This is a genomic window from Bradyrhizobium sp. Rc3b (assembly GCF_900114915.1).
Taxonomy (GTDB): Bacteria; Pseudomonadota; Alphaproteobacteria; order Rhizobiales; family Xanthobacteraceae; genus Bradyrhizobium.
Genome location: NZ_FOUS01000007.1, coordinates 1 through 227,383 on the forward strand (window position 1 = coordinate 1; position 227,383 = coordinate 227,383).

Consider the following 227,383-nt stretch of genomic DNA (forward strand, 5'->3'; position numbering starts at 1 on the left):
CACATAGTCGCCCCTCTTGGGTGAGCCGGGATGGACGACACATACGCCGAAACCGAATTTCGGTAAAGTGGAATATTTTTAGCGACGTGGATTGACAGAGGGCGACACAGGCTCTCGGCGCCGTAGCCCGGATGGAGCGCCAGCGTAATCCGGGACGGTGCTAGATGCCGGGGCGAGCGGCCCCGGATTGCGCTTTGCTCCATCCGGGCTACGGCCACGATCGGCCGCTCAGGCCGACATCGCTCGCTTGCGTCCGGCCGGATCGACCAGGCGCACGATCTCACAGATGGCGACGAGGCCGGCGAGCCAGACGGCGCTGGTCAGTCCAATGCGCGTCACGATCGCGGCGGTGAAGGCGCCCTCGCCGCCGAGGAACGGCGTCGCGGCGAGCAGTGCGAGCTCGTAGATCCCGTAGGCGGCGACGAGCGTGATCGCCAGCATCAGTGGCGTGCGGCGCTGCGGCAGCAGGCCGAGCACCGTCGACGAGGCCGCGGTCGCCAGAAGCGCAGCCGCGCCGATCAGGAAGCCCCAGGCAATCGTGTTGGCGTCAACGGGATAATGCAGCACGCCGAAACCGATGGTCTGGTTGACGAGCCAGGCGCCGGTGACGACGAGCAGCGCCCGACGCTGCGGCAGCATCGCCGCGGCAATGACGGCGAAGGCCGCGAACGGCGTGGCGCAGGCGAACGCAAAACTTGCGAGCACGCATGACGCCGTCAGCAGCGCAAAGCAGAACATCGGCGCGAGGCGCGGCGCGACCGGGTGAAGCCGGAAGCGATCGCCACCAGACGGCAGGATGCTGAGAGCCATGGTTGAATCTCCTTCTTTCGAATTCTAGTCCATTTAGGGGCGCGTGACGAAAATCAGAACGTTGCGCCGGCCTTGAGCAGATAGGTGCGGCCGGGCAGCGGATAGGCGCTGAAGCGGCCGTCCGTGAAGGTGCTCGCGATGGCGTAGTCGTAGTAGAGCGCGTTCAGCACATTGTTGATGCTGACGGACCAGAAGTAGCGCTCAACCTGGCCGCTGAGCTTGAGATCGATCGTGCCGTTGGCGGGAATCGGCTTCTGGGTGCCCGCCTGGTCGTTGTCCATGCGTCGCTCGCTCCAGAAGCGCGCGGTGGCATCGAGCACCACGTAATTCTGCCAGATGTTCCAGGTGACGCCCGCACTCGCCGTGTAGCGCGACACCAGCGGCACGTCGTTGCCGGCCCAGATGCCTTCGCGGAAGACCGCGCGGGTGTAGGCCACGCCGGAGCGCAGCAGCAGGGCATCGTTGACGCGATAGGACAGGCTGGTCTCCGAGCCGTAGCGGCGGGTCGGATCGAGATTGGTGTTGTAGAACAGGACCGGATTGAAATGGACCTCGTTGGTGAGATCCATCAGATAGAGACTACTCTGCAGCTGCAATCCGCCTCCCTTGATGCGAAAACCGCCCTCGATATCCCAAGAGGTCTGGGTCTTGAGCTCGAACGTTTGCGGGATCGCAGCGAAGGTCAAGGGATCGAAGGAAGGCCCCGAGGACAGGCGCTCGTCGACATCAGGCGTGCGGAAAGCGCGCGCAACGCGGCCGAACAGCGAGACCTGGTCGTTGAGGCGATGCTCGGCGCCGAGATGCAGCGCATATTGGGTCTCGTTGCTCGTCAGCGGCAGCGCGCCGATGTCGGCGTTGAAGGGAGCTGCCGGGTCGAAATTGTCGCGTGCCGCAAGTCTGACGTTCTGCACCCGCGCGCCGTAGGAGATGTCGGTCGTGGGCGCGATTCCCAATGTGTGCTGGAAATAGCCCGCAACCGACTGCTGCCTGAGGTCGTAATTGTGCCATGGGGAGAGCCCCTGCCCGGCGCCGCGATTCTGCTCAAAGCTCGCATCGTAATAGTCGATGCCGGTCAGGAGCTGCGACGGCATGCCGAGCAGCAGGCTCTTCACGCTGAGCCGCGGCGTGATCGACCAATTCGTCAGATGGGAACCGACATAGGTCGACGTGAAGAACGCCGGAACCGGCGTCGGGGTGGAAAAGAACGCACTCTGCTGCTTCTTGTCGCGCACGCCGCCGTCGACGATGAGATCGACGCCGTTGACCAGGGTCTTGGTGAAGCCCGCAGTCGCGCCAAAACCCTCCTGGTTGGCGTAGTTGAACGGCGTGCTGGTCCCTCGCCGGTTGGCCCTGAGCTCGTCGAGGCCGATGGAGGGATCGACGGTGCGGCCGCCCGGCAGCCGCAGCTCCTGATTGTCGCCGGTGACGGTGAGAAAAGCACTCAGGCTCGGCGTCGTGTAATTGAGATTGCCGACGCCGTTCTGCTGCGAATAGCGATTGTTGTCGCGGTAGCCATCGGTCCTGACCGTATTGCCGTAGAACGAGGTCGACCACGGGCCGGAATTGAGCGAGGTCGAGACATTGCCGAGCCTGGTGTTGAACGAGCCGAAACCGGCCTCGATGCGCGCGGTCACGGGCGGTCCGCCAACGCCATTTCTTGTAACGATGTTGATCACACCGCCGACCGCGTTGTCGCCGTAGAGCACCGCGCCGGAATTTCCCCGCGTGACCTCGATGCGTTCGATCGAATTGAGCGGGATGGTGGAGAGGTCCACCTGCGCCATGTCGACGTCGTTCAACCGTCGTCCGTTGACCAGCACCAGCGTGTTGGCGGTGGCAAAGGCGCCGAAGCCACGCAGGTCCACGCTGGTCTTGGCGCCGATCTGGCCGCCATAGAGCGTCGTGATCTGGGCCCCCGGCGTCTGCGTCGCGATGATCTCGGCAAGCGTCTGCGATGGCGAATGCGCGATATCCGCGGCCGTGATGACGGTCGTGGCGGCCCCGACGATGGCGCCGTTGCCGACGGCAGCCTTACCGCCGGAGCCAGATGAGCCGGCTCCATTGCCTGCCGGCGCGACATTCGTCCTCGCCCGCTGCCGCGTCGCCTCGCCGTCACCGATCGCCCTCGCCCGCGTGCGGTTGTGATCGTCGGGCTGCGTCACTTCGATCGGCGGCAATTGCTCGGCAAGCGCGTGCTGGGCGAAGGCGGAGGACAGATCGAGCGAATGGAAGGAAACGGATACGAGCAGGCCGACGGCAAGGCGCCTGGCGGCAGAGACGAGACGGGACACAATTGTAACCTCGGTATGACGTCAGTGGCACGTCACAGCGAACGAGGTTTCACGGCAGAGCGATGGATTGCTCCGGTGAAGCTAATGTCTGTACTCCCCGACCGACATCTTCGCGTGTGACCACGGCTGACGGCAGGTCTCCTGGCTCGCGGGTCGTGACCTCGCGTCGCCTTCCCAGGACCGAGTTTCCCAGTGGCATGAGACGAAAGATTCACCGCTTACAGTTGCGGGGGCAGCCGTGGCGTTGAGACAGATCCCTGCGTTGGGACAATCCCGCACCACATTCCCTTTTGATCTCCCTGAGGAGAACCGTCGCCGATCATTTACGAGCCGTTGGCCCCGGGAGTCAATCGACCGATGGGTGCCGGGCGCTCAGGTCCGCCCTCGCACACGTTGCGCCTGGGCCCAGGCGACAGCGACGTCGCGCGGCGGAACATCGACGCGCTTGATCGGGGTCAATTCGCCGGAGGCCGAGACGATCGCGGTCTCCTCGCGACGACAGCGCGTGCAGACAAAGCGGACCTCGTGCGGGGACGCCGACCAGCTCGACCGCTTCACATTGGCCGCCATCGGCCAGGCATCACAATGCGAGCACGACACCAGAAATCGACCGGGATCGAGCATACCCATTTCCATCGGACTCCGCGTCCTGCCCACCTGCTTCAATGATTAACCCAAGTGAATCGTTCCGGTGCCCCAGCACCGCCGCTGGGTGCGCCGGAGAAAGCGGTAGCCTCAGCGCGCGCCCTTGAGGGTGCAGGAGGTGGTGCAGGTGACCGTGGTGCCGCGATCGCACGATTTGCACGCACTGACGCACTGGTTCATGTCGCGGGGATTGTAGCTGTAGTTCCGCATCGGGCAGGTCGGCGTCGAGCCGGTGATATCCTGCTCCTGGTCGCAGGCCGCCGTCATGAGCGCGACTATGATCACGGCAACGAGGCGCATGTGATTGCCCTGTCAAGCATGGCAAATGACACTCGCGGGGTGCGCTGCAATGCAGCGAACCCCGGCCTTTCCATCACGAGCGATCGCTCGCGACGTCAAGGATGCGCGCCAAACCTTAAGAACGGATTGCAGCCGGCGTCACGCCGCAGCCTTGGTCGCGATCGCCTGCCGCATGTCCACCGCCAGCTGACGGTACTGTTCCGAGAGTTTCAGATAGAACTCGCGCTTGGTGCTGTCGGTGGCGAGCTTGGCGATCAGCTCGCATTCGGCGGTGAGCGTCTCGAACCGTTCCAGCCTGTCCTGAAGTTCCGTCATCGGCGTGTCCCCGTCAAACGCCTCAAGGACATCCAACCTAAGCCCGGGAAATAGGTCACGGCGAACATCGTTATCGAGTAGAAACGTTTTTTCCGGACAGGGCGGGCCGGCCCAACAAAAACGGCTATTTCTGCTCCAGCCGCCAGGCGCCGTCCCACCCCTCTTCCGGCGGCTTGGCCTCGAATTGCGCGATGCGGCCGAGCATCGTGCGCGAGGGGCCGTCGCCGGGGACGGCTTCGAGCGCGGCGTTGAAGGCGGCGCGCGCCTCGTCGAAGCGGCGGGCCCGATAGGCGGCGAGCGCTTCGGCATAATGCGTGCGCAGGCTGTCCTGCGCGGCGGTGAGCGCGCCCGCCTGCGCCATCACCTCGAAGATCGGCTGCGGCGCGCTCTGGCCGGCGACCGCCAGACGATCGATCTCGCGCAATTCGAGCCGCGCTCCGATCGCATCAGCCGTGGCCAGCGAGATCAGGATGCGGGTGCCGTAGACCTTGTTGACGGCCTCCAGCCGCGAGGCCAGGTTCACGGCGTCGCCCATCACGGTGAAGCTCATCATCAGCTCGGAGCCGATGCTGCCGGTCAGGACCTCGCCGGTGGCGATGCCGATCCGCAGGTCACACGGCGCCGGCATGGCGCGGATGCCGAGCAGGTCGGGCAGCTGCTTCTGCAGCGCGGGCACCTGGTCGACCATCTCGGTTGCGGCGATGCCGGCCAGGAGCGCCTGCTCGTCCTCCTCGATGAAGGGCGGGCCCCAATAGGACATGATGGCGTCGCCGATATATTTGTCGATGATGCCGCGATTGCTCCTGATCGGTCCGGACATCACCGTGAAATAGTGGTTCATCACCCTGACGAGGCCACGCGGGGTCATGCCCTCGCTCATCGAGGTGAAGCCGCTCATGTCGCAGAACATGATGGTCATGACCCGGCGCTCGCCGTCGATCGCAACCTCGGGCCGGTCGATCAGCCCCTGCACCACCTTGGGATCGATGTAGCGGCCAAAGGTCTCGCGGATGCGCTCGTTGTGCCTGAGCTGCTCGGTCATGCGGTTGAAGGCCGCGGCGAGCTCGCCGATCTCGTCCTGCGTGGAGACGGTGATGGTCTTGTCGAAGCGGCCGGCCTCGACCTCGCGGGTGCCGGCGAGCAGCAGCCGCACCGGGCGCGTGATGCCGCTGGACACCAGGAGCGCAAAGGCAAAGCCGACGATCGCCGCGAGCAGGGTCACGACACCCGAAACGACGATCGCCTGATGCTGGCGGCTGATCACCTGCGACGTCGAGAAGAACACCTGCGTCAGCATGTCGGCGCGGATCGCATCGACCTTGCGGTTGAACTGATCGCGTAGCACGTCGATGTGTTCCAGCGTGCCGCGGGCCTCGGCCATCTGCCTGGCGTCGACCTGCTTGAGCAGCTTTGCATGGTCCTCGTTCAGATCGCGCCGCAGCTCGGTGACGGCGGTCTCGATGCGAATATCGATCCGTCCCAGCGCGGCATTGTCGGAATACGTCCTGGGGTCGTCGATGATCGCGTTGACAAGCGAACGCGCGGCCTCGGCCTCCTCCTCGATCTTGCGATCGGATGTCTCGAACTCGCGAAGGCGCGCCGCATAGGCCTCTTCGTCCGACGGTGACTCCATTTTGGTCATGACCATCCGCCGTAGCGCCAGCCCCCGCTCCAGCGAGCGGATGTTGGCGCGGGCCAGATGGCTGTAGGCGGGGATGTAGCGGTTGGTCAGCTCGTCGAGCAGGACGCCGACCTGGCTCGACATCACCATCGACAGGATCGAGGTGACCAGCATCAGGACGATCAATCCGAGGGCGATACCGACGATCTTGCGCCTGATCGACTGGTTGAAAATCGGCATAGCTGCAAGGACAAAGGCCAAAAGGGAAGGAGCAAGGGAACTCCATACACCGGATCGGGCTGCGGGAACACGCGCAATCTGGTTCCTCCTGACGCCCTGAACCAGGCGCGGCCATCGCGCAGGCCTATCGTTAACAAAGGTTAAAGAAGCTGACCTTTGCTCCCCAGCCGAAGTTCCCTGGTCACATCCGTATTTCGCCGCATTGTTGCGACAGCGTGAGGAATGCGAAACGATGCCGTGGCATCGTTCTCGATGTCGTTGATTCTCAAGCCGCATGTCGTCGCGGACCTTGGTTTGTAGTGGTTTCGCAGGGGGACCATGGGATGAACCAGTGCCTACGCTCGCTCGCGTGTCTCGTTGCCGTGGCCGCAATGGCCCTCCTTCCGACCGAGCTGGCGGCCAAGAGCAGCCACAAATCGTCCGCGCCGAAGAAGTCGCATGAGGCGAAAGCCGGCAAGCAGCGTCATGCCGCGGTGAAATCGCGCCATGGCAAGCATGCCGAGGCCAAGCGCAAGTCGAAGAAGACCGGCGGCGAGCCGTCCGAGAAGCCGGCCGCCCCGCCGCTCACCGGGGACCTCGCCGCGCTGAAGGATGCGATCGACCTCGCGCGCAAGGGCAAGACGGATGATGCGAGCGCGGCGCGCGACCGCATCGCTGATCCCGCCGGACAGAAGCTCGCCGACTGGTTCATGCTGCGCCATTCCGAGAGCACCGCCAATTTCAAGCGTTATGCCGCCTTCCTCGCCGCCAATCCGGGTTGGCCGAGCAGCGCCCTGCTTCGCCGCCGAGCCGAGGCGCGGCTGTGGCAGGAGAAGGCGGACGCGGCCACCGTGCACAAATTCACCATGGACCGCCCGACCAGCGCCAAGGGCAAGTTCGCCCTCGCCCGCGTGCTGCTCGCTGAAGGCGACGCCGACAGGGCCGCGCGGCTCGTGCGCGAGGCCTGGCGCACCGACGAATTGTCCGAGCGGAGCGAGGAGGATTCCTACGAGGCGTTCCGCGATCTGCTCAGCTCCGAGGATCATCGCGCGCGCATGGACAAGCGGCTCGGCGCCAAGGACTATGCGGCTGCGCGGCGCGCCGCGAAACGACTCGGCGAGGATGAGCTCGCGATCGTCAAGGCCTGCGCCGCCGTGACCGGCAAGGCCAGCAAGGCCAAGGATTATCTCGAGGACGTACCGACTGAAGCGCGCCGCGATCTCGGCTATGTGCTGTGCCGCGCCCAATGGCACCTCCAGAAGGACCGCATCGACGACGCCGCCGAGGTAATCCTGGCCGCCGCGCCCGACACCATGGCCGCGCAGGACACCGACGCCTGGTGGCGCGAGCGTCGCATGCTCGCGCGCAAGCTGCTCGACCAGGGCAAGTTCAAAACGGCGTATGACGTGGTGCGCACCGCCGCGGTGCCCGAGAAGGAAGTCTACCGCGTCGACTATCATTTCATGTGCGGCTGGATCGCTCTGCGCTTCCTGAATGATCCCCAGGCGGCCATGGTGCACTTCGCCGCCATCGATGCGGGCTCGGCCAATCCGATCGCGCTGTCGCGTGCCCATTACTGGCGCGGCCGTGCCGCCGAGGCGATGGGTGCTGTGGCCGATGCTCGCATGAGCTACCGGGCGGCCGCGCGCTATCCGACCGCCTATTACGGCCAGCTTGCGCGCGCCAAGCTCGGCCTCGATCGCATCGAGCTGCGACCGCCCTCGCCCGTGCTGGCCGCGCTCGACACTCCGCCCGCAGACGAGCGCGTGCGCGCCGCCGACATGCTCTACGGCATCGGCGAGCGCGACACGGTGTTCTATTACGCCGAGGATTTCGCGAAGGAGAGCACCGACGTCGCGGCCCTCGAGGGCCTCGGCGAACTCGCCGGACAGCGCCGCGATGCGCGCGTGATGCTGGAGGTCGGCAAGTCGGCGCTGGCGCGCGGGCTCGCGCTCGACCATTACGCTTTTCCGACCATCGGCATCCCCGAGCACCAGCAGGTCGCGCCCGCGATCGAGACCAGCGTGATCTATTCGGTGGCGCGCACCGAAAGCTCGTTCGACCAGCGCGACAAGTCGCCGGCCAATGCGGTCGGGCTGATGCAGGTGACACCTGAAGCCGGCCGCGACACCGCCAAGCGCTTTGGCCTGACCTACGACTGGGACAAGATGGTCTCCGATCCCGTCTACAACACGCAAATGGGCGCGGCCGAGCTCAGCGCGCTCCTGTCGGAATATCGCGGCAACCAGATCATGACGTTTGCCGGCTACAATGCCGGCCGCGGCCGCGTGCGCGAATGGGTGCAGGCCCGCGGCGACCCCAGGGATCCCAACGTCGATCCGGTCGACTGGGTCGAGCGCATCCCGCTGTCGGAGACGCGCAACTACGTCCAGCGCGTGATGGAGAACGTGCTGGTGTACCGCGCACGGTTCGAGGGCAGCAGCATGGTCGCCGGCAAGTCCGACCAGCGCGTCACGACGCAGGAAGTGAGCGCGGCACCAACGGGATCGGCCGCAGCCCCCTCACCCTAGCCTCGCCGCCGCCGGGGCTGGACGCGGCGCGGGCTGGACGCGGGACTGCGGCCGACTTTTCTGCGCGGCCGTCATCGAGCTAGCCGTCACCTCCTTCCGTCGTCAGAAGGTCGTACTCGCGCAGATATGCCTCGGCCAATGCGCGCGACAGCGCGCCGATCTGAATCATCCAGCTCCAGCTCGAGATCGCCGCCAGCGCCGCGATCGTCTCGAGCGAGCTGCCGGGCCACAGCATGTCCATGGCCGTCTGCTGACGGTAGCAACCGTAGTCGCAATACCGCTCTTGCTTGGACACATGACGGACGTAACTCGTACCCAGCGGCCGGGCGCATGCGCGGCAGACGCCGCCGTGGCAGGGATGTTCCTGATTGACGAGCATGAATCTCAATGCCGTGTCCTCTCCTGCCGAATGCGTCCTGCCAGCCCGACTACTCAAGATGCCGCGCGCGTACGTCCCTCGATCAACGGCGCGGACTCGTGATGAAGTGCGTAGCAGTCGTAGCCGCAGTAGCGCAGCAGCGTCCTGGCGTCGCGCAGATAACCACCATCGATCTCCTCGCAGCACCAAAGGCACGACGTCTTGCGGAACGGGGTTCTGCCGTTCACCAATATGAATCTCACGTGGCACCTCCCAACGCGAAACAGTAGACCAGGTCGACCAGAGAGGCGGACGGCGGTGGCGCGCAGATATGGTTGCGGCCGTCGGGATTGTCTCTGTTGCGCTCGACCTTCTGCGACGGGATCAGGATGTATTTGCCGTCTTCCCGGCGCCGCGCGTAGATCCTGCCGTCGACGTAGCGAATCTCGGTCGGGTAGCAATCGGCGTTGTTGCAGCAGCTCAGAACCGGATTATCCGGCATGTGCCAGCTCGAATAGAACTTCTCGTGCAGCAGTTGATCCTGAGGCGGATGGTGACGATGTGAACCATCCGGTCCGGCTTCGTCGGCCTCCACGCCCGTCACCAGCGAAAGTGGCAGCGCGATCGCCAACAGGAGCTTGCAGGTACGGTTCAACGCAGCCTCCCGACGAAGAAATTGCCTGAGGTGGCAGACGCGGCGGCTGGTCCTCAGGCCGCCTGATATCGGAACAACCAGCGACGGTCGCGCTCACGGCGCGCCCTGAACCGGTCGAGGCATTTCCTCGAGCAGACCGGCGTCCGCCAGGAATAGTATCGGATCAGGCCAAACTTCGCCGCGCAGACAGCACAGCCTTTGGACTCGGGACGGCGCTCGGAGTAGTCGGGGCTATCGCACATCATCCTCTCCTCTTGACCTCTTAGGGGTCCCGGCTTCCTTGTGCGCAAGCACGGGTCGCCACGGTCGTCACGGAAAATGCGGCTTCTCAATCGTGACTGCCAATTCATCGGCAAGTCAGGGGGCGGACGCAGAGCCTGGCTCTTTTGGGGGCAACACCCCCGGAGCCTTTCAGCAATTTGTGCTCCGCAATCGTCTCCTCTCGATTGGCTGCCAAACTAGGCCGGCTGCAACGCATCGCTCAATTGTACGGAGGTAAATGCGCGCTAGAACTAGGGTTGTGCGAGCTATACGTAGGTTTGGGCCGTAGTTTTGCGGACCTCTGCCCGCCCGCGCAACGAGACGGAGCAACGCCCGCAAGCTGCACGGCAACCGGGAGTTTTGCCGGCAATCCGACTTTGGTCGGAGCCAATTGCCCCTGTTCGGGCAAAGTGCTCTACTCGCCTTGACGCTGGCGCGCCGGGACGCTTGCGATGATGCCTGGCCAGATCACGAAAATCGGGACTTCGGCCGCACAATTCCTGCTCGGCGGCCTTGCGGCGCTTCGATCATTCGGCAACGGCGAGAAGGACCGGTCCGCGGTCGCTGAGGCCTCGCGGCAGAACGCCGATCTGCGTGACGCCATGAAGCAATGGCGCGAGGTGTTCGAGCACAACCCGGTCATGTACTTCATGGTCGATCCGGCCGGAACGGTGCTCAACGTGAATACGTTTGGCGCCGCACAACTGGGCTACACGACGGCCGAGCTGATCGGCCAATCCGTGCTGAACGTCTTCTTCGAGGAAGACCACGACTTCGTTCGTCAATGCGTCGCTTTGTGCCTCACGACCGTGGACCAGTCGCATACCTGGGAGATTCGCAAGTTCCGGAAGGACGGGTCGGTGCTCTGGGTCCGCGAGAACGCCAAGGCGATGCTGCGCGGCGACGGCACGCCGATCCTGCTGGTCGCGTGCGAGAACATCACCCAGCGCAAGGAGACCGAGGATGCGCTGCGACAGAGCGAGGCCTACCTCGCCCAGGCCCAGGAATTGAGCCACACCGGCAGCTTCGGCTTGAACCTCGCCACCGGCGAGGCGGTCTGGTCGAGGGAGACTTTCCGCATCTTCCAATGCGACCCTGCGACGAAGCCGACCCTGAACTTCGCCTTTCAGCGCATCCATCCGGAAGATCGCGACACAGTCCGCAGCACCCTTGATCGGGCCTACCGGCTGGCGGAGGATTTCGACCACGAATACCGCCTGCTGATGCCCGACGGATCGATCAAATATCTCCATTCCGTGGCGCGCGCCGTGCGGCACCCATCCGGGCGCATCGAGTTCGTCGGAGCGGTGACCGATGTCACGATTGCGAAGGAAGCGGAACAGAGGCTGCGTCGCAGCGAAGCCTATTTGGCCGAAGCCCAACGCCTCAGCCATACGAGCAGCTGGGCCTGGGACGTTCATCGTCAGGAGTTCGCCTACCGCTCGACTGAACTGTACCGACTGTTCGGGTTTGAGCCGGACCAGACCGATGTCCCGGCCCGGGCTTTTCAGCAACGTATCCTGCCGGAGGACTTTCGGCGGATTGTCGAGGTGGAACGTGAAGCTGTCAGGCAAAAGCAGCCCTTCCAGATCGACTTCCGGATTGTGCGCCCCGACGGCTCGATCAGACGCGTCCACAGCGAGGGACATCCTGTGATCGGCCGCGACGGCGAGGTGATGGAAATCATCGGCACGCACGTGGACGTCACCGAGCAGTTCGCGGCGAAAGATGCGCTGCATAAGGCGTTCGACGAGCTCAAGACATCCGAACAGCGGTTCCGCGACTATGCCGAAACCGCATCCGACTGGTTCTGGGAGACCGGTCCGGACCACCGCATCACCAGGATATCGGAGCATGCCGAAACCTCCAGCGCGGCGCCGAAGGGCCTGATCGGCCTGACCCGCTGGGACATTCCGCCCGACGCCGAGTTCGAGCCGGAGAAATGGGAGCAGCATCGCGCGGCGCTCGATGCCCACGTTGCGTTCCGCGATCTGATCTACCGCAGCAGGGATGGCAACGGATCTCCAATCTACGTTCGGACCAGCGGCAAGCCGTTCCATGATGCGGCAGGCAATTTTCTCGGCTATCGCGGCGTCAGCAGCGACGTCACGGCGGCAATCCGCGTCGAGCAGGCGGAAGAGGCGCTGCGCAAGGCGCAAGGCGAGCTCGCCCACGTCACCCGCGTCACGACGCTCGGCGAACTGACCACCTCGATTGCCCACGAAATCACCCAGCCCATTGCCGCGGTGATCTCCAACGCGGACGCTTGCATCGCTTGGCTTGACCGCGACCCCGCCAACCTGAAGGCCGCGCGCCGTTCCGCAGAATGGATTGTCGAGGACGCCAACCGGGCAAGCGAGGTGATCCGCCGGATCAGAGCGCTTGCGAAGAAGACCGAGATCGAAATGGTTCCACTCGACATCAACCAGGTCGTCAGGGAGGCCGTGGCGCTGGTTCGGCGCGAGCTCGCGATCCATGCGGTGTCGGTGCGAATGGAGTTGGCGTCCGACCTGCCCAGGATTTGCGGCGACCGGATCCAGCTGCAGCAGGTCCTGATCAACCTGGTGGTGAACGGCATCGAAGCCATGCATGCCAATGTCGACCGCCCGCGCGAGCTGGCGATCCGCTCGAGCCGGACGGACGACGACCGCCTGCTCCTCACCGTGACGGACCGCGGTGTCGGCCTTGGCAAAGACGTCAAGGAACGCATCTTCAACCCCTTCTTCACGACGAAATCGGGCGGTCTCGGAATGGGACTCTCGATCTGCCGATCGATCATCGAGGCTCATGCGGGCCGGCTTTCGGCCATTCAAAATGAAGGGAGTGGTGCAACATTCCAGATCGCCCTGCCCTTGCCACACAAGGACACGTCGTGACTGATCATGCCAAGCAGGCCCAGGCGAGCGCCGCTGATCCGATCGTCCTGATCGTCGATGATGATCCGTCGATGCGCCGTGCGCTCACCAATCTCTTTCAATCGGTCGGTCTCAAGGTCGAAGCCTTCAGTTCGGCGGCGGAGATCATGGAAGCCAAACCGCCTGCGGTCCCCAGTTGCCTCGTGCTCGACATCCGCCTGCCAGGCTTGAGTGGCCTCGACCTCCAGGCGGACCTTGCCAAAGCCAATATTCACACCCCCATTATCTTCATCACCGGTCACGGCGATATTCCCATGACCGTAAGAGCCATGAAGAGCGGTGCCGTCGATTTTCTGACCAAGCCGGTGCGCGACCAGGACATGCTGGATGCGGTGCAGGCTGCGATCGAACGCGATCGCAAGCGGCGCGATGCCGAGCAGTCGATCTCGGGCGTGCGATCCCGTTACGAGGGGCTGACGGCGCGCGAACGCGACGTGCTCGCCCTGGTTGCATCCGGCCTGATGAACAAGCAAGTCGCCGCCGAGCTGGGATTGGCTGAAATCACCGTGAAGATCTATCGCGGCCAGATCATGCGGAAAATGGCAGCGAAGTCGTTGGCGGACCTCGTCAGAATGACCGACGCGCTCGGAATCCCGCGCAACAGGGGTCATCTGCAAACCTAAGTATGCTTTCCAATCTCGCTCCGGTGGCCCACCTTGCCTCGAGCGGCTGAATCGCGGCCGGCGGCTCCCCGTGCAGGAGCGATCATATTGTCAGCGTCTTCGATCATTTCCGTCATTGATGATGATCCCTCCGTTCGTCTTGCGACGAACAACCTCCTGACGTCGCGCGGGTATACGGTCCACACCTTTGGCTCGGCTCACGAATTTCTCCAATCCGCCGAACTTGAGACGACCTGCTGCGTGATCACGGACGTGCAGATGTCGGTCATGAGCGGCGTCGAGCTGTTGACGCATATGCGCGGTCTCGGGCACGTCACGCCTTTCATCTTCATGACGGCTTTTCCGGACGAGTCCGTACGCGACCGCGCACTCAGGGCCGGCGCGATCTGCTTTCTCGCCAAGCCATTTTCGACGCCGGCCCTGATGCAGTGCCTGGAGACCGCACTGTCGGACCCCGGTGACGCCACGATGTGATGCGGCGGCGCCGGAATTCCACGGCCAGGACAGACCTGCGGCCATGCGACGTGCTCAATCCACCTTGATGTTCGCCGCCTTGATCATCGGCCACCATTTGGCGATCTCGGCCTTCTGGCGGGTGCCGAGCGCTTCGGGCGTGAGCTGATCCTTGGGCGTCATCTCCAGCCCCTGGCTTTCGAGCTGCTTCTTCACGGCGGGATCGTTCAGCGCCTCCACCGCCGCAGCATTGAGTTTGGCAACGATTTCCTTGGGCGTTCCCTTCGGCACCCACATGCCCGACCACAGCGTCATGTTGAAGCCCTTCAGACCCGCCTCCTCCGCGGTTGGGATCTCGGGCGCCGAGGACAGGCGCTTGCTGTCGGTGATGGCGTAGGCGCGGATGGTGCCGGCGCGGACCTGCGCGATCGAGTTGGACGTCTGGTCGACGATGACGTCGATCTGACCAGCGATGAGATCGTTCAACGCGGGCGCGGTGCCGCGATACGGCACGTATTGCAGCTTGATGCCGGAGACGCTCTCGAAATAGACGCCGGCGATATGGCTGCCGGAGCCCGCGCCGGCGGTGCCCGCTGTCGGCGCCGACGGCCGCGACTTCAGCCATTCGATCAGCTCTTTCAGCGAGGTCGCGGGCACCGCGTTCTTGCTGACGACGATCATCGGATTGCTCGGCAGCAGCACCACCGGCTCGAGGTCGGCCACGAGGTCGTATTTGAGCTTGTAGACGGCGCCATTGGCGACGTGGGTGCCGAGATGGCCGAAGGAGATGGTGTAGCCGTCCGGCGGCGATTGCACGGCACGGCCGACGCCGATCGAGCCGCCCGCGCCGGTGACGTTCTCGACCACGAGGGGCTGGCCGAGCGCAGTTCGCATCCGCTCGGCGAGCACACGCGCCATCGCATCCGACGGGCCGCCGGCCGAGAAGGGCACGATGATGGTGATGGGACGGGAGGGATAGTCATCGGCGCGCGCGGCGCCGGTCACAGCGAGAATAGCAAACAGCGCAGCCCAGACGGCCTTCGTCATTGTCTTCTCCCCAGCGATGTCGTTCTTGTTTTTCTTCATCTCGCCCCGCTTGCGGGGAGAGATCGAATTGCGAAACAATTCGGGTGAGGGGGAGTCTCCGCAAATTCAGCTGTCACCGCCCCCGCGGAGACTCCCCCTCACCCCAACCCTCTCCCCGCAAGCGGGGCGAGGGAGAAGCAAGCTAGAACTGCGTGTAGTCGATCGGCTTGTGACGGTCGAGCGTGCGGGTGACGGGCGGCAGCGGGTATTTCAGGCCGGTCGCGCAATTGAACAGCATGACGCGGTCATCCTTCGAGACGCGGCCGTCGGCGAGGCTGTCCTTGTAGGCGGCGTAGGTGGCGGCGCCCTCGGGGCAGAGCAGCAGCCCCTCCTCGCGCGCGACCTCGTTCAGCGCCGACGAAATCTTGTCATCGTCGACCGCGATGGCAAAGCCCTTGCTCTCGCGCACCGCGCGCAGGATCAGGAAATCGCCGATCGCCTGCGGCACGCGGATGCCGGACGCGATGGTGTGAGCGTCCTCCCAGCGCGTCGCATGCTCGGTGCCGGCGTCATAGGCCCGCACCATCGGCGCGCAACCGGAGGCCTGCACCGCGACCATGCGCGGGCGTTTTGAGCCGATGAAGCCGATCTTCTCGAGCTCGTCGAACGCCTTCCACATGCCGATCAGGCCGGTGCCGCCGCCGGTCGGATAGAAGATCACGTCGGGCACGTCCCAACCGAGCTGCTCGGCGAGCTCGAGGCCCATCGTCTTCTTGCCCTCGATGCGGTACGGCTCCTTCAAGGTCGAGGTGTCGAACCAGCCGACTTTTGCCTTGCCCTCGCCGACGATCTTGCCGCAATCATCGATATAGCCGTTGACGCGGTAGACGGTCGCGCCCTGCAGCTCGATCTCGCTGACGTTCACCTCCGGCGTATCGGCCGGGCAGAAGATCGTGGTCTTGATGCCGCAGGACGTCGCATAGGCCGCGAGCGCCGCGCCGGCATTGCCGTTGGTCGGCATCGCCATGTGCTTGATGCCGAGCGCCTTGCCCATCGACACGGCCATCACGAGACCGCGCGCCTTGAACGAACCGGTCGGCAGCCGTCCCTCGTCCTTGACGATGATCTCGCCGCCGCCGAGCTTCTTGCCGAGCTTCGGCAGCCGGATCAGGGGCGTGGTGACTTCGCCGAGCGAGACGATGTCCTTGCATTTGCGCACCGGCAACAGCTCGCGGTAGCGCCACATGTCGCCGGGCCGCTGCGCCAGCGCGTCCTTGGTCAGCGCCTTCTTCACGCCCGCGAGGTCGTAGCGGACGAGCAGCGGCTTGCCCGCCTTGGAGAGGTTGTGGATCTGGTCGGCCGCGTAGTGATCGCCTTCCATCGCGCATTCGAGATGGGTGACGAAGGTCGGGCGTTCGATGGTGAGGTTGTCGTTGTCGTGCATGGGTTCATTCCCTCTTCTTGTTTTCGTATTTCTCTATCAAACCCGTCACCCTGAGGCGCCGGAACGAAGCGGAGGCCTCGAAGGGCGACGAGCCCGGCTGCTGCAGCTCGGCCCTTCATCCTTCGAGCTCGGCCAGCCGTGCTATGCACCGCTGGCCTCGCACCTCAGGATGACGGGTCCCACAGCCCGCTGGCTCATCCATCAGATATTCAACACCCGCCCATACGCATCCAGCACGGCTTCCTTCATCATCTCCGACAGGGTCGGATGCGGGAACACTGTGTGCATCAGCTCTTCTTCCGTGGTCTCCAGGTTCATGGCGACGACGTAGCCCTGGATCAGCTCGGTCACTTCAGCACCGACCATGTGGGCGCCGAGCAACTGGCCGGTCTTCTTGTCGAAGATGACCTTGACCAGGCCCTGGTCCTCGCCGAGCGCGATCGCCTTGCCGTTGCCGACGAAGGGGAAGCGGCCGACACGGATCTCGCGGCCGCTCTCTTTGGCCTTGGCTTCGGTCAGGCCGACGGAGGCGACCTGCGGCTGGCAATAGGTGCAGCCCGGGATCAGGTTCTTGTCCATGGGATGCGGATGCAGGCCCTTGATCGCCTCGACGCAGATCACGCCCTCATGCTCGGCCTTGTGGGCGAGCATCGGGGGCCCCGCGACGTCGCCGATCGCATAGATGCCGGGGACGTTGGTCTTGCCGTAGCCGTCGATCACGATGACGCCGCGGTCGGTCTTCACGCCGATTTTTTCCAGGCCGAGATTCTCGATATTGCCGACGACGCCGACCGCCGAGATCACGCGCTCGAACTCGGTCGTGACAGGCTTGCCCTTGCCATCGTCGATGGTGGCGACGACGCTGTCGGCCTTCTTCTCCAGCTTGGTCACCTTGGTCGAGGACATGATCTTGATGCCCTGCTTCTCCAGCCGCTTGCGCGCAAGGCCTGCGATCTCGGCGTCCTCGACGGGGAGGATCTGCGGCAGCACCTCGACCACCGTCACGTCCGAGCCCATGGTGTGGAAGAACGAGGCGAACTCGATGCCGATCGCGCCGGAGCCGACCACGAGCAGCGATTTCGGCATCTTCTCCGGCACCATGGCCTCGAAATAGGTCCAGATCAGCTTCTTGTCGGGCTCGAGCCCGGGCAGCACGCGCGGCCGCGCGCCGGTCGCGACGATGATGTGCTTGGCCTGATAGCTCCCCTCGCCCAGCGTGCCCTTCGGCGCCTCGACATCGGACTTCTTCACAGTGACCTTGCCGGGCGCGTCGATCGAAGCCGCGCCCCAGATCACGCTCACCTTGTTCTTCTTCATCAGGAAGCCGACGCCGTCGTTCAGCCGCTTGGAGACGCCGCGCGAGCGCTGCACGACGGCCTTCGGGTCGAACGAGACCTTCTCCGCCGAGAGGCCGTAGTCCTTGGCGTGCTGCATGTAGTGATAGATCTCGGCGGAGCGTAAGAGCGCCTTGGTCGGGATGCAGCCCCAGTTCAGGCAGATGCCGCCGAGATACGACTTCTCGACGATCGCGACCTTGAAACCGAGCTGAGCGGCGCGGATCGCGGTGACATAGCCGCCGGGACCGGAGCCGATGATGATGATGTCGAAGGATGTGTCGGCCATGGCGGCTCCCGTTCAACTCAAGAGGCGCCGCGGGCGCGGCGCTTGACCAGAAAAGACCTCACCAGCCATTCGAGCATCAGCGCCAGGACCATGACGGCCAGAGCAATGAGCACGATGGGCTGGGCGATGTTCCGTGCCAGCTGCTCGCCGGCAAAGAACGCAGAGTGCAGAAAATCGAGCCCGATCGGGTTGAGCGCGACGACGGCTCCGAGCAGCAGCGATATCCATGGCCAGCGGGTACGGACATGCAAAATTGCGCCCTCTGCCGCCGCGTCAGACCATCATCATGACGGGGTTTTCGATCAGCTGCTTGAACGCGCCGATCAGCTCGGCGCCGAGCGCGCCGTCGATGGCGCGGTGGTCGCAGGACAAGGTCACGCTCATCATGTGCGCGATCTCGATCTTGCCGCCGCGCACGACGGGCCGCTCCTCGCTGGTGCCGACCGCGAGGATGGTCGCATGCGGCGGGTTGATCACGGCGGTGAAGTGGCTGATGCCGTACATGCCGAGGTTGGAGACCGCCGTGGTGCCGCCCTGGTACTCCTCGGGCTTCAGCTTGCGCGAACGGGCGCGCGCGGCGAAATCCTTCATCTCGTTCGAGATGGTGGACAGCGTCTTGGTCTCGGCCTTGCGGATGATCGGCGTGATCAGGCCGCCCGGCATCGCCACAGCGACGCCGACGTCGGAATGGTGGTGCTTGACCATGCCGCTTTCGGTCCAGCTCACGTTGCAGTTCGGGATCTTCTGCAGCGCCACCGCCATCGCCTTGATGACGAAGTCGTTGACCGAGATCTTGTAGAGCGGCTTCTTCTCCTTGTCCTTCGGCGCGGCAGCGTTGATCTCCTCGCGCGCAGCGAGCAGCTTGCCGATGTCGCAGTCGATGGTCAGGTAGAAGTGCGGGACGTTCTGGATCGATGCGGTCAGGCGCTGGGCAATGGTGCGACGCATGCCGTCATGCGGGACGATGTCGTAGGAGCCGGGCTCGAACAGCGACAGGATCTGCTTGTCCGACATGGTGGGCGCGATCGAGGGCGCATCGGACGGTGCCGCGGCAGGCGCCTTGAGGCCCTTGCCCGACTTGGCCTGCTCGACGTCGCGCGCGACGACGCGGCCGTGCGGGCCGGTGCCTGATACCATCGCCACGTCGATGCCGGCGTCCTTGGCGAGACGCCGCGCCAGCGGCGAGGAGAACACGCGACCACCTTGGCCGTTGCTCTGCGCGGCCGGTGCGGCGGCCTGCGGCGCGGGAGCCGCTGCGGGCGGCGGTGCAGCCTTGGGCGCGGCGGGCGCAGGCGCCGGCGCCACAGCGGGAGCCTCCGCAGCTTTCGGAGGTGCGGCCGAAGCACTGGGCTTGGCGGCACCCGCAGCCTTCACGTCCTCACCTTCGCCGGCGAGCACCGCGATCACGTCGTTGACCGGGACGTCCTGCGTGCCCTCGGGCACCAGGATCTTGGCGATCGTGCCCTCGTCGATGGCCTCGACCTCCATGGTCGCCTTGTCGGTCTCGATCTCGGCGATGACATCGCCGGATTTGACCTTGTCGCCTTCCTTCTTCAGCCACTTGGCGAGGTTGCCCTTCTCCATCGTTGGCGAGAGAGCGGGCATCAGGATGTTGATGGGCATGCTGACCTCAAGAAGAACTTTGCAAAATGTCGCCTCCGACAGCGGAGACGAACAGACCAGGTTTAGTTGCCGATGTCGCCCTGCCACAGGCGTTCATTGGCAGGGATGGAACGCCAATTCTTCATCATGGTGATGGAGCGATCGTCGGCAAGGTCGATCCAGGGGACGCCGAACTTGTCGAGGATGTCCTTGGATCCCTCGAAGGTGACGGATTCCCCGATCACCACGAGCTTGACCTTGAACAGCCCCAGCGCGCCGGCGCACATCGAGCATGGCGACAGCGTGGTGTACATCACCGTGTCGTGGAACGAGATCGCGCCGGCTTCGCGCAGGCAGCTCATCTCGCCGTGCAGGATCGGATTGTTCTCCTGCACGCGGTTGTTGTGGCCGCGGGCGATGATCTTGTTGTCGCGCGTCAGCACCGCGCCGATCGGCAGGCCGCCCTGCGCGATCGAGGCCTCCGCCTCGCGGATCGCCTCCAGCATGAAATCGAAATGATGGGATTCGATCGCCACGGTCAGTGTCCCTTGCCGCGCGGCGTCGTGGTGCCGGTGTCGGTAGGACGCTCGATCTCGGCCTGGAACATCTCCAGGATCCGGTTCAGCGCGTCCTCTTCGGTATATTCGCTCTCGCGCGCATAGGCGCGCGCGGCGTGGCGGGCGAGATCGACGAGCAGCAAGCCCCACATGTCGGGCTCCTCAAAGGCGCGCTGGAACGCCATCGACAGCCCGCCGTCCAGCACGAACACGCGCAGGATCTCGACCGCGTCGTCGCGGGTCATGACGTCGGGCGGAAGTGGCTGCTCCTTCGGGCCCGCCATGGTCTACCTGTAGCAGACGGCTTTAGCGGCCTCGACGACTTCTGCCGCCGAAGGCAGCGCGAGCTTCTCCAGATTGGCGGCATAGGGCATCGGCACGTCCTTGCCGGAGACGCGCGCGACCGGCGCGTCCAGATAATCGAAGGCGTTCTCCATGATGCGCGCGGCAATCTCGGCGCCGACGCCACTCTGGGCCCAACCCTCTTCCACCGTGACGGCGCGCCCCGTTTTCTTCACCGAGTTGATGATGGTCTCGGTGTCCATTGGACGCAGCGTGCGCAGGTCGATCACCTCGGCCTCGATGCCCTCCTTGGCGAGCTCGTCGGCCGCCTTCAGCGCATAGGTCATGCCGTTCGACCAGGAGATGATCGAGACATGGCTGCCGGAACGCACGATGCGGGCCTTGCCAATCGGGATCACGAAATCGTCGAGCTTCGGCACCTCGCCGGTGTGGCCGTAGAGCACCTCGTTCTCGAGGAAGATCACCGGATTGGGATCGCGGATCGCGGCCTTGAGCAGGCCCTTGTAGTCGGCGGCCGAGAACGGTGCGACGACCTTGAGGCCCGGGACGTTCGAATACCAGGCCGAATAATCCTGGCTGTGCTGGGCGGCGACGCGCGCAGCCGCACCGTTCGGTCCGCGGAATACGATCGAGCAGCCCATCTGTCCGCCGGACATATAGAGCGTCTTGGCCGCGGAGTTGATGATCTGGTCGATCGCCTGCATGGCGAAGTTGAAGGTCATGAACTCGACGATCGGCTTAAGGCCCGTCATCGCGGCGCCGACGCCGACGCCGGCAAAGCCGTGCTCGGTGATCGGGGTGTCGATGACGCGCTTGGCGCCGAACTCCTGGAGCAGGCCCTGCGTGACCTTGTAGGCGCCCTGATATTCGGCGACCTCTTCGCCCATCACGAAGACGTCGGCGTCGCGGCGCATCTCTTCGGCCATGGCATCGCGCAAGGCTTCGCGGATGGTCTGTGTCACCATCTCGGTGCCCGCGGGCACTTCCGGATCCGGCTCGGCGACGGCCTGCGGCGCAGGAGCGGCCTTGGGTGCGGGAGCCTCGGCCTTCGCCGCGGCGGGCGGTGCGGACTCGGCAGCCTTCTGCGCGGCCGGTGCAGGCGCTTTGGCAAGATCGGCGGCGCTTTCGCCGTCGGCGAGAATGGTCGCGATCGGCGTATTCACCGCGACGTCGGCGGTGCCCTCGGGGATCAGGATCTTGCCAAGCGTCCCCTCGTCGGTCGCTTCGACCTCCATGGTCGCCTTATCGGTCTCGATCTCGGCGATGACATCGCCGGACTTGATCGTCTCGCCCTCTTTCTTCAGCCATTTGGCGAGGTTGCCCTTCTCCATCGTGGGCGACAACGCGGGCATCAGCACTTGAATTGGCATATCGACTCCAAAAGAAAGCTTGCGCGCGTTCAGCGGTAAACGTCGGTCCAGAGCTCGGCGGCATCCGGCTCGGGATCATGTTGGGCGAAATCGGCGGACGCGTTGACGATGTCGCGCACCTCGGCGTCGATCGCCTTGAGATCGGCCTCGCTGACCTTGGCGGCCAGGAGGCGGTTGCGCACCTGCTCGATCGGGTCCTGGTCGTGGCGGACCTTCTCGACCTCCTCGCGTGTGCGATATTTTGCAGGATCGGACATCGAGTGGCCGCGATAGCGATAGGTCTGCATCTCCAGGATGAAGGGACCCTTGCCGGCGCGGCACCAGGCGGCGGCTTCGTCGCCGGCGGCCTTGACGGCGCGGACGTCCATGCCGTCGACCTGCTTGCCGGGAATGTTGAAGGACGCGCCGCGCTTGGAGAAATCCTGCTGCGCCGAGGCGCGCGAGACCGAGGTGCCCATGGCGTAGCGGTTGTTCTCGATGACGAAGATCACCGGCAGCTTCCAGAGCTCCGCCATGTTGAAGCTCTCGTAGACCTGGCCCTGGTTGGCCGCGCCGTCGCCGAAATAGGTGACGCTGACATTGTCGTTGCCGCGATAGTGATTGGCGAAGGCGAGACCGGTGCCGAGCGAGACCTGGGCGCCGACGATGCCGTGGCCGCCGTAGAAGTGCTTCTCCTTGCTGAACATGTGCATGGAGCCGCCCTTGCCCTTGGAATAGCCGCCGCGGCGGCCGGTGAGCTCGGCCATGACGCCGTTGGCATCCATCCCGGTGGCAAGCATGTGGCCGTGGTCGCGATAGCCGGTAATGACCTGATCGCCCTGCTTCAGGGCCATCTGCATGCCGACCACCACGGCCTCCTGGCCGATATAGAGGTGGCAGAAGCCGCCGATCGCGCCCATGCCGTAGAGCTGGCCGGCCTTTTCTTCGAACCGCCGGATCAGGAGCATGTCGCGGAGCGCCTTGAGCTCCTGCTCCTTCGTGAATTCCGGGGGCGAACCGCCGTCGGTCTTGTCCTGTGGAGTGCTTGCGGCGGCTTTCTTGGGTGCGGCCATGGGAATTCCGGGTCAGAGAAAACTTTCGTCCTCTCTAACCCAACTCAAACGCCCTTGGAAAGCACCGCAGCGGCATGGCACGACTTTCATTATGCCGCAGTGCAACGTGGCCGAAATATTGGAAAATCTTTGGCGCTGATCGGGCAACAAATCTATGCGCGCCACGTGCGCGTGCAGATTCGTGGCCGGATCAAGAACTATGGACCATGCCGATCCGGGCCTTCGGAGCGGACGGCGCCAAGATGGCGCCGCCCTCTCCGCACCTCGATCAGAAGAAGCCGAGCTTCTTCGGGCTGTAGCTGACCAGGAGATTCTTGGTCTGCTGATAATGATCGAGCATCATCTTGTGGGTCTCGCGACCGACGCCCGACTGCTTGTAGCCGCCGAACGCCGCATGGGCGGGATAGGCGTGGTAGCAATTGGTCCAGACCCGGCCGGCCTGGATGGCCCGGCCGAAGCGGTAGCAGCGGTTGGCATCGCGGCTCCAGACGCCGGCCCCGAGGCCGTAGAGCGTGTCGTTGGCGATCTCGAGCGCCTCCTCGTCGTTCTTGAAGGTCGTGACCGAGACCACGGGGCCAAAGATCTCCTCCTGGAAGATTCGCATCTTGTTGTGGCCCTCGAACACGGTCGGCTTGACGTAGAAGCCGCCGGCGAGATCGCCACCGAGCTCGGCACGTCCGCCGCCGGCGAGCACCTTGGCGCCCTCCTGCTTGCCGATGTCGATGTAGGACAGGATTTTTGCGAGCTGCTCGCCGGATGCCTGCGCGCCGATCATGGTGGCGGCATCGCGCGGGTCGCCCTGCTTGATCGCGGCGACGCGCTTCAGCGCCCGCTCCATGAAGCGGTCATAGATGTCGGCGTGGACCAGCGCGCGGCTCGGACAGGTGCAGACCTCGCCCTGGTTCAGCGCGAACATGACGAAGCCCTCGATCGCCTTGTCGAAGTAATCGTCGTCCTCGGCGGTGACGTCGTTGAAGAAGATGTTCGGCGATTTGCCGCCGAGCTCCAGCGTGACCGGAATGAGGTTCTGGCTGGCATATTGCATGATCAGCCGGCCCGTCGTGGTCTCGCCGGTGAAGGCGATCTTGGCGATGCGCGGGCTCGATGCCAGCGGCTTGCCGGCTTCGAGGCCAAAGCCGTTGACGATGTTGAGGACGCCTGGCGGCAGGATGTCGGCGATGATCTCGGCCCAGACCATGATCGAGGCCGGGGTCTGCTCGGCGGGCTTGAGCACGACGCAATTGCCGGCGGCGAGCGCGGGGGCGAGCTTCCAGCAGGCCATCAGCAGCGGGAAGTTCCAGGGGATGATCTGGCCAACCACACCGAGCGGCTCGTGGAAATGATAGGCGATGGTGTCGTGGTCGATCTCGCCGATCGAGCCTTCCTGGGCGCGAACGACGCCGGCGAAGTAACGGAAGTGATCGATGGCGAGCGGGATGTCGGCGGCGCGGGTCTCGCGGATCGGCTTGCCGTTGTCCCAGGTCTCGGCGATGGCGAGACGCTCGAGATTTTCTTCCATGCGATCGGCGATCCGGTTCAGGACCGCGGCGCGCTCGGCGACGCTGGTACGGCCCCAGGCGCCCTTGGCGGCATGCGCCGCGTCGAGGGCCAGCTCGACGTCCTGCGCGTCCGAGCGCGCGATCTTGCAGACGACCTGGCCGTTCACCGGCGAGGCATTGTCGAAATATTTGCCGGAGATCGGCGCGACGAATTTGCCGCCGATGAAGTTGTCATAGCGTTCGGCAAAGGGAACTTTGGTGACGCTGAGGAATTCCACCTTGTTCATTGATCACTCCCGATGTTTGCTGTTTGCGCAATTCGTCGCGTGACTCGCGACTTGCGCGGACGATGTCGCGGGAGGTGTTTTCTGTCAGCCCCGATGGGAGCGATGGCGGAGCCGACCTGTCGCAGTTCTGCGACACACACTCGTGTCCCGGCGCATTCTCGTGTCCCGGACGCGCTGTAACGCTCTTCGCGTTGCTGCGCAGGGCCGGGATCCAGGCGACACGGGAGAATGCTGATACATGGGCCCCGGCTCTGCAGCGCACCACGTCGCAAGTGCGACGCGCTGCGCTGCGTCCGGGGCGAGACCGGAATTTCGAGCGCAGGGTTTCAGGGGAAATAGCTCGGCCTAATGGTTCAGTTCGAACCGCTTGAGCTTTCTGTGCAGCGTGGCACGGCTGACGCCGAGGGCCTTGGCGGCCGCCGAGACATTGCCGCCGGCGCGAAGCAGCGCCCGCTGCACCACCGCGCGCTGCCCGCCGGCGAGATGATCGCGCGCGGTATCGCCGCCGAGCAGATCGGCCGCGGGCACCGGCTGCAAGGCCCGGCCCGGCGCGATTCCGAGCGCCGCCCGGGCGGAGCGGGTTGCGCCGATCACGAGATCGTCCGCATCGACCGCAATGAGGCCACCGCATTGGCCGTCCGCAGCTTGCGTCAAGACGATGCGGGCATGGCTGAACGCACTGCGGAACAGATCGGCCTCGATACGCTTGGCCGCCTCGCCCGTCGCAAGCGCGATCAGACTGGAAAACGCGTCGGTGCGATCGGCGCGGCAGGAGGAGACGTCGAGCACGCCCGCAAGCGCCGCTTCATGGTCGTAGATCGGAACGGCGGTGCAGCTCAAAAGCGTGTTGCGGGTGAAGAAATGCTGGTCGCGGTCGATCGTCAGCGGACGCTGCTCGACGAGGCAGGTGCCGATGCCGTTGGTGCCTTCGTGCTCCTCGCTCCAGAGCGCACCGGTCCACAGCCCCCAGGATTGAAACGTGGCGTCATCCGCCGCCGTGCCGCGACGATCGACCGGCACGCCCTCGCCGTCGGCGAGCAGCACGCAGCAGCCGCTCGCGCCGACGGCCTGATAGAGCCGGTCCATCGCGCCTTGCGCCGCCGCCAGCAGCGGCGCGATGCGCTCGCGCGCCTGATGCAATTCGGCTTCGGTCAGCCGCATCGGCGAGGTGCGGCCGCCGGGATCGAGATGATGCAATCTGGACGAACGGCGCCAAGAGGCCACAAGCGCGGATCGTGCCGCCTGGCCTGACGCGATGGCGGCCTCGACACGGGCCGCGTGATGCCGGGGCATTGACCCATTCATCACTGTTTCCTCCGGATGACAGACTAGAACGTGCCGGCCCTGCCCGCTTGATCTGCGTCAACTTCGGAAGAGTGCCACCAGAAGCCATGGGCCCGCCGCGGCACTGCCGTCAAGGCGGCCGCCCGGTTCCGGACTTACGACCTTCGCAGGAGGAAAGGCACTGTGGTCGGATTTCGGCAGCGGCTTTCGTTGTCGGTTTCGAAAGCTGCGGAAAGCGCTAATGCGCCGGGATCATCCGGACGAGATCGCGCGGATTGACGTAGTCGAGCTGGAAGCGCGCCCGCTCGTCCAGCATGTCGGGGTCGATCCTCTCGGACCGCAGCAGCGACACCCGCTGCTCGCTCCTGGCGCGCTCACGCTTGAGCTGGGCCAGTTCGCTGGTCAGCGCGATGATCTCCTGGTCGAGCTCCTGGCGGGCGTTGAGGCCGTATTTGCCAGTATAGGCGTTGACGCCGAAATAGCCGACGATGGCGGCCGCCATCGCGTAGAGGGCAAGACCGGTCAGGATCGATTTCAGGCGCGCGCGGGAGACCATCTTGGGAAGATGGGACAGGTTGGTTAAGGCGGCATTAATTGCCCCTGCCGACGATCGTCATGCCAGGGCTTTGCCCCGCCTGCGCGGCCGAAGCCGCTTCGGCGCTGCGAACGCCCGAGCATCCACGTTCTTGGTGTCCGCAAAGACGTGGATGGCCGGGACGAGCCCGGCCATGACGGAGCGTGTTTCGCCTCAGCCGTGGTGCTTGGTCACATGCGCGGCGAAGGCGTCGATATAGGCCTGGAGCACGGGCTTCAGCGAGTCCTTGGTGAGGTTACCTCCGGCGTCGAAGGCATCGCCGACCGCGTTCAGATAGATCTCCGGCTGCTGCATGATCGGGCCCGCAATGCCCGGCAGGATGTTCTGTAGAGTCTTTGCGGCGCTGACGCCGCCGAGCGGGCCCGGCGAGTTCGAGACGATGCCGACCGGCTTGCCGTTGAACGAGCTCTTGCCATAGGGCCGCGAGGCAACGTCGATGGCATTCTTAAGCACGCCCGGGATGGCGCGATTGTATTCGGGGGTGACGAAGATGACGCCGTCCGACTTCTGGAGCTTGTCGCGGAAGGCCAGCCAGTCCGCGGGCGGCGCGCCCTCGAGGTCCTGGTTGAAGAACGAGATGCCGGCCGGCGTGACGACTTCGAGCTTGAGCGAGGCTGGCGCAAGCTTGGCCAGCGCATTGGCGATCTTCAGCGAGAAGCTGTCCTTGCGCAGGCTGCCGGCGATCGTGACGATGTTGTAGGCCATGGATTGTCCTTGAGGGCTTGAGCTGGAGTGCCGGGCGGCACTTAAGCGATCCGGATCATTTAATGCAAGTGCATGAACCGGCCCGATTTGGAAACGCTGTGTTTCGCGAAAGCAGATGTTTGGGACGTAGCCTGGATGGAGCGCAGCGCAATCCAGGGACCTGCCCCAAGCTACGCTGGTCCCGGATTACGCTGCGCTCCATCCGGGCTACGATTGATCCGCGACATTCGTTCCAAACAAATCAGGCCGCCAAGCGGCGGCCCGATCTTTCGCACGAACGGCTAACCCCGATCAGATCGTCGGATTCCACGCCGACGGGACCAGGCGGTATTTGGCGCCATCCTTCACGACATGACCGACCGCCGGGAACGTGAAGTGGAAGCCGACCACGGTCGCTTTCTCCGCCGCCGCCATGTCGTAGAACTTGTGGCGCGTCGCCTGCGCCATCGCTGCATCCATGTCGAAAATCACGTGCCAGTCGGGATTGCGCAGGAAGAATTCCGGGATGTTAGTGACGTCGGATTGGATCAGCACCTTGGCATCGCCCGATGCGACCGCGAACGAGGTGTGGCCCGGCGTGTGACCCGGAGTTGCGATCGAGGTGATGCCCGGCGCGACCTCCTTGCCCCACTCGTACTTCGTCACCTTGGACTCGAGGCCAGCGAAGATCTTCTTCACGTTGGCGAAATTGTTCTTCAGCGCCTGATTGGACTCGGCCTTGGCAGCGTTCTCCTCACTGGCCCAGAACTCCCACTCCTTGCCGGGCACCATGATCTCCGCATTCGGAAAGGCCAACGCGCCGTCGGCCAGGCGAATGCCGTTGATGTGGTCGCCATGCATATGCGACAGCAGCACAACGTCGACGTTCTTGGGGTCGACGCCAGCAGCCTGGAGGTTCTGCAATGTGCGGCCGACAGCGCCTTTGCTCGCCTCGAGATTGGCAATGCCGTTTCCCGTGTCGATCAGGACGAGCTTCGAGCCGGTATTGATGAGCTGCGGGTTGAACGGAATCGTGACCATGCCCTTCGGCATGTAAGCCGCCTCACCCGCCGCCAGCGCCTCGTCCTTCGGTATGTTGGCGACGAACTTATCCGGCATCGGGAAGGTGCGCGCACCGTCATTGATCGAGGTGCACTCGTAGCTGCCGACCTTGTAGCGATAGAAGCCTGGCGCTTGCGTGCCGGTCGGCGGCACTGAGGCATTGGCCGCGGTCGGTCCGAAGCCGGATACGGCAGCCGCACCGAGGGCAGCGGCGCCCGTGAGCAAATGACGGCGATTGAGATCAGTCATGGAGAGGTCCCCTTCTGAGCGCCCCGCGGTTTTTTCCGCGTTCAAATGGCGGCGGAATAATCTCCGGCTTCGCTCAGAAGGCAAGACCTTCCTTCGGTGACCTGCGGTCGCAGATCACGATTATTTATTTGGGTTGATGAGGAATTTTTCGCCGGTGGCGCGTTTGGCGTACACCGCGATATTGGCGGGATCGAGCACCTCGGTCAGCGACACCACCTTGGTGTAGTGACTGGCGAAGGTGGTCTTGAGCTCGGACGCGACGCGCTGGCGCAGGCGACCGATCTCGGCCGGACCGATGTTCTGGAGGAACGGCGTCAGCAGCCAGCCGCCGACGCCCCAGGTCAGTCCGAACGACCGGCTCAATTCGGTCGGACGGTTGTCGAGGCTGCCGTAAATGTAGATCTGCTTGTACACGTTGGAGCCGTAGCGGCTGTATTCCTTCGCCGTCTTGTTGGCGGCAACTTCCATGGCGGTCAGAATCTGGCTGGCCAGCTTGCCGCCGCCGATGGCATCGAAGGCGATCGTGGCGCCGGTCTCGACCAGCGCATTGGTGAGATCGTCAGTAAAGCTCGGTGCGCTGGAATCCACGACGTGCTTGGCGCCGATCTTGTACAGGATATCGGCCTGCTCCTTGCTCCGGACGATGTTGACGAGGCCGATGCCGTCCTTGATGCAGATCTTGTTGAGCATCTGGCCGAGATTGGAGGCGGCGGCGGTGTGCACGAGCGCCTTGTGGTTCTCCCGCCGCATCGTCTCGGTCATGCCGAGCGCGGTCAGCGGATTGACGAACCAGGACGCGCCGTCCGCGGCCGTGGTGCCCGCCGGCAGCTCCATGACGTCGCGGACCTTCAGCACGCGGTACTGCGTGTACATCGCGCCGCCGATCATCGATACGGTCTTGCCCATCAGCGCCTTCGCAGCATCCGACGATCCGGCCCCGATCACCGTGCCGGCGCCCTCGTTGCCGACCGGCAGCGACTGATCGAGCCGGGCTCCCATCATCCGCATCGCAGCCTCCGGCATCGTCGCGGTGATGACCGGCATCTCCTTCGTGCCGGAGGCCTTGGCGGCCGACATGTCGGCGGGCCCGATCAGGAGTCCAAGGTCCGACGGGTTGATCGGTGTCGCCTCGACGCGAACCACGACCTCATCGTCGGCCGGCTCCGGGGTCGGGACATTCACGAGGGACAATTCCAGCTCGCCGCTCTTCTTCAGCAGCGAACGCAGTTGCAGTCCGGTCTTGCCGTCGCTCATGTCGATCCTCCCCTGTCCGTCTTTTCTCGAGTCGAAGCGCTGGCTTATGCCAGCGCTTTCAGTGCGGCCTTGCCACCATACAGCGCCTGCTTGCCGAGCTGCTGCTCGATGCGCAGGAGCTGATTATATTTGGCGGTGCGGTCGGAACGAGCAAGGGAGCCGGTCTTGATCTGACCGCAATTGGTGGCGACCGCGAGGTCGGCGATGGTGGAATCCTCGGTCTCGCCGGAGCGGTGCGACATCACCGAGGTGTAGCCGGCCTTGTGCGCCATCTCGACGGCGGCGAGCGTCTCGGTCAGCGTGCCGATCTGGTTGACCTTGATCAGGATCGAGTTGGCGCGGCCGGTCTTGATGCCGTCGGCGAGGCGCTTGACGTTGGTGACGAAGAGGTCGTCGCCAACCAGCTGGCACTTCTTGCCGATGAGGTCGGTCAGCTCCTTCCAGCCGTCCATGTCGTCTTCCGACATGCCATCCTCGATCGTGACGATCGGATAGCGCGAGACGAGGTCGCCGAGGTACCTGGCCTGCTCGGAGATCGAGCGGGTCTTGCCCTCGCCTTCATAGACGTACTTGCCCCCCTTGAAAAACTCGGTCGAGGCGCAGTCGAGGCCGAGTACGATGTCGCTTCCCGCCTTGAATCCGGCCTTGCCGATTGCGTTCATGACGAATTCGAGCGCGGCATCGGCCGACGGCAGGTTCGGGGCAAAGCCGCCCTCGTCGCCGACATTGGTGTTGTGGCCGGCCTTCTTCAGCTCCGACTTCAGCGTGTGGAAGACCTCAGCGCCGTAGCGCAGGCCTTCGGCGAAGGACGAGGCGCCGACGGGCAGGATCATGAACTCCTGGAAGTCGATCGGGTTGTCGGCGTGCACGCCGCCATTGATGATGTTCATCATCGGCACCGGCAGAAGGCGTGCCGAGGTGCCGCCGACGTAACGGTAGAGCGGCATGTCGAGCGAATTCGCAGCCGCCTTGGCGCAGGCGAGCGAAACGCCGAGGATGGCGTTGGCGCCGAGCCGGCTCTTGTTCGCGGTGCCGTCGAGGTCGATCATGATCTGATCGATCTGGGCCTGCTGCTCGGCATCGAGACCGCTCAAGGCCTCGAAGATCTCGCCGTTGACGGCACCGACCGCCTTGCTGACACCCTTGCCGAGATAGCGCGCCTTGTCGCCGTCGCGCAGCTCCACCGCCTCATGGGCGCCGGTGGAGGCGCCGGACGGCACCGCGGCGCGGCCGAGCGCGCCATCCTCCAGCACGACATCGACCTCGACGGTGGGATTGCCCCGGCTATCGAGGATTTCGCGGCCGATGATGTCAATGATGGCGGTCATGATGTGCACTTCCGTTCGTTGGAGCTGATCGGTTCGCCGCGGGTCTTACACGGGCCGCAAGCAAATGTGAACGCTTGAGGGTGGCACTTCGACTGACGCGTGAAGGCGCCAGGATTAAGGTCGAGGGCATCGGTCTGTGCGTGCATCCTCAATCCCAAGCAGTCGGGGTAACGCCATGAATCGCCGCCAGTTTCTTGCTTCCAGCACCGCCCTGTTCGTGGCTCGCCCAAGTTTTGCCCAGGAGGGCCCGTTCCGGACAAAATACTTCCCGATCAGCGCCGGTATCGGCCTGCACGATCTGACGCCTGCCCCTGACGGTTCGGTCTGGTTCACGGCGCAGGGCAAGGGCTTGCTCGGCAGGCTCGATCCCCGGGATGGCAGTTTCAAGACGGTCGGCCTCGGTCAGGGCGCCGCGCCGCATGGCGTGACCGTCGGCCCCGATGGCGCGCCCTGGATCACCGAGGGCGGCCAGAACGCGATCGCACGGGTCGATCCTGGCGATCTCAAGGTCACGCTGTTCCGCCTGCCGGAAAAGTTCGCCTCGGCCAATCTCAACACCGGCGTGTTCGACAAGGAAGGCACCTACTGGTTCACCGGCCAGTCCGGCTATTACGGCCGCCTCGCGCCGAAGTCTGGCGAAATGAATGTGTTCAAGGCGCCCAAGGGCGTCGGCCCCTATGGCATCACGGTGACGCCCAAGGGCGAGGTCTGGTACGCCTCGCTTGCCGGCAGCTATATCGCGAAGATCGACCCGGCAAGCGGCAATGCCGCTGTGGTCGCGCCACCGACGCCGAACCAGGGATCGCGGCGCGTCTGGTCGGATTCGAAGAGCCGGATCTGGGTCAGCGAATGGAACAGCGGCCATGTCTCGGTGCACGATCCCGCCGACGGATCCTGGAAGAGCTGGAAGCTGCCGGGCGAGCGTCCCCGCGCCTACGCTGTCTTCGTCGACCACAAGGACAAGGTCTGGCTGACCGATTTCTCTGCCAACGCCATCGTGCGTTTCGATCCCGCCACTGAGACGTTCAACGTCTTCGCCAGCGACAGGGCCAACGCCAATGTGCGCCAGCTCGACGGCCGACCGGGCGAGCTCTGGGGCTGCGAATCCGGCAACGATCGCATCGTCATGATCCAGACGATCGCGGCCGGTTGACGGCAGCTGCATTTGCGTCCATCCCGGCATCCGAAACAGGATGTGACGACGATGGCGAAGAAATCCCTCCAGCTCGGCCGCGCGGTCGAATGGCCGCACACACCGGAAGACGCCCAGCTCGACCGCGTGCCCAATCCGCAAAAGGGCACCGACTATCTGGTGCGCTTCACCGTGCCGGAATTCACCTCGCTCTGCCCGGTCACGGGCCAGCCGGATTTCGCGCATCTGATGATCGATTACGCGCCCGACGCGTGGCTGCTGGAATCGAAATCGCTCAAACTCTACATCGCAAGCTTCCGCAATCACGGCGCCTTCCACGAGGACTGCACCGTGATGATCGGCAAGCGCATCGCCGGCGAGATCAAGCCGAAATGGCTGCGCATCGGCGGCTACTGGTATCCGCGCGGCGGCATCCCGATCGACGTGTTCTGGCAGACCGGCCGCGTACCCAAGGGCCTGTGGGTGCCCGAGCAAGGCGTCGCGCCCTATCGCGGGCGGGGCTAGCCTCAGCGCGCGTCGGACGGTGCCCGCGCCTTGAGCAATTGAGCGCAGACGAAGCCAAGCACGACCATGATCGCGGCGCTCGCGAACAGGGTCGGCATCTTGCCGGCATGCTGGAGCCCAAAGCCATAGGCGAGCGGTCCCACCGTCTGCCCCATGAAGAAAAAGAACGAATGCAGCGACAGCGCGGTGGCGCGCGCCTCGACCGAGAGCTCGCTGGCGAAGACCTGAAGACAGCCATGGGCGATGTAGAAGCCCCATCCCATCACGATGAGATTCAGCGCCTGCACTTCCCAGCGCGGACCGAACGCGACGGCGACGAGTTGCGAGGCGACCAGCGTCATGCCTGCGATCATCATGCCCTTGACGCCGAGCCACGGCAGCAGACGCGACACCGTCAGCGTGTAGAACAGGCCGCCGACCGCAAAGCCGGCGATGACCATGCCGGCGATCGACAGCGAGGTCTGCCCCAGCTCGAACAGGAACGAGGCGATGTAGGGAAACAGGCCGAGCACGCAGCAGCCTTCGATGAACACCGCCGAATAGCAGACATAGGCATTCGGATTGGTGAAGATGGTGCGATAGCCGGCCTTCAGCGCCGACAGGCTCGTCTTCGGCGGGTGCTTGACCTTGGCGCCGCGAAAGCCGGCGGCAACCGCGATCGACGCCACGATCACGAGCGCGCCGAGCACCGCGAGCACGCCGCGCCAGCCGAGGAAATCGCCGATTAGGCCGGAGGCCGAGGCACCGAGCAGGTTGCCGGTCATGGCGCCGGCAAGCGTGCGGCTGATCGCGACCTGACGTTTCTCGGGCCCGACGAGATCGCTGGTCAGGCTCAGCGCCACCGGAAACACGCCGCCGGAGCCGATGCCGGCGAGGATCCGGGTCGCAAACAGAACCGAGAACGAGGACGAGAGCGCGCCCAAGATGTTGGCAAGACCGAGCAGCGCGAGGCAGCCGATCATCAGCCGCGTCTTGCCGAACAGATCGGCGGCGGCGCCGACAATGGGCTGGATGATCGAGAAGGTGAAGGCGAACACCGCGGCAAAGCCCGCGGCGGTGGCAATGCTGACGCCGAAATCCTCGGCGACGTGTGGCAGCACCGGATCGAGTGCGCGCGCCGAAAGCGCCGCGGCGAAGCTCGCTCCTGATATGACGTAGAGCGCCGTGGGCAGGCCGTGATCGTGCGGCCGCGCCTCGCCTTGCTGCATCAGCGCGGGTTCTTTGCCAGCGCGTCGAACGCCATCAGCCTGGCGATCAGCGCCTCGAACTCGCGCAGCGGCACCATGTTGGGGCCGTCGGAGGGCGCACGATCAGGATCCGGGTGGGTCTCGATGAAGACGCCGGCGACGCCGACCGCCACGGCCGCGCGCGCCAGCACCGGCACGAATTCGCGCTCGCCGCCCGACGAGGTCCCCTTCCCGCCCGGCTGCTGCACCGAATGGGTGGCGTCGAAGATGACGGGCGCGCCGGTGGTGCGCGCCAGGATCGGCAGCGCGCGCATGTCGGAGACCAGCGTGTTGTAGCCGAAGGAAGCGCCGCGCTCGGTGACGAGCACGTTGGGATTATCCGCGCTGGTGATCTTCGTGACGACATTCGCCATGTCCCACGGCGCGAGGAATTGCCCCTTCTTGACGTTGACGACCTTGCCGGTCGCGGCGGCAGCCAGCAACAGATCGGTCTGCCGGCAGAGGAAAGCGGGAATCTGGAGGATGTCCACGGCCTGCGCCACCTCGGCGCATTGCGTGGCCTCGTGCACGTCGGTCAGGACAGGCAGGCCGAGCGAGGAGCGGATTTCGGCGAAGATCGGCAGCGACTGCGCCAGCCCAAGGCCGCGCGCCGCCGACGCGCTGGTGCGGTTGGCCTTGTCGAACGAGGTCTTGTAGACGAGCCCGATGCTCAGCCGCGCAGCGATCTCCTTCAGCGCGGAGGCGACCTCCAGCGCATGCTGGCGGCTTTCGAGCTGACAGGGTCCTGCAATGATCGAGATCGGCAGATCATTGCCGAACTCGACCGTGCCGATTGCGACGACCGGCGCCGCTGAATTCGAAGAGCTCAAGGCCAATCCCTCGTTTCGGCGCGACCATAGCCGCGATGAGGGTCGGATCAACCCTATTCGGGCCGGGCTGCTTGAATAACAGGGTTGCGCCGGGGCTCCCCGGCGCCTCCCTTGCAGGAGCTGCTACTTGACCGAGGAGAAGGCGGTCGGCGCCAGAATCTGGCTGTCGATGTTGGCGACGATCTGGCCGTCGGCTTCGCTCTCGGTGCGCGCTTTCATCCAGTCCGGATCGGCGATGAACTTGCCCCACTTCGTCTCGCGCTCGGCAAGCGACTCCCAGGCGAGGAAATAGGTTAGATCCTGGTTGGATTCACCGATCACGGTCGTAAAGAACCCGGCCTGCTTGATGCCGTGCTTCTCCCAGATCTTCAGCGTTGCGGTCTCGAACCGCTTCAACAGCGCGGGCAGCCGGCCGGGGACACAGCGATAGACGCGCATTTCGTAGATCATTGGAGTTCACTCCTGCATTGTTGTTCTTGCAGGGAGCTTGTCGCAACAAAACGCGCAATCGTCAAAGGGAGAGCGTGCGCTACACCAGCCGGCTCTGCACCATCGCCGCCCGAATGAACGACGCGAACAGCGGATGCGGCTCGAACGGCCGCGACTTCAGCTCGGGATGGAACTGGACGCCGATGAACCAGGGGTGATCCTCGTACTCGACGATTTCAGGCAGCACGCCGTCCGGAGACAAGCCTGAGAATTTCAGCCCGTGCTGCTCGAGGCGATCCTTGTAGGCGGTGTTGACCTCGTAGCGATGGCGGTGGCGCTCGGAAATCTCGGTCGCGCCGCCATAGACCTGCGAGACGCGGCTGCCGCGGTTGAGCGCGGCGGGATAGGCGCCAAGCCGCATCGTGCCGCCGAGATCGCCGGCCTGCGAGCGCTTCTCGAGCTCGTTGCCGCGCAGCCACTCCGTCATCAGGCCGACCAGCGGCTCCTTGGTCGGGCCGAACTCGGTGGAGTTGGCGTCCTCGATGCCGACGAGATTTCGCGCGGCCTCGATCACCGCCATCTGCATGCCGAAGCAGATGCCGAAATACGGCACGTCGCGTTCGCGCGCGAACTGCGCCGCGCGGATCTTGCCTTCCGCACCGCGCTGACCGAATCCGCCGGGCACCAGGATGCCGTTGACGTGCTCGAGGAACGGCGCGGGATCTTCCTTCTCGAAGATCTCGCTTTCGATCCAGTCGAGGTTGACCTTGACCTTGTTGGCGATGCCGCCATGCGAGAGCGCCTCGATCAGCGACTTATACGCATCCTTCATGCCGGTATATTTGCCGACGATGGCGATGGTGACGTCGCCCTCGGGATTGCGGATTCGTTCGTTGATCTGGTGCCAGCTCTTGAGCACCGGCGGGATGCGCGATTCGATGCCGAAGGCGGCAAGCACTTCGTCGTCGAGGCCCGCCGCGTGATAGGCTTCGGGCACGGCGTAGATGCTGTCGGCGTCGCGCGCCTCGATCACGGCGCTTTCACGCACGTTGCAGAACAGCCCCAGCTTGCGCCGCTCTTCCTTCGGAATCTCGCGGTCGGTGCGGCAGAGCAGGATGTCCGGCTGGATGCCGATCGAGCGCAGCTCCTTCACCGAGTGCTGCGTCGGCTTGGTCTTCAACTCACCGGCGCTCGGAATGTACGGCAGCAGCGTGAGGTGGATGTAGATGGCGTGATCGCGCGGCAGCTCGTTCTTGAGCTGGCGGATCGCCTCGAAGAACGGCAGGCCCTCGATGTCGCCGACGGTGCCGCCGATCTCGACCAGCACGAAGTCGTAATCGTCATTGCCGGAGAGGACGAATTCCTTGATCGCGTTGGTGACGTGCGGAACGACCTGGATGGTCGCGCCGAGATAATCGCCGCGGCGCTCCTTGGAGATGATGTCCTGATAGATGCGCCCCGTGGTGATGTTGTCCTGCTTGGTCGCAGGACGGCCGGTGAAGCGCTCGTAGTGACCGAGATCGAGATCGGTCTCCGCGCCGTCATCGGTCACGAACACTTCGCCGTGCTGATACGGCGACATCGTTCCGGGATCGAGGTTGAGATAGGGGTCGAGCTTGCGGAGGCGGACCTTGTAGCCCCGGGCTTGCAACAGCGCACCGAGTGCCGCTGAAGCCAGACCCTTGCCGAGCGAAGAAACCACGCCGCCGGTGATGAATATGTACCGCGCCATGGGACTTAACCTCTAATCCCTCGAATTCGATTCGCCAAAGCGATTCGTATTCCGCCCCAAAGATTTTGCGGGCCTGTGGGTGAGCCAAAATTAAGAGTAGTGACAGTGCCTTGATGGGGATTGTTGATGCAGGACGGTAGCCACCGCCCTGCATGGCCCCCCTGCTTTATTGCGAACGAGGCACCTGCGGGCCGCTCGGAGCCGGCGCCTGCTGCTGCTCGTCGGCCTTCTTCAGCGAATCCAGGATGCCGCCCGACGTCGGCGGCGCGATCGGCGATCCGCCGGCCGGCTGGCCCTGCGAGGCCGGGGTGCCGATGATCGACGACGGCGCGCGGCTGTAGCCCGCATGCCAGGACAGGAACATGCTGGTGAGGAAGAAGCCGGCGGCGAGGATCGCGGTGGTCCGCGTCAAGAGGTTCGCGGTGCCGCGGCTCGACATGAAGCCTGCGCCGCCGCCCATGCCGAGGCCGCCGCCTTCCGACTTCTGGAGCAGGACGGCGCCGATCATGACGGCGACGATCATGAGGTGGATGACGATGACAACGGTCTGCATAGTATCCTTCCGTCACAAGCGGGCGGCGCCTGACGGCGGCCGATCGCGCTTCGCGGGTTTTCCTGAAGTTGCGCGGTGTTACACGATCAGAGGGGGCATTGCCACCCCCGATCGGGTCCGGATCAGCCGCATTGAGGTTAGCTAGGGGCAGCCCTTGGCGATCGCAAGGAAATCGGCCGCCTTCAGGCTGGCGCCGCCGACCAGGGCGCCGTTGACGTTCTTGACCGCCATCAGCTCGGCCGCATTCGAGGGCTTGACCGAGCCGCCGTAGAGGATGCGCATCTTCCCCCCGTCGGTCTTGAACCTGGAGGTCAGGACCTCCCGGATAAACCCATGAATCTGCTCGACATCCTTGGCCGTGGGGGTGAGCCCGGTGCCGATCGCCCAGACCGGCTCATAGGCCACGATGAGATTCGCGGCCGTCGAGCCATCAGGCAGGGAGCCGGCGAGCTGCCCGCGCAGGATGTCCAGCGTCTGGCCGGCGTCGCGCTGGCCTTGCGTCTCGCCGATGCAGACGATCGCCGTCGCACCGGCGCGCCAGACGGCCTCGGCCTTCTGCCGGATCAGGGCATCGCCCTCGCCGTGGTCGGCGCGGCGCTCGGAATGGCCGACGATGACGGCGGTCGCCCCGGCATCAGCCAGCATTTCGGCGGCGATATCGCCGGTATGGGCACCGGAGGCCTTGGGGTGGCAATCCTGGGCGCCTACCGCGACTTTCTTGCCGCGCGCCTTGTCGGCGAAGGCCGCAATCAGGGTCGCAGGCGGGCAGACCAGCAGATCGGCCTTGCCGGTCACCTCGGCCGCACCATTGAGCATGGCGTCGAACTCGGCAGCCTGGGCCTTCAGGCCGTTCATTTTCCAATTTCCGGCGATCAGGGGGCGGATGGCGTCGGTCATGTCAATTTCCAGCAAAATGAGGTTTGTGCATGCGCTAGCAGAGGACCTGCTGCAGTTCCAGAGACCAGAGGCTTTTAACCGCAGCCGCAAACGGTCGCCGGACCCGAGGTTGCGGGGGGAAAGCCACCACTTTATGATGATTGATCAATTTGGTGACGCGCTTTTGCTGAATCTGCATTAAGACGCGCTCCCGTTCCCCTCCTGCTCAAACAAGTTGGACCAAATGCTTCGAGGAATGCGCAAGGCCTCATCAAACTGGCTCGGCAAGACGATTATGGCCGTGGTGATGGGCGTGTTGATCGTCAGTTTCGGCATTTGGGGAATCGCCGACATCTTCAAGGGCTTCGGGCAGTCCACGGTGGCCAAGGTTGGCAGCACCGAGATTTCGCTGAACGAGTTCCGCCAGATCTACACGGACCGCCTGCAACAGATCAGCCGCCAGTTCGGCCGTCCGCTGACGCCCGACCAGGCGCGTGCCTTCGGCCTCGACCGCCAGGTGCTGCAGCAGACGATCGCGGAAGCCGCCCTCGACGAAGAGGCGCGCCGGCTCGGGCTCGGCCAGTCCGACGACCAGATCCGCCAGCTCATCATGAACGACCCCAACTTCAAGGGCGTCGGCGGCAGTTTCGATGCGAACCGGTTCCAGGCCGTGATCCGTAATTTCGGCTATACCGAGCAGCGCTACGTCGCCGAGCAGCGCAAGGTGTCGCTGCGCCGGCAGATCACCGGCACGATCGGCGCCGGCCTCGAGCCGCCGAAAGCCATGATCGACGTGCTGACGCGCTTCCAGAACGAGCAGCGCGCCATCGAGTTCGTCAGGCTCGACGCCGCCCAGGCCGGCCAGATCGACGCGCCCTCGCCCGAGGCGCTCGCCGCCTATTTCGAGGATCACAAGGTTCAGTTCCGCGCGCCCGAATACCGCAAGATCTCCTTCGTCGTGGTCTCGCCGGAAGAAATCGGCAAGTGGAGCGAGGTCTCCGACGAGGACGCCAAGAAGATGTTCGAGCAGCGCAAGGACCGGCTCGGCACGCCGGAGAAGCGCCAGATCCAGCAGATCGTGTTTCCCAACGTGACCGACGCGCAGGCCGCACGCGAGCGCCTCGTCGGCGGAATGTCGTTCGAGGATCTCGGCAAGGAGCGCGGGCTGAGCGCCTCCGATGTCGACCTCGGCCTCGTGACCAAGTCTTCGCTCGCTGCCGCCGTCGGCGATGCCGCCTTCGCGCTTCCCGTCGGCGAGATCAGCCAGCCGATCCAGGGTGGGCTCGGCGTCGCGATCGTCAGGGTCGACAAGATCGAGCCGGGCAAGGAGGCGGACTACGCCAGCCTTGCCGGCGACATCAAGCGCGAGATCGCCACCGAGCGCGCGCGCGTCAAGGTCGCCGATCTCCGCGACAAGATGGAAGACGAGCGCGGCGGCGGCGCCAGCGTGATCGACGCTGCGCAGAAGCTCGGCCTCACCGCCGTGACCATCGACGCGGTCGATCGCTCCGGCCGCGCCCCGAACGGCCAGCCGGTCGCCAACATTCCGCAGGGCCTCGACGTGGTGTCGCAGGCCTTCAACACCGATGTCGGCGTCGACAACGACTCGATCTCGTTCAAGGGCGGCTATGTCTGGTACGACGTGCTCGCCATCACGCCTTCGCGCGACCGCAATCTCGACGAGGTCCGCGATCAGGTCGAGGCGCGCTGGCGCCAGGACCAGATCGCCACCAAGCTCAAGGCCAAGGCGACCGAGATGGTGCAGAAGCTCGAAGCAGGCGGCAAGCTCGCCGATGAAGCCGCAGCGATCGGCGCCAAGGTCGAGACAGCAACCGGCTTCAAGCGCGACGATACGCCCGCCGGCGTGCCCGCGGCCGTCGTATCGGCCGCCTTCCGCACCGCCAAGGACGGCGTCGGACAGACGCCGGTGACGGGGGGGACCGAGGTGATCGTCTTCCGCGTCACCGACATCGTCGAACCCGCGGTCGACGCCGCCTCCGACGCGATCAAGAAGCTGAAGGAAACCCTCGACCGTGCCCAGACCGAGGAGCAGGTCGCCTCTTACGTCAACAAGCTTGAAACCGACATCGGGACCACCATTAATCAGGCCGCCTTCGCGCAGGTGACCGGCGCGAACCAGTGAGTTGAAAGCACGCGATGGACGACCTGAAATCGATCATTGGAAAAGTGGCGACCGGCGCCAGCCTGTCGCGTGAGGAAGCGGCTTCCGCCTTCGACGCCATGATGTCGGGCGAAGCCACGCCCTCGCAGATGGGCGGCCTGTTGATGGCGCTGCGGGTGCGCGGCGAAACGGTGGACGAGATCACCGGCGCCGTTACGGCGATGCGCTCCAAGATGCTGAGCGTGACGGCACCGCCGGAAGCCGTCGACATCGTCGGCACCGGCGGCGACGGCTCCGGCTCGGTCAACGTCTCGACCTGCGCCTCCTTCATCGTCTCCGGCGCCGGCGTGCCGGTGGCCAAGCACGGCAACCGCGCGCTGTCGTCGCGCTCGGGCGCCGCCGACGTGCTGGCCTCGCTCGGGGTGAAGATCGACCTCAGGCCCGAGCAGGTCGGCCATTGCGTGCGCGAATGCGGCATCGGCTTCATGTTCGCGCCCGCTCATCACCCGGCCATGAAGAATGTCGGCCCGACGCGAGTCGAGCTCGCGACACGCACGATCTTCAATCTGCTCGGCCCCCTGTCCAACCCGGCGGGCGTGAAGCGGCAGATGGTCGGCGTGTTCTCGCGGCAATGGGTGCAGCCGCTGGCGCAGGTGCTGAAGAACCTGGGCTCTGAATCCGCCTGGGTGGTGCACGGCTCCGACGGCCTCGACGAGATCACCCTCACCGGTCCGACCTTCGTCTCCGCGCTCCACAACGGCGAGATCCGCAATTTCGAGGTGACGCCGGAGGACGCCGGCCTGCCGCGCTGCGAGGCCGGCGCGCTGAAAGGCGGTGACGCCGACGCCAATGCAATCGCCCTGCAGAGCGTGCTCGACGGCAAGCCGAGCGCCTACCGCGACGTCGCGCTGATGAACGCCGCCGCCGCGCTGGTGGTGGCCGGACGCGCCAAGGACCTCAAGGAGGGCGTCGCGATCGGCATCAAGTCGATCGACAGCGGCGCGGCCAAGGCGAAGCTGAAGCACCTGATTGCGATCTCGAACGGCCAAGCCTGACATGTCGGACATCCTGACCAAGATCGAAGCCTATAAGCGCGAAGAGATCGCCGCCGCCAAGCGCGCCGAGCCGCTCTCGGCGGTCGAGGCGAAGGCCAAGACGCAAGCTGCGCCGCGCGGTTTCATGCGCGCGATCAAGGCCAAGCACGCCAATGGCGACTACGCGCTGATCGCGGAGGTGAAAAAGGCCTCGCCGTCGAAGGGGCTGATCCGCGCCGATTTCGATCCGCCCCAGCTCGCCAAGGCCTATGAGGCCGGCGGCGCGGCCTGCCTGTCCGTGCTGACCGACACGCCCTCGTTCCAGGGCCATCTCGACTTCATGGTGGCGGCGCGTGCAGCGACGGCACTGCCGGTGCTGCGCAAGGATTTCATGTTCGACACCTACCAGGTGGCGGAAGCGCGCGCGCGCGGCGCCGATTGCATCCTGATCATCATGGCCGCGCTCGATGATACCACCGCCAAAGACCTCGAAGACGCCGCGCTCGCCTACGGCATGGACGTGCTGATCGAGATCCACGACCGCGCCGAGCTCGACCGCGCGCTCAAGCTCCGCTCGCCGATGATCGGGGTCAACAACCGCAATCTTCGCACGTTCGAGACCACGCTCGCGACCAGCGAAACGCTGGCGCCGCTGATCCCCGGGGATCGACTGATGGTCGGCGAGAGCGGCATCTTCACGCCCGCCGATCTTGCCCGGCTCGAGCGCGTCGGCATGTCGACCTTCCTGGTCGGCGAGAGCCTGATGCGGCAGGCCGACGTCACCGCCGCGACGCGCACGCTGCTCGCGCGCCAGAGTGCGGCGCGCGCGACGGGCACGCGCTGACATGGCGCGCAAGCCGGCGAAAAAAGCCGTCCCGGCCCTCACCCATATCGGCGCCTCCGGCGAGGCGCGGATGGTCGACGTCTCGGACAAGCCCGCGACCGAGCGGCTTGCGGTCGCGGAAGGCCGTGTCGTCATGACCAAGGCGACGCTCGATCTGATCGTATCCGGCAACGCCAAGAAGGGCGACGTGCTCGGGACCGCCCGCATCGCCGGCATCATGGCCGCCAAGCGCACCTCGGAGCTGATCCCGCTCTGCCATCCGCTGGCGCTGTCGAAGGTGACGCTCGACATCGAGCCAGACGCGAAATTGCCGGGCTGCCTCGTCCGCGCCAGCGTCAAGGTGACGGGTCCGACCGGCGTCGAGATGGAGGCCCTCACGGCCGTCTCGGTCGCCTGCCTCACCATCTACGACATGATCAAGGCGGTCGAGCGCGGCGTGCGCATCGAGGGCATCCATCTGGTCGAGAAGCTCGGCGGCAAGTCCGGCCATTACCGCGCCTGACTGCGCAATCCGCTCTATTTCGCCTCGCGCTGCCGCTCGCGATAAGCGCGCGTCTTCATCCGGTTGCCGCATAGCGTCGACATGCACCACCGCCGCGTCGATGGTTTCGACCGGTCGAAGAACACCCGGCGGCATTCCTCCGACGCGCACATCTTCAGCCGGTCCAGCGTTCCCACGAGGGTTGCGTCATGAAGCTCGATCGCGATGGCCGACAGGCCGGCGAGCGCATCCTCGCGCGCCGCTGACAGCGTTGCGCCACGGCCTGCGAGCGCCTCGACCCGCAGCGGAAACGGCGCCAGCGCGTCATTGAGCGCGCCAAGAACGCTCTTGTTCCGGAGCCGCTCGCTCGGCTCACACTGCAGATAGGCACGCAACGCCCCGCGCAGCCTCAGCGCAGTCTCGAACATTGCCGGCGTGACATGGCCGCCCTTGGCGCCAAGGCCGCGTTCCCGCATCCAGTCCGCCAGGTCCTTCGGGCCACTGAGCTCATCGCTCTCCGGGTGCTCCACGCCGAAATGCGTGAAGTGGCGAACATCGAGCGTGTTGGCGAAATCGTAGAGGTTTGCCAACGCGTCGGGAACCTGGAATTTGCGCGACACTTTCGACATCGGAACACCAAAGATTTGAACACCAGTAAAACAGATTTACTGGTTGACAGCAAGCGACACCTGTATCTTACTTATACTGGTGTCGAACGATCCCTCGGGATCGAACGCCTCTGCTATCACCGGAATGGAGAACCGAGCCGTGGCCGACGCCCTGCACTATCTCGAACTCACCGCGCTCGCGGCACACCTCAAGGCGCGCGAAATCTCGGCGCTGGAGGTGACGCGCGCGCAACTCGACCGGATCGACTCCATCGACCGCGATCTCGGCAGCTACGTTCACGTGATGGCGGAAACGGCCATGGCCGAGGCGGAAGCCGCGGACGCCGACATCGCGCAGGGCCGGTATCGGGGGCCCCTGCATGGCGTGCCGATTGCGCTCAAGGACCTGTTCTGGACCGAGGGCGTTCCGACGGCGGCAGGCACGACGCTTCATCGCGACTTTCGTCCCAGTGAAGACGCAACCGTCGTGCGCCGGCTCAAGAACGCGGGCGCCGTGATCCTCGGCAAGGTGCAACTCACCGAGGGCGCCTATGCCGATCACCATCCGCTGGTGAAACCGCCGAAGAATCCGTGGAATGCGAGCTACTGGCCGGGTATCTCGTCCAGCGGCTCGGCGGTCGGGACGGCTGCCGGACTTTGCTTCGGCTCGCTCGGCTCCGACACCGGCGGTTCGATCCGCTGGCCCTGCGCCGCCAACGGCCTGACCGGATTGAAGCCGAGTTGGGGCCGCGTCAGCCGCCACGGCGCCTTCGAGCTTGCCGCGACGCTCGACCATGTCGGACCGATCGGCCGCAGCGCGGCCGACGTCGGTGCGCTGCTCGGCGTCATCGCCGGACACGATCCGAACGACCCGACGTCGCTGGTCGATCCGGTGCCCGACTATCTGGCCGCCGCCGCACAGGACGTGCGGGGCCTGCGGATCGGCGTCGATCCCGCCTGGAACAGCGACGACGTGGACGTTGCGACCCAGCGCGTGCTGGCGGACGCCATCGATGCCTTCCGCGCGCTTGGCGCCGACACCGTCAATGTCCGATTTCCCGACGTCACGCAGGCGATCGCCGACTGGACGCCGAACTGTGCGGTGGAAGCTGCGGTCGCTCATGAGGCGACCTATCCCGCTCGCAAGGATGAGTATGGTCCGATCCTCGCCTCCGTGCTCGAAACCGGCCGCGCTCTATCTGCTCTCGACTATCAGAAGATCCTGCTGCGGCGGCTGGCGCTACGCGGCCGGGTGACTGCGCTGTTCGAGACCATCGACCTGCTGCTGATCCCGGTGCACCCGTTCCCGCCAGTGACGCTTGCCATGATCCAGACGCTCGGCGAACAGCCGGATCTGATCGCGAAGCTGCAGCGCTACACCTGCCCGTTCGACATGACCGGTCATCCCACCATCACGCTGCCAGGCGGTGCGTCGACGGACGGGCTGCCGATCGCGTTCCAACTCGTCGCCGCCCATCTGGACGAGGCCACGCTCGTGCGCGCCGGCGCGGCCTTCCAGCGGGCCACGTCCTGGCACCGTCGCCATCCTTCCCTCACCTCGCGGAGGCCGCATTGACCATTCAATCCACGCTCGCTCAGCGAGGTATTTTCCATGGCTGGTTCGTCGTCGCGGCGGCGTTTGCCGTCATGTTCGTCGGCTTCGGCTCCGCCTACACGTTCAGCGCATTCCTCGAGCCGCTCCAGCGCGATTTCGGCGCCTCGCGCGGTTCGATCTCGCTGGTGTTTTCGATCGCGGGCTTTCTGTACTTCGCGCTCGGCCTCGTCAGCGGTCCCCTCGCCGACCGGTTTGGCTCGCGTCCGCTGGCCGTCGCCGGCATGATCCTGGTCGCGGTCGGACTCGCGGCTGCGAGCACTGCCCGGTCCGTCGTCGAGGTCTATCTCGCCTACGGGCTCGGCGTCGGCCTCGGCGTCGGCTGCGCCTATGTTCCGGCCATCGGCGCCGTGCAACGCTGGTTCGTCAGGCGCCGCGGCTTTGCCTCCGGGCTCGCGGTGAGTGGCATCGGGCTCGGTACGCTGGCGATGCCGCCGCTCGCCTCATTGCTGATCGCTTCGGTGGGCTGGCGCGGAGCCTATCTGGTGCTGGGCGCGATTGCGCTGGTGCTGGGCGGCGGGATGTCGCTGCTCATCGAGAACGATCCGAAGCACCGCGGCCTCGGACCCGATGGCGATCCGCCTCGCGATGCCGCGGGCGCCAACAACGCCGGCGGCGCATCCGTGCGCGAGGCCATCCGGTCGACGCGGTTTGTCGCCCTCTACCTGTCGTGTCTGGTCTGCTCGTTCGGGGCCTTCGTCCCGTTCGTCCATCTCGTGCCCTACGCGCGCGATCACGGGGTCGCGGCATCCTCTGCAGTGCTGCTGCTCGGCGTGATCGGGGCCGGCAGCACCGCAGGCCGCTTCTTTCTCGGCGCACTCGCCGACCGGATGGGCCGCGACCGCTCGCTGATCATGGTCCTGACCGGAATGGCGCTCGCGATGGCGATCTGGGCCATTGCCGCTGAGGTCTGGACCCTCGCCGCTTTTGCCTTCGTCTACGGCGCGTTCTACGGCGGCTGGGTCGCGGTGCTTCCCTCTGTGGTCATGGACTATTTTGGCGGACGCAATGTCAGCGGAATCATCGGCATTCTCTACACCAGCGTGGCGTTCGGCACGCTGATTGGCCCGAGTGCAGCCGGCTTCGCCTACGACGTCAACCACAGCTATACGATGCCGATCCTGGTCGGTGCCGCCGCGAACATCGTCGCGGCACTGATCGTGGTGGCGATACTGGCACGCAGCGGAGCCCACGCGATCAGCGCAGTGAAGAGCTGATCGCAGTGAATTTGCTGTTGAGCTTGGAGCCCATGCCGTTCACGACGGTGATGATGGCCAGCGCGATTCCGGCCGCGATCAGGCCGTACTCGATCGCGGTTGCCCCACGCTCGTCGGCGAGGAAGTTCTTCAGGGTGTTTTTCATCGTTGCGTCCTCTCTGTGTCGTCAGCAGGCATGTCGTCGTCAGCAGGCATGTCGCAAATCACGTGCCAACGCCGATTTGAGGCTCCCCAACACGTTAGATGGTTAGGGCGTGGTTGATTGTGGCGTGGCCGGCAGGAATTGACCGGCGCCCTCCAATGCCTTCGGCAATTCCTGCCCGCTGTAATCGCGGACCTCGGTTGCATTTGCGCGCGGCCGTTCACACAGCGTTAACCGCGCTTCCTAACTTCGCCTCCACACCGTTCCCGTAAACCAACGGATGTTTTTGGGGCCAAGAATTGATCCTGACGTGTGCACGGCAACGATCCAGCATGATGACGAGATTCGGCAGCCGCCTCTTTGACCAGGCCTTCGTGCGCAGCGGACCGATCCGCTGGCTGGTCGTGGGCGGCACGCTGCTGATCGCGGCCATCGCCGTCGGCTCTGTCCTGATGGCGCAGAATTTCCGCGAGCGGGCGCTGCGCAACTCCAGCCGCGAGCTGGAAAACACCGTGCTGCTGCTCACCCATCATTTCGATCAGCAATTGCAGGACTTCGCGGTCATCCAGAAGGATTTCGTCGACCACGTCCGCACGACCGGAATCACGACCGTCGAGGACTATCGCAAGCGCCTTTCGGGCCAGGACATCCACCGGATGCTGCGCTCGAAGATCGAGGCGCTGCCCTACATCGGGGGCGTCAACATCATCGATGCCGAAGGCAATCTGATCAATTCGTCGTCGGCATGGCCGGCTCCGAAGGTGAGCGTTGCCGATCGCGCCTATTTTCGCACCTTCAAGGATGATCCCAATTCGCCGGATGTCCTGATCGAGCCGCTGCACAGTCGCATCTCCGGCGCCTGGACCGTCCTGATCGTGCGCAAGATCGTCGGGCCGAACGGCGAGTTCCTTGGCACCGTTGGACGCGGCATCGAGCCCGCCAATTTCGAGAAATTCTTCGCATCCGTCGCGCTCGGTGAGGGTGCGACGATCTCGATGCTGCATCGCGACGGGACGCTGCTCGCCCGCTATCCCCACTCCAGCGAATTGATGGGGCGGAATTTCAAGTCTGGTCCGGTGCAGCATCAGAGGGTTTTCGACCTCGATCACTTCGCCGGCCGTTTCACGAGCCCGGTGGACGGAGAAGACCGGCTGATCTCCTCGCGCGCGTTGCCCCATTTCCCGATCCTGATGATGGCCACCACGACGCGCGCCTCCGCCCTGACGGACTGGCGCGAGCAGATCGGCATGCTGATCTCGATCGCCGCCTCTTCCGCACTCGCCATCGCAGGCTTGCTGATCGCGATCGTGCGCAAGCTGCTGGAGCAGCACCGCCTCTCGCGGGAACGGCTGACGCTGGAAAAGCAGCGGCTCGATCGCGCCGTCAACAACATGACGCAGGGACTCTTGCTGTTCGACGCCGAGCAGCGGCTGGTGGTCTGCAACCAGCGCTATCTCGAAATGTACGGATTGTCGGCCGAGATCGTGAAGCCCGGCTCGAGCTTCCACGACATCATCGCCCATCGCAAGGCGACCGGCTCGTTCACGGGCGACGTCAACGACTATGTCGTGCGCGTGCTGAAGGGCGTCCATACGCGCAATTCCATGGTGGTCGACACCTCCGACGGCCGCTCGATCCACATCCTCAACGAGCCGCTCACGGACGGTGGCTGGGTGGCAACCCATGAGGACATCACCGAGCGCCGCCGGATCGAGGAGCGCATCACCCACCTCGCCCATTACGACGCGCTGACCGACCTGCCGAACCGCACCATGTTCCACGAGCATCTGCGCGAAGAGCTGGCCGCGGTCGGCAACGACGAACAGATCGCGGTGCATTACATCGACATCGACGAGTTCAAGGGCGTCAACGACGCGCTCGGCCATCTCGTCGGCGACGAGCTGCTGAAATCGATTGCCGCAAGCCTGCGCCGCTGTGCCGGCCCGGCGGATTTCGTGGCGCGGCTCGGCGGCGACGAGTTCGCCATCGTCCAGAGCGCGGTGGCATCGCTCGACCAGGTCAACGAGCTCGTCGCACGGGTCTTCGCCGCCATCCGCGCGCCGTTCGACTGCATGGGCCACCATCTCACCACCGACGCCAGCATTGGCATTGCGCTCGCGCCGGAACACGGCACGGCGCTCGACCAGGTCCTCAAGAACGCGGACATGGCGATGTACGCCGCCAAGTCCGCCGGACGCCGCACCTATCGCTTCTTCGAGCCGGAGATGGATGCCAAGGTCCGCGAGCGCCGGCAGCTCGAGAGCGACCTGCGCCACGCCATCGCCCAAGGGGGGCGCGACGGCGGCCTCGAGGTCTATTACCAGCCCTGCCTCAGCCTGAAGGACGATCGCATCACCGGCTGCGAGGCGTTGGTGCGCTGGCGCCATCCCGCGCGCGGCATGGTCTCGCCGGCAGAGTTCATCCCGATCGCCGAAGATACCGGCCTGATCAACGAGATCGGCGAATGGGTGCTGGCGACCGCCTGCCGGGACGCTGCGAACTGGCCCGACGATATCCGCCTCGCCGTCAACGTCTCGCCGGTGCAGTTCAAGAGCGGCACGCTGGCACTGAAGATCATGGCGGCGCTCGCTGCTTCCAACCTGCCGGCGAGCCGGCTCGAGCTCGAGATCACCGAGGCGGTGCTGATCCGCGACGACGACACGGCGCTGGCGATCCTGCATCAGCTGCGCGCCATCGGCGTGCGCATCGCGCTCGACGATTTCGGCACCGGCTACTCGTCGCTGAGCTATTTGCACCGTTTCCCGTTCGACAAGATCAAGATCGACCGCTGCTTCGTCGACGACATCGCCGGCCCCGACGGCTCGGCCAGCATCGTCCAGGCCGTCGTCAATCTCGCGGCCGCGCGCCGCATGACCACCACGGCCGAGGGCGTCGAGACCGAGGAGCAGCAGCGTCTGCTCCGCGCGCTCGGCTGTTCCGAGATGCAAGGCTATCTGTTCAGCGCCGCGAAGCCCGCCGACAAGGTGCTGGAGCTGTTCGCGCTGCATCGCAGCCGGCTCGCCCAGCGCGGCGGCGCGAAAGCCCGCCGCCGCGAGGCGAGTTAGGTCCGCTGCAGACACCGCTAAGGTCCCAAACGAAATCGCCCGGGAGCGGTCGTCCACTCCCGGGCGATATCGATGTCTCGACGTCGTAAGCCTAGTTCGGCACCGCCGCCTTCGACGCGGGCTTTGCGGCTACTGCATTCGCGCTCACGCCGTGCAGGAAGTCGTACGCGGCATGCAGGGCCTTGTCGTCCTCCTCCTTCGGCGGAACGTAGGACTGCGATCCGGTCTGCTCGCCGCCCTCGCCGGCTGAGAGATGCCCGCGCATCTGGGACTCCGCCATGGTGTCCATGCGGCCCTTCAGCTCCGGCGGCACGTCCTGCAGGATCTCTATGTCGGGAGCGATGCCCTGGGCCTGGATCGAGCGGCCCGACGGGGTGTAGTAGCGCGCCGTGGTCAGCGCCAGCGCGCCATTGCCGGCACCGAGCGGAATGACCGTCTGCACCGACCCCTTGCCGAACGAGCGCGTGCCGATGATGGTCGCGCGCTTGTGGTCGTGCAGCGCGCCGGCCACGATTTCGGAAGCCGAGGCCGAGCCGCCATTGACCAGAACCACCAGCGGCTTGCCCTTGGTGAGGTCGCCGCCATGCGCAGTGAAGCGCTGGGTCTCTTCCGGACTGCGGCCGCGGGTCGAGACGACCTCGCCGCGCTGGAGGAAGGCGCTCGACACCGACACGGCCTGGTCGAGCAGTCCACCCGGATTGTTGCGCAGGTCCATCACGTAGCCGGTGAGCTTCTCCTGCGGCACCTGCTTGGAGATCGCGGCGATCGCCTTCTTCAGGCCGTCGGTGGTCTGCTCGTTGAACGAGGTGACGCGGATATAACCGATGTCGCCGTTCTCCACGTGGAAGCGCACCGGGCGCACATGGATGATCTCGCGCGTGATCGCGACGTCGAGCGGCGCGTCCGCGCCCTTGCGCACGATGGTGAGCTTGGTCTTGGTATCGACCGGGCCCTTCATCTTGTTGACGGCCTGCTCGAGCGTCATGCCCTGCACGGCCTCGCCGTCGATCTTGCTGATGAGGTCGCCGGACATCAGGCCTGCCTTCGAGGCGGGCGTATCGTCGATCGGCGAAACGACCTTGACGAGGCCGTCTTCCATCGTGACCTCGATGCCGAGGCCGCCGAACTCGCCGGAGGTGGTCTCCTGCATCTCGGTCCAGGCCTTAGCGTTCATGTAGCGCGAATGCGGGTCGAGCGAGGTCACCATGCCCGTGATCGCGCCTTCGATCATCTTGGCGTTGTCGGGCTTCTCGACATAGCTCGCCTTGACGCGCTCGAACACCGTGCCGAACAGGTTGAGCTGGGAATAGGCATTGTCCGCGCTCGCTGCCGCCCGTGCCGCCCATACACCACCGTGCGGGCTGGCGACCAGAAGGGTGAGACACGCTCCGGTGAGCGCGCCCAGAGGGAACAGCAGGGTTTTCCGCATGGATGGGCTTGCCTTTTTGCTTGGCGGTTCGCTTGAGCTTGCTTGGGCTCGTCTCTCGAGACTTGGGAAGCAGACTTGGGAGGCGCCATGCAATTGGCGATCCAGTCCACTTCTCACAATACCATTCTGGTTTCTTCAAGGCCGGGACGCACCGCCGACCGGTACACCGCAGAAATCGCTTCGTTCGGACCTAAACTTTTGGCAACGTTGCAGGACTGGCCCGCCCCCAAAGGTACCTAAAGGGGCGATCGGTGCGCCCGTCCACGCCGCGCAGCCATGCCATTTTAGGATGGTTTTGGAGCGCTGGACGGGTTAGGCGATGACACAAGGCTTCAAATTCTCGGGAGGATAACAATGAACGAAGCACCCCGGATCCGGCCGGAACGGAACGTCGAGCTCGGCGCCAGCAACGAGCCGTTCCAGAACCTGCACGAATTCATTCGGAAAGCGCGGGCCAACCTCAACCAGAACGCCTGGGACTACATCGTGGGCGCCGCCGAGACCGAAACCACGATGCGCCGCAACCGCATGGCGCTGGACGAGATCGCCTTCCGCCCGCGCGTGCTGCGCGACGTCCGCAAGGTCGACGGCTCGGTTCAGCAGTTCGGCCGCAGGATGCGCCTGCCGGTGGTGCTCGCCCCCGTCGGTGCGCTCGAGATCTTCGATCCGGATGGCGCGGCGAGCGTCGCGCGCGCTGCCGGCACCTTCGGTGCAGCGCACATGCTGAGCTCGGTGTCCGAGCCCGGCCTGGAGCAGACCGCCGAAGCCGCACCCGATGCGCTGCGGCTCTATCAGCTCTATGTCCGCGGCGACGACGCCTTTGTCGCCGATGTCGTCAGCCGGGCCGAGAAGAGCGCCTATGCCGCCTTCTGCCTGACCGTCGATACCGCCCATTACAGCCGTCGTGAGCGTGACATCGCCAAGCGCTACGTTCGCGAAAGCCGCCTGCGTGCCACCGGCGGCGATTTCCAGAAGGGCCTTGAGTGGCGGACCGTGAAGATGATCAAGGACAAGTTCAGGATTCCGCTGATCCTGAAGGGCATCGCCACCGCCGAGGACGCCCTGATCGCGGTCGATCATGGCGTCGAATGGATCTACGTCTCCAACCATGGCGGCCGCCAGCTCGACCACGGCCGCGGCGCCATGCATGTGCTGCCCGAGATCGTCGAGGCCGTGAAGGGCCGCGCCAAGATCATGGTCGATGGCGGTGTCTGTCGCGGCACCGACATCGTCAAGGCGATCGCGGCGGGCGCGGACATGGTCGGGATCGGCCGGCTGCAATGCTGGGCGCTGGCGGCGGCTGGCGAGGCCGGCGTCGCGCGGATGCTGGAGCTGCTGGAGGACGAAGTGCTGCGCTGCCTCGGCCTTTTGGGCGCCACGTCATTTGCCGAGGTCGACAAATCCTGCCTGCATCCGGCGACCGCCACCAACGCGCCGAGCGTCTTCAGCGCATTCCCGCTATTCGACCACGATCCCTATCGATACTGAGTGAAAGGATGCAAGTGAACTCGCTTTCTCCCGGCAGCGCGGATGCGCTGCTGTTCGATCTCGGGCGCGTGGTGCTCGACATCGACTTCTCCAAGGCGATCGCCTGCTGGGCGGGACATGCCGGCTGCCAGCCCGAGGCCATCGTCGCGCGCTATGTGCGTGACGAGGCTTACCGGCTGCACGAGGTCGGCAGGATCAGCGACGAGGACTATTTCGCCTCGCTGCGTGCTTCGCTCGGCATCGGCATTTCGGACGCCCAGTTCCTGGAAGGCTGGAACGCGATCTTCGCCGGCGAGATGCCTGACATCGCCGAGCTGCTGCCGCGCGCGGCGAAGCAGATGCCGCTCTACGCCTTCTCCAACACCAACCGGCCGCATGTCGACTATTTCTCGAAGGAATACTGCGAACTGCTCGGCCATTTCCGCGCGCTATATCTGTCGTCCAGCATCGGCCTGCGCAAACCGGATGCGGAAGCCTTCGACCATGTCGTCGCCGCCATCGGCGTGCCCGCAAGACGTATCGTTTTCTTCGACGATCTCGCCGAGAATGTTGAAGGCGCGCGGTCGCGCGGGCTGACAGCGGTGCATGTGACGTCGCCGCGCGACGTCGGGAACGCCTTGAAGGCATTGGGCATCTGACGATCTCCGCGCAGCGGGAGACGCCAACGTCGCCCAAGTCTTCCGGAACCAATTTTGCCCAAAATGAGGAACCAGAGCGCTTTGTGCATTTTTGTACGGAGTTCCGGGAACGGAATGGCCCCTTACGGACTCTTGAGTCCGTTGGGACTTCTACACCGGACTTATGCACGTGCTGGGCAAAACCTATCTCACCAAGCAAGCCTCTCTCCTGCTTGAATTCGCAAGAACCACCTCGGATTCTGACCTTTCCGCCAAGCTGATCAGCAAGGCCGCCGACCTGAAATCCCAGGCCGATCCGCTGCCCGACAAGGATCAAGGGCCGAAGGCTCCCGACGTCGCGCTGGACGCCGGGCCGGACCGGCCGAGCGGGAGTTGAGCGATGCTGGCTGTGGCGCTCGTCATTCTCGTCCTCGCCATGGCCACCCTCCTGCCGATCGGTCTCGTTCTCTGGATCATGCCACGCCAAGCCTGAGCCTGCCTTCCATTCTGGGCCGGAAGCGGCAGGATAAATCCTGCCCGCTCCGCCATTTTGCCTCTGCCCCCGCGCTCGGCTAGAAGACTGTCGGAACATTTCATCCGAACGTGCCGAGCAGGAGTTTCGCCCGTGGCCTTGATGCCGGTTTCCGACGCCCTTGCTGCGGTGCTGGCGGGTGCAGAGCCGCTGCCCCCAGAGATGGTTTCACTCGACGAAGCCTACCATCGCGTGCTCGCGCAGGACGTCGCTGCGCGGCGCACCCAGCCGCCCCAGGCGATGTCGGCGATGGACGGCTATGCCGTGCGTGCAGCCGACGCGGCAACAATCGATTCCAGGCTGACCATGATCGGTGAGGTCGCAGCGGGCCGTCCGTTCACGGGAAAGGTCGGCGCCGGCGAAGCCGTGCGAATCTTCACCGGCGGCGTCGTTCCGGACGGCGCGGATGCGGTCGTGATCCAGGAGGACACGATCGCCGAAGGCAAGCACATAACGATCAAGGAAGCCGCGATCGTGGGTCGGCACATCCGCCCCGCCGGCGTCGATTTCCGCGAGGGCGACGTTCTCCTGCGCAAGGGAACCCGTCTGACGGAGCGCGATCTCGCCCTCGCCGCCGGAATGAACCACCCGCAGCTCGCCGTTTGCCGCCGTCCGAAGGTCGCGATTCTCGCCACCGGCGACGAACTGGTGATGCCGGGCTCAACGCCCGGGCACGGCCAGATCGTCTATTCCAACGGCTATGCCCTGCACGCGCTCGCCCGCAGCGAAGGCGCCGAGACCATCGACCTCGGTGTCGCCGCCGATACGCTGGAGGCCACCACCGCCGGCATCCGCCGCGCGCGCGAAAGCGGCGCCGACATCCTGGTCACGACCGGAGGCGCATCGGTCGGCGACCACGATCTGGTCCAGCAGGCGCTCAAGGACGAAGGCATCGCGATGGCGTTCTGGAAGATCGCGATGCGGCCCGGCAAGCCGATGATGCACGGACGGTTAGGGGCAATGGGCGTCATCGGCCTGCCCGGCAATCCCGTGTCGTCCTACGTCTGCGCCTTCCTGTTCATGGTGCCGCTGATTCGCGCGCTGTCAGGCCGTTCGGTGATTCATCATCATCGCGAGCGCGTCGTGCTGGGCCGCGATCTCGGCGCCAACGACCAGCGCGAGGATTATCTGCGCGCGCGCCTGGAAATGCGCGACGACGGCACGCTCGTTGCCCTTCCCGTCAGCCATCAGGACTCCTCTCTGCTTGCGAATCTTGCTGCAGCACAGGTACTTCTCGTGCGCGCACCGTTTGCGCCGAAGGCCGAGGCCGACAGCCCCTGCGAGGTGCTGCGGCTCCCCGTCTGAACTGCGCCGCCACACGCATTCCGTGAGTTTCGTTCTGTTCACGGTAAATTAAGCAGTTGCGGAACACATATCGAACATATAGTGTCCGTTCATGATTTGTTTCGAGATGTAGCGGCTTATCGCTGAACTCATCGTCTCGGAATCGAACGACATCAACCGGGGGACTTTGTTCGAGATGTTAACGCGCAAACAATACGAGCTTCTGCGGTTCATCAGCGAGCGCTTGAAGGAAAGCGGCGTGCCGCCGTCCTTCGACGAGATGAAGGATGCGCTCGACCTACGCTCGAAGTCAGGTATCCACCGCCTGATCACCGCGCTCGAGGAGCGCGGCTTCATCCGCCGCCTGCCCAACCGCGCCCGGGCCATCGAAGTGATCAAGCTGCCGGAGCTCCAGGCTGCCGCCGGCAACCGACGCGGCTTCACGCCAAGCGTCATCGAGGGCAATCTCGGCAAGCTACGCGCGAGCTCCAGCCCGTCCGCGGACGAGGGCGAGCGACCCGTTGCGGTGCCCGTGATGGGCCGCATCGCGGCCGGTACTCCGATCGAGGCTTTGCAGACCCGCAGCCACACGATCAGCGTGCCGCCCGACATGCTCGGCTCCGGCGAGCATTACGCGCTCGAAGTGCGCGGTGATTCCATGGTCGAGGCCGGCATCCTCGACGGCGACATGGCGCTGATCCAGCGCAACGAGAGCGCCGATACCGGCGACATCGTGGTGGCACTGATCGACGACGAGGAAGCCACGCTCAAGCGCTTCCGCCGCCGCGGCGCCTCGATCGCGCTGGAGCCCGCCAATGCCGCTTATGAGGTGCGCATCCTGCCGCCGAACCGCGTGAAGATTCAGGGCAAGCTGATCGGGCTTTACCGCAAGTACTGATACCGGAAGTACTCGATACCGAAGTCTTTAGCGCCTCGCGCGCGCCTTCGATCGGCCTCGCCGATCAGAGATTGGAGCGGATAACGGTCCGCTCCGGCTGGATAGTCTTTCTGGTATCGCACAGATTGTCCGGCCCCTCCTCCTTGCGCGACATCCTCGGCAGGCCGCGCGACGCAACATCGCTTCGCGGCCTTTCGAGTTCGAGGGGGACGGCCCAAATGCGCAGCTCGTTTGAGTGCAACCGCAGCAACGCTGATCGCAACATCAGCATCGCAAGCCGTTGCTGCGCAAGCGCATCACTCCGCCGGTCGTTGACAGGCGCGGTTGTCGAGACGCGGCTGCCAAATGCACGGAAGCCGACTTTGTTCCTAACAAATTCGGAAAAGATGGAAAAGATAATGTGATCGGGGCTCGCGGATCCCAGCCGCAGATTTGCCTACAACCGAGCAGACCGTCACGTGCTTCCACTCTGGTAGGGGCCTGCGCCTCCGAAAGAGGTGCGGGTCGCTATCTCTGCATTGAGGAGCACCCGATGTGTGACTACAGCCTGCATGCCGTCGCGACGCGCCCCGCAGAAGTCGGCGAGACGATCGTTACGACAACATTCCGCGGCACCTCGACGCGCGGCTTCGCCTCCGAAGCCGATCTCTCCGTCGCGGTCTGCCTGCTGCCGGGGACGGAGCTCGCCTTCGCCGACGACGTCCGTTACGACAACCGCTGGATCTGGACGCGCACCGTCAACTCCCGCGTCGGCAAGTTCGGCAAGATCGATCCGCACATTCCCGATCGCCATCATGACGCGATCGAATTCCCGGACGGCAAATCCGTGCTGGTGACGCAACTGGTCGAAGGCCAGCGCGCAACCGTGCTGCAACTGCCGGTGACCCAGCCGATCGGCGAGCGCGAGCACAAGCCGCAGATCATCGCCGACAGTCGCCCGACGGTCACACGACTGCCGATCGGCTGACGCCCTCCGCCCGATAGGCCGAGGGCAAGGATTGAAATGCCGTCGCCGGCCGAGGCCGGCGAGCCCGGTGGGTTTTTGTTTCATGAAATTCGATCGGCGAGCGCCGCCGCCTCGCCTCGTCGCCGCACGAAGTTTGAGCCGTGCTGCCTGAATTTTGAACGTCCGCTCCGCAGCCAAATGACCGATGCTGTCGTGGTTTGAGGCGGCGGACACGCTCGATGAAAACCTTCATTCGCGTCGTTGAACTCTGGGTGCCTGACCGGACGCGCATGCGGCTGGAATTCGGCGGCGGCCTCTACGATGAAGGGCTGTCCGCGTTCAAGGCCGTCAGCGAAGAGCTGCACTTCGGATATGACGAGGGGCTTCCAGGCAAGGCCTGGGCCTGCGGCCATCCCGTCATCCTCACGAAATTCGCCAACTCCTATTTCAAGCGAACCGATCAGGCCGTCGCGGCCGGCCTCACCTGCGGCGTGGCGGTGCCGCTGTTTGCAGGCGAATTCCTGCAAGCCGTGATGGTGCTGTTCTGCGGCGACGACGAGGCGCATGTCGGCGCGATCGAGCTCTGGCACAACGATCCTGATCTCTCCCACGAGATGGGCCTCGTCGACGGCTATTACGGCGCGGCGGACATGTTCGAATTCAACTCCCGCCACACCAGGTTTCCTCGCGGCTTCGGCCTGCTCGGACGCACCTGGAAGGCGGGCCTGCCGCTGATCATCAAGGACCTGCACGACGCCAAGAGCTTCCTGCGCTGGGAGGACGCCGCCAAGGTCGGGATCAATCTGGGGGTCGGCGTACCCTACCGAACCGGCACCGACCAGACCTGGGTTTTGACATTCGTCTCGGCGCAGGCAACGCCGATTGCGCGACGCTTCGAGATCTGGGTCCCGAACGAGGCCCGTTCGGCACTGGTCTTTCGCGCCGGCGATTGCAGCGCGCAGACCGACCTTGCCGCACGCTATGCGGACAAATCCATCGCCCGAGGCGAAGGCAGCATCGGCGGCGCCTGGGCCACCGGCATGCCCGCGCTCAACGACGATCTCACCCATGACGGCTCGATCGCCGGGTCCGAGGCCTGCGCAGCCGGGCTGAACCGGATGGTGGCCCTGCCAGTCATCGGCAACGCAAGGCTCGAGGCCGTGCTGGCCTGGTATCTGTAATCGATCGCGTCAATCGTCGGCCTGCAAGTCGGTCTCCGATGGCGTTGCGTCGCGGCTGCGGGGAGCCGCCTTCGGCACAAGGCTGCCGTCGAAATCACCTTCGCCGACACCAGCCGGTGACCACGGGCGGTTCGTGCCGCTCGCCCTCACCGCCTGAACCGAAAAGCCGTCGCCGCGCTGCGTCAATGCCAGCGCGCCCTGGCGAGCGAGGCGCTGCCGATCCACCACCATCGCGGCACAATCCGGCGGCGCGGGCCGCGACGTCACCACCAGCGCGGCGCGGCTGCAATCGTCCGCCAACGCGTCGATGCGCGAGGCCAGCGCGACCAGCCGTCCGTCGGCGAGCGGTGTCACGCAGCCGGACTCGTCGCACGATATGCCGCTCGCCAGCGCGCTACTGCCGGCATCGCGCGGATCGGCGTCGGCAGACAACCACTCCTTCAGCAGGAAATTGTCCTTGCCTGCCCTGATCAGATGCAAACGCCCGTCCGCGCCCCGCACCGCGACGCTCGCGCCGTCCCCGGCGATCAGGATATCGGGCTGCCGCACCGAAAGCCCCCAGCCGATGGAAACCAGCAGCACCACGGCACCGCCCCAGCGCAGGGGCGTGCGCAACAGGCCCATCACGATGACCCCCAGGCTCGCTGCGATCAGCGGCGCGATGCCGAAGGCCGGGATGCGGCCGACCGCGCCCGGCAGTGCCGCCACCCAGCGCGAGACCGCGACCATCCAGTCGATCCCGATCCCCATCAGCCACCAGAACACGCCGTCGAGCCCGAACGGCGCTGCGAGCAGGCCCAACAGCCCCGCCGGCATTACCAGCGCAGAGACCACCGGCATCGCGCCGAGGTTGGCGAGCACGCCGTAGGGCGTGACGCGGTGGAAGTGGAAGGCGGCGTAGGGCGTGGTCGCAAGCCCTGCGATCAGCGAGGCCAGGAACAGCATCGCGATCTCGCGGCCGCCCCACAGCGCGATCCGCGCTGTCGCCGAATGATCGGGGGACGCAAACAGGTTCGGCATGCCGATCTGCACCAGCGCAACAAGTCCGAGCGTCGCGGCGAACGACATCTGAAATGTGGAATGCGGAATGCAGCTTTGCTTTTTAATTCAAGCCTTTATCCGGCGTCCGCAGCTTGCTCCGGGACTTTTTCCGGGACTCTGCGAGCCGCTCGACCGCTTCGGCAACGTCCTCGTCCAGCACATGCGCGTATCTCAAGGTGCTTTTGATGTCTCGGTGATTGAGCGCCTTTTGCACCAGCTTGAGGTTGCCGCTGTCGCGCAAGAGCTTGGTCCCGAAGTCGTGCCGGAAGTCGTGAAACCGGAAATCGGCTAGCCCAGAGTTGGCTCTGAGGCGCTGCCAGGCGGTCTTGGCGCCAGTGTAGGTCAGAGGGTAGCGTTGCCCCCTCACCCTACCCAAGCGCTTGTTTCCGTAGACAGCCACGTAGGTAAAACAGAACTCCGGGTGCTGTCCCCGTAGCGGGAAGAGTATCTCGCGAACCGCTGGCGTGATCGGGAACACCACACGACGGCCGCCCTTGCCGAGGCGAACAATCTGCCGGGTGCCGAAGTCCACCTCGGACCACCTCAGCGTCACGCATTCCTTTAGCCGCATGCCGCTGGCGCGGACGAAGTCAAAGAACGGCCCATAATCTTCACGCATGGCCTCGTCGAGCGCCTCGGCCTCCTCGATCTTTAGTTCTCGGACACGCTCCTCAGGCTCGGCCAGCAGCAGGTCTTCCCACTTCGGCTCGCTCTCGAATACCGCTCTCTCAGCCTTGGCAAAGGTGAATAGCCGCTGCAGCACCTTGGTCGTGGAACGATTGACGGTGGCATTCGACACTAGCGGTAGGGCCTGCTCCTGTTCTTTGGTCCGCTTGCCACGTCGCGAGACGCGATGCCCTCGCCGCCACGCCACCAAGTCCTTGGCCGCCTTGTGATCGATCTCCGTGAGCGGCTTCTCTTTGCCAAAGTACTCGATCAGCCGCGTCAGATTGGTCTCCGTGGCCTTTGGTTCTGCGTCGTACTGCGCGCTGTCGTTCCAGAGTCGATCGGCGACGTCATCGATCGCTAGCGACGCCTTGGCGCGCCTCGTCGCCTTCACCAGGGCTTTGGCCTTCTCTAGTTCTGCAGCCTCAAACCTTTCCGCGTCGCGTCGCGTCGTGCATTTCGTGCTGCCGTGAAACCGATTGCCGGCGTGCTGGAAATCGAACGAGTAGTACGGCGAACGCTTGTCACGGTAGACGGACACGGCACTTCCCTCCTGCGGCGGGCTTCAACGAACTCGTTTAAATCCGTCTCGGTGAAGCGCCGCCGTGGACGCTTCTTTCCGAGGCCGACGTTGATGTATCCGATGGCGCCCTCGCTAACGAGGTCGCGGAGATGTTCTTCGGTGATGTTAAGCCGAGAAGCCGCTTGCTCGGGCGTGAGCAAGCGGCTGTTGTCGTTCGCTGGATTGGGCAAGGCGCGCGCCTGAAATAAGTTGCTTTGCTCACCTCGCCGGCCTGAGCCGACGCACAGGGGGCGCGGCTGGTCCCCGGGGGCGATTCAGCCGCGCTAGCCGATATTATACCACAGCCGGATTAGGCCGCTCTGGGCGTGCCCAGCCGCTCTACATCGGCCCTCAGGCTACCCCGGATTGCATCCAGCCAGCCGGTGGTGGGGTCGGTCGTCAACTCGTTGATGAGAAGACATGCCTTGGCGCCGAACTCAGCCCAGTTCGCCGCGGGCGCGTCCACTATTTCTTTCTGGATGCCGGCAGCTGCGTCGAGATCCGCAGCGGTGCGATGCGACATAATGAGGTGCGAAAGGCGATCGCCTGCGGTCAGTGTGGTGGTGGTCATGTGTGATGCTCTTCGATTTGGCTGTTCAAGGCCGTCGCCGGTTACAGACCGGCAGCCGGGAGTTGAACACCTGCCGAAGAGACAGGCCGGCGCACTTTTAAGGGTTTCCCCTCTGGACATGGCACGCCGCTCCCGGCCATAATGGCCAGGTCGGCGCACCCGCCAAGGTGCAGCCAAGCGCATAAAGCCCGCCAAGGCTCGTAGCGCATCTATCGGCAGCCACCCCCGCCAAGGGTCGGCCGCCTCATCTTCGGTCCGGGTGTTCAAGCCCACGGACAGCTTCCCACGATTCGGTAAAAAATCCAGCCCTACCTTGGGGCGCTTCAGCGCGTCCACAGATGCGCGAGCGGTTGTGGGAAACCCGCCACAATGACTTGCCTCCACAACACAGTAGCTTGAGCATTCGTCCGGGGCGCGCCTTGGGAATGCGCAATGGTCACCAAAGAAGAACTGTCCGAACTAGTTTGGTCCAAGCCTTTGGCTGAGGTCGCTGAGGAGTTGGGGGAGTCTCGCGGCTCCGTGATTAGTATGTGCAACATCTACGGTGTTGCTAGACCCAAGCAAAGCTATTGGGCGAAATCTCCGGACGGAAAAACACCCAGGAAGGTCCGGCTCCGACCGCCGCATACTCATCGGCTGATTCGCGATGCCAAAGAGCACTTCGAACACTGCAGGCCGCTCAATAGCGACGGCATAATGGGCTTGTTCAAAAGCAGCTACTTAAAGCCATACAAAAAGCTTCTGGTCGACATAACGACATCGAAGGGCACTCTCGATAAAGCCCTCAGATTTGCCAACGATCTCTTCAGCAACCTCGAATCTGCTGGTCATCGCGTGACGCTGGCTCGGCGTGGAGAAAACCTGAGACGAGCCGCAATTGATGAGCGCGAGACTCGAGGGAAACGCCCCCGCAGTTATTTCGATAGTCTCTGGTCACCCATGGCACCGACTGTTGTCTACATCGGTAGCGTGGCAATCGGACTGGCGGTCGTCGAAATGTCTGAAGAGGTGCTCCTCCGATACGTTGGAGGCAAATACGTTCGAGATTCCGACTGCGCAATGTCCGCATACCTCGTAGATCGCACCCGGACAACCACACAGGATGCGCCCTCTGGCCGGCTTCGATTGCTAACCTACTCCCCCTATTACCGCGTCGAGTGGTCAACAACCTGGCAAGACACGAAGGACTCTTCAATTCAGTCGAGCCTTAAGCAAATCGTAAAGTCGCTAGAAGGCGCAGCCAGTGAGATTGCCATAAAACTAAAAGAGGAGGATCGAAAGGACGAAATCGCTCGTCTAGAGCGGCTTGCTGCCGAAGAGAGGTATAACCGAGAGGAAGATAAGCGCCGCGCACAGCAGTCGATTAAGGACAGCCAAGAGCACCTGGGACAGATCATTCAGCAATGGTCGAATGTGATGAACGTTGAGCGGTTTCTCGCCGGAGCGGCTGAGCGCGCAACCACCCTGCCAGAGGCCGAGAGAAACACGATGCTGGAACGCCTGAACCTCGCGCGGCAATTCCTGGGCACACAAGATCCGCTAGATTTCTTGCGATCGTGGAAAACGCCAGACGAACGTTATCAGCCCCTGTTTCCATTAACAGACTAGTTGACCCGAATGCCAACCACGTGCCGCGCTATCTCAGCCCTCGCGGCGTCGAGCACCAACACGACCGTGCCAGCACCGCGGTCGAATTCCGGATCGCTCCCGATATCGCGTGCGATCTGCGCGCCGTATTGCCGCGCGATATCGGGCGAACCAAACACCTCCCCCGCGTTGTCCGGCTGTAATTGCCCCTTGTGGATGATTGGAAAATAGTACCGCTGCACGCGTGGCCTCCTATTAGGCCCATCATGCGCCAAGTTGCGGTGGGACGAGCCTGTCCAAACCGACAGGGTAGCTTGGCGCTTCAACACCTAGCCAGAGTTCGCCGTTCGATCAGTGCGTTTCGGCTTCGAGAGGTACACTCACATCTGGCTGTGAATAGCACGGATAACTCGCGTATCCCGCTTACATCACAACCGGGGGTGACCATCCTGATATTATTACACGAATCAGGAGGTTCATCATGAGCGTTTTTTTAGTGACTTGGGATTTGAACAAACAGCGCACGAACTACAACGAAGCGCGGCAGGCGCTGGTCACGCATCTTGCGCGCTACAACCACACCAAAGACCCTGGGCTGGACTCGGTGTGGTTCATCGAATCGTCGGCCACAGCGGACGCGGTTTCGACAGACATCCTGACGAAGATGGATAAGAACGATCGGCTAATCGTGACCAAGTTGGTAAGCGGGCAGCATCAAGGCTGGCTCGATAAGTCGGTATGGGATTGGATCAACCCTCGACTGTAAGGCCGACGCTCTGCCGCAGTAATTTTCTCGCCCTTGGCCGCGCGCTCTTCGACTTGTTCGCGGACTTCTGGCTCAGCCGTCGAAAGAGAAAGAAGCGCTCTGTAATTCGAATCGGCAACATGTTGCCGATTTTCGCCGAATTGCGTGCAAATCTGCATATAGTTGCGCGCAGTGCGTTCGCTCATCCCAAACTCAGCATCAATCCATGGCAGAAAAATTGCCGTGCCCAAGCGAAGACTTCTGCTGAGGCTGCCCGGCTAAAAAAGTGGTTTCTGCGGAATTTCCAATTCCTGCTGCCGATACTCAAACATCTTTACTTCCTGTACAGCTGTTCGTCGAGCTACAGCGAGACCTTCAGTCGGCAGACAGCCAACTTCGGACAATCGCCAAACAGCGGCGATGAACGAAGATCCTGACGTAATGAAGTCATCAAACAGAAGAACCGGCCTATCGGGTTTTTGGATGACTTGGAGATTATCAAATCGCCGCTCGGGAGAGCGAGCACCACCCTGCTTGTGAATGGCGCCCGAAGCGGCCTTCCAGCGTAGCGCATCGAGGGCTATCAGCTTACCGCCCGATGCCGCCGCTATCGCCTGTGCGTACAGCAGCGTCTTGTAGCTCGCCGGTGCACCAACAACGCCGGCACTATTAGGAATCGGGACAATTGCAGTGGACTGGTTCGGCGAGCTGAAAGACCGACCTAACGCGGACCATAGATGGTCCAAAAAGCCCTGCCGATTTCGTTCCTCCAGTCGGAAGTTGATGCCGGCAACGGTAACTTGAGCGTAGCCCTTAATGGGCTCTCCCTTCAGACATTTCACAACTTTGTTGGTGTCCCAGTCTTCCTGACGAGGTTTGATTCCGTTCCAATCCGTCAGGTAGTAGCAAAGGTGCTGCACGAGCATGTGAAATGCCGAGGGTCTGAAAAGAGCTTGCGTAATTCGATTGTAGCACAACCGCCTTCGGTTGCTTCAAAGAACTGTTGGACAAGCCGAGGGAAGTCCGTTGACACTGCATTTTTTGGGTAAAACTGTGCCGGAAAGGTGATTCGGCGAATCAGGTGAAACCCGATGAAGCGCTGGTATCTTAACGAATTTGAAGAATTTGGAGACGATGAGATCTCTGCGTTCGGATATTATCACCCGTACCGCCAGCATATGGCGCTGCATGGCGATCGGTCGACCTATCCGACCTACAGCGCAAAACTTTTAGACCTGAAAGAAAAGAGGCATGGAGGGATTGTCTATTTCTTCAATAGGATTGAGCCACTGATCCGAAAGGACGTGGCATTGGCAACAGTACCGTCACATGATCCGCAAAAGAAGATCAATGGCATCCGGGAGCTCGCGCAGCGGATCTGCATCGACGATCCACGTTTAGATGCGACTGAAGTACTCGTGAGAAAACAACCTGTTGAAAAGCTCGCTCATGGTGGCGATCGAAGCAGGCACAACCATCTTAAATCAATAGCAGTTGAGTCACCGCACCTGATCCGCGGTCGCAGAGTCTTGTTGCTTGACGATGTTGTCAGCACCGGCAACTCGCTCAGGGCCTGCCGAGATTTGCTACTTTCCGCCGGTGCTCGGTCGGTCTACTGCGCAGCGCTTGGCAAAACTACCTAGCGCCGACGCGCGTCAACACGTCGTCGACCGAGGTCAGAGCAGCAGTCTTTTCATAATCCAAGAAGCGTGCCGGCCACTTAAGTGACTTATCATCCAGAACCGACTTGGCAATGAAAAGCCAGCGGTTGAGCTTAACGCATTCTGCAGCCTGGTGAAGTGTGCCACTGGTATCCGACGCCTCAATAATCACCGTGGCGTCAGTGATCGCGGCCATGACTCTGTTTCGGACCGGGAAATTGGACTTAAAAACGGGAGCGCCATTTCGGAATGGCGAGAGCAACAAATGATGCGCATAGATTGTCTGCTGGAGATCGGCGTTCTCGGCGGGATAGGCCTTGTCCAGCGGCGTGCCGATGACGGCGACCGCGTGACCGCCATTGTCGACGACGCCCGTCAAGGCGGCGGTGTCCACACCCTTTGCAAGCCCACTGACCACCGTCACCCCAGCGGCAGAAAGCGAACGCGCCAGCTGATAGGCGCGCGTCCACCCCTTTTCCGAAACCTCACGCGTGCCGACAATTGATACCGCTGGGGAGTCGAGTAAATCGAGGTGTCCCGAATAAAAAATGCTAACGCGACCATCGACGTCAGGTCGCAACATTTCTAGCTGCCGATCCTCAAGCTCCGCCCTTCCGATTCTCTGCAATAAATCGGCAAGCTGATACTGATGCTGATCGTCCGGGGGCGCGTACCGAGGCCGCCCTCGACTGCCTTTTTGTGCCGCCGCTTTATGTGCCATGGGTCCTAAAAGCACCGAGATATCCCCTCCGTCAAAACAGAACATAAAGAGAACATACATGCCTATCCACAGGATGTATACCCTTATCAGCTTGATTCGCTTCAAATATCCCTAATGTCCCCCGCCTCCGCTATGCGGCTGGGTGGCGTCTTCTATGCCGACTCACCCCCGTAATTCGTGGCAAAGGGCCTCACAGAACCCTCCCTGATTTCGCCCGCCTAACGGCATCGACCACCCTGCTCGGTAGCTCGGCATTCTGCTGCGCCATGGCCGCCCTAATCAGCGCAACCGTCTTCTCGCTCGCGTCGCCCTGGATATTGACGGAGCCGGCGTGAACGGTGATGCCGCCACCACCCACCCCACTGCGCAACACATCGTTCGGGATCACCTGCGCGCCACGGGGGATGTTCACCAGCTCGGGGCCTTTCTCACCCACGATCGATAGCCCACCAGGTGCGGAGTTAGTGCCGGCGGCGAACATCGGGAATGGCAGGCCACCCGTGCCGGCGCCGAGGCCAGTTGCGTTTGCAACCTGGCCATAATTGCCAACACCGCCACCACCGAACAGGCTGCCAATGTTGAAGCCCCCGCTCCCACCACCACCAAATGCCGATGACCAAAGCTGATCCGCAGCCATCTGGGCTAGCTTGTCTGAAATCTTGGTAAGTGCGTTTAGGCCGGCCGTCTTCAGGGCGTCCATTGCGGAGGCGCCGTTGCGGATCTGCTGCGTGAAGTCTGTGAAGATACCGCGGTTGATGTCCTGGGCCGTCTTCGAAATATCAGTGAGCGCGTTCACCATCCGCATGGCGGCGGCTTCGCTGCTGCCCAGCGCCGCAGTGACGTCGTTGCCGTAAACACCCGCAAGCTGGCGGGCGATGCTCACGTCTTCGCTGGTCAAGAACGCAGTCTTGGCACCGAATTCAATCGATGCCGCCACCCTCGCCTTCTCCAGGGCCGTTGCAGCCTCGCCTGTCCGCTTGGCGTAGTCCGAGATTTGCGCGGCCACCTGTGGCGTGACTTTTCCGTAGGCCTGCATCGCGGCCGTCGTCAGCGTTGCTTCTGCGCGCATCTGCGCTTGAGCTGCTGCGCCGAGTCCCTCGGCCTGGGCGTCGGCCTGAAGACGGGCGATGTGCTTCTCGATCGCCTCGGTGGCTCGATCGTACGCGTCCGCCTGCTCGTCGACCTTCTTTGCCGGATCTTTGGACGTGTCGCCGCGAACCGATGTCGCAATATCCTGAGCCTGACGCATGGCTTGCGTCACCGCCGCATAGTTCTTTAACGCGGCGCCCAGCTTATCCGTGGCTGGCGCCATCTGCACATCGCGCGGGTCTTTCGTAATGCCGTAGTAGTCTTCCGCAGCCTTGCGACTCTCGGGAGTCGTGGTCGCATCGGTGATGGACTTCCAGACAGATGCACCGCCGATCCGGTTAGCAAACCAATCAGGCACCTTTCCGAGAGCGGTGTATAGCTGCGTCGCGTAGCCGACCGCTGCCGCCAAGTCCTCTGTGATGGCAACCCAGGATTCGTGATAGTTCATGCCGAGCTTGGCAATGTCGTCCTGTACCGGCTTCCATTTATCGGCGAGGATCTTTTGCGCCTCATCCATCCGTCGCTGCAGATCCTGCGCGCGGCCGAGGTCTTCGTCGCTGATCAACTGCGTTTTGTTTACCGCATCAGCACGCCTAAGCATGTCGTCGAGATAACCGCTATCGGCGCGCAGTGCCGCAGCGACCTTCGGGCCGAACGCGGTCTCGGTCAGGTCAAGCGCGGCCAGGCGCTGGCCCTTTTGCATGGCGTCATCGATCAGGGCGACGACGCTACGGAGCTTTCCTTCCCCGTCATTGCCGCCGATTGCTCCGCCAGGGAAGTTGCCGACCTTTTGCAGCTCGTCCAGGCGCTTCTGTATGGTCGATCCGCCGAGCTTATCAGTGCTGGCAGAGTTGAATTGCTTCAATGCCTCGGTCAGGTCGATAATCTTGTCGCGAGCCTCACCACCGGACTTTGTAATCCGCTGGAAAAAATCCGTGCTGAATCCGGTCGCGTTAGCCTCAGCCGTAACTGCGTTAAACTCTTCTATCTTCGCCTTCGCCAATTCGGTGGCGTACGACATTAGCTTGAATGCGTCACGTATGGCCGTGATCGCCAGCAAGACAGGAGCTGCCGCTCCAAGCAACCGACCAAAGGCCAGCGTCGCCGCTCCCGCTGCGCCTTGCGACACCAAGAAGCCGGCTGACATTTGAATGGTCTGCTTCGTAATCGCCAGCGTCGCCTTCTTGGCGAGGCTGGTTGTATCGTCCATCGCGCGCTGAAACTTGCTTATGTCAGCGCCAACCTCAGTGATAAGTTGCGGCCCCGCCATTAGGCGGCCTCCGCCGCGCCGACGAAGAGCGCCGAAATCACTTCGCTGGCGATAAGAGCGTTCCCAGCAAGGGGCTTACCGGTCACTTGTTCTTTGACAAGCTGGAACGCTTCATCGGCAGCCATGCCACCTCCAATGAGGCCAAGCGCGATGACGTTCTCAATATCGGAGACCGAGTAAACCTGTTCGAGAAACCGCCTTAAGCAGGCTGCAGGCGTGTCGCCGAATTGACCGCCAAGCGGACGCCGGCCGCCGAACTTCATCAGTAGCTGGAGATTCCGCAGATCCTGCCCGCCTGCAATGGTGGCCAGCACGGTGGAGTCATTGAGGTTGAACGTGCGCACTTCACCAGCGAATTTAATCTGGCGGGCGCAGGGATTAATCGTTGAGGACATCTTGGACGGCCTTTGCAATGTTGGAGTTGATATCCGCCTGCATTGCGCGGGCGGTCGGATAAAAAAATGGTTGAGCTGATGTTTTCCGCGTGCCGTACTCGGTAAAGAGCGCGTAGTCGGCCTCGCCGTGCGGGCCGCATTCGCCGTGGGTAGTGCTCTCGCCGCCCGCGGTGACTTCTAACGTGAGATCGCGTTTGGTGCGGCGGACTTTCACGCTATCGCGCAGCTTGCCTGTTCGCACAGGCGCCGCATTCTTGATCGCTTGCGCCAGCCTGTCGGCTTCCTGCGCTATAGCTGTCGCCAGTTGACGTTTAAGTTTGAATGGAAGCTGGCTGATCTGCCGGTTGAAGTCGTCGTTGGGCAATGATTCTCCTGTGCAAGGTTGCGCGCTGCGCGCCATGTTGTTAGACCGCGCTCCTGAACATCAAAGGAGCGCCGGTCTTGGCCAAAAAGACAAAGAAAACTGTTCGCCGCGAGTGGACGAAGGAAGACATCAAGGATCTGAAGGCGCACTCGAAAGCGCGGACGCCGGTTGTCAAAATCGCTAAGATGACAAAGCGGACTGAGGGCGCGCTACGCCAGAAGGCTATCGTGTTGGGTATCGGCCTGGGCCATCAGCGGTAAATGATGGGCGCGCTTGCTGCCGCGCGCTGTACCCGCGGCAGCGTTTATCTACTGTCGGACCTGGGGGATGCCCCCGCCCGCGTGGTCGTCTCAGCCGATCCTTAGATTTTCCGCCGAGTCTTTCCCGCGATTGTTCACGACGTCGAAGCTAACCTTGGCCCCCTCGGCGAGAGAGCTAAAACCAGCCTTCTCGACTGCCGAGATGTGAACGAAGACGTCTTTGCCGCCGTTGTCAGGTTGAATGAATCCATAACCCTTCGTCGGGTTGAACCACTTAACTGTCCCCATAGCCACTTTGAATTCTCCATTTTTCAAAAACCAAAACTAGTGCTCGAATTCCGACAAAAGAAAGGCTGCATCACCTCGTTTAATACGCAGATCTGCTATATCTCCAACCAATCGTCTGCACCTCAAGATCGGTGGAAGCGTTATTTGCCACGTAGGAAATTGCCCCTGCGCTTGTCTGAACTGACGTTTTGAAGCCGGTACGCGCATTGATCGCCGTTACGAATGAACCAAGCGGCGAGGCGTTAGTGGCAGGCGCTGCTGTCGATAAGTCTGTGTTGTAGATATAAATTGCAGTGGTCGCGCTTGTATTGGCGCCCACGATGTTCACCAAGGCCTCAACGTTCAGCGGCGGTACAAGCAAGGAAGAGGACTGCGGCGTTGTTCCGAGCGCGCTCCCGGTCGATACGTCGAGTGCCGGGAGCGTCTTCCACATGACGACGTTGCCGCCGTCATAAACCACCATCGCCAAAATGTGCGATGAAGCGTCGGTTCTGAATGCGCCGATAAATCGCGACTTGGTGTAGTTCGTTGGCAACGTAGGCGCCGAGAAAGATTTCGACGTGAGGACGTCAACGACGCCGGTATCCGTGCGTTCGATCAAATAGACGGCATACCAAGTCGAGGCGCCGAGAGTCGTATAGCTTGCGGCGCCATCCGCTGATCCGTTGCCCGTCCCGACCGCCCAAGCCGCGTTTGCATTTTTGGTAAAAGCCGCCAGTTTCATCAACGTCGTTGCATCGGACGAGACACATGCGCCAGCCGAGATGTCGATGACCGTGTTGGGTGTCGACGCATCGTTCGTAACGAACAAGCCATTGATAAAGCCACGGAGATATGTGGGATCGACCAAGAGAACATTCGTCGCGTTGGTAAGGCCCGCGCCAAGCGTGAAGGCACCTGTGTTACCCGCGATCGACGAAACGCCGACCGTTCCCGGCTCACCGCCCACATTGAAATTCCAATCGGCATGCGTGCCGCTACCGTTGGTCTTATCGACACTGATAGTTAGGCTGGTGCCGCTGTAAGTCGCGACACCTTCCATCCAGTCGGTCGTCGGATTGGCTGCCGAGCTGGCACGCACGCGCGCGCCGTTGGTGTAGGCGAGACCGGCTTGCGTGGTGAATGCCTTGGAGCCTGTGCCTATCGCAAGCGACGTTGTCGACGTACCGCCATAGCCGGCGCCGGTCGGTCCTGTGCTGCCGGTGTCGCCCTTGCTCGCAAGCAACTGCCAATATGTGGCATTCGGAGCTGTATGTCCCGAACCTGGCGTGGCGTTGATCCAGACGTAGGACGAGCCGGCATCAGTCATTACGTCGCCGACTGAATACGTCGTCGATCCGTTGTAGGCCCCGGTGAAATTGAATCCTTTGTAGATGCCGAGATAAGCCCAGACGCCGGCCGATTTGACCCACGTCTTGCCGGTGGTCGGCTGGAACGCATATTGCCCGTCATCGCCAAGCGACGGATCCGGCTCGGTCGCGTCGATGTCCACGAAAACGAAGAATCCTGACGTACGGAACGCCGCCACTAACTGATTGACCGTCGCCATCGCCTCGGCGCCGGCAAAGCGCTGCGGCGAAACCTGCCAAATCGTATAGGCAACGCCGGTCTGCGCACCACCGCCCCACGGCGGAATGACCAGGTGCGTCGTGTCGGTGACATCCGAGATGACCGACTGAAAATTGCCGATCTGGAAAATGTCGCCGGGCTTGATGTTGGTTCCTGACCAGATCGTACCAGATCCCGTGATGGTCGTTCCGCCCGCGGAAACGGAGGCGGTGCCGGTGGAGTATGAATTAAGTGCGGTCAAAGGGATTTCTTCCTTGCTTCAACAATGGCATTTGCTTCGGCGATCGGCAGCCATTTGCCGTCGATCTTGCGCCAGCTTTGCCCGTGGACGGCTGCCAAGCTAGCCAGCCGCGCGCCTCATGCGGCGGCTCGGTGAGTTCGGGCGGAAGGTCGTGAAGTTGGGTCATCTAATCTCGTCCGGCCATCGCTTCACCAGCTTTATCCGGATGCCATCCGCATCGACCTGCGTGTGTTGAGCGAAGCCTCCGACAACTCTCCCGATAGCGCCCGCGCCGAATGTGCCTTCGGCGGCTTGTTGACACTTCGTTGCATACTGTTTTTCGAGCAATCTCAGTCCGTCCTCAGGGAAACGCATCTCACTTGAGCCGTCCACGCGGGGCCGGATGTATCGCTCGACTGCCCTTCCCTTGAAGATTTCGTGCTCGAAATAGCATTCGGTGACGAAGATCAACGGCCCTGCATTCTCAGACCAGCCTGCCAGCACGACTTCGCACCGGCCGGTCAGATTGTGGCCGACTGCCTTGCCGCGTGTGCAACACGCCTTAACCAGGTCAGGCATTGCGTCGGCAAGCAATCGAAGATCAGCGAACTGAGTTTCCAATAGCTGTGCCGACAGCAGAGTCGGCACAATCAACGGTCCGGTCACCCCGTACACAGCGTTGTGCTCCGGAATCGTGTGGACTTTGGTTCCGATACCACGCAATTTGCCAGACAGGTGAAAGGCACCATCGGAGAAGACGTGGACTGCGTCCAAAGATTTGAAGACGTTAATCGCCGTCATTCTTCGTCTCCCTCTTCATCCTCTGATCTTTCTTCGATCTCGACGATTTCCGCTTCGTCGATGAAGGTGCCAGCGGCAAGCCCTGTTATGGCCACCGCGGCTGCAGTAAAAATGGGCATTATGTGTCTCCCTTAGATTGATAGTCCCGCCGACTTCATCAGCGCCGCTCTAAGCGCAAGCACCGCTTCCACCGGCTCGGTGTCACCACCGATCAACGACCTTGGCTCGCTATCGAGCGGACACGCAGCGAACTTTGAACGGCCTAGCGCTGCTGCCAGTGCGATCCTGTCGGCACTGGTTGGCGCTTTGTGCGCGCGCCTGAATATCTCGACCGCCGTTGGCGTGATCGACGTCCGGTGGCGCCGCTTGTCGCGTTTCACGCGTGCGGGCATTTAGGGTGGCCCGAACCGTTGTAGCGCCCAAGGAACGTGGCTATCGGTGAACTGCGCCATGAACTCGGCGCCGAACCGCTGCCATGCTGCGCGCGCCTCCTCCAGCTCGGGCCGGCCATGGGCGTCCGTCTCAACCCCTGCGTCCGCCAGCTCGCCAAAGAAATCGAATTCGCTAGAGAACACGCACTCCCAGGCATCGAGGCCGGCAGTTGCGTGCCTCTTGTTTTTGCGCTTGCGAACGGGCATCAGCGGCGGTTTCCGTAATCAGCCGTGCGAGGCGCGCGGGGCGCCTCTGGAGCGTCCACACCATCAAGGGCCAGCTCCCGGAGCAGCCGGGCGAACGAGATCCGGGCATTTTGCAGGATGCCGACTTCCGGCCTCTCCTTTGGCTGACCGAACCGATCGAAGAAGGTTTGGCCGTCACGGTCGAGAACTTCGCGTGCGGTCTGAGCCTGGTCCCAGGCTTCCGCCGCCAATTGCAACAACCGCAAGTGATGCGGCTCCAATTCGAAGTCCGCGACCACATTTTTCCACCATTTCCGCGTCGCAGGTTTGAGATGCGAGGGTGGTCTTGCAGCGATCAATTAGACCTCCAAAATTTTATCTGAACCGGGGCAGCAACCACGCGCGTTGAGTGATGGCGCCGGTAGCTAGAAGCCGAGGCTGGAAAGATCTGACCCACCCCTCTGGGGCCGCTGCCCGGCCCGAGCTAATGGTGCCTTCGCGAGAGAGGGTACTGATCCCTAAGACGAGAAAGGGGGCTGCTCTTGGCCACAGCGACTCGCTCAGTCTCACCGGGGGCCAGCCCACACTTGCCGCCAACAAGCGGTTGTCGGACCAACAAATGCGAGCGCACCTGCAAAGAAAACGAGCGGCAATTCGCCGAAAAGAGATGGCGACGCCGGTAGTGGCCAGCGCGCCGAAGTCTTGCACGTCACGTTGAGAGCGTTGCCCTCGTCGAAATACGTTCCGAATTATGATTAGAATGTGTTCTTAGGCCACAAGGGCAGCATTCTGCGAGCGCTTGCGCCGCGACCTTCGGCGCCTGCCAGCGGGCTCGTTGTCGTTCGCTGCGACAGTCGGCGCACGCTGGGCATCGATCAATGCGATCATCGCATCTTCAGCCGCGTCGAACTTAATCTGGCGTCCACCGACAGAGGGGGTTGTCTTGCCGCCGAGGAATTCCGCGCCTTCCGCGACGGTCGATGCGTAAAGATGGTACGGCGCGCCCACGTCTTGACCCCGATAAAGCAGAGCCGGTCGCGCCGGCTTGCTCGGCTTGACGAGCCGTCTGCTGCCCTTCTGTTGGCGATATCGTTCGACGCAAGCATGCCAGCGGCCGTCGCTGCCCAGCCACTTCGAAAAATCAGCGTTGAAGGTTTTCCGAGCAGCTTCGTCCAATTGCCAGCCATGGGCCGGCCCGATGCCCGTGAAGCGGCGATGAAGCAGCCGGTTCAATTCCTGCGGAGATGGGCGGATCTCCATCACGCGGTCAGCGGCTGGCATGTTGTCGTTCGCGTGTCTCAACGAAACCTCGTGACTTGGTGTGTGCGGGATCCGGCCATCTGCGCGGCTTTAATTTGGAAATCGGCCCAAAGGCCCAAGAGATCAAATACTTGCCTACGAAAACAGGGCCGAAGGAAATCAGGGGGGCCGACATGCTCCCCTACTCCGTCACGCCTTAAAGCCTCTCAGTTCGGAGATACACCCCATCCCGCTCGGCACGGCAGGCGTCCACCGTCTCGGCACCAAAACGCTCTATGAGTAGTTCCTGGTCGAGCCTCCTGCTGGTGCGATTCTCCAACACAACTGACCACGTATGGCCCACCAACTCGACGCGGCCTGTACTCAAGATCTGCTGCCTCAGCTCTTCACGGCGCACCTTCAGTCGGCGCAGCGCAGCATCAACCTCACCGAACTGGTCAGCCAATGAAACCCTTCGCGCGGGAGCTGGCGGCGGCTCCAGGCCCAGGTTGAGGTGATAGGTGACGGTTGAAGCGTCATCGTCCGCGCTGGTGCGGTGCAGGTCGGCATAGGCCATTTAATTTGTCTCTCTGCTTCAAAAATCAGGTTGTCTTCTTCCACACCACCCATTTGCTACGTACCTCCCCACCCACCCCCTTAAAGGGGGGGGTGGTAGAGGTTGAGCACGTAGCGCGCGCAACTACTTAGCTAGAGGGTTGCGCAAGGTTGCGCAGGGTTACGCAAAAAGTGCAGTTCGAGTGATCGACGTCTATGATGCAACCTCTACGTGATCGAAGGATTTCCGCTTTATTGGGTCAATGCGCGAAACTTTGATCAGCAGGCCGACCGTAATCATGGCATCGAGAATGGCCTGCACGCGCCCCTTTTCTGAAGTCAGCTTCTTGCCGTCGTCCACCTCGATCCCAAGAACGCTTGCGATCTCGTTGCCGGCCCAATTTGACGATTGGTAGTTGTACCTCACGTCACGATTCCTTATGCCGATCAGAATGGCGGCAATCTGATCCTGCTCGACTGCTGCAAGAGTCATCTCCGCACGCTCTTCGGCCGAGGCATCTGGAGCCATCCAGCGCCTGACCGCAGGGGCGAATTCCTGTGGCCTGGCCAGACCATCGCCATTTCCCAGAGGCACGCTCTCGATGCGATACCAAGCCCCGGTTCCGACGCGCGAGAGATTCCCCTTGTCGATGACCGCGTTGAAGTACTCCCGACGTAGCCCCTCCGGGATGTTCCACCTTTTTGCTTGATCTTCGGTGAGCGGATTGATGACTCGTACGATGCGAGCTTTGTCTTTCAAGGCACTGCCACCACGGCCCGAGTTTGCCGTGACGGGACCCTCGGATTTTACGACATGGTGGGCGAGATCAATCGCGCAATTTAGCCTGTCTGCGATCGTCACCCAGAGCGTCGCAACCTGCTGAATCGCATTGTTGTCGTTCTCGCTGACACCGTGGGTGGATACGAAGGGGTCGATGATGATTGCGTCGGGTTTGAATTCGCCCCCGATTTGGGCGATACCCTCTACCACTGGATGATTGATCCGGAATCCAGTCCTTTTGTCTTCGGTCGCAACCACAAAATTGGACTCGCGTCCGCTCGACCACATCAAGCGACCACCGATGTCATCATTGGTGATGCGGTGCAGTGCTGCGGCCGTTTCGAATTGACGCTGGATAAGCTCTGGTGGATCTTCAGTGTTGACGTACCAAACTCGACTTCTCTTCTTGTGCCCGACACCCAACAAATCGCGGCCCGTCACCATGTCCAGAGCTTCCGCAGTTAGCAACGCTGTCTTCCCGCCACCGCCCGGCGCATAAATAGTCGAGATGTATTTTCGGACTCTGGTTTTCCCATATACAAATTCAAGTTGCGGGAGGGTCTCTGTCCCGCTCAGCTGTAGGATTGTGGTCTTGGGACGGCCATCTCCAATGGTATTATCATTCGCAGGCGATAGGAAAGTGTGCAGCACGGGGCTGTGCTGTTCGCCATCATCATAGTCCGCGCAAACGCGCGCCCCAATAACCTCGCGCACTGTCGCGAAGCCGAACTGCTGATGTTTTACGCGATCGCCGGCTTGGTATGGGTTATCGGCCTCTACTGCGGTGGTCGTCACTGGTCTGAAGCTCCTTGAAGGCAAGATCTGCAATCGCCCTGTTGAAGGACGGGGAAAAGCCAGCGACACGTTGCTGGAACGCATTAGGAGCGACGACGTGCGCAGGCCCGTCACCGCTTTGGCGAAGCGCCAAGTTGTAGAGACGCAAGTGGTCGTTCAGCTCAAGGTCGAAACGAGCGAGTGTGGCCGAGCCTGGTGGGCTCGGTCTGCAATCCAAGATCCTCACGCTCCGATCCTCTCTTCTGAGCCTCGTGCAACCCCGTACACTATGCGGTCGCCATCAATGGCGCAGAAGGTCCACTCCTCACGGATGATCACGCGTTCCCGTGGTGGCTCATACGGAAGATAGCGACGCCTGAAGTCTTCACAGATCTGCTGGCCGAGCGTCACAGATTGTCTCCTTGGGTTAGACCCGCTGCAAACTAGTAGGGTTGGTGGGGTGAAACACTAAATGCGCTATGACCTAGAGCGATCAGCTGGAGACCTTCCGATCAGCACCGGTTGCCCCATCGTGCGGCTCAGGCTCGCAAGCGCGCACGCCTTCTTCTTCGAAACGAGCGCATGCTCGTCCGAGGACAGCTTCATAGCCATGGGTTGTTGGACTATCAGGCCCGGAAAAGTGCAATTAGCGGGCGTCGTCTAGGGACCGATGCTTCCTGGGCAGAAGGGCCAGTCGAAGCTGCGACTCATATCGCGTAGGTGTCATCAACATGGCCGACAAGTTCGCTATTGACAACTCAAAGACCGTACAAAGCACGCTTTTTATTTTCTGCGATTCCGCTCGATCTATGAACGGATGCCGTCCTCGGGCGGTTTGTGCCGCCGTGAGCGGAGTGCTGGACAGAAGTGGCTAGCTGCTAGGCAAGCGCAGGCCCACGCGGCCCCGCCAATGCCCTTGCGGCCGGCTTTCGCGAACTATGCCGCCGCGTTCAATGACCCGGCGAACTCCCCCTACCCGCCGACCGGCCCTGATAAGCCCTCCAACGCTCACTCAATTGCCGGGCGCAAAGCGGCCGACGGTGCATTTCATGTTATCGAGCGAATGACGGTCGTTGAGCCCGCACGGCTCCAGGATCATTTTCGTCGAGCTGGACATAACCTCGCCTCACAAGGTCATTCGGGTTGCACTCGACGCAGCCCATCCTCCTGCCAGGCTCGTCGGAAATCAGACAAACAGCCTAGCGCCTGCCCACCGCGCCCGGACTTTAGTCTGATAGCGACATTGTGCCTTGCAACCGGCGTGCCGCAGCCTATACGGACACTTGGGCTGGCGCTCTACCTCCTGCTGTCTACCGACGCTGCCGGAGGGTCCCGGGGAAAATACGTGAGAAACGTTCGAATACTGCTGTCCATGGCCGCGCTAGGGGCTGCTATCGCTTTGGTGCTTTACAACAGCGACGTCGAGTCCCTAAAGCTTGCCGCGCGCAACGTTTCAGTTCCTACTGTCGTTGAAGTGTCGATCGCCACTGCCATCGGCTATTTGATCGCGAGCGCCCGCGTCCGAATGTTGGCAGCCTACTCGGGTCACTCGCTTGGATTCAGACAAGCGGTGGCAGCGGTCAGCGTTGGCCAGATTGCGTCCAATCTGTTTTTTCAAGTCATTGGCCAAGTGATTGCAAGAGGTTTGCTGTTCTCTCGAGCTGGAATCCCGCTGGCGACGACGGTCGTCATCACGGGATACGAAAGGCTGTTTGCCCTGATCGTATCCGTGCTGCTCGCGGCCTCTGGCGCGCTGTACCTGTTCGGAGTTATCAGCGTCGATGGTCAATCGGGTGGATATGATCTGGCTAAGTTGTTCGTCGGAGCAATTATGGCCCTGATTAGCGGCGCTTGGTTGGGATGGGGAGAAATCGCTCGCTCCCAGTTACCCACGATCGATCGCGGTCACATCGGCCAGTTCGCGGCTGCATTCCTGTTAAGCGCGGCCATCCAGCTATCAACCATGATGGCCTACATCTTCGTTGCTCATGCGCTCGCACCGAATACCCCCCTTCTCCATCTTGCCGCAGCTACCACTGTCGTCATGCTGGCTGCCAGCCTGCCGATCAGTCTCGCCGGCTGGGGCATCAGGGAAGTGAGCGCTGTCTTCGCGCTCGGCGCGGTTGGCCTATCTCCGGGCGAGAGCCTGGTGTCCGCGGTGACCATCGGTGTCTTATCCCTGCTCGTGGCGGCAGTTCTCGCTGGCATCTCGCACAAAGCATGGAGATCGACGGGCGCGGTCTCTAATGTCGACGAAAGAACGGCTGGCCGCGATTTCGGAACCGCCCTCGCGAACTGGCTTCCGATCGCAGCAGCAACAGCCGTAGCTTTTCAGGTCTACCTGCCATCCGGCCACGGACGGATCAATGTCAATTTCGCCGATCCGGTGGCCATTCTCGGCGGCGCACTCTTTGCCATTTGGCACATCCGCGACCGCACTTGGCCGCACTGGCGCGTCCCGTTCGTGAACGCATTCCTGATCTTCTTTTCGATCGATACGCTCATCGCGCTGGTCAACGGATATTTCCAGATAGGCTGGACCTCGTGGGCGTTCACGAACAAGGGGCTCGGCTGGCTCGTTCTCATCGCTTACTTCTTTGTGGGGGCCTTGGTCGCAAGTCTCTCTGAAAAGAAAGGGTTCAACATCCTGTTTGGAACGTTCGTTGGGACGGTAACGGCCATCGCAGCTCTCGATCTCTTTCTTCTTATTTTGCGTAGTGCTGGTGTGCCCGTTCCCGAGAGCCTACTTCCGTTCAGGATATCAGGGTTCGCCCAGAACCCTAACGCGTTCGGATTTCAACTTCTCCTGGCGGTTGCGGCCACAACCGTGTTGGATATTGGCCGCGTGAAGAAGGCCTGCATAGCAGCTACGCTTTTTGCTGCGATTTGGTTTTCGGGATCTCGCGCATCCTTCGGTTCGGCGTTGGTACTATCTCTCGTCATTCCACCAGCGTTCTGGGGACTCAGCAGGAAGACTTTGCTTCGCGGAGCTCTAATCGCTGTAGGTCTCGCCGTTTTGTCGATGGCGCTTGTCCTCGTCTTCAATAACTGGACCAAGCAAGGCGATGTTCTCTACTCGTTGCTCTACAACCAAGACGGAGAGCGATTCCAAAGTCTCAAAGGAGGTTTTGCACTGTTCCTCTCCAGTCCAATCTTCGGAGTTGGGCTCGGGACGTTTGTGCATGACTACGCTATGCAGACGGGCGATTTCCTTCCCATTCACTCAACGCCAATCTGGCTTTTGGCCGAATACGGAATAGTCGGGTTCCTCATCATCTATGGTGCCGTCGTTTATCTCTGGAAGCGTTCCGCCGGCAACGCATGGACTGGCGATCCAATCGACAGGTTTGTGTTCTTGCTATTGACAGTTTTCGCAACGATGTCCGTCGCTCATGAAATGCTATACCAGAGAAGTCTATGGCTTCTTCTCGGCGCCGCCCTCGCTGCTCACGGCACGTTTCGATATGCGGCGGAATCCAGATGATACCTAAGCACGTTCGCGCTGCCCTGGAGAATGCGCGCTATATCACAGCCATTGCAACAGCCTTCATGATTCCAATCAGCACAAGCGGATTGGCGATCACACTGGGGATCTTTACTTTATTGGCGCTGCTAACAGCGAGACCGTCGGCTTGGTCGGTGACCATGCAGTCCGCGGCGGCAATCACACCGGTGCTTATCTTCGCGCTGGTAGCGATCGGAACCCTATGGTCCCATCAGCCCCTCGGTCCCGGAGGCTTAAGCCACTACGTAAAGCTGCTGCTCATTCCTCTCGTGATGGCGACGACATTCAACCGGCAAGAAGCGCTCCACCTGGGCTATGCGTTCGTGGCCTCTTGCCTAGTCATACTCATACTGTCGCTTGCCTCATTGGCCTGGCCGTCTGGGCCATGGAGCTGGTTTAAGACACCGGGCGTTCCGGTGAAAGATAATGCCGTGCAAAGCACCTGCTTTGCGCTCTGTGCTTTCGGATTGGCGCTATTGGCGATTAAGGCCTTTGCTGAGGGTCAAAAAAGGCGAGCCTTGGTCGCGGCAGTTCTTGCTCTGCTTTTCTTTGCCGATATCTTCCTAATCTATCTCTCCAAGACAGGTATGCTGATCAGCGCCGCACTACTTGGTCTCTTGCTGGTAAGAATTGCCGGCTGGCGCAAGAGCGCAGTACTCGTGCTGCCTCTGGCAGTCATTGCTGTTGCGGCGACGATGCTATCGAGCGAAGCTCAGCGTCGCATCGTTCAGATCACGACCGACGTTCGCTCGCTGAGCGGCGATGACTCAAAAGCAGGACCAACTCTCTCGACTGCCAGTCGCATCGACTTCTGGCAAAAAGCAATCGGGATGATCCGCGAAGCTCCTCTTCTCGGACATGGAACAGGCAGCACAAAATCACTTTACCAGAGGTTAGAGGCAGAAACGCCCTCTCCTTACGGCGAGGCAGTTCCTGACCCGCATAACCAATTCCTAGCGATCGCTATACAGGTGGGGCTCCTTGGCGGTGCGCTTTTACTGGCAATGTGGATCAGCCACTTCCTGCTTTTCGAGGGGGTGAGCGTCTTCGCTATGCTGGGACAAGCTGTTGTCTTCCAAAACGTACTCGGCTCGCTATTCAACAGTCAGCTTTCCCAGGTGACGCAAGGAACGTTGTACTGCCTTGCGGTGGGATTGTTGGGTGGCTTGGTGGCCAGGACCAAGACCGACAAAGATGCGCCTCGGCGAGAGTCGGCGGGCCGGCGGTGAGTTTCGCAGGATAGGATAAAGAAAAACCCGCCGGGAATAGCGTGAGCCTGCAAATCAGCCTTTGGGCGGGAAAATCGTATAGCCCTTCCGCGCCATGCATTCCGAAATGATCCCGTGAGTCCATACGGTGTCTATGGTGCGGGCGATCTTCCCGTGGGTGCAGGCCGAGAGGACATGCGCGGCATGGGAGTGCGCGGCGTCCTCGTCTACTGCCACTGCGGCCATCACGTCGCCCGAAGCGCCGATCCCTGGCCGGACGAGATGCGACTATCCGACCTCGAGCCGCGGTTCATCTGTCAGGGCTGCGGTAATCGTGGCGCTGATGTAGCCGGACTTCCAGAGTGGAAACCAAAGGCTTGCAATCAGGTCCGTGGCGACCCCAGCATCGGGCCGGGGGGCGTAATGATGCTGGGGCCTCCGGACAGGCTCTTGCCCCGTGAGACCGAGACCGTCGCCGGTGCAACAAGCCAGGTGCCGAGAGGACGTTCCCGCCCCTCTCTCAATCTCTTCAGCTGTGGCGCAATTCCCACACAGCGCGCGTCGCGTGAACCAGCGGCAATCTTGCCATCAGAGCGTCAAGCTAGTCGGTCAGAAAACAGCAGAGCGGCAAGAACGCCGACCACCATGAGCGGAATGAGCCAAAGTTCCATGGTTCCAATAGGATCGATGGCTCGACTAGCACTAGAGGTAATAGGCGAAATTGGTTAAGCGTGACACGACAATCGAGTACGCTTGGGGGACAGGCGATGGATTGGGTTCTCGGGTTGATCGCGGTGTTTTTCTACGCCGCTGGTTTTAGTTATGCCGCATTCGCCGTTCTTGCTGCGGCTCTAATCTGCAGCGCCAGTACGTTCGCTCTCAGATTGAGGGCTAGAGCTCAGGGATCTTTTCCTGATGATAACTGGATCGCGCCGAAGCTGTTCACCGCTATGGTCCTCTTTGCTGCGACCTGGTGCCTGGCCGCAAAGACGGGCATTGTTGGAGGGTAGATAAGCGGCGCGCACGGAGGTGTCGTGACCGAAAAAGAGCCTCCGCTTGAGTGGCACGGCGTCGCTGGACTTCGGCTTATTGTGCCGCACGGCAGGCCCGACGTGATGCTCGTCGAGATCAAGACGATGTCCGGACCTATCCGATTATCGATGCCAAAGAGCATTGCTCTTACGGTTGGCCGCTCCATCTTAGAGGAAGCGGAAAAGCTTGCGCCGGACCCGTTCGACTCCTGAGTGTGAGACGTCGAGCCCTTGCCCTTAGACTTCCCAAGCTCAAAGAAAACCGGACGCCTCTGGTAGCCGGCGGGTTCTCAATGGCTTCGTTCAGGTTTGCTTGCCGCGCATGCAGCTGATGACAAACTCTCGCTTTGCGCGACCTTGTCCCTTCATTATTCCGCCCGCACTCGAGAACCCACGCTCGGCAGCAAGCTGCTTGCAGCTATCTAAACTGCGGACAAAGCCTTTACGAGACATGCCCTGCTGAGCCTGCACGGTGCCGGCGGCCAGATCCAAAGCGACGGAAACAAGTAAAATCAGCCTAATCATTCCCACTCTCCATGTCTGAAAATGAGATGGCCTGGGCCCCGATCGGGGTCTCACGCCCGATTCAATCACCTGCAAAAAATGCGGAGCTACCGGCAAAAACATCAGCCGAGAGATGCCGATCGCCTTTATCGCTCTTGGATCGTAACATGATGGCTGCCAGTCTCGGAAAAGAAAAACCCGCCGACCTTTTGACCCGGCGGGTTCTCAATGCCCACCATACCGCGGTACTCGTCACCAATCCCTGAAATCCGATTAGATAGCGCGCGCATTGAGCGCACGGGTTCCCGACTTTGCGGGATGACGCAGAGCTCTCGCCTCTTAAGGCGAATGAGCTCGCCGCAGATCTGCATCCGGTCCAGCGCGTCATTGTACTCCGACGAACCCTCCCCTCAGTGGCTACCGCATCATCCCTGGCTCGCCGCCGTTCGTCAGCGCATTCACTAAAGCGGTGTCAGCAAAGATAACGCGCGTTGATGATGTTGTGGCGCGGGAGCTTTGGGTCCCAGTGGACGAGCGCGGACAGGATCTGCCGCCGGATATTGCGGATACTGGATCCGAGCCACCTCCTAGGGAGTAGGCTTTGCCCGACCTTTCGCTTTGTCGCGGCCGAAGCCTTTGCTTCCGGGCCGAAAGCCCGCAGTACTGCAAAAGCCGAGCTCTTCAAGAGCGACGCCGGCGCCGGTTGGCTCTAGCGTCTGTTGGCCAGGTCCAGCAAGCGAGCTTCGTACTCGGCGCTTAGAGGGGATCCGACAGCGCCGGCCGCCGCCAAAAGGAGAGACGCGAGAAAGGAATCATCGTTCCTGGTCTCGGCTATGGACCTTCGAAGCGCGGGCACGGCCTGCATAGGTTGCGTCAACCGAAATGTCTCATGCCCGACGATCCTCGCCCACTGCCCTCTAAACCAGATTGCCAACAGAGGAATAAGAGCATTACGAAACCCAGAAAGCTGCAGTCGTTCGAAAAGCCTTAGTCCAATTTCCCATATTCGGCGCGGCGTTAGGTATAGACCCAACTGGAGATCGTCCAAGGCTTCACTCACAATTTGATTCAAGGGCGCTAAGGGGGCACCAAACCCCTGCCACTTGTTCAATATGATCTTACCTGGATAGTCTGCACCGATAGCTAATGTTAAAGCGTTATCGAGTTCGCGAACTTTATCCGGCATGCCTTGCAGCACGGCCCTCGCCCTGAAGGCCAAAAGAGCGTCGATCGCAAGTTCTACGCAAGACGGCTCTGCAAGATCGGCGTCGCTCAAAGGCGGGATATCGCCGCGGGGTGGTGATAAGCCACCGAAGCTTTCTCCCGCCGCTCGACCCTCTCGCCGCATATACTCAATTCCCTCCACGTACTTTACCAGGTGGCGCGAGAAGCCCGAGGTATCGGACCTCAGAACATCCATGGTAATCTGTTTGTGCCGAAGATTTATTTCCATCGAAACGATCGGGCCGTCCAACAATCGCGTGCGCAAAGAAGACCCGATGCCAACGTCAATGGCGGCGGAGATTTCCGCTTCCGCGAGCATATACCAAGCAACATCAATCGGACCGAGCGGCAGCTCGGTGATGGAAGCTGGAGGCTGCGGATTGCTGCAAGTGCCGGGAAGCATCTCAATTGGCTTACCATCAATCGTCGTTTCGCGTTGAGCAACGCTGGATTCCATCCAGAGAACCGTATGGCGTATCACCCGATGAGAGTAGGCCGCTCGAAGCGATTCTTCGGGAAATACCTCGCGAAGGCGCTGCAAACATGAGGCTATAGCCCGTAGCGCCGCTTCGACATCTCCCGACTGCAACATTGCGACTGATCGATCGGCCTCGAGCCCTATCGACATAATTTGCATTTCGCGTGTGCCGGAGGCGGCGGCTGATTTTTCCGCCTCACCAAACCATATGCCTGCTTGACCCCAATCGTTGATTTTTGCCGCGCTTATGGCCCCTTCACGTAAAGCGAATGCACGATCGACCTGGCTCTCGCGACCAAGAAGATGCGCGATGTCTCGTACAATCTTTACGGCTTCTTGGTGCCTATTGCGGCGCCAGCAGATGCGCGCTCGAGCGCGAGAGGTCGCAACATCTTCTCCGAGGGCTGCCACGGATAAATCGAGCGCGTCGCCTGCGCCCTTTTCGTCATCCATATACTCGTCAAACATGACGGCCCGAGCAATATAGCACTCGATTGCTAGTGCCCGGAGCCCCCATTTTAGGGCTAGTACGGCCATGCGTTCGTAGCGCTCGGCCGCATTTGCCGCGTCCAATTCAGCTTTACTTTGTTCTATCGTCCAAGGCGGGTTGATTAACAGCGAATAGTCCACGCTTTGGAGCCAAGTGGCGCGATCGGCATCTGAAAGCCCATCAAGATCGTTGAAGATCTCTTCGAGACGCTTCACCGTTTTTAGCTGGCTTGATCCGATACTGAACAATGCTCCATGAAAGGTGAGGCCAGTCGACTGAGCGGCTGCAAGAGTCGAGTTTTTGAATGCTTCTAGAACCTGGTTTGTTTCCAGAGCACTCTTGAAACGTTGAAGCAGCGCAACCCAATCCGAAATCGATGAAGCAATCCCTATGGTATTCAAAATGGTCGCTAGCGCTACCCCTTCAAGCACCGTGCGCAACTCGGCGATACCTAATCCGCCAATCTCCTCGAACAAACTATCGGCGCATCGGGCGATGCGCTCATTTTCATTGGATGCGGCCACCAGTTTGAACTGAGCCAAACGCAGCATGATCGAGACGGCTGGGCTTTCGGAAAAGATTGGTTGGTCAAACCGAAAAAGCGGTAGCACGAAAAGGTTTTCGATCAGCGCTTCAGCCGCCTCTCCCACCGTTGTGAGAACTGCATAAGCTAGCCTGAATAGGCTATGGGGCTCCTTTCCGAGAAGCCCATGCATAAGAATGCCGTTGGCATCACTGGCGGAAATTTTTCCGCTAGCTAACATTTGGGCTGCAGTAGCTGCATGGATTGCCTGCTGCATGTCGTCGGTTAGCATGCCCCTGCCCGCATGTGCGGCGAGCGGTGAGACGCGCAGAGAGTCCTTGCCGACCAGCTCAAGCCACGGGCCGATAAGGCTGTCCAACATTTCGCCGGCGCGAGGAACCGGAGGAGACACCTCCGCAAGCCTCAACGCTAAAGTTCGTCCGAATCGACCAATGACCAAGCTAAGGCGATAAAGTAGATTTCGTGCTTCCTCTGGCAACGCTGCGACCATGTTCCGTCGCGCCGCATCTCGCTCTGCATCAATGTCGTCCGACGAAAAGCCACCGACCACAATTTCCCGAACGTCGGATCGCGGCCATTTTCGGGCAGCCATACCCATTACGAATGCATGTACAAGCTGCGGGTGACCTTGCGCACCGGAGGTGAATGCAATTCGTCCCCACCAATTAGGATCGCCATTAGCAAGTCGGACAACTTCTTCGGCCTCCTGCTCGCTGAAGTAAGGAATTTCAATTACGGCGTCGGCATCAATCCCCAACTCAGATAGCGCTTTGTGGGACGGACGGCGATAAGCGGTGACGATAGACGTTCGGTCTCGCCTCCGCAGAGCCTGGACGCAGCGAACGAAAGCCACACGTGTCGAGGAGTCTTCGATTTGATTGAAATCATCGAATATAAGACAGCTGAAATGCAGAGCACCGATGCGTCCGAGAGTGAGATTGAGCCGGCGTGTCGTCTCCTTTGCGTCGGCTTCACGAAGATCAACTGTGACAAATCCCTCAGGGCGTTCGCAAGCCGCCTGCCGCGCAACAAGAGATTTACCTAAGCCACTACCTCCCACCAGAACAACTTGACCCTCCTCCGACAGAGCTTGGATTATTCTTCGCTTCAGGTCCTGTCTTTCAATGACTCCCCGCGGTTGCGGAAAGTCAGTGCTTGAGATCAGCCAGCTTGTGTCGACCGCAGAAACAGTTGCAACTGACCGCCCGTCGGCCAAAGCTGCTGTGAACGAGCCCATGTCGAGCAATGAACCGACGAATTGTCGTGGCATGCTGATCTGCGTCGCGGCATCGATGACGTTAAACAGATCCGCCCGGGTCAATGCACGATCCGCTGGGCTCTTCAGAACGCTCTTCTTCAAAGCGTGATACGGTAGCAGAATTGCAAGCTGCTTTGCGTCGGCGGCTGGAAGACCAAAGATTTCCCGACTCAGAACTATCAGGCGCTCCTCTATTTCCAGCATGACGCCCGCTAGATCAGGCTTCCCACAATCCCAGAAGATTTTCTGCAACAGCTCCCGTCGAAGTGTTTCGTTATCGCGGGCTTCGACAAACGCGTGTACGGCTGCGGAGAATTTTGGACTCATCAACGCATTTCTTAGCGGCTGAACGTCCGCTCCTGCCGCTGCTCTCCGCCAGTATAGAAGTCCGGCTTCGCCCGCGGGACGATCAGATATCTTGCGCTCGATGCCAATGGATGAGGTCGTCAAAAACCTCAGTTGCACCCTGCGGTCTTGGTTGCTGGCTACAAGGCTCACAAAGGTATGGATCGCTTCGCGAACTGATTCAGTACTTAGAGTAATCGAGCCAGACTCTGCGGTGTCCTTGACTTGAACAGCGTCCAGAGAACGCTGCGCGACGGTGGCGTAATCCTCAGCTACTTCCAGATAGATCCTCTCTTTTGGTCCAAGATCAATCCAAGCAAGGGTCGCGGCAGCAATTTGATAAGCATATCCCCTGAGCGAAGCGACAGCTTGGCGTTCCACTTCGCCAATAGGTGGACTGCCAATGGATGGCCCCGGGGTGAATTGAGCGGGCATTAGCAATTGGTCATTGAAGGGTTCGCTCAGCTAACGATCGGGTGTGCAGTACGAACGTTCGCAGCCGAACCCCCAAGCTTCACAATAACCGCTGAAGGACTAGTCGCAACCCTCTAGGTCGCGGAGTACAGCCCTCCCCTTGACCGACTTGCGGTATAAGCCTGTCCACCTGGGCCCAAGACCTAGCGGCTTGTCTCTCCCCGCCGTTCGCGGAATCAATCGGGTGTGCCCCCGGCCCATCTGCTCGATCATGCCTCGCCCTGCCCAACGCCAAACGCCCACCCACCCTGATGGCAGACCGATGAAAATTACGTTCGGCCAGATGCGTACGATGGGCCTGAGCGGCATCTTGGTCTTTTGCCACTGCGGTCACCATATCGCCCTGGACGGTGCCCAGTGCCGGGACGAGGTGCGGCTGTCGGACATTGAGCCCCGTTCGTTTGTCAGGGCTGCGGCGCCCGCGGCGCTGATGTTCGGCCCGACTTTGAGCGAGGTAATCCAAAGATGGCGATCATAGGCAACCGACCGAAGGGCGATGGAGAATGACGAGGTTCGCAGCCCAACGCCCTTATGCAGATCCTGAAGCTGCGGCGCGACAGCTAGTCCAACTCGCCGCCAGCGTCGAAGCGGTTCAGGACGGGCGCATTCATATCGAAAAGATCAACGCGCCGTTTCTCTTCACCCTGCATGGCGCCGCGCCAGAGTTCGGCGCGGGCCTGGAATATGCCATCCAGAAAGGCTGGATCGAGCTGCACGAGAGCGGGTCATATGTGCGCCTTCTAAGTCCAGGCAAGAGCCTGCTGACATAGCAACTTCGGGGTCCTCCCCAGCCACAATTCGGCGCAAAAAACGGCCCCAGCTTTTTGGCGGCGACTGGGGCCGTTGGGACTACTCCGGCCCGCAGGGGGCATGGAGCCGGAGCACAGCACCAAGCCCGAGGATTGCCGGTAGTTCCTAGGGAAGAGATTGCGCCAAATGCGAGAACCGGCCCATCGCCAAACGCGCGTCTGACGACGGACCGTCCCGGGTGGATGGCACGTCTAGATCACGCCACAGACCGAAATCTCAATCCTGGTGGCCGGAGAGTCGTTCCCTTGTGCCAGATCTCCCGAGCGGGCCGGGAGGCTCTGAAGCGGGCTTACTTCGGCTTCTCGGCGTGGATGTGAAGGACGTAGAGGGTGTTCTGGAACTCGTCCACTACCTCCATCCGCCATCCTCGGTCCGGCGTTAGCTTCCCGTCGAGGCTTTGGAGTATCTGCCCAGCCGTCACCGTGGCTTCATGCCAAGCGGCGTGCTTGTCGGGCAGTTCCTCGCCTTCGAGGTCGGGTTCGTGGCGTTCGTGGGTCACATGGAAGAAATAGCGCGGCATGCGTCAGTAATGCTGACACGCGGACGCCCGTTCCACCCACCGAACAAACCGGGAAGCGGGATTCGCAACCAGTGAACCTCCTCTTCAAACCCTCGGGCGCCTCGGTGCCTCAATCCTCCCAGAGCCCACGGGACACGGAGTCGCCGCGGGTGGCGGTACCGTCCTCGAAAAGCTGCTCGTCTAGTGACACCAGTAGGCTATCGCCGAACTTGCGATACTTTGTCGGGAATTGCTTCTCCTGGTCAGCGACGGACTCGGCGCCGGCATCAAGCATGCAATTGAGAAGGGCTGGCTCGAGCTGCACGAGAGCGGGACTTACGTCCGGCTCTTGAAGGCCGAGCCCACGATTTGAGGCGCCCTCAAAAAAAGTGAGCCCGGTGTGCCTAGGAGGCCGGGCCCATAGCCTCAGCAACGGCTGCACCGTCGTTCGGCTATCAGCCCCTTAAGTGCCAAAGAAAACATTCGTTCCTTCTGGAAATTAGAACACCTTTCAAATTCAACTTAGGGCATCTGGGCTTAAAAATGCGGACAGTAATTGACGGCGGTAAGAACGTTCCGTGGCGAGAACAAGCGGCCGCAGGCGCCGCCTTGTGCGACAGCTCCTGCGGCCGGCGCCGTCACGTTCCGCACGATCGCCACGTCACCTTCTGGTTAACACATAGCTCTGCCAGCGTGCACTGGCGGGCGGCCTTTACTGCCTCAGCTGGAGCTGCTCCAGTCCATCCTCGATCACTCGGAGATCCTCAAGTAGCGCATCTCGAGACTCAGCCGGGTTGATGCTAGATGTGGACTGTAGCTGTTCGAGCAACTGGCGCCGAAGATCTCGCATATTCTCCAAGGCTTGCGGGTTCTTCAGACGTACATAAGCCGAAACGATCCTTTGAATGCTTGTTGCCAATGAGTAGCTCCAAAAAGAAAATTCTAAAATAGGTTGCATCGTAACCCCTGCAGGAGATAACCCGCAAGCCGCTATCACAACGTGAAGCTCTCGGCCGACCAGGTCGACAAGTGGCCTGATGAGCTCCGGCTGTCTCAGCTCGAGCCGCGGTTCGTGTGCAAGGCAGCCGGCAAGCGCGGCGCCATTCTCAGAGGCGGCAGCCAAGAGAAAATGACGGCTATTCATTAGGAGCCAAAAGCCTCCCCGCGGATTGAAGCGACGCAAGCCCAAAGAGATCAGCGCCGGTAGATTCCTGCTTTTCGCGGCCGCGCTGCTCATTTTTGTCCTGGCGGTTCCGCGCCGGGTTTCGGATTCGTAAAATGCGCGGTGAGTGCCTATCTCCCGCCCATGCGTATGGCGTATGTCTCTGCCTGGCCACTGCCGCCAAGCAAGTCCCGTCAGGGCCTGACTGGATTCACGAAGTGAAGCACGACGGCTACCGGATGCTGGTTATCCGGGAGAACGAGCGCGTGCGCCTCCTCTCTCGCAACGGAACGGACTGGACGAAGCGCTATCCCTGGATTGCTGAAGCGGCCCTTAAGAACCGGCAAAAGCGCTTCGTGATCGATGGCGAGGCTGTGATCCTGGGCGTAGACGGCATCTCTGATTTCAACGCCCTGCACTCGCGCGAGCACGAGCATGAAGTGCAGCTCTATGCCTTCGATATCCTCGCGATGGGGGGCGACGACCTGCGGTCGCTACCCCTCCACAAGCGCAAGGCCAATCTAGAGCAGTTTTTGGCCCGCCGGCCGGACGGCATCACCGTTGCACCGTTCGAACGGGGCGAGATCGGGCCGGAGCTGTTTCGCGCGGCATGCCGCATGGGTCTCGAAGGGCTCGTGTCCAAGCACCGCGATCGGCCGTACCGAGGCGGTCGGCAGAAGCATTGGGTGAAGGTGAAGAACCGTCTGCATTCAGCAATGGGACGGGAGCTTTAGAACCGAGCCACAGGCGCCGCTCTGGTACGCCCCCCAGCCGTGGGGGGTATATGCGGCTCTGCTCAGAGGTGAAGGCTCGCCAGCTCCGGCGGGCCTTCCCTGACCTTGATGCATGTTAATCCTGCTGAAAATTGTGAATTGGATCATATTGCGTCCCAGGAATGCTGCGGTACGGTCAGCGTCACCGGGGCTGGCTGCATATTTCATATAGATCTTTTCACCCGGCTTTTTTGACCATCGCGCCGGCTGCAGCAGTCCCCTGCTGCGGCCTAGGCTGCGTCCGATCCCCAAGTAGATTTGTTCTCCGCCGCAAGTTTTCCGTTTTTTGCTCGATCATTTTTCCGGCGTCCAAATTGCCATTGGAGACCTTTATGGCCAAAGAGCATTGCCTGATTGTTCGTGCTGCCGGGAAACAGCTTGACCTGCTACGAGGCGAAGCCTCCCGCATCGCAAAGGGAGCTAACGTCGCTTGGTGGACCGACCGAGCGGAGATCGGCACCAGGTTCTGCTTCGAAGATTCCAAATCGAAAGATTCATTTGCCCTCACCTGCGACGGGCTCGGCATCAGCTGCCAGGACGGCTAGCCCCAACCCGTCGACTTGGGAGTCGACGGGTTCTTTGACCTCGCGTCCCGCGGTACTGAGCGATCGAAGAAGTTCCCGCCTCGTGCGACCGGCCCCTCCACACGAAGCCATTTTGGCCGTCGCACGAAGCAATGTTGAAACAATGCGATCCGATCGTCAGGGAATTATCGCCCGTGAAGGAGGGTTGAATGCGTAGCTTGATCTTCGGTGTTTTGCTCGTAGCGCTGGCAGCGATCGGATCTTCATCATTTATTTCGGCCGCCCTTTCTGCAGCGCGGGATGCGAAGGCCGCAACGTTTTCAGAACGGCTCGCGCCAGCACTAAAGGTGCCCTCTGGCACCTAGGCCTGCCGGCTGCGGCTGGATGAGCCAGTGGACGAGCGATGCTTGCAAGTTCTCAGGCGAAACCGAATACCAAGTTACCGCGGCGGGCGGCGTGGCTTTGACCGATTAGCGAGTGCGATCCGGGTTACTTGCGCTATCCTGCAAAAGCTCGGGGACATTCCGGCGTTAGGTCAACGCATCTGCATTTTCCGAATCGACGTTCCATGGTCGCTCTCCCATGCGTCACGTTCAGGGGTGCAGCTGTGAGCCAGTTTCTGTCGATGCTGCTACTAGCAACAGCCGTGGTTCTGACCGTCTGCTTCGGCGTGGCGGCCTGGCGTCTCTCTGATGAAAAGGACGTCGACATCACTGGCCAGATCCCGCGCCATTCCTATGGATGGAAGGGGTCGCCCACCCGATAGTCCTCGCGCGTTCAGCGCTCTCTGCCTGAAACCCGGTTGCACTCACTCCGGTGGCACGGTCCTTGCGGATCCAACCAATCTCCGTCGGTCCTGGCAGGGAGCCGTTTCGCGATGAAACAGAAATCTCGAGTCCTAAAGCCGCGCAAACCCACTCTGAAACACATGGTCGCCGATCTGGTGAGATTGCTTGAAGCAATGGCGGTCCTTGAGAGATTGAGAGAGAAGATCCGGCTTGCTGAGAACAACCGGAGACCCATTAACCCGCACCGACCAGAGAATCATGACAGAGTTGTTCAATCAGCTGCAGGGGGAAAACAACAATGGCCAAAGTGATCACTATGTTCGATCAGTATTTATTCCAGCTAGGATGCGGCCACGCCGTGGTGCTCGGTCGCTTTCAAAATGCGCAATCGTGGACTAATTGCGGCAAGAACACCGACTTGACCGCAACGCCCTTCCGAGAACGTTTGGTACACGATCTCGATACGGCGACCCAGATCGACCTGCAGGAAAAGGATAAGGGCAACACGGCTGTCAGAGCATGATTGGCTCTGGAGTTAGATAACAGCCCTTAGCGGACTCTAGACCTTGGACGCCCTGTCCCGCCGAAGTCCGCTCCTGGGCCCATTGCTGACCTTATGCCAGAGCGCCGCGAGGACCGCTTTGGAGAAGTAAGCCGACCAAGGTAGTGCTGCCTCACGAGGGCAGCCTTTGACCCATTGCATCGATTACTGTTTCTGGGTAACCTGAACGATCTGAACAGTCGCCCGAGGCTCGTCTGCCTACCCCCGAAAATCAATGCTCCGCAGCACGATCCCTGGTGGCGTCCCTTCGAATTCGCAGGCGCGGTATTTGCTGGCGGCGCAGGCTTCGATGCGGTCGCGCAGGCGGGCGAACTGGGCTTCGCGGTGCTCGGGCGCGACCTTGGGCCCGCGTTCGAGATCGTCCATCGCGGAGGTCGAGATCGCGCAACCGATCTCGCGCGGGCCGTCCTGCATGGAGAACAGCACGATCATACGGTCGTATTCGAGGCCGATGTAGCGGCCGCTGGTGAGGGTCATGACGGGCTCCTGTGCGGTCGGTTCGCTGCCTTCTTTGTCCCCCGCCTTCGCTGGAGCTACGGCGAGGCAAGCCCGCTTTCACCCACGGCCTTCGCCAAGGCTGCGGCCCTGCAAGCCGCAAGTTAGGCGACCGCCCGCATCGCGTCCGCGTCTTCCCGCGGGCGACGGGAACTGAGGGGCCGAAATCGCCTCAGCTCTCCTCCGACAGCCGGGCGAAATCGTCGAACAGCGCGGAGACCAGCGCGCGGTGGCGCGTGTCCTCGACCGGCAGGCTGGCGGCATAGAGGTTGAGCAAATAACGCGCCTTCACCGCGGCTTCGGACCAGGACGCGGCGGGCACTGTCATCAGGCGATTTTCGAGATCGGCCTCACGCTCGCGCAGCTGCCGGACATTGTTCTCGACGTCGGCGAGCGCGCGGCGCAAATCGGTCGCCTTCTGCGCGGCCATGCCGCGATGCTTGTCGAGCTCGACGAGATGATCAGTCATTGGCGAGGCCCGCGTCGTCGACGACCGCCGCCTCAAGGTCGGCCGCGCGGATCGGGAGCATCTCGACCGAGCCGAGCACGCCTTCCCCGGGCACGATGATCGAGGTGCCGACGCGGCGCCAGGCCGAGACGGTATCGCTGTCAATCTTCTCCTCGTCAGTAATCACCGTATAGACGCCGGCGGGCAGCATGCGCTCGATGCCGTGAATGCGGAATGGATGCCTAAACGCGATGGTTGCCCGCCGCGAACGGATGGTCATGCACGCCTGCCTTGCTGCGACAGCGGCCCCAAACCGACGCCGGTGATCGCAACCATGCGCCTCCTCAGCAGCAATAGCCAGCATTATCGTCGCGCGGCGTTTTAGTCCTCGCTATTGGTGCGCGGCAGGCGTAGGCTCTGATCCATCACCGCATCTTCCGCTACGGCCTCGACCGGTGACTGAGGGTCACGTGCGCTCCCGCCGTCAAATCAGTCGTCAGGGCGTCGCCTCGTCGTGCCCGCGCAGGAGCATGCGATGTCGCGCTTTCGCGCCTCAGAGTGGATCGTCCCGCCGGTGATCGTTCCGCTGTTTCTTTTGTTGCTGGTCTGCGCGGCGGCCCTGCTCAATGGCTAAACGCACGCGCGTGCCCTGGCTCGTCAGCGGGACGAACGAATACGGCAGCGCCAATCTCGGGCGCAGCAGCGCCACTGCCGCATTGCGGCTGGCTCGCAAACTGCTGCGCGACGGCACCATGGACGTGCGCGTCTGCACGCCGCGCGGGCGCGTGCTGCAGGCGAATGAACTCGGTGAACTCGACCCCCAGCAAAGCGACATGGCACAGCAACGCGGCAACCGCGAAGCCAAGAAGCTGAAAAGAAGGCCAAGGTTATAGTGACCGCACCGATCCCCAAAGATGCTGCCTCGCAGCCGCATTTCGGACTGGCGAAGAAAAAGGAGATGGCGTTTTCGCGCTCCATCAGTCTACGGGGTCGCCCGCGGCTGGCGTCCGACAACGGTACTTCGGGACTCCAGGCGCCGCGAAGATGAATGTCGCCAGCTTGCACAAGCTATCTGCGCTGACAATTGCAATCACTAAGCTGCAATCCAAACCGGAAAAGGATGAGTTGATCTGCAAATGCCGGGAATGACAAAATTGCTCACCACAGTCCTACTCACGGCCCTCCCTTTGTTGGCACAAGCCGGGCAAATTGCCGAAAAGCTGCCGCTGTCAGACCGTGAGCAGGTTAAGTCTGACCGTGCGAAAGCGGCTGAAGAGGAGAAAAACTCGACAGCGGCCCGGCCTTGGGATCGCGACGCTGACGGCAAGCGGCCATGGGAGCGGAAGACCCCCTCGCCTTCAGCAAATCCAAAACCATGACCGCCGCGGCGAGCCTGACCATATTTCTTGGCTATGCAAATGCCCGTCGCGCTTGGCCAATGTGCTGCTAAGCACTCTAGTCGACGTAGCCTCAGCTTGAGGAACATGATCAAAGCCGCCGGCAGTATTTGGAGTTGGCTCGGTGCCGGGCTGATCATTTGGCTCACATACCAAATGGTCGTTGTCGGAATGCCGGCAGCAAAGCATTTCCTCGATGTGTGCCACCTCAGAGAACTGGAAGCTATTCCACGACCCCCGACCCAGCTCGACTATCACAAGACCGTTGAAACATGTGACGAGCTAATCCGAGCCACCCAGCCTCAAAAAATTCCCTGACGTCCGCGGCATGGGCCGAAACGCTCGGTGAGACCGATGCGCCTCGAATAGGGATAATTTCCTTAGGAACGCATCGGGAGCTTAAGGCTTGTTCTTAGCCGCGCTGACCCGGCGCGTTGCGGCAAAAATGGATTACATGAGGAAGAACGCAAACAAGCGCCATGACGCTCGGACCGTTTGCTTTCGGCCTTCTCAATCCTTGCTAGGAGCCGTCACGGCATGGATGGCGCATCGGAACGATCTTCCGAGCTTGTCCGAAGCGATTAGCCGCCTGGTTGAGCTTGGACTTGCATCCGATACCCACCAGGATCGGCAGAAGCGGCGCGCCCGGAAAATGGCTGGCGATACGATAGATGGTATCGGCGACATGGCGACGACGGCAGACAACCGCGCAAGCGCAAGGGCGATCTGATCGATGGCCCCGAGGAGTTCGACCGGGTGCGGCTCGATCGCCGGAGAAACAACAGCGGGATCTGAGCGGGGGGAGCCGCCAAGATCGGGCCACCCGCTACACAAGATTGAGGATAAAGATGAGACAGCAATATCGAACGGCCGCGATCGACGCGGCGAATAAGTTTTTCAAGGAAACGTCACAGAATAACGCGACCGATTACGAGAAGGCTCAACTGGCTCTTCACGCGAATAGGAAGCGGCTGAGGGCTGAACCTCTGGCAAAGGAGGCCGAGCGGCAAGCCCGGCGCGACTGGGCGCAATAGTCGTGGCGCGATTTTACTTCGACATACGGCATGGGGAGGCGCTCGCCGTTGACGAAGAAGGCTTGGATCTGCACAGTCTGCGGGCTGCCGAGATCGAGGCAGCTCTTTCTCTTGCTGATATTGCCAGAGAACTCGATCGAGCAGCGAAGACCTGGCCATCGAAGTTCGGGATAAAAACAGCGTCGTTGTCCGCGCGACATTTATTCTCGAGAAAGCGCGCCTAATCAATTAAATCATCGAGAGCACGACAATTCCATTCTCGAGCTCGCCCGAAGCAAGACGTGCCCTCGCCTGACGCTCAAACTCCGTTCGGTGCTTCTGGAGATAGCTGAATGCCTGCTTCTGGGTGCTGAATGTCGTGGCAAGCCGGCACAAATGCCGATCTGCGCCGGAGGCCAGAAAGAAGATGATGGTTCCGTGATCCGGCTTGATCCTAGGCACGATCTGCAGTCTCCGGCATTTGACCGGCTCGTCGAGTTTCGCCGGCAGCGTCGAGCACGACTATCGCGCCTGTTTCTTCGAACGCTTCTTCAGAGTCGGCTCGGGCGTCAGACGAGCTTCCTCCGCTTCCTTTGCCTCACGGGCCTCTCGGAGGCGTGCCATGTTCTTGCGAACTTCGATGCCTCGCCTCTGTACATCGGCCAACGCCCGCGCCCCTTCTTCTGCGGCCAGGCGCTTGCGTTCGAAACGTGCGACGCTTTCGGGTGACAATTCCGCCGTTTTCTTCGTGATCATCGTTCACCCGGCTCCGTAAACGACCAAAACCCGCTCAATCCTGGGATCGAGCGGGCAGAGACACCGTTTCAGTACATCCGTGAAACGGCAGCACGATATCAAGCCAGCGAGAGGTTCTCGGCGCTGACTTTGCCTCGCATCTTATCAGTCTTGGTCTCGAAGTTGACCTTTTGGCCCTCTGCGAGGCCGGCGAGGCCAGCTCGTTCAACGGCGCTGATGTGAACGAACACATCGTTGCCGCCGTCGTTGGGTTGAATGAATCCAAAGCCCTTCTGGCCGTTGAACCACTTGACCGTACCTGTCGTCATTCTCTTCTCCAAAGCGCGCAAGCGCATCCCGCCTGACAATCAGGCGGTTATCTTCAACTTCGTCGATGTCTTTGGAAAAGGAGCCCGCGGGCGCATTCAACAAGGCACAGCGGCTGATCGAACAAATTCAATATATACTACCTTTACGAGTTTGCAAGGAGCGAAGCCAGTTTGTTTTGTCGCAACCGTCTTCCTCTGTTCCAATGAACTTGCGCCGCGCCTGTCCACTCATGTTGGCACAACGTAACCGATTGACAGCGCTGCACAGCGGTGCTCACGTTCTGGCTTCAAGACTGCTCGCCCTCACGGACGAATGACTCGGCCGAGCTGCGACGAACACGCCGTACGATCTCTTCCAGATCAGAACGAAGCTCCTGCGCAATTGGCTGCCTGCAGGACGTGTCGCATTAGCAGCCCGGGAGCATCAATTTGCAGGTACTCGTTAGAGACAACAATGTTGAGCAGGCACTTCGTGTTCTCAAGAAGAAGATGCAACGCGAAGGCGTCTTCCGGGAGATGAAGCAGCGCCGTTCGTACGAAAAGCCTTCTGAGAGAAAGACTCGCGAAAAATCAGAGGCTGTTCGTCGCGCTCGCAAGCTCGCCCGAAAGCAGGCGATCAGGGAGGGATTACTCCCGGCTCCCCCGAAAAAGAAACCATTCGAACGGAAGCCGCCCTTGCCCGAGATCAAAGCCCGGGCGGAGTAGACGCAAGCGTCGTTGTGAGCCGACCGCGCGTCGGAGCATGTCTCGTATCTTTACATGAGTTAAGCTCCCAGTTCGCCCTGGAGTGAAGTCCAACGTCGCCAGATGACCGGGAATGGCTACGTGATTCCATCAAAGCCCCGCATGGGCCGAAACCGCGTCAAAGAAGCCATGACGCACGAGTTGCGGCGCCGGTCCCGACAGGCGCTGGCGCGCTCAGAGGAATTGCTAAGATTGTCGGCGCCGATCGTCTGGCACCCCAAGCCGTCCAAAGGAGTAAGGCCGCCTCAGTTACCCGCCATCCCTTGATCTATCGCAAGCGGTACCGGCTTCTGGGCAGGACCATCGGGGCAGCCCGATCCCAACAAACCGACTGAGGATAAGGAACCCAAGCCATCCCGCTTGGACGAGGCGCGGCGCATCATCGAGGACTACGCCGCCGACCTCCGCGAGATCATCAGAAAACTGGCGCACAAGCTGCATTGAGGCCGCCTCGGTTGGGGCCTTTTCAGTCCCGCCAGTACTGACTTCCGCTGTTGGCCCGTGGCTGGCCTCCCCTCTTGGCCTCGCACGGTCCGCTTCCAAGGGCTGACCGGAACGCCGTCGTGTAGCTGCCGAGGGGAGCCTTTGACCCCAAGCGGTCATCGAGCACAGCGAAACGGATTTAACTTGCACGACAACAACGCTTAACCAGACCGCCGTTACGCCGCTAAAATTTTCGTCACCCTCTTGAAACTTTTTTGCTCGTGGCAGATTTTTTTGATCGCCGCAGACATGGCGGCCGGGGCGCCTTCGGGGCCCCGCAATCAAGGCGGGCGCCGGAAGGTGTCCGGGGCCAGCTCGTACCCAACTTGCTCTTTGGAGGATTTGGCTATGAGGTATGATTGGACTCCGCTGTGGAGGTCGACCATTGGGTTCGACCACCTGTTTGACGTTCTCGACGAGGTCCAGCGGACCGCCGAAGAGACCTATCCCCCCTATAACATCGAGCGGCTCGACGAGAACCGCTTCCAAATCTCGGTGGCGCTCGCCGGCTTCTCACCGGACGAGGTGGGCCTTACGATGGAGCAGAATGTCCTGACGTTGGAAGGCCATAAGGCCGAGAAGGACGAGAAGACTTTTCTGCATCGCGGAATGTCGACACGGTCGTTCAAGCGCCAGTTCACCCTGGCTGACCACGTCGAGGTCAAAGGCGCGCACTTCGAGAACGGTCTGTTGGTCATCGAGCTTCAACGCGAGATTCCCGAGGCCATGAAGCCGCGGCGCATCGCCATCGCTGGCGCAAGCGCCGGGCAAGTCAAGCAGATCGAGGGCAAGGCCGCCTGACCTACCCGCGGCTGGGTTCCGATCGTCGCCGCGCGGGTGCTCCCGCGCGGCCACCTTAATGCGTCTTATGATGGGAGGTTAGCCATGCGGACGACGCCCGCACGCGACAACGTCTTCGATTTCAATGCTCTTCTTCACCCCGGCGCGGTGTTCTCGCATCCGGGCGAGGTCGTCGCTGACCCGAATTTGAGTCTGGCCGAGAAGCGGGCCATCCTTGCGTCATGGGCCTCTGATGCTTCGGCGATCGCGTCCTGTCCAGCGTTACGCTCGCCGGACGGACTAAAGGCGCCGGTTCATATCGACGAGGTTCTGGAAGCGCTACGCGCGCTAGACAGAAACGGTCCGCGCAACCCAAACCCGCCGGGCGGCAAGCCCATGCGTCTGCGCTCGACCGAACGTTGCGCAGCGGCGTGAGCGAGGGTCTGCAAATGATTCCATGATTGACGTCACACAGCTGCTTCCAGGTCGCTTCTATTGGGTCCTTGTCGGCTCAAGCACGAAAACTCCCGAGTGGCAGCCGGCACGCTTCACCGGCGCTACTTGCGGAGGCGACGGCGCGAAGTGGGACTTCATCGGCTTCAATCGCGACGTCGCTCATCATTTCATCGAGGTCGTCGACATCGGCCCAGAACTACTGTCCTGAACGCTCGCGTTAAGATGCCTAAGAAGCCTAGCGACAGCGCAGCTATCGATCCGCTGCGCGGATTCCCGATGTCTGTACAATCGCTGCGGCGCTGTCCTTTCTGCGGCGGTTCGGAGGTTTGGATCAACGGCGACATCGATCCAAAATTCGTAGTATGTAAAGAATGTTCAGCTTTCGGGCCCAATGCGCCGACCGTTAGACAGGCGGCCGAGCGCTGGAACAAACGCATCACCCCCTAAGGTGAAGACGACCCTCCGGCTCTCTAGCTCTCAATCAGCGGCCGAACGACCAGGCTTGGAGCGTGGCGGTCGCCGCTGCCGCGCCGCGTGCCGAGAGATCATCTCGGCCATCGCCTGTTTGCCACGCGCAAATCCGCGAACGTGCCTATCTCCGCGGAGCAACGCGCCCGGGCTGTGCCTACACAGTCGCCCATGACACTCCGGTCTCACGCACGGCAACAGCTTACGCCGTAACCTGCGCTAACTCGCCACGCCTTCTTGCACTGGAACTTAATTTAATAGGCTGATTTAATATTGGCAGTGGAATAAATTAAATAAATTGTGAGAGTGAACGTCATGAACAGCTCGGAAGACGACGACCGCCGCGAGTTCCTCAAGACTTGCGGCAAGTTCGCCGCCGTGACACCTCCCGCCATTACCCTCCTGCTGTCCACCTCTCTCACGTCTGACGCAATTGCAAAATCCGGCGCCAGCTCGGCCGGCCCTAGCGGCAACAACGGCAAAGGCAACGGCGGCGGGGACGGCAGCCCGAATGGCAAGCCCGACAAGGATCGCTGAGGTAGTCGACGCAAGCCCTCCGAAGGGAGATACAATGCGAGCCAGCCGCCGCGACGTAGATTGGCACTTCGCCTCTATTGTTGTGACGCTGCTCTGGCTAGCGTTGCTATCGGCCGCGCTTCTCGCGGTTCTTTTTCGTGAGCACCCCTGAACGGAGCGAACTGGTACCCTGAGAGAGGCAGGCCAGAAAGCTTCCTTTAGGAGAGATCGCTGCTTTTGCCATGGGACGGCGCGGCGACCACCTCAACCGTTGCGGACACGGTCATTACGCAGGACGAGAGCTGACGATGCACGTGTCGGATCTTCGGGAACGGTGGCAATTAGTCGGAACGTTCGAGGAGTTGGCTGGGTTAAAAGTGATTGCTGCGTGCTTCCGCTCTGCAGACATGCAACCGCAACACGGTCGCGTCGAAGCGTGATGGAGAAGACTGCACTATTTGACGAGTTGAGGCGGATCGAGCGCGATGTGGTCGAAGGAGAACGACGGCTCGCGGAGCAAGAGGCTCTGATTGTAGATTTTAAGCGCCAAGGCCAGGACACAGCCAAAGCCGAAGCCGAACTTGAACGGATGCGCCAAGAGCAGCGAAGTCGAGATCAGGATCGACAACGTCTCCTCTCGCGGCTGCAACCCTGAACGTCTTCGAGCGAAAGGGAATGCCGATTACGCATTGTAGCGAAGTTCCTAGATGCCCCTCTCCCCCTGATTGCGCGGCAGCTCTTAAACATCTGGCTGGTGACTGGTGGCGCCCTGCCGTCGCGCCGCGCCACGGAACGATCTAGCTGCACTTAGCGCTGCACCTGTTGGATCCGCCGACTAAATTTCGGGTATGGCAACGTGCGATTCACATATGTAGATGCTGGAACAATGTCGTGCGGTTTGAGTCGCGATTGCATCATTTTCCCGATTGGCCCAGCGACGGGCTATGATCCAAGTTTGTTCCAAAGCTTGGTTGGGGTTACACGAAATGCGTGAACACCATGGTCTTGCGGTTGACGCCACTGTGCTGCATGCGCGTCTTGAACAGCTCACGTCTCAATTATCCGAATTGAAAAGGCTTCGCGCCCGCGTGCTTGAGGCGGACGGAGTGCAGAAAAGTGGAGCATCGGAGGGTCCTCTTCCAGTGGAAGCAACAACTCTTTCTAGACCTTGGTCGCCTTCCAGACTCCGCTGCACCTAGCAGCGCCGGAATAGCCACTCCAAGATCCCGTTCCACTTGTCGGTGCCAATCTGCCGGCGCCAGCGGCATGCTTGTCCTGAACGGTTACAGAAGCGCGCACTGCGCCGGTTCTCGATACGCGCCCCCGAAATCTGACAAGGTTTGGATGAGAGATGTTGCCATTCGAGATGTTCACGTCGAAATTGTAGCTTGCATCGCAAGATCCGGACCGCGTCTCGAAGATCAGGTGCCACACACCATCGAAGGCGTGTAATGGATAGGAGCGCGCCTCGGTGTAACCGGCATAGGCGAGGGTTAGACAACCCGCCGTCAAGTTAGCAACTAATCGCATCATCGTCATCGCCTCAAACCCTGGGTGAGTCTCGCTATTTGCCGCTCGTCAGAGGAGTGCCCTCTGGCTCCAGTAGCTTGAGAGCGGTTTCAATCTTGGCGAGCAGCGCCTGAATTTCAGCTCGCTCATTGGGGCCGGGATGAGCTTCGAGTCGCGCCAGCAATTGCTCTTTCTGTACTATCAGGTTTGCAAGAGCGGACATTGTTTACCCAAGATTGCCAGCGAAAGGGCCGCTCTTCGAGCGGCCCTTTGTCTGGTTCACCAGCTCCGGGTGCCGAAGCTGAACCCGATGCTCGGACCACCGCCGTAGTAGCCGTAGCCGCGATCGTAATAGCCAGGCCCACCGTAGTAGCCGTAGCTGCGGCGAACCACGTATCCGTCATCGCCACCGTAGTAGCGCTGAACGTAACGAGGGCCGCGGGTGCGGTAGCAGCGACCGTATTCGTTGCAGACCAGGCGGACCTGGTCGATGCCCGAGACTTCCGCCGAGCCGATAACGGTCGGATTAAGCGGAGCGGCGACCGCCGCCGATCCCAGCAGCGCCGCGGCCGCGGCGCCAAGTGCGATTGTCTTCATGGTCGTTTCTCCTCTTTGCGAACTCAGTCGATCTCTTCAATAATGCGACGATCACCCGGTTCGACGATGTAGGTGCGGCTGTCGCGGTTGATGTACCGGTATTCACGAAGCGTCGGCGCTTCGCGATAGACCTCCTCCGGGAAGGCCTCGATCTCCACGCCCTCCGGCACGCGCGCTCCAGTGCGGATTTCGGTCCGAACCGAGCTGCCGGTGGTGACCCGCTTCTCGCGCTCGACCGGACGCGCCTTGGCGTGCTTGCGGATCACCTCACGATCGCGGTCAGTGAAAGTCGTCTTGCGCTGCTCCGTCCGCGCCGGAGCGGCGGCCGTCGAACGGCCGGAGTACGGCAGGACCGTCACGATCTTGTAGGTCGACGGCTCGACGATCACGATCTCGTCCTTCACCAGGACGAAGTTGTAGCCGCGATACTGCGGCACGATCTCGACGACATCGGCCGGCAGCGGCTGCAGGCGGACGTCGCGAGGCACGACCGTGCCAACCGACAATGAGAAGTTCACGTTGGTGAGCGGCTGCACGTTCAGATGCGAAATCGACGCGCTGATACGGGTCCGCTGCTGATCGTTGATATTCACCGAGGCATTCACGTTGGTGTTCGACGAACGATCTGCCGTGTTCTGCTGAGTGTTCGGCTGCTGGGCGGTGTTGGTCGAACCGCTACCCGACGGCGACTGCGCCTGGTTGGTGTTCGAGGCAGGCGGATTGGCGTTCTGCGTCTGGGTGTTCGTATTCGACGGAGATTTGGTCTGCGCCTGGTTGGAGGGCGTCGTGGTTTGGCCCGATGGCTGATTGGTCTGGGCCTGGTTGGTCGGATTGTTCGAGGCCGGCGCCTGCGTCGTGTTTATCCCGGTCCCGGAATGGGAGGACTGCCCAGCGGCGGTCTGACCGCTAGACGGAGACTGGGTCTGGGCCGAATTCGTCGAAGAATTGCTCTGCGAGGATCCCGAGGACGAGCTGGAGGGCGGGGTCGATGTCGAATCCTGCTGACGCTGGGTGGCGGGCGGATTGGAGCTCGACGTGCTCGGAGAGGACTGCGCGAAGGCCGAACTCGCGAGGGCGACTGCAGCGGTGGTAGCCAAGAATAAACGCTTGTTCATCTGAAACCTCCTCAATGCGGACGTCGATCAACCCTTGACGCGATGCGCGGTTCCGAATCGGGAAAACTCGGCATCGGGGTTGCGTGCATTTCTTTCCTGAGGCCGAGGATGTCGCTGTAGCGAAATGACACGTCCTCTCGGCTACTCGGGAACAATCGGAACTTCGATTGCGCCCTCTCGTTGGCAATGACTACTTACGCATCTTTTGAGGAGGACATCATGAAGAAGCTGATCGTTTGCGGCGCCCTCGCCGCTTTCGCCCTCGGCACCCAGGCCGCCAGCGCCGCCGAGTTCTACATCGTCCGCGACGCGACCACTAAGAAGTGCACCGTTGTCGACACCAAGCCGACGACCACCACCACGACGGTCGTGGGCAACGGCGTCTACAAGACCAAGGTCGAGGCGGAATCCGCCGTGAAAACCACCAAGGTCTGCACCGAGCAGTAAGCGAACATTCGTAGGCCGAAGGAGGCCTGCGAAGCGTACTGACAGCAATTGGAGGAGAAAATGCCCGTATTGATTCTGTGGTCCGTTCCTGCCGTCCTCGTTGTTGGCGGCGTCGGCTATTTCCTGGTTCATATGCACTGAGCTAATGGACTTCCGCACAAACGGCCCGCCCGGCAGCCCGGGCGGGCCGTTTTTCTTTGGCCAAGTTCATACTAGCCCAGAGAAAAAGGGCCTCCGATGGAGGCCCTCAATCCGAGAACGCTTGGTACCGTCAGTTGTAGTCCGAATACTTGAACTGCGGGAGCGCCTTCAGCTGCTCCTTGTTGCCGCTCATGACGGCGTGGTCGGGGACCCAATCGTTCGCGTTGCGGCTCGTCGTGTTGGTCGAAGCCGCGCCGGTGGTCGTGTCGCGTGAAGTGGTGGTGGTGCTGGTCGAGCTTGTCCGGACAGGCTCCTCGATGAACTTCAATTTGTCCATGGAGACGGCGATGTCGTGTTCGCCCATGCCCAGGAAGCCGCCGATTCCGATCACCACCGCGTTGATCTTGCCGCTCTTGTCGACGAGCAGCTCGTTGATGTCGCCGAGCTTCTCGTTGTTCTCGTTGTAGACGTTCAGCCCCATGAGCTTCGAAGCGCGCCAGTTACCCTTGAACGCTAACTTCGCGTCGGTCGTGTGAGTGGTGACAGCCGGCGCAGCGCGATCCGCCGGTTGAGTGGATTGGGCTATGGCCGCGCCGCCGATCATGGCGGTGCCGAGCAGAGCCACGGCAAGAATGCTTTTCATCGATTTATCTCCTCCAACTGAGAACTGTATCCGTTCGGATGCCAGCCCCAACGCCCGGAATTGCCGCTTGTTCCCGATGCCGGAACTCGGGGAAGATTCGGCTTTCGCTGTTCGCGCTCCTACCGACGCTGTGGTGACCACGCGGACGGAAACGCCCCTACGTTCGGAACGGAGGCAGGCATCCGAGAGATGTGGCCACACCTGCTTCGAGCAGTCGGCCGCTTCAATCCCGGACTCCCGCACCTGCTGGACCTTTGGTTGCTGAGAAGGCGCTTCGCCCGCGAGAGCCCGCGTTGCAAGGAAAGCGAAAGCTGCTGCGGAAAGGGTCATTTTCATGCCGGCCTCCTGTTCGGCAACTCAACGACCAGAGACTGAAGCCGTTCCGGCAGGCATCGAAACGAGGCTCCGTTCGCGAATCCTTCGCGCTCAATGGGACCGGGTCACGCCCGACGTCTTCCGCAAGCGGCCAACTCGCGGTAGCGGCTCTCGTACTCCTTGGCCATCCGGCTCGCGACGAAGCGCTCTTCGAACCTTGCGCGAACCCTTCTTCGGTCCAGTAGGGCGACTTCCTTTACCGCTTCGATCGCCTGCTCTTCGCCGTCCACGATGAGGCCGGTGACGCCGTCCTCGACGACTTCCGGCACCGATCCGGAGCGGTAGGCAATCACGGGTGTCCCGCACGCCATCGCCTCGATCATGACGAGGCCGAACGGCTCCGGCCAGTCGATCGGAAACAGCAAGGCGGCGGCCCCAGCGAGGAAAGATTGCTTCCGGATTTCGTCCACCTCACCGACCAGCCGGATCGTCTCGCCATCGATCTCGGGCTCGAGCTTCTTCTTGAAGTAGGCCGTCTCAGCTCGGGGTATCTTGGCCGCGATCCGGAGCGGCATCCGGACGGCGCGGGCGATGCGTATAGCAGCTTCCGGCCCCTTCTCCGCCGTCAGCCGCCCGAGAAAAGCCAGGTATGACCCGGCTTCGTAGGAGGGGCGAAACAGGTCCTTGGGCAATCCGTGCTGAATCGTCGCGATCCAGTTAGCGCCGGGAAGCGGACGACACTGGTTGTCCGAGATGGAGACGAAAGGAGCGTCGGCGAACGTTCCAATCACGTCGGGCAAGCCCGGAAGGTCCAGCCGGCCGTGCATCGTCGTCAGAAACGGCACGCCGGTCCTGCTCAGCACCGGCAGCGGCAGCCAGTCGACGTGGGAATGAATGACGTCGAATTCGCGCGCACGTTCAGCGACGGCCTCGATCAGCAACGAGCAGGCGGCGTTGGCGTCGACACCGCGCCGCCCCAGGCGCAGCGCGCGCGGCCACACCGCGTGAAGCTTGGCTTTCGTTCTGGAATCGCCGCTTGCGAACAGGGTGACGTCATGGCCGAGGTCGACCAGTTCGTCCACCAGCCAGGCGATCACCCGCTCGGTGCCACCGTACAGCTTCGGAGGGACGCTCTCCGCCAACGGGGCAAGCTGGGCGATCCGCATCGAACTAGAGTCCGACCGCGACGCGCAAGCCGACCACGATGAACGCCGAAATGAGGAAGGAGATCGCGAGCAGGGTCCAACTCGGCCTTGTGCTTCCGTTGGCAACGCGCGTGACAAGCATTTTCATGCTCGTCAACATTCGTCTCTGGGGAGCCGGTACAGGTACGCTAACCCGAAGGTGGCGAGTTCTTCGGTATCGCTCTGTCGCTCTTCCCATCTCCGATGCAGATGGCGCTCCATGAGGCAGCGCCGGCCATCATGCGCGTCGACATCAGGGTGTCGCGCCCGATACACGGTCCAGGCCGTATCCGTGGCGTTCTTCAAGACGACGTCGTCGGCCATGCTCACTCTCCGGAGACGAACCTAGTCGCTGCCAACTCAAGGCGCTTCGGAAAGTTTCCGGTTTTTCCCGGTCCTAGACGAAGAGCGTACTCAGGACGCCTTCGCACGCGCTCGCGCTGCGCGGCGGCGCTGCAGGCGCTGGCTGCGGTCGACTCTTGTAGAGGCGAGAAGTCTAGGCGCTGGTCCTGCGGTCGCGAGATCTTCGACCGAAGCATCGCGTTCTCGCTGCGGCCCGGACGACCTGTTCTCCATGAAGTCAAGCACCGCCCGGCCCTTCTCGGTAATCCTCCATCCGCCATTAAGGCGCTCGACGAGCGCCTGCGAAAAGATATCGAGGTCGGGCATGCGTGCGGCGAGGCGCTTGGTTCGCTCGGCCCAGTCCCGCCCGCTCGTCGCCAGGATCGCCATGTCGCGCTTGAGGTCCGCCACGACGGCGAATCCATCGGGATAGCTCACCAGGATCTTGAGTACCGTGACCTGGAAGTTCACGCCTCCGCGCCCCGCGCTATCGCCACATGGTCGGCGCGTCGTGAAGCGCTTCGCGGCCGACCTGCTTCAGGCTGTCTGCGGCGATGTCGCCGTTTGCGGCGGCTTCCAGAATTCGCGAAGCGACGCGCGTGCGCGCACCGGTTTCCAAACGCGAGATGTCCTCGCAGACCTCGTCGAGTACGGCGCGCAGAAGCGCGGTCGTGGCCGGATCAAACATGGGAAACCCCCAAAGGAAAACACATCATAGCGCGACCGAACGGCCGCCGAATTCAATAGTGTTAAGCACGGCAAATATCCATCAACTCTACAAGCAACGCTCGGCAGTGCAATCTCTGGGATTGCCGCGCCGCAGGAGGGCCGCGCTGGGACGGCTGGGCCTTTTCGTTGCATGCGTCAGTAGCTCAGCTCACCACAATCCGCTTGCGAAAAAGTCGTGCCGATCGAACGCCAGCCGTGCCTCAGGCGATCTTCTCGGCAACTTCGCCGATCGCCTGGTATGGCACGAGCTTCTGCACGACGGCGCGCTGGCGGTTCTTTCTTGGTCTCGGGAGCCGGGGCAGCAGGCATTGCGGCCAGCGCCTCACGCGCCGAGCCTAGGCGCTGTTCTGCAGTCGGCTCCGCCGCTGCCACCGCCGGATTGTCCGGGCGAAAGCGCGTGTCGAAGATGATCTTCTCCGGAAGGCTTCTCGCCGAGCGGATCCGGATCGTGGTCCTGTCGAGGTCAGCCTCGCCGGCGCGCTCGATCGGGGCCGGCAGGTACCGGTCGGCCGCGAAGAGCAGCGCGAGCAGAGCCCCGCCCACGGCTACGAAATATCGGATGATCGGCATCTGACCGCCATTCGCAGAGTCAAGGAATCGCTTCTCGGCGGGTATCGGACGCCGGCTTGCGGCGGGTCGCCTCCTCTGCGCGACCCGCCGCGGCGGACTTAGTCCACCTCTTGGACCACGGTGCGTGTCGACGGATCGACCAGCATTACGCGCTCGCCGGAATAGACATAGCGGTACTTGGTGAGCGAGGGACCCCACTCGGCGGGCACCGCCTCGAGCTCAACCTCGCGGGGCACCGGTTGGCCGACCACGATCTTCTCGCCGGTCTGCACCGGGCGCACCTTGTGTTCCGTCACATAGGTGCGGATCTTCGTGCGGTATTCCGGCTCGATCTGCACGGCGGCAGCATGACCCGTGCCGGTGGTGGTGACGACCGTGGACTGCGCCATTGCACCGGTCGAAAGCATAGCCACCATCGCGACCGTCAAAAGAAGCTTGTTCATGTTGTTCTCCTCGCCGTCATATGCGGCATGCGAGAACCCGCGAAATGAGGGCAAGGTTCCGGAACGCGGCAGGATAATTGCCTGATTTTCCCGAACTCAGGGGCGAGATCGCCGTCGCCGGAAAGTTGTCTCGGGGTCAAGGACCAGCTCGAGCCCATGCGGGGTCCGCCCAGCGCTCGGTGCGCGTTCATCGCTTCTGCAACACAGTCGAGAGCGCCGAGCCGTCGTTCAAGATCGAGAAGACCTCACGCGAAGACAGATGCGCGGCAGCCTCCTCGAAAGTATCGCTGGCATCGACCCTGGCGCGTCCGACTGCGAAGTTCGCATCGACCGTGTCGGGCCGGACAACACGAGGGGACGGCAGCTGGGCGACGTGAAAGGCCAGCAGCACGGCGTCTTCGCGCAGCTCCACCAAAGCGGGTTTGATGCCGACCTCCGCCGTCGCGCTCAATTCGTTGGCCCGGCGCAGCACCGCAGGCGGCTCTCGGTCTTCAGGGGTAGCAAACAGTTGGCGGGAGGCGGGCCTGGCCGTCAGCGCCCCGATGGGAACGGCGAACAGCAGCCCGATGATGACCGGCGACATCCAGAGCAGAAGGGGCAGCGAAACGGCGTATGCGCTTGCCGCCATCGCGATGCCGCACAAGGTCGGGATGCCGTACTTCCGATATAGCTCGCGGCGCTCCACCGTGCCGTCCTCCCGCCTTTGCGTCTGCCAGCCGGCATCGCGGCCCGCCAGAATCTCGACGACGGCGATCGACTGAAAGATCATCATCACCGGCGCCATCAGCGCCGATACGACGATCTCTGCGAGAACTCCGGCCGAAGCACGCAACGCGCCGCCGAATTGACGTCTCACCGAGCCCCGCATCCAAACAAGGACGAGGCTGAGCAGCTTCGGCAGCAGCAGCAGTCCCATCGTGGCGACGAAGACCCAGATGGCGAGCACGGGATCCTGGGCCGGCCAAGCCGGAAACAACGAGAAACCCTTCGGAAAATACTCCGGACGCACGAAGCTGGCCTGCAGCGAGATCAGCATCCCCAGCAGCAGGAAGAGCAGCCACAGCGGTGCCGTCAGATATGCCCCAATCCCAACCATGAAATGCAGGCGCGACACCCAGTGGAGACCCCGCGCTGGCACGACAGCCAGATGCTGGAGATTACCCTGACACCAGCGCCGGTCGCGCGCTGCGAAATCGAGCAGTGAAGGCGGCACCTCTTCGTAGCTTCCACCGAGCGTCGGCAGCATGTAGATGCCCCACCCGGCCCGCCGCATCAGGGCGGCTTCGACGAAATCGTGGCTGAGGATGTGCCCGCCGAACGGCTTGCGCCCGCCTAACTGGGGCAGCGCCGCCGCTTCGGCGAACGCCTTCACTCGAATGATCGCGTTGTGGCCCCAGTAATTGCCTTCGGAGCCGTGCCACCAAGCGACGCCCGCGGCGATTATCGGTCCGTACAGTCGGCCCGCGAATTGCTGGACGCGGCTGAACAGACTTCGGGCATTGACGATCATGGGAAGAGTCTGGACGAGGCCGGCGGTGGGGTTGGTCTCGATGGCATGGACCAGTCGGACGATGGTCTGTCCGCTCATGAGACTGTCGGCGTCGAGCACGATCATGAAGTCGTAGACGGCGCCGAACCGCGTGATCCACTCGGAGATGTTGCCGGCTTTGCGCGCCGTGTTGTCGGCGCGGTGACGATAGTACAGGCGTGGCGCCCCGACAGCCTGCCGCAGCGCGAGAAGCGCCTTTTCCTCGGCGACCCAGATGTCCGGATCGGTGCTGTCGCTCAGAACGTACCAGTCGAATAGCTCTCCGTGCGGGGTCGCCTCCAAGGATTCGATGATCGCACGAAGCCGCGCAGTCAATTGGTGAGGGTCTTCGTTGTAGGTGGGAAGCAGCATGGCCGTGCGGCCCGCGATCGCCGGCAGTTCCGCGTCTGGCTCGAAGACGTCCGGACGGTGGGCCAGCAGCACGAAGAAACCGGCCAGGGCGGAAGCGAACGAAAACGCCACCCAAGCGAGCAGGACCAGAAAGTGCGCCAGCACCATGGCTTCAAGGATGGTGACGCCGCCGACCTGCAGCACGCGATACATCTCATGCCCGCCCGCCCCCGTGAGCGCAGCCGTCGAGAGCAGGATGAGGATGCGCCGCCAGGCCATCCTGGACGAGACCGGCGCAGGAACACGAACCGCTACCCGGTTCTTGCCGAGGTCGCCGGGAGCCATCGGAAGGGGGGACTCGCTCGGTAGCAGGCGCTGGGTCGCGATATCGCTGACAATTGGCCGCGGTGCCGTGCTCAGGGTGCCCATCGGTAGACCCAGATTTCCGACAATGGCTTATCGCCTTCTGCCAGAAACGCCCGCAGCTCGATCGGCTCGCTTTTCACCTGGCACTGGAAGCTGAGCCGCCACCCACCTGTGTGGGGATTGGGCTGCGTGACGATGTTCTTAACCTCGGACTTTTCCGCCGTCACGACGCCTTTGACAGCGGCAGGATCGACGCCCTTGAGGTTGTCGCCGAGCAGATCGAGCACGAACAGGCGTGCGTCCTCACCCCTCGCCCCGATGCCGGTTCGCGTGAATCTGGCGAGCGAATGCGGCTTCGGGCTATCCGGCCCCCAATGCAGCCGATGGGTGTAGTTGTGCTCGCCCTTGGCCCGCAGCGGGTTTTTCGGCCGCCAGAATGCGGCGATATTGTCGTGAACCTCCTCCTTGGTCGGTATCTCGAACAGGGTGACGCTGCCCTCGCCCCAGTCCCCGATCGGCTCCATCCAGAGACTTGGACGTTTTTCGAAGCTGGATTCGATGTCCTGGTAGGCGAAGAAGTTTCTCTCCCGCTGCATTAGCCCGAAGCCACGCGGATTGAGATCCTGAAAGGTACTGATCTGGAGATCGCGAGGATTGCTGAGCGGCCGCCACAGGCTTTCGCCCTTCCCGTTGAAGATCGCAAGGCCGTCGGAATCGTGGACGGACGGACGGAAATCGTCGATGTCGTTGCGGTCGTTCGAACCGTAGAAGAACATGCTGGTCATGGGCGCAAGCCCGGCCCGCGCCATCTCGACGCGCGGGTAGAGCGACATCTCGACGTCGAAGACCGTCGTCTCCCCGGGGCGCACGGTGAATCGGTAGCTCGCGGCGCAGCTCTTGCTGTCGAGCAGAGCATGGATCACCAAGGAGGTCGCACGTGGCGCCGGCCGCTCGAGCCAGAACGTCTTGAAGAGCGGAAATTCCTCGCCCTTGGCTTCGCCCGTATCGATCGAGAGCCCCCGGGCGGAAAGCCCGTATGTCTGCCCCTTGGCCACGGCGCGGAAATAGCTCGCGCCCAGGAACACGCAGACCTCGTCGTAATAGTCGGGACGGTTCATGGGTGCATGGATGCGGAAGCCTGCAAAGCCGAGATCGCTGTCCTCGAACGCCGGGACTTTCTCGCCGAAGGAAAAGTCCGCCTTGCGGTACTTGAGCTCGGTCGCCTTTCCGTCCGCGACCTCGAAGATGTTCACTCTGTTCTTGTAGAAGAAGCCGCGATGGAAAAACTGGGCCTCGAACGGAAGATTCTTGCCGCGCCAGAGCGCGCGCTCTGGCAAAAAGCGGATCGAACGGTACTGATCGTAGTCGAGGTCCTTCAACCCGCCCGGCAGCTTCTCGTCCGGCGCCTCGAACGGCTTGCTTGCTATCGTACGGGCGAGATCCCTCACCGTGGACGGCCCGAACGAGGCATCGGACGCAGCGGCAAAACCGCTGCGCGAAGCGAGCAGCAACGCCGGCAGCAGCGCCGACCCTTGAACAAGCTGGCGTCGGTTCACGTGCTCTCCTCGCTACTGCTGCCGCGGCCAAGCAACGAGCGCCACGCCCGCAAGTTCCATCGCCGGCCATCACTGGCGAAGATGTGTGGCGGCGAATGATGGATTTTCTGGAGTCCACATCCGCGTAGCGGAGGTCTCGCCGAGTGCTCTCGGAAGCTCTGGAGCGGATCGAGCCTCACGTCGAGACTGCGATCCCGTTCCGTTCTGCCGGGGTAAGCACGGCCGGATTTGTGACACCCCACTGTGCCCCCGATTCGGCTCGCCTGGCCGTCATCCTCGGCCGATTTCGAGGCACTCAAGAACGGCCCTCAGCGCTTGTCGCCCGCCCTCATCGTTGCGAACGACAGGACCGCTGGTGTCCACGCGGGCGCGGCGTGTCGAGCCCGGCGTGCAAAGACTGACCGCCTTCACCCGGTTCTCCGGCCGGACTTGAGGCGGCCACGCTGACTCACCGGCCGAGACGCTTCTCGACGCGCTTGCGGGAATTGCCGACCTTCTTGACGGCCTTCTTCACGGCCGATGCCGAGCGCCCGGTCTTCTTGGCTTCGTACCGGACTTCGTAGTCCTGTCCCTTCGCGACGCGGGCGCGGTCCTGCTTGCGCCCACGCGCGGTCTTCTTCGCTGCGGCCATCGGCTCCTCCTCTTGAGAATGTTGATGGCGATGCAAACGCCGCAAGGATTCGCGGGTTCCGGAAACGAATCCTGCCGTCCCGGCTTGAGTCCGCGAGTTGTTGAGTTGGAGTTCGTTGCGTGGCGTTTCAGCGGCGTAAACCGGCGGCGAGCGGCGTGAAGGCGCCCTTCCCTGGCTTTATCGAACCGGCCCTGGCATCCTCCGTCGAGAGAGTGCCGTCCGGGGAGCGGTGGAATCATGAAATCAAGTTCGACGGCTACCGCGTACAGATCCATCTGGCGAACGAAGCCGTGAAGGTCTTCACCCGCCGAGGTCACGACTGGACCAACCGCTTCAAGAAGGTCGCCGATGACGCCTGGCACATCAAGGCGGGGTCGGCGATCGTGGACGGCGAAGTCGTGGTCCCCGCCGCGGACGGCACGACGGACTTCTCAGTCCTTCAGAACGAACTGAAGGGCAGGTCGACCAGCATCGTACTGGTCGCCTTCGATCTCTTGTACCTGAACGGCCGCGACCTCCGGAAGCTACCGCTTTTCCAACGCAAGACTGAACTCATGAAGATCGTCGACGGCACCGAAATCCAGTTCAGCGAAAGTTTCGAGCTTGAAGGCCGCGACATGTTCGAGCACGCCTGCAGGATCGGACTGGAAGGCGTTGTCTCGAAGATACGCGACAGCGCGTACGCCAGCGGCCGCGGCAACAACTGGGTCAAGAAGACCTGCGCGCAGCGCGAGACCCTGACGATCGCCGGTTTCGCGCTCGACGAAGGCAAGTGGGATGGCATCTATCTTGGTCGGCGTAAGGGGGACGACCTGGTCTACGCCGGCAAGGTCGACCACGGCTTCGACAAGTCATCAGCCGACGAACTGCGCAAGCGCCTGGAGCCGCTGGTCCGTAAAACCCAACCCTACACAAAGCGCATCGCTCACAAAGGCACTTGGGTCGAACCGAAGCTGCTCGCTGAGATCGAGTACCGCGCCAAATCAGCCGAAGGCAAGGTGCGGCATCCCTTCTTCAAGTGCCTCCGGGAGGACTTATGACCCGCGTCGGCCCCAAGCTTCGCTCAGAGAAGCGGGTGTTGCTCGCCATGCCGAACATCATGGCACGCCACGTCGAGCCGGGCGGCCTCGACGAAAGAGCTACGATCGACGCCTTGCTTACTGTGCTGGATTGACGAGGAGGTCGTCGAGGCCGTGCGTGAACTGGAGCGCACTCTGCGTTAGTTGCCTTCTATCGCGAGAATCCGTTTCGTACGGGGACATCAAAGGCGCCCTGGTCACTCGACGCGCCGATCTATGACGATGGCGAGGCAACCCTAGCTGACCGCGCAACCGGCGTTATATCGGACGAAGTGCCGATGTAGGGGATGGATGGGGCGCGCGCAATTGAGCGAATAGGCCCGCCGGTTTCACGCCGGCGGGCCTCTGTGCTAGCCTGGACGTGCCGGGCCGATCGTGCGGACAGTCGCGGCGCGGGCGCGGGTGCGGAACCTTCTCGCCCTGGAGGCACCCACCGGTCGCGCGTGAGCTCTGGTCCGGCTCGAAAAGCTCATCCGGCTATCATCGCAAAAGGCACGCCACTCTGGTCATCCGTCCTTGTAGTTCCCTGAGTTCTGAACATACTTCCGCCTCCTCGACTGCGTTAAAAACGCCAGTACAGTTCTGGGTAGCTGTGTAAAAAAACGACGTGACGTGCGGCTCCATGCTCACCTTTAGGAGAGTTTCGCAGGCTCAAAAACCATCTGAGTCCCGTTGAATTTTAGCTCGCCCTAGCGCAGATGCGGATCGCTCTCAGGCGGGTGCCATTGAATTTGATATGGAGCGCCAAATGGATTCCACGCTGGGCGACAAGCTCGCGGAAGAGCAGATCACAAAAAGCTTGGAGGAGCAGTTTTCTAAACTGGTCAACCCAGCGCGCGAAGAGGAAGTCGGTCCGTTGGCCCCGCCGACCAGGAGGAAGATATCTCGCGCCACGCCAGCAACGATTCATCGCTCGGCGGGTTGGCGCTACGTGGTTTGCGGTTCTCTATTGGCAGCATCCATCGGTGCGGCTGCCTGGCGGTGGTCACCCTCCGTTGATAAGGCGATGGTGCCCCCCTCAGAACCAGCACCTTTGACACAGGCCGCGCAGCACGCCGCCGCGCCGACTGCAGTTGCCCTGTCTTCCGAACTTGCGCGGCAGCTCCAACCGATGGTGCGCGATTTCGCTGTCTTGAGGCAAACGGTCGAACAACTCGAGGTGAGACAAGAACAATTGGTGCGCGACAATGAAAATCTCGTAAGCCAGATCAAGGCGAGCCGGGAAGAAATGGTGCGTAACAACACTACCATCGACCAGATCAAGGCGACCCAGATTCAGATGGCGCGCGACAGCCAAACGCTCACCGAGGGGCTCAACGCAAGCCAGGAACAACTCGCCCACGTCATCGCCAACGCCTCAGAGCCAAATGTGATGCATGAAGAGCCAAAAATGAGCCCCGAAGAGCCAAAGGCGACGTCCAAAATACCACTGCCCCGGACGCGGCAGTCGGCCAATGTCGCCCAGACGCAAAAGCCGGCGCCAATCCCCGCGCTGCCGCAAGTCAAAAAACCGCAAACATCATCGGCCTGGCCCTGGTCGATGCGCTAACGCGATCGGAACCGGTCAACCGGGCCCGGCGAGTGCCCGAGACCCCTCTACATAGCTTGCTCGATCTGCTCGGCGGGGGTGAGCGGGGGGCGATGTTTGCAGATCCTCGCGCAGGCCCTTGAAGCCGGCGGCTCGAAATTGATCGGGCACGATCTCGCCTTCGAAAGGCGCCATGATGATCCCGTCCGGCCGGCGAGCCGGTAGCTGCTCGAGGTTTGTCTTACGGAGATGCAAAGGCAGAGCGCCCACGTCGTCACCGCCCATCGCAAGAATGTCGAAGGCGTAAAGCTGAGCTTCGTGATCATGCTTGCGGCTGTGCAGCGCGTTGAAGTCGGAGAGCCCGTCCATCCAGGATCATAGCCTCCCGATCGATCCGCTTTGCTTCGCCGATAGTCTGATTATGGCTCAACGATAACCAACCAGCGCCACTCTACACTACGCTATGGTGGCAAGCATCGAATTACCCCGCCGTGGGCGAGGTTCCTATTAGACCGTTGCTCCTAGGATTATTTCGGCGGTTGCAGCCCTGTCGAGCGAGCGACCTTGGGCGATGGGACCACGATGTATTCTGTCGACAAGACATTTCATCGGGGAGTGATCCTCGAATTGTCCAGATTGATTGCGGCCAAGTTCGTCCCCTCCTGCGGGGCGCTTTGGCGCGCTGGAACGTTTGGTGCCGCGGCGCGTCCTTGAGACATCTTGCTGGGTCGACCGATGGACACAGTAGCTGCCTATGCGATCTCGGCCTTTATCGTCGGCTTTGGCATCGGGATCTTCATTGCCGGCCTAAACTCTGGCGCGCCGGCTTTGTGGGCCTGCGTCGCCCTGATACCCGTCGCGATCGGGCTGCTGAGTGCTTTCGGTCCCAAATAACAAATCCATCTCGAAAAAACGGCCCCAGCCGTCTTGGCAGCGACTGGGACCGTTGGGACTACTCCGGGCCACGGGGGCATGGAGCCGGAGCACAGCACCAATCCAGTCGCTTGCCGGTAGTTCCTAGGATGAACTGCCGCCCAACTCAGGCGGCCTTACTTCTACGTGTTGCGCTTATAAATACACGCCTGGGGAACAAATGCTGACCTATTTAATTTCCACGGGTGTTCTTACCCGGAGAACTACGGACGCAACCCTAAAGCGATTTATAAGGTTGTGCGGTTGTGTTTTAGCGAACAAGTCGGGAAAATTGACCACGGCCAAGCACTGAACACCACGTGAACGCCCGCCAATCACTCCGGGACTTTTTCCGGAACTCTGCGCCACCAATCCGGGGTTTCTGCCCAGTTTTGAGCGGCTTTCGTTCCGGGGGAGCGATGCCGGCAACCCAAAAAACCACAGACAATTCAATGGTTTTGTTGCCCTAGACAGGGGTTAAGACACTGACGCATTCCGGCTCTGAAAACTCGGATGCACCAGCGCCTCCGGTGCGACTGCGAGCACGATCAGTGCCGCCACTGCGAGCGTGCGGAAGGTGATGGCGCGGCGATCGACCATCACTGCGATCAGCACCACCGCCGTCATGAAGAACGATCTCTGCGTCGCGACCTCCGCGCCCGACAGCAGCAGATAAAACGCAGCCGCGACCAGCGCTGCGGCCGCCGACCATTTCTTGATGGCAAAGCCGGCCGCAAGTCCCGGGATCAAGGCCAGCAATGCGCGCACCGCGAAGAAGACCACGCCGGCGACGACCGCCATGTGATAGCCGGAGATCGAGAGCACGTGCCCGAGCCCCGAGATGAACATCGCGTCGTTGACCGGCGTGGAAATCGCATCGCGCCGCCCGGTGAGTAGCGCTGTCGCGATCGCGCGGTTATCGCCCTCGAGCGTGGCCCGGATGCGCGCATCGATCGTATCGCGCAGGCCTTGCATGAAGGCGGCATAGCGCAGCCGCAGGCCACCGGCATCGGGCGGGATTGAAGCCGTGATCGCGCCCATCACGAAGCCGGAAGCGCCGATGCCCTGAAAGAACATGTCGCGCGAGAAATCGTAGCTGCCGGGGCGCACCGGCGAGAGCGGCGGCATCAGCCGCGCCTTGAGCTGCACGAAGCTACCGACCTCGGGCGCAGTGCCCTTGCGCACCGACAGGCGGACCCGTTCCAGCTTGACCTCGCTGCGCTGCGCCTCCATCGCGGTGACGCGCAGCACGAAACGATCGGTGCGCTCGCGGATATCGCGGGCCTCGACGAAACCCGACAGCGACACCGAATAGAGCGGCTTGGCCAGCACGGGATGGGCGATGCGCGCCGTCTTCCAGGTCGCCACGGCAAAGCCGGAAGCGACCGCCGCAATCATGATCGCAGGCGCAAAGAGCCGGCTCCGCCGCAACAGGATCGCGCCAAACGTGAGCGCGATCGCCGTCGCGGCAACGACCCACAGCACTGGCTCATGATCGGCGGCAAAATAAAGGGCGATACCGCCGCCAAAGGCGACCGGCACCCACGGCAACAGTCGCCCCGCGCCGGCCTCGGCGCGGGCCCATTCACGCAGCGTCTCGACGATTGCCGGCCAGGCTCCAAAGCCCGCGGGGGCAAAGCCGCCAGCCGGTGCAGCACGGCCGACCGGCCACGTCCCGGCAACTCCCTGGGAGCGTATTGGCCGGCCCGGCTCCGCCATATCCCTGCACCTAACGCGACGCGACTGGCACAGAGGCTACCGGAACGTGCGACCGCGCGAATAGCGGTACAGATCGGGAACGCAAGAAGGCGCCCCTACTTTTCCTCTTCCATGGTCACGGCGACCGACGCCTTGGCAGAGAGCCGCACCTTGTTACCCTCGACATCGGCAACGAGACCCTTGTCGATGAAATGATGATGGCCCTTGTGGCTACCCTCACCGCTGTCCTTCTTGGTCAACTTGATGCGATTGCCTTCGACGCGATCGACCGTGCCGACGTGGACGCCGTCGGCGCCGATGACTTCCATATGCTCTGCGATGTTCTGCATGGTGGGTTCCTTTTCCGGCTCCCTCACAACGCCTGAGACGCCTTTCCGTTCGCTGATTACCAGACGTCGCGGACAATTCGAGTCCTTGCGATCTCTGTCGCAAAAACGCCCCGTGTCAGATCGATTGAGCCGAAAGTCTCATAAGTTGGCAGCCCGTGGTGGGATTACACTACGGTTCCCCGCCTCCCTGACAGACGGGCAGGCAGTGGTGGCTCGCGGCTCTAAGACCGCCGGAGCTCTTCTCAGGTGGCGCCAAACGCGCCTGAGGTCAGACGTTGCCGACGCAACTCTTTGAATTGGCGCCTGCAACGCCGCGCATCACGCTCTCCGCGAGAAGATCGACGCTGAATCAAGCGAGGAGGCGTTTTGAAACCATAGGAGGCGCACATGCAGGTACCGAGCGATTTTCGCCGCGTGATCATCGCTGCGTCGGTAGGAAACATCATCGAATGGTATGATTTCTATATCTTTGGCAGCCTGGCCGCAGTTCTATCGGTCAAGTTCTTTGAGCAGTCGCACCCCATCGCCGCCCTGCTCAGCACGATCGCGCTGTTCACGGCAGGATTTCTGATCCGTCCGGTGGGAGCATTCCTGTTCGGATGGATGGGTGACCGGGTCGGCCGCAAATATACGTTTCTCGTCACGCTCAGCGGAATGGGACTGGGCACGGGAGCGATCGGATTGATCCCAACCTACCAGTCGATCGGGCTGACGGCTGCGATCCTTCTCTTCGGCTTGCGCATGATCCAGGGGCTGTGCCTGGGCGGCGAATATGGTGGCGCCATCACCTATGTTGCCGAGCATGTGCCTGACGACAAGCGCGGCTACTACACCGGCTGGCTACAGACCTCTCCGACTCTCGGGATCGTGGTATCGCTGGCAGTCATCATCCTGACCCGAACCTATGCCGGCAATCAGGCCTTCGATGAATGGGCGTGGCGCATTCCGTTCCTGGTGTCCTTCCTGCTGGTGGCCATCGCGATTTATATTCGCCTCCAGCTCCAGGAGACGCCGATCTTCCAGGAGATCAAAGCCCGCGGACAGATGACGAGGAATCCGTGGAAGGAGGCCTTCCTCAGTTCGAACATCAAATACATCGGGATCGCCATCGTGGTCCTGATCGGACAGGGCGTGGTCTGGTACAGTGGTCAATTCTGGGCGCTATACTTTCTGCAGCAGGTCTCCAAGGTGGACCCGCTGACCTCGGCCTACATCGTGGGAGCAGCATTGCTCATTGCAACGCCGAGCCTGATTTTCTTTGGCTGGCTGTCGGATCAGATCGGCCGCAAGCCGGTGATCCTCGGAGGCATGCTGCTCGCCGCGATCACGTACTATCCGCTGTATCTGTGGCTGGGATCGGTCACGCAGCCCGGAAACATCAACTATCCGACCGCTATCTTCATCATCTTCATCCTCGTTTGCTACGTCGGGATGGTGTACGGCCCGGTCGGCGCATTTCTGGCAGAATTCTTCCCCGCCAGGATCAGGTACACATCGGTCTCCGTGCCGTACCACATCGGCAACGGCTGGGGTGGCGGATTGGTGCCGTTCATCACCTCGGCGGCATTCGCCGCGACCGGCAGCATCGGCTACGCACTGATCTACCCGATCGTGGTCCCCGCGGTATGCTTCGTGCTCGCTGTCTTCCTGATGCCGGAGACGCGCAAGATCAGCATCTGGCAACCGATCGAGCCCAGAGCCGCATTGTGATGGCTTGTGATGGGATGACCTGGTGCAGGACCGCGAGGCCCTGCACCGCACATTTCCTTCGGAATGCCGGAGCCAAATCCCCCCTCTCCGACCGTCATTGGATAGAGGTCGGCGAAGTTCGGCTAACCGCTCTTGTCAGCCGGCTGGATGATGCCAGCGATCGTGCCACCAGGCGGTGAAGTCACGATCGGTCATCAGTTCCCAGCCGCCGAGCAAGATCACCAATATGCCCGACAATACGCTGCTCACCGTGGCTGACGCTGACTCATAGCCAATGGTCCAAGGCGCCAGCACAAGAGCCAGACCCAGCAGCATTTCTCCCCACTCTTCCAGATATGACGGGATGACAAACGCTTCTACGGCAAAGAGCACGACGCCGAGCCCGAGCGCGATGGTGATCCAGACAGCCGCTCCGGACAAGCCCAGGATGAAGGACGACAGGACCAGCCATACGCCGACCAACAGGCTGGCAGCATCTTGCCAATGTTGGATGCGCATAATGCTCACCTCCCCTCTTCCAATTAGATGGGGCGCACCGATGAAAATGCATCCATCCAACCTGCGTTATGTTGCCGCTGCGCTGATCCGGGGCGCCAATCCTGACACGTATGTCGCTGGAAAGGGCCCCAGCAACCGCCTTGCGTCAGGACGCAGGACGTTCCGCTGCCGCTAGATCAGCGATGTCCGCGACGAGGCGTGGTGATTGACGATCTTCCAACCGCCGTCCTCGCGGACGATCACCCAGCTCATCTTGACGATGAGATCGTCCCGCTCGCCCGCGAGATCGAACGTGATGGTCGCGGCCATGTTGATCAGATCAGGGCCGGCCTGCGCTGCGTTCACATCGGAAAACACAGCGCTTGGCTTGCGCCAGCGCGGCAGGCCGTTGAAATAATCGGCAACGCCGTCCCTGCCCCGATAGAGTCTTGGGTTGGAGCCGAAGAAGAACGCGCTCTTCGAATAGAGCGATGACAGCGCGGCCGCATCGAGAGTCGCGAAGCCGGCGCACCATTTCGCGATGATGGCGGAAACGATGGCGTCGGCTTCGCTGCTCATGTGCGCCTCAACCTTTCGCGACTTCCTTCGCGAACGTGTCGCGCAGGCCGATGGTGCGTGAGAAAACCGGCTTGCCGGGCGTCGAGTCCTTGTCGCGCACGAAATAGCCCTGGCGCTCGAACTGCATCGGCTCGGTCGAATTGCTCTGTGCGACCGATGCCTCGATCCGCGCGTCCGCGAGGATCTCCAGCGACTGCGGATTGAGATCCGCTGCGAAATTCGAGGCGTCCGGGCTCGGATTGGCGAACAGCTGGTTGTAGATGCGGATCTCCGCGGGCACCGAATTCGCCGCCGGCAGCCAGTGCATCGTCGCCTTGACCTTGCGGCCGTCGGGCGCGTTGCCGCCCTTGGTCGCGGGATCGTAGGTGCAGCGCAGCTCCACCACCTCGCCCTTATCGTTCTTGATCACGCCCGTGCACTTGACGAAATAGGCGTAGCGCAGCCGCACCTCGTTGCCCGGCGACAGGCGGAAGAACTTCTTCGGCGGATTCTCCATGAAGTCGTCCTGCTCGATATAGAGCTCGCGGCCGAACGTGATTTTCCGCGTGCCCGCCGAGGGATCGTCCGGATGGTTGATCGCCTCGAGCTCCTCGGTCTGCCCTTCCGGATAGTTCTCGATCACCACCTTGAGCGGGCGCAGCACGCCCATGCGTCGCTGCGACGTGCGGTTCAGCTCCTCGCGGATGCAGAACTCGAGCATGCCGACGTCGACCACGCTGTTGGCCTTGGCAACGCCGATGCGCTTGACGAATTCACGCAGCGCGGCCGGCGGCACGCCGCGGCGGCGCATCCCCGCCATGGTCGGCATGCGCGGATCGTCCCAGCCTGCGACATGGCCGTCGCGGACGAGCTGGGTCAGCACGCGCTTGGACAGCAGCGTATAGGTCAGGTTGAGCCGCGCGAATTCATACTGGTGCGGCTGCGACGGCACCGGCAGTTTTTCGATGAACCAGTCGTAGAGCGGCCGGTGGTCCTCGAACTCCAGCGTGCAGATCGAATGCGTGATGCCTTCAATGGCGTCCGACTGGCCGTGGGCGTAATCGTAGCTCGGATAGATGTGCCACTTGGTGCCGGTGCGCGGATGATGCGCATGCAGGATACGGTACAGCACCGGATCGCGCAGATTGATGTTGCCCGCGGCCATGTCGATCTTGGCCCGCAGCACCCGCGTGCCGTTCGGGAATTCACCGGCCTTCATGCGGCGGAACAGGTCGAGGTTTTCGTCCACACTGCGGTCGCGGAACGGCGAATTCTTGCCGGGCTCGGTCAGCGTGCCGCGCGCGAGGCGGATCTCCTCCTGGGTCTGGTCGTCGACATAGGCGAGCCCGTCGCGGATCAGCTGCTCCGCCCATTCGTACAGGCGCTCGAAATAGTCCGAGGCAAAGAACAGGTTCTTGCCCCAGTCGAAGCCGAGCCAGCGCACGTCGGCCTGGATGGAATCGATATATTCCTGCTCTTCCTTGACCGGGTTGGTGTCGTCGAAACGCAGATGGCAGCGGCCCGGAAACTCCTGGGCGATGCCGAAATTGAGCGCGATCGACTTGGCATGGCCGATATGCAAATAGCCGTTCGGCTCCGGCGGGAACCGGGTCACGATCTCCCTGTATTTGCCCTGATCGAGGTCGGCCTGGATGATGTCACGAATGAAATCGCGCCCAACCTCAGCTGCCACCGGTTCTGTCATTACGAAAATCCTGTCGGGAAATCAGCGGTTCTTCTGCCAAATTCGGGAGGCTGAGCCAAGAGCTTAAGCAAGGCACCAAGCAGGGCCTGGCAGGTCCGCCAGCGGGCTTTGTTTATGTCCCGTTCCTGCTATACACCACCGCCTCCAAAGCATAGGCCCTGCCAAGAATGACCGATTCCGTCGTCACGCGCTTCGCTCCCTCGCCGACCGGCTTCCTCCACATCGGGGGTGCCCGCACCGCGCTGTTCAACTGGCTGTACGCGAAGAAGCACGGCGGCAAGATGCTGCTCCGGATCGAGGACACCGACAGGGAGCGTTCCACGGAGGCTGCGATCGGCGCCATTCTCGACGGTCTGAAATGGCTGGAGCTCGGCTGGGACGGCGAGGTCATCTACCAGTTCAGCCGCGCCGCGCGCCACCGCGAGGTCGCCGAGCAGCTGCTCGCCGACGGCAAGGCCTATCGCTGCTACGCCACCGCCGAGGAACTCGCCGCCATGCGCGAGAAGGCGCGCGCGGAAGGGCGCACCCGCCTCTATGACGGGATGTGGCGCGACCGCGATCCCGCGACAGCCCCGTCCGACGTCAAGCCGACGATCCGCCTGCGCGCGCCGCAGACCGGCGAGACCGTGATCGAGGACCAGGTCCAGGGCCGCGTCGTCTGGCAGAACGAGAACCTCGACGACCTCGTGCTTTTGCGCGGCGATGGCAACCCGACCTACATGCTCGCTGTGGTGGTCGACGACCACGACATGGGCGTCACCCATGTGATCCGCGGCGACGATCATCTGATCAACGCCGCGCGCCAGAAGCAGATCTACGATGCGATGGGATGGGCTCTGCCGAGCATGTCCCACATTCCGCTGATCCACGGCCCGGACGGCTCGAAGCTCTCCAAGCGCCACGGCGCGCTCGGCGTCGATGCCTACCGCGCCATGGGATATTTGCCGGCCGCGCTACGCAATTACCTCGTCCGGCTCGGCTGGAGCCATGGCGACCAGGAGATCTTCTCGACCGAGGAGATGATCGCGGCGTTCGACCTCGCCAGCGTCGGCCGTGCCGCCGCCCGCTTCGATTTCGCCAAGCTGGAAAACCTCAACGGCCACTACATCCGCCACGCCGACGATCAATCACTCGTGAAGATGTTCGAGGACGTGCTCGACCATCTCGTGCCCGCACGCGACGAGCTCAAGGCCAAGTTAAACGACACTACGCGCGCCCAGCTTCTCAAGGCCATGCCGGCCCTGAAGGAGCGCGCCAAGACGCTGATCGAGCTGATCGACAGCGCTTATTTCATCTTCGCCGACCGGCCGCTGGAGCTCGATCCCAAGGCGCAAGCGCTGCTGACGCCAGAGAACCGCAAGCTGATCGGCCAGCTTCATTCCGCGCTGGAGAAAGTCGAGACGTGGAGCGGCGCCACCACCGAAGCTGCGCTGCGCGCTTTTGCCGAGGAAAATAGTCTCAAGCTCGGCGCGGTCGCCCAACCCTTGCGGGCCGCGCTGACCGGACGGACGACGTCGCCTGGTATATTTGAGGTTTTGGACGTCCTGGGACGCCAGGAAAGCCTCGGCCGGCTTAAAGATCAGTCTACGACGTAAGTCGAGCATGCGTGCGGCGATCTTGCAGCGCACACAGCAATAATATACCCATCTCCCCCGTACCTTCTGGAACATCCGGCCTGCCCCATCATCTCGCAAAGGGGGCCTCCGGCTCCGGCCCGCTTCACATTTCATCGGGGACCTACGATGGACGCAAAACCGAGCAATAAGACCGCTACGCTGACGGTCGGAAACAAGAACTACGATCTCCCGATCCACAGCGGCAGCGTCGGGCCTGATGTCATCGATATCGGCAAGCTCTACGGTCAGTCCGGCCTGTTCACCTACGATCCCGGCTTCACCTCCACCGCGAGCTGCCAGTCCAAGATCACCTATATCGACGGCGACGCGGGCGTGCTGGAATACCGCGGCTACCCGATCGAGCAGCTCGCCGAGAACGGTGACTTCCTCGAGACCTGCTATCTCCTGCTGTTTGGGGATCTGCCGACCGCCGCGCAGAAAAAGGATTTCGACGACCGCGTGACCCATCACACGATGGTGCACGAGCAGATGGCCCGTTTCTTCCAAGGCTTCCGTCGCGACGCCCATCCAATGGCGATCATGGTGGCTGCGGTCGGCGCGCTCGCCGCGTTCTATCACGACTCCACCGACATCAACGATCCGAAGCAGCGCATGATCGCTTCCATGCGCATGATCGCCAAGATCCCGACCCTGGCGGCGATGGCCTACAAGTACACGGTCGGCCAGCCCTTCGTGTACCCGAAGAACTCGCTCAAGTTCGCCGAGAACTTCCTGCACATGTGCTTCGCCGTGCCGTGCGAGGACTACAAGATCAACCCAGTGCTGGCTGACGCGCTGGACAAGATCTTCATCCTGCACGCCGACCACGAGCAGAACGCCTCGACCTCGACGGTGCGCATCGCCGGCTCGTCCGGCGCCAACCCGTTCGCCTGCATCGCCGCCGGCATCGCGTGCCTGTGGGGGCCGGCGCATGGCGGCGCCAACGAAGCAGCCCTCGCGATGCTCGCCGAGATCGGCTCCGTGGACAAGATTCCCGAATTCATCGCCAAGGTGAAGGACAAGAACTCCGAAGTGCGCCTGATGGGCTTCGGTCATCGCGTCTACAAGAACTACGATCCGCGCGCCAAGATCATGCAGAAGATGTGTCACGCCGTGCTCAAGGAGACCGGCCATGGCGACGATCCGATGCTGAAGGTGGCGCTCGAGCTCGAGAAGATCGCGCTCAGCGACCAGTACTTCATCGACCGCAAGCTCTACCCGAACGTCGACTTCTATTCGGGCATCACACTGAAGGCGATGGGCTTCCCGGTCTCGATGTTCACCGTGCTGTTCGCGGTCGCCCGCACCGTGGGCTGGATCAGCCAGTGGAGCGAGATGATCGAGGACCCGCAGCAGAAGATCGGCCGCCCGCGCCAGCTCTACACCGGCGTCACCCGCCGCGACTACGTCGCGATCAAGGATCGCAAGTAAGCTCCAAGCCGATACGGCTTTCGAAGCGGCGCCATCGCAGGATGGCGCCGTTTTTGTTTTGGGGCGGTGCCGTAGGTGGGCAAAGCGCAACAGATACGAAGTCGTGGGCACGCTTCGCATTGCCCACCCTACGAGACCAATCGGGCCGTGACACTCTTGCTGCCGCGCACAACAACAAGTCCACGCTTACGGCTGCAAACGCCTTGACAGTCAGAGCGCTCCGCGCGCAAATTCTTACACTAAGTAAGAATGACGACAGGGATGGAAATGCCGGAGCAGCCGAGAAGTCGGCGGCAGACGCGCGCTGCCATTTTGACCCATCTGCTCCAGTCGGGCGGCTCGTTTCGCCCGCCGCTGGCCAAGGCCGTGCGCCTGTCCGAAGCGAGCCTGTCGCGCATCCTGCTTGACCTGAAAGCCGAAGGCCTGATCGAGGAAGTACGGCGCCCTGCCCCTTACGTCGGCGGCCCGACTGGCCTCGTGTCGCTGGATGGAGCGGTCGCCCTCGCAGCCTTCGAGCTGACCGCTCAGCACCTCAGCGTCGGCGTCGGCGGCCTGTCGGGCGAGCTGCACTACACCGAGCGCGTACCGCTGCCGAAGACGCCGACCGTCGAGACCGTCGGCCGGGTCTTTCGCGAAGCGATGACATTGTTGCGCGACTGGACGCGGCGCCGCCACGTCGTCCTTTCGCAGGTCGGCGTCTCCATTCCGGGCCTCGGCCGGCTCAGCGCCGCGGGTAATCCCATCATTCCCTGTGACGTCGGGCGCATCAGCGACATGTTCGGCGAGACGTTCGCCGACGTGCCCGTCGAATTCACCAATTCGGTCGTGGCGCACGCCACATTCCATCGCTGTCGCACGGAAAACTATCCGTTCAATGACACGCACCTGTTCGTGTTTGTCAGCCATGGCGTTGCGGGCGCCTGGATGGATGATCCCGCCGAGACCGACGCGCTCCAGCCGATCGAGCTCGGTCACATGGTGTTTGGCGAAGGCGGACCGCGCTGTCGCTGCGGCCACCTCGGCTGTGTCGAGGCTTATACCTCGCTTCCGGCGCTGGCCGAGCTTCTCGGCGTGCCCGAGCCGGAGTTGCTCCAGCTCGGCAGCGATTGGGTGACTGCGATCCCGATCTCCTCGCGCGTGCGCCAGGAGCTGCGGCATCGCCTGTATCGCCTTGGGCTCGCGATCGGCAACACGCTGAACGTCAAGCCCTGCCACGGCGTCGCCATCTCCGGCTGGCCTTCGCTCCTTGCGGAAGGCGATCGGAAAGCGCTGGTCGAGGGCGTCGATGCCTGCCTGCTCGGCGGCCGCAAGCATGCGCAGGTGTCGCTGGCTTTCGTGCCGCCGTCGAACGGCAATGATCCCAGGGCCGCGCTGTCCTTCGCCGCGTTCTGCCTCGCCTGCCGCGGCGGCATGCCGGCCGCGTCGACGGAGGCCGCCTGAGATGGCCTGAAGCTGCGCGGCTCGCGCGCAAGAGAGTTCACACCGGGAGGAACTGCCATGCCGATCACGACAACAAGGCGCCGTCTGCTCGCTGGATCCGCTGCCGCGCTCGCACTGCCCGCCTTTGCCCGCGCGCAAGGCGCGGTCAAGCCGCGCCTGACCGCGATCTCACAATGGTCCGCGGGCAGCGACGGGGCGGCCATCACCGCGCTCGGCAAGAAGTTCGAGGAGAAAGGCGGCGTCTGGCAGCACTCGCCCGTCCCCGGTTTCACCACCGAGATGATGAACAAGCTGCGCGCTCAGATCATGGCCGGCGATCCGCCGGCCTGCTCGCAGCTCAAGGGTCCCGAGATCGCAGCCTGGTCGAAGATTGCCCCGACTGTCGATCTCGACGCCGTGGTCGCGGCCGCCGGCTATGAGAAAGTTGTCGCGCCGGACCTTGCGAAATTGCACAAGCCGGGCGGCAAATGGATCGCACTGCCGTTGCAGATCTACAGCACCAACATGCTGTTTCTCTCCAAACGCGCGATGGACAAGGCCAAGGCCGACAAGGTCCCCGTCACCTGGGCTGACTTCAACGACCTCGCCGACAAGATGAAAGCGGGCGGCGTCCCCTATCCCGTCGCCAACGGCGGCACCCGCCCCGACGACGGGCAAAAATTCGAGGCCGCCCTGGCCGGCATTAGTCCCCTCGCATACCGCGCCGCCATCATGAATCTCGAGAAGAAAGCCCTGGAGGGCCCCGAGATCAAGGCTGCGTTCGCGCAGGTGCGAAAGATCGCCGACTGGATGGACCCCAATGTCGGCGCCCAGCACTTCTCGACCAACCTCAAGCGCTTTATCGACGGCGACATGGGCATGATGATCATGGGCGGCTGGGCGCAGGGCGTGTTGCGCAATGCCGGCTTCAAGTTCGAGGACTTCATGATCGCGCCAGGTCCGAGCGACAATAGCAAGCCGGTGTTCCTGTTGAACGCCGATGCCTTCATCTTCTGGCAGCGCAAGGAGCCCGACCTGCAGGCCGGCCAGACCCTGATGGCCCAGCTCGTCATGGATCCGGCGATCCAGACCATGTATTCGCAGATCACGGGATCGATCCCCGTGCGCACCGACGTCGATTTGTCCGGCGAAGGCTGGTCGGACGGTCAACGGCGGACCGCGGCAGCCCTGAAGGACGCCATCGCCAGCAACCAGGCGGTCCTGAGCCTTGCGCACAACATGGCGCAGGAGAACGGGATGACCGCGGCGATGATCGACGTGATCACGGAGTACGTGAAGAACAAGACGATCAAGCCCGAGCAGGCGGCCACCCGCCTCGCCGAGGCCGTCGAGGGCGCGCGTTGACCAATGCCGCCGCGATAAGACCGGGCCGGCCGGCGCTTCCCGAATGGGTGCGCCGGCTGCCCGAATATCTGATGATCTGGGTGCCGCTGCTGCTGTCCGCCGCGCACCTCGTCTCGTTCTCGCTGTGGACGATCTGGATCTCGTTCACGCCATCGACGCTGATCCCCGTCTCGGGCTGGGTGGGGCTGCGCAACTACTCGGCGGTCGCGGCGTCGCGGAATTGGCAGATCGCCTTCGACAATCTGCTGCTTTTTGGCAGCGCTTTCGTGCTGCTGAGCTTGGTGACCGGCCTCGCTCTTGCGATCCTGCTGGATCAGCGCATTCGCGGCGAGAACCTGCTGCGATCCATCTTCCTCTATCCCCTTGCGGTGTCGTTCGTGGTCACCGGCACGGTCTGGAGCTGGCTGCTCAATCCTGGCCTTGGAATCCAGAAGCTCGTCCACGACCTCGGCTGGACCTCCTTCAAGTTCGACTGGCTGATCGACCGCGACATGGCGATCTGGACCATCGTGATCGCCGCGATCTGGCAATCCTCGGGCTTCGCCATGGCGCTGTTCCTTGCCGGCCTTCGCTCCGTCGACACCGACATCATCAAGGCCGCGCAGATCGACGGCGCGGGACCGATCCGAATTTACCGGCGCATCATTCTGCCGTCGCTTTGGCCGATCACCATCACCGTCGTCGTGATCCAGTTGCAGTTCGCGATTTCGACGTTCGACCTCGTCCGCGCGCTCACCAATGGCGGGCCGGGAATCGCGACCCAGCTGCCGGCACTCGTCGTCTACGACCTGATGTTCCAGCGCAGCCTGCTCGGCCGGGGCGCGGCGGCGGCGGTTCTCATGCTGCTCATTCTTCTCGCGGTGCTGCTGCCGTATGCGGCGTGGCGATATGTTCAGCGACGGCGGGCCGCCCATGCGTGAGCGGACCTTCGCACCAAGCCGGATCTTGATCTACCTCATCGTCCTGCTGATCGCTGCGGCATGGCTCGCGCCATTGGCTGTTGTAGTGCTGAACTCGCTCCGCAGCAACGAGGAAATCGCGCAGGGCTCGATGATCGGCTGGCCGCAGCACTGGGCCTGGAGCAACTACCTGGCTGCCTGGAGCGGCTTCTGCGTCGCCGAGACCTGCGCCGGCATCCGGCCGTACATGCTGAACTCCGCCCTCGTCACGATTCCTGCGACGATCTTCTCGACCATGCTCGGTGCCGTCGCCGGCTACGCCGTGTCGCTCTGGCGTTTTCGCGGCGACACCTGGATCTACGGCATCGTGACCCTCGGCCTGTTCCTTCCCCAGCAGATGCGCCTGCTGCCCTGGACCATCGTGCTGCGCGACATCGGTCTCATCAACACGCTGGCGGGCCTCGTGCTGATTCACACGATCCAGGGGCTCTCCTTCACCACGCTGTTCTGCCGCAATTATTATGTCGCCATCCCCCATGAATTGATCAGGGCCGCGCGCATCGACGGCGCCGGGTTCTTCCGCATCTTCTGGCGCATCATCCTGCCGCTCTCGCCGCCGATCCTGATCGTCACCGTAATCTGGCAGTTCACGCATATCTGGAACGAGTTCCTCTATGGCGTGACGTTCACGAGCGGCCAGCAGCAGCCTGTCACCGCCGCTCTCATCGCGCTGTCCGCTGCAGTCGCAGACATCCCGCAGCACGGCGTGCAGAGCGCCGCGGTGATCATCGCGGCGCTCCCGACGCTGTTGATCTATCTCCTCGGCGGCAAATACTTCGTCCGCGGCCTGACTGCCGGGGCCGTGAAATGATGGAGTTGTCATGGCAGCACTGAGCATTCGAACCCTGTCGAAGCGCTACGCCAATCTGGAGGTGCTGAAGGGCGTCGATCTCGACATCGAAAGCGGCGAGTTCACGGTGCTGGTCGGGCCATCCGGCTGCGGCAAGTCTACGCTGCTCAACATCGTCGCCGGGCTCGATCATCCGAGCGCAGGGACCGTCGAGATCGGCGGACGCGTGGTCAATGACGTCCCGCCCAAGGATCGGGACATCGCCATGGTGTTCCAGTCCTATGCGCTCTACCCGTCGATGACGGTACGCCAGAACATCACCTTCGGCATGGAATGCCGTCACGTACCCAAAGCGGAGCAAGACACTGCGGTCGCGAATGTCGCGAAACTGCTCCAGATCGAGGCACTGCTCGGCCGCAAGCCATCGCAGCTCTCCGGCGGCCAGCGTCAGCGGGTGGCGATGGGCCGTGCGCTGGTGCGCGATCCCCTGCTCTTCCTGTTCGACGAGCCGCTGTCCAATCTCGACGCAAAACTGCGCGTCGAGATGCGGATGGAGATCAAGCGGCTGCACCAGCGCATCGGCGCGACCATCATCTACGTCACCCACGACCAGATCGAGGCGATGACGATGGCGACCCGGATCGCCGTGATGCATCGCGGCGTGGTGCAGCAGTTTGCCGATCCCGATACCGTGTACCGCTATCCCGCCAATCTGTTCGTCGCACGCTTCATGGGCTCGCCGCCGATGAACACCATGCCGGCGCGGCTCGAGGCTGACGCCGGTGGTCCTGTGGTCGTGATTGGCGCGGGGCGGCCGGACGAAGTTCGCCTTCGTCTGCAGGGATACGATGCCGCAGCACCTTATCTCGGCCGCGAGGTGGTGTTCGGGATCAGGCCGGAATGCATCGCGGAGGGCAACCGCGTGTTCTCCGGCGGTGCACCCATCGTCGTCCACGCGCCGGTGGAGATGGTCGAGCCCACCGGCGCCGAAACCATCGTGCTGCTGCGGCTCGGCGGCGAGTCCGCGCTGGCGCGCATCACGCCGGACATACGCCCCCCGCCGGGGACGGCGGCCCCCTTTGCGCTCGATACGCGCCGCATTTGCCTGTTCGACCCCGAGACGGAGCGACTGATCGCATGACAAAGACGAGCTATGCCGGACTTGCGGACCGCGTCGTACTGATCACCGGCGGCGCCAGCGGCATCGGGGCCGCCTTCGTGCGCGCCTTCGTGGCGCAGGGGGCGCGCGTTGCGTTCCTCGATGTGGATGAAGAAGCCGGCGGGGCGCTGGTCGCGGAGGTGAGCGCTGCGTCCGAAACCGCGCCCTTGTTCTTGCCATGCGACCTCCTGGACATCGAGGCCTTGCGCGCCGGCATGGCACAGGTGCAGCGATCGCTCGGGGATGCCGCAGTGCTCGTCAACAACGCCGCTAATGATCAACGCCAGGTGCTGGCCGAAGTGACGCCGGCAGAGTTCGACTGGATGATCGGCGTTAATCTCAAGCACGTCTTCTTTGCCGCGCAAGCGGTGGTGCCGCAGATGCAGGCGCGCGGCGGCGGCTCGATCATCAACATGTCCTCGATCGCCTGGATGCGCGGGGCGCCGGGGCTGCCGGTCTACGCCGGGGCAAAGGCGGCGATCGTCGGTTTCACCAACTCGCTCGCCCGGCTGGTCGGCCCCGACCGCATCCGCGTCAATGCGATTGCACCGGGCATGGTGATCACCGAGCGCCAGCGCCGGCTGTGGTATCCGGACGAGCAGGTCATCGTCGAGATGCGCTCGCGGCAGGCCGTACCAGACGCAGTGACGCCCGAGGACGTCGCCAATATGGCGCTGTTCCTCGCCTCCGACGAAAGCCAGCGCATCACCAGCCAGTGTTTTCGGGTGGATGCAGGACTTGCGTAGAACTTGATCCGGCCACAATGGCGCAACGTTCACGGTCTCGTAGGGTGGGCAAAGCGAAGCGTGCCCACGAATTCTTCTCATCGCGACGAATCGTGGGCACGGCGCGACGCGCCTTTGCCCACCCTACGAGACCTCTGTTACCGCCGTCCTTTGCGCATCGTTGCCAGCACGATGTCGGCCGCAAGCACGCTCGGTGACTTGTTGCCGGTCGACATGATCTGATCGAGCTGGGCAAAGGCCTCGACCTGCTGCTTGCGCAGCGGCGAATCCGTCAGCACCTCGGCGAGCGCCGGCGCCAGTTTCTCCGGCGTGCACTCCTCCTGCAGATACTCCGGAATCACATCCCTGCCGATCACGAGATTGGCGAGGATCACCGAGGAGACGCGGATCGCGCGGCGCAGGATGAAGGCCTCGATTGCACCGACGCGGTAGGCTGTCACCATCGGAATACCCGACAGTGCGAGCTCCAGCGTCACCGTACCGGACTTGGCCAGCGCCGCACGCGCGATCCGGAACACGGCGCGCTTCTCGTTCTCGCCGGTCACAACCCTTGGCTTGACCGGCCAGCTCGCGATGCCCTCGCGGATGGTGGCTTCCAGATGCGGCATCGTCGGCAGTATCAGTTCGAAGGCACGGCCTTCCGCCTGCAAGCGGCCGAGCACCCGGCCAAACACGTCGAGATGGTGCCTGACCTCGCTGCGGCGGCTGCCGGGCAGCACCAGCAGCACCGGCGGCTCACTGTCGCGGCGTGCCTGCTCCTCTGCGTTCGGCCGCAGCGAGGCCAATTGCTCGATGAGGGGATGGCCGACATAGCTGCATGGCGGTCCGCCGAGCTTGCGGTATTCCTCGGGCTCGAACGGCAGCAGACCGAGCACATGGTCGACATATCCGAGCATGGTCCGCGCCCGCCCCGGCCGCCACGCCCAGAGCTGCGGCGAGACGTAATCGACAACCGGGATCTCAGGATTCTTCGCGCGCACGCTGCGGGCGACGCGATGGGTGAAGTCGGGACTGTCGATGATGACGAGCGCGTCCGGCGCCGCCTCGGCCACGGCGTCGGCCGTCTCGCGGATCAGCCGCAGAATTTTCGGCAATTGCTGCACCACCGCGGCGAAGCCGACGATCGACAGCTCCTCGATCGGAAACAGCGATTCCAGCCCCTCGCGCGCCATGGTACGGCCGCCGATGCCGACGAACTGCACGCCGTCGCCGAGGCGCTGACGCAGCACCTTCATCAAGGCACTGCCGAGCCGGTCGCCGGACTCCTCCGTGGCGATCAGGAAGATCTTGCGCTTGGGATCGCGCGACTGCATCACGCCGGCAGTCCGATGACGAAGAGATATTTGGCGTCCGCGAGGCCGATCATCGCCTGCGGTTCGGCGGCGATGGTGTTGCCGGCGATGACGGCGAGGCCCGCAAGGCCGGCCGCCGCGACGCCCTCGATGGTGCGCGGGCCGATCGTCGGCAGGTCGAAGCGCAGATCCTGGCCGCTCTTCGGCGCCTTCACCAGAACGCCGCGGCCGGCGGCCGCGCGAATGCGTCCCTCCTCGCGCAGCCGCGCGACGCGCGCGAGCAGCGCGTCGGTGCCCTCGATGTCCTCGACCGCCACCACATGGCCGTCGATCACCACCGCAGCCTGGCCGATGTCGAACGGGCCGAGCGCGGTCAGCACCGCGCGGCCGCGCGCGATGTCGGTCTTGCTGGTATCGCTGGGCCAGGCGCGACTGATGCAGCCTTCGGGCATCAGGAGATCGGGTGCGAGGTCCTTGATGCCGACCATGCGAAAGCCGTCCTGCTCGAGGATGCGGCCGACGCCGGACAGGAGATGATCGTCGCCGCCGCGAAAGGCGCGGATGACATTGCCGAGCAGCCGCATCGTCTTGACGTCGAACCGGATCTCGGAGAGCGAGGGCCGCACCAATGTGCCGATGAAGATCAGGTCGCGGCACCCCTCCTCGCGGAACAGCCGCATTGCGCGACCGAGCTGGCCGACCGAGATCCAGCGATGGCGGAATTTCTCCACCCGCGCGGGATCGCAGGCCCCGCGCAGCGGAAACAGCACCGGCGTGATGCCGCGGGCGGCAAGCGAGTCGGCAACCGCAAACGGCATCGCGCCTCCGCCGGCGACGATGCCGACCGGCGATGAGATGTCCGACGCCGCCGATGTCATGTCCGCGGCCATCCCGAAATCACTTCGCAATGGCGGGAAGACAGAGCGGGCGCTTGCCCTTGCCGATGAAGTCGAGGATTTCGGCGATCGCCGGATCTTCGCCCGCGAGCGGGCGCGCCGACTCCAGCCGCTCGGCGAAGGTACCGGGCCCATGGAAGAGCTTTTGATAGAACCCGCGCACCGTCGCCAGTCGCTGCTTGGTGAACTTGCGCCGCTTCATGCCGATCAGGTTGAGGCTTTCGAGCACCGCATACTGGCCGTTAACGAGCCCATACGGGATGACATCGTCGCGCACGCCGCAGACCCCTCCGACCATCACATATGGACCGATGCGCGTGAACTGGTGCACTGCGGAGAGGCCGCCGATATAGACGGCGTCGCCGATCTCGCAGTGCCCGCCGAGCGTCGCCGAGGTCGCAAAGATCACGTTGTTGCCGACTATGCAGTCATGGCCGACATGGCTGTTGTTCATGAAGTAGCCGCCGTTGCCGACGCGCGTTAGGCCGCCGCCCTTGATGGTGCCGACGTTCATCGTCGCGCCTTCGCGGATGACGCAGCCAGAGCCGATCTCGAGCCTCGTCGGCTCGCCCTTGTAGCTGAGATCCTGGGGCGCGCCGCCGAGCACCGCGAACGGCGAGATCACGCCGCCGTCCCCGATCGATGTATGGCCGATGACGGTAACATGCCCAATGAGCTTGCAGTTCGCGCCGATCACGACATTTGAGCCGATGATGCAATACGGCCCGATCTCGGTGCCCTCGCCGATCACGGCGCCGTCCTCAACCCGTGCGGTGGGATCAATCTTGCTCATCAAGCAATCTTACTCGTCAAGAAGGTCTGGTTATGCATTGAAGTCGCTCAGTTTTCCGGTGGTTAGCGCGACTATGCCCGATCTGTCCAGTGACGTATCATCTCTGCCTGTTTCAAGTACCGGATGAGGTGCCTTCCCGGCTCCTCAACAACTTCATGCGGAGCTTCAGCTTTCATGGTCAGGGCCCTGGCACTTCTGCTCGCACAGCTCGCGGCTGCACCGATCGTGTCCGAGACGGTCGAGACCGGCGAACGCCACCCTATCGACCTCGCGACATTCGAATGCCGCGACATCAACCGCAGCACGGTGCTTCAGCGTGTCTGCTACGACCGTACGCAGCGCGACCTCGTCGTCGCGACTGGCGGCAGCTATACGCGCTATTGCGGCGTCGCGGCCGAGACAGCCGACCGTCTCCTGGGCGCACCGTCCATGGGCCAGTTCTTCAACCAAAACATTAAGCGCGAGGCACCCGGCGGCCGCTACGATTGCGGCGCGTGAGGAATCCGTCCAGCGCGGCCCGCGTGCCGCTCAGTCCGTCAGCATGGCGCCGACGTCGGCTTCCGCAACCACCTGCCCGTTGACCTTGGCGTCGCCGTGAAACCACCACATGGCCTTGCGGCGGCCGACCGAGCGCATGTGATACTCGATGGTATCGCCGGGCAGCACGGGCTTGCGGAATTTGCACTTGTCGATGGTGAGGAAATAGACCGCCCGCGGCTTTTCGGTCCCTTCGACTGACTTGATGCCGATCACGCCCGCGGTCTGCGCCATCGCCTCGATCATCATGACGCCGGGATAGACCGGGCGCTCCGGGAAATGCCCCTGGAAGGCCGGCTCGTTGAAGGTGACGTTCTTGATGCCGATGCCGCTATAGTCGGCGCGGATGTTGATCACGCGGTCGATCAGCAGCATCGGAAAGCGGTGCGGCAGCGTCTGGAGGATGGCATTGATGTCCACCAGCTCGAACTTAACAGGTGATTCCGCCGTCATTCCCGTCCCTCATCCTTCGGATCAGCCCTGCTGTCGCGTACCAAGCGCTCCACCGCGATGATCTCCTTGAACCATTGTTTGGTCGGCTTGGCGAAAAAGCCACCCCAGCGTCCGCCCGGCGGGATGTCGTCCTTGACGCCGCTCATCGCGGTCACCTGGGCCCCGTCCCCGATCTTGAGGTGGTTGTTGATGCCAACCTTCGCTCCGAGTGCCACGTTGTCGCCAATGGACAGGCTGCCGGCGAGCCCGATCTGGGCAGCCAACAGGCAGTGCCGTCCGATCGTGACATTGTGACCGATCTGGACCTGATTGTCGATTTTCGTCCCCTCGCCGATCACGGTGTCGCGCAAGCTGCCGCGATCGATCGTGGTCCCGGCGCCGACCTCGACGTCGTTCTGAATCAGCACCCGCCCGGTCTGGGGCACCTTCAGATGGCCCTCGGGGCCGAAGAAGATGAAGCCGTAGCCGTCCTGGCCGATCGAGCAGCCGGGATGGATCAGCACATTGTTGCCGATCAGGGCGCACTGGATCGCGGTGCGCGCGCCGACATTGCAGTCCCGGCCGATCTTGACGCCGGGCCCGATCACCGCCCCGACGCCGACCACCGTGCCGCTGCCGATCTCCACATCCGGGCCGATCACGGCCAGGGGATCGACGATCACGCCGTCCTCGAGCCGGGCCGAGGGATCGATGATCGCCGACGGCGCGATGCCGTCATTGCCGACCCAGGATTGCGGCCTCAGCGCTTCGCCGTGCCATTCCCGCGCGATCCTGACAAAGGCCCGGAACGGCTGCGCCGCTCGCAGCACGGCCACGTGCGCGGGCACCTGGGGCTCGAAGCGCGGGCTCACCAGGCAAGCGCCAGCCTTGGTCGCCTTGAGCTCATCGGCGTATTTGAGGTTGTCGAAGAACGCCAGATGCATCGGGCCCGCTTCGTCAAGCGAAGCGAGGCCCGTGATGATGTGGCCGCCCCTGGCGGGATCGACCAGCTGCGCCTTGGTCAGCGTGGCGATGTCAGCCAGCGTTGAGGCAGGCGGCTTTGTGAAGAAGGTCGGCTGCGCCATTCCACCCCGTCGCGGTCCGGCTTCGGCATGAAGCGGTCGAGCCGCATCATGCTCCATCTCTTGGATCGGCACGATCCCTTTCGGAAACCGGTTCCAGTGATCCGGATCGTGCCGTGCTGATCGAATTAGAACGTGGTGCCGCCGCCGAACCGGAACTCCTGCGTGCGATCGTACTTGCCCTTGCTGAGCGGCACGGCGTAGTCGAAGCGCAGCGGACCGAACGGCGACTGCCAGATCAGGCCGACACCAACCGACGAGCGGACCACCTTGCTGTCGTCATACACGAGGCCGGTACAGGTTCCGGCGCTCGATGGATTGATCGACGACGGGATACAACCAGGTGCATTGACTTCGTTGGTGCCTGAGACGCCATTAAACGCCCAGCTGGTTGGTCCTTGGTAGTCGTAGAGGCCGCCGGCATCGGCATAAACCGCCCCCTTCAGACCCACTTCCTTCGGCAGGAACCAGAACGGCATCTGCAGTTCGAGCGAAGCGCCCCAGTACTTGGTGCCGCCGAGGGCGTCCTGCGTACCGAACGGATTCAAATCGCGCGGGCCGATGCCGTTCGGAGCAAAGCCGCGGACGAGGTTCGAACCCATCTGGAAGTGATCGAGCATGCGCAGATCGCTGCCCATCTTGTTCAGCATGCCGCTCTGCAGGCGGACGAGGCCGACGATGTCCGACACCAGCGGAGTGTAGTACTTCGCATCGATGACCGACTTCATGTAGGAGACGTCGCCGCCGACGCCGGCGAAATCCTGACGGAAGTCGATGAGCAGACCGTCGGTGGGGTTCTTGTTGTTGTCCAGCGTGTTGTAGGTCAGCGTGTAGCCGAGCGCCGAGGTCAAAGTCTTGCCGTTGGCAAGCTCCTTGCGCACCGGCAGCGAGGCTTCACCGTCGCTGTAGCAGCCGAGGCCGTTGGTGGAGACAAGACTGATACCGTTAGCGGCGGCGTAAGCCGGGCTTGGATTGAATGCCGCTGAGCCGGCAACGTTGTTACAGTTCGCCAGGTAGTTCGGCAGGGTGATTTCCTGCTGGTAGATCGAGTAGCGCAGCTGGAGCGCCAGATCTTCACGCAAGGAGAAGCCGAGGCGCGGCGAGAAGCCGAGCGTCTTGGTGCCGTAGGAGATGTAGCTGTTGGACAGCTGCTGGCGCTGATAGAGGTCGAGGCCGAGCGCGACGCGGTAGTCGAGCAGATACGGCTCGACGAACGACAGCGAGTAGCCGCGTGCGTATTGGCCATAGGTCACCGACGCCTTGGCGAACAGACCGCGGCCAAGCAGGTTGCGCTCGGAGATCGAGACTTCGGCCAGCGCGCCGTCGGTGGTGGAGTAACCGCCCGAGATCGAGAAGTCGCCGGTCGATTTCTCTTCCATGTCGACGATCAGGACGACGCGATCGCTCGACGAGCCGGGCTCCGTCGTGATCTTCACGCTCTTGAAATAGTCGAGGTTCTTCAGGCGCCGCTCGGCACGGTCGACCAGGGCGCGGTTGTAGGCGTCGCCCTCGGAGATATCGAACTCGCGGCGGATCACGTAATCGCGGGTACGCGTGTTGCCGCGCAGGTTGATGCGCTCGATATAGGTGCGCGGACCTTCGTCGATGTTGAACACGACGGAAACGGTGTGCGCCTCGAAATTGCGGTCGCCGCCGGGCCGGACCACGGCGAAGGCATAGCCGCGGCGCGAGGCCTCGATCTGCATCTCCTCGACCGACTTCTCGACCGATTCGACGTTGTAGAGCGAGCCGACATTGACGCGCGAATAGGCGCGCATCGACGAGGGATCGAAGTTCGGAATGCTGGAGCGGAAGTCGATCGCACCGACGCGGTACTGAGATCCTTCCTCGATCTTGAAGGTGACGTTGAAGCCCTTCTTCTCCGGATCGTATTCGGTGAGCGCGGCCACCACCTGGACGTCGGCGAAACCGTTCTTGAGATAGAAGCGGCGGATCAGGTCGCGGTCGGCTTCGACGCGGTCGGGATCATAGATGTCACCGCTGGCCAGGAAGCTCAGCAGGTTCGATTCGCGGGTCTTGATGACGTCCCTGAGGCGATAGGACGAGAATGCGACATTGCCGATGAACTCGATCGACTTGACGCCGGTCTTGGCGCCCTCCTCGATCGTGAAGATGAGATCGACGCGGTTGTTCGGCTGCTCGATGACCTCAGGCGTGACGCGCACGTCGTAGCGGCCGGACCGGCGATAGATTTCAGCGATTCGCAGCGTGTCGGACTGCACCATAGCGCGGGAGAAGGTGCCGCGCGCCTTGGACTGGACCTCAGTGGTGAGCTGCTCGTCCTTGATCTTCTTGTTGCCCTCGAAGGCGATGCGGCCGATCACCGGGTTTTCCACCACGGAGACGACGATCTGGCCGCCGCCGCCGCGGTTGATTCTCACGTCCTGGAACAGGCCGGTCTCGATCAGGGCCTTGAGGCCGTCGTCGATGGCGCCTTGATCCAGGCGGCCGCCCGGACCCGGCTTGAAATAGGAGCGGATCGTCTCCACCTCGACCCGGCGATTTCCTTCGACGGAAATCGACTGCACGGTCTGAGCGAGCGCAGACGAAGACACAAAAACAGCCCCGACCGGGGCAATCACCGGCGCGCCGAACATGATCAGGGTTGCGAGCAAGCCCCCCCGGAGTCGCAGTCCAAACTTCATCGCGCAACGCGCCCTTATCATTCCGAGCCAGACCCAACCCCAACGCCGGTCTGGAAGATTCCCCAAGTTCAGGCCGCTTGTAGCCAATTTCACCGACGCCGCAAACGGCCGAAAGCGCCGTAATTTCAATTTCATTCCAAGACGTTGCTCATCAGCAACGCCACAAAAAAGCCTCCATCAAGATGCCGCCATCCGCAGGATGTCGTTATAGGTCGCAAACACCATCAACATCAGCACCAAACCGAGCCCGATTCGGAACCCCATCTCCTGAGTCCGCTCGGACAGGGGCCGGCCGCGGACGACCTCCGCCGCATAGAACATCAGGTGACCGCCATCGAGCAGCGGGATCGGGAACAGGTTCAGCAGGCCGATCGACACCGACAGCACCGCGCACAGATTGATCACGAACTGGAACCCGGCGCTGGCCGCCTGCCCCGACATCTTCGCGATGCCCAGGACGCCGCTGACCTCGTTGGGATTGCCGTTTCCGACGAACAGAGAGCCCAGGAACTTGAAGGTGCTGGTGATGATGAACCAGACCTGCTCGACCCCGATCTTGAGCGCCTCACCGATGCCCACCGGGGCGGTCGAGGCCTCGCCGGCCTGCGATTTGTGCTCGACGCCGAGCACACCGAGACGGTGGCTGTTGCCGAACGGATCCTTGCGCTCGAGCAGGGCCGGCGTTGCGGTCAGCGAGACGATGGCGCCGTCCCGCTTCACCTGGAAGGCAAGCGCCGAACCCGCATTCATCGCAACGATTCGCTGCATGTCGGCAAAGCTCTCGATCGGCTTGCCGTCGATCTGGACGACGACGTCGCCGATCTTGAAGCCGGCCGCGGCCGCGGCGCCATCGGCGACGACGCCATCGACCCGCGCGATCGTGCTCGGCTTGCCGTAATACAGCGCCATGCCCGCGAAGATCAGCGCGCCCAGGATGAAATTGGCGATGGGTCCGGCCGCGACGATGGCCGCGCGCGGGCCGACCTTCTTGTGGTGGAAGCTGCCGGCGCGCTCCTCGGTCGTCATGGCCGCGAGCGTCTGGGCCGAAGGGGTCGAGGCCTCGCTCTCGTCGCCGAAGAACTTGACGTAGCCGCCGAGCGGGATGGCCGAGATCTTCCAGCGGGTGCCGTGGCGGTCATTGAAACCGACCAGCTCAGGTCCGAAGCCGAGCGAGAAGGTCAACACGCGAACGCCCGCCCAGCGCGCGACCAGGAAATGGCCGAGTTCATGGAAGAACACGACGATCGTCAGGACAAACAGGAAGGGAACCGCGTAGCCGAGGAGCCCATGGCTCAACGTATTGAAACTATGGACAAAAAAGTCGATCATCGAATTCCCTCATCCAGCGCCGCAAGGCCCTGGCCCCGAACCATCTAGGATGCCTTTAAGGCAATTTGAGGCAATAGGGCGGCAGCTCTATTTCGAGCAACATGGTCAACAGAGATTGCATCATCGGCGGACGTCAGGGGGGCCTGGTTCCCGCTGCGGATCCAGTCGTCCAGTGTTGCCTCCACCAGCCGGGCGATCGCGCCGAACCGGATCTTGCCGGCGATGAACGCGGCGACCGCGACCTCGTTGGCCGCGTTGTAGACGGTGGTCGCCCCCTTCCCGGTCCGGAGCGAGTCGAAAGCCAGCCGTAGTCCGGGGAAGCGCTCGAAATCGGGCGCCTCGAAGGTCAGCTGGCCGATCTTGGCGAGGTCCAGCTTGGCCGCCGGCCCCTTGATGCGGTCGGGCCAGCCCAGGCAGTGCGCGATGGGGGTGCGCATGTCGGGCGCGCCGAGCTGGGCCATCACCGAACGGTCGGAGAACTCGACCATGCCGTGAATGATCGACTGCGGATGCACGAGGACGTCGATCTCGTCGGGCGACAGCGCGAAGAGGTACGACGCTTCGATCACCTCGAGCCCCTTGTTCATCATCGACGCCGAATCGATCGTGATCTTCTGGCCCATGCTCCAGTTCGGGTGCTTCAGGGCCTGCTCGAGCGTCGCCTGCTCGATGTCGGCCGGCTTCCAGGTGCGGAACGGGCCGCCCGACGCCGTGATGATGACACGGACGAGTTCGTCCCGATTGCCCGAGGCAAGCGCCTGAAACAGCGCATTGTGCTCGGAATCGGCCGGCAGGATGCAGGCGCCGGCCTTGGCCGCACGCTGCATGAAGAAATCGCCGGCGCAGACCAGACATTCCTTGTTGGCCAATGCCACATGCGCACCGCGATCGACCGCGGCGAGTGCCGGCTTCAATCCGGCAGCGCCGCTCACGGCCGCCATCACCCAATCGGCCGGACGCGCGCCGGCCTCGATCACCGCGCTTTCGCCGGCACCGCATTCGGTGCTGGTCCCGGCCAAGGCGGCCTTGAGCTCGGCGAGCTTGGAGGTGTCGGCGATCGCGACGTAGCGCGCGGAGAATTCCTTGGCGAGCTTGGCCAGCGCTTCGACATTGCCGTTCGCCGTCAGCGCCTCGACGCGATAGCGCTCGGGCGAGGCACGCAGCAGATCCATCGTGCTGTCGCCGATCGAGCCGGTGGCGCCGAGAACCGTGACGCTGCGGACGCTGGACGCCGCAGCCTTGTTATTACGCAATGGAACCGCGCTCATATCCTCACCAAACCATAAGACCGCTTCCGGCGCTATGCACACCATGGCGGAGAAAGCCGATAATCCATGCCGCCAGGATGGCGGCGACAAAACCGTCCAGGCGGTCCAGAAGCCCGCCATGGCCGGGAATTAAGTGACTGGAATCCTTGACACCGAAGCGCCGCTTCACCGCCGATTCGAACAGATCGCCCAGTGCCGACACCACCGAAAGGATGGCGCTGACGAGCAGCAATGGTCCCATCTTTCCGAACCCGCAAGCCGCAAAGCCCACCGCAACCAGAAGGCTTGCGACGAAGCCGCCCAGCGCCCCGGACCAGGTCTTTTTCGGGCTCACGCGCGGCCAGAGCTTCGGCCCGCCGATGCTGCGACCGGCAAAATAGCCGCCGATATCGGTCGCCCAAACCACCAGCAGCACGAACATCAGCGCAGAGAAGCCGTTGAGGAGATCCTTCCGCACCAGGATCGAGGCCAGCAGCGCTGCCGCTGCATAAGCGAATCCGGTCGCCGCCCAGAGGAACTTGCCGCGCGCGATCAGCGTCACGATCGCGCCGCCGACGAGGCCGACGATGATTGAGGTCTTCAGCCCGCCAAAAGCGACGGCGGCCCCCATCATCGCGATGACGATCGTCCCCGCCCCGGTCAGCGCGGCCGAGCCCGCGCCCACCACCGTCAGCCATTCCGCGAACAGCCCGATCGACACCAGGGTGACGAGCAGCGCCCACAGCCAGCCGCCGGCATAAGCGACCGCGATGGTCAGCGGCGCCAGCACCAGCGCTGCGAGGACCCGCATCACCAGATTGTTCGGGGCAGGCTTGGCGCCCACCGGTGCGGCGTCTTGTTCGCTCACGAGGCGGTTTTCGCGACCAGGCCGCCGAAACGGCGCTCGCGCCTGGCGAATTCGGCGATCGCGCTTTCCAGCGCCGCCTTGTCGAAATCGGGCCAGTGGATCGGCACGAACACGAGCTCGCTATAGGCGGCCTGCCACATCAGGAAGTTGGACAGGCGCTGCTCGCCGCTGGTGCGGATGATGAGATCGGGATCGGGAATGTCGGGCGCATCGAGATGCGCGCCCAGCGTTTCGGCGTCGATCGTGGCAGGATCGCGCTTACCTTCCGCGACCTCGCGCGCCAGCTTCTGCGCCGCCTTCGCGATCTCCTGCCGCGAGCCGTAATTGAAGGCGACGACGAGTGTGAGGCGCGTGTTGTCGCGCGTCAGCTCCTCGGCCTCGTTGAGCAGCGCGCAGATGTCGCTCTCCAGCCCATCGCGTTCGCCGATGATGCGGACCTTGACGCCGTCGCGATGCAGGCTGGCGAGATCGTTGCGGATGAAGCGGCGGAGCAGACCGAAGAGATCGCCGATCTCGCTCGCTGGACGCGACCAGTTCTCCGACGAGAAGGAGAAGATGGTGAGGTAGCGGATGCCGAGCTCGTGCGAGGCACGCACGACGCGACGCAAGGCCTCGACGCCGCGGCGATGCCCTTCCGCACGCGGCAGACCGCGCGCGGCCGCCCAACGCCCGTTGCCATCCATGATGATGGCGACATGCGCGGGCGCCTCGGACCGATCGGGTCCTTCCGTTGCGGGCGCGGCGGCGTTCGACATTGAAGGTGGCCTTAAAGCATGATCCGGAAAAGTGCGAAGCGGTTTTCCGAAAAGATCATGCGCTTACAATAACCTGAAGCGCGATGACATTCATCGCGCTTCAGACGGTGAGGATTTCTTTTTCCTTGGCGGCCAGCAACTGGTCGATTTCGGTGATCGTACCGTCGGTCGCCTTCTGCACCTCGTCGGCGTGGCGCTTCTGGTCGTCCTCGGACATTTCGTGATTCTTCTCGAGCTTCTTGAGCACGTCGAGGCCATCGCGGCGGACGTGGCGCGCGGCGACCTTGGCGGCTTCCGCATATTTATGCGCGACCTTCACCAGTTCCTTGCGCCGTTCCTCGTTCAGCTCGGGGATGCGCAGGCGCAGCACCTGGCCTTCGGTCGCGGGCGACAGGCCGAGGTTGGAATCGACGATCGCCTTCTCCACCGCCTTGACCATCGACTTGTCCCAGACCTGCACCGAGATCAGGCGGGGCTCCGGCACGCTGACGGTGGCGAGCTGATTGAGCGGCATGTGGCTGCCATAGGCATCGACCTGCACCGGATCGAGCATCGAGGCGGAGGCGCGCCCCGTCCGCAGGCCGCCGAGCTCGTGCTTGAGGGACTGGACGGCGCCCTGCATGCGGCGCTTCACTTCGTTGAGGTCGAAAGTACCGGTGGGCATCACGTTTCTCCTTCAAGATCCCGGCGACCGCTCCCGCGACCTTCCCTAAAGGCGCGCGACGGATGAGCGGTCAGCCGGCGACAATGGTTCCGTGGCCGACGCCACGTAGAATCGCGCCGATCGAACCCGGCTCCGCGATCGAGAATACGATGATAGGCAGAGACGTCTCGCGGGCAAGCGCGAAGGCGGTCGCATCCATCACCTTGTAGCCGCCCTCGATCGCCTGCGAATGGGTCAGCCGGTCAAACCGCGTGGCGGACGGATCCTTCTTCGGATCGGCCGAGTAGACACCGTCGACATTGGTCGCCTTCAGCACCGCCTGGGCGCCGATTTCGGCGGCGCGCAGCACCGCGGTCGTATCGGTGGTGAAGAACGGATTGCCGGTTCCGCCGCCGAGCAGTACGATCCGGCCCTCCGCGAGATATTTGTGCGCCGCAGTGCGGGTGAACAGCTCGGAAATCTCGGGCATGACGAAGGCCGACAGCGTGCGCGCCGGCGTGCCCTTGCGCTCGATCGCCGCTTCCAGCGCGAGGCAGTTCATCATGGTGGCGAGCATGCCCATGGTATCGCCGGTCGGGCGCGACACACCGCGGGAGGAGACCTCGACGCCGCGCACGATGTTGCCGCCGCCGATCACGACTGCAACCTCGGTGCCGAGCTTGCGGGCCGCGATCAGATCGTCCGCAACCCGGTCGACGGTCGGCTGATCGATGCCAAAGCCTTGCTGTCCCGCGAGATATTCGCCGGACAGCTTGATCACGACGCGACGATAGACCGGATCAGACATGAGCACTTTCCTTGTCCGAGCGCCGCTTCCGGCGGCACGCCGGAAGGAACGTTCCGGCGCTTACTTCTTGCCGCTGGCCGCAGCGACCTCGGCCGCGAAGTCGCTTTCCTGCTTCTCGATTCCCTCACCGAGAGCATAGCGCACAAAGCCGGCGATCTTCACAGCGCCGCCGACCTTGCCTTCGGCTTCCTTCAACGCCTGCGCCACCGACTTGCCGGTGTCGTGGATGAAGGCCTGCTCGAGCAGGCAGACTTCCTTGTAGTAGGTCTTGAGGCCGGACTCGACGATCTTCTCGATCACGTTCTCGGGCTTGCCCTGCTGGCGATATTTGTCGGCGAGCACGTCCTTCTCGCGCTTGACGACCGCCGGATCGAGGCCGGACGGATCGAGCGCCAGCGGATTCGCGGCGGCAATGTGCATCGCGATCTGGCGGCCGAGCGTTGCGAGCTCATCGGCCTTGCCGGGCGATTCCAGCGCCACGATCACGCCCATCTTGCCGGCGCCCTCGACGACCGCGCCGTGGACGTAGTTCGACACCACGCCCTGGCTCACTTCGAGCGAAGCTGCGCGGCGCAGCGTCATGTTCTCGCCGATGGTGGCGATCGCGTCATTGATGGCGGCTTCGACGGTGACGTCGCCGACCTTGGCGGCCTTGATCTTCTCGACATCGGAGCCGGCGTCGAATGCGACCTGGGCGACCATCTTGACGAGGCCCTGGAACTGACCGTTGCGCGCGACGAAGTCGGTCTCGGAGTTGACCTCGACCACGACACCCTTGGTGCCCTTGGTCAGGGCGCCGATCAGGCCCTCGGCCGCGACGCGGCCCGACTTCTTGGCGGCCTTGGACAGGCCCTTCTTGCGCAGCCAATCCTGCGCCGCTTCCATGTTACCGTCGTTTTCGGTCAGCGCGGCCTTGCAGTCCATCATGCCCGCGCCGGTCGACTCGCGCAGGTCCTTGACCATCGCAGCTGTGATCGTTGCCATCGTTGAAAATCCTTTGTGCCTGCTGGTTCGCCGCGGCGTGGCATCGAAGCGCCCCGCCGCGGTCCATCTCAGGGATTCGCGTCAACTGAAATGGTGGCCGGATCTTGTCCGGCCAACCCATCGCTCTCTTGACTATTCCGCTTCCGCGGTCAGCGCCTTGGCCTTGGCCACCCAGGCGTCCGCACGGCTCGGCAGACCGACTTCTTCGCCGATCGTGTGCGCGGTGTCGTGATCGAGCTCGGCGAGCTGCCAGAAGTGGAAGATGCCGAGGTCGTTGAACTTCTTCTCGATCGCACCCGACACGCCCGGAAGCTTCTTGAGGTCGTCGGCGGTGCCGCGCGGACCTGCGAGGCCCTGGAAGCCGCTCGACGAAGCCGCCGGCAGCTCTTCAGCGAGCGGACGGGCCGAAGCGCCGACGTCGATACCCGAATCGCCCTGGGCGCGGGAGATGCCGTCGATCGCGGCCCGCGCGATCAGGTCGCAATAGAGCGCGATCGCACGACCGGCGTCGTCATTGCCCGGCACCACATAGGTGATGCCCTTCGGGTCCGAATTGGTGTCGACGATCGCAGCGACCGGGATGTTGAGCCGCTGGGCTTCCTGGATCGCGATGTCTTCCTTGTTGGTGTCGATCACGAAGATCAGGTCGGGCAGACCGCCCATGTCCTTGATGCCACCGAGCGAGCGGTCGAGCTTGTCGCGCTCGCGCTGAAGCGTCAGGCGCTCCTTCTTGGTGTAGGAGCTGGCATCGCCGCCCGAGAGCACGTCGTCGAGGTGACGCAGACGCTTGATCGAGGCCGAGATCGTCTTCCAGTTGGTCAGCGTGCCGCCGAGCCAGCGCGAATTGACGAAATACTGCGCGCAGCGCTTGGCAGCGTCCGCGACGCCGTCCTGCGCCTGGCGCTTGGTGCCGACGAACAGGATGCGGCCGCCCTTGGCGACCGTGTCGCTGACCGCCTGCAAGGCGTTGTGCAGCATCGGCACGGTCTGCGCGAGGTCGACGATGTGAATGTTGTTGCGAGCGCCGAAAATGAACGGAGCCATTTTCGGATTCCAGCGGTGAGACTGGTGACCAAAGTGCACGCCAGCTTCAAGCAGCTGACGCATGGTGAAATCGGGTAGCGCCATCGTTCTAATTCTCCGGTTGGTTCCTCCGGAAACGTGTGAGCAAAACGGAGCGTCCTCGCCCCGGTTGCCACCGGACGGCCTTGTGAGCCATGTTTCCGTGTGAGATGGCGCGCTATATAGCGCCATTTCGGCCAGAAGCAAGGAAATAAGGGCCGTTCAGAGGCGGTTTTCGCCTCGAGAGGCCCTTTCCCTGGAGACCGGGCCTCTCCTAGCACCCGATTAGCATCTGGGCTGGTTCGGCGGGCACTTCTTGGCCGCCGGCGGCGGAGGTGCGGGACGCGGCGGAGGCGGCGCGGCCGGGCGCGGTGGGGGTGGTGGCGCAACGGCCATACGCGGCGGCGGCGGGGGTGCCGGTCGGGCCACCGGCGGCGGTGGAGCGGGCCGCGCCATGGGCGGAGGCGCCGGCCGCGCGACGGCAACCGGAGGAGCCGGGCGTGGCGGCGGAGGTGCGGCCATCCTCGGTGGCGGCGCCGACACATGCGGCGGGGGTGGTGGCGTGGGCCGCGCCACGGCCTGCGGCCGCGGCGGCGGTGCAGCCGGCCTGGCCGCCTGCGGCGGGGCCGCAGATGGCAAATGCTGCGGCCTGATCGGCTCACGTGCCGCTGAAGGCGGCGGCGCGATCGGCCTCCCGGCCGCGGCCGGAGGTGTCGCCGGCGCGCCTGCACCGGCGGGCGGCGAGCCAGCAGGCTCACGGGTCGCAGACTTGGCGCGATCCGCAGGCCCGGTGCCGGGCGGCGTCTGCGCCACCGGCGGCCTGGGGGGCTGGCCGGGCACAGCAGTCGGGTTGGTCACGGCGGGCGCAGCGGTTGCCGGCGCGGCAGCCGTTGGCGCATTGGAATGAGCAGGCAGTGTTGTGCCGGGACCGGCCGTTGTGCCGGGAGCAGCTGTGGTCGGCGCCGCCGGACGAGCCGGCGGTGTCACACCGGGTGCGGTCGCCGTCGGCGGTACGGGCCTTCCGCCCGGCAGAGGCCCTGCCCCCGCTGGCGGTGGCGGCGGGCCGCCATGGGCACCAGGAACCGGCAGCGTGTTGGCCTGGGGCAGCCTGGTCTGCGGAGCAAGTGTCGGCGCCGTCTGCGGCGCAGCCGTTGGCGCTGCGGTCGGCGCGACTGCCGTGGTCGGCGTCACCGGAGGCGCGCCGGGCCTCGCCGTCGGCTGGATCGTCGCGCTTGGCGGCATCGGCGCCTTGCCCTGCTGGATCAGCGCGGCGCGCTGCACGACCGCCTGCGGAACGGCAGGCCCGGCTGGGTTGGCACGGCCGGCAATCGCTGGCGCCAGATTGCCCGGTCCGGCCCCTGCCCCGGTAGCCGGTGCTGGTGCCGGCAGGCGGTTGATCACGGTGTTGATCACCGTCGTATTATGGATGTTCTGGTAGATGATGTTGTTCGGCGGCGGCGCGACATAGACCGGCGGCCTGACGAACACCGGGATCGGCACGAACACCGGCTGCGGCAGCACGAACAGGCCGACCACGGGCAGCGGCGGCGGCAACACGACGAAATCCGGCGGCGGCGGCGGCAGATAATAGACCGGAGGCGGCGGTGGCGGCGCGAAGCCGAAATCGGGATCGCTGAAATACAGCACCGGACGGTCGACATAGACCACCTCCTCCGGCGGCGGTGGCGGCACGTCGTAGTCGATCATCGCAAAGCTCGGCGGCGGCTCGGCCGGCGCCGTGAGGATCGCGAGGCGCCGGCGCGCGTCCGCCGCATGCGGCCCGCGCGGATAGCGGCGCAGATACGACCAATAGGCTTCCGGCGTGTCGTTCCGGTAAGTGCGTCGCCAGGTGATCGCTTCGCGGCGCGCCGCGACGATCGCCATCACGCGCTTCGCCAAGGGATCGCCGGGATAGGCGGCGAGAAACTCCTCATAAGCCGGCAGCGTGTCGCGCTCGAGCGCGGCGGCATAGGCATCCCGCACGCCGAGGTCGCGGATCGGCTTGCTCCGGATCGCGGCGACCTGGTCGGGCGCGGCCTCCGGCGGCGGCGCGTCGGGTCCGCGCTCGAAGAACGAGAATGGCGCCGAGATCTTCTGCTCGTTCCAGGGTACCTGCGCGCCCTTGGAGGCCTCGTTGACGCGCAGGCGAACGCGGTCGAACACCTCAGGCAGCGGCAGGCCGCCGGTCCGGATCATCTCGGCGAGCGACTGGGCGTAGATGCCGTAAGGCCCCGGCTCCTCCGGCGCGACCGTGCCGGGCGCGGCGTTGAACGCGATCAGCATGTTCGGCTCGGGCTCGACCAGCGCCAGACCGCTCGCGATCGGCTGGCCGCCCTCGATGAAGGGCTGCGCGCGGGCCGCGTCGAGCACGACGATGTTGGCCTTGAGCGGGATCGAGGCGAGCTGGCGCACATAATCACTGATCCGCAACGCCTCGGTCGGAACGTCGGTGTCGCGGGTGATGTTGGAATCGACCGGGATGAAATAGTTCTCGCCGGCAAGCTGCACGCCGTAGCCGCCGAGATAGATCATCGCGACCGTGCCCGGCCCCGAGGCCTGGGCCTTCTGGATGAAGTCGCGAAAACTCTTGCGCAGCGTGTCGCCGTCGAGATCTCGGGCACCGACGACGTCGAAGCCGGCCGCCTGCAGCGTCTGCGCGATCAGGCCGGCGTCGTTCGCAGTCGTTGCCAGCGGCGACTTGGCATAAGCGCCGTTGCCAACCACGAGCGCGATGCGCTTCTCCTGCTGCTGCGCGTTTGCTGCTCCCGGCGTGCCAGCGGCAAGGGCCACGATCGGCAGGAGAAGGCAAATGAAGACTCGGAACGTCCCACGCATGGCTTGCTTGCCCGCTACTGTAGTTGAGGTGCCACCACGCATGAGGCGCGCAGCCGGCTGAACGGCGGTTGAACGAAAAGCTCGGATTGAGGCAGTGGCGTGGCCACGCCGCTGCTGGCGTCCGCTTCAGGTCAGCCTCACCTTACTCCACAGCTTGCAGCTCGGCGAGCTTCGTTCGCGCGGTCGCCTCGTCCAGCGCAATGAGTTCGGCCGGCCCGGGATTCGCCTCTCCTGCCGTCGCGATGGAAACAGCCGCAAGCCCGACCAGGCCGCCGAGGACCGCGCCGCCCGTCGCGGCGTCGTGCCTGGGGCTGCTCTTGATGAGATAGAAATGCGTCCGGCCGGCTTCCATCACGATCTCGCGCTTGGTGTCGCCCGGAAACATCAGCTCCGTCACCAGCAATTCATGGCGACCCGCGGGACGATCGGCATAGGCATATTTCCCGGCGACGATTTTGCCGAGTGCAGCACCGTCGAGCTTCACCTCGCAGGCGCAGATCGCCATGCTGAGGCCATTCCGCTTGTCCTGGAGCAGGACGACGCGGGAGTGCCCGGCGCGCGGAGGCCCGACCTTTCTTGACACAGAGGCAAAGTCGGTCCCGACCTGATCGCTGACACAGCCCACCAGCATCACACCAATGGCCAACAACAACGCGCCCCGTCGCAGCATCGCACACCCCAGTCCATTCCCCGGGATTCATGCTAGCTGGAATCAGCGACAGGTCGCAACAACGCCCGGCAACCATCGCGTGGATGGCGCGGGCCGGGCGTCGGAGCTGCTGCACACGACGCCCGATGCTCCAAACGCCGGGCTTTAACCCTGGGCAATCAACTCGACGGTCCCTGTACGCAACCGATAGATACCGCCGACCACCTTGAGCTTGCCCTGTTCGACCGCTGCGTTGAGAAGCGGGGCGGCCGATTTCAGCTTGGCAACGTTGTCGATGACGTTCTGGCGAATAGCGTTGTCGAGCGCGTTTCCGCTCTGCTGGGCCGCCGTCTTCACCGAAGGTGCGATCGCCGCGACCAGCGTCGGGATGTGTCCCGGCAGCGGCTTGTCGTCCTTCAGCGACTTGATGGTCGCATCGACCGCGCCGCAATTGTCGTGGCCGAGCACCAGGATCAGGGGCGTGCCCAGCACGGCGACGGTGTATTCCATGCTCGCAACCGTCTCGTCGCCGGCAAAGTTTCCGGCAACGCGGCACACGAACAGATCGCCGCGTCCGCTGTCGAACGCATATTCGGGCGCGATGCGCGAATCGGCGCAGCTCAAGACGGCGGCGTAGGGATTCTGACCGCCGACCAGCGCTTCGCGCTCATGCGTGAAGTCGTGGCGGCGCGACACACCCGACACATAGCGCGAATTGCCCTCCATCAGCCGCTTGAGCGCCGCATCGGGCGAAAGCACGTTCTGGGGTTTGGGCGGCGCCTTCGCCTCCTTGGCTAATGCGGTCCCGCCAAACGCCGCCACTCCGAGTGCCGAAGCGGCAAGAAGCATCATCGAGCGCCGGGAGGGGGCAACCGATTGATGCAGATTTTCAGAGCATTTGTCGCACATGGCTGTTGTTCTTCCTGGCTTCGCCGATCGAGATTCTCGGAACAACAACTAATAGCTGCGTGCGAGCGACTTCGAAACCGGGCGGGAGCCAAATAGTTAAGCTTTGGTTTGCGGGGGCGCCGGCAATGTCAGAGCTGCTGCACGTCCACCACGCCCGCGACCGCCTTGATCGCGCCGGCAATCTGCGGCGAAACCTTGAAACGGCCGGGCAGCTTCATCTCCACCTCGGTCTCGAGGTCGAGCATCATCACCAGCGAGACCTCGCCGTCGCCATTGGAGCGCGGCGCGATACCGGGACTGCCGACCTTCGGCGCGGCGCCGTTCGAGGCGGCCATGTCGGGACCGGCCAAGCGCTTGGCGATCGATTCCAGCGGCTTGGTGTCGCGCAGGAAGATGCGCAGGCCCTTCTGCGTCTTGGCGGCGGCGTCATCCAGCGGCTCGGCATGCAGCACGCGGGCGCGGACGTCCTCGCCCTGCAGCTCGGCGCCGAGCTGCAGCAGCACGGCAGCGCCCGGCTCCAGCACGTCGCGATATTGCGCGAGACCTTCGGAGAACAGCACCGCCTCGAAGTGGCCCGTGGGATCAGAGAGTCCCATGATGCCCATCTTGTTGCCGGTCTTGGTGCGCCGCTCCATGCGCGAGACCACGGTGGCTGCGACCTTGCCGGCGGTGGCGCCGGTCTTCACCGCGCGCGAGAACTCGGCCCATGACTGCACCCGCAGCCGCTTCAGCACGGTGGCGTAATCATCGAGCGGATGGCCCGACAGGAAGAAGCCGACGGCGTCGTATTCGCGGCGGAGCTTTTCGGCCGGCAGCCAGGGCTCGATCTGCGGCAGCATGATGGTCGGCGCATCCGCCGACATGCCGAACATGTCGTTCTGGCCGATAGTCTCGGCCTGATGCGCGCGCTGGCAGGCGGCCAGGATCGAGTCCGCGCCGGCGAAGACGCGGGCGCGGTTCGGCTCCAGCGTGTCGAACGCGCCGGCGGCGGCGAGACTTTCGATGATGCGCTTGTTGATCGCGCGCGGATTGACCCTTGCCGCGAAGTCCGCGAGCGAGGTGAACAGCCCGCGCTTGGTGCGCTCCTCGATGATCTGCTCGATCGCCTGGATGCCGACGCCCTTGAGCGCTGCGAGCGCATAGTAGATGACCTTGTCGCCGACCTCGAAGGTCGCGCCGGAGCGGTTGATGTTCGGCGGCTCGACCTTGATGCCGAGGCGCTGCGCCTCGGAGCGGAATTCGGAGAGCTTGTCGGTGTTGTTGAGATCGAGCGTCATCGACGCCGCGATGAACTCCACCGGATAATGCGCCTTCATATAGGCGGTGTGATAAGACACCAGCGCATAGGCCGCCGCGTGGCTCTTGTTGAAGCCGTAGTCGGCGAACTTCGCCAGGAGCTCGAAGATGGTCTCGGCCTGCCCCTTCGGCACGCCGTTCTTCACCGCGCCCGCGACGAAGATGTCGCGCTGCTTGTCCATCTCGGCGCGGATCTTCTTGCCCATGGCCCGGCGGAGCAGGTCGGCGTCGCCGAGCGAATAGCCCGACATCACCTGCGCGATCTGCATCACCTGTTCCTGGTAGATGATGACACCGAAGGTCTCCTTCAGGATCGGCTCCAGCACGGGATGCAGATACTCCGGCTCCTCGTCGCCGTGCTTGCGCGCGCAATAGGTCGGGATGTTCGCCATCGGACCCGGGCGATACAGCGCCACCAGCGCGATGATGTCTTCGAAACGGTCGGGGCGCATGTCGACGAGCGCGCGCCGCATGCCCTGGCTTTCAACCTGGAACACGCCGACCACCTCGCCGCGCGCCAGCATCTGGTAGCTCTCGGCGTCGTCGATCGGCAGCGTCGCGAGATCGACGTCGATGTTGCGCGGCTTGAGCAGCTTGCAGGCGACATCGAGCACGGTCAGCGTCTTCAGGCCTAGGAAGTCGAATTTGACGAGGCCCGCGGGCTCGACCCATTTCATGTTGAACTGGGTCACCGGCATGTCGGATTTGGGATCGCGGTAGAGCGGCACGAGCTCGCTCAATGGGCGATCGCCGATCACGATGCCGGCGGCATGGGTCGAGGCGTGGCGGGTGAGGCCTTCGAGGCGCTGGGCGATGTCGAAGGCGCGCGCCACGATCGGATCTTCGTCGCGGAACGCCTGGAGTTTTGGCTCGCTTTCGATTGCGGCCGCGAGCGTGACGGGCGCGGCCGGATTCTGCGGCACCAGCTTGGTCAGCTTGTCGACCTGGCCATAGGGCATCTGCAGCACGCGGCCGACGTCGCGCAGCACTCCGCGCGCCTGCAGCGTTCCGAAGGTGATGATCTGCGCGACCTGGTCGCGGCCGTAGCGCTCCTGGACGTACCTGATCACCTCGCCGCGGCGGTCCTGGCAGAAGTCGATGTCGAAGTCCGGCATCGAGACACGTTCGGGATTGAGGAAGCGCTCGAACAGCAGGCCGAACTTGATCGGGTCGAGGTCGGTGATGGTCAGCGCCCACGCCACCAGCGAGCCTGCGCCGGAACCGCGGCCCGGCCCGACCGGAATGCCCTGGCCCTTCGCCCATTTGATGAAGTCGGACACGATCAGGAAGTAGCCCGCGTATTTCATGCGCATGATGACGTCGAGCTCGAACGCCAGGCGCTTGCTGTAATCCTCGTCCGTCGTGCCCTGCGACAGGCCGTGGACCCGCAGGCGATTGGCGAGCCCCTCCTCCGCCTGGCGCTTCAGCTCCGCGGCCTCGACTGCAGCGGCATCCGAGCTCGACGCAGCGCCGACGGTGAAGAACGGCAGGATCGGCTTGCGCGTCATCGGGCGGAACGAGCAGCGCTCGGCGATCTCCACCGTCGAGGCCAGCGCCTCCGGAATGTCGGCGAACAGCACCGCCATCTCGGCGCGGGTCTTGAAACGATGATCCGGCGTCAGCTGCTCGCGCTCGGTCTCGGCGATCAGCCGCCCGCCGGCAATGCACAGCAGCGCGTCATGCGCTTCGTAGTCGTCGGTCGCAGCGAAATATGGCTCGTTGGTCGCGACCAGCGGCAGTCCCTTGGCGTAGGCGATGTCGATCAGGCCGCTTTCGACGCGCCGCTCCTTCTCGGTGTTGTGGCGTTGCAATTCGATGTAGAGGCGGTCGCCGAACAGGCCGGCCAGACGCTCGCAGCGCAGGGCGGCAAGCTCGGCATGACCGCCGGCAAGCGCCAGCGAGATCGGCCCGTCGGGTCCGCCCGTCAGCGCGATCAGCCCTTCGGTCTCGCCCTCGAACCAGTCGAGCTTGACGAACGGCGCGTGGCTATCCGGCGACTCGAGGAAGGCGCGCGAGTTGAGCCGCATCAGGCTGCGATAGCCGCGCTCCTGCGCGGCCAGCAGCACCACGCGCGACGGCCCCATCGCGTTGCGCGCATTCGGATCCTGGTCGCCGAAATCGATCGCCAGCTCGCAGCCGACGATCGGCTGGATGCCGGAGCCCGCCATCTTGTCGGAGAACTCCAGCGCACCGAACAGATTGTCGGTGTCGGTCAGCGCCAGCGCCGGCTGGTGGTCCTTCTTGGCAAGCTCGGCCAACTTGGCGATCTTGATCGAGCCCTTGAGCAGCGAATAGGCCGAGTGAACGTGAAGGTGGACAAATCCGGCGCTCGGCATGGTCGCGTGACGGCCTCTTGCAGATGGAATGGAGCGGTCGCCGGCTCCTCAAAGGCATCATGCACTCGCCATTTGCCTTCGCTTGCCGACTCGCCTCGCAATGGTGAGGTGTCGCAGCTTCAGAGTCCACGCCGGAGCGGCCAATTGGCCGCGTCGTCCCGCTTTTCCCCAAGGGGGCACCGGTCGGGAGAGCATCGGTTTACAAACCGCTGCCCCTAGAGCTGCGGTATGACCTGCGCCCAGATCGCGATCATCCCGACGAACAGCGTGATCGACGCCAGTGCGGCGGCCTCTTCCACGAAAACCCTGAACATGGCTTGCTCCCTTGTTGGAACGTATACAGAACATTGTTCTCATTTCGTTCTCAAGAGTCAAGCCTGGCGGACGACCTCCAAAGGCAATGGTTAACTCGCTGAATTCACGCAATAAAAAAGCCCCGGCCTAAGCCGGGGCTTTTCGAGGACCGCTCGTTGACGAGCGGTCAGTCTCAGTAACGGCCGAGGATCGGACCGCCGAACTTGTAGTTCAGGCGGACGAGACCCATGTCGACGTCCTGCTTGACGCGCTCGACAGCGCCGCTGGCAAAGGTGATGTCGTGGTCGCCGAGGAAGATGTGGTTGTACTCGACGCCGACCGTCCAGTTCGGAGCAAAGCCATACTCCAGGCCCGCGCCAACCGTGGCACCCCAGCGGGTCTCGTCAGCCCGGTCGAGGTTTGCACCCGTAACAGTGCTGTAGACGTCGTACTTGTTGCTGACGACAGCCGCACCGCCCTTTGCGTAGAGCAGGACGTTGTTCCAGGCGTAGCCAACCTGGCCGGTGATCAGACCGAACGAGTCGACGCGCGTACGATTCCGGAATCCGGTGATGCCGCTGATGTTGTCACCCGAGAAGTCGGCCCAGTTGCCCTGGCCTTCGAGGCCGAACACGAACTGGCCGGACTGCCAGCGGTAACCGACCTGACCACCGACCGTGCCGCCGGTCGAGTTGTGCGAGCCTTCCGCACCGAAGTTAATCAGGTTCCACGACGTGTCCGCCGAACCGCCGCCGCCGTTGACGCCGATATAGAAGCCGCTCCAGTCATAGACCGCGGCGATCGCCGCCGGCGGTGCCTTGGTGTACGGCCGAGCTGCGAGGTCAGCAGCCAGCGCCGGCGCAGTCGCGCTCAGCGCGACAAGGCTCACAGCGGCAAGCAACAAATTCTTCTTCATTTGAGTCTCGTTCCAGTTTCGTCGTTAGGCCCCCTGGCCGCAGCGTGGTCATAACAGTGATCGACGGAATTGCTGTAACCTCGACGCAACAGTTCGCTCCAAAGGCCCGCGCTTCATTAATGAAGATTTATCAGCGCGTTCTGGAAACCCTTTGAAATAAGTGTTTTCTGTAGTTCCATTGTCGGCGACACGAGATAAATTGCATGCGCGCGTAACAACGTCGCGCGCACATTCGCGTGATGGAGAATTGAAGATGCGCAGACGAATTGCCCTCCCCATTGTCGCCACACTTTCGCTCGCACTCGCCACATTCGCATTCGTGTCGAGCGCATCAACACCCGCGCGCGCGTTCGGCATGCATCATCCATTCTGCCTCACCGGCGATGAATGGCCGGGCCTGAGCAATTGCAGGTTCGACACCTATGCGCAGTGTCAGGCGAGCGCATCGGGACGCGCGCTGACCTGCATCGCCAATCCGTATTTCGTCGGACAGAGCGACGACCCCTACGCCTATCAGAATCGTCCGCGCGCGCAGACGCAGGGCTATTCACCGGGCTACTTCCTGCCGCGCTGAGATGCGCTGCGCTCGACTCGCACTGGCCGTGATCGGCCTGCTTCTCGCGGGCGGATCTGCATGCGCGCAGACCTATGATCCGAGCTATCCCGTGTGCATGCAGATCTACGGCCAGGTCGGCTATTTCGACTGCCGCTACGGCTCGCTCGAGCAGTGCCGATATCTCGCCGTCGGGCGTTCGGCGACATGCGTGATGAACCCGTATTTTCCGCTGAAGAAACCAACGCGCCCTCGCCGCTCGAGCCCGCCGCCTCGCCCCGGATCCTAACCGTTTAGTTTCCGGCGGAGATAGGGCGGCGTAGGCGTGCGGCGATCGGCTCAGCTCTGCCAGGGCGTGCTGCGGATGCGCGTGCACGCATTCGGCTTGCGGAAGCTGGGATCGTGATCCTCGATGTAGTCGAAATTGACCGTCCCGAACGTCGTCTGCGGCTTCTTCAGCGCCGAGCAGGTTTGCACCTTCAGGAACTCGTTCTTGAAGTCACCGCGCGGAAACGCCGAGATCACCTGGGCGCGCTGCTCCGGCGTGTAGTCGTCATACCCAATGCCGACGACGTCCACCAGGACACCCGCGTTGGTGAGCGCGATTTCCGGCCGCATGAATTGCGGAATGCCGGGCGTGGTGTGCAGCGCGATTGCCTCCCACACCAGATCGGCTTGCGGCTCGGCGATGCCGCGCGCCCGCAAGAACTCACGCGCAGCGTCGGCTCCGTCAACCTCAAATCGCTTTGTCTGCGTGTGGTAATGGTCGACGAGGCCGAGATCGTGAAACAACGCCGCGACATAGAGAAGTTCGGGATCGAATTTAAGCTGCTGACGCAGCCCCTTCATGGCGCCGAAGACGTAGACCCGGACGGAATGGTTGAAAAGCATGTCGTCTTCGTAGCTGCGCACCAGTTCAGCCGCCTCGCGCGCCAGCTTGCTGTCGGGGATTTTGACGCCGGAAATCACACTCATCATCTTCAAGCTCCTGCTTTGCGTTTCGGCTGATGCCGCGCGATCCGTCAGGCCGCCTTCTCGAGCGCGGCCTGCGGAGTATTTCGGAAGCTGATCGACATGCGATTGTAGGCATTCATCAGGCTGATTGCGATCGTAAGATCGACAAGCTCGCGCTCGCTGAAGACCTTGCGGGCGGCTTGATAGGCCTCATCGGGCACGTTGGTCTCGGCGACGCGGGTGACAGTCTCGGCCCAGGCGAGAGCCGCGCGCTCGCGGTCGTCGAAGAGATCGCCGCCCTCGGCCCAAGCCTGCAGCAGCGCGAGCTTTTCGACCTTCACACCGCTCTTCAGCAGATCCCGCGTGTGCATGTCGAGGCAGTAGGCGCAGTTGTTGATCTGGGAGATGCGCAGGTAAGTGAGGGTCACCAGCGTCGCGGGAAGCCCGCTCTGCATCACGTAGCCATAGACGCCGCCCAGTGCCTTCGCGCCTGCCGGCGCAATGTGGTTGTAGTTGAGACGTTCACTCATCCGCTTTCTCCTTGATCATCGAGGAAGCCCCTCTTTCCTCCCTCAGATGCCCCTGTCGTGGTCTATAAAAAAGAACCAAGAACGCGAGAAAATCGTGTACCAAGGGTCATGACCAGATCGCTGCGGTTGAAGCTCGACCGATCGGCGAAGACGCCGCTGGCGGAGCAAATCCACAGGGGGATCAGGGCCGCCATCGAGCGCGGCGTGCTCGCCCCGGGCGCGCGCCTGCCCTCATGGCAGGATTTGGCGGCCCAGCTTGGCGTCGCGCGCGGCACCGTGCGCTCAGCCTATGACAAGCTCTCATCGGCCCAACTGATCATCGCGGCCCGCGCGACAGGCACGCACGTCGCCGACCGACCGTCCATTCCCGTGCGGCGGGACAAGGCGCCGGACCCCGGCTCGTTCATGGAGATGTACCAGGAGCTCACGGCGGGGCCGGCGATCTTCCAGATGGGCGTGCCTTCGCAGGAGACCTTTCCTGCGACGCTGCTCGCGCGAATGCGCGCACGGGCAATTCGCGTCGAGATGAGCGCACCTGCGATCTACCCCGATCCGCGCGGCGAGCTGGACTTGCGCCGCGAGATCGCGGCCTATCTTGCGCTGGCGCGCGGGATCGAATGCGCACCGTCCCAGATCATCATCACCAGCGGCTTCAGCGGCGGCCTCGGCCTGGCGCTCCGTGTCCTCGACCTCGGGCAAAGGAAGAAAGTCTGGATGGAGGATCCCGGCTTTCCCTTCACCCGGCACGGCCTCGAACTTGCGGGATTGTCGATCGTGCCAATCAAGGTTGACGCAGATGGGATCGATGTCGATGACGGCCTGCAACAAGCGCCCGACGCCACGCTGGTTGTCGTGACACCGGGGCAGCAGGCGCCGCTCGGATCCACGCTGTCACTGGCACGTCGATCGCGCCTGCTCGACTGGGCAACCCAAAACAACGCGTGGGTGATCGAGGATGACTATCTCAGCGAACTTCAGCTCAAGGGCCGGGCCACGCCGGCGCTCGCCTCGCTCGATCGCGCCGGCCGCGTCATTCACATTGGCTCCTTCAGCAAGACCGTAACGCCTGCCCTACGGCTTGGCTTTGTCGTTGCACCGGCCGCTCTGGCGTCGCGATTTGCCGAGACTGCGGCGTGCCTCGCGCCGGCACCCGGACCAGCGGTGCAGCTCGCCACGGCAGACTTCATCCGCGAGGGCCATTATCTGCGGCATCTGCGGCGCACCAAGCGCGCCTACACCGCGCAAGGCGATGCATTGCTGAAGCAGCTTCGAACGCGCACCACGAACGTTGCGATTGCAGGACTGGCCGCGGTCCTGCGCTTGCCGGACGGAGCGCCTGATCTCGCCATCGCCAGGCAAGCTGCATCGTTCGGACTGGCGCCCACGCCGCTCTCGCTCTGGTATGCCTCGAAGGCTTCGGCGCGTCCGGGACTGTTGCTGGGCGTCGCGACGTCTCCACTCAAAAGGATCGACGCGTCCTGCGACCGGCTCCTTCAGATCATCGACCGTCTGACATGATCCGACTCCGACCTCGGCGGCCTCAACCCGCCCTCGTCACGATCAAAGGTCCGTTGCGGGTGGCGACAACCGTGTGCTCGTATTGAACGGTCGGCGCCTCGGGGCTGCTGTAGAGCGTCCATGGGTCGTCGCCATTCTCCGCCCATTCGGCACCCATGGAGAGGAACGGCTCGACGGTGAACACGAGGCCATCCTTCATGATGCGGCGTTCGGAGCGGTCGGGCCAGGTTGCGATCTCCGTCGGCTCCTCATGGAGCGACAGGCCGACGCCGTGACTGGCCAGATTCCTGACCAGGCTGTAGCCGTTCTTTCGCGCAAATGTCCCGATCGCCTGGCCGATGCCGGCAATCGGCCTGCCGGCGCCAACCTGCTGCAGGCCGGTCCACATCGCCCGCCGGCCGTCCCGGCAAAGACGTTCGATCGCGCGGTTTACGGGGGGAACGGCGAACGAGGCTCCCGTATCGGCAAAGAAGCCGTTCTTCTCGGCTGACACGTCGATGTTCACGAGGTCGCCGCGCGCGATCCGCCGTTCGCCCGGAATGCCGTGAGCGATCTCCTCGTTCACGCTGATGCAGGTCGCCCCGGGAAAATCATAGGCCAGCTCCGGCGCCGAACGCGCGCCAGCGGCCTCCAGCAACTTTCGCCCGATCTGATCGAGCTCGGAGGTGCTCATGCCCGGCTCAATCGCCTTCCCCATCGCCTCCAGCACATTGGCGACGATGCGACCGATCTCTTTCAGGCGCGTCAGGTCGTTGTCATCGGAGATTGTCATGTCAGGGCTCTTGTCCGGGAGGCCCGGACATAGCCCCTGCGAGGCCGGCTTGCAAACGCAGCATGTACGCCAGAATCGTTCGCGCAGCCGCGTCAGCGTTCCGCCAACGCGGGATCGCAAGTCCTGCCAGATCTACATGAAGCCCGGATTGCGCGGAAGGTAACTAACCCAATCTCCGAACTGTCGATTGGACATCAGCAGCATCGGGAACGTCAGATGCATGCCGTGGTCGGTCGCCACCTTGAGCGCCGGCTCGCTCGAACCCGGCAGGAAGGCCGAGATGGTTGCAACATCGCTCCGCGCCGCCAACGAAAGCGCAGCTGCCAAGGCGGGGCCAACCAGATCCGGCCGGCGGACCGCGAGCGGACCAATGTGACCATCCGAAATATAGACATACCCGACGCACTCGCGGCCGGCGTGAATGGTGAACCCGTTCGTCGTGCTGTCGCCGATGAGATATCGATGATGCTTCGCTCTGGAGACGCCGAGAGCGCTGACATCGATCGGCACCAGGTGCTCGAACCGGGCCGTCGCGGCGGCAAGAGGTTCAAGACGCAGCGGCGGCTCGGCCAACCGTGACGCCAGGCGTTCACGAGGCACGCTGACCATGTAGATCAGACAGCGCGGGAATAGTCCGTGACGGATGTAGAGGCCCTGCGACACGTTGTTGAAGGTGAAGGTGATCAACGCTTTGACGGATGCTCCGCGCGTTACCGCGTGAGCGAATGACTTGCCGAGCAATTGATTGCCAATGCCGTCGCTCTGCCGATCAGGCGCCACGAACAGCTGCGCCAAGAACCAAAGCTCGCCACACACCCAACTCCACGCGAAGCCGACAATGTCTCCGTCGTCCTCGGCAACCCATAGACCTTCGGGATCATCGGCGAGCGAAAAGGCTTGAAAATGCTGCGGGCGAGAGGAAGCCATCTTGCCGAACCCCCGCCGTTCCGTGAGTTCGTTGATGCTGGCGACCACGAGCTCGTCGGCTCTCGCCAAATCGTCGCTACAAGCGGGTCGGCACACGACAGCCATTCTCGAATTCTCCCGAAGACGGCCATGAGAGCGACGAAATCCTCAACCGGCCATCAGGCCAGGGGCCGGATGTTCTGGTTCATCCGGAAGAAGTTCGTCGGATCGTATTTCGCCTTGATCCGCTGCAGGCGCCGGTAGTTCGGTCCATAGGCCGCCGCGACAGGATCGCCCGTCTCGTCATCGTCGAGATAATTGACATAGCGGCCGGAGGCGAAGAAAGGTCGCATCCTTTCGTAGGTGTCGCGCGCCCAGGATATGCAGCGGCTGGTATCGCTGGCCTGCATCCACTGCGCGAGAATCAGGAAATTATAGCCCTCCTGCCGATGCGGGAATGCCGTATCCCCGGCATCGACGCGGGCCGCCGCGCCGTGGACGTGTTCGACCAGGAACTGCCCCATGGGAGTCGGGCAGCGCGCGAAGCATTCGATCATGGTCGCAATCGCGCCATCACTGAGCTCCGCGAGGAAGTTCGATTTCCAATAGTTGAAGGCGCCTTTCGGATAGTTGGCGTCGAGCATGCGGTTGAGGTCGCAATAGGGAATCGGCCCGACTGCATCCAGGATCGGAGTCCCGAACTGTTTCAGCGGCCGCACCGCTCGTTCGGCATCCGCCAGCGGTCCGCAGTGACTGGTGACCAGGACCGCGACCTCCGTGCCGGAGCCGTCCGGCGCATGCGTCAGGGATGCAAACAGCATGTGCTCGTCCGCGAGCGACCGCGTGCTGGTCCGGAAGAATTCGAGCACCTCACGGGAGCGTTCGATGGGATGGACAATCGGACCGCCGGTCATGATCGGTCCGACCGTATGAAGATCGTATTCGAGACTGGTGGCGATCCCGAAGTTTCCGCCGCCGCCGCGGAGGGCCCAGAACAGATCGGGCTCCTCTTGCCTGCTGGCGCGCAAAACCTTGCCATCGGCGGTGACGAGTTCGACGGCTCGCAGATTATCCAGTGCCAGACCGTACTTGCCCATCAGCCAGCCCAGTCCTCCGCCGAGGGTCAGGCCGGCAATCCCGGTGGTCGAGACCACGCCGCCGGTGACCGCAAGTCCGTGAAGTTGCGTTTCGCGATTGACCTCGCCCCAGGTGGCCCCGCCCTGCGCCCAAACGGTCTTGCCAACAGGGTCGACCCGGACACCCTTCATGGGCGAGAGGTCAATCATGATCCCCCCGTCGATGGTCGCGCGTCCTGCTACATTGTGGCCGCCGCCGCGAACGGCGACCTCGAGGCCGAGCTTGGTCGCAAGAGCGACGGCGTCAACGACGTCGGCCACGCTGCGGCACCTGGCGATCAATGCCGGCCGCTTGTCGACCAGCCCGTTATGGACCTTTCGCGCCTCCTCATAGCCCTCGTCCGCCGGTTTGAGGAGTTGCCCTCCAAAGGAGGTGCCAAGATCGGCGGCAGCGCTTGCGACAGATGCGATGGACGACATGACCTGATCTCCTCAGCTTGACCCGCCATATCCTTGACCGCGCACTATCTCCGCGCAAATCCGAAGAATTCAGGTGACGATGAATTAGTTTCACCTAGACTGGACGGCATGCACAAGCTCCCGCCCCTGATCGAGCTTCGGGCTTTTGAAGCCGCCGCCCGCCATCTGAGCTTCAAGAAGGCAGCGGCAGAACTCGGCGTGACGCCAACGGCGATCAGCCACCAGATCGGGTTGCTCGAGCTTTATTGCGGTCGCGCTCTGTTCCGCCGCAGACCAAGGCCGCTCTCGTTGACCGATGCCGGAGCGCGGCTTTTCCCCGCCATACGCGGCGGGCTCGAAGTGTTTGCCGCGGCCATTGCGAGCGTCAAGCAGGAAGGCGCCCAACAGCCTCTCCGAGTGACGACAACCAACGCATTCGCCAGCCGCTGGCTCGTGCCCCGCCTGCCCCTGTGGCGCAAGTTGCATCCCGACGTGCCGCTGGAGGTCATCGGCACCGACACGGTGCTCGATCTGCAGGCCGGAGACGGCGACGTCGCCATTCGCTACGCGACCAGCCGAGTACGGCCGACAGACGGCATCGTCGAAGATCTCTTCACCGATACATTCTGGGCCGTCTGCAGTCCGCGCCTGCTTGCAACGGGGCGCGTGATGCGACCGGTCGACCTCGCAAATCACGTCCTGATCCACTCTTATTGGTCGCCGGCCGATCGTGAGCCGCCCACCTGGCAGCGATGGCTCTCCGCGGCTCAGCGCAGATGGCGTGATGTGCCCCCGTTCAAGGACATGCAGCATCTGAGTTTCCGCGAGGAATTGCACGCCATCGAGGCGGTGATCGCAGGACAAGGAATCGGAGTGTTCAGTGATGTGCTGACGGCACACGACCTTGCCGCCGGTACGCTCGTGAAGGCGTTCAAGTTGAGCTTGCCTGGCTACGGCTTCCATGTGGTCAGCAAGGCAGGCCATCCGCGCGAGAGAACCATCCGCGCCTTTTCGGAATGGTTACGGTCAAATCCTTGATCCGCGTCCCTGTGCCGTTCGAGATGTCCACTCCGTGTCCAACGAAAAAACGTGGACCGCCATGCCACCGCAAGTTGTGACCACGCCGATCGTCGTATAGCGTCAGTCACGGTCCCTCACCATACGTAGTCGATCGCTCCATGCTCGCCCGAATATTGCTTCTGCTGGCCTTGCTGTCGCTTCCCGGCGCATTGCGTGCCGAAGGAACCCCGGCCGAGAAACCCGGCTTTGCCTCCAGGCTGACGATCTATCTCGCCAAGGGCGCGCCCGACGCGTGCGGGCCGGGCTGCGACCGCTGGATCGCGATCGAAGGCCAGATCGATCAGGACGCAGCGTCCCGCATTCGCCGCTTCCTCGCCGGCGTCAAGGACCTGCAGCGCCCGATCTACCTCCATTCGCCCGGTGGAAACGTTGAGCAGTCCTATGTCATCGCCCGGCTGCTGCGCAGCCGCAAGGCGATCGCCCGGGTTGGCCGGACGATCGCAACGGCGTGCGCCGCGGGCACGCAGATCGACGCCGCATGCCTGAAGATCAAGAACGCGACCGGCGAGGTCGAGGCCGAACTCAGCACCTATCACGCGATGTGCAACTCGGCCTGCGGCTACCTGTTTCTCGGAGCGACCTCTCGCGAGGTTGCGCCCGATGCCGCGCTGGCGGTCCATAACTCCAGGCTGATCCTCCGGTTTCGAGGCGATCCGCCTCCGGAAGTGGTCGCCGAAGCGCGGCGGCGCCGGATCGCCGGCGCCGACCGCGACCGCGCCGCGTTCATTGCGGCGATGGGAATCAGCCGCGAGCTCGATGCGCTGATCAGCACCGTGAAGTTTGAAAGGCTGCACGTGCTGACGCGGCCCGAGCTCTACCGGTTCGGGATCGACACGCGACCGTTGGCCGAGACGACGTGGCGGCTGGAAAAGGGAGCGCGGCCCTTCATCAGCAAGATCGCCGCGGTGAAGAAGGAGAGCGACGCCTCGTTCCGGACCATGGAATGGCGCCTGTACTGCGAAAACAAGAAGCGCGTGCCGCTGATGTTCGCGGGTGAGATCGACGCATCGGCCGCCGGCAAGAAAACGATTCTCATCGCGGCCAGCGCCGACATGAGCAAGCAAGCCGGAGGGCCTCCGGTGCGGTTCGGGAAGTACGAGGTCTGGAACGGCGCCGTCGACCCCGACATGGTCAAGGCGGTACTGGCCTCGCACTCCCTGCAGGTCCGGGAAACCACGCCGGAACCAGAGGGACGGGCTGACGTCACGAGCTTCAACATCGACACGACCGGTTTGGCCTCGGTGTGGACGCAGCTCGGGACGTCCTGCACCTCGGTGGCGACAGGCCCGGCAAAACCCTGGCCGGCGAATTCTCTGCAGCCGACACCCTGGACGGACAATCCATGGACAGCAGGCGGTACCCTGCCGAACGCCAGCGCAACGCCCGCGGCCACGCAGTCGCCGTAGCGCGCAGGCTTGCAAAGCAGTCTTCAAGAGCTGGAGCCTGCCCCTCCCTCAGTTCTCGACCGGCGTGTAGATCACCAGCTTCAGCGCGGGATCGTCGTTGGCCTGGAAGCTGGTGTGCTCGAACCGGAGTACACCCCTGGTCGGATGGTTCATGGTCTTGAGGCCCGCGGCGGTGCTGCGGATGTCGTGGGCTTCCCACCATTTGACGAATTCCGGACTGCCCTGGCGCAGCCTTGTCAGCAGTTCAGCGAATGCGGGATCGCCGGCCCAGACGTCGTGATTGGCGCGGAACATCGCGACCATGCTCCTGGCGACGTCGGTCCAGCTCGCGCCGTAGAATTTTCGCGTCTGCTTGTTGGTCATCACCAGCAGCAGCGTGTTGCGATCCTGCTCGGGCAACTGACCGAAGGCAAAGACCTCTTCGGCCGCCGCGTTCCAGGCCAGCACATCCCAGCGGCGCCCGGTGATATAGGCCGGCTGGGGCAGGCTCTCGATCATCCGCCGAATGGGCGACGGCACGATCTCGCGCGTGAACGCCCCCCTGGCGCCGTCGCGCGCCAGCGCCTTCAAATGCGCGTGCTCGGTCTTGCTGAGGCGGAGTGCGCGGGCCAGCGCATCGACGGTGGTCACCGACGGGCTGACGGTGCGGCCCTGTTCGAGGCGGATGTACCAGTCGACGCCGATGCCGGCGAGCTGCGCGACCTCCTCGCGGCGCAGCCCCGCGGTGCGCCGGCGCCGGCCGACCGGAAGGCCAACGGTCTTCGGCGACAGCTTTTCGCGGCGAGACCTCAGGAAGTCGCCGAATTCAACGCGGCGCGGATCGGCCATGATGTCGCTCCCGCATGGAGGGTCCTTGGAATACTAGGATAATACCAGGCCTTCTTGGCCCGTCCAAGGCGGCGCATATGGGATTCACCGCTTTGAGGTGAACATCCATGAAAGCTGCCGTACTCAAATCCCTTGGATCGCCGCTGGTGATCGAGGACGTTCCGAAGCCGACCATCGGAACCGGTGAGGTTGTCGTCGACATCGTCGCCACGCGCGTGCTGTCGTACATGAACGAGGTTTTTGACGGGACGCGCAATTACGCGCTCGATCTGCCTGTTATCCCCGGTCCCGGCGGCATCGGCCGGGTGCGCGCGATCGGCCCGGATGCCACCAAGCTCAGCGTCGGCGACTGGGTGTTTTGCGATCCGACGGTGCGCTCGCGCGACGACACCGTTGCGCCCGATATCGCCCTGCAAGGGCTCACCGCCACCGGCCCCGGCGGCATGCGCCTGCAACAGCATTTTCGCCACGGCTCCTTTGCCGAGCAGATGCGCTTGCCGACCGAGAATGTGAAGCGGCTCGGCGCGATCGCGCCGGAGGAGGCGACGCAATGGTGCGCGCTCGGCACGCTGCTGGTGCCTTACGGAGGCTTTCTCGCTGCCAACCTTAGACCAGGCGAGACCGTGCTGGTGAGCGGGGCCACCGGCAATTTCGGCAGCGCCGCCGTTTCGGTCGCGCTCGCGATGGGCGCAGCCGGCGTGGTCGCGCCCGGCCGCAACGAGAGAATCCTGGCCGACCTCGTCCGCCGCTTCGGCAACCGCGTGAGGCCGGTCAAGCTTACGGGCAATGAAGATCACGACCGCGAGGCGATGAAGCGCGCAGCGCCCGGCCCGATCGATTGCGTGTTCGACATCATGCCGCCCTCGGTGAGCACGGAGGTCGTGCGCGCGGCGATCATGACGGTGCGCCCCTATGGACGCGTCGTGCTGATGGGCGGCGTCGGCATGGCCGGCGGCGCGGGCCTTGAACTGCCCTATCCCTGGATCATGCGCAACTGCATCAGTATCCACGACGTCTGGATGTACCCGCCCGATGCCGCGAGCCGTCTGATCGCGCTGGTGCGCGCGGGGCTGCTCAGGCTGGAGGAATATGAGACGATGGCCTTCGACCTCGACCACGCCAACGAGGCGGTGGCGCACGCCGCGGCCAATGGCGGGCCATTCAAGCTGACGGTGATCCGGCCTTGAGTCTCAGGGTGCGGCGCAATGGCGATTTTTTTCGCAAGCCCCGCCAAGCACTTGGCTACTGTGCATGGGGTTGTTTTCGCGTTTTTTACTCGAGCTCGATCACCTGGCCGTTCGACAGCGAGACGCGCCGGTCCATGCGCCCGGCGAGCTCCATGTTGTGGGTCGCGATTAGCATCGACACCTTGGTCGCCTTGACCAGCTGCATCAGCGCCTGGAACACGTGATCGGCCGTGTGCGGATCGAGGTTGCCGGTCGGCTCGTCCGCAAACAGCACCCGCGGTGCATTGGCAACCGCGCGCGCGATCGCGACGCGCTGCTGCTCGCCGCCGGACAGCTCGGCCGGGCGATGGGTGATGCGGTCGCCGAGGCCGAGATAGCCCAAAATCTCCTTGGCGCGCTTGACGCTCTCGGACTTCTTCAGACCGCGGATCATCTGCGGCATCATGACATTCTCCAGCGCCGAGAATTCCGGCAGCAGCCGGTGCGACTGGTAGACGAAGCCGATATCGGTGCGGCGGAGCTGGGTGCGCTCGATGTCGGGCAGCTGCGAAGTCGGCGCGCCCGAGACATAGACCTCGCCGGAATCGGGCGCTTCCAATAGCCCCGCGATGTGCAGCAGCGTCGATTTGCCCGAGCCTGACGGAGCGACCAGCGCCACCGACTGGCCGGCCCACAGCGCGAGCTTGGCGCCATCGAGGATCGTCAGCGGCACCTCGCCCTGCAAGTACTGCCGCTTTATCTCGTGGAGATAAATGACCGGAACGTCTTCCGCCCCCTGCTGCTGCTCCATCAACCCCTCACTCGTACCGCAGCGCTTCGACGGGATCGAGGCGCGCGGCGCGCCACGACGGATACAGCGTCGCCAGGAACGACAGCGTCAGCGCCATGATGACGACGGCCGTGGTCTCGCCGACGTCGATCTCGGCGGGCAGTTTCGACAGGAAATAGAGCTCTGGCGAGAACAGCTCGGTGCTGGTCAGCCATGACAGGAATTGCCGGATGGATTCGATGTTGAGGCAGATCACGAGGCCGACGACAAAGCCGACCAGCGTGCCGACCACGCCGATCGAGGCGCCCGTGATCAGGAAGATGCGCATGATCGAGCCCTGCGAGGCGCCCATCGTGCGCAGGATCGCGATGTCGCTGCCCTTGTCCTTCACCAGCATGATCAGGCCGGAGACGATGTTGAGCGCTGCGACCAGCACGATCATGGTCAGGATCAGGAACATCACGTTGCGCTCGACCTGGAGCGCGTTGAAGAAAGTCGAATTGCGCTGCCGCCAATCCACCAGGAACACCGGCCTGCCCGCAGCCTCGGTCACGGCCTGACGGAAGGCGACGATCTGATCGGGATTGGTGGTGAACACCTCGATCGAGGTGACGTCGTTGCTGCGGTTGAAATAGGCCTGCGCTTCCGCAAGCGGCATGAACACGAAGCCGAGATCGTATTCGGACATGCCGATCTCGAACACGGCGACGATCTTGTACGGTTTTATGCGCGGCGTCGTGCCCATGGGCGTCACCGCACCCTTCGGCGCCACCAGCGTGATGCTGTCGCCGGCATGCAGCGACAGCTGGTCGGCGAGGCGCCGGCCGATCGCGACGCCCTGCCCGTCGTCAAAGCCCTCGAGCGAGCCCTGCTTGATGTTCTTGGCGATCGAGGTGAGGTTGTTGAGGTCGTCGGAGCGGATGCCGCGCACCAGCACGCCCGAGGCGTTCCAGGGCGAGGACGCCAGCGCCTGGCCGTCCACCACGGGTGCGGCGAGCCGGATGCCTTTGACCTGGCTGAGGCGGTCGGCGACGTCCTTCCAGTCGGTCAGCGGCGATTCCAGCGGCTGAACCAGGATGTGCCCGTTCAGCCCCAGGATCTTGTCGAGCAGCTCTTTGCGGAAGCCGTTCATCACCGCCATGACGATGATCAGCGTCGCCACGCCCAGCATGATGCCGAGAAAGGAGAACCCGGCGATGACCGAGATGAATCCCTCCTTGCGGCGCGCCCGCAAATAGCGCGCCGACAGCATCCACTCGAATGGCGCAAAAGGCGCGGTTTGCACGGTTTCGGTCATGGTCTCATCCATCGCTCGATAATCCCATGATTCGGGGTCAATTGTGGCCGGATTGGCGGCCGCGATATCGGGCGATGAACAATATTCAGCCGACCAGGCTTATCAGCCCACAAGTCTTGCGACCGCGTCTGCAGGCGACATGGTCTCGCGGGAGCCGTCGGCTCGCCGCTTGATCTCGACCTTGCCGTCAGCGAGCCCCTTCGGGCCGATCATGATCTGCCAGGGGATACCGATCAGGTCGGCGGCGGCGAATTTGGCGCCGGCGCGCTGGTCGGTGTCGTCATAGAGCACGTCGACGCCCTTGGCGGTGAGCTCGGCATAGAGCTTCTCGCAGGCGGCATCGACCGCGGCATCGCCCTGCTTGAGATTGAGAATCGACACGCGGAACGGCGCGACAGCCTCCGGCCATTTGATGCCGGCATCGTCATGGCAGGCCTCGATGATCGCGCCGAGCAGGCGCGAGACGCCGACGCCGTAGGAACCGCCATGGATCGGCACATCGACGCCGTCGGGACCCGCCACCAGGGCCTTCATCGCGTCGGAATATTTGGTCCCGAAATAGAAGATCTGGCCGACCTCGATGCCGCGGGTGTTCACCCGCTTGTCCGCCGGCACTTCCTGCTCGAAGCGCGCGGCGTCGTGGACGTCCTCCGTGGCGGCGTAGACCGAGGTCCATTGCTTGATGATCGGCGTCAGGTCGCTGTCGTAGTCGACGTCCTCGCCCGGCACCGGCAGGTCCAGCACGTCGCGATTGATGAACACACCGGATTCGCCGGTTTCGGCCAGCACGATGAACTCGTGGCTGAGATCGCCGCCGATCGGGCCGGTCTCGGCGCGCATCGGGATCGCCTTCAGCCCCATCCGCGCAAAGGTGCGCAAATACGCCACGAACATCTTGTTGTAGGCGACGCGCGCCGCGGCTTCGTTGAGGTCGAACGAATAAGCATCCTTCATCAGGAACTCGCGGCCGCGCATCACGCCGAAACGCGGACGCTGCTCGTCGCGGAATTTCCATTGGATATGATAGAGATTCAGCGGCAGGTTCTTGTAGGACTTCACATAGGCGCGGAAGATCTCGGTGATCATTTCCTCGTTGGTCGGCCCGTACAAGAGCTCGCGCTTGTGGCGGTCGGCGATGCGCAACATCTCCGGACCATAGGCGTCATAGCGGCCGCTCTCGCGCCAGAGATCGGCAAGCTGCAGCGTCGGCATCAACAGTTCCAGCGCGCCGGAGCGGTCCTGCTCCTCGCGCACGATCTGCTCGATCTTCTTCAGCACGCGGAAGCCGAGCGGCAGCCAGGCATAGATACCGGCGGCTTCCTGCCGGATCATGCCGGCGCGCAGCATCAGCCGATGCGAGACGATCTCCGCCTCTTTCGGATTTTCCTTCAGGATGGGCAGAAAGAACCGCGACAACCGCATGGTAATACTCTGGGAATCAGTGATGGGTTGCAGTGAAACCGGATTGAGAGCGAAAACACAAGACCGGGAATGAGGAAAAGCCGCTAACGCAACGGAATTCCTGTCATTTTTCCGTCGGACTTCAGGTTCAGGCCGAGCTGCGTCTCACGGCGGCGTGACGTCGAGTTCATCTTCGAGCGTGATCTGCTCGAAGTCGGTCACCAGCGCGTCGATCCGCACGTGCCAGCGGCCGGCAAAGGGCAGCTCGACCTTGCGCACATGCCAATAGCCATCGGGCCCGAGCGAGGCCCTTCGCTCCATCGGCTCGATGCCGCGCTCGGGCAGGCTCAGGGTCAACGTCGCCTCCTTGGCCGCCAGCGGCGTCCCTTCGCCGGTCATGAGCTGGAGCACGACATCATTGGCCCCCGCCTTGCCTGGCGAGACCAGGACCTGGAACATCGCCTTGTCGCTATGGATGTGGATCGCCAAAGGCGTCTCCGGCACGATCGTCCGCGGCGGCGGCGTGAAGCGCCAGCCGGCGACCACCGCCAGGATGGCGAGAGCAATCGTACCTTCCAGCACGATCGAGCGCTTGAGCGCGGGCGTCCCTGTCTCGTTCCGGGCCAGAGCCGGAGTCAACCGGAACCGATTGAGCGCGGCCAGCGCCAGCAATCCCGTGACCAGAACTAGCTTGACCGAGAGGATCAGCCCGTAGCGAGTCTCGACCAGCGCTCCAGGCTTTTCGAGCTGCACGATCGCGAGTGCGAGGCCGGTCAAGGCCAACACGCCGACCGCGAGCGCAGCAATGCGGGAAAAGCGGTTCACAATCGCGAGCGTCGCAATCGTCGGCTTCGACACCAGCGCCACGAGCGGCGCGAGAGCACCGATCCAGATGGTGACACCGAGGCCATGAAGAAAGATTGCAGGCCGGGTCAACGCCTCAGGCGGGGCCGTTGCGGCGTGCCCGGTCATGGCGAGCGACAGACCGACGCCGACCAACGCCATGATCGCAAGCGCACGCGCGTACCACGCACTGCGCAGCGCCATCAACGCGAGTAGCATCGCAAGCAGGGCAACCAGCAGCGCAGGGCCGGCGCTGGTCGCGAGGGCGACTTTCCAGGGAGCAGCGGTCGCGAGGGCTGTCAGCGGCAGCCCGAGGAGATCGAGGCCCAAGGCGCCGACGGACGCCAGCGCGCTCGGGAGACCGAGGACGAGCGCCATGCGCGGGACAGCCATGCCGGTCATCGACCACGCAACCCAGCGCGCGAAGAACACGCCGCCGACGCCGACGAACAGCCCAACGTACAGGCCGACGCGCGCCAGCCAGATCAGCGCGTTCAACCCGCTATCCTCAGCGGCGGCAGGCTTCGTCGCGGTCGGCATGCCAATCGAGAAGATCACCGATCCGGTGACGGGATGGCCGTCCTGCGAGATCACGCGATAGCTGACGACCGCGGTCCCCTCAGGCAGATCCGCCGGCATCGCGACCGAAATCGTCTCGCCCGATGCGCTGACGCGCGCATCATCCCGCGCCCTGCCCGCACCATCGATCAGCCGGATCGCGCCCGGCGTTACCGCCTCGTTGAAGCGCAGCTCCACCGCCTTGGGCCCGGTCGCAAGCATGCTGCCGCTCGCCGGCTCGACCGAGACCAGCGCCGCATGCGCCGATGCACCGCTTGCGAAGCCGGCAACGAGGAGCAGCGTCGCAAGCGCGGCGAAGAGGCGCATCAGGGTTTTGGCAGCAGTTTCACGCCCGGCGCCGGCGACTTGCCCTCGGACTTGCCCTCATGTGAATGCCCTGCCCCCGCCGCCGGAATTTCGATCCAGCGGCTGACGCCGGCCTCGCATTCCTGAACGACGGGGAAGTACAGAACCGTGTTCGGCTTCAGGCTGTCGGTCAGGAACGTGCTGAGGACGAATTCGTCATAGTTCTTGTCCGGCAGCTTGCCGCCGGACCACGCCACCTCCTTGACGCCGGAGGAGAGCTTGTTGCCGTGATAGTCGTATTCCCCGGCATATTTGCCCTCGACGACATCGATGGTCCAGCCGGCCTTCGGCATCGGCTTCACCGCGATCACCCCTTCCGGAATCTGCACCCGGATCTTCACCGTCGGCGAGCCCGCGCAGCCATGCGGCACGGTGAAGACGGCCTTGTAGGACGCGCCGACCGTGGCTTGCTTGGTCTCGATCGACACGTGCGCCGCCGCCGGCGAGGTGGCGAGCGCGGCAACCAGGATCAGGCAGGATTGCTTCGACATGTTCGGTCTCCCGAGAGTCCAGATCAATCTCATTTCATCTTCATTCCCGAGTGATCCGGCATTTTCTTCATGTCCATATGACCTGAATGCCCGGCATCGCCAGGCGCCTGCGCGCCGACGCCCTGGACGTCGAGTGAGACCGCGACCTTGCCGGCCTTCTCGAATTGCAGCGTCACCGGCACCTTGTCGCCCTGCTTGAACGCGCCCTTCAGCTCCTGGAGCATCAAATGATTGCCGCCGGGCGCGAGCTTCACCGTCTTGCCGGCATCGATGGCGAGCCCCTTGTCGAGCGGGCGCATCTTCATCACGCCATTGTCCATCGCCATCTCGTGAATCTCGGCCTTGCCCGCGATATCGGCGGACACGCTGACCAGTCTGTCGGCCGCCGTGCCCTTGTTCTCGATGGTCAGATAGCCGCCGGCGACCTTCGCGCCGCCCGGCGTCGCCCGGCTCCAGGCCTGCGAGACGACGAGATCGCCGGCCTTGACGTCGTCGGCGACCGCCGGTGCTGCGGAGATCGCGAGAGCGAACGCAGCGAACAGCACGTTTTTCGAGATTGTCTTCATATCGGTATTCCCTTTGCAGACTGAACTTCAGTGTTTTGAGCGTTGTTGCGCTGACCATTTTTCGAGATCGGCAATTTCAGCCGAGCCTTCGATGGTCGTGACGGTCCCTTCCCGGGAGATGAGCATGGTCCTGGGGATGTCGCCCTGCCAAGCCGGATCGATCTCGAACCGCAAGCGCTCGACAAAGCCGTCGTTGAAGATGAAATTTTCGGTCGACGACAGACCCGCCTTGTCGAGCATCGATTGCGTGGCGGCCGGCAGGTTCGGCACGAGATCGGCGCTGACAGTGACGACGTCGACGTCAGGATGATCCTTGGCAAACTGGCCGAGCAGCGGCAGCTCGACCTTGCAGGGGCCACAGGTCACGCCCCAGAAATGCACGAGCACGGGGCGGCCGGCGTGCCCCCTAAGGACGCTTTGCCAAGTGCCGCGTTCGAATGGCTTCAAAGCGGGAGATGCGGCAAGCGCAGCCACTGAAGCGATCAGAACGACAAGACCCGCAATGCCTACAAATCGAAATCTCATGGTTGGTCCTCGATAGCCTTGAGCCGATAGCCATCCGCCTTCGTCATCCACGACAGGTAAGTCTGCTTGCCGTTGGAGACGAGCAAAGGATGGTCGGACGTGTCGGTCGTGCTCGATATCGTCTTCGGCGGCGACCACGTCTCGCCATCGTCGCGGGAGATCGTCATCTGGACGGAGGTCTTCTCGCCGTCGAACTCCTTCCAGACCATCACCGTTCCCGCCGCGCCCGCGAGCACGAAGGGGCGCGTCGGATTGCGATCCGGCCGCCCCAACGCCATCGGCGAAGAGAACGTGCGGCCTTCGTCGCGCGAGTGCGCGTAGAACAGTCCCTTCCGCGCCTTTCCGTTGGTGTACCAGGCGACGTGATAGGTGCCGTTCGGCGCAACGGTGAGGCTCGGCCCATGGTGTGGGCAGGCATTGATCTGCCAGTCGTCGTTGCTGACCCGGCGGACTTCGCCTGGCGTGGCGACGTCCGTGAAGGTCATCACCGCGTGGTCGCGCACGCCGCCCTCAAAAATGTTCCTGAAGATTGCGACCGGCCGCCCGGACGCAGCGAATGCCAGCCCCAACCGGCAGCATTCGCAGGTGCCCTCACGCGCCAGCTTCGCGTCTGCGTAGGTGGTACCGCCGTCGCTGGACGACGTGAAGAACAGCCCGGCCCCCTCGTACTTCTGTCCCGCTTCCTTCGCAAAAATGCGATTGCGCTTGTCCAGCCACGCCGCAAAGACCGTTCCATCCTGATCGAGCGCCAGCGCCTCGAAACGTTGGCTCTCGTTGCTGGCGGTGATCGGCTTCAGCTCCGCGAAGCTTTTCCCGCCGTCGGCCGAGCGCGTGGTGAACACCTGACCGTTGAAGGCCTCGTCCCTGAAGGTCGAGAACGCGAGCGCGATGCCCCCCTTGCGGTCGACCACGATCTTCGGCCGCGCATCCGGCCCCCAATCGAGGTTCAGCCGCTTCGTCGTGACTTGAGTGGGCGTCGAGAAACTTCGGCCCTCGTCCTGCGAACTTGCGACCGAGACCTGCCCTCCCGCCATCCAGACCAGCCACAGCGTCCCGTCCGGACCGAAGGCGGGCGTCGCCTTGGTCGCACAGCGCAGCGTCGGCTCCTCGCACGCAGCTTCGGACGCGTGCTTGCCGTGCATCTGCCCCAGCGCCGCACCTTGCAGGCATGCGAGAGCGGCTATCGCGAGCAAGCCAGTTCGGATCATGGCCCTATTCCCTTCGAGAGCCCGGATTATTTGAAGGCCACCTTCATACCTGCAACGAACAGGCGTGGCGAGCCCGCATAGATCGACCCCGGTGCCGTGCTTGCGAGCGTGTTCCCTGGAATTTGCAGGCCGGCCGCCGTCACGGTGTTTGCGATGTTGTTTGCCGACGCAACATAGGTGCGATCGAATACGTTCCTGACCTCAAGAAACAGATTGAGTGACTTGAAGGTGTCCGACACCAAGTCGGTCTTGTAATGGACGTTCACATTGACCAGTTCGTAGCCCGGCGCCTTCAGCAGATTCGCGTTGTCCATGTAGAAAGAGTCCTTCCACTGGACCTCGACGAAGCCACCGAGACCTGCCAGCGACCCGGCGAACTCGTCGTAGCCAATTCGAGCCGTCAGCTCGTTAGGCGAGATACCGGGAATTTTATTGCCGGCACGGTTGAAGCTGAAGACGGCGCCATTGGTGATGTTCTCGACATATTCGGTGTAGACCTCGTCGAGATAGGTGTACGCCGCCATGAACCGCCAGCCCGGAGAGAACTTCCAGTCGGCGGCAAGCTCGAGGCCCCGATGCTCCGATCGCGGCGCGTTGAACGAGTAGTTTACACCCGCGACCGACGTCGCCTGGTTGACGATCTCGTTACGGAAAAACTCGTAAAAGCCGGTCGCGCTGAGCTTGAACGCGCTGTTCGGCGTCCAATCGAAACCGAGATCGTAGCCAAGATTCTTCTGGGCCTGGAGCTGGGTATTGTTGCCCGGCAATCCCGTCTGAGCGACGAAAAGATTTGAGACCTGCGGTGTGCCATACCCCGTGGCAACGCGTGCCCGGAACAGCCATTCGTTGTTGAGGTTGTAGAGCAACGCCAACTCTGGCGCAGTATTTTGAAACTGCCGGTCCGCGGTCGTCGGCGTCGTCGTGGTGATGCCGGTGGGACCAGCATATGAATAGGCCGTGTTGGTGCCCTTGAGCAAGGTCGTCTCCCAACCGATGCCCGCAACGGCCGTTAGCGACGATGTAAGCTTGAGCTCTTCCCTGGCACGAACACCATAATTGGTCGTCTCGCTGTAGAGATTGCTCGACAGCCTGCCGAGCGTCGCGTTGCCTCCCGGCATCACGTTTCGCGTATCGCTCGATGCCGTCAGGGTGTTGTAGAAGGCGCCGAAGAACGCGGTGGACTCCAGGCCGAGAATCTCTCCTCGCTTGGTGAGATCACTCATGTAGTTGTAGGACGGGAAGTCGCCGATCGAGCTGGTGGAGCCAGTTGGCTGACTGATGTTCCGGTCGTCGAACACGAACTGGTTGCGCCAGGTCGTATTGTTGTCGAAATCGTGCTCCCACCGGCCCCCGACGATGGTGCGGCGGTCGTTGCGGCCGAGCCCGGCCTGTACGGCCGTCTCCGTATCGGTCCCGGCGGTCGCGTTGAAGCCATTGTTGAACAGCCTGACCGTACCGCATCCGGGCGCCGCCGTGGCACCGGTCGCACAGCCCTGCTGGAAGGGATTGGTGTAGAATTGGTTCAGCGACTGTCGAAGCGGCAGCCGCGCGCTGAGATCGTTGTTGATGATCTTGACCGTGAAGCGGTCGTCCGGCGTCGCCTTGAGCGTGCCGAGGAAGTTGACGGTCTGCGTATTGAACCAACTATTGCCGATATAGCCGTCGCCTCGGGTGTCGCTCGCAAACAGAGAACCCTCGAAATTCCCGACCTTCTTGCCGGCCGCAAGGTAATTGTTGAGGTAGCCATAGCTGCCGCCGTCGACGCCGTATTCGACGCCGTCGATCGTGCCGCCCGGCCGTGTGCGGAAATTGAGCGCGCCGCCGGTCGCATAATTGCCGTAGAGCGCCGATGAGGGGCCGCGGATCACGTCGATCGCGCCATAGGCATGGGGATCGATCAGGTCGCTACGCGACAGTCCGTCCGGCTGCGTGACGGGGAAACCGTCGTCGAAGATCACGAGATTGCGGATGCCGAAACCGTTTCGGGCGTTGGATCCGCGAATCGAGATGCCGAAATCGCGCGGACCATTACCCTGCTTGATCGAAATGCCCGGACTGTCCCGCAAGACGTCGCTGACCGAAAACGAGGGCCGGTTGTCGAACTGGCTGCGATCGATGGTCGTCGCGGTCTGACCGGCCGGCGCCTGATTGAGACCGGCCCGCACTGCGCCGGCGGACATTGTGTTGTTCTGCCCCTGGGCGCCATCGGTCGCGTTCGGCGCGACCGGCCTCGCTGCGCGCGCCGCCGAAGTGGAGCGCTGCCGCGTTGACCGGGTGATTGGCTTGGGACGGGACGTCTTGGGCGCCTCGACCGTCACCGCGGGAATCGCTTCCGAGGCAGCCTGGGCGAGCGCGTCTGAACCGATCGGGGACACCAGTCCGAAAAGCACGGGCAAGCCCGCGCGCCCGATCGCACGAATGCGTAACATCTCTTGAATTCCTGACATCCGGCACCTCGACCGGTCCATTGAGCACGCCCATCGGCACAGCAACGGCGCGCGCCAATGGTTCGGTTTGTCGCTACGTCAGGAAAATTGAGGTGGGGCGCGGGCCTGGGCGCTCGACCCCCTGGGAGCGGCGATGGCGGACGCATCCGCCGGCTGCCACACCACGCGCGCGGCATGGCGGAAGGGAATCGAGAGTGCCGCGTGCGTCGGCGAATCCAGCGACGCGCCCGCCTGGGCCAGGCAACACAGGGCGCACGCACCCGCATGCGCGGTCGGGGTCCCCGTCCGTTCGTCGAGGCCACCCTCCTCGCTCACGCTGTGGCAGATGACGGCGGCAGACAGCGGATCGGCGATGGCTTGGCCCGTCGCCCAGCACGCGGCAATCGGCGCCAGCACCTGCATCACCAAGGCGAGCAGGACCAGGGGTAGGAATTTCTGTAACCGCGCGCGCATCCGCCGAACCGTTCGTTCGTCTGCTAACTAAACACCGCGCCGGGCCCAAGTCGAGATCAGTTCCGCCGCCTTCTTGGCCCAGCGCAAATTTGTCGGAAAAGCGTGGTCCGGACGACCTCACCATGGGCTCGGGGGCCGGCATTTGAGCCAAATCAAACGGCCCGACATCCACAGATTTCTTATATTTGTCATATACTTGCGGGGAAAAAAGCCCGATCATTTCGTCTATTGCTCGAATTTTGAACATTCGTTGCCGAAAATGATGACAAGTGAGAAAAGTTGATCTAGCATCCCCCTTGCTCAGGCTGGCCGTGAGGTCGAAGTCTGGTGGTCCAAGTCTCGGGAGGAGCCCCTGGCGCGCAAAACGCAGCGTCGCCCCGTCAATCAAGAGCAAATCTTAGAATCGGGGATAATAGGGTCGACACAATTTTTGAGCGGGGCCAGGGCCCCGCTCTTTTTTTGTCCGCATGGCACTTTCGCCGATGAATATGCCCTCCAATCCAGTCGAACTCAGCTTTGAACTCGCGGCCTCGCGCTGCGCGGATCTCACGCCCCTCGTCTACCAGCGCCTGTTCGACGAGCATCCCGAAACGCAGGCCATGTTCCGCTCGGAGGGCGGCGACCTCGTGAAGGGATCGATGCTCGCGCTGACGATCGAGGCGATTCTCGATTTCGCCGGGATGCGTCATGGGCATTTCCGGCTGATCGCCTGCGAGGTTGCCTCACACGACGCCTATGGCACGTCGCCCCAGCTGTTCACCGCCTTCTTCACCATTATCAGGGATACGCTGCGCGATCTGCTCGGCGATGAATGGTCGATCGAGATCGCGCAAGCCTGGGACAAATTGCTCGTCGACATCGACGCACTCGCCGGCACGACGGCCTGACGCTTTGCGCTGCACCAACGCGGCGTGCTGCGATGGCGCGTGTGATTGCAGATTGAGTGGCATCAACTCTTGTGAGACACTTTCGACATCGGTTGCGCAATCAATGACGCGCCGACGATAAAATTTATGGGAGCGAGCGATGTCCGGGACGAAAGATTTCTCGACGACGAGGCGCGATCTTCTTCAGGCGGCTGCGACCGCCGGCGCCGGAGCTGCCCTCCTCGGCAGCATGGGCATAAACCCCGCATTGGCCGCCGAGGTCGGGCGAAGCGAGAAGCCGTTGAAGGCGGCGTTCTCCAATGCGGGCCTGCAGGCTACATGGTGCGCGCAAGGAAAGCAGGCCGCCGAATTCTGGGGCAAGCTGTTCAACGTCGAAGTCACCTGGTTCGACGGCCAGCTCGACGCCGTGAAGCAGCGCGCGGCCATCGACAACATGGCCTCGCAGAAATGGGACTTCGTCGCGATCCAGGCGTTCGGTATCGGCACCCTCACCCAGCCCGTGCAGAAGATGATCGACGCCGGCACGCCCGTGATCGACATGGACACGCTGATTGCGCCGCTCGACCAGATCAACGTCCACTCCTTCCTCGCTCCCGACAACGAGTTCATGGGCGCCTCGGTGACCCAGGCGCTGTGCAACGCGATGGGCGGCAAGGGCAAGATCATCATGACGCAGGGCGCGCTCGGCCACACCGGCGCGCAAGGGCGCGCAAAGGGCTTCACCAACACGGTGAAGCAATTCCCCGGGATCGAGGTGCTCGACACCCAGCCGGCCGACTGGGACGTCTCCAAGACGGCGCGCCTCTGGGAAACCTATCTGACCAAGTATCCGCAGATCGATGCGGCGTTCTTCCACAATGACGACATGGCGCTCGCCGCGGCCAACATCATGAAGGCACGCGGCCGCACCAACATCCTGATCGGCGGGGTCGATGCCATGCCGCCGGCGATTCAGGCGGTGAGCGAAGGACGCATGTTCGCGACCGTCCGCAATCCGTCCTGCCGCATCCATGGCGGCGCGATCATCGCGGGCGTCTCCGCCGTGGTCGGCGGCGAGAAGAGCGGACAGGGCATTCCCAAGAACGTCGTCACCGACGGCCCGGTCGTGACCAAGGCCAATGCCGCCGGGATGCAGTGGATGCAGGATCACTTCCTGATCTGAGCTTCCATGCCCGAGGTGCGTTCGCCCATCCTTGAACTGCAGGGCATCACGAAGAGCTTCGGCGGCGTCGAAGCGCTTCGTGGTGTCGACTTCGCGCTCCATCCCGGCGAGATCCACGGTCTCGTCGGCGAGAACGGGGCTGGAAAAAGCACGCTGATGAAGATCATCGCCGGCGTGCACACCGAATTCTCCGGCCGCTTCCTGATCGATGGGAAGGAGACGCATTTCCGCTCGGCGCGCGATGCGCATGCGGCCGGCATTGCCATGGTGCACCAGGAGCTCTCTGTCGCGCCCGACCTCACGGTCGCCGAGAACGTCTTCCTGGGCAACCAGCCAACCAACGCCCTTGGCCTCGTGCAATGGCGACGGATGGCGCGCGAGGCCGGCGAGCAGCTCGCCCGCTTCGGCATCGACGTCGATCCGATGAGCCGGCTGGGTGACTTGCCCATCGGGCTGCAGCAGCTGATCGAGATCGCGCGCGTGCTGTTCTCCGGTGCCCGCATCGTGATCCTGGACGAGCCGACCTCCGCCCTCTCCCCGCCCGAGGTCGAGCGGCTGTTCGCAACGCTGCGGCGGCTGCGCGAAGAAGGCACCAGCATCGTCTTCATCTCGCATTTCATCGAGGACATCCTGCGCGTGTCCGACACGGTGACCGTGTTCCGCAACGGGCGGAAAGTCGCGGAGACGGCCAGCGCCGCCACCAGCAAGGGCGCGCTGATCGAGGCCATGATCGGCCGCGGCGGCGAAGCGCTCGAGCACAGCTACACCGACGACCTGCTGCTGCCGCAACCGAGCGACAGCGCGGTGGTTCTGAAGGTCGACCAGCTGACGCTCGCCCGCAGCCTGAAGGACATCTCCTTCGAGGCCCGCGCTGGCGAGGTGCTCGGCATCTACGGCTTCATGGGCTGCGGCCAGCAGGAGCTGTCGCGCATCCTGTTCGGCAAGCTGAAGCCTGATAGCGGCGCGCTTCTCGTCGAGGGTCAGCCAAAAACCTTTGCCAGCACGGCGGCGGCGCGGCGCGCCGGCGTGGCGCTGGTGCCGGAGAGCCGCCGCGACATGCTGTTCCACCAGGAGCCGGTCTACAAGAACATCTCGATCAGCATTTTGGACCGCATCTCCTCCCTGCTGCTCAAGCCGGCGCAGGAGCGCGATATCGCGAAGCGTCAGGTCGAGCAATTGCAGATCCGGCCGCCGGTGGTCGGCCTCGATCTCGGCATGCTCTCCGGCGGCAACCAGCAGAAGGTGGCGCTGGCAAAATGGCTGACCTATCCGCCCAAGCTCCTGGTGCTGTGCGAGCCAACCCGCGGCATGGATGTCGGCGCCAAGAACGACGTCATCAACATCGTTCGCGACCTCCGCGCCAAGGGGCTTGCGATCATCGTGCTGTCGACCGAGCCGGAAACGGTGCTGTCGCTGGCCGACCGCATCCTCGTGCTCAAGCGCGGCGCACTGGTGCGGGAATTCAGGAACGAGCCGGTCAGCAAGGACCGCCTGCTGGAAGCGGCGTGACGGAGAATCACAATGACGAGCAGTGAGACGGCTTTGGCGGCGGGGCAACGGGCGCGCGGGCTGGCGCCCTTCCTGCGCTCGCAGATGCGCAACATCGCCCCGTTCCTCACCCTGATCTTCCTGTCCGGCTTCTTCGCCTTTGCCAGCCCCTCCTTCGCGACGCTCGACAATCTCGGCAACATCCTCACGCAAGTGTCGGTCACCGGCATCATCGCCGTCGGCCTCACCTTCGTGATCCTGTGCGCCGAGATCGACCTCTCGATCGCCAGCATCGCCAATGTCACGGGCATCGCGGTCGCCTATTTCACGCTGCAGGAATCCTACGTCAACATCGCCAACATTCCCCTCCCCGGCGCGGTCGCCATCCTGCTATCGATCCTGCTCTGCGCCTTGCTCGGCCTCGTCAATGCGCTGGGGCTGACCGTGATCGGCATCCCCTCCTTCATCATGACGCTGGCGATGATGCAGATCGCCGCCGGCATCTCGGCGCTGCTGGTGCGCGGCCAGATCGCCTACAAGGTTCCGAGCCTGATCACCACGCTCGGCTCAGGCTCGATCGGCGGCATCCCCTGGCTCGTCATCATCGCCGCGCTGATGCTGCTCGGCGGGCATCTGGTGCTGACCTACACGCGCTTCGGCCGCTACGTCTACATGGTCGGGGGCAATCGCGAGGCGGCCGAATATTCCGGCCTCAACGTCAAGCTCATCCTAGGCGCGGTGATGGTGATCTCGGCGGTGTGCTCGGGCATCGGCGGCATGCTCGGCGTCGCCCATTTCGGCAGCGCGCAGCAGAACGAGTTCGACACCTATCTGCTCGACTCCATCGCTGCTGTCGTGGTCGGCGGCACCAGCCTGTTCGGCGGACGTGGTGGCATCGGCAACACCATCGTCGGTTTGTTCGTGCTCGGCGTCCTCAATAACGGCCTCGACCACGTCAACATCGATAGCTTCCTGAAGATCCTGATCCGCGGCCTGATCCTGCTGGCCGCGCTGGTCATCAACGTCTACGCGCAGCGGCTGAGGGAAAAGGCGGCGGACTAGACAGCCCTCAAAACAAAAAACGCGAAAACAACCCCATGCACAGTAGAAACTGTAAGAAAATTCAGCTGCTTATCGAAGCCGCAAGTGCGTGAGCCCACCGCACCGGGATTGACCCGTCGGGCAAAACAGAAGCAGAAGCGACAATGACCCCGTCATCCCTAAGGTGCGGAGCAGGCGATGCGACAGCATCGCATGCGGAGCCTCGAAGGATGAACGGCCACGCTGCCAGCCGGGCCGTCGCCCTTCGAGGGCCGCTGAAGAAGCGGCCACCTCAGGGTGACGGTGATAGGGCAAGGCTCGCTGCACCGATCTCGTCTGCCCGCCAGCACCTCACCGCGTGTCCATCGGCTCGCGTCTCCAGCAGCGGCCCCGGCTCGTGCCGGCACACCGCCTCCGCATAACGACAGCGCGGGCTGAAGGCGCAGCCGTTCGGGGGATTGAGCGGGTTGGGCAGGTCGCCGCCCGTGGTCGCCAGCGGGGCACGGTGTAGCGGATCAGGAATCGCAGCGATCAGGGCCTGCGTATAGGGATGCGCCGGGCGCTCGAAGATCTCGCGCCATTGGCCGTTCTCGACGATGCGGCCGAGATACATCACGGCGACGCGGTCGCTCATGTGCTCGACGACGCCGAGATCGTGGCTGATCATGATATAGGACAGACCGAGCGTGTCCTTCAATTCCAGCAGCAGATTGATGATCTGGGCGCGGATCGAGACGTCGAGCGCCGACACGGGCTCGTCGCAGATGACGATTTTGGGGTTGAGGATCAGCGCGCGGGCAATGCCGATGCGCTGGCGCTGACCGCCGGAGAATTCATGCGGATAGCGGCCCGACTGTTCGGGCCGCAAGCCGACATGCCGCAGCATGGTCGCGACGCGGTCCTCGATCTCGCTTTTCGCGGTGACGCCGTGCACACGCAGGGGATCCTCTAGCGTGCGGCGCACGGTCTGGCGTGGATTGAGCGAGGCGTAGGGATCCTGAAACACCATCTGCACGGTGCGCGCCAACGCCTTGCGATCGCCGGATTGCCTGCTCCTCACGACCTGCCCGTCCAGCACGATGCGGCCGTGCGTCGGCGTCAGCAGGCCAAGGATCGACAATGCGACCGTCGACTTGCCGGAGCCGGACTCGCCGACGAGGCCGAGGCATTCGCCGCGCTTCAGCTTGAGATCGACGCCATCGACGGCCCGGAGCATCCGCTTGCCGCGGCCCAGCAGGCCGCCACCCAGAGGAAAATGAACCGCCAGATCCTCGACGCTGAGGATGAGGTCATCGTCCGGCCTTCGGTCACCCAGCATGTCTTGCGGCTCATGCATGGTGATGACACCTGACCAGACCGCCCGCCGCCAGCAGATCGGTCTCCGGCGCGACTCTTCGGCAAATATCCGTCGCCTGCGCGCAGCGCGGATTGAACCGGCAGCCATCAGGGAAATTCGTGATCGCCGGGACGACGCCGGCGATCTCCTTGAGCCTGGTGCGGCCGAGGGCAGCGCGGCTGCCGAGCCTCGGCAGCGAGGCGACCAGGCCTTGCGTATAGGGGTGCGAGGGGAAACGGAAGATATCGGCCGAGCCGCGCTCCTCGACGATCCGGCCGGCATACATCACGGCGACGCGGCGGCAGACGTTTGCGACCAGGCCGAGATCGTGGCTGATCATCAGGATCGCCGTTCCACGCTCGGCGCACAAATTTCGCATCAGCTCGATGATCTCGGCCTGCACGGTGACGTCGAGCGCGGTGGTTGGCTCGTCGGCGATCAGGAGATCGGGACCGCAGGCGAGCGCGATGGCGATCATCACGCGCTGGCGCATGCCGCCGGAGAGCTGGTGCGGGTAATCGTTGACGCGGCGCTCGGGCGCGGGGACGCGGACGCTGGCCAGCGCCTCGACCGCCAGCCGATTGGCTTCCCGCCAGCTCTTGCCCTTGTGGAGCACGAACATCTCGGCGATCTGCCGGCCCACGGGCGAGACCGGGTTCAGCGCCGTCATCGGCTCCTGGAAGATCATGGCAATGCGGTTGCCGCGCAGCTCCCGCTGCCTGGCGGCGGAGAGGTGCTGGATCTCCTGCCCCTCGAACCGGATGACGCCGCCGCCGATCGAGAGCGGCGGCCGCAACAGCCCGATCAAGGCGAGCGCCGTGATGCTCTTGCCGCAGCCGGATTCGCCGACGAGGCCGAACGTCTCGCCGCGCGAGATGCGGAACGAAACGCCCTCGGCCGCCGCGACGCGCCTCGATCCGTCGTCGAGATCGATGCGCAGGTCCTCGACTTCGATCAGCGGTGCGCCGGTCATGTCCGCCGGCTCCGCGATTGGGGATCGAGAATGTCGCGCAGGCCATCGCCGAGCAGGTTGAGGCCAAGCACCGTCAGGAAGATGGCGAGGCCCGGAAATACCGAGAGCCACGGCGCCGTCGTGATCTGCTCGCGGGCTTCCGACAGCATGCTGCCCCAGCTTGGAAACGGCGGGCGAACGCCGAGGCCGAGGAACGACAATGCGGCTTCGGACAACACCGCGCTGCCCATGCCCAGCGTGCCGATAACGATGATGGGGCCCAGCATGTTCGGCAGCAGCTGGGTGATCATGATGCGCAAATCGCCGTAGCCGAGCACGGTCGCAGCCTGCACATAGCCCTGGCTCCGCAGCGACAGTGCCGAGGCCCGCGCGATCCGGCACGTGAAGGACCAGTTGGTCAGCCCGAGTGCGATCAACAGGCTGGTCAGGCCGGGTCCGAGCACCGCCATGATCGCCAGCGCGAAGATCAGCGAGGGGATCGCGAGCATGAGATTGGTCAGGGCGTTGACGACATCGTCCCACCAGCCGCCAAAATAGCCAGCGCTCAGCCCCAAGGCCACGCCGATGACGCTGTTGATGAGCTGCGAGATGATACCGACCGTCAGCGAGACCCGCGCGCCATACACGACGCGGGAATAGATGTCGCGGCCCTGGTCGTCGGTCCCGAACCACCAGGTCCAGCTCGGGGGCTCCTCCGCATTCATCAAATTGGCGTCCATCACGGGATCGGTGTGCGCCAGCCAGGGTGCGAGCAGGCCGACCAGGATCGCCAGCGCGAACAACACCCCACCGATGACGAGATTCGCGCGGAGCTTCATTGCAAGCGCTCCACCGCGAAAAGGATAATCGTGTGTGGCTTTAGCGAGAACTCGCCGCGGGCGCGTTTGGCCTCTCCCGCTTGCGGGGGAGGCCGACGCGCTCGGAGAGCGCGGCGGGTGGGGGCTCTCGCCACACAGGGAACCCCGATGCGGAGACACCCCCACCCCAACCCTCCCCCGCAGGCGGGAGAGGCGGCGCAGCACCCGTGACGCCACACCGCGCGCCTCGTATGCGATTGCCTTCCCGTCCAAGCGTGATGGAGCCCGCCAGCGCTCATGCGTATCTGATCCTGGGATCGATCACGCCGTAGAGTACGTCGATCAGCAGATTGATCGCGAGAAAGGCCAGCACGACGACGAGAATGGAGCCCTGGACCGCCGGAATGTCGCGCTGCAAGACACTGTCGACCAGCAATGAGCCGATCCCCGGCCACGAGAACAGTTTCTCGACCACGACCGCCTGCCCCATCAGGCCACCGAATTGCAGGCCGACGGTGGTGAGAATGATGACGAGCGCGTTGCGCATCACATGCCACTTCACCACCCGCGTCTCGCTCATGCCCTTGGATCGCGCGGTGCGGACGAAATCGGCGGTCATGATCTCGAGGACCGCGGCGCGCGTCGTCCGGGCAAACAGCGCCATCGGCGAGACGCCGAGCGTCACCGCTGGCAGGAGCAGATATTTCAGTCCGCCATCGCCATAGCCGAAACTCGGCAGCCAGCCGAGCTTCAACGCGAACAGGTACATCAGAACCAGTCCGAGCCAGAATTTGGCGATGGAAAGGCCCGACACCGCGACGACCATGGCAAGCGTATCGACGATGCCGCCCGGTCGCAGGGCCGCGATGAAGCCAAGCGGCACGCCGATCACGACCGAGAATGCCATGGCCGCGAAGATCAGTTGCAGGGTCGGCCAAGCCCGCTTGGCGATCATGGTCGTGACAGGCTCACGGGTCCGGAACGAGGTGCCGAAATCACCGGTCGCGAGCTTGGCAATGTAGACGCCGAAACGCACGTAAACGGGATCGTCGAGGCCGAGCTGCTTCTTCATGCGCAGCTCGACCTGCGGATCGCTGTCGTCACTCATGGAGGAGACGATGCTGCCGGGAACCACGCTGAACAACACGAAGACCAGCAGCACGACGGCAAGCACGGTCGGAACGGTTTGCAGCAGGCGACGGAACAGGAAGGAGAGCATCGGCACTTTTCCTCTCTCCCTCCATCGTCTGTGGCGACGGAGGGAGCGCGAGAGCGCATGTCACTTCGCGGGCGAGGTCTCGTCGACCCAGAGGTCTTCGACGTTCTGATGGGTCAGCTCCGTCGCGTTGAGCTGAATCCCCTTGAGCCACGGCTGCACCGCCATGACCGCCTTGTTGTAGTTGAAGAACCAGACCGGTGCCTCCTCATAGAGCAGCGCATTGGCCTTTTGCAGCAGCTGGGCGCGCTTTGCTGGGTCGTCGGCCTGCCCGGCCTCGTCGACGATCTTGTCGAAATCGGCGTTCTTGAAGATCATGTAGTTGCAGGCTGGCTGCGGCGTCGACGAGTGGAAGCATTTGAGGGCCGCCTGCGGATCCGGACCGCTCGCCTGGGAATAGATAAAGGCCTGGTAGTCGCCGGTGCGAACCACCTCCGCCAGCACCGCGGTCTCGACCTGCTTGACCTTCGCCTTGATGCCGACCTTGTCCAGCATCGGAATCACGGCCGAGACGATCGGCAAGCCCCAGCTCTCGTTCTGGCTGGTGGTCCATTCGAACTCGAAGCCGTTGGGATAGCCGGCCTCGTTAAGCAGCTGCTTGGCCTTGGCGGGATCGTAAGCGTACGGCTTCATCGCCTTGTCGTAGGCGGGCGAGGTCAGCGGCAGCCAGCTGGTGGCGCGATAGGCCTTGCCCTTGACCAGCTTGTTGATGATCAGGTCGGTATCGATCGCGTAGTTGATCGCCTGTCTCACGCGCTTGTCGGCGAACGGCTTGAATGATGGATTCATCCCCATGTAGCGCGTGAAGACCTCGGCGACCTCGACGATGGTGCCCTTGAGATTGGCGTCGGACTGGTAGGCCACATATTGCGCGGGTCCGAGCACCGAGGTGTCGACCTCCTTGTTGCGGAAGGCGACATCGCGCGCCGCGGCCTCGCCCATGATCGACACGACGATCTTGTCGGCGTAGGGCTTGCCGGGCTTGTAGAACCGGTCCCACCGCTCCAGGACAATGCGCGACCCCGGTACGTGCTCGACGAATTTGAAGGGCCCGAGACCGATCGGCTTCTGGATAAAACTCTCCTTGGCGCCCTCGTCGGCGGGATAGATCGAGGTCAGCGCGGTGAAGAAGTAGAAGCCGGGATCGACCTTCTCGGTCAGCTTCATCTCGACGGTGAAGTCGTCGATCTTCTTCAGCCCGGAGATTTCCTTGGCCTGGCCCTTCTCGACCGCGGCCGCGCCCTCGATCACGCGGACAAACCGCGCGCCGGGATAGGCCTTGGTGCCGTCCATGATGCGGGTGTAGGACCAGATGACATCGTCGGCCGTCATTTTGCGGCCATTGTGGAAATAGGCGTCGTCGCGCAGCTTGAAGGTGTGAACGAGGCCGCCGCCCGAGACCACATCCTCCTTGGCAAGCTCCAGGACCGGCTTGCCCTCCGCGGAATTCCAGATGTACAGCGAGCGGTGCAGCGCCTTGGCGTAGATCTCGTCCTGGGCGCGCTGCGTGGTGTGAATGTCCAGGCTGGTGAAACTCGAGCCATAGGGCGCGGTCATCCGGATGGTTCCGCCCTTGCGCGGCGTCTGGGCCTCCGCAGATCCAGCGAGCGCCAGTCCCAAGCCCGCGACGATCGCCATCATCCTGAACATCATGTGTGTCCCCACCAGCGCAGGTATTCCGATCAGGGATTTGATCATTCGTAGCCCGTCGAATGCAAGCTTCGTTTTTGATGGAGACCAATGTCAGTTCCGGACGGCGGCCGTTCGGCGATGCCTTCGGGGCCGGTTGCATCTGCCCGGCGATGCAAGCCCTCGATTGACGCGGTGCGTCATCGAGCAACGGGAATAGTGAACATTTCTCGCGATCGGCGCGACCAAGCTCAGGACCGTTATCTGAGCCCCAGGGATCGCGGAAAACAAGGATCGCGGAAACAATGAATCGCCTAGGTATCCTGCTCGCCGGCAGTCTGGTCGCCGCGACAGCGGCGATGGCGATCCCCGTCACGCCGGACCCTGCCCGCGACGGCCCGACGAAAAACATTCAAATCAATTGGTCCCACACCAAGCGGTCAAACGGGTTTGTCGACGATACATGGTGGGCACTCAGGGGCCGTTGCGCCCCGGACTATCTTGGCGAGCGCCTGCTCTGCGACACTGTCGGGCTTCTGACACAAGCCACGAGCCGGACATTCGAGACCAAGATGTCCGACGACATGGGCCTGCCGCTGGTCGACCGTTGGACCCTGATGACCGCGAAGAATTCGCCCTTCATGAGGTCGGCTCACGTCGAGACCCCGCTCGGTCTCGAGGCCGTGCTCGGCTTCTATCGCGCTGCACTCGAAAAGCGCGGCTGGACCGAGAACGACGGAGCGGTCGTCGCGCCAGACAGGGCCGTCGTCGCCTTCACGACGTCAGACGGGCCGGCGCTGCTCCGGCTTGTCCGTCAGGACAACACAACGATCGCCGACCTTGCGCTGCGCAAGCCGTTGGCCGCCACGGCCAAAATCCGGCCGGCGCCGGGACAAGTGATGTTGTTGCTCGGCAACCAGACGGATGAAGCGGCCGACATCACCGTCAACGAGCGAACCATCAGACTGGCGGCTCACGCCGGAGAGGAACTGATCGATTTTGACGCCGCCGCGGATGAGTTGCCTGATAGCCAGAAGATCGATCTGCCGCCGGGCCAGTACAAGGTCACCCTGAAGCTCAAGGGCAGCGCGGCCCAGACGCGTGAGTTCGAGGTCGCGGCCAACGAGACCTGGGGTCTGCTGGTCGGCCCCGAAGGCGCGCCGCTACCGATGCGGATGTATTGAGGGCGCTCTGGCGTCTTGGACCGTCATCCCGAGGTGCGAAGCATGCGATGCGAACGCAGCGCGTGCTGAGCCTCGAAGGATGAACGGCCGCGATGCAGCCGGGCTGTCGCCCTTCGAGGCCTTCGCTACGCTCCGGCACCTCAGGGTGACGATGAAGCAATTGCGCCTGTTGCTCGGCTTTGTCATTGCGAGCGCGAAGGCGCGCTCCTCGCCATGAACTCTCTCAACCCGTTAGCTCCGGTATCCAGTCCCGCAGTTTTCGCGCAGCACCCGTAACGTCGGCGATCGTCCGAAACGTCCCCGTCTCCACCATCATCGCCCGTGCGAGCCGCACCGCGCGGGCTTCGCTGACGGCGCGCTTCCTCGGGTCCTCGATCAGCTCGAAATCGATGTTGTGGGCGAGGCCGAAGATGCGGCGGATGGTCTTTGCGGCCGCGAAGCCGACCGTGTCGGCGAACAGGCGCTGCATGTAGACCTGCCGCTCGGCCTCCAGGCGCGCGGCGCCCTGCGCGCCGGCAAAGAGTGAGACCGGATAGGCATCGCCAGTGCCTTCCGCCCGCCAGAGGTCGAGGAATTTGCCGGCGAACTCGTTCCAGACCTGCTCGATCGTCTCCAGCACCCAGGCCTCGAACGCGGCCCGCTCCCCCGGTGCGCGCTCGTGGCCGGCGGAGGCAAAATAGGCCATCACAAGGTTGGCCAGCACGGCGCCGACGTCGAACCCCATCGGGCCATAGAATGCGAATTCCGGATCGATCACCCGCGTCTGTTTGCCCGTCACCATGATCGAGCCGGTGTGGAGGTCGCCGTGGAGCAGCGCCTCGGGGCTTGCCATGAACTTCAGCTTCAGCCGGGAGATCGCGACATGCAGCTCCATGTCATCGCGCAGGCTTGCAGCGAGCGCATCGAGATACGGCGCAGTCCAGCGGTTTTGCTCGGCGATGCGGTAGGGATCGGTGAAGATCAGATCCTCGGTGATCTTGCAGAGCGCATGATTGCCGGCGAAGGCCGCAATGCCCTCCTTCTTCTCGGCCGCGGACAGCGCGAGGTCGGAGGTGAAGAACAGCGTTCGCGCCATGAAGGTGGTGATGTCACCGACGAAGCCCGGATATTGCGTTCCCGCAACCAGCCCCTTGCGCATGATGATGTGGGGTTCGAGCAGCTCCATCACCGTCAGCGCCAGGGCCTCGTTGTGATGCAGCAAAGCCGGCACGAGGCCGGGCGCGAGCTGGGCCTGTCGGGACAGAGCCAGATATTCGTAATGGGCCCGCGACAGCGGCAGCGGCCAGCTTTCGCCGACGAGGCGGACATAAGGCAGCGCCTGCTTGACGGCGACGCCGCCGCGCCCGCCCTTCATGATGAAGACGAGATTGAGATTGCCGTCGCCGACCTCGGTGATCTCCCATGAGGCCGGCTCGCCGCCGAGGAGTGCGGCGATATCGGGAAGGCCTGCGAGATAATCCCGCAGCGCCGCTTCATGCAGAATTCGATAGTCCCCCGCCCGGTCCCCGGTCATGACGATCCCACCCCATGCTTGGCATGGCCTGGTCGTTACTCCCGCTTCTGGCAAGCTTGGGCGATCCCGGCCATTCTTTTGGTCGGATCGTAATCGCAATCAAAGCGGTCCGCCACCCGTGTATCGCCGGCGCACCCCGGGACCAGTTGCACCGAAAGTTCTTCGTGTCGGACGACCAAGCCGGGGGTCGCGAGCCCACCATTTGCCGATTTTTGGAACACAAGCGGGCTGAGGCAGTTTTGCGTGTCTGAGATTTTGAAGGAGTTAGCGATGAGCCGCGGAATGCCCTCCATGACTGCCCTTCTGGCGATGCTGGCCATGGCCGGCTATCAGAACCGCGACAAGTTGGCAGAGCTGCTGAAAGGTGCGACCGGCGGCTCATCCGCGGGCGGCCAGCAGCCGCCTGGGGGAGTGCTTGGTAATCTCGGCGGCATGCTCGGCGCGGGCGGGATCGGGGGCCTGCTCAATGGCGGCATTGGCGAGCTCCTGGAGCGGTTCAACCAGAACGGCCAGGGCGAGGTCGCCGATTCATGGGTGAAGCCCGGACCCAACAAGGAGATTTCGTCGCCTGAGCTGAGGAATGCGATCGGCTCCGACGTTCTGGAGAAGCTCGAACAGCAGACGGGGCTCTCGCAAGACGAGATCCTCACAAGGCTATCCCGGGAATTGCCCTCGGCGGTCGACAAGTACACGCCGGACGGACGTCTGCCTGAGGCATAGTTGTTGCCGCTTAACCTGGAAGAGGTGTGGAAATGGGTCTTCTCTGGACAATCATCATCGGCTTCGTCGCCGGCGTGATCGCCAAGTTCATCATGCCTGGCGACAACGAGCCGTCCGGCTTCATCCTGACGACCATCTTGGGGATCGTCGGCGCCTTCGTTGCGACTTACCTCGGGCAGGCGCTCGGATGGTATCGTGCCGAAGAAGGTGCCGGACTGATCGGTGCGGTCGTCGGCGCGATCATCGTGCTGTTCGTCTACGGGCTCTTCGCCGGCCGACAACGCCGAGCGATCTAGCCCGCCTGCGTGAGCGGCTGATCGGGCGTGCGCGAACTCGCGCCGCATCGAGCAGGCGGCGGCGCGCTCATGCCTGCCAGCGCCGGATCGTTACTCCCGCTCCAGGAAGCTCGACCCGATCTCGGCCTTTCTTTTGATCGGATCGTAATCGCAATAGACACTGTCCGCCACCAGCGTGTAGCTGGCGCTGACCGTGTATTTGTCGAGCTTGGCCGAGTTCAAGCCGATCACCGAGGTGCTCTTGCCTCCGTTCCATTTGAACGGCGTCGAGCTTTTGGCCTGCTCGCAGGCCATCACCGCCTCGTTGAAGACATAGCCCTCGACGAACGCCTTCAGGGTGCGCACCTGCGCGGCCATCCGCCATTCGAAATAGCCGATGGCACCGATGCCGGCGACGATCAGCACCAGAAGTGCAATGACGATCCTCTGAAAAGTCATTCGGTCCCCCAAACAATGTCGTCAGCAAAAACGTCTAGCAAAAACGTCTAGAAAGGCATTCCCATCAATTTCGACAGGCGCTCGATCGAGAGATAGCCGGCGTGATAGGCGACCATGCCGAGGCCGTAGATGATCGCCGAGATGATGGTGGTCCAGATCAGCTTGCGGCCCATCCGCGTCAGGATCGGCGCACCGGGGTCGGTGCCGGGCGCCCCGACGCCATCCTCGTGCTGGCTGCGTACGCCGAACGGCAGCGTCAGGAACAGCGCGACCCACCAGATGACGAAGTAGATTGCGATCGCGGTTGAGATCTGGATGGCCATGGTTCGGCCTTATGCCTGCTCGATCTCGACCAGTGCGCCGGAAAAATCCTTCGGGTGCAGGAACAGCACCGGCTTACCATGGGCGCCGATCTTCGGCACGCCGTCGCCGAGCACCCGCGCGCCCTCCTTCACCAGCGTGTCGCGCGAGGCGATGATGTCGACGACCTCGTAGCAGACATGGTGGATGCCGCCGTCGGGGTTACGCTCGACGAATTTTGCGATCGGCGAGGCCTCGCCGAGCGGTTCGATGAATTCGATCTTGGTGTTGGGCAGCGTCGCGAACACGGTGATGACGCCGTGCTCGGGCAGCGGCACGGCTTCCGAGATCTGAGCGCCGAACGCGGCGCCATAGATCCTGGCGGCCTTGACGGCGTCCTTGGTCGCGATCGCGACATGGTTGAGCCGGCCCAGCATGTGTCTTCTCCCCTTACACTGTCAGTACGTGTACCAGACAGGGGGGCTTTTTGCCCCAATGTTCGTTGATCACGGCCCGGACAGCACGTCGCACCGACTCGCCCAATGCGTCGGGGTCGCGGCGGCGCGCCTTCGGCAGGCCCTCGATGGTGGAGACCACGGCATCGAAGACGAGGTCGTCGAAGGGCTCGCCTGCCCTGTTCTTCTCGGGGATGCCGACCAGATCGACCTCGGGATCGTCGACCAGCTCGCCCTGCTCGGTCATGGCAATGGCGACGAAGGCACAGCCGGAAAACGCCATGCGCCGCCGCTCGACCACGGCGCGGGACTTGGAGTCCTCCAGGATCGTGCCGTCCTTGTAGAGGCGGCCGGAAGGCACTTCGCCAATGATGCCGGGATCACCCGGGCCGAGCTTGATCAGGTCGCCGTTGCGGACCACCAGCACGCGCGGCACGCCGGCGGCGCGCGCGAGCTTGGCGTGCTCGTTCAGGTGCAGCGCCTCGCCGTGGACGGGGATCAGGAGCTGCGGCTTCACCCAGCCAATCATGTCGCGCAATTCGTCGCGGCGGGGATGGCCGGAGACGTGGACCAGATGGTCGCGGTCGGTGATGATCTCGACGCCCTGCAGCACGAGGTTGTTGATGATCGAGCCGACGGCCTTCTCGTTGCCCGGGATTGTCCGCGAGGAAAAGATGACGCTGTCGCCGCGGTTGAGCGTGATCTCGGGATGGTCGTCATTAGCGATGCGCGCCAGCGCCGCGCGCGGCTCGCCCTGGCTGCCGGTGCACAGCGCCAGCACCTTGTCCTGCGGCAGATGGCCGTAAACCTCGGGCGAGCGGAAATTCTGCACGCCATCGAGATAGCCGCATTCGCGCGCGACCTGCACCACGCGCTCCATGGCGCGACCAACCACGACGACCTCGCGGTCGGCGGCCCTGGCAGCAGCAGCGACGGCCTTGATGCGCGCGACGTTGGAGGCGAAGGTCGTGACCGCAACGCGGCCCTTGGCTGATTTTACCAGGTCGATGATGGTGCGGGCGACCTCGGCTTCCGAGGGTGAACGGCCGTCGCGCACTGCGTTGGTGGAATCGCCGATGAGGGCGAGCACGCCCTCCTCACCGAGCTCGCGCAGCCGCTTCTCGTCGGTGGGCGCGCCAAGCGTCGGGGTGGGGTCGATCTTCCAGTCGCCGGTGTGCAGCACCGTGCCGGCTTCGGTGTGGATCGCCAGCGCATGCGCCTCCGGAATCGAATGCGCGACGGGAATGAACTCGACGTTGAACGGGCCGACGTCGACGCGGCCGCCGGACGGCACAACCGTCACCGGAATCTTCGGCGCGTTGCGCTCGGCGGCACATTTGGCCTCGAACAGCGCAGCACTGAACTGCGTCGCATAGATCGGGCATTTCAGCTTCGGCCAGAGATCGATGATGGCGCCGAAATGGTCCTCATGGGCGTGGGTCAGCACCAGGCCCATCAAGTTCTTGCGCTCCTTCTCCAGGAAGCTGATGTCGGGCATGATCAGGTCGATGCCCGGCAGATGCTCTTCGTCTCCGAAGGAGACGCCGAGATCGACCGCCATCCAGGCGCGCTGCTGGCGGTTGCCGAGGCCGTAGATCGACAGGTTCATGCCGATCTCGCCGACACCGCCGAGCGGCGCAAACACCAGTTCGTCGGGCTTGGCCATCACGCAGCTCCCACGGAGGCGGCCGAGCCGAAGAACACCTCACCCGCGGCGACCGGTACCCGGCGGCCCTCCGCGGTGCGGACGATCAGGCAGCCGGTGTCGTCGATGGTGTCAAAAATGCCTTCCAGCGTCATCGTCCCCGTGTGGATTGCGACCCGCTCGCCGAGGCCGGCGGCGCGCTCCAGCCACAGCTTGCGGATCTCGGCAAAGCCGCTTCCATTGTCCCAGATGCCGCGGAACTCGACCCAGGCGTCGGATAGTGCCGAGAACAGCTCCTCGGCACTGATCTGCACCCCGAGCGCCGCCAACGACACCGCGGGCGTCGGCACGCCCTCGGGCGCTGCAACGACATTGGTGCCGATGCCGACGACGACGGCCAGGCGGTCGCCGATGGCTTCGGCTTCGAGGCCGATGCCGACGAGCTTCTTGCCCCCGGCCAAGACGTCGTTCGGCCATTTCAGGGCGTAGCGCGGACGATCAGGGCCGAGGCGGATTGCGGCCTCGAGGCTGACCTTCTCCAGCGCGGCCTCCTCGGCTAGCCCGGCGGCAAAGCCGAGGGTGGCGGCGACGGCCGGCGCGACGTCCATGACTTCGAGGATGCTGGCGGCGAGGTTGCCGCGCGGCGCGATCCAGGCGCGTTGACGGCGGCCGCGGCCGGCGGTCTGCTCTGACGTGACGAACCACATCGGGCCGAGCTCTCCGGCCCTCGCACGTTCGATCGCCTCGGTATTGGTCGAGCCGGTCCGCTCGAACGCCGCGAGCCTGTAGCCCGCGGACGATGCGCGAGGACCGAGCGCGAAATTCATCCTAGAACAGCGACTTTGCCGCGGCAGAGGCGACGCTCACCACGGGACCTGCGAACAGCGCGAACAGGATGTTGAACAGGCCGAAAACCGCCAGCACCGTCTTCACCTCGACGCGCACCGGATCGACCTGGCCGGCCGGCTCGTCGAAATACATCGTCTTGACGATGGCGAGGTAGTAGTAGGCGCCGACCACGCTGGTCAGCACGCCGACGACCGCGAGCGTGAACAGGTTCGCCTTGATGGCGGCGACGAAGACGTACCATTTGGCAAAGAAGCCGGCGAGCGGCGGAATGCCCGCGAGCGAGAACAGCAGCATCGCGAACATGAATGCGAGCAGCGGATTGGTGCGCGACAGGCCGGCGAAATCGCTGATCTGCTCGACCGCCTGGCCGTTGCGGCGCATTGCGAGGATGATCGAGAACGAGCCCAGCGTCATCGCGACATAGATCACGATGTACATCAGGACGCCCTGCGCGCCCTCGACGGTGCCGGAGGCAAGGCCGACCAGCGCGAAACCCATGTGGCCGATCGAGGAATAGGCCATCAGGCGCTTGATGTTGCTCTGGCCGATCGCGGCGAAGGAGCCGAGCGCCATCGAGGCGATCGCCACGAACACCAGGATCTGCTGCCACTGCGAGACGATGCCCGGGAAAGCGGTGAGCGTGACGCGGGTGAACACGGCAAGCGCGGCGACCTTGGGCGCCGACGCGAAGAAGGCGGTGACCGGGGTCGGCGCCCCCTCGTACACGTCAGGCGTCCACATGTGGAACGGCACGGCCGAAACCTTGAAGCAGAGGCCGACGAGCAGGAAGACCAGACCGAAGACGAGGCCGACATTCGAGATCGTCGCGGCCGCCGCGATACCGGTGAAGCTGACCGTGCCGGTGAAGCCGTAGATCAGCGAGGCGCCGTACAGCAGCATGCCCGAGGACAGTGCGCCGAGCACGAAATACTTCAGGCCGGCTTCGGTCGACTTGGCGTTGTCGCGGTTCGAGGCCGCGACGACATAGAGCGCCAGCGACATCAGTTCGAGGCCGAGATAGAGCGAGATCAGGTCGCCGGCCGAGATCAGCACCATCATGCCGAGCGTCGAGAGCAGCACCAGGATGGCGTATTCGAAGATCCGGCGCGAGGGGTCGGACAGGAACTCGGTCGACAGCACCAGCGTCACCGCCGAGCCGATCAGGGCCAGGATCTTCATGAAGCGGGCGAAGTCGTCGACGATGAAGCTGCCGCCGAAGGTCACCTGCTTGCCCGCGGGCAGCATGTATTCGAGCACGCCGACCACGACCAGGAGCACGACCGCCAGCGAGGTGACGGCACCGGTCGTCCCCTGCCCGCGATAGGCGCCCAGCATCAGCAGAGCCATGGCGCCGACCGCGAGCACGATCTCGGGCAGCACCGGCGCCAGTTGATAACCTGCAGTCTCAAAGCTCATGGCGATATCCTGAACCTGCCCGATCACTGGAGCAGTGCGGCGGCCTTCACGGCCGTCACAGCGGTGTTGTAGTTGTTGACGAGTTGCTGGACCGAGGCGGCCGACATGTCGAGCACCGGCTTCGGATAGACGCCGAACAGGATCGTCAGCGCGATCATCGGGAACAGCGTCAGGCACTCGCGGAAGGTGAGATCCTTCATGCTCGCCAGCGATGGCTTGACCAGCGCCCCGAACACGACCTTGCGGTAGAGCCACAGCGCGTAGCCGGCCGAGAGGATCACGCCGAAAGTGGCGAAGAACGCGGTCGGGATCGAGACCTTGAAGGTGCCGAGCAACGTCATGAACTCGCCGACGAAGCCTGATGTGCCGGGCAGACCGACATTGGCCATGGTGAAGACCATGAAGGTCAGCGCGTAGAGCGGCATCCGGTTGACGAGGCCGCCATAGGCCGCGATCTCGCGGGTGTGCAGGCGGTCGTAGACGACGCCGACGCAGAGGAACAGCGCCCCGGAGACGATGCCGTGCGAGATCATCTGGAACATGCCGCCGGCGACGCCCTGCATGGTGCCGGCGAAGATGCCCATGGTGACGAAGCCCATATGCGCGACCGAGGAGTACGCGATCAGCTTCTTCATGTCCTCCTGCATCAGGGCCACCAGCGAGGTGTAGATGATGGCGATGGCCGAGAGTGTGAAGATCAGCGGCGCGAAGTCATGCGAGGCCAGCGGGAACATCGGCAGCGAGAAGCGCAGGAAGCCGTAGCCGCCCATCTTCAGCAGGATCGCGGCGAGGACCACGGAGCCCGCCGTCGGCGCTTCGACGTGCGCGTCGGGGAGCCAGGTGTGCACCGGCCACATCGGCATCTTCACCGCGAAGGAAGCGAAGAAGGCGAGCCAGGCCCAGGTCTGCAGCGACCGCGGCACGGCAGTGTGCATCAGCGTCGGAATGTCGGTGGTACCACCATTCCAGTACAGCGCCATGATGGCGAGCAGCATCAGGACCGAGCCGAGCAGCGTGTAGAGGAAGAACTTGAACGATGCGTAGACCCGGCGCGGACCGCCCCAGACGCCGATGATCAGGAACATCGGGATCAGGCCGCCTTCGAAGAACAGGTAGAACAGCACGAGATCGAGCGCCGAGAAGGTGCCGACCATCAGCGTTTCCAGGATCAGGAACGCCATCATGTATTCGCGGACGCGGTTGGTGATCGCCTTCCAGCTCGCGAAGATGCAGAACGGCATCACGGCGGTGGTGAGGATCACCAGCGGCAGCGAGATGCCGTCGACGCCCATGTGGTAGGTGATGCCGGTGGCGAGCCAGTTCGCCTTCTCGACGAACTGGAAGTCGGGATTGGCCGGGTCGAACCGCATGACCAGGATCACCGACACCGCGAAGGTGATCAGCGTGGTCCAGAGCGCGATCCAGCGCGAGTTGCGCTTGGCCGCCTCGTCATCGCCGCGGCTGAGATAGACGATCAGCGCGCCGACCAGCGGCAGGAACGTCGTGACCGATAGGATGGGCCAGGTTGTCATTTACTGGCCTCCAAAGCCGAACATGAACCAGGTGATCAGGCCGGCGGCGCCGATCAGCATGGCGAATGCGTAGTGATAGAGATAGCCGGTCTGGATCTTCACGACGTTGCGGGTGACGTCCAGGACGCGAGCCGAGACGCCGTCGGGACCGAGGCCGTCGATGATGAAGCCGTCGCCCTTCTTCCAGAGCTGATAGCCGATCCACTTCGCCGGACGGACGAAGATGATGTCGTAGAGCTCGTCGAAGTACCATTTGTTGAGCAGGAACTGGTACAGCATCGGCTGCTCTTTAGCGAGCTGCACAGGGATGTACGGCCGGCGGATGTAGAACAGGTACGAGACGAGGAAGCCCAGCACCATCATCACCGTCGGCAGGAAGGCGATGGTCTCGGGGATGTGGTGCATCTCCTCGATGATGTGCGGGTTCATCTTCACGGATTCGCGGAAGAACTCCTCGATGCCGTGACCGGCGAACAGCTCCTTGAACGGGAAACCGGCGACGATGGAGCCGACTGCGAGCACGCCGATCGGGATCAGCATCCAGATCGGAGCCTCATGCGCGGCCTCATAGTGATGCTCGTCATGCGGCTCGCCATGGAAGGTCTTGAAGATCAGGCGCCAGGAGTAGAACGAGGTCAGGCCGGCGGCGACGACCGTCATCAGGAAGCCGTACATCGCAAACGGAATGTGCGAGGCGTAGGCGGACTCGATGATCGCGTCCTTGGAGAAGTAGCCGGCGGTGAGCGGGAATCCGGTGAGCGCCAGCGTGCCGACCACCATCACCGCATAGGTGTAGGGGATCTTCTTCCAGAGCCCGCCCATGTTGCGGATGTCCTGCTCGTGGTGCATCGCGTAGATCACCGAGCCGGAGCCCAAGAACAACAGCGCCTTGAAGAAGGCGTGCGTGAACAGATGGAACATGCCGACCGAATAGGCCCCTGCTCCCATCGCCACGAACATGTAGCCGAGCTGCGAACAGGTCGAATAGGCGACGATGCGCTTGATGTCGTTCTGCACGAGGCCGATGGTCGCGGCGAAGAACGCGGTGGTCGCGCCGAAGAACATCACGACGGCCTGCGCATTCGGGGCGAGCTCGAACAGCGGCGACAGGCGCGCCACCATGAAGACGCCGGCGGTGACCATGGTCGCGGCGTGGATCAGCGCCGACACAGGCGTCGGGCCTTCCATCGCGTCCGGCAACCAGGTGTGCAGCAGGAACTGCGCCGACTTGCCCATCGCGCCCATGAACAGCAACAGGCAGGTCAGGGTCAGCGCATCGGCGTGCCAGCCGAGGAAGTTGATGGTCTTGCCGGTGAGGCCCGGCGCGGCATGGAAGATGGTCTCGAAATCGGTCGAACTGGTCAGCATGAAGATCGCGAAGATGCCGAGCGCGAAACCAAAGTCGCCGACGCGGTTGACCACGAAGGCCTTGATCGCGGCCGCATTCGCCGACGGCTTCTGGTACCAGAATCCGATCAGCAGATAGCTCGCCAGACCCACGCCTTCCCAGCCGAAGAACAGCTGCACGAGGTTGTCCGCCGTCACCAGCATCAGCATGGCGAAGGTGAACAGGCTGAGATAGCCGAAGAAGCGCGGCCGGTTCGGATCCTCGTCCATGTAGCCGATGGAATAGAGGTGCACGAGCGAGGACACGGTGGTCACCACCACCAGCATCACGGCCGTGAGCGTGTCGACCCGCAAGGTCCACCAGACCTGAAGATCGCCGGAGAAGATCCAGGGCAGCAGCTGGACCCTGATGTCGTGATGCATGAAGCCGACATCGACCAGCGTCATCCAGGACAGCGCGGCCGAGACGAACAGCAACGCGGTGGTGATCAGCTCGGCACCGCGCGACCCTGCCGCGGCCGGCTCGGTCGGGCCGTGGCCGTGATCATCGTGGGCGTCGTCGTGATGGCTCTCGTGGATGACGGACGCATCCTCGTTGATCGTATCGGACGCATGGGCGTGCGCGTGGCCGTGGTCGCCATGATGCTCGACCTCGTCGCCCGACGGGTTGCGGGCATGCGCGCCGAACAGCGCGATCAGGCCGGCCAGAATGGCGCCCAGCAGAGGCAGAAAGACAATTGCCTGAACCATGACTGAGCTCAGCCCTTCATCAGATTGACGTCCTCAACCGCGATCGAGCCGCGGTTGCGGAAATAGACCACCAGGATGGCGAGACCGATCGCGGCTTCAGCGGCAGCGACGGTGAGCACCAGAAGCGCGAAGACCTGGCCGACGATGTCGCCGAGGAAGGTCGAGAACGCGACGAGGTTGATGTTGACCGAGAGCAGGATCAGCTCGATCGACATCAAGATGACGATGATGTTCTTGCGGTTCAGGAAGATGCCGAGGATGCCGAGCGTGAACAGGATCGCGCCGACCGCCAGATAGTGTCCGAGCCCGATCGTCATTTCACCCACTCCGCCGCGTCAGAGTCCTGGAGCCCCTGCCCCGGCGCCACCTTGCGCATCGCCATCGCCATGTCGGGCGTCCGCGCGTTCTGAACGTTGATGTCCTGCCGCTTCACGCTCGCCTTGTGCCGCAGCGTCAGCACGATGGCGCCGATCATGGCGACCAGCAGCACCATGCCCGAGAGCTGGAAGTAGTGGATGTACTTCGTATAGAGCACCAGCCCGAGCGCCTCGGTGTTCGAGACGTTGGCCGGGATCGCCGCCGTGATCGTCTTGGCGACGCCGGGGTTGATAACCCAGAAGCCGACGGTGAGCAGCAGCTCGAACAGGAAGATGCCGCCGATCACCAGGCCGACCGGCAGGTACTCGATGAAGCCCTCGCGCAGCTCGGTGAAGTCCACGTCGAGCATCATGATCACGAACAGGAACAGCACCGCGACGGCGCCGACATAGACGACGATCAGGATCATCGCCAGGAATTCGGCGCCCATCAGCACGAACAGGCCGGAGGCGTTGACGAAGGCCAGGATCAGGTACAGCACGGAGTGCACGGGATTGCGCGAGACAATCACCATCACGGCCGAGGCGACACAGACGCCGGCGAAGAGATAGAAGAACAGCGCGGGAAGGATCATGCCCTCACCTCACCGGTACGGCGCGTCGAGCTCGATCGCTTTCGCGATCTCGCGTTCCCAGCGGTCGCCGTTGGCGAGCAGCTTGGCCTTGTCATAGAACAGTTCCTCGCGGGTCTCGGTCGCGAACTCGAAGTTCGGACCTTCGACGATGGCGTCGACCGGGCAGGCCTCCTGGCAGAGGCCGCAATAGATGCACTTCACCATGTCGATGTCGTAGCGCACGGTGCGGCGGGTGCCGTCGTTGCGGCGCGGGCCGGCCTCGATGGTGATGGCCTGTGCCGGGCAGACGGCTTCGCACAGCTTGCAGGCGATGCAGCGCTCTTCGCCGTTCGGATAGCGGCGCAGCGCATGCTCGCCGCGGAAGCGCGGCGAGATCGGGCCCTTCTCGAACGGATAGTTCAGGGTCGGCTTCGGCTGGAAGAAATAGCGCATGGCGAGGAAGAACGCCGAGACGAATTCCGACAGCAGAAGCGAGCGTGCAGTGGCGTTGACGTTGATACCCATGACGGCCCTCACTTCGGCGCGATGCCGGCGAAATGCAGCACGCCGGCCACCACGATCACCATCGCCAGCGACAGCGGCAGGAACACCTTCCAGCCGAGGCGCATCAATTGATCGTAGCGGTAGCGCGGCACGATCGCCTTTGCCATCGCGAACAGGAAGAACATGAAGAAGACTTTGAGCGAGAACCAGATGATCCCCGGCACCCAGTTGAAGGGCGGCAGGTCGACCGGCGGCAGCCAGCCTCCGAGGAACAGGATCGTCGCCATCGCGCACATCGTGACGATCGCGACATACTCGCCGAGCATGAACAGCAGATACGGCGTCGAGCCGTACTCGACCATGAAGCCGGCGACGAGCTCGGATTCGGCTTCCACGAGGTCGAACGGCGGGCGGTTGGTCTCCGCCAGCGCCGAGACGTAGAACACCACGAACATCGGGAACAGCGGCCAGACGTACCAGTTCAGGATGGTGAGCTGCGGCAGTCCGATCAGGCTGGCGAGCCCGCGGACATGCTGGGCCTCGACCACGGCCGACAGGTTCAGCGTGCCGGCGCAGAGCAGCACGGTGATGATGACGAAGCCGATCGAGACTTCATAAGACACCATCTGCGCCGCCGAGCGCAGCGCGGCCAGGAACGGGTATTTCGAGTTCGACGACCAGCCGGCCATGATGATGCCGTAGATCGACAGCGACGAGATCGCGAAGATGAAGAGGATGCCGACATTGATGTCGGAGATCGCCCAGCCGAGATTGGTCGGGATCACCGCCCAGGCGGCGAGCGCGAGCACGCACGACACCAGCGGGGCCAGCAGGAACACGCCCTTGTTGGCGCCGGCCGGAATGATCGGCTCCTTCAGCACGAACTTCAGAAGGTCGGCGAAGGATTGCAGCAGGCCCCAGGGGCCGACCACGTTCGGGCCGCGCCGGATCTGCACCGCCGCCCAGATCTTGCGGTCGGCGAGCAGGATGTAGGCGATCGCCACGAGCAGGACGACGAGCACCAGGACGCTCTGCGCGACCATGATGATCAGCGGCCAGAGGAACCCGGTCCAGAATGCGCTTTCGAAGAATTCCATCAGATCACGCTCACTCCGCTGCGGTCAGCATGTGCCCGGAGGCGAGGCGCGAACATTCCGCCATTACGGCGGACGCACGCGCGATTGGGTTGGTCAAATAGAAGTCCTCGACCAGCGGCTTGAACGGCGCCTTCTCGGGCGAACCGCCCTTCCCCGCCAGCTTTTTGATCTGGTCGGCCGAGCCGGGCTCGATCTGGTCGAGGCGGATCAGGTGCGGCACGGCCTTGAAGATCGCCTGGCGCAAGGCGGCCAGCGAGTCATAGCCGAGCTTCTTGCCGAGCGCCTCCGACAGCGCGCGGACGATCGCCCAGTCCTCGCGGGCTTCGCCCGGCGGGAACGCGGCGCGGCCCGTCATCTGCACGCGGCCTTCGGTGTTGACGTAGATCGCGGACTTCTCGGTATAGGCAGCCGCCGGCAGGATCACGTCGGCGCGATGCGCGCCGCGGTCGCCATGGGTGCCGATATAGACAACGAAGGTACCATCAGGCGCGTTGATCTCGTCGGCGCCGAGCAGGAACAGCAAGTCCAGCGTGCCGAACGTCGTCATCTGCGCGGCGTTCAGGCCCCCGCCGGTTGCGGAGAAGCCGATATCGAGCGCGCCGACGCGCGAAGCGCTCTCGTGCAGCACGCCAAAGCCGTTCCAGCCGTCCTTGACCGCACCGACATCGAGCGCGAGCTTGGCGGCGGCGGCGAGAATGGCGGCGCCGTCGTGACGCGAGGCCGCGCCCGCGCCGACCAGGATGATCGGATTCTTGGCGTTCTTCAGCACGTCCATGAACGAGTGCTTGCCGGCCGCGAGCTCACCGAGCGTATCGGTGCCCGCGCCGAGATGGTCATAGTCGTAGGTCAGATCGACCTTCGGGCCGATCACGCCGACCTTGAAGCCGCCGGCACGCCAGCGCTTGCGGATGCGGGCGTTGAATACGGCCGCCTCTTTCCGCGGGTTCGCGCCGATGATGAGCAGCGCATCCGCCTGCTCCACACCCGCCAGCGTCGGGTTGAAGATGTAGGAGCCGCGACCGAGCGCGGGGTCAAAGGCGTCGCCGCCCTGCACCGCCAGATTGCCCGAGCCGTACTTGGCGAGAAGATCCTTCAGCGCGAACATCTCCTCGACGCCGGCGAGGTCGCCGGCGATCGCGCCGATGCGCTTGCCGTCGGTGCGTGCTGCCTTGGCGGCGATCGCGGCGAAAGCCTCGGTCCAGCTCGCCGCGCGCAGCTTGCCGGCCTCGCGGATGTAGGGCCGGTCCAGGCGCTGGGTGCGCAGGCCGTCGACGACGTGGCGGGTCTTGTCGGAGATCCACTCCTCGTTGACGGCCTCGTTGATGCGCGGCAGCACGCGCATGACTTCGCGGCCGCGGGTGTCGACGCGGATCGCCGACCCGACGCCGTCCATCACGTCGATCGACTGGGTCTTGCCCAGCTCCCAGGGACGCGCCGCAAAGGCATAAGGCTTCGAGGTCAGCGCGCCGACCGGGCAGATGTCGACGAGATTACCTTGAAGCTCCGAGGTCAGCGCGTGCTCGAGATAGGTCGTGATCTCCATGTCCTCGCCGCGCCCCGTCGCGCCCATCTCGGGGGCGCCTGCGACTTCCGCCGAGAAGCGGACGCAGCGCGTGCACTGGATGCAGCGGTTCATCGAGGTCTTGACCAGCGCACCGAGATATTTGTCCTCGACCGCGCGCTTGTTCTCGGCGAAGCGGCTGGTGTCGACACCATAGCCCATCGCCTGGTCCTGCAGGTCGCACTCGCCGCCCTGGTCGCAGATCGGGCAATCCAGCGGATGGTTGATCAGAAGGAACTCCATCACGCCTTCGCGTGCCTTCTTCACCATCGGCGAACGCGTCGAGATCTCCGGCGGCTCGCCCTTGGGGCCCGGACGACAATCGCGCACGCCCCAGGCGCAGCTCGCGACCGGCTTCGGGCCGCCCTTCACCTCGACGAGGCACATCCGGCAATTGCCGGCGATCGACAGCCGCTCGTGATAGCAGAAGCGCGGAATCTCGGCGCCGGCCGCCTCGCACGCCTGAAGCAGCGTGTACTCGGCGGGGACATCGATCTCTTTGCCGTCGATGATGAGCTTGGTCATTCTTCTTACTCCGCCGCGACCATGTTCACGGGATCGCGGACGCCGATATCGTCGACATCGGCCTTATGCGAATACTGGTCGATGCGCGCTTCGATCTCGTGACGGAAATGCGCGATCAGGCCCTGGATCGGCCATGCCGCGGCATCGCCGAGCGCGCAGATGGTGTGGCCTTCGACCTGCTTGGTGACTTCGAGCAGCATGTCGATCTCGCGCTTGTGGGCGCGGCCTTCGGCCATGCGGGTGAGCACGCGCCACATCCAGCCCGTACCCTCGCGGCACGGCGTGCACTGGCCGCAGCTCTCGTGCTTGTAGAAATAGGAGATGCGGGCAATGGCGCGGATCAGGTCGGTGGACTTGTCCATCACGATCACGGCCGCGGTGCCGAGGCCCGAGCGCAGCTTGCTCAGGCTGTCGAAATCCATCGGCGCGTCGATGATCTGCTCGGCCGGCACCATGCGCACCGACGAACCGCCGGGGATCACGGCCTTGAGGTTGTCCCAGCCGCCGCGGATGCCGCCGCAATGCTTGTCGATCAGCTCACGGAACGGGATGCCCATGGCCTCTTCGACGTTGCAGGGCCGCTCGACATGGCCGGAGATGCAGAAGAGCTTGGTGCCGACATTGTTCGGACGACCGATGCCGGCGAACCAGGCCGCGCCGCGGCGCAGGATGTCCGGCGCGACCGCGATGGACTCGACGTTGTTGACGGTGGTCGGACAGCCGAACAAGCCGACATTGGCCGGGAACGGCGGCTTCAGGCGCGGCTGGCCCTTCTTGCCTTCGAGGCTTTCGAGCAGCGCGGTCTCTTCGCCGCAGATATAGGCGCCGGCGCCGTGGGCGACGTAGATGTCGAACGGCCAGCCGTTGACGTTGTCCTTGCCGACCAGCTTGGCTTCATAGGCCTGGTCGATCGCGGCCTGCAGGTGCTCGCGCTCGCGGATGAACTCGCCGCGGACATAGATGTAGCAGGCATGCGCGTTCATCGCGCAGCTCGCGATCAGGCAGCCCTCGATCAGGAGATGCGGATCGTGCCGCATGATCTCACGATCCTTGCAGGTGCCGGGCTCGGATTCGTCGGCGTTGACGACGAGATAGCTCGGCCGGCCGTCGGTCGATTCCTTCGGCATGAACGACCATTTCAAACCGGTCGGGAAGCCGGCGCCGCCGCGGCCGCGCAGGCCTGACGCCTTCATCTCATTGATGATCCAGTCGCGGCCCTTGTCGATGATGTTCTTGGTGCCATCCCAGGCGCCGCGGCGCCGCGCACCCTCGAGCCCCCAATCGTGGAGGCCGTAGAGGTTCTTGAAGATGCGGTCCTTGTCCTCGAGCATATCAGTGCTTTCCGATCAACGAATGGTCTGCTTGTAGGCAAGTCCGGCGGCGCAGACGGCGAAGGTCAGCGCCCAGAGCAGACTGGATTCCAGCGACGCGTTCAGGCCGAAACGCTGCAGCAGGAAAATGAAAGCGGCCGCCACGGCGGCGTGCAACGCGATGAAGCCCCACTTTTTCATGGCATCGCTCTCCTGCACGGAAGGCTGCGAGAGATCACCCATCAGGTGCTCTCCTTCAGCGTGGTCGGCCCGGTGATCGGCGCCGAAAACTGGCGGCCGTTCTGCGGACCGGGCTTGGGCGGATTGCCCGAGGCGAAACCGTCGAGCACCTTGCCGAAGCTTTCCTTGGTCAGGTCCTCATAAGTGTCCTTGCCGATCAGCACCATCGGCGCGTTCACGCAGGCGCCCAGGCACTCGACCTCTTCCCAGCTGAAATTGCCGTCCTTGGAGAGATGGAAGGGCTCGTGATGGATGCGGTGCTCGCAGACGTGGATCAGATCCTCGGCGCCGCGCAGCCGGCACGGCGTGGTGCCGCAAACCTGGACATGGGCCTTCTTGCCGACGGGGGCGAGCTGGAACATGGTGTAGAAGGTCGCCACCTCCAGCACGCGGATGTAGGGCATGTCGAGCATGTCGGCGATGACGCGGATCGCGGCTTCCGAGACCCAGCCGTCGTGCTGCTCCTGGGCCCGCCAGAGGATGGCGATGACGGCGGAGGCCTGACGTCCCGCCGGATATTTCGCGATCTGCTGCTTGGCGAATGCGAGGTTCTCCTCCGTGAACGCAAAGCTCGCGGGCTGGACTTCCTTCGGTGCTAATCGGCGAACGGACATCTCTTCAATCTCTCACTGCATGCGGCGCGCTGTTTTCGCATTCAGGGCTTCGATCCTGTCCTGCCAAAATGCGCTTGCGGTGCCGAAAACGTTGTAGCCGACATGGGTCGAGACCTTGATGCGGTCGAGGATCGACAGCTCGGTCACGGTCTCCATCCGGTTGCTGCGCGGATCGAACACGATCAGCTTCAGCGGGGTCTGTTCGAGGATGAAGCGCGACACTGCATGAGAGCGGTCGCTGCCGTGCTCCTCGCACATGATGACGCTGTCGGCCTGGAGCAGACGCGCGCCGCCCTTGATCGCCTCGATCTCGACGCCCTCGACGTCGAGCTTGATCAGGTATTTGCCGGCGCTTGCCACCTTGCCGTCCTCGATCAGATTGTCGAGTGCGATGACCGGCACGTCCTCACCGCCCGCGGAGGGATCGCCGGCGATGCTGAAGGCCTCGTGCTTGGTGCCTGAGAGACGCGCGGTGCCGCGGGTGGCGCCGATCGCGCATTTCATGGTCTCGAAGCGATTGCCGTTGACGCGGGCGTTGTTGGCGAGCTTCGGATAGTTCTGCCCCGACGGCTCGATCGCGATCGCCTTGTGCGAGCCGAACGGCTTGCTCGACACCAGCACCGACCAGTAGCCGTAATTGGCACCGCAATCGAGCAACGTGTAGTCGACGTCGACGCTATCGGCGAACAGCAGCTCGAGCTCGTCTTCGTAGTTGTAGGAGCGGTTGAGCAGCTTGCTCCAATAGCCGTCGCCGTAAGGGAACTCGAACACGGCGTCGGGATTGAGCCTGATCGCGATGTTCCGCTCGGGCAGCGTCTTCCGCAGCAAATTCGCGCAGGCGATGTAGCCCATATGCGAGAAGTGCGAGGAGATCTTCGATCCCGTCACCAGCGCCAAGGCAGCCGTCCGCTCCCACAGGTTGGCCCCTTCAAGGGCCCCTGAGGCGCGGTCAAACTGGATTGGCGCCTGCTGCCCCATCACCGATCGACCTCTCCGAACACGATGTCGAGCGAGCCGAGGATCGCCGAGACGTCGGCGAGCAGATGGCCGCGGCAGATGTGATCCATCGCCTGCAGATGCGCAAAGCCCGGCGCGCGGATCTTGCACTTGTACGGCTTGTTGGTGCCGTCGGAGATCAGATAGACGCCGAACTCGCCCTTGGGCGCCTCGACCGCGGCGTAGACTTCGCCGGCCGGCACGTGAACGCCTTCGGTGTAGAGCTTGAAGTGGTGGATCAGCGCTTCCATCGAGCGCTTCATCTCGCCACGGCGCGGCGGCGCAACCTTGTTGTCGGCGACGACAACGGGGCCCTTCCCGTCGGGCGCGTTCAGCTTCTGGATGCACTGCTTCATGATGCGGATGGACTGACGCATCTCTTCCATGCGGATCAGATAACGGTCGTAGCAGTCGCCGTTCTTGCCGATCGGAATGTCGAAATCCATCTCGGCATAGCATTCATAGGGCTGCGACTTGCGCAGGTCCCAGGCCGCGCCCGAGCCGCGCACCATCACGCCCGAGAAGCCCCACTCCCAGGCCTCCTTCAGCGGCACCACGCCGATGTCGACGTTGCGCTGCTTGAAGATGCGGTTGGCGGTGAGCAGGCGGTCGAGATCGTCCACGACTTTCAGGAACGGATCGCACCAGGCCTCGATGTCGTCGACCAGCTTCTGCGGCAAATCCTGATGCACGCCACCGACGCGGAAGTAAGCCGCATGCATGCGGCTGCCCGAGGCGCGCTCGTAGAACACCATCAGCTTCTCGCGCTCTTCGAAGCCCCACAGCGGCGGGGTCAGCGCGCCGACGTCCATCGCCTGCGTGGTGACGTTGAGCAGATGCGACAGGATGCGGCCGATCTCGCAATAGAGCACGCGGATCAGCTGGCCGCGGCGCGGCACCTCGATGCCGAGCAGCTTTTCGGCCGCCATGCAGAAGGCGTGTTCCTGGTTCATCGGCGCGACGTAGTCGAGCCGGTCGAAATACGGGATCGCCTGGAGGTAGGTCTTCTGCTCGATCAGCTTCTCGGTGCCGCGGTGAAGCAGGCCGATATGCGGATCGACGCGCGCGACGACTTCGCCGTCCAGCTCCAGCACCAGACGCAGCACGCCGTGCGCGGCCGGATGTTGCGGACCGAAATTGATGGTGAAGTTGCGGAGATTTTCAGGTTGCTCGTTCATGATCAGACCTTCGGTCCCGCTTTTTCATCCCCCGGAAGCACCGGATAATCGGCCCCCTCCCACGGAGACAAAAAGTCGAACTTGCGGAATTCCTGGTTGAGCCGGACGGGCTCGTACACCACCCGCTTCTCCTGGTCGTCGTAGCGGACCTCGACGAAACCCGTGGTCGGGAAGTCCTTGCGCAGCGGATGGCCCTCGAACCCGTAATCGGTGAGGATGCGGCGCATGTCGGGATGGCCGACGAAGAACACGCCGTAGAGGTCGTAGGCCTCGCGCTCGAACCAGTCGGCGCCGGGGAACAATTCAATCAGCGACGGCACCTGGGTGGTCTCGTCGGCCTGGGCCTTGAGGCGGATCCGCGCGTTCAGGGTCGGTGACAGGAAGTGATAAATCACGTCGAAGCGCTTCTCGCGCGAGGGATAGTCCGCGGCCGTGATGTCGGTGAAGTTGACGAAGCGACAGTTCGGATCGTCGCGGAGGTACTTGACCACCTCGACGATCTTGCTGGCCTCGACATCAACCGTGAGCTGGTTGAAGGCCACCGAATGACCGATGGCGGCGCCCGGAAGCGCGCTAACGATCGTCTGCCCCAGTCCGTCGAGCTTGGCGTCGTCCATGACGTAAAACCTTAGCGTTCGATGGTGCCGGTGCGCCGGATCTTCTTCTGCAGCAGCAGCACGCCGTAAAGCAGCGCTTCCGCCGTGGGCGGGCAGCCCGGCACATAGATGTCGATCGGCACGATGCGGTCGCAGCCGCGCACGACCGAGTAGGAATAGTGATAGTAGCCGCCGCCGTTGGCGCAGGAGCCCATCGAGATGACGTAGCGCGGCTCGGGCATCTGGTCGTAGACCTTGCGCAGCGCAGGCGCCATCTTGTTGGTCAGCGTGCCGGCGACGATCATCACGTCGGACTGGCGCGGCGAGGCACGCGGCGCGAAGCCGAAGCGCTCGACGTCGTAGCGCGGCATCGACACCTGCATCATCTCGACCGCGCAACAGGCGAGACCGAAGGTCATCCACATCAAGGAGCCGGTGCGGGCCCAGGTGATGAGGTCGTCGGTCGCAGCCACGAAGAAGCCCTTGTCGGACAGCTCGGAATTGACCTCGAGAAAGAACGGATCATTGGCCCCGACCGGCCGGCCGGTCGACGGATCCAGGATGCCCTTGGGGGCCGGCGCGATAGCCGGACCTGTGGACGACACGGGGTTCAATCCCATTCGAGTGCTCCCTTCTTCCATTCATAGGCGAACCCGACCGTCAGCACGGCGAGGAACACCACCATGGACCAGAAGCCGGTCGCGCCAAGCTTGCCGAACGCCACCGCCCAGGGAAACAGGAACGCCACCTCGAGATCGAAGATGATGAAGAGAATGGCGACCAGATAGAAGCGGACGTCGAACTTCATGCGCGCGTCGTCGAAGGCGTTGAAACCGCACTCATACGCCGACAGCTTTTCCGGGTCCGGCTGCTGGAACGCCACGACGAAGGGCGCGATCAGCAGCACGAGGCCAATGAGGCCCGCTACCCCTATAAAGACGACGAGTGGAAGGTAGTTCTGCAGAATGCCGCTCATGGCGAGCCCTTTTTCCCGCAGCCTCGGGACAGCCACGGATTCGTCCGATTTGGAATTATTCTGAGCCTTAGCGCAGTGCACCAATGGGCGCAAGACACGCTCTTTTCAGGCCCTTTGCCGCCCCCAGAACGGTGAAAATCCCGGAATCACCCCGCGTTGGTATGGAGCAGATCGTCAGGGCCAGCAAGGGCGGTTCGGGCCCGCGGCCGTGGCGTCTGCTGTTTGGGAAGGCCCACTTTATGTAGGCCGCGGCGCGGCAAAATACACATTAAAACGACGATTGCCGCTGGTCGGCCGCATTCCCACCCACCAAGCCCGCAGCCGCTCCGAGCAGCCTATCCACAGGCAAGGCAGGCACGAGCCATGCATCGCGCGGGGGGCGAGCCCCGCCTCAGGCGATATATTGCAGTCCGGCCGGGGTCCAGCCGCGAGCGCGGCGACGGCGACATCCTGGGCCGTCGCGCGCGCCGCGCTCGGATGAGCTTCGGGCTGGGGGGCATAGCCCGGGAGCTCATCTATCTCGTGAGGAAGAGCGGCGGCGCCAGATGGCGCTGCCCTTTTCCCGCCCTCACCATTTGTAGGAGACGCTGGCGGTGACACGCCGGCGATCGCCGTAGAAGCACGACGTGGCCGACGCGCAGCTCGCGACATAGATCTTGTCGGTCAGGTTGATCACGTTCAGCGCCGTACGCCAGTTCTGCCATTCATAGTGGAGCGCGAGATCGCCGAGCACGACTGCGGGAACTTCGAGGGTGTTTGCAGCATCCGCCCAGGACGGGCCGATGTAACGCACGCCACCGCCAAAGCCGAACCCTTCCAACGGTCCATCCTTGAAGGTGTAGTCGGCCCATCCCGATACCAGAAGCTGGGGCGTATTGGTCGGCGTCTTGCCGACGAGGGTCGGGTCGAGGTCTTTGCTGTTGAAGAGATGATAGGACGTGAAGGCGCCGATGAACTTCAGCTCCTTCGTGGCATTGGCCACCGCTTCCAGCTCGATGCCGCGCGAGGTCACCTCGCCGGTCTGGTTCTGCAAGACCGGAACGCTGCCCGGTAATGTCGTCGCGACGTTTTGACGGACCAAATCGAAAGCCGAAACCGTGAAATAGCCATCGAAGCCTTTTGGCGCGACCTTCACGCCGATTTCGGCCTGCTTGCCGGTCTCCGGCAGGAACAGCTGGTTCGTCGCATTGAGGCCGATGATCGGATTGTAGCTCGTCGAATACGAGACGTAGGGCGCGATGCCGTTGTCGAAATTGTAGATCAGTCCGGCGCGGCCGCTGAACCTGCTGTCGTCACGGCTGGCAACGGTTGCGCCGGTGTCCCGCGCTTCTTGCGTCGTTTCGACCCAGTCATTGCGGCCGCTCAGCACCAGCGTGAAGTTGCCGAGCTTCATCTGGTCCTGGAGATAGGTGCCGGCCTGCTTCTGTGTGATGAGGAAGTTACGGAACGGCGCGCTCGGCAACGCAACCTCGGCTCCCCCATAGGCCGGATTGAAAACGTTGATCGAGGGTACGCCGAATCCGAAGGCTTGATAATCGTCGATCTGGTAGCCTCTCAGATCGACGCCGAACAGCATTGTGTGTCTGACCGGACCGGTGTTGAAGCGATACTCGAGCTGATTATCGAGATTGGCCTGGTTGGCGGTGTTCTTCGCGTACCAATTATATCGTCCCATCGTGGCGGTGTTGATGCTGTCCCAACCGTTGCCGACATAGCCGCGGTAGCTGATGTCGACATGCGCAAAGCGGGCGTTCTGGCGGAACGTCAGGTCGTCGGTAAGATTGCGCTCGAACTGATAGCCCAGCATCTCCTGCTCGCGCGTGAATTTGTCGACGGTTGGATCTCCGACGAAGAAGCTCGTGGGAATCTTGCCGAACGGCGCGTTCGTCACCGTGCCCTGGTAGGGCAGGAAGTTGATGCCGCGGGTGTCCTGCTTCGAGGCAGACGCAAGCACCGTGAAGCTCGTGTCGGCATCCGGCTTCCACGTGAACGACGGTGCGATGAAGTAGTTGTTGTCCGGCGTGAAGTTGACCTGCGTGCCGCCGTTCTGGACCTGGCCGACCACGCGCGCGAACAGTTTGCCGTTCTCGGGGCTCGTCGCGACCGGACCGCCCATGTCGAAACTGACATAGGCATTGCCGAAATTATTGACGCCGGCCTCGATGTAGCGGATCGGCTCGGCCGGCGGCATCTTGCTGATGACGTTGACGATGCCGCTCGGGCTTGATCCCCCGTAAAGCACCGCCGACGGACCGCGCAATACCTCGACCCGCTCCATGTTGGGGGTCTGCAGTTTCCAGCTGGCATAGGACGTGTAGAACAGCTGCATGCCGTCGAGAAACAGTCCGATGTCCTCGGACTTGAAGCCGCGGATCAACCACCAGTCGTTGCGGGTATCCGTGCCGAAAGTCCCTGCGCGCACGCCGGCAGTGTAGCGCAGGACCTCATCGAGCTTGTTGGGCTTCTGGTCGCGGATCTGCTCGGCGCCGATGACGGACACTGACTGCGGCGTCTCGATGATCGGCGTGTTGGTCTTGGTGCCGGACGAACTGCGACCCGCGACGTAGCCGTTCACTGGGCCGCGCGGCGTCTCGACGAAGCCGACGTTGCGCTGCGGCTGCGGCCTGTTCCTGTTGGCGATCTGCTCCGACGACCGCGGCGCACGGCGCTGAGGGGTCGTGGTCGCGCGGCGGCGCGCTTCCGGCGCGGTGACGGTCACCGGCGGCAGGCTCGCTGCGCCACCCTGCGCGGACGATTGTGCAAGCGATGCCTGCGGCATCAAAACCCAAGCGGATGCGGTCGCCAGCACGGCCGACCGCAGCATTCCAAGACTGTTCAACGCGCCACCCCAAAGCTGCATGTTCGATGCGTCATGCCGCCTGTCCCCGGACGGCATGCGCTTGGAGGTGACGCTTATGGGAGCGCGCGAGAATTCCCTAATTGAAAGCTTCTTAGAAAGACTCTTAGAAGCGATCCAACATGTTCAGAGATTGCTGGATGATCAGCGCGCGTTCTTCTCGCTCTCGAGCATCTCGGCGGCGATCGCCGTGAGCTGGTCGACCTGCCCCAGCAGCGTGTGGAACTCGGCTTCGCTCAGCTGTTCCAGCAGGCGCCGATTGCGCTCCTGCGCGCCCTCGACGATCGCATCATGCGCGGCGAGCCCCGCTGGGGTCAGCGAGATCAGCACCTCGCGGCTATCTTTCGGATTCGCGGTCTTTGCGATCAGCTTGCGCGAGAGCAGATTGGCCAGCGCGCGGCTGATCTGTCCCTTGTCCTGGCCGACGGCTTCAGCGAGCCGCGCCACGCTCATCGGCGGCCGGCGGCCCAGCGAGGCGACGAGACCGAACTCGACCGAGGACAATCCGGTGAGGCGCTTGTAGCGCAGGATCGCGCCGCGCTTGAGCAGATTGGCAAGCACCATCAGTCGCGACGACAGCATCACGGTGATCGGGGCCGACGGTTCGCTCTCGTCCGCTGCGGGCGACGTCGCCCCGCCCCTGCTCTCGGTCTGGCTCATGATCCACCTCTGCCAAGAAAGCCCAAGCCTGCCAAGCCCGACGCTGCCAAGTCCGGGCCTGCCAAGTCCGAGCCTGCCAAGCCCGGCCGGACGCTTCATCAAATGCGATTAAGAGGCATTTGGAAGATCGTTGACATTGTCATCGAATTATCTTTCACTGGATCCAAGGTGCCGAAAAGGCCCGGCCATCACGGCCAAAGCGGGAGGAACCAGGTATGACCATCACCCAGCGGGATCGTGACCTCGGCACGGCCTACGCGATGAAGCCGGCGCATACCCGCACTGAGCTCACCTCGGTCGCGCGCGGCACGCCGATGGGCGAGCTGCTGCGCCGTTACTGGCACCCGGTCGGGCTCGTCGGTGACGCCACCGACACACCTAAGAAGGTGCGCGCGCTCGGCGAGGATCTGGTGCTGTTCCGCGACAGGCATGGCCGCGCCGGCCTGTTGCACGCCCGATGCTGCCACCGCGGCACCACGCTCTACTATGGCAAGGTCGAGGAGGACGGCATCCGTTGCTGCTATCACGGCTGGAAGTTCGACACCGAGGGCCACTGCCTGGAGCAGCCCTGCGAGCCCGACGGCGGCCAGTTCAAGGACAAGGTGCGCCAGCCCTGGTATCCGGTCGAGGAACGCTACGGCCTGATCTTCGCCTATATGGGCCCGGCCGAGAAACGCCCGGTGCTGCCGGCTTACGAATGCCTGGAGACAATGGACGACGGTGAGCTGGTCGAGGCCGATGATTCCTCGATCGGCGGCGGTGGCCCCGCCATCATCCCCTGCAACTGGCTGCAGCATTTCGAGAACGTGGTCGATCCCTATCACGTGCCGGTGCTGCACGGCTCGTTCTCGGGACCGCAATTCACCAACATGATGGCGTCGATCCCTGAGGTGAAGTTCGAGAAATCACCGCGCGGCGTCCTCGTGCGCTCCGAGCGCAAGCAGGACGACGGCAAGGTGTTCTATCGCGTCAGCGAGGCTGCGCTGCCGACGCTGCGCGTCGTGCCGAACCCGCGCGTCGCGCAGTTCGCGCGCGTCGAGTCGATCGGCTGGGTGCTTCCGATCGACGATGGCTCCTTCCGGATCTACGTCGCCGGCCGCGTCAAGAACTCCGGCGACATCAGCCGCATGCGCTCGAAGTTCAACGGCAAGTTCTGGTGGGACATGACCGAGCAAGAGCACCAGCAATTTCCGGGCGACTATGAGGCCCAGGTCGGCCAGGGCGAGGTGACGATCCATTCCGAGGAACATTTCGGCCAAAGCGACCGCGGGATCCTCATGATCCGGCGCATGCTGAGCGACCAGCTCGACGCACTCGCCGCAGGCCGCGACCCGATCGGCGTCTCGTTCGATGCCAGCGCGCCGCCGGTCGACTTCGAAGCGGGGAATTACATCCGCGAAGGCTGACCTTCCAGCCGCTACTTCCGGGCTGGACCATTAACGACAATAAACACAAATTGGGGGAAGCGATGGTCGATGTGACGTCACAGATGTCGGTGCAAACGGCTGCCGCGGCAAAGCCCCCGGCGCGGCGCTATTACGTGCTGGGGCTGCTCACCATCATCTACGCGCTGAACTTTCTCGACCGCACGATCTTCAACGTCCTGATCGAGCCGATCAAGAAGGAGTTTGCGCTCAGCGACACCATGATGGGCCTGCTCGCGGGCTTCGGCTTTGCGCTGTTCTATTCCCTGCTCGGCATTCCCATCGCGCGCGTCGCCGACCGGCTCAACCGGCGCAACATCGTGGCCGTCGCCTTTGCATTCTGGAGCGCGATGACGGCGCTGTGCGGCGCGGCCACCAGCGTAACCTCGCTGGCACTGGCGCGCATCGGCGTCGGCATCGGCGAATCCGCCGGCTCTCCCGCCTCGCAGTCGATCGTCGCCGATCTCTTCGCCAAGAACGAGCGCCCGCGCGCGCTCGGCATCTACGCCATCGGCACCTATCTCGGCGTCTTCCTCGGCTATTTCGTCGGCGGCTACGTCAACCAGCACTATGGCTGGCGGATGGCCTTCTATGTCGCCGGCCTGCCCGGCATCCTGCTCGCACTGGTGCTGTGGCTGACGATCTCCGAGCCGAAGCGCGGCGCGATGCAGGAGAGCTTCGTGCCCGAGCCGCTCGGGCCAACGCTACGTTTCCTGGCGTCGCAGCGCAGCTTCATCATCGTCCTGATCGGCTTCTGCCTCACCACCTACACGAACTACGCCACCGCGGCCTGGATCCCGCCGTTCCTGGCGCGCGTGCACCATCTGTCGAGCGCGGAGATCGGCACCTATGCCGGCACCTTCAAGGGCCTCGCCGGCATGGCCGGTACCCTGCTCGGCGGCTTCGTGGTGGCGCAAGTCAGCCGCCGCGACGACCGCTGGAAGCTGTGGGCGCCTGCGATCACCTCGGGCCTCGCGGGCCCGGTGTTCGCGCTGTGCATGCTGACGCAGGATTTTGCGATGATGGTCGCCATGCTGGCGCTGACCTCGTTCCTGGTCGGCTTCCATCTCGGCCCGATCTTCGCGATCGCGCAGACGGTGGCCAAGCCCAGCATGCGCGCGCTCGCTTCCGCGCTGATTGCGCTCACCGCCACCTGCTTCGGCCAGGGCGTCGGCCCGCTCGCGGTCGGCATGGTCAATGACGCGCTGAAGGGCAGTTATGGCGCAGAGGCCGTGCGCTATTCCCTGCTCTCGGCGGCGGTCACGACCACGCTCGGCGCCCTCTTGTTCATCTGGGCCGCCCGCGCGATCCGGGACGACATCGGCCGGGCCGCGGCCTGAGATCGACCCGGTGGGCCCGCCCGGCAAAACCAGCCGGGCGGCGAGATGAAACCATTTTGCGGAACCCGCGAAACCATCCGGAAACAGATGGTCCTTAAGACATGAGCCTACAGACGGCGGCAAAGCCCGTCGGGAGGCTCAGATGAACCACTCAATTCACTCTGCTGATCGTGCGACCCACCTGAAGATCGTGGTGGTGGCGCTGGTGGCTGGCATCACAGTGGCGGCCTTCGGCATCGCAGCCCGCACCAATGCCGATTACAGTCAGACCGCCCAGTCCACCCACGTCATCAAGGCCGGCAAGCCGGTGGTGGTGACGAGCGCGGGCACGTCCGAGATTCGCTGATACGTCCTCTTCCGGGCTGACCGATGGCCGCCTCCGGGCGGCCTTTTTCGTTTTCCAGAGCAATGCTTAGCCGAGTTGCACCGGTGAAGCGCAACGTCCTTGACTTCACTCAGCCCCGCCTTTAATTCCCCCCTCGTTCCGCGCGCATCGAGCGAACCACGCGGGAGTAGCTCAGTTGGTTAGAGCGCCGGCCTGTCACGCCGGAGGTCGCGGGTTCGAGCCCCGTCTCTCGCGCCATTTTGGCAATCCCTTCATAGTCTTAGCTTGAACTTCTAGACTTCCGCCGCATCTGCGCCGGCGATTGCCTGCCGCTGGCGGGAACTCTCGGCATAGTCAGCCCGCGCCCGAATCGTCTACGTCTCAAAGGACTTAGAGGGATCCCCACCCATTCTCGGCTTTTCCAGGGATACCCTGTCATTGGACAACCGAGGAGGCCAGTCATGGCTAAGAAGGATCCGGCCAAGAAGGATTCGACAAAGAAGGCAGCCGCTCCCGCCACCATTACGCTCAAGCACCTCGCCGCCGATATCGCCGAGAGCCAGGAGCTGTCGAAAAAGCGCGCCGAGGCGGTCCTGACCGACATGGTCGATTTGATCGCCAAGCACCTTAGGAAGGGCGACCGGGTCCGCATCGTCGGGCTCGGCATCCTCCAGGTCCGCAAGCGCGCCGCCCGCACCGGCCGCAATCCCGCCACCGGCGAGCCGATCCACATCAAGGCCAGCAAGAAGGTTACCTTCCGTCCGGTCAAGGAACTGAAAGAGGCAATCTGAGGCTACCCTTCGTTAAGCCTGATCCCACCTCCTTCCTGCCGCAACGCGGCCCGCTTTTCTGGTATACCGGCTGCTTCCCTGACCCCGGCGGTTTGACCAGAAATGTCCTCCCTCACCTTTTCGCATACCGTGACCGAGCGCTTCCTGCGCTACGTCACCATCGACACCCAGTCCGATCCGGAATCCCCTCGCTCGCCCTCGACCGAGAAGCAGAAGGATCTCGGCCGCGTGCTCGCCGCCGAGCTCAAGGCCATGGGCGTCGCCGACGCGCATCTCGACGATTACGGCTACGTCTACGGAACGATCCCGGCCACCACGGACAAGAAGGTGCCGGTGATCTGCTTCTGCTCGCACATGGACACTTCGCCCGACGTCACCGGCAAGGACGTCAAGCCGCAAGTTCTGAAGAACTATCGCGGCGGTGACATCACCCTGCCAGGCGATGCCAGCCAGGTGATCCGCTTCACTGAGCACCCTGCGCTGAAGAACCAGATCGGCAACGACATCATCACCACCGACGGCACCACGCTGCTGGGCGCCGACAACAAGGCGGGCGTTGCCGAGATCATGGATGCCGCGCACTTCTTCATCAACAACCCCGATGTGAAGCACGGCACCATCAAGATCCTGTTCACGCCGGACGAGGAGATCGGCCGCGGCGTCGACAATGTCGATCTGAAGAAGCTCGGCGCCGATTTCGGTTACACCATGGACGGCGAAAGCGCCGGCTGCGTCGAGGACGAGACCTTCTCGGCCGACGGCGCCACCATCACCATCAACGGCGTCAGCGCCCATCCCGGCTACGCCAAGGGCAAGATGGAGCACGCGATCAAGATCGCGGCCGCCATCGTCGAACGGCTGCCGAAGGAAGGCTGCTCGCCGGAGACGACCTCGGGCAAGCAGGGCTTTTTGCATCCGATCGGCATCGAGGGCGCGCTGGAGCAGGCAAGACTCTCTTTCATCGTCCGCGACTTCACCGAGGAAGGACTGAAGGAGAAGGAGGTCCTGCTCGAGACCATCGTCAAGGACGTGATGAAAGACTATCCGCGCTCGACCTACACGTTCGAGGTGCGGGAGCAGTACCGCAACATGAAGCAGGTGATCGACCGTCACCCGCACGTGCTCGAATACGCCATCGAGGCGATCCGCCGCGCCGGCCTGCGCCCGATGCGCACCGCGATCCGCGGCGGCACCGACGGCTCGCGCCTGTCCTTCATGGGCCTGCCCTGCCCCAACATCTTTGCCGGCGAGCACGCGTTTCATTCGCGGCTCGAATGGGTCAGCCGGCAGGACATGGAAAAGGCCGTGCAGACCATCGTGCATCTGGCGATGATCTGGGAGGAGAAGGCCTGACGCCCCCCATGGTTATGCATGCCGAAATGGCCGGGCTTGCCGCTCGGCCATTGCTTTGGAGCTACGGCACCGGCATTGCGCGCGGATTGCGATGGAAGCGATTTGAGCTCGCCATCCAATTCGGCAATGGTTCTCCATCGCGGTGTCGTCCGCCGGCCACCGCCGCCGCCCACGCCACCGCGGCACCGATCAGGGTCGCGGCCGCGACCGAGAACGCCACGATGATCGAGTTGCGCCGCGCACGGTTGATGGCGGTCTTGGAGTCCGCGATCAGCGCATCGACCCGCCGTTCGGCGTCGGGGGCCTGCAGCCCCGTCAGACCAGCAACCTGCTGCACCAGATAGGCTCGGTCGTCGGTGCTGACTCCGCTATGGCTGGACGACGTCATCAGAATCCGTCCCGCCTCAGCGCGTGCCTCCCTCAGATCGATGTTTGGGGCGCGACGCGGCGCGCGGAACAGCTTGTCGAGCTCATAGCTGAGCAGCGGCTCGGCCGCGGACGTATTGCTTGCCGAGCTGCGCATCGGCGAACGGTCGATCGCGGCAGCGCCGAGCAGCGCGAGCAGAGCCGCGCCAGCCAGCACGGCCAGGGCCCAGGAGGTCAGCCCGTGCAGGCCGTCCCGTCGTTCGCCATCGTCTTCGATCGTCGCCAGCGCGGGCGCCGGTCGCGTCGTCCGGCCGGCGATGTAGCCGCCGAACCCGAAGCTGATGATCGCCTGAATGATCAGGTACAGCCCGGACAGCAGCGCCAGCGCCACCGAGGCATCGCGCCATGTCGGCGAGGCTGAACTGACACCCAGGCCGACCGCGACGCCAAAGCCGATCAGGATAAACGACATTGCACCGGCGGCGAGAGCGCCTGCGAACACCGAGCTCCACTGGATGGTCCGGCGGTTGTCGGACGCCGCCCCGCCGCCCTCCATCATGTCTTCCCGTACGAGCGTTTCCATTGCCGTTCTCTCAGCGCAGGCCGAAGAACGACAGGATCGCCATGATCACGACGATCAGGCCGATCAGATAAATCAGTCCGTCCATAGTCCCATCCTCCTCAAACATTCCTGATCGCTAATCGGGACGAATGAGGAACGTTCCTAATTCGGCATCGAAGTGCGGAACGAACCGGCCCGATGCGCATTGTCTGCTCAAGTCCCAAGGATGAAGATTGTGAGCACGAAGGCCTCAGCCGGTCAGCCCCGGGCTGGGGCCTTCCTTTTGCGTTTCCTGTCCTATGTTAACGACGCCGGCTCTGCGATCATAAAGGATGCCACCGGGGCGGAACCTCCGGATCGGGGAGAGCCGCGTGGACCGCAGAACGGCGTGCCTTCATCAGGCAGATGCATTTCGGGAAAAGGCGATCGCCGATCCCGAACAGCACGACAGATGGATCGATGAAGCCATCAAATGGCTGGAGCGGGCGATGGAAGCCGGCCGTTGCGCAATCGTCCCGGCCGAGGACGGCGACACCGGCGATCTTCCAGAAGCGGCAGCCGACGCTCAACTGGGCCTGATCACGCGCCAATGAGAAGCGCTGGCATTTGCGGCCAGCACTGCGGCAATTCTTCAAGGGACGTAACAATGTTGCGGGTCGACACTGTTCCCGCCCCCATGCTAGGCCGGCACAGACCGCAACCAGAGTGACGTCGTGCCCGCGAACCGCCAGCCCTCAGGAACTTGCCGCCGGCGCAATTGGCGCGGGCTCCTGTCTGTGCTGATCGCGGTCGTCTATCTGCTCGCGGGCGCGCTGCATGGCTCGCACGACATCGACGTCACCACGCCCGGCGGCGGCTCGGAGATCGCCGCGGTCCTTGATGGCCCCACGGGCCATGGTGACCACAAGGCCATCGGCGGACATCATTGCCATGGCTGCTTCTCGCTGACCGTGACACAGCCGGCGCCTGCGGCCGCATCGGTCGCGCTTGCAGCTGCATCGAGCCCGCAGCATGCGCCCCGGCTCGCCGGAATTACCCCCGATACCGATTCTCCGCCTCCCAAACATATTGCCTGAACGGATTGGTCGGGCGTGCGCGCCCATTAGGTTCATCCTTCACAGGTCGGTTTTATGTTTCGCAGGAGAATGGCCGCGCGCCTGGCGTGCGCGGTGGCGTGTCTGATTGCCGGATCGGCGATTGCGCCGTCGCACGCCCAGACTTTGACGATGCGAAGCGCGCTGTCGCGCGCGCTGGCCGCGAGCCCACGGCTGACGGCGGCGGAGCGCGACGTCGGCATCGCCACGGGCCAACGGATCCAGGCCGGCGCCCTGTTCAATCCGGAGCTGTCTTACGAGCAGGACGATTCATTCGGTTCCGGCAAGTACCGCGGGACGCGTTCGGCCGAGACCACGCTCCAGATCAGCCAGGCCTTCGAGCTGTTCGGCAAGCGCGACGCGCGGATCGCCGCCGGCGCGGCCGGTATCGAGGTCGCCGCGATCCAGCGCAAGGCGGTGAGGCTGGAGGTGCTGTCGGAGACTGCGATCGCCTTCCTCAGCGTGCTCGGCGCGCAGCGGCGCATCCAGATCCTCGACGAGCAGATTGCCGCGATCGACCGCTTGACGCCGCTCTTGCGCCGTCGCGTCGAGGCCGGCGCCTCCTCGCCGGCGGAGACCGGCCGCGCCGAAGTCGCCTCCGCCCTGGTGAAGGCCGATCGCGAGCGCTTCAAAGCAACGCTGGCCAGCGCCCGGCGCGAGCTTGCGGTGCTGATGGGCGAGGCATCCGCGAAATTCGGCGAGGTCTCCGGCCGGCTCGACACCATGGGCAAGCCGCCGACGTTCCAGTCGGTGGTCGCCGCCATCGACGCCAATCCGCAGCTGGTGCGCTGGACCGCGGTCTTCGCCCAGCGCAATGCCGAGCTCTTGCTGGCACGGCTCAAGCCCTATCCGGACGTGCGGATCGCGGCCGGATGGCGTCACTATAACGAGACCAATGACGATGCGGTGCGGCTCTCCCTCTCGGTGCCGATCCCCGTGTTCGACCAGAACCAGGGCAACATCCTCTCGGCGCAGGAAAGCCTCGCCAAGACCAAGGCCGAGCGCGAGGCCAACCGCAACGCGCTGATCGTGATTGCCGGCCGCGCCTACGACTCGCTCCAGGGCTCGCTGCGCGAGCTCGCGGTGCTGCGCGAGACCGCGATCCCCAAGGCCGTCGAGGCGTCCGAGGCGATCTCGCAAGGCTACGGCCAGGGCCGCTTCACCCTGCTCGAGGTGCTCGACGCGCAGGCGAGTGTCACCCAGGCGCGGCTGCGCGAGCAGGAGGCGCTTCAGAATTTCCACGCAGGCGTTGCGACCATCGAAGGCCTCGTCGGCAATCCCTTCACGCTGGCGCGGGAGAGCGCACGATGAAGACGTCCTCCACCATTCTCGTCGCCATCGTTGCCGCCGCCCTCGGCGCTTACGGCTATTCCCTGCTCGGGCCGGCCACGCCCGCGCATACCGAGCACACTGAGCATTCCGAAAAGAAGCCGAACGACCATGTCGAGCAGGATGAGCATGGCGCCGACCGCATCCGCATCTCCGACGTCAAGCTGGCAGCCGCAGGCGTCACGCTGGCCGAAGCCGCGAGCGCGACCCTGACCGACACGCTCGCCTTCAACGGCATTCTGCGCGCCAACCAGGAAGCCGTGGTGCAGGTGACGCCGCGCTTTCCGGGCCTCGCCAAATCGATCCAGAAGCGCATCGGCGACAAGGTCGGCAAGGACGATCTGCTCGCCGCGATCGAGAGCAACCAGAGCCTCACCGTCTACGAGCTGAAGGCGCCCATAGCCGGAACCATCATTGAGCGGCAGATCTCGCTCGGCGAATACGCCTCCGAGCAGAAGCCGGCCTTCGTCGTCGCCGACCTCTCCACCATCTGGGTCGACCTGTCGATCTACCGGCAGGACCTCCGGCGCGTCCACCTCAACGACGAGGTGCTGATCGATCCCGACGATGGCCGCGGCGAAATCAAGGGCACGATCTCCTACATGGCGCCGATCGGCTCCAGCGAGACCCAGACCGCGCTTGCACGCGTGGTGCTGCAAAATCCGGACGGCCGCCTGCGGCCCGGCCTGTTCGTCACGGCACGGCTGATCCTCGCCGCACGCAACGTCGCGGTCGCCGTGCGCAGGAGCGCGATCCAGACGCTGGAGAACCGGACCATCGTGTTCGTTCGCGAGGACGGCGACAAGATCGAGGCACGCCCGGTCGAAACAGGCGATTCCGATCCGCGCCATGTCGAGATCAAGGCGGGTCTGTCGGCCGGCGAGCACTACGTTGCCGAGAACAGCTTCGTCGTGAAGGCGGAGATGGGCAAGGGTGAGGCCGAACATGATTGAGCGCCTGATCGCCGTCTCGCTGCATCAGCGCTGGCTGATCCTGCTGTTCGCGCTCGGCGCCATCGCTTTCGGGACCTGGAATTTCCAGCGCCTCCCGATCGACGCGGTGCCTGACATCACCAACGTCCAGGTCCAGATCAACACCCGCGCGCCCGGCTATTCGCCGCTCGAAACCGAGCAGCGCATCACCTTCCCGGTCGAGACCGCGATGGGCGGCCTGCCCAAGCTCGACTACACCCGCTCGCTGTCGCGCTACGGCCTCAGCCAGGTGACGGTCGTCTTCAAGGACGGCACCGACATCTTTTTCGCCCGCCAGCTCGTCGGCGAACGCATCCAGCAGGTCAAGGACCAGCTTCCGGCGGGCGTCGAGGTCGCGATGGGTCCGGTCTCGACCGGGCTCGGCGAGATCTTCATGTACACCGTCGAAGCGAAAGCGGGCGCCAAGACGCAAAGCGGTCACGACTATTCGTTGACCGATTTGCGCACCGTGCAGGACTGGATCATCAAGCCGCAGCTTCGCAACGTGCCAGGGGTGATCGAGGTCAACACCATCGGCGGCTTCGAGCGGCAATTCCACGTGCTGCCGGACCCGGGCAAGCTGATGGCCTACCGGCTCGGCTTTCGCGACGTCATGACGGCGCTCGCCGCCAACAACGCCAATGTCGGCGCCGGCTATATCGAGCGCAACGGCGAGCAATATCTGGTTCGCTCGCCGGGCCAGGTCGGCAATATCAGCGAGATCCAGGACATCGTCATCGGCTCGCGCGGCGGCAATCCCGTCCGGATCAGGGACGTCGCGACCGTCACGGAAGGCCGCGATCTGCGCACGGGCGCCGCAACGCGCGATGGCGAGGAGACCGTGCTTGGCACCGCCATGCTGCTGATCGGCGAGAACAGCCGCACCGTGGCACGCCGCGTCGCGGCCCGTCTGGAGGACATCGCCAAATCGCTGCCCGATGGCGTCGTGACGCGAACCGTCTATGACCGCACCGATCTGGTCGAAGCCACCATCCGCACGGTCAAGAACAACCTCCTCGAGGGCGCGGCGCTGGTGGTGGCCGTGCTGTTCCTGATCCTCGGCAACATCCGCGCCGCGCTCGTGGTAGCCTGCGTCATTCCACTGTCCATGGCGATGACGATCACCGGCATGGTCGAGACAAAGGTCAGCGCGAACCTGATGAGCCTCGGGGCGATCGACTTCGGCATCATCGTCGACGGTGCCGTGATCATCGTCGAGAATTGCCTGCGCATGCTGGCCGCGGCCCAACGCGAGAAAGGCGGCTTGCTCACGACCTCCGAGCGGCTGCGCGCGATCCTGCGCGGGTCGAGCGAGGTGATCAAGCCGAGCCTGTTCGGAACGCTGATCATCGCGGTGGTCTATCTGCCCGTGCTGACGTTGACGGGCGTCGAGGGCAAGATGTTCACGCCGATGGCGTTGACCGTGCTGATGGCGCTGGGCGCAGCCGTGCTGTTCTCGATCACCTTCGTGCCGGCGGCCGTCGCCATCTTCGTCACCGGCAAAGTGTCCGAGCACGAAAACCTGTTCATGCGGATCGCCAAGCGCGCCTATCTCCCCCTGCTCCGCTTTGCCATCGACAACCGGCTCGCGGTCGCCGTCATGGCTGCATTCATCGTGGTGGCAAGCGGCATCGCCGCTTCGCGGATGGGCGGCGAGTTCATTCCAAGCCTGGACGAAGGCGACGTGGCGCTGGCCTCGATCCGGATTCCCGGCACCAGTCTGACGCAATCGCTGGACCTGCAGAAGGCGCTGGAAAAGCGCATCACGCAGATTCCGGAGGTGAAGGAGTTCTTCACCCGCATCGGCACCGCCGAGATCGCCACCGACCCGATGTCGCCGGCGCAGACCGACGGCTACATCATGCTGAAGCCGCGCAGCGAATGGCCTGACCCGGGCAAATCGAAATCGGAGGTGATCGAAGCCATCGACAAGGCCGCCGACGACATTCCCGGCAGCGCCTATGAGATCTCCCAGCCGATCCAGTTCCGCGTCAACGAGCTGATCTCGGGGGTGCGCAGCGACGTCGGCGTCAAGATCTTCGGCGATGACCTCGACATCCTGCAAGGCGCAGCCAAGCAGGTCGAGGCCGCGATCCGCGGCATCCGGGGCGCCAGCGACGTCAAGATCGAGCAGGTCGCAGGGCTTCCGATCCTCACCGTCCGTCTCGATCGCCAGGCGC

General features: G+C 63.3%; 228 protein-coding genes, 1 tRNA gene, 3 pseudogenes and 1 riboswitch (1 of these 233 cut by a window edge). Of the genes and pseudogenes, 84 read left to right on the top strand and 148 right to left on the bottom strand.

Annotation, left to right across the window (positions count from 1 at the left end; translation table 11 throughout):
* Positions 1-228 precede the first annotated feature (228 nt).
* The 6 genes from BM190_RS17010 to BM190_RS17035 form a co-directional block, all read right to left on the bottom strand.
* Entirely contained in the window at positions 229-810 is a 582-nt protein-coding gene (locus BM190_RS17010; RefSeq protein ID WP_092256924.1) for a hypothetical protein, read from the bottom strand.
* Positions 811-863: 53 nt separating this feature from the next.
* Positions 864-3,101: a TonB-dependent receptor domain-containing protein gene (locus BM190_RS17015; protein ID WP_092256927.1), complete on the bottom strand. Its 2,238-nt coding sequence runs from the start codon at positions 3,099-3,101 to the stop codon at positions 864-866.
* 114 nt (positions 3,102-3,215) lie between these two features.
* Positions 3,216-3,430: riboswitch (cobalamin riboswitch) on the bottom strand.
* Positions 3,431-3,473: 43 nt separating this feature from the next.
* Positions 3,474-3,737 carry a hypothetical protein gene (locus BM190_RS17020; RefSeq protein ID WP_244550660.1) on the bottom strand — a complete coding sequence of 88 codons (264 nt, stop codon included), beginning with the start codon at positions 3,735-3,737 and terminating at the stop codon, positions 3,474-3,476.
* Positions 3,738-3,836: 99 nt separating this feature from the next.
* Entirely contained in the window at positions 3,837-4,046 is a 210-nt protein-coding gene (locus tag BM190_RS17025; protein WP_018320306.1) for a hypothetical protein, read from the bottom strand.
* Between the two features lie 138 nt (positions 4,047-4,184).
* The gene (locus tag BM190_RS40445) at positions 4,185-4,361 is read right to left on the bottom strand and encodes a hypothetical protein (RefSeq protein WP_018320305.1); all 177 of its coding nucleotides are present in this window, start codon (positions 4,359-4,361) and stop codon (positions 4,185-4,187) included.
* Positions 4,362-4,485: 124 nt separating this feature from the next.
* Positions 4,486-6,222: an adenylate/guanylate cyclase domain-containing protein gene (locus tag BM190_RS17035; RefSeq protein ID WP_177237121.1), complete on the bottom strand. Its 1,737-nt coding sequence runs from the start codon at positions 6,220-6,222 to the stop codon at positions 4,486-4,488.
* Between the two features lie 323 nt (positions 6,223-6,545).
* Here BM190_RS17035 and BM190_RS17040 point away from each other — a divergent pair, with 323 nt between their 5' ends.
* On the top strand, positions 6,546-8,732 hold the full coding sequence (locus tag BM190_RS17040; RefSeq protein WP_092256930.1) for a transglycosylase SLT domain-containing protein: 2,187 nt from the start codon (positions 6,546-6,548) through the stop codon (positions 8,730-8,732).
* 79 nt (positions 8,733-8,811) lie between these two features.
* On the opposite strand, the gene BM190_RS40450 is transcribed toward BM190_RS17040, so the two are convergent.
* Genes BM190_RS40450 through BM190_RS17050 form a run of 3 tightly spaced genes read right to left on the bottom strand, consistent with a single transcriptional unit; the run spans position 8,812 to position 9,745 of the window.
* Entirely contained in the window at positions 8,812-9,111 is a 300-nt protein-coding gene (locus tag BM190_RS40450) for a hypothetical protein (RefSeq protein ID WP_244550661.1), read from the bottom strand.
* A 53-nt stretch (positions 9,112-9,164) separates the two neighbouring features.
* Positions 9,165-9,353 carry a hypothetical protein gene (locus BM190_RS40455; protein ID WP_177237119.1) on the bottom strand — a complete coding sequence of 63 codons (189 nt, stop codon included), beginning with the start codon at positions 9,351-9,353 and terminating at the stop codon, positions 9,165-9,167.
* The gene (locus BM190_RS17050) at positions 9,350-9,745 is read right to left on the bottom strand and encodes a hypothetical protein (protein WP_092256935.1); all 396 of its coding nucleotides are present in this window, start codon (positions 9,743-9,745) and stop codon (positions 9,350-9,352) included. Before BM190_RS17050 ends, BM190_RS40455 begins: the two co-directional genes overlap by 4 nt.
* Positions 9,746-10,458: 713 nt before the next feature.
* Here BM190_RS17050 and BM190_RS17060 point away from each other — a divergent pair.
* The 3 genes from BM190_RS17060 to BM190_RS17070 all read left to right on the top strand — a co-directional run bounded on the left by BM190_RS17060 (position 10,459) and on the right by BM190_RS17070 (position 14,018).
* On the top strand, positions 10,459-12,882 hold the full coding sequence (locus tag BM190_RS17060) for a PAS domain S-box protein (RefSeq protein WP_092256938.1): 2,424 nt from the start codon (positions 10,459-10,461) through the stop codon (positions 12,880-12,882).
* Positions 12,879-13,544 (top strand): response regulator transcription factor, encoded by a 666-nt coding sequence (locus tag BM190_RS17065; RefSeq protein WP_092256941.1) that lies wholly within the window; start codon positions 12,879-12,881, stop codon positions 13,542-13,544. Before BM190_RS17060 ends, BM190_RS17065 begins: the two co-directional genes overlap by 4 nt.
* 87 nt (positions 13,545-13,631) lie before the next feature.
* The gene (locus tag BM190_RS17070; RefSeq protein WP_092256944.1) at positions 13,632-14,018 is read left to right on the top strand and encodes a response regulator transcription factor; all 387 of its coding nucleotides are present in this window, start codon (positions 13,632-13,634) and stop codon (positions 14,016-14,018) included.
* Between the two features lie 54 nt (positions 14,019-14,072).
* Here BM190_RS17070 and BM190_RS17075 read toward each other — a convergent pair whose 3' ends face one another.
* From BM190_RS17075 to eno, 16 genes are all read right to left on the bottom strand, one after another.
* Positions 14,073-15,044, bottom strand: a complete 972-nt coding sequence (locus tag BM190_RS17075; RefSeq protein ID WP_092257729.1) for a tripartite tricarboxylate transporter substrate binding protein BugD — start codon at positions 15,042-15,044, stop codon at positions 14,073-14,075.
* Positions 15,045-15,225: 181 nt separating this feature from the next.
* Positions 15,226-16,467, bottom strand: a complete 1,242-nt coding sequence (locus BM190_RS17080; protein ID WP_092256948.1) for a threonine synthase — start codon at positions 16,465-16,467, stop codon at positions 15,226-15,228.
* A gap of 201 nt (positions 16,468-16,668) precedes the next feature.
* Positions 16,669-18,090, bottom strand: coding sequence for a dihydrolipoyl dehydrogenase (lpdA, locus tag BM190_RS17085; RefSeq protein WP_092256951.1), 1,422 nt, complete (start codon positions 18,088-18,090; stop codon positions 16,669-16,671).
* A gap of 17 nt (positions 18,091-18,107) precedes the next feature.
* Positions 18,108-18,341: a hypothetical protein gene (locus BM190_RS17090; protein WP_018320294.1), complete on the bottom strand. Its 234-nt coding sequence runs from the start codon at positions 18,339-18,341 to the stop codon at positions 18,108-18,110.
* Positions 18,342-18,363: 22 nt separating this feature from the next.
* A complete protein-coding gene (locus tag BM190_RS17095; RefSeq protein ID WP_092256954.1) occupies positions 18,364-19,713 on the bottom strand; it encodes a pyruvate dehydrogenase complex dihydrolipoamide acetyltransferase in 1,350 nt (449 codons plus the stop codon).
* A 62-nt stretch (positions 19,714-19,775) separates the two neighbouring features.
* Positions 19,776-20,228 (bottom strand): nucleoside deaminase, encoded by a 453-nt coding sequence (locus BM190_RS17100; RefSeq protein ID WP_092256957.1) that lies wholly within the window; start codon positions 20,226-20,228, stop codon positions 19,776-19,778.
* Positions 20,229-20,230: 2 nt separating this feature from the next.
* On the bottom strand, positions 20,231-20,533 hold the full coding sequence (locus BM190_RS17105) for a DUF5076 domain-containing protein (RefSeq protein ID WP_018320291.1): 303 nt from the start codon (positions 20,531-20,533) through the stop codon (positions 20,231-20,233).
* A gap of 3 nt (positions 20,534-20,536) precedes the next feature.
* Positions 20,537-21,922: a pyruvate dehydrogenase complex E1 component subunit beta gene (locus BM190_RS17110; protein ID WP_018320290.1), complete on the bottom strand. Its 1,386-nt coding sequence runs from the start codon at positions 21,920-21,922 to the stop codon at positions 20,537-20,539.
* Between the two features lie 29 nt (positions 21,923-21,951).
* A complete protein-coding gene (gene pdhA, locus BM190_RS17115; protein ID WP_092256959.1) occupies positions 21,952-22,974 on the bottom strand; it encodes a pyruvate dehydrogenase (acetyl-transferring) E1 component subunit alpha in 1,023 nt (340 codons plus the stop codon).
* Between the two features lie 268 nt (positions 22,975-23,242).
* Positions 23,243-24,760 carry an aldehyde dehydrogenase gene (gene adh / locus BM190_RS17120; protein WP_018320288.1) on the bottom strand — a complete coding sequence of 506 codons (1,518 nt, stop codon included), beginning with the start codon at positions 24,758-24,760 and terminating at the stop codon, positions 23,243-23,245.
* Between the two features lie 345 nt (positions 24,761-25,105).
* Positions 25,106-26,065, bottom strand: a complete 960-nt coding sequence (locus BM190_RS17125; protein ID WP_177237122.1) for a helix-turn-helix domain-containing protein — start codon at positions 26,063-26,065, stop codon at positions 25,106-25,108.
* 217 nt (positions 26,066-26,282) lie between these two features.
* Positions 26,283-26,600, bottom strand: a complete 318-nt coding sequence (locus BM190_RS17130) for an FtsB family cell division protein (RefSeq protein ID WP_018320286.1) — start codon at positions 26,598-26,600, stop codon at positions 26,283-26,285.
* 192 nt (positions 26,601-26,792) lie between these two features.
* Complete coding sequence (locus BM190_RS17135) at positions 26,793-27,344, bottom strand: NADPH-dependent FMN reductase (RefSeq protein ID WP_018320285.1); 552 nt, start codon at positions 27,342-27,344, stop codon at positions 26,793-26,795.
* 291 nt (positions 27,345-27,635) lie between these two features.
* Positions 27,636-28,634, bottom strand: coding sequence for an MBL fold metallo-hydrolase (locus BM190_RS17140; RefSeq protein ID WP_092256965.1), 999 nt, complete (start codon positions 28,632-28,634; stop codon positions 27,636-27,638).
* Positions 28,635-28,754: 120 nt separating this feature from the next.
* On the bottom strand, positions 28,755-29,888 hold the full coding sequence (locus BM190_RS17145) for a zinc-binding dehydrogenase (RefSeq protein WP_092256967.1): 1,134 nt from the start codon (positions 29,886-29,888) through the stop codon (positions 28,755-28,757).
* Positions 29,889-29,932: 44 nt separating this feature from the next.
* Complete coding sequence (eno, locus tag BM190_RS17150) at positions 29,933-31,216, bottom strand: phosphopyruvate hydratase (protein ID WP_092256969.1); 1,284 nt, start codon at positions 31,214-31,216, stop codon at positions 29,933-29,935.
* Between the two features lie 175 nt (positions 31,217-31,391).
* Between eno and BM190_RS17155 the strand changes: the two genes are divergently transcribed.
* Together BM190_RS17155 and queF are read left to right on the top strand one after the other, a co-directional pair.
* Complete coding sequence (locus BM190_RS17155) at positions 31,392-32,369, top strand: Vgb family protein (protein WP_092256971.1); 978 nt, start codon at positions 31,392-31,394, stop codon at positions 32,367-32,369.
* A 51-nt stretch (positions 32,370-32,420) separates the two neighbouring features.
* Positions 32,421-32,873 (top strand): preQ(1) synthase, encoded by a 453-nt coding sequence (queF, locus tag BM190_RS17160; protein ID WP_177237123.1) that lies wholly within the window; start codon positions 32,421-32,423, stop codon positions 32,871-32,873.
* Positions 32,874-32,875: 2 nt separating this feature from the next.
* On the opposite strand, the gene BM190_RS17165 is transcribed toward queF, so the two are convergent.
* From BM190_RS17165 to tpiA, 6 genes are all read right to left on the bottom strand, one after another.
* A complete protein-coding gene (locus BM190_RS17165) occupies positions 32,876-34,081 on the bottom strand; it encodes an MFS transporter (protein WP_092256975.1) in 1,206 nt (401 codons plus the stop codon).
* Entirely contained in the window at positions 34,081-34,929 is an 849-nt protein-coding gene (gene kdsA / locus BM190_RS17170) for a 3-deoxy-8-phosphooctulonate synthase (RefSeq protein WP_092256977.1), read from the bottom strand. Before kdsA ends, BM190_RS17165 begins: the two co-directional genes overlap by 1 nt.
* 123 nt (positions 34,930-35,052) lie before the next feature.
* Positions 35,053-35,379, bottom strand: coding sequence for an NIPSNAP family protein (locus tag BM190_RS17175; protein WP_018320276.1), 327 nt, complete (start codon positions 35,377-35,379; stop codon positions 35,053-35,055).
* A 79-nt stretch (positions 35,380-35,458) separates the two neighbouring features.
* On the bottom strand, positions 35,459-37,090 hold the full coding sequence (gene pyrG / locus BM190_RS17180) for a CTP synthase (RefSeq protein WP_018320275.1): 1,632 nt from the start codon (positions 37,088-37,090) through the stop codon (positions 35,459-35,461).
* Positions 37,091-37,256: 166 nt separating this feature from the next.
* The gene (gene secG, locus BM190_RS17185; RefSeq protein WP_018320274.1) at positions 37,257-37,643 is read right to left on the bottom strand and encodes a preprotein translocase subunit SecG; all 387 of its coding nucleotides are present in this window, start codon (positions 37,641-37,643) and stop codon (positions 37,257-37,259) included.
* A 141-nt stretch (positions 37,644-37,784) separates the two neighbouring features.
* Positions 37,785-38,540: a triose-phosphate isomerase gene (tpiA, locus tag BM190_RS17190; RefSeq protein WP_018320273.1), complete on the bottom strand. Its 756-nt coding sequence runs from the start codon at positions 38,538-38,540 to the stop codon at positions 37,785-37,787.
* A 223-nt stretch (positions 38,541-38,763) separates the two neighbouring features.
* Here tpiA and BM190_RS17200 point away from each other — a divergent pair, with 223 nt between their 5' ends.
* The 4 genes from BM190_RS17200 to moaC are packed head-to-tail and all read left to right on the top strand — an operon-like array spanning position 38,764 to position 43,021.
* Positions 38,764-40,662: a SurA N-terminal domain-containing protein gene (locus BM190_RS17200; protein WP_092256979.1), complete on the top strand. Its 1,899-nt coding sequence runs from the start codon at positions 38,764-38,766 to the stop codon at positions 40,660-40,662.
* 14 nt (positions 40,663-40,676) lie between these two features.
* The gene (gene trpD, locus BM190_RS17205; RefSeq protein WP_092256981.1) at positions 40,677-41,696 is read left to right on the top strand and encodes an anthranilate phosphoribosyltransferase; all 1,020 of its coding nucleotides are present in this window, start codon (positions 40,677-40,679) and stop codon (positions 41,694-41,696) included.
* 1 nt (position 41,697) lies between these two features.
* Positions 41,698-42,519 carry an indole-3-glycerol phosphate synthase TrpC gene (gene trpC / locus BM190_RS17210; protein WP_092256983.1) on the top strand — a complete coding sequence of 274 codons (822 nt, stop codon included), beginning with the start codon at positions 41,698-41,700 and terminating at the stop codon, positions 42,517-42,519.
* 1 nt (position 42,520) lies between these two features.
* On the top strand, positions 42,521-43,021 hold the full coding sequence (moaC, locus tag BM190_RS17215; RefSeq protein WP_018320268.1) for a cyclic pyranopterin monophosphate synthase MoaC: 501 nt from the start codon (positions 42,521-42,523) through the stop codon (positions 43,019-43,021).
* 14 nt (positions 43,022-43,035) lie between these two features.
* Here the strand turns inward: moaC and BM190_RS17220 are convergent, their stop codons facing one another.
* Positions 43,036-43,629 (bottom strand): CGNR zinc finger domain-containing protein, encoded by a 594-nt coding sequence (locus BM190_RS17220; protein WP_092256985.1) that lies wholly within the window; start codon positions 43,627-43,629, stop codon positions 43,036-43,038.
* Between the two features lie 139 nt (positions 43,630-43,768).
* Between BM190_RS17220 and BM190_RS17225 the strand changes: the two genes are divergently transcribed.
* Both BM190_RS17225 and BM190_RS17230 read left to right on the top strand, forming a co-directional pair.
* On the top strand, positions 43,769-45,184 hold the full coding sequence (locus BM190_RS17225) for an amidase (RefSeq protein ID WP_092257732.1): 1,416 nt from the start codon (positions 43,769-43,771) through the stop codon (positions 45,182-45,184).
* Positions 45,181-46,437: an MFS transporter gene (locus tag BM190_RS17230; RefSeq protein ID WP_092256987.1), complete on the top strand. Its 1,257-nt coding sequence runs from the start codon at positions 45,181-45,183 to the stop codon at positions 46,435-46,437. The genes BM190_RS17225 and BM190_RS17230 overlap by 4 nt, the downstream gene beginning before the upstream one ends.
* Here the strand turns inward: BM190_RS17230 and BM190_RS17235 are convergent.
* The gene (locus tag BM190_RS17235; protein WP_092256988.1) at positions 46,418-46,582 is read right to left on the bottom strand and encodes a Flp family type IVb pilin; all 165 of its coding nucleotides are present in this window, start codon (positions 46,580-46,582) and stop codon (positions 46,418-46,420) included. The two genes, BM190_RS17230 and BM190_RS17235, sit on opposite strands and share 20 nt — an antisense overlap.
* A 329-nt stretch (positions 46,583-46,911) precedes the next feature.
* Between BM190_RS17235 and BM190_RS17240 the strand changes: the two genes are divergently transcribed.
* On the top strand, positions 46,912-49,644 hold the full coding sequence (locus tag BM190_RS17240) for a bifunctional diguanylate cyclase/phosphodiesterase (protein WP_092256990.1): 2,733 nt from the start codon (positions 46,912-46,914) through the stop codon (positions 49,642-49,644).
* A gap of 91 nt (positions 49,645-49,735) precedes the next feature.
* On the opposite strand, the gene BM190_RS17245 is transcribed toward BM190_RS17240, so the two are convergent.
* Positions 49,736-51,073, bottom strand: a complete 1,338-nt coding sequence (locus BM190_RS17245) for a S41 family peptidase (RefSeq protein WP_018320263.1) — start codon at positions 51,071-51,073, stop codon at positions 49,736-49,738.
* 354 nt (positions 51,074-51,427) lie between these two features.
* On the opposite strand from BM190_RS17245, the gene BM190_RS17250 reads away from it, so the two are divergent.
* The 7 genes from BM190_RS17250 to BM190_RS17285 all read left to right on the top strand — a co-directional run bounded on the left by BM190_RS17250 (position 51,428) and on the right by BM190_RS17285 (position 58,019).
* On the top strand, positions 51,428-52,561 hold the full coding sequence (locus tag BM190_RS17250) for an alpha-hydroxy acid oxidase (RefSeq protein ID WP_092256994.1): 1,134 nt from the start codon (positions 51,428-51,430) through the stop codon (positions 52,559-52,561).
* 8 nt (positions 52,562-52,569) lie between these two features.
* Positions 52,570-53,199, top strand: a complete 630-nt coding sequence (locus BM190_RS17255; protein ID WP_177237125.1) for an HAD family hydrolase — start codon at positions 52,570-52,572, stop codon at positions 53,197-53,199.
* 169 nt (positions 53,200-53,368) lie between these two features.
* Positions 53,369-53,575, top strand: coding sequence for a hypothetical protein (locus tag BM190_RS17260; RefSeq protein ID WP_049814976.1), 207 nt, complete (start codon positions 53,369-53,371; stop codon positions 53,573-53,575).
* A gap of 228 nt (positions 53,576-53,803) precedes the next feature.
* Complete coding sequence (locus tag BM190_RS17265; protein ID WP_092256997.1) at positions 53,804-55,015, top strand: molybdopterin molybdotransferase MoeA; 1,212 nt, start codon at positions 53,804-53,806, stop codon at positions 55,013-55,015.
* A 175-nt stretch (positions 55,016-55,190) separates the two neighbouring features.
* Complete coding sequence (gene lexA, locus BM190_RS17270) at positions 55,191-55,892, top strand: transcriptional repressor LexA (protein ID WP_026202323.1); 702 nt, start codon at positions 55,191-55,193, stop codon at positions 55,890-55,892.
* A gap of 532 nt (positions 55,893-56,424) precedes the next feature.
* On the top strand, positions 56,425-56,859 hold the full coding sequence (locus BM190_RS40460) for a hypothetical protein (protein WP_018320255.1): 435 nt from the start codon (positions 56,425-56,427) through the stop codon (positions 56,857-56,859).
* Positions 56,860-57,077: 218 nt separating this feature from the next.
* Positions 57,078-58,019 carry a GAF domain-containing protein gene (locus tag BM190_RS17285; RefSeq protein WP_092257003.1) on the top strand — a complete coding sequence of 314 codons (942 nt, stop codon included), beginning with the start codon at positions 57,078-57,080 and terminating at the stop codon, positions 58,017-58,019.
* Positions 58,020-58,028: 9 nt separating this feature from the next.
* Here the strand turns inward: BM190_RS17285 and BM190_RS17290 are convergent.
* From BM190_RS17290 to BM190_RS17305, 4 genes and pseudogenes are all read right to left on the bottom strand, one after another.
* Positions 58,029-59,102, bottom strand: a pseudogene (locus BM190_RS17290) (ComEC/Rec2 family competence protein); the annotation flags it as partial.
* Between the two features lie 19 nt (positions 59,103-59,121).
* Positions 59,122-60,267 carry a tyrosine-type recombinase/integrase gene (locus BM190_RS17295; RefSeq protein ID WP_092257006.1) on the bottom strand — a complete coding sequence of 382 codons (1,146 nt, stop codon included), beginning with the start codon at positions 60,265-60,267 and terminating at the stop codon, positions 59,122-59,124.
* A gap of 26 nt (positions 60,268-60,293) precedes the next feature.
* A pseudogene (locus BM190_RS41900) lies at positions 60,294-60,479 on the bottom strand (helix-turn-helix domain-containing protein); the annotation flags it as partial.
* 119 nt (positions 60,480-60,598) lie between these two features.
* Positions 60,599-60,859, bottom strand: coding sequence for a hypothetical protein (locus BM190_RS17305; protein WP_092257012.1), 261 nt, complete (start codon positions 60,857-60,859; stop codon positions 60,599-60,601).
* Between the two features lie 432 nt (positions 60,860-61,291).
* On the opposite strand from BM190_RS17305, the gene BM190_RS17310 reads away from it, so the two are divergent.
* Complete coding sequence (locus BM190_RS17310) at positions 61,292-62,467, top strand: hypothetical protein (protein ID WP_092257016.1); 1,176 nt, start codon at positions 61,292-61,294, stop codon at positions 62,465-62,467.
* Here BM190_RS17310 and BM190_RS17315 read toward each other — a convergent pair.
* A complete protein-coding gene (locus BM190_RS17315) occupies positions 62,464-62,688 on the bottom strand; it encodes a DUF6894 family protein (protein WP_092257019.1) in 225 nt (74 codons plus the stop codon). The genes BM190_RS17310 and BM190_RS17315 overlap by 4 nt on opposite strands.
* A gap of 239 nt (positions 62,689-62,927) precedes the next feature.
* Here BM190_RS17315 and BM190_RS17320 point away from each other — a divergent pair, with 239 nt between their 5' ends.
* Positions 62,928-63,212: a hypothetical protein gene (locus BM190_RS17320; RefSeq protein WP_092257022.1), complete on the top strand. Its 285-nt coding sequence runs from the start codon at positions 62,928-62,930 to the stop codon at positions 63,210-63,212.
* Between the two features lie 257 nt (positions 63,213-63,469).
* Here the strand turns inward: BM190_RS17320 and BM190_RS17325 are convergent, their stop codons facing one another.
* Positions 63,470-64,117, bottom strand: a complete 648-nt coding sequence (locus tag BM190_RS17325) for a phosphoribosyltransferase (RefSeq protein WP_092257025.1) — start codon at positions 64,115-64,117, stop codon at positions 63,470-63,472.
* Between the two features lie 165 nt (positions 64,118-64,282).
* On the opposite strand from BM190_RS17325, the gene BM190_RS17330 reads away from it, so the two are divergent.
* Entirely contained in the window at positions 64,283-64,834 is a 552-nt protein-coding gene (locus BM190_RS17330) for a ComF family protein (protein WP_092257028.1), read from the top strand.
* Here the strand turns inward: BM190_RS17330 and BM190_RS17335 are convergent.
* From BM190_RS17335 to BM190_RS17350, 4 genes are all read right to left on the bottom strand, one after another.
* Entirely contained in the window at positions 64,827-65,678 is an 852-nt protein-coding gene (locus tag BM190_RS17335) for a DNA-processing protein DprA (protein WP_244550662.1), read from the bottom strand. The genes BM190_RS17330 and BM190_RS17335 overlap by 8 nt on opposite strands.
* 85 nt (positions 65,679-65,763) lie before the next feature.
* Positions 65,764-67,932 carry a hypothetical protein gene (locus BM190_RS17340; RefSeq protein ID WP_092257031.1) on the bottom strand — a complete coding sequence of 723 codons (2,169 nt, stop codon included), beginning with the start codon at positions 67,930-67,932 and terminating at the stop codon, positions 65,764-65,766.
* On the bottom strand, positions 67,932-68,327 hold the full coding sequence (locus BM190_RS17345; protein ID WP_092257034.1) for a GTA-gp10 family protein: 396 nt from the start codon (positions 68,325-68,327) through the stop codon (positions 67,932-67,934). Before BM190_RS17345 ends, BM190_RS17340 begins: the two co-directional genes overlap by 1 nt.
* Positions 68,311-68,691: an HK97-gp10 family putative phage morphogenesis protein gene (locus tag BM190_RS17350; RefSeq protein ID WP_244550663.1), complete on the bottom strand. Its 381-nt coding sequence runs from the start codon at positions 68,689-68,691 to the stop codon at positions 68,311-68,313. The genes BM190_RS17345 and BM190_RS17350 overlap by 17 nt, the downstream gene beginning before the upstream one ends.
* 77 nt (positions 68,692-68,768) lie before the next feature.
* Here BM190_RS17350 and BM190_RS17355 point away from each other — a divergent pair, with 77 nt between their 5' ends.
* Entirely contained in the window at positions 68,769-68,951 is a 183-nt protein-coding gene (locus tag BM190_RS17355; RefSeq protein ID WP_092257040.1) for a hypothetical protein, read from the top strand.
* Positions 68,952-69,041: 90 nt separating this feature from the next.
* Here BM190_RS17355 and BM190_RS17360 read toward each other — a convergent pair whose 3' ends face one another.
* The 9 genes from BM190_RS17360 to BM190_RS17400 all read right to left on the bottom strand — a co-directional run bounded on the left by BM190_RS17360 (position 69,042) and on the right by BM190_RS17400 (position 75,816).
* The gene (locus BM190_RS17360) at positions 69,042-69,245 is read right to left on the bottom strand and encodes a cold-shock protein (RefSeq protein WP_092257741.1); all 204 of its coding nucleotides are present in this window, start codon (positions 69,243-69,245) and stop codon (positions 69,042-69,044) included.
* Positions 69,246-69,318: 73 nt separating this feature from the next.
* Positions 69,319-71,049, bottom strand: coding sequence for a hypothetical protein (locus BM190_RS41135; RefSeq protein ID WP_244550664.1), 1,731 nt, complete (start codon positions 71,047-71,049; stop codon positions 69,319-69,321).
* Between the two features lie 162 nt (positions 71,050-71,211).
* The gene (locus tag BM190_RS17370; protein WP_092257043.1) at positions 71,212-71,829 is read right to left on the bottom strand and encodes a hypothetical protein; all 618 of its coding nucleotides are present in this window, start codon (positions 71,827-71,829) and stop codon (positions 71,212-71,214) included.
* Positions 71,826-71,948, bottom strand: a complete 123-nt coding sequence (locus BM190_RS41605; protein WP_283806122.1) for a hypothetical protein — start codon at positions 71,946-71,948, stop codon at positions 71,826-71,828. The genes BM190_RS17370 and BM190_RS41605 overlap by 4 nt, the downstream gene beginning before the upstream one ends.
* Before the next feature lie 273 nt (positions 71,949-72,221).
* A complete protein-coding gene (locus BM190_RS17380) occupies positions 72,222-72,467 on the bottom strand; it encodes a hypothetical protein (protein WP_092257049.1) in 246 nt (81 codons plus the stop codon).
* Positions 72,467-72,805 carry a P27 family phage terminase small subunit gene (locus tag BM190_RS17385; protein WP_092257051.1) on the bottom strand — a complete coding sequence of 113 codons (339 nt, stop codon included), beginning with the start codon at positions 72,803-72,805 and terminating at the stop codon, positions 72,467-72,469. The genes BM190_RS17380 and BM190_RS17385 overlap by 1 nt, the downstream gene beginning before the upstream one ends.
* A gap of 409 nt (positions 72,806-73,214) precedes the next feature.
* Positions 73,215-73,727: a hypothetical protein gene (locus BM190_RS17390; protein WP_244550665.1), complete on the bottom strand. Its 513-nt coding sequence runs from the start codon at positions 73,725-73,727 to the stop codon at positions 73,215-73,217.
* Between the two features lie 175 nt (positions 73,728-73,902).
* Positions 73,903-74,262, bottom strand: a complete 360-nt coding sequence (locus BM190_RS17395; protein WP_092257057.1) for a hypothetical protein — start codon at positions 74,260-74,262, stop codon at positions 73,903-73,905.
* 192 nt (positions 74,263-74,454) lie between these two features.
* Positions 74,455-75,816 (bottom strand): AAA family ATPase, encoded by a 1,362-nt coding sequence (locus tag BM190_RS17400; protein WP_177237127.1) that lies wholly within the window; start codon positions 75,814-75,816, stop codon positions 74,455-74,457.
* A 1,324-nt stretch (positions 75,817-77,140) separates the two neighbouring features.
* Here BM190_RS17400 and BM190_RS17405 point away from each other — a divergent pair.
* From BM190_RS17405 to BM190_RS17425, 4 genes are all read left to right on the top strand, one after another.
* Entirely contained in the window at positions 77,141-79,279 is a 2,139-nt protein-coding gene (locus BM190_RS17405; protein WP_177237128.1) for a lysylphosphatidylglycerol synthase domain-containing protein, read from the top strand.
* Entirely contained in the window at positions 79,276-80,529 is a 1,254-nt protein-coding gene (locus BM190_RS17410) for an O-antigen ligase family protein (protein ID WP_177237129.1), read from the top strand. The genes BM190_RS17405 and BM190_RS17410 overlap by 4 nt, the downstream gene beginning before the upstream one ends.
* A gap of 746 nt (positions 80,530-81,275) precedes the next feature.
* Complete coding sequence (locus BM190_RS17420) at positions 81,276-81,518, top strand: hypothetical protein (RefSeq protein WP_092257069.1); 243 nt, start codon at positions 81,276-81,278, stop codon at positions 81,516-81,518.
* A gap of 24 nt (positions 81,519-81,542) precedes the next feature.
* Complete coding sequence (locus BM190_RS17425; protein WP_092257072.1) at positions 81,543-81,752, top strand: hypothetical protein; 210 nt, start codon at positions 81,543-81,545, stop codon at positions 81,750-81,752.
* Positions 81,753-81,842: 90 nt separating this feature from the next.
* Here BM190_RS17425 and BM190_RS17430 read toward each other — a convergent pair whose 3' ends face one another.
* Positions 81,843-82,064, bottom strand: a complete 222-nt coding sequence (locus BM190_RS17430; RefSeq protein WP_092257075.1) for a hypothetical protein — start codon at positions 82,062-82,064, stop codon at positions 81,843-81,845.
* 688 nt (positions 82,065-82,752) lie between these two features.
* Complete coding sequence (locus BM190_RS17445; RefSeq protein WP_143109054.1) at positions 82,753-86,817, bottom strand: hypothetical protein; 4,065 nt, start codon at positions 86,815-86,817, stop codon at positions 82,753-82,755.
* A 542-nt stretch (positions 86,818-87,359) separates the two neighbouring features.
* Here BM190_RS17445 and BM190_RS17455 point away from each other — a divergent pair.
* Complete coding sequence (locus tag BM190_RS17455; protein WP_092257086.1) at positions 87,360-87,626, top strand: hypothetical protein; 267 nt, start codon at positions 87,360-87,362, stop codon at positions 87,624-87,626.
* A gap of 329 nt (positions 87,627-87,955) precedes the next feature.
* Here BM190_RS17455 and BM190_RS17460 read toward each other — a convergent pair whose 3' ends face one another.
* Both BM190_RS17460 and BM190_RS41145 read right to left on the bottom strand, forming a co-directional pair.
* Positions 87,956-88,186, bottom strand: coding sequence for a DUF6894 family protein (locus BM190_RS17460; protein ID WP_092257088.1), 231 nt, complete (start codon positions 88,184-88,186; stop codon positions 87,956-87,958).
* Positions 88,187-88,877: 691 nt separating this feature from the next.
* Positions 88,878-89,402 (bottom strand): hypothetical protein, encoded by a 525-nt coding sequence (locus BM190_RS41145; RefSeq protein ID WP_244550666.1) that lies wholly within the window; start codon positions 89,400-89,402, stop codon positions 88,878-88,880.
* Between the two features lie 143 nt (positions 89,403-89,545).
* On the opposite strand from BM190_RS41145, the gene BM190_RS17470 reads away from it, so the two are divergent.
* The 4 genes from BM190_RS17470 to BM190_RS17485 all read left to right on the top strand — a co-directional run bounded on the left by BM190_RS17470 (position 89,546) and on the right by BM190_RS17485 (position 91,935).
* Complete coding sequence (locus tag BM190_RS17470) at positions 89,546-90,061, top strand: ATP-dependent DNA ligase (protein ID WP_349516734.1); 516 nt, start codon at positions 89,546-89,548, stop codon at positions 90,059-90,061.
* Positions 90,062-90,432: 371 nt separating this feature from the next.
* Entirely contained in the window at positions 90,433-90,645 is a 213-nt protein-coding gene (locus BM190_RS17475) for a hypothetical protein (RefSeq protein WP_092257747.1), read from the top strand.
* A gap of 188 nt (positions 90,646-90,833) precedes the next feature.
* Positions 90,834-90,989 carry a hypothetical protein gene (locus BM190_RS40465; protein WP_177237130.1) on the top strand — a complete coding sequence of 52 codons (156 nt, stop codon included), beginning with the start codon at positions 90,834-90,836 and terminating at the stop codon, positions 90,987-90,989.
* A gap of 721 nt (positions 90,990-91,710) precedes the next feature.
* Positions 91,711-91,935, top strand: a complete 225-nt coding sequence (locus BM190_RS17485) for a hypothetical protein (RefSeq protein ID WP_092257097.1) — start codon at positions 91,711-91,713, stop codon at positions 91,933-91,935.
* Between the two features lie 237 nt (positions 91,936-92,172).
* On the opposite strand, the gene BM190_RS17490 is transcribed toward BM190_RS17485, so the two are convergent.
* From BM190_RS17490 to BM190_RS17500, 3 genes are all read right to left on the bottom strand, one after another.
* Entirely contained in the window at positions 92,173-92,451 is a 279-nt protein-coding gene (locus tag BM190_RS17490) for a DUF1488 family protein (protein WP_026202373.1), read from the bottom strand.
* A 190-nt stretch (positions 92,452-92,641) separates the two neighbouring features.
* Complete coding sequence (locus BM190_RS17495) at positions 92,642-92,938, bottom strand: hypothetical protein (RefSeq protein ID WP_092257100.1); 297 nt, start codon at positions 92,936-92,938, stop codon at positions 92,642-92,644.
* Positions 92,931-93,197 (bottom strand): hypothetical protein, encoded by a 267-nt coding sequence (locus BM190_RS17500; protein WP_092257102.1) that lies wholly within the window; start codon positions 93,195-93,197, stop codon positions 92,931-92,933. Before BM190_RS17500 ends, BM190_RS17495 begins: the two co-directional genes overlap by 8 nt.
* Positions 93,198-93,543: 346 nt before the next feature.
* On the opposite strand from BM190_RS17500, the gene BM190_RS17505 reads away from it, so the two are divergent.
* The 5 genes from BM190_RS17505 to BM190_RS41910 all read left to right on the top strand — a co-directional run bounded on the left by BM190_RS17505 (position 93,544) and on the right by BM190_RS41910 (position 95,572).
* Positions 93,544-93,810, top strand: coding sequence for a hypothetical protein (locus tag BM190_RS17505; RefSeq protein WP_244550667.1), 267 nt, complete (start codon positions 93,544-93,546; stop codon positions 93,808-93,810).
* Between the two features lie 591 nt (positions 93,811-94,401).
* Complete coding sequence (locus BM190_RS39610) at positions 94,402-94,632, top strand: hypothetical protein (protein WP_143109055.1); 231 nt, start codon at positions 94,402-94,404, stop codon at positions 94,630-94,632.
* 88 nt (positions 94,633-94,720) lie between these two features.
* A complete protein-coding gene (locus tag BM190_RS17515) occupies positions 94,721-95,044 on the top strand; it encodes a hypothetical protein (RefSeq protein WP_092257107.1) in 324 nt (107 codons plus the stop codon).
* A 118-nt stretch (positions 95,045-95,162) separates the two neighbouring features.
* Entirely contained in the window at positions 95,163-95,348 is a 186-nt protein-coding gene (locus BM190_RS41905) for a hypothetical protein (protein WP_092257109.1), read from the top strand.
* 2 nt (positions 95,349-95,350) lie between these two features.
* Positions 95,351-95,572 carry a DUF6894 family protein gene (locus BM190_RS41910; RefSeq protein ID WP_502686998.1) on the top strand — a complete coding sequence of 74 codons (222 nt, stop codon included), beginning with the start codon at positions 95,351-95,353 and terminating at the stop codon, positions 95,570-95,572.
* Between the two features lie 4 nt (positions 95,573-95,576).
* Here BM190_RS41910 and BM190_RS41760 read toward each other — a convergent pair whose 3' ends face one another.
* The 3 genes from BM190_RS41760 to BM190_RS17540 form a co-directional block, all read right to left on the bottom strand.
* Positions 95,577-95,798 (bottom strand): hypothetical protein, encoded by a 222-nt coding sequence (locus BM190_RS41760; protein WP_092257112.1) that lies wholly within the window; start codon positions 95,796-95,798, stop codon positions 95,577-95,579.
* Between the two features lie 51 nt (positions 95,799-95,849).
* A complete protein-coding gene (locus tag BM190_RS17535; protein ID WP_092257114.1) occupies positions 95,850-96,083 on the bottom strand; it encodes a transcriptional regulator in 234 nt (77 codons plus the stop codon).
* Positions 96,084-96,181: 98 nt separating this feature from the next.
* Positions 96,182-96,391: a cold-shock protein gene (locus BM190_RS17540; protein WP_025035182.1), complete on the bottom strand. Its 210-nt coding sequence runs from the start codon at positions 96,389-96,391 to the stop codon at positions 96,182-96,184.
* 429 nt (positions 96,392-96,820) lie between these two features.
* Between BM190_RS17540 and rpsU the strand changes: the two genes are divergently transcribed.
* The 6 genes from rpsU to BM190_RS17570 all read left to right on the top strand — a co-directional run bounded on the left by rpsU (position 96,821) and on the right by BM190_RS17570 (position 99,859).
* Positions 96,821-97,096 (top strand): 30S ribosomal protein S21, encoded by a 276-nt coding sequence (rpsU, locus tag BM190_RS17545; RefSeq protein ID WP_092257117.1) that lies wholly within the window; start codon positions 96,821-96,823, stop codon positions 97,094-97,096.
* 870 nt (positions 97,097-97,966) lie between these two features.
* Positions 97,967-98,419, top strand: coding sequence for an Hsp20 family protein (locus tag BM190_RS17550; RefSeq protein WP_018320504.1), 453 nt, complete (start codon positions 97,967-97,969; stop codon positions 98,417-98,419).
* Between the two features lie 84 nt (positions 98,420-98,503).
* Positions 98,504-98,833, top strand: a complete 330-nt coding sequence (locus tag BM190_RS17555; protein ID WP_092257121.1) for a hypothetical protein — start codon at positions 98,504-98,506, stop codon at positions 98,831-98,833.
* Positions 98,834-98,855: 22 nt separating this feature from the next.
* On the top strand, positions 98,856-99,062 hold the full coding sequence (locus BM190_RS17560) for a hypothetical protein (RefSeq protein WP_092257124.1): 207 nt from the start codon (positions 98,856-98,858) through the stop codon (positions 99,060-99,062).
* A gap of 68 nt (positions 99,063-99,130) precedes the next feature.
* Positions 99,131-99,301, top strand: a complete 171-nt coding sequence (locus BM190_RS41915) for a Lar family restriction alleviation protein (RefSeq protein WP_502687003.1) — start codon at positions 99,131-99,133, stop codon at positions 99,299-99,301.
* 336 nt (positions 99,302-99,637) lie between these two features.
* Positions 99,638-99,859: a hypothetical protein gene (locus tag BM190_RS17570; RefSeq protein ID WP_092257129.1), complete on the top strand. Its 222-nt coding sequence runs from the start codon at positions 99,638-99,640 to the stop codon at positions 99,857-99,859.
* Between the two features lie 433 nt (positions 99,860-100,292).
* Here the strand turns inward: BM190_RS17570 and BM190_RS40475 are convergent, their stop codons facing one another.
* The 4 genes from BM190_RS40475 to BM190_RS17585 form a co-directional block, all read right to left on the bottom strand.
* Positions 100,293-100,466 (bottom strand): hypothetical protein, encoded by a 174-nt coding sequence (locus BM190_RS40475; protein ID WP_177237132.1) that lies wholly within the window; start codon positions 100,464-100,466, stop codon positions 100,293-100,295.
* Between the two features lie 936 nt (positions 100,467-101,402).
* On the bottom strand, positions 101,403-101,570 hold the full coding sequence (locus BM190_RS40480) for a hypothetical protein (protein WP_177237133.1): 168 nt from the start codon (positions 101,568-101,570) through the stop codon (positions 101,403-101,405).
* Positions 101,571-101,626: 56 nt separating this feature from the next.
* Entirely contained in the window at positions 101,627-101,944 is a 318-nt protein-coding gene (locus tag BM190_RS17580; protein ID WP_092257136.1) for a hypothetical protein, read from the bottom strand.
* A 23-nt stretch (positions 101,945-101,967) separates the two neighbouring features.
* Positions 101,968-103,059 carry a DUF1236 domain-containing protein gene (locus BM190_RS17585; RefSeq protein ID WP_092257138.1) on the bottom strand — a complete coding sequence of 364 codons (1,092 nt, stop codon included), beginning with the start codon at positions 103,057-103,059 and terminating at the stop codon, positions 101,968-101,970.
* A 219-nt stretch (positions 103,060-103,278) separates the two neighbouring features.
* On the opposite strand from BM190_RS17585, the gene BM190_RS17590 reads away from it, so the two are divergent.
* A complete protein-coding gene (locus BM190_RS17590) occupies positions 103,279-103,506 on the top strand; it encodes a hypothetical protein (RefSeq protein ID WP_011090370.1) in 228 nt (75 codons plus the stop codon).
* 271 nt (positions 103,507-103,777) lie between these two features.
* On the opposite strand, the gene BM190_RS17595 is transcribed toward BM190_RS17590, so the two are convergent.
* The 10 genes from BM190_RS17595 to BM190_RS17640 form a co-directional block, all read right to left on the bottom strand.
* Positions 103,778-104,290, bottom strand: coding sequence for a PRC-barrel domain-containing protein (locus BM190_RS17595; protein WP_092257141.1), 513 nt, complete (start codon positions 104,288-104,290; stop codon positions 103,778-103,780).
* A 440-nt stretch (positions 104,291-104,730) separates the two neighbouring features.
* Positions 104,731-105,771: a glycosyltransferase family 4 protein gene (locus BM190_RS17600; RefSeq protein ID WP_092257144.1), complete on the bottom strand. Its 1,041-nt coding sequence runs from the start codon at positions 105,769-105,771 to the stop codon at positions 104,731-104,733.
* Between the two features lie 132 nt (positions 105,772-105,903).
* Positions 105,904-106,113 (bottom strand): hypothetical protein, encoded by a 210-nt coding sequence (locus BM190_RS17605; RefSeq protein WP_092257148.1) that lies wholly within the window; start codon positions 106,111-106,113, stop codon positions 105,904-105,906.
* Between the two features lie 90 nt (positions 106,114-106,203).
* Positions 106,204-106,602: a hypothetical protein gene (locus BM190_RS17610; RefSeq protein ID WP_092257150.1), complete on the bottom strand. Its 399-nt coding sequence runs from the start codon at positions 106,600-106,602 to the stop codon at positions 106,204-106,206.
* Between the two features lie 16 nt (positions 106,603-106,618).
* Positions 106,619-106,819: a hypothetical protein gene (locus tag BM190_RS17615; RefSeq protein ID WP_092257153.1), complete on the bottom strand. Its 201-nt coding sequence runs from the start codon at positions 106,817-106,819 to the stop codon at positions 106,619-106,621.
* Between the two features lie 176 nt (positions 106,820-106,995).
* Positions 106,996-107,430, bottom strand: coding sequence for a hypothetical protein (locus tag BM190_RS17620; RefSeq protein WP_092257156.1), 435 nt, complete (start codon positions 107,428-107,430; stop codon positions 106,996-106,998).
* 98 nt (positions 107,431-107,528) lie between these two features.
* Positions 107,529-107,873: a DUF1236 domain-containing protein gene (locus tag BM190_RS17625; protein WP_092257750.1), complete on the bottom strand. Its 345-nt coding sequence runs from the start codon at positions 107,871-107,873 to the stop codon at positions 107,529-107,531.
* A gap of 187 nt (positions 107,874-108,060) precedes the next feature.
* Positions 108,061-110,181 (bottom strand): glucans biosynthesis glucosyltransferase MdoH, encoded by a 2,121-nt coding sequence (gene mdoH, locus BM190_RS17630; RefSeq protein ID WP_092257158.1) that lies wholly within the window; start codon positions 110,179-110,181, stop codon positions 108,061-108,063.
* On the bottom strand, positions 110,169-111,629 hold the full coding sequence (locus BM190_RS17635; RefSeq protein WP_502687004.1) for a glucan biosynthesis protein G: 1,461 nt from the start codon (positions 111,627-111,629) through the stop codon (positions 110,169-110,171). The genes mdoH and BM190_RS17635 overlap by 13 nt, the downstream gene beginning before the upstream one ends.
* A 493-nt stretch (positions 111,630-112,122) precedes the next feature.
* On the bottom strand, positions 112,123-112,305 hold the full coding sequence (locus tag BM190_RS17640; protein WP_011090744.1) for a DUF3606 domain-containing protein: 183 nt from the start codon (positions 112,303-112,305) through the stop codon (positions 112,123-112,125).
* A gap of 119 nt (positions 112,306-112,424) precedes the next feature.
* Between BM190_RS17640 and ligD the strand changes: the two genes are divergently transcribed.
* The 3 genes from ligD (at position 112,425) to BM190_RS17650 (ending at position 114,933) form a co-directional block, all read left to right on the top strand.
* Positions 112,425-113,345, top strand: coding sequence for a non-homologous end-joining DNA ligase (gene ligD, locus BM190_RS17645; RefSeq protein WP_092257161.1), 921 nt, complete (start codon positions 112,425-112,427; stop codon positions 113,343-113,345).
* Positions 113,342-113,479: a hypothetical protein gene (locus BM190_RS40485; protein WP_177237135.1), complete on the top strand. Its 138-nt coding sequence runs from the start codon at positions 113,342-113,344 to the stop codon at positions 113,477-113,479. Before ligD ends, BM190_RS40485 begins: the two co-directional genes overlap by 4 nt.
* Positions 113,480-114,132: 653 nt before the next feature.
* Positions 114,133-114,933 carry a hypothetical protein gene (locus BM190_RS17650; protein ID WP_092257756.1) on the top strand — a complete coding sequence of 267 codons (801 nt, stop codon included), beginning with the start codon at positions 114,133-114,135 and terminating at the stop codon, positions 114,931-114,933.
* A gap of 15 nt (positions 114,934-114,948) precedes the next feature.
* Here the strand turns inward: BM190_RS17650 and BM190_RS17655 are convergent, their stop codons facing one another.
* Positions 114,949-115,281, bottom strand: coding sequence for a DNA ligase-like domain-containing protein (locus BM190_RS17655; RefSeq protein WP_349516735.1), 333 nt, complete (start codon positions 115,279-115,281; stop codon positions 114,949-114,951).
* 366 nt (positions 115,282-115,647) lie between these two features.
* Between BM190_RS17655 and BM190_RS40490 the strand changes: the two genes are divergently transcribed.
* Positions 115,648-115,806, top strand: coding sequence for a hypothetical protein (locus BM190_RS40490; RefSeq protein WP_177237136.1), 159 nt, complete (start codon positions 115,648-115,650; stop codon positions 115,804-115,806).
* 519 nt (positions 115,807-116,325) lie between these two features.
* Here the strand turns inward: BM190_RS40490 and BM190_RS17660 are convergent.
* Both BM190_RS17660 and BM190_RS17665 read right to left on the bottom strand, forming a co-directional pair.
* Positions 116,326-117,543: pseudogene (locus BM190_RS17660) on the bottom strand (ComEC/Rec2 family competence protein); the annotation flags it as partial.
* A gap of 95 nt (positions 117,544-117,638) precedes the next feature.
* Complete coding sequence (locus BM190_RS17665) at positions 117,639-117,872, bottom strand: DUF2171 domain-containing protein (RefSeq protein ID WP_024341296.1); 234 nt, start codon at positions 117,870-117,872, stop codon at positions 117,639-117,641.
* A 387-nt stretch (positions 117,873-118,259) separates the two neighbouring features.
* On the opposite strand from BM190_RS17665, the gene BM190_RS17670 reads away from it, so the two are divergent.
* A complete protein-coding gene (locus BM190_RS17670; protein ID WP_018320231.1) occupies positions 118,260-119,582 on the top strand; it encodes an MFS transporter in 1,323 nt (440 codons plus the stop codon).
* 135 nt (positions 119,583-119,717) lie between these two features.
* On the opposite strand, the gene BM190_RS17675 is transcribed toward BM190_RS17670, so the two are convergent.
* The 3 genes from BM190_RS17675 to BM190_RS17685 form a co-directional block, all read right to left on the bottom strand.
* Entirely contained in the window at positions 119,718-120,080 is a 363-nt protein-coding gene (locus BM190_RS17675) for an SPW repeat protein (protein ID WP_018320230.1), read from the bottom strand.
* A gap of 171 nt (positions 120,081-120,251) precedes the next feature.
* On the bottom strand, positions 120,252-120,638 hold the full coding sequence (locus BM190_RS17680) for a nuclear transport factor 2 family protein (protein ID WP_092257165.1): 387 nt from the start codon (positions 120,636-120,638) through the stop codon (positions 120,252-120,254).
* Between the two features lie 7 nt (positions 120,639-120,645).
* On the bottom strand, positions 120,646-122,322 hold the full coding sequence (locus BM190_RS17685; RefSeq protein ID WP_092257167.1) for a glutamine--tRNA ligase/YqeY domain fusion protein: 1,677 nt from the start codon (positions 122,320-122,322) through the stop codon (positions 120,646-120,648).
* Positions 122,323-122,489: 167 nt separating this feature from the next.
* Between BM190_RS17685 and gltX the strand changes: the two genes are divergently transcribed.
* From gltX to BM190_RS17725, 8 genes are all read left to right on the top strand, one after another.
* Complete coding sequence (gltX, locus tag BM190_RS17690; protein WP_092257170.1) at positions 122,490-123,917, top strand: glutamate--tRNA ligase; 1,428 nt, start codon at positions 122,490-122,492, stop codon at positions 123,915-123,917.
* Between the two features lie 147 nt (positions 123,918-124,064).
* Positions 124,065-125,369: a citrate synthase gene (gltA, locus tag BM190_RS17695; protein WP_018320224.1), complete on the top strand. Its 1,305-nt coding sequence runs from the start codon at positions 124,065-124,067 to the stop codon at positions 125,367-125,369.
* Between the two features lie 261 nt (positions 125,370-125,630).
* Positions 125,631-126,809, top strand: a complete 1,179-nt coding sequence (locus BM190_RS17700) for an ROK family transcriptional regulator (RefSeq protein WP_177237159.1) — start codon at positions 125,631-125,633, stop codon at positions 126,807-126,809.
* A 57-nt stretch (positions 126,810-126,866) separates the two neighbouring features.
* Entirely contained in the window at positions 126,867-128,153 is a 1,287-nt protein-coding gene (locus BM190_RS17705) for an ABC transporter substrate-binding protein (RefSeq protein WP_092257175.1), read from the top strand.
* Between the two features lie 71 nt (positions 128,154-128,224).
* Positions 128,225-129,073, top strand: coding sequence for a carbohydrate ABC transporter permease (locus BM190_RS17710; protein WP_085964149.1), 849 nt, complete (start codon positions 128,225-128,227; stop codon positions 129,071-129,073).
* Entirely contained in the window at positions 129,066-129,923 is an 858-nt protein-coding gene (locus tag BM190_RS17715; protein ID WP_177237139.1) for a carbohydrate ABC transporter permease, read from the top strand. Before BM190_RS17710 ends, BM190_RS17715 begins: the two co-directional genes overlap by 8 nt.
* A 10-nt stretch (positions 129,924-129,933) precedes the next feature.
* Positions 129,934-131,043, top strand: coding sequence for an ABC transporter ATP-binding protein (locus BM190_RS17720; protein WP_092257180.1), 1,110 nt, complete (start codon positions 129,934-129,936; stop codon positions 131,041-131,043).
* Positions 131,040-131,807 (top strand): SDR family NAD(P)-dependent oxidoreductase, encoded by a 768-nt coding sequence (locus BM190_RS17725; protein WP_092257182.1) that lies wholly within the window; start codon positions 131,040-131,042, stop codon positions 131,805-131,807. The genes BM190_RS17720 and BM190_RS17725 overlap by 4 nt, the downstream gene beginning before the upstream one ends.
* Before the next feature lie 137 nt (positions 131,808-131,944).
* On the opposite strand, the gene lpxB is transcribed toward BM190_RS17725, so the two are convergent.
* The 3 genes from lpxB to lpxA are packed head-to-tail and all read right to left on the bottom strand — an operon-like array spanning position 131,945 to position 134,788.
* Complete coding sequence (gene lpxB, locus BM190_RS17730; protein WP_092257185.1) at positions 131,945-133,123, bottom strand: lipid-A-disaccharide synthase; 1,179 nt, start codon at positions 133,121-133,123, stop codon at positions 131,945-131,947.
* Positions 133,120-133,977 carry an LpxI family protein gene (locus BM190_RS17735; RefSeq protein ID WP_049814974.1) on the bottom strand — a complete coding sequence of 286 codons (858 nt, stop codon included), beginning with the start codon at positions 133,975-133,977 and terminating at the stop codon, positions 133,120-133,122. Before BM190_RS17735 ends, lpxB begins: the two co-directional genes overlap by 4 nt.
* A gap of 19 nt (positions 133,978-133,996) precedes the next feature.
* On the bottom strand, positions 133,997-134,788 hold the full coding sequence (lpxA, locus tag BM190_RS17740) for an acyl-ACP--UDP-N-acetylglucosamine O-acyltransferase (protein ID WP_092257187.1): 792 nt from the start codon (positions 134,786-134,788) through the stop codon (positions 133,997-133,999).
* 174 nt (positions 134,789-134,962) lie between these two features.
* Here lpxA and BM190_RS17745 point away from each other — a divergent pair, with 174 nt between their 5' ends.
* Entirely contained in the window at positions 134,963-135,286 is a 324-nt protein-coding gene (locus BM190_RS17745; RefSeq protein ID WP_092257190.1) for a KTSC domain-containing protein, read from the top strand.
* Positions 135,287-135,316: 30 nt separating this feature from the next.
* Here BM190_RS17745 and fabZ read toward each other — a convergent pair whose 3' ends face one another.
* The 16 genes from fabZ to BM190_RS17825 all read right to left on the bottom strand — a co-directional run bounded on the left by fabZ (position 135,317) and on the right by BM190_RS17825 (position 156,436).
* Complete coding sequence (fabZ, locus tag BM190_RS17750) at positions 135,317-135,778, bottom strand: 3-hydroxyacyl-ACP dehydratase FabZ (RefSeq protein WP_018320213.1); 462 nt, start codon at positions 135,776-135,778, stop codon at positions 135,317-135,319.
* The gene (gene lpxD / locus BM190_RS17755; protein ID WP_092257194.1) at positions 135,775-136,842 is read right to left on the bottom strand and encodes a UDP-3-O-(3-hydroxymyristoyl)glucosamine N-acyltransferase; all 1,068 of its coding nucleotides are present in this window, start codon (positions 136,840-136,842) and stop codon (positions 135,775-135,777) included. The genes fabZ and lpxD overlap by 4 nt, the downstream gene beginning before the upstream one ends.
* Positions 136,843-136,967: 125 nt before the next feature.
* Positions 136,968-139,505, bottom strand: coding sequence for an outer membrane protein assembly factor BamA (gene bamA / locus BM190_RS17760; protein ID WP_018320211.1), 2,538 nt, complete (start codon positions 139,503-139,505; stop codon positions 136,968-136,970).
* Positions 139,506-139,682: 177 nt separating this feature from the next.
* Positions 139,683-140,834: an RIP metalloprotease RseP gene (gene rseP, locus BM190_RS17765; RefSeq protein ID WP_038949774.1), complete on the bottom strand. Its 1,152-nt coding sequence runs from the start codon at positions 140,832-140,834 to the stop codon at positions 139,683-139,685.
* Between the two features lie 44 nt (positions 140,835-140,878).
* A complete protein-coding gene (gene dxr, locus BM190_RS17770) occupies positions 140,879-142,102 on the bottom strand; it encodes a 1-deoxy-D-xylulose-5-phosphate reductoisomerase (RefSeq protein WP_092257197.1) in 1,224 nt (407 codons plus the stop codon).
* 4 nt (positions 142,103-142,106) lie between these two features.
* A complete protein-coding gene (locus BM190_RS17775) occupies positions 142,107-142,949 on the bottom strand; it encodes a phosphatidate cytidylyltransferase (RefSeq protein WP_092257199.1) in 843 nt (280 codons plus the stop codon).
* Positions 142,946-143,704 (bottom strand): isoprenyl transferase, encoded by a 759-nt coding sequence (locus BM190_RS17780; RefSeq protein WP_018320207.1) that lies wholly within the window; start codon positions 143,702-143,704, stop codon positions 142,946-142,948. The genes BM190_RS17775 and BM190_RS17780 overlap by 4 nt, the downstream gene beginning before the upstream one ends.
* 100 nt (positions 143,705-143,804) lie before the next feature.
* Positions 143,805-144,368: a ribosome recycling factor gene (gene frr / locus BM190_RS17785; RefSeq protein WP_026202318.1), complete on the bottom strand. Its 564-nt coding sequence runs from the start codon at positions 144,366-144,368 to the stop codon at positions 143,805-143,807.
* A gap of 70 nt (positions 144,369-144,438) precedes the next feature.
* Positions 144,439-145,155, bottom strand: a complete 717-nt coding sequence (gene pyrH / locus BM190_RS17790) for a UMP kinase (protein ID WP_026202317.1) — start codon at positions 145,153-145,155, stop codon at positions 144,439-144,441.
* Between the two features lie 60 nt (positions 145,156-145,215).
* Positions 145,216-146,139: a translation elongation factor Ts gene (tsf, locus tag BM190_RS17795; RefSeq protein ID WP_018320204.1), complete on the bottom strand. Its 924-nt coding sequence runs from the start codon at positions 146,137-146,139 to the stop codon at positions 145,216-145,218.
* A 132-nt stretch (positions 146,140-146,271) separates the two neighbouring features.
* Positions 146,272-147,267 (bottom strand): 30S ribosomal protein S2, encoded by a 996-nt coding sequence (locus tag BM190_RS17800; RefSeq protein ID WP_018320203.1) that lies wholly within the window; start codon positions 147,265-147,267, stop codon positions 146,272-146,274.
* Positions 147,268-147,486: 219 nt separating this feature from the next.
* Positions 147,487-150,036, bottom strand: coding sequence for a caspase family protein (locus tag BM190_RS17805; protein ID WP_092257202.1), 2,550 nt, complete (start codon positions 150,034-150,036; stop codon positions 147,487-147,489).
* 142 nt (positions 150,037-150,178) lie between these two features.
* The gene (locus BM190_RS17810; RefSeq protein ID WP_244550668.1) at positions 150,179-150,685 is read right to left on the bottom strand and encodes a DUF2846 domain-containing protein; all 507 of its coding nucleotides are present in this window, start codon (positions 150,683-150,685) and stop codon (positions 150,179-150,181) included.
* 165 nt (positions 150,686-150,850) lie between these two features.
* On the bottom strand, positions 150,851-151,594 hold the full coding sequence (locus BM190_RS17815) for a carbonic anhydrase (protein ID WP_092257205.1): 744 nt from the start codon (positions 151,592-151,594) through the stop codon (positions 150,851-150,853).
* A 128-nt stretch (positions 151,595-151,722) separates the two neighbouring features.
* Entirely contained in the window at positions 151,723-155,226 is a 3,504-nt protein-coding gene (gene dnaE, locus BM190_RS17820) for a DNA polymerase III subunit alpha (RefSeq protein WP_092257207.1), read from the bottom strand.
* Positions 155,227-155,713: 487 nt separating this feature from the next.
* Positions 155,714-156,436 carry an outer membrane protein gene (locus BM190_RS17825; RefSeq protein ID WP_092257210.1) on the bottom strand — a complete coding sequence of 241 codons (723 nt, stop codon included), beginning with the start codon at positions 156,434-156,436 and terminating at the stop codon, positions 155,714-155,716.
* Between the two features lie 253 nt (positions 156,437-156,689).
* Here BM190_RS17825 and BM190_RS17830 point away from each other — a divergent pair, with 253 nt between their 5' ends.
* The gene (locus tag BM190_RS17830; RefSeq protein WP_092257759.1) at positions 156,690-157,010 is read left to right on the top strand and encodes a DUF3551 domain-containing protein; all 321 of its coding nucleotides are present in this window, start codon (positions 156,690-156,692) and stop codon (positions 157,008-157,010) included.
* Position 157,011: 1 nt separating this feature from the next.
* On the top strand, positions 157,012-157,278 hold the full coding sequence (locus tag BM190_RS17835; protein ID WP_018320195.1) for a DUF3551 domain-containing protein: 267 nt from the start codon (positions 157,012-157,014) through the stop codon (positions 157,276-157,278).
* A 50-nt stretch (positions 157,279-157,328) separates the two neighbouring features.
* Here BM190_RS17835 and BM190_RS17840 read toward each other — a convergent pair whose 3' ends face one another.
* Both BM190_RS17840 and BM190_RS17845 read right to left on the bottom strand, forming a co-directional pair.
* Complete coding sequence (locus tag BM190_RS17840) at positions 157,329-157,967, bottom strand: HD domain-containing protein (RefSeq protein ID WP_092257762.1); 639 nt, start codon at positions 157,965-157,967, stop codon at positions 157,329-157,331.
* Positions 157,968-158,011: 44 nt separating this feature from the next.
* Entirely contained in the window at positions 158,012-158,473 is a 462-nt protein-coding gene (locus tag BM190_RS17845; protein WP_018320193.1) for a carboxymuconolactone decarboxylase family protein, read from the bottom strand.
* A 108-nt stretch (positions 158,474-158,581) separates the two neighbouring features.
* On the opposite strand from BM190_RS17845, the gene pdxR reads away from it, so the two are divergent.
* The gene (pdxR, locus tag BM190_RS17850) at positions 158,582-159,991 is read left to right on the top strand and encodes a MocR-like pyridoxine biosynthesis transcription factor PdxR (protein ID WP_092257213.1); all 1,410 of its coding nucleotides are present in this window, start codon (positions 158,582-158,584) and stop codon (positions 159,989-159,991) included.
* Between the two features lie 22 nt (positions 159,992-160,013).
* Here pdxR and map read toward each other — a convergent pair whose 3' ends face one another.
* The 3 genes from map to BM190_RS17865 form a co-directional block, all read right to left on the bottom strand.
* Complete coding sequence (map, locus tag BM190_RS17855) at positions 160,014-160,763, bottom strand: type I methionyl aminopeptidase (protein WP_092257216.1); 750 nt, start codon at positions 160,761-160,763, stop codon at positions 160,014-160,016.
* Positions 160,764-160,895: 132 nt separating this feature from the next.
* A complete protein-coding gene (locus tag BM190_RS17860) occupies positions 160,896-161,795 on the bottom strand; it encodes a GNAT family N-acetyltransferase (protein ID WP_177237141.1) in 900 nt (299 codons plus the stop codon).
* 53 nt (positions 161,796-161,848) lie between these two features.
* Entirely contained in the window at positions 161,849-163,225 is a 1,377-nt protein-coding gene (locus tag BM190_RS17865) for an FAD-binding oxidoreductase (RefSeq protein WP_092257220.1), read from the bottom strand.
* Positions 163,226-163,333: 108 nt separating this feature from the next.
* Here BM190_RS17865 and BM190_RS17870 point away from each other — a divergent pair, with 108 nt between their 5' ends.
* Together BM190_RS17870 and BM190_RS17875 are read left to right on the top strand one after the other, a co-directional pair.
* Complete coding sequence (locus BM190_RS17870; RefSeq protein WP_092257223.1) at positions 163,334-164,242, top strand: LysR substrate-binding domain-containing protein; 909 nt, start codon at positions 163,334-163,336, stop codon at positions 164,240-164,242.
* Positions 164,243-164,382: 140 nt separating this feature from the next.
* Entirely contained in the window at positions 164,383-165,690 is a 1,308-nt protein-coding gene (locus BM190_RS17875; protein ID WP_092257226.1) for a COG3904 family protein, read from the top strand.
* A 48-nt stretch (positions 165,691-165,738) separates the two neighbouring features.
* On the opposite strand, the gene BM190_RS17880 is transcribed toward BM190_RS17875, so the two are convergent.
* Positions 165,739-166,518: a helix-turn-helix transcriptional regulator gene (locus tag BM190_RS17880; protein ID WP_092257230.1), complete on the bottom strand. Its 780-nt coding sequence runs from the start codon at positions 166,516-166,518 to the stop codon at positions 165,739-165,741.
* A 107-nt stretch (positions 166,519-166,625) separates the two neighbouring features.
* On the opposite strand from BM190_RS17880, the gene BM190_RS17885 reads away from it, so the two are divergent.
* Positions 166,626-167,705: a zinc-binding dehydrogenase gene (locus BM190_RS17885; RefSeq protein ID WP_092257234.1), complete on the top strand. Its 1,080-nt coding sequence runs from the start codon at positions 166,626-166,628 to the stop codon at positions 167,703-167,705.
* An 85-nt stretch (positions 167,706-167,790) separates the two neighbouring features.
* On the opposite strand, the gene BM190_RS17890 is transcribed toward BM190_RS17885, so the two are convergent.
* The 10 genes from BM190_RS17890 to BM190_RS17935 form a co-directional block, all read right to left on the bottom strand.
* Positions 167,791-168,495, bottom strand: coding sequence for an ABC transporter ATP-binding protein (locus tag BM190_RS17890; RefSeq protein ID WP_092257239.1), 705 nt, complete (start codon positions 168,493-168,495; stop codon positions 167,791-167,793).
* Between the two features lie 7 nt (positions 168,496-168,502).
* Positions 168,503-169,783 carry a lipoprotein-releasing ABC transporter permease subunit gene (locus BM190_RS17895; RefSeq protein ID WP_018320183.1) on the bottom strand — a complete coding sequence of 427 codons (1,281 nt, stop codon included), beginning with the start codon at positions 169,781-169,783 and terminating at the stop codon, positions 168,503-168,505.
* A 90-nt stretch (positions 169,784-169,873) separates the two neighbouring features.
* Positions 169,874-171,193 carry a proline--tRNA ligase gene (gene proS, locus BM190_RS17900; protein WP_018320182.1) on the bottom strand — a complete coding sequence of 440 codons (1,320 nt, stop codon included), beginning with the start codon at positions 171,191-171,193 and terminating at the stop codon, positions 169,874-169,876.
* 144 nt (positions 171,194-171,337) lie between these two features.
* Complete coding sequence (locus tag BM190_RS17905) at positions 171,338-172,900, bottom strand: copper resistance CopC/CopD family protein (RefSeq protein ID WP_092257242.1); 1,563 nt, start codon at positions 172,898-172,900, stop codon at positions 171,338-171,340.
* The gene (locus tag BM190_RS17910) at positions 172,900-173,430 is read right to left on the bottom strand and encodes a YcnI family copper-binding membrane protein (protein WP_092257245.1); all 531 of its coding nucleotides are present in this window, start codon (positions 173,428-173,430) and stop codon (positions 172,900-172,902) included. Before BM190_RS17910 ends, BM190_RS17905 begins: the two co-directional genes overlap by 1 nt.
* A gap of 29 nt (positions 173,431-173,459) precedes the next feature.
* The gene (locus tag BM190_RS17915) at positions 173,460-173,996 is read right to left on the bottom strand and encodes a copper chaperone PCu(A)C (RefSeq protein ID WP_092257248.1); all 537 of its coding nucleotides are present in this window, start codon (positions 173,994-173,996) and stop codon (positions 173,460-173,462) included.
* Positions 173,997-174,023: 27 nt separating this feature from the next.
* Complete coding sequence (locus tag BM190_RS17920) at positions 174,024-174,521, bottom strand: TlpA family protein disulfide reductase (protein ID WP_092257251.1); 498 nt, start codon at positions 174,519-174,521, stop codon at positions 174,024-174,026.
* On the bottom strand, positions 174,518-175,729 hold the full coding sequence (locus tag BM190_RS17925; protein WP_092257255.1) for a sialidase family protein: 1,212 nt from the start codon (positions 175,727-175,729) through the stop codon (positions 174,518-174,520). Before BM190_RS17925 ends, BM190_RS17920 begins: the two co-directional genes overlap by 4 nt.
* Before the next feature lie 26 nt (positions 175,730-175,755).
* On the bottom strand, positions 175,756-178,158 hold the full coding sequence (locus tag BM190_RS17930; protein WP_092257258.1) for a TonB-dependent receptor family protein: 2,403 nt from the start codon (positions 178,156-178,158) through the stop codon (positions 175,756-175,758).
* A 96-nt stretch (positions 178,159-178,254) separates the two neighbouring features.
* Positions 178,255-178,629, bottom strand: a complete 375-nt coding sequence (locus tag BM190_RS17935) for a DUF2946 family protein (protein ID WP_092257261.1) — start codon at positions 178,627-178,629, stop codon at positions 178,255-178,257.
* 482 nt (positions 178,630-179,111) lie between these two features.
* Here BM190_RS17935 and BM190_RS17940 point away from each other — a divergent pair, with 482 nt between their 5' ends.
* From BM190_RS17940 to BM190_RS17955, 4 genes are all read left to right on the top strand, one after another.
* Positions 179,112-179,516, top strand: coding sequence for a globin (locus BM190_RS17940; protein WP_177237142.1), 405 nt, complete (start codon positions 179,112-179,114; stop codon positions 179,514-179,516).
* A gap of 139 nt (positions 179,517-179,655) precedes the next feature.
* Positions 179,656-180,678 carry a sugar ABC transporter substrate-binding protein gene (locus BM190_RS17945; protein WP_018320172.1) on the top strand — a complete coding sequence of 341 codons (1,023 nt, stop codon included), beginning with the start codon at positions 179,656-179,658 and terminating at the stop codon, positions 180,676-180,678.
* Between the two features lie 6 nt (positions 180,679-180,684).
* Positions 180,685-182,187 (top strand): sugar ABC transporter ATP-binding protein, encoded by a 1,503-nt coding sequence (locus tag BM190_RS17950; protein WP_092257268.1) that lies wholly within the window; start codon positions 180,685-180,687, stop codon positions 182,185-182,187.
* Between the two features lie 12 nt (positions 182,188-182,199).
* Positions 182,200-183,228 (top strand): ABC transporter permease, encoded by a 1,029-nt coding sequence (locus BM190_RS17955; protein ID WP_092257272.1) that lies wholly within the window; start codon positions 182,200-182,202, stop codon positions 183,226-183,228.
* A 271-nt stretch (positions 183,229-183,499) separates the two neighbouring features.
* Here the strand turns inward: BM190_RS17955 and BM190_RS17960 are convergent, their stop codons facing one another.
* From BM190_RS17960 to BM190_RS17980, 5 genes are all read right to left on the bottom strand, one after another.
* Positions 183,500-184,543, bottom strand: coding sequence for an ABC transporter ATP-binding protein (locus BM190_RS17960; protein WP_092257276.1), 1,044 nt, complete (start codon positions 184,541-184,543; stop codon positions 183,500-183,502).
* The gene (locus BM190_RS17965; RefSeq protein ID WP_092257279.1) at positions 184,536-185,516 is read right to left on the bottom strand and encodes an ABC transporter ATP-binding protein; all 981 of its coding nucleotides are present in this window, start codon (positions 185,514-185,516) and stop codon (positions 184,536-184,538) included. The genes BM190_RS17960 and BM190_RS17965 overlap by 8 nt, the downstream gene beginning before the upstream one ends.
* Complete coding sequence (locus tag BM190_RS17970) at positions 185,513-186,334, bottom strand: ABC transporter permease (protein ID WP_018320167.1); 822 nt, start codon at positions 186,332-186,334, stop codon at positions 185,513-185,515. The genes BM190_RS17965 and BM190_RS17970 overlap by 4 nt, the downstream gene beginning before the upstream one ends.
* Positions 186,335-186,608: 274 nt before the next feature.
* Positions 186,609-187,532 carry an ABC transporter permease gene (locus BM190_RS17975; protein WP_092257282.1) on the bottom strand — a complete coding sequence of 308 codons (924 nt, stop codon included), beginning with the start codon at positions 187,530-187,532 and terminating at the stop codon, positions 186,609-186,611.
* Positions 187,533-187,592: 60 nt separating this feature from the next.
* On the bottom strand, positions 187,593-189,182 hold the full coding sequence (locus BM190_RS17980; RefSeq protein ID WP_092257285.1) for an ABC transporter substrate-binding protein: 1,590 nt from the start codon (positions 189,180-189,182) through the stop codon (positions 187,593-187,595).
* 281 nt (positions 189,183-189,463) lie between these two features.
* Between BM190_RS17980 and BM190_RS17985 the strand changes: the two genes are divergently transcribed.
* Both BM190_RS17985 and BM190_RS40495 read left to right on the top strand, forming a co-directional pair.
* A complete protein-coding gene (locus BM190_RS17985; RefSeq protein ID WP_092257288.1) occupies positions 189,464-190,342 on the top strand; it encodes a hypothetical protein in 879 nt (292 codons plus the stop codon).
* 79 nt (positions 190,343-190,421) lie between these two features.
* Positions 190,422-190,559: a hypothetical protein gene (locus tag BM190_RS40495; RefSeq protein WP_177237143.1), complete on the top strand. Its 138-nt coding sequence runs from the start codon at positions 190,422-190,424 to the stop codon at positions 190,557-190,559.
* Positions 190,560-190,565: 6 nt separating this feature from the next.
* On the opposite strand, the gene mtnK is transcribed toward BM190_RS40495, so the two are convergent.
* Entirely contained in the window at positions 190,566-191,855 is a 1,290-nt protein-coding gene (gene mtnK / locus BM190_RS17990) for an S-methyl-5-thioribose kinase (protein ID WP_092257291.1), read from the bottom strand.
* Positions 191,856-192,125: 270 nt separating this feature from the next.
* Here mtnK and BM190_RS18000 point away from each other — a divergent pair, with 270 nt between their 5' ends.
* On the top strand, positions 192,126-192,575 hold the full coding sequence (locus BM190_RS18000) for a YidB family protein (RefSeq protein WP_018320159.1): 450 nt from the start codon (positions 192,126-192,128) through the stop codon (positions 192,573-192,575).
* 32 nt (positions 192,576-192,607) lie between these two features.
* Positions 192,608-192,871, top strand: coding sequence for a GlsB/YeaQ/YmgE family stress response membrane protein (locus BM190_RS18005; protein WP_018320158.1), 264 nt, complete (start codon positions 192,608-192,610; stop codon positions 192,869-192,871).
* Positions 192,872-192,961: 90 nt separating this feature from the next.
* Here BM190_RS18005 and BM190_RS18010 read toward each other — a convergent pair whose 3' ends face one another.
* From BM190_RS18010 to BM190_RS18120, 23 genes are all read right to left on the bottom strand, one after another.
* The gene (locus BM190_RS18010) at positions 192,962-193,309 is read right to left on the bottom strand and encodes a hypothetical protein (RefSeq protein WP_028141470.1); all 348 of its coding nucleotides are present in this window, start codon (positions 193,307-193,309) and stop codon (positions 192,962-192,964) included.
* 47 nt (positions 193,310-193,356) lie between these two features.
* A complete protein-coding gene (locus BM190_RS18015) occupies positions 193,357-193,632 on the bottom strand; it encodes a DUF1467 family protein (protein ID WP_018320157.1) in 276 nt (91 codons plus the stop codon).
* 9 nt (positions 193,633-193,641) lie between these two features.
* Positions 193,642-194,046, bottom strand: a complete 405-nt coding sequence (gene mce, locus BM190_RS18020; RefSeq protein ID WP_018320156.1) for a methylmalonyl-CoA epimerase — start codon at positions 194,044-194,046, stop codon at positions 193,642-193,644.
* Positions 194,047-194,059: 13 nt separating this feature from the next.
* The gene (locus BM190_RS18025; RefSeq protein WP_092257296.1) at positions 194,060-195,730 is read right to left on the bottom strand and encodes a ribonuclease J; all 1,671 of its coding nucleotides are present in this window, start codon (positions 195,728-195,730) and stop codon (positions 194,060-194,062) included.
* Positions 195,730-196,536, bottom strand: a complete 807-nt coding sequence (locus tag BM190_RS18030) for a biotin--[acetyl-CoA-carboxylase] ligase (RefSeq protein ID WP_092257301.1) — start codon at positions 196,534-196,536, stop codon at positions 195,730-195,732. Before BM190_RS18030 ends, BM190_RS18025 begins: the two co-directional genes overlap by 1 nt.
* Position 196,537: 1 nt before the next feature.
* Positions 196,538-197,974: an NADH-quinone oxidoreductase subunit NuoN gene (gene nuoN, locus BM190_RS18035; RefSeq protein WP_092257304.1), complete on the bottom strand. Its 1,437-nt coding sequence runs from the start codon at positions 197,972-197,974 to the stop codon at positions 196,538-196,540.
* A 23-nt stretch (positions 197,975-197,997) separates the two neighbouring features.
* Entirely contained in the window at positions 197,998-199,506 is a 1,509-nt protein-coding gene (locus BM190_RS18040; RefSeq protein WP_092257307.1) for an NADH-quinone oxidoreductase subunit M, read from the bottom strand.
* Positions 199,507-201,603: an NADH-quinone oxidoreductase subunit L gene (gene nuoL, locus BM190_RS18045; RefSeq protein WP_092257309.1), complete on the bottom strand. Its 2,097-nt coding sequence runs from the start codon at positions 201,601-201,603 to the stop codon at positions 199,507-199,509.
* An 8-nt stretch (positions 201,604-201,611) separates the two neighbouring features.
* Positions 201,612-201,920 carry an NADH-quinone oxidoreductase subunit NuoK gene (gene nuoK, locus BM190_RS18050; protein WP_008547737.1) on the bottom strand — a complete coding sequence of 103 codons (309 nt, stop codon included), beginning with the start codon at positions 201,918-201,920 and terminating at the stop codon, positions 201,612-201,614.
* Positions 201,917-202,555 (bottom strand): NADH-quinone oxidoreductase subunit J, encoded by a 639-nt coding sequence (locus BM190_RS18055; protein WP_018320150.1) that lies wholly within the window; start codon positions 202,553-202,555, stop codon positions 201,917-201,919. Before BM190_RS18055 ends, nuoK begins: the two co-directional genes overlap by 4 nt.
* 9 nt (positions 202,556-202,564) lie before the next feature.
* Positions 202,565-203,059, bottom strand: coding sequence for an NADH-quinone oxidoreductase subunit NuoI (nuoI, locus tag BM190_RS18060; RefSeq protein WP_191093171.1), 495 nt, complete (start codon positions 203,057-203,059; stop codon positions 202,565-202,567).
* 8 nt (positions 203,060-203,067) lie between these two features.
* Positions 203,068-204,135 (bottom strand): NADH-quinone oxidoreductase subunit NuoH, encoded by a 1,068-nt coding sequence (gene nuoH / locus BM190_RS18065; RefSeq protein WP_092257313.1) that lies wholly within the window; start codon positions 204,133-204,135, stop codon positions 203,068-203,070.
* Between the two features lie 10 nt (positions 204,136-204,145).
* Positions 204,146-206,221: an NADH-quinone oxidoreductase subunit NuoG gene (nuoG, locus tag BM190_RS18070; RefSeq protein ID WP_092257316.1), complete on the bottom strand. Its 2,076-nt coding sequence runs from the start codon at positions 206,219-206,221 to the stop codon at positions 204,146-204,148.
* A gap of 5 nt (positions 206,222-206,226) precedes the next feature.
* Positions 206,227-207,552, bottom strand: a complete 1,326-nt coding sequence (gene nuoF, locus BM190_RS18075; protein ID WP_092257319.1) for an NADH-quinone oxidoreductase subunit NuoF — start codon at positions 207,550-207,552, stop codon at positions 206,227-206,229.
* A gap of 15 nt (positions 207,553-207,567) precedes the next feature.
* The gene (locus BM190_RS18080) at positions 207,568-207,774 is read right to left on the bottom strand and encodes a hypothetical protein (protein WP_092257322.1); all 207 of its coding nucleotides are present in this window, start codon (positions 207,772-207,774) and stop codon (positions 207,568-207,570) included.
* On the bottom strand, positions 207,774-208,385 hold the full coding sequence (nuoE, locus tag BM190_RS18085; protein ID WP_018320144.1) for an NADH-quinone oxidoreductase subunit NuoE: 612 nt from the start codon (positions 208,383-208,385) through the stop codon (positions 207,774-207,776). The genes BM190_RS18080 and nuoE overlap by 1 nt, the downstream gene beginning before the upstream one ends.
* 12 nt (positions 208,386-208,397) lie before the next feature.
* On the bottom strand, positions 208,398-209,363 hold the full coding sequence (locus BM190_RS18090) for an FkbM family methyltransferase (RefSeq protein ID WP_092257325.1): 966 nt from the start codon (positions 209,361-209,363) through the stop codon (positions 208,398-208,400).
* On the bottom strand, positions 209,363-210,559 hold the full coding sequence (locus tag BM190_RS18095) for an NADH-quinone oxidoreductase subunit D (RefSeq protein WP_018320142.1): 1,197 nt from the start codon (positions 210,557-210,559) through the stop codon (positions 209,363-209,365). The genes BM190_RS18090 and BM190_RS18095 overlap by 1 nt, the downstream gene beginning before the upstream one ends.
* A 2-nt stretch (positions 210,560-210,561) precedes the next feature.
* Entirely contained in the window at positions 210,562-211,176 is a 615-nt protein-coding gene (locus BM190_RS18100) for an NADH-quinone oxidoreductase subunit C (RefSeq protein WP_092257328.1), read from the bottom strand.
* An 11-nt stretch (positions 211,177-211,187) separates the two neighbouring features.
* The gene (locus BM190_RS18105) at positions 211,188-211,775 is read right to left on the bottom strand and encodes a NuoB/complex I 20 kDa subunit family protein (protein ID WP_026202310.1); all 588 of its coding nucleotides are present in this window, start codon (positions 211,773-211,775) and stop codon (positions 211,188-211,190) included.
* On the bottom strand, positions 211,766-212,131 hold the full coding sequence (locus tag BM190_RS18110) for an NADH-quinone oxidoreductase subunit A (protein ID WP_018320139.1): 366 nt from the start codon (positions 212,129-212,131) through the stop codon (positions 211,766-211,768). Before BM190_RS18110 ends, BM190_RS18105 begins: the two co-directional genes overlap by 10 nt.
* A 568-nt stretch (positions 212,132-212,699) precedes the next feature.
* Positions 212,700-214,955, bottom strand: a complete 2,256-nt coding sequence (locus BM190_RS18115) for a TonB-dependent siderophore receptor (RefSeq protein WP_177237144.1) — start codon at positions 214,953-214,955, stop codon at positions 212,700-212,702.
* Between the two features lie 177 nt (positions 214,956-215,132).
* Positions 215,133-215,648, bottom strand: coding sequence for a MarR family winged helix-turn-helix transcriptional regulator (locus BM190_RS18120; RefSeq protein WP_092257331.1), 516 nt, complete (start codon positions 215,646-215,648; stop codon positions 215,133-215,135).
* Positions 215,649-215,863: 215 nt separating this feature from the next.
* Between BM190_RS18120 and BM190_RS18125 the strand changes: the two genes are divergently transcribed.
* The 6 genes from BM190_RS18125 (at position 215,864) to pepT (ending at position 220,881) form a co-directional block, all read left to right on the top strand.
* On the top strand, positions 215,864-217,054 hold the full coding sequence (locus BM190_RS18125) for an aromatic ring-hydroxylating dioxygenase subunit alpha (RefSeq protein ID WP_092257334.1): 1,191 nt from the start codon (positions 215,864-215,866) through the stop codon (positions 217,052-217,054).
* Positions 217,055-217,116: 62 nt separating this feature from the next.
* A complete protein-coding gene (locus tag BM190_RS18130; protein ID WP_018320135.1) occupies positions 217,117-218,412 on the top strand; it encodes a spinster family MFS transporter in 1,296 nt (431 codons plus the stop codon).
* A 142-nt stretch (positions 218,413-218,554) separates the two neighbouring features.
* On the top strand, positions 218,555-218,758 hold the full coding sequence (locus BM190_RS18135; RefSeq protein ID WP_018320134.1) for a hypothetical protein: 204 nt from the start codon (positions 218,555-218,557) through the stop codon (positions 218,756-218,758).
* A 160-nt stretch (positions 218,759-218,918) separates the two neighbouring features.
* Positions 218,919-218,995 (top strand) — tRNA-Asp (locus BM190_RS18140).
* Between the two features lie 203 nt (positions 218,996-219,198).
* Positions 219,199-219,528 (top strand): HU family DNA-binding protein, encoded by a 330-nt coding sequence (locus BM190_RS18145; protein WP_018320133.1) that lies wholly within the window; start codon positions 219,199-219,201, stop codon positions 219,526-219,528.
* Positions 219,529-219,630: 102 nt separating this feature from the next.
* Positions 219,631-220,881, top strand: a complete 1,251-nt coding sequence (pepT, locus tag BM190_RS18150; protein ID WP_092257337.1) for a peptidase T — start codon at positions 219,631-219,633, stop codon at positions 220,879-220,881.
* A gap of 61 nt (positions 220,882-220,942) precedes the next feature.
* Here the strand turns inward: pepT and BM190_RS18155 are convergent, their stop codons facing one another.
* Positions 220,943-221,830 carry a hypothetical protein gene (locus BM190_RS18155; RefSeq protein ID WP_092257340.1) on the bottom strand — a complete coding sequence of 296 codons (888 nt, stop codon included), beginning with the start codon at positions 221,828-221,830 and terminating at the stop codon, positions 220,943-220,945.
* A gap of 350 nt (positions 221,831-222,180) precedes the next feature.
* Between BM190_RS18155 and BM190_RS18160 the strand changes: the two genes are divergently transcribed.
* The 5 genes from BM190_RS18160 to BM190_RS18180 all read left to right on the top strand — a co-directional run.
* Positions 222,181-222,402: a hypothetical protein gene (locus BM190_RS18160; RefSeq protein ID WP_092257343.1), complete on the top strand. Its 222-nt coding sequence runs from the start codon at positions 222,181-222,183 to the stop codon at positions 222,400-222,402.
* Positions 222,403-222,522: 120 nt separating this feature from the next.
* Positions 222,523-222,885 (top strand): hypothetical protein, encoded by a 363-nt coding sequence (locus tag BM190_RS18165; protein WP_092257347.1) that lies wholly within the window; start codon positions 222,523-222,525, stop codon positions 222,883-222,885.
* Positions 222,886-222,939: 54 nt separating this feature from the next.
* The gene (gene ihpA / locus BM190_RS18170; protein ID WP_092257350.1) at positions 222,940-224,214 is read left to right on the top strand and encodes a divalent metal ion exporter subunit IhpA; all 1,275 of its coding nucleotides are present in this window, start codon (positions 222,940-222,942) and stop codon (positions 224,212-224,214) included.
* Positions 224,211-225,185, top strand: a complete 975-nt coding sequence (gene ihpB / locus BM190_RS18175) for a divalent metal ion exporter adaptor subunit IhpB (RefSeq protein WP_092257353.1) — start codon at positions 224,211-224,213, stop codon at positions 225,183-225,185. The genes ihpA and ihpB overlap by 4 nt, the downstream gene beginning before the upstream one ends.
* Positions 225,178-227,383, top strand: the 5' portion of a protein-coding gene (locus BM190_RS18180) for an efflux RND transporter permease subunit (protein WP_092257356.1). The gene runs 1,013 nt beyond the window's last position; only the first 2,206 of its 3,219 coding nucleotides appear in the window; it begins with the start codon at positions 225,178-225,180; its stop codon lies off the right edge, out of view. Before ihpB ends, BM190_RS18180 begins: the two co-directional genes overlap by 8 nt.

Coding starts and splice junctions, on each gene's coding strand:
- BM190_RS17420 (WP_092257069.1), top strand. CDS start 81,276: ATGGATTGGGTTCTCGGGTTGATCGCGGTGTTTTTCTACGCCGCTGGT.
- dnaE (WP_092257207.1), bottom strand. CDS start 155,226: ATGCCGAGCGCCGGATTTGTCCACCTTCACGTTCACTCGGCCTATTCG.
- BM190_RS18130 (WP_018320135.1), top strand. CDS start 217,117: ATGGTCGATGTGACGTCACAGATGTCGGTGCAAACGGCTGCCGCGGCA.
- BM190_RS17655 (WP_349516735.1), bottom strand. CDS start 115,281: ATGGACGGGCTCTCCGACTTCAACGCGCTGCACAGCCGCAAGCATGAT.
- BM190_RS17505 (WP_244550667.1), top strand. CDS start 93,544: ATGGCTAAACGCACGCGCGTGCCCTGGCTCGTCAGCGGGACGAACGAA.
- BM190_RS17675 (WP_018320230.1), bottom strand. CDS start 120,080: ATGCGCATCCAACATTGGCAAGATGCTGCCAGCCTGTTGGTCGGCGTA.
- BM190_RS41145 (WP_244550666.1), bottom strand. CDS start 89,402: ATGAGCAGCGCGGCCGCGAAAAGCAGGAATCTACCGGCGCTGATCTCT.
- BM190_RS18105 (WP_026202310.1), bottom strand. CDS start 211,775: ATGGGATTGAACCCCGTGTCGTCCACAGGTCCGGCTATCGCGCCGGCC.
- frr (WP_026202318.1), bottom strand. CDS start 144,368: ATGCCCACCGGTACTTTCGACCTCAACGAAGTGAAGCGCCGCATGCAG.
- BM190_RS17905 (WP_092257242.1), bottom strand. CDS start 172,900: ATGCGCCTCTTCGCCGCGCTTGCGACGCTGCTCCTCGTTGCCGGCTTC.
- BM190_RS40465 (WP_177237130.1), top strand. CDS start 90,834: ATGCGTAGCTTGATCTTCGGTGTTTTGCTCGTAGCGCTGGCAGCGATC.
- BM190_RS17075 (WP_092257729.1), bottom strand. CDS start 15,044: ATGACGAAGGCCGTCTGGGCTGCGCTGTTTGCTATTCTCGCTGTGACC.
- BM190_RS18055 (WP_018320150.1), bottom strand. CDS start 202,555: ATGATCCTTCCCGCGCTGTTCTTCTATCTCTTCGCCGGCGTCTGTGTC.
- BM190_RS17580 (WP_092257136.1), bottom strand. CDS start 101,944: ATGAAGACAATCGCACTTGGCGCCGCGGCCGCGGCGCTGCTGGGATCG.
- BM190_RS17890 (WP_092257239.1), bottom strand. CDS start 168,495: ATGGAGCAGCAGCAGGGGGCGGAAGACGTTCCGGTCATTTATCTCCAC.
- nuoE (WP_018320144.1), bottom strand. CDS start 208,385: ATGTCCGTTCGCCGATTAGCACCGAAGGAAGTCCAGCCCGCGAGCTTT.
- BM190_RS18145 (WP_018320133.1), top strand. CDS start 219,199: ATGGCTAAGAAGGATCCGGCCAAGAAGGATTCGACAAAGAAGGCAGCC.
- moaC (WP_018320268.1), top strand. CDS start 42,521: ATGGCGCGCAAGCCGGCGAAAAAAGCCGTCCCGGCCCTCACCCATATC.
- BM190_RS17255 (WP_177237125.1), top strand. CDS start 52,570: ATGCAAGTGAACTCGCTTTCTCCCGGCAGCGCGGATGCGCTGCTGTTC.
- BM190_RS17625 (WP_092257750.1), bottom strand. CDS start 107,873: ATGAACAAGCTTCTTTTGACGGTCGCGATGGTGGCTATGCTTTCGACC.
- BM190_RS17830 (WP_092257759.1), top strand. CDS start 156,690: ATGCGCAGACGAATTGCCCTCCCCATTGTCGCCACACTTTCGCTCGCA.
- BM190_RS17240 (WP_092256990.1), top strand. CDS start 46,912: ATGATGACGAGATTCGGCAGCCGCCTCTTTGACCAGGCCTTCGTGCGC.
- BM190_RS18120 (WP_092257331.1), bottom strand. CDS start 215,648: ATGAGCCAGACCGAGAGCAGGGGCGGGGCGACGTCGCCCGCAGCGGAC.
- trpD (WP_092256981.1), top strand. CDS start 40,677: ATGGACGACCTGAAATCGATCATTGGAAAAGTGGCGACCGGCGCCAGC.
- pdhA (WP_092256959.1), bottom strand. CDS start 22,974: ATGGCCGCACCCAAGAAAGCCGCCGCAAGCACTCCACAGGACAAGACC.
- BM190_RS17590 (WP_011090370.1), top strand. CDS start 103,279: ATGAAGAAGCTGATCGTTTGCGGCGCCCTCGCCGCTTTCGCCCTCGGC.
- BM190_RS17725 (WP_092257182.1), top strand. CDS start 131,040: ATGACAAAGACGAGCTATGCCGGACTTGCGGACCGCGTCGTACTGATC.
- ihpA (WP_092257350.1), top strand. CDS start 222,940: ATGTTTCGCAGGAGAATGGCCGCGCGCCTGGCGTGCGCGGTGGCGTGT.
- BM190_RS17550 (WP_018320504.1), top strand. CDS start 97,967: ATGAGGTATGATTGGACTCCGCTGTGGAGGTCGACCATTGGGTTCGAC.
- mce (WP_018320156.1), bottom strand. CDS start 194,046: ATGCTGGGCCGGCTCAACCATGTCGCGATCGCGACCAAGGACGCCGTC.
- pdxR (WP_092257213.1), top strand. CDS start 158,582: ATGACCAGATCGCTGCGGTTGAAGCTCGACCGATCGGCGAAGACGCCG.
- gltX (WP_092257170.1), top strand. CDS start 122,490: ATGACCGATTCCGTCGTCACGCGCTTCGCTCCCTCGCCGACCGGCTTC.
- lpxD (WP_092257194.1), bottom strand. CDS start 136,842: ATGGCGCAGCCGACCTTCTTCACAAAGCCGCCTGCCTCAACGCTGGCT.
- BM190_RS18030 (WP_092257301.1), bottom strand. CDS start 196,536: ATGAATTTCGCGCTCGGTCCTCGCGCATCGTCCGCGGGCTACAGGCTC.
- BM190_RS17710 (WP_085964149.1), top strand. CDS start 128,225: ATGATCTGGGTGCCGCTGCTGCTGTCCGCCGCGCACCTCGTCTCGTTC.
- queF (WP_177237123.1), top strand. CDS start 32,421: ATGGCGAAGAAATCCCTCCAGCTCGGCCGCGCGGTCGAATGGCCGCAC.
- BM190_RS17460 (WP_092257088.1), bottom strand. CDS start 88,186: ATGCCGCGCTATTTCTTCCATGTGACCCACGAACGCCACGAACCCGAC.
- BM190_RS17985 (WP_092257288.1), top strand. CDS start 189,464: ATGAATCGCCTAGGTATCCTGCTCGCCGGCAGTCTGGTCGCCGCGACA.
- mdoH (WP_092257158.1), bottom strand. CDS start 110,181: ATGGGCACCCTGAGCACGGCACCGCGGCCAATTGTCAGCGATATCGCG.
- BM190_RS17025 (WP_018320306.1), bottom strand. CDS start 4,046: ATGCGCCTCGTTGCCGTGATCATAGTCGCGCTCATGACGGCGGCCTGC.
- BM190_RS17835 (WP_018320195.1), top strand. CDS start 157,012: ATGCGCTGCGCTCGACTCGCACTGGCCGTGATCGGCCTGCTTCTCGCG.
- BM190_RS17220 (WP_092256985.1), bottom strand. CDS start 43,629: ATGTCGAAAGTGTCGCGCAAATTCCAGGTTCCCGACGCGTTGGCAAAC.
- BM190_RS17245 (WP_018320263.1), bottom strand. CDS start 51,073: ATGCGGAAAACCCTGCTGTTCCCTCTGGGCGCGCTCACCGGAGCGTGT.
- pepT (WP_092257337.1), top strand. CDS start 219,631: ATGTCCTCCCTCACCTTTTCGCATACCGTGACCGAGCGCTTCCTGCGC.
- BM190_RS17595 (WP_092257141.1), bottom strand. CDS start 104,290: ATGAAAAGCATTCTTGCCGTGGCTCTGCTCGGCACCGCCATGATCGGC.
- BM190_RS17445 (WP_143109054.1), bottom strand. CDS start 86,817: ATGCCCGCTCAATTCACCCCGGGGCCATCCATTGGCAGTCCACCTATT.
- BM190_RS17955 (WP_092257272.1), top strand. CDS start 182,200: ATGACGAGCAGTGAGACGGCTTTGGCGGCGGGGCAACGGGCGCGCGGG.
- BM190_RS18015 (WP_018320157.1), bottom strand. CDS start 193,632: ATGGCCATCCAGATCTCAACCGCGATCGCAATCTACTTCGTCATCTGG.
- BM190_RS17475 (WP_092257747.1), top strand. CDS start 90,433: ATGGCCAAAGAGCATTGCCTGATTGTTCGTGCTGCCGGGAAACAGCTT.
- BM190_RS17920 (WP_092257251.1), bottom strand. CDS start 174,521: ATGAGATTTCGATTTGTAGGCATTGCGGGTCTTGTCGTTCTGATCGCT.
- BM190_RS41605 (WP_283806122.1), bottom strand. CDS start 71,948: ATGCCCATTTTTACTGCAGCCGCGGTGGCCATAACAGGGCTTGCCGCT.
- BM190_RS17925 (WP_092257255.1), bottom strand. CDS start 175,729: ATGATCCGAACTGGCTTGCTCGCGATAGCCGCTCTCGCATGCCTGCAA.
- BM190_RS40485 (WP_177237135.1), top strand. CDS start 113,342: ATGACCCGCGTCGGCCCCAAGCTTCGCTCAGAGAAGCGGGTGTTGCTC.
- BM190_RS17885 (WP_092257234.1), top strand. CDS start 166,626: ATGAAAGCTGCCGTACTCAAATCCCTTGGATCGCCGCTGGTGATCGAG.
- BM190_RS18135 (WP_018320134.1), top strand. CDS start 218,555: ATGAACCACTCAATTCACTCTGCTGATCGTGCGACCCACCTGAAGATC.
- BM190_RS17535 (WP_092257114.1), bottom strand. CDS start 96,083: ATGATCACGAAGAAAACGGCGGAATTGTCACCCGAAAGCGTCGCACGT.
- BM190_RS17130 (WP_018320286.1), bottom strand. CDS start 26,600: ATGGTCTCCCGCGCGCGCCTGAAATCGATCCTGACCGGTCTTGCCCTC.
- tpiA (WP_018320273.1), bottom strand. CDS start 38,540: ATGACCGACGCCATCCGCCCCCTGATCGCCGGAAATTGGAAAATGAAC.
- BM190_RS17895 (WP_018320183.1), bottom strand. CDS start 169,783: ATGGATGAGACCATGACCGAAACCGTGCAAACCGCGCCTTTTGCGCCA.
- BM190_RS17930 (WP_092257258.1), bottom strand. CDS start 178,158: ATGTTACGCATTCGTGCGATCGGGCGCGCGGGCTTGCCCGTGCTTTTC.
- pyrG (WP_018320275.1), bottom strand. CDS start 37,090: ATGGCGCGGTACATATTCATCACCGGCGGCGTGGTTTCTTCGCTCGGC.
- BM190_RS17370 (WP_092257043.1), bottom strand. CDS start 71,829: ATGACGGCGATTAACGTCTTCAAATCTTTGGACGCAGTCCACGTCTTC.
- BM190_RS17235 (WP_092256988.1), bottom strand. CDS start 46,582: ATGAAAAACACCCTGAAGAACTTCCTCGCCGACGAGCGTGGGGCAACC.
- BM190_RS17380 (WP_092257049.1), bottom strand. CDS start 72,467: ATGCCCGTTCGCAAGCGCAAAAACAAGAGGCACGCAACTGCCGGCCTC.
- BM190_RS17345 (WP_092257034.1), bottom strand. CDS start 68,327: ATGTCCTCAACGATTAATCCCTGCGCCCGCCAGATTAAATTCGCTGGT.
- BM190_RS17410 (WP_177237129.1), top strand. CDS start 79,276: ATGATACCTAAGCACGTTCGCGCTGCCCTGGAGAATGCGCGCTATATC.
- BM190_RS40445 (WP_018320305.1), bottom strand. CDS start 4,361: ATGACGGAACTTCAGGACAGGCTGGAACGGTTCGAGACGCTCACCGCC.
- BM190_RS17915 (WP_092257248.1), bottom strand. CDS start 173,996: ATGAAGACAATCTCGAAAAACGTGCTGTTCGCTGCGTTCGCTCTCGCG.
- BM190_RS17825 (WP_092257210.1), bottom strand. CDS start 156,436: ATGAAGAAGAATTTGTTGCTTGCCGCTGTGAGCCTTGTCGCGCTGAGC.
- BM190_RS17910 (WP_092257245.1), bottom strand. CDS start 173,430: ATGTCGAAGCAATCCTGCCTGATCCTGGTTGCCGCGCTCGCCACCTCG.
- BM190_RS17665 (WP_024341296.1), bottom strand. CDS start 117,872: ATGCAGAACATCGCAGAGCATATGGAAGTCATCGGCGCCGACGGCGTC.
- rseP (WP_038949774.1), bottom strand. CDS start 140,834: ATGATCGACTTTTTTGTCCATAGTTTCAATACGTTGAGCCATGGGCTC.
- BM190_RS17395 (WP_092257057.1), bottom strand. CDS start 74,262: ATGGCCTATGCCGACCTGCACCGCACCAGCGCGGACGATGACGCTTCA.
- BM190_RS17490 (WP_026202373.1), bottom strand. CDS start 92,451: ATGACCCTCACCAGCGGCCGCTACATCGGCCTCGAATACGACCGTATG.
- BM190_RS17305 (WP_092257012.1), bottom strand. CDS start 60,859: ATGACCACCACCACACTGACCGCAGGCGATCGCCTTTCGCACCTCATT.
- BM190_RS18100 (WP_092257328.1), bottom strand. CDS start 211,176: ATGGACGACGCCAAGCTCGACGGACTGGGGCAGACGATCGTTAGCGCG.
- BM190_RS17840 (WP_092257762.1), bottom strand. CDS start 157,967: ATGATGAGTGTGATTTCCGGCGTCAAAATCCCCGACAGCAAGCTGGCG.
- BM190_RS17390 (WP_244550665.1), bottom strand. CDS start 73,727: ATGCCAGCCGCTGACCGCGTGATGGAGATCCGCCCATCTCCGCAGGAA.
- BM190_RS17685 (WP_092257167.1), bottom strand. CDS start 122,322: ATGACAGAACCGGTGGCAGCTGAGGTTGGGCGCGATTTCATTCGTGAC.
- pyrH (WP_026202317.1), bottom strand. CDS start 145,155: ATGTCTGATCCGGTCTATCGTCGCGTCGTGATCAAGCTGTCCGGCGAA.
- BM190_RS17860 (WP_177237141.1), bottom strand. CDS start 161,795: ATGGCTGTCGTGTGCCGACCCGCTTGTAGCGACGATTTGGCGAGAGCC.
- BM190_RS17970 (WP_018320167.1), bottom strand. CDS start 186,334: ATGAAGCTCCGCGCGAATCTCGTCATCGGTGGGGTGTTGTTCGCGCTG.
- nuoK (WP_008547737.1), bottom strand. CDS start 201,920: ATGACGATCGGGCTCGGACACTATCTGGCGGTCGGCGCGATCCTGTTC.
- BM190_RS17670 (WP_018320231.1), top strand. CDS start 118,260: ATGCAGGTACCGAGCGATTTTCGCCGCGTGATCATCGCTGCGTCGGTA.
- BM190_RS17980 (WP_092257285.1), bottom strand. CDS start 189,182: ATGATGTTCAGGATGATGGCGATCGTCGCGGGCTTGGGACTGGCGCTC.
- BM190_RS18005 (WP_018320158.1), top strand. CDS start 192,608: ATGGGTCTTCTCTGGACAATCATCATCGGCTTCGTCGCCGGCGTGATC.
- BM190_RS17200 (WP_092256979.1), top strand. CDS start 38,764: ATGCTTCGAGGAATGCGCAAGGCCTCATCAAACTGGCTCGGCAAGACG.
- trpC (WP_092256983.1), top strand. CDS start 41,698: ATGTCGGACATCCTGACCAAGATCGAAGCCTATAAGCGCGAAGAGATC.
- proS (WP_018320182.1), bottom strand. CDS start 171,193: ATGCGGTTGTCGCGGTTCTTTCTGCCCATCCTGAAGGAAAATCCGAAA.
- BM190_RS17845 (WP_018320193.1), bottom strand. CDS start 158,473: ATGAGTGAACGTCTCAACTACAACCACATTGCGCCGGCAGGCGCGAAG.
- BM190_RS17250 (WP_092256994.1), top strand. CDS start 51,428: ATGAACGAAGCACCCCGGATCCGGCCGGAACGGAACGTCGAGCTCGGC.
- gltA (WP_018320224.1), top strand. CDS start 124,065: ATGGACGCAAAACCGAGCAATAAGACCGCTACGCTGACGGTCGGAAAC.
- fabZ (WP_018320213.1), bottom strand. CDS start 135,778: ATGACGGCGGAATCACCTGTTAAGTTCGAGCTGGTGGACATCAATGCC.
- BM190_RS17640 (WP_011090744.1), bottom strand. CDS start 112,305: ATGGCCGCAGCGAAGAAGACCGCGCGTGGGCGCAAGCAGGACCGCGCC.
- nuoG (WP_092257316.1), bottom strand. CDS start 206,221: ATGACCAAGCTCATCATCGACGGCAAAGAGATCGATGTCCCCGCCGAG.
- mtnK (WP_092257291.1), bottom strand. CDS start 191,855: ATGACCGGGGACCGGGCGGGGGACTATCGAATTCTGCATGAAGCGGCG.
- nuoN (WP_092257304.1), bottom strand. CDS start 197,974: ATGAGCTTTGAGACTGCAGGTTATCAACTGGCGCCGGTGCTGCCCGAG.
- BM190_RS40460 (WP_018320255.1), top strand. CDS start 56,425: ATGTGTGACTACAGCCTGCATGCCGTCGCGACGCGCCCCGCAGAAGTC.
- BM190_RS17745 (WP_092257190.1), top strand. CDS start 134,963: ATGGTCAGGGCCCTGGCACTTCTGCTCGCACAGCTCGCGGCTGCACCG.
- BM190_RS18010 (WP_028141470.1), bottom strand. CDS start 193,309: ATGACTTTTCAGAGGATCGTCATTGCACTTCTGGTGCTGATCGTCGCC.
- BM190_RS17175 (WP_018320276.1), bottom strand. CDS start 35,379: ATGATCTACGAAATGCGCGTCTATCGCTGTGTCCCCGGCCGGCTGCCC.
- BM190_RS18000 (WP_018320159.1), top strand. CDS start 192,126: ATGAGCCGCGGAATGCCCTCCATGACTGCCCTTCTGGCGATGCTGGCC.
- BM190_RS17700 (WP_177237159.1), top strand. CDS start 125,631: ATGGAAATGCCGGAGCAGCCGAGAAGTCGGCGGCAGACGCGCGCTGCC.
- BM190_RS17720 (WP_092257180.1), top strand. CDS start 129,934: ATGGCAGCACTGAGCATTCGAACCCTGTCGAAGCGCTACGCCAATCTG.
- BM190_RS17060 (WP_092256938.1), top strand. CDS start 10,459: ATGATGCCTGGCCAGATCACGAAAATCGGGACTTCGGCCGCACAATTC.
- BM190_RS41915 (WP_502687003.1), top strand. CDS start 99,131: ATGTCTGTACAATCGCTGCGGCGCTGTCCTTTCTGCGGCGGTTCGGAG.
- BM190_RS17485 (WP_092257097.1), top strand. CDS start 91,711: ATGGCCAAAGTGATCACTATGTTCGATCAGTATTTATTCCAGCTAGGA.
- BM190_RS17805 (WP_092257202.1), bottom strand. CDS start 150,036: ATGCGTGGGACGTTCCGAGTCTTCATTTGCCTTCTCCTGCCGATCGTG.
- BM190_RS17800 (WP_018320203.1), bottom strand. CDS start 147,267: ATGGCGCTACCCGATTTCACCATGCGTCAGCTGCTTGAAGCTGGCGTG.
- BM190_RS17960 (WP_092257276.1), bottom strand. CDS start 184,543: ATGCATGAGCCGCAAGACATGCTGGGTGACCGAAGGCCGGACGATGAC.
- BM190_RS18025 (WP_092257296.1), bottom strand. CDS start 195,730: ATGGCCAAGCCCGACGAACTGGTGTTTGCGCCGCTCGGCGGTGTCGGC.
- BM190_RS17500 (WP_092257102.1), bottom strand. CDS start 93,197: ATGACCATCCGTTCGCGGCGGGCAACCATCGCGTTTAGGCATCCATTC.
- BM190_RS17780 (WP_018320207.1), bottom strand. CDS start 143,704: ATGTCGAACGCCGCCGCGCCCGCAACGGAAGGACCCGATCGGTCCGAG.
- BM190_RS18125 (WP_092257334.1), top strand. CDS start 215,864: ATGACCATCACCCAGCGGGATCGTGACCTCGGCACGGCCTACGCGATG.
- BM190_RS17620 (WP_092257156.1), bottom strand. CDS start 107,430: ATGCCGATCATCCGATATTTCGTAGCCGTGGGCGGGGCTCTGCTCGCG.
- BM190_RS17110 (WP_018320290.1), bottom strand. CDS start 21,922: ATGCCAATTCAAGTGCTGATGCCCGCGTTGTCGCCCACGATGGAGAAG.
- BM190_RS40495 (WP_177237143.1), top strand. CDS start 190,422: ATGAACGGCCGCGATGCAGCCGGGCTGTCGCCCTTCGAGGCCTTCGCT.
- BM190_RS40450 (WP_244550661.1), bottom strand. CDS start 9,111: ATGCTCGTCAATCAGGAACATCCCTGCCACGGCGGCGTCTGCCGCGCA.
- BM190_RS17430 (WP_092257075.1), bottom strand. CDS start 82,064: ATGATTAGGCTGATTTTACTTGTTTCCGTCGCTTTGGATCTGGCCGCC.
- dxr (WP_092257197.1), bottom strand. CDS start 142,102: ATGAGCGCGGTTCCATTGCGTAATAACAAGGCTGCGGCGTCCAGCGTC.
- BM190_RS17650 (WP_092257756.1), top strand. CDS start 114,133: ATGGATTCCACGCTGGGCGACAAGCTCGCGGAAGAGCAGATCACAAAA.
- BM190_RS17320 (WP_092257022.1), top strand. CDS start 62,928: ATGAGCGTTTTTTTAGTGACTTGGGATTTGAACAAACAGCGCACGAAC.
- map (WP_092257216.1), bottom strand. CDS start 160,763: ATGACAATCTCCGATGACAACGACCTGACGCGCCTGAAAGAGATCGGT.
- BM190_RS17605 (WP_092257148.1), bottom strand. CDS start 106,113: ATGGCCGACGACGTCGTCTTGAAGAACGCCACGGATACGGCCTGGACC.
- BM190_RS17965 (WP_092257279.1), bottom strand. CDS start 185,516: ATGACCGGCGCACCGCTGATCGAAGTCGAGGACCTGCGCATCGATCTC.
- BM190_RS17570 (WP_092257129.1), top strand. CDS start 99,638: ATGAACAGCTCGGAAGACGACGACCGCCGCGAGTTCCTCAAGACTTGC.
- BM190_RS17615 (WP_092257153.1), bottom strand. CDS start 106,819: ATGTTTGATCCGGCCACGACCGCGCTTCTGCGCGCCGTACTCGACGAG.
- BM190_RS18040 (WP_092257307.1), bottom strand. CDS start 199,506: ATGACAACCTGGCCCATCCTATCGGTCACGACGTTCCTGCCGCTGGTC.
- BM190_RS17035 (WP_177237121.1), bottom strand. CDS start 6,222: ATGCCGATTTTCAACCAGTCGATCAGGCGCAAGATCGTCGGTATCGCC.
- BM190_RS17330 (WP_092257028.1), top strand. CDS start 64,283: ATGAAGCGCTGGTATCTTAACGAATTTGAAGAATTTGGAGACGATGAG.
- BM190_RS17125 (WP_177237122.1), bottom strand. CDS start 26,065: ATGAATGGGTCAATGCCCCGGCATCACGCGGCCCGTGTCGAGGCCGCC.
- BM190_RS17340 (WP_092257031.1), bottom strand. CDS start 67,932: ATGGCGGGGCCGCAACTTATCACTGAGGTTGGCGCTGACATAAGCAAG.
- BM190_RS39610 (WP_143109055.1), top strand. CDS start 94,402: ATGATCAAAGCCGCCGGCAGTATTTGGAGTTGGCTCGGTGCCGGGCTG.
- BM190_RS17600 (WP_092257144.1), bottom strand. CDS start 105,771: ATGCGGATCGCCCAGCTTGCCCCGTTGGCGGAGAGCGTCCCTCCGAAG.
- BM190_RS17095 (WP_092256954.1), bottom strand. CDS start 19,713: ATGCCCATCAACATCCTGATGCCCGCTCTCTCGCCAACGATGGAGAAG.
- BM190_RS17165 (WP_092256975.1), bottom strand. CDS start 34,081: ATGCAGCAAGGCGAGGCGCGGCCGCACGATCACGGCCTGCCCACGGCG.
- BM190_RS17680 (WP_092257165.1), bottom strand. CDS start 120,638: ATGAGCAGCGAAGCCGACGCCATCGTTTCCGCCATCATCGCGAAATGG.
- nuoF (WP_092257319.1), bottom strand. CDS start 207,552: ATGCTCGAGGACAAGGACCGCATCTTCAAGAACCTCTACGGCCTCCAC.
- BM190_RS17455 (WP_092257086.1), top strand. CDS start 87,360: ATGACGAGGTTCGCAGCCCAACGCCCTTATGCAGATCCTGAAGCTGCG.
- secG (WP_018320274.1), bottom strand. CDS start 37,643: ATGCAGACCGTTGTCATCGTCATCCACCTCATGATCGTCGCCGTCATG.
- BM190_RS17010 (WP_092256924.1), bottom strand. CDS start 810: ATGGCTCTCAGCATCCTGCCGTCTGGTGGCGATCGCTTCCGGCTTCAC.
- BM190_RS17325 (WP_092257025.1), bottom strand. CDS start 64,117: ATGCTCGTGCAGCACCTTTGCTACTACCTGACGGATTGGAACGGAATC.
- BM190_RS18095 (WP_018320142.1), bottom strand. CDS start 210,559: ATGAACGAGCAACCTGAAAATCTCCGCAACTTCACCATCAATTTCGGT.
- BM190_RS17560 (WP_092257124.1), top strand. CDS start 98,856: ATGATTGACGTCACACAGCTGCTTCCAGGTCGCTTCTATTGGGTCCTT.
- BM190_RS17555 (WP_092257121.1), top strand. CDS start 98,504: ATGCGGACGACGCCCGCACGCGACAACGTCTTCGATTTCAATGCTCTT.
- bamA (WP_018320211.1), bottom strand. CDS start 139,505: ATGAAGTTTGGACTGCGACTCCGGGGGGGCTTGCTCGCAACCCTGATC.
- BM190_RS17145 (WP_092256967.1), bottom strand. CDS start 29,888: ATGAGCGACGGCAAGACCGGACTGCAACTGCGTTCGCTGCTGAAGAAG.
- BM190_RS18090 (WP_092257325.1), bottom strand. CDS start 209,363: ATGGGGCAGCAGGCGCCAATCCAGTTTGACCGCGCCTCAGGGGCCCTT.
- nuoI (WP_191093171.1), bottom strand. CDS start 203,059: ATGGGTATCAACGTCAACGCCACTGCACGCTCGCTTCTGCTGTCGGAA.
- BM190_RS17950 (WP_092257268.1), top strand. CDS start 180,685: ATGCCCGAGGTGCGTTCGCCCATCCTTGAACTGCAGGGCATCACGAAG.
- BM190_RS18080 (WP_092257322.1), bottom strand. CDS start 207,774: ATGGGTGATCTCTCGCAGCCTTCCGTGCAGGAGAGCGATGCCATGAAA.
- nuoH (WP_092257313.1), bottom strand. CDS start 204,135: ATGGAATTCTTCGAAAGCGCATTCTGGACCGGGTTCCTCTGGCCGCTG.
- BM190_RS17880 (WP_092257230.1), bottom strand. CDS start 166,518: ATGGCCGATCCGCGCCGCGTTGAATTCGGCGACTTCCTGAGGTCTCGC.
- adh (WP_018320288.1), bottom strand. CDS start 24,760: ATGAACAAGGTGGAATTCCTCAGCGTCACCAAAGTTCCCTTTGCCGAA.
- ihpB (WP_092257353.1), top strand. CDS start 224,211: ATGAAGACGTCCTCCACCATTCTCGTCGCCATCGTTGCCGCCGCCCTC.
- BM190_RS17285 (WP_092257003.1), top strand. CDS start 57,078: ATGAAAACCTTCATTCGCGTCGTTGAACTCTGGGTGCCTGACCGGACG.
- BM190_RS17140 (WP_092256965.1), bottom strand. CDS start 28,634: ATGACTGATCTCAATCGCCGTCATTTGCTCACGGGCGCCGCTGCCCTC.
- tsf (WP_018320204.1), bottom strand. CDS start 146,139: ATGGCAACGATCACAGCTGCGATGGTCAAGGACCTGCGCGAGTCGACC.
- BM190_RS17945 (WP_018320172.1), top strand. CDS start 179,656: ATGTCCGGGACGAAAGATTTCTCGACGACGAGGCGCGATCTTCTTCAG.
- lpdA (WP_092256951.1), bottom strand. CDS start 18,090: ATGGCCGACACATCCTTCGACATCATCATCATCGGCTCCGGTCCCGGC.
- BM190_RS17040 (WP_092256930.1), top strand. CDS start 6,546: ATGAACCAGTGCCTACGCTCGCTCGCGTGTCTCGTTGCCGTGGCCGCA.
- BM190_RS17020 (WP_244550660.1), bottom strand. CDS start 3,737: ATGGAAATGGGTATGCTCGATCCCGGTCGATTTCTGGTGTCGTGCTCG.
- BM190_RS17105 (WP_018320291.1), bottom strand. CDS start 20,533: ATGGCGGGCCCGAAGGAGCAGCCACTTCCGCCCGACGTCATGACCCGC.
- BM190_RS17940 (WP_177237142.1), top strand. CDS start 179,112: ATGAATATGCCCTCCAATCCAGTCGAACTCAGCTTTGAACTCGCGGCC.
- BM190_RS17815 (WP_092257205.1), bottom strand. CDS start 151,594: ATGTGCGACAAATGCTCTGAAAATCTGCATCAATCGGTTGCCCCCTCC.
- BM190_RS17975 (WP_092257282.1), bottom strand. CDS start 187,532: ATGCTCTCCTTCCTGTTCCGTCGCCTGCTGCAAACCGTTCCGACCGTG.
- BM190_RS17540 (WP_025035182.1), bottom strand. CDS start 96,391: ATGACGACAGGTACGGTCAAGTGGTTCAACGGCCAGAAGGGCTTTGGA.
- lexA (WP_026202323.1), top strand. CDS start 55,191: ATGTTAACGCGCAAACAATACGAGCTTCTGCGGTTCATCAGCGAGCGC.
- BM190_RS40480 (WP_177237133.1), bottom strand. CDS start 101,570: ATGTCCGCTCTTGCAAACCTGATAGTACAGAAAGAGCAATTGCTGGCG.
- BM190_RS17935 (WP_092257261.1), bottom strand. CDS start 178,629: ATGCGCGCGCGGTTACAGAAATTCCTACCCCTGGTCCTGCTCGCCTTG.
- BM190_RS17155 (WP_092256971.1), top strand. CDS start 31,392: ATGAATCGCCGCCAGTTTCTTGCTTCCAGCACCGCCCTGTTCGTGGCT.
- BM190_RS18115 (WP_177237144.1), bottom strand. CDS start 214,955: ATGCTGCGGTCGGCCGTGCTGGCGACCGCATCCGCTTGGGTTTTGATG.
- BM190_RS17735 (WP_049814974.1), bottom strand. CDS start 133,977: ATGACATCGGCGGCGTCGGACATCTCATCGCCGGTCGGCATCGTCGCC.
- BM190_RS17715 (WP_177237139.1), top strand. CDS start 129,066: ATGCGTGAGCGGACCTTCGCACCAAGCCGGATCTTGATCTACCTCATC.
- nuoL (WP_092257309.1), bottom strand. CDS start 201,603: ATGGTTCAGGCAATTGTCTTTCTGCCTCTGCTGGGCGCCATTCTGGCC.
- BM190_RS41905 (WP_092257109.1), top strand. CDS start 95,163: ATGAGACAGCAATATCGAACGGCCGCGATCGACGCGGCGAATAAGTTT.
- BM190_RS18110 (WP_018320139.1), bottom strand. CDS start 212,131: ATGAGCGGCATTCTGCAGAACTACCTTCCACTCGTCGTCTTTATAGGG.
- BM190_RS40490 (WP_177237136.1), top strand. CDS start 115,648: ATGGACACAGTAGCTGCCTATGCGATCTCGGCCTTTATCGTCGGCTTT.
- lpxA (WP_092257187.1), bottom strand. CDS start 134,788: ATGAGCAAGATTGATCCCACCGCACGGGTTGAGGACGGCGCCGTGATC.
- BM190_RS17135 (WP_018320285.1), bottom strand. CDS start 27,344: ATGGCCTACAACATCGTCACGATCGCCGGCAGCCTGCGCAAGGACAGC.
- BM190_RS17495 (WP_092257100.1), bottom strand. CDS start 92,938: ATGACTGATCATCTCGTCGAGCTCGACAAGCATCGCGGCATGGCCGCG.
- BM190_RS17310 (WP_092257016.1), top strand. CDS start 61,292: ATGGTCACCAAAGAAGAACTGTCCGAACTAGTTTGGTCCAAGCCTTTG.
- BM190_RS17080 (WP_092256948.1), bottom strand. CDS start 16,467: ATGCACGACAACGACAACCTCACCATCGAACGCCCGACCTTCGTCACC.
- eno (WP_092256969.1), bottom strand. CDS start 31,216: ATGACCGCCATCATTGACATCATCGGCCGCGAAATCCTCGATAGCCGG.
- BM190_RS17705 (WP_092257175.1), top strand. CDS start 126,867: ATGCCGATCACGACAACAAGGCGCCGTCTGCTCGCTGGATCCGCTGCC.
- BM190_RS17865 (WP_092257220.1), bottom strand. CDS start 163,225: ATGTCGTCCATCGCATCTGTCGCAAGCGCTGCCGCCGATCTTGGCACC.
- BM190_RS17870 (WP_092257223.1), top strand. CDS start 163,334: ATGCACAAGCTCCCGCCCCTGATCGAGCTTCGGGCTTTTGAAGCCGCC.
- BM190_RS17875 (WP_092257226.1), top strand. CDS start 164,383: ATGCTCGCCCGAATATTGCTTCTGCTGGCCTTGCTGTCGCTTCCCGGC.
- BM190_RS18155 (WP_092257340.1), bottom strand. CDS start 221,830: ATGGAAACGCTCGTACGGGAAGACATGATGGAGGGCGGCGGGGCGGCG.
- BM190_RS17585 (WP_092257138.1), bottom strand. CDS start 103,059: ATGAACAAGCGTTTATTCTTGGCTACCACCGCTGCAGTCGCCCTCGCG.